Source organism: Ruegeria sp. BH8 (assembly GCF_056538065.1).
Genome location: NZ_JBQFSP010000001.1, coordinates 1,186,263 through 1,411,128 on the forward strand (window position 1 = coordinate 1,186,263; position 224,866 = coordinate 1,411,128).

The 224,866-nt window shown below is 58.2% G+C and carries 224 protein-coding genes, 1 tRNA gene, 2 pseudogenes and 1 riboswitch (2 of these 228 only partly in view); of the genes and pseudogenes, 113 read left to right on the forward strand and 114 right to left on the reverse strand.

From position 1 onward, the window contains the following. Positions 1-784, reverse strand: the 5' portion of a protein-coding gene (hemA, locus tag ACR0AD_RS05865) for a 5-aminolevulinate synthase (protein WP_480485327.1). Its footprint begins 440 nt before the window's first position; the window shows 784 of its 1,224 coding nt (coding positions 1-784); it begins with the start codon at positions 782-784; the stop codon falls past the left edge of the window. Between the two features lie 327 nt (positions 785-1,111). Here hemA and ACR0AD_RS05870 point away from each other — a divergent pair, with 327 nt between their 5' ends. Then, positions 1,112-2,497 (forward strand): M20/M25/M40 family metallo-hydrolase, encoded by a 1,386-nt coding sequence (locus ACR0AD_RS05870; RefSeq protein WP_480485325.1) that lies wholly within the window; start codon positions 1,112-1,114, stop codon positions 2,495-2,497. Between the two features lie 154 nt (positions 2,498-2,651). On the opposite strand, the gene lpdA is transcribed toward ACR0AD_RS05870, so the two are convergent. Next, entirely contained in the window at positions 2,652-4,046 is a 1,395-nt protein-coding gene (gene lpdA, locus ACR0AD_RS05875) for a dihydrolipoyl dehydrogenase (protein WP_267364003.1), read from the reverse strand. Positions 4,047-4,261: 215 nt separating this feature from the next. Here lpdA and ACR0AD_RS05880 point away from each other — a divergent pair, with 215 nt between their 5' ends. Further along, a complete protein-coding gene (locus ACR0AD_RS05880; protein WP_480485323.1) occupies positions 4,262-4,696 on the forward strand; it encodes a hypothetical protein in 435 nt (144 codons plus the stop codon). A gap of 38 nt (positions 4,697-4,734) precedes the next feature. Here ACR0AD_RS05880 and ACR0AD_RS05885 read toward each other — a convergent pair whose 3' ends face one another. From ACR0AD_RS05885 to ACR0AD_RS05900, 4 genes are all read right to left on the reverse strand, one after another. Next, entirely contained in the window at positions 4,735-5,310 is a 576-nt protein-coding gene (locus tag ACR0AD_RS05885) for a DUF924 family protein (RefSeq protein WP_480476775.1), read from the reverse strand. Positions 5,311-5,419: 109 nt separating this feature from the next. Further along, positions 5,420-6,697, reverse strand: a complete 1,278-nt coding sequence (locus ACR0AD_RS05890; RefSeq protein ID WP_480485322.1) for an MFS transporter — start codon at positions 6,695-6,697, stop codon at positions 5,420-5,422. A 108-nt stretch (positions 6,698-6,805) separates the two neighbouring features. Next, on the reverse strand, positions 6,806-7,855 hold the full coding sequence (queA, locus tag ACR0AD_RS05895) for a tRNA preQ1(34) S-adenosylmethionine ribosyltransferase-isomerase QueA (RefSeq protein ID WP_480485320.1): 1,050 nt from the start codon (positions 7,853-7,855) through the stop codon (positions 6,806-6,808). 42 nt (positions 7,856-7,897) lie between these two features. Continuing rightward, the gene (locus tag ACR0AD_RS05900; RefSeq protein WP_480485318.1) at positions 7,898-11,272 is read right to left on the reverse strand and encodes a YhdP family protein; all 3,375 of its coding nucleotides are present in this window, start codon (positions 11,270-11,272) and stop codon (positions 7,898-7,900) included. Between the two features lie 80 nt (positions 11,273-11,352). Here ACR0AD_RS05900 and ACR0AD_RS05905 point away from each other — a divergent pair, with 80 nt between their 5' ends. The 7 genes from ACR0AD_RS05905 to ACR0AD_RS05935 all read left to right on the forward strand — a co-directional run bounded on the left by ACR0AD_RS05905 (position 11,353) and on the right by ACR0AD_RS05935 (position 17,390). Next, the gene (locus tag ACR0AD_RS05905) at positions 11,353-11,814 is read left to right on the forward strand and encodes a peroxiredoxin (protein WP_480485316.1); all 462 of its coding nucleotides are present in this window, start codon (positions 11,353-11,355) and stop codon (positions 11,812-11,814) included. Between the two features lie 89 nt (positions 11,815-11,903). Further along, complete coding sequence (locus ACR0AD_RS05910; protein ID WP_209597550.1) at positions 11,904-12,722, forward strand: ferritin-like domain-containing protein; 819 nt, start codon at positions 11,904-11,906, stop codon at positions 12,720-12,722. A gap of 173 nt (positions 12,723-12,895) precedes the next feature. Then, on the forward strand, positions 12,896-14,227 hold the full coding sequence (locus ACR0AD_RS05915; protein WP_209503613.1) for a DUF5930 domain-containing protein: 1,332 nt from the start codon (positions 12,896-12,898) through the stop codon (positions 14,225-14,227). Continuing rightward, a complete protein-coding gene (locus ACR0AD_RS05920; protein ID WP_209596778.1) occupies positions 14,217-14,717 on the forward strand; it encodes a bactofilin family protein in 501 nt (166 codons plus the stop codon). Before ACR0AD_RS05915 ends, ACR0AD_RS05920 begins: the two co-directional genes overlap by 11 nt. A gap of 118 nt (positions 14,718-14,835) precedes the next feature. Beyond that, positions 14,836-15,657 carry a M90 family metallopeptidase gene (locus ACR0AD_RS05925; protein ID WP_480485314.1) on the forward strand — a complete coding sequence of 274 codons (822 nt, stop codon included), beginning with the start codon at positions 14,836-14,838 and terminating at the stop codon, positions 15,655-15,657. Between the two features lie 102 nt (positions 15,658-15,759). Next, positions 15,760-16,449 carry an aquaporin Z gene (aqpZ, locus tag ACR0AD_RS05930; RefSeq protein WP_209503607.1) on the forward strand — a complete coding sequence of 230 codons (690 nt, stop codon included), beginning with the start codon at positions 15,760-15,762 and terminating at the stop codon, positions 16,447-16,449. A 98-nt stretch (positions 16,450-16,547) separates the two neighbouring features. After that, positions 16,548-17,390, forward strand: coding sequence for an alpha/beta fold hydrolase (locus ACR0AD_RS05935; protein WP_480485312.1), 843 nt, complete (start codon positions 16,548-16,550; stop codon positions 17,388-17,390). Positions 17,391-17,431: 41 nt separating this feature from the next. On the opposite strand, the gene ACR0AD_RS05940 is transcribed toward ACR0AD_RS05935, so the two are convergent. Together ACR0AD_RS05940 and ACR0AD_RS05945 are read right to left on the reverse strand one after the other, a co-directional pair. After that, the gene (locus tag ACR0AD_RS05940; RefSeq protein ID WP_209503603.1) at positions 17,432-17,989 is read right to left on the reverse strand and encodes a peptidylprolyl isomerase; all 558 of its coding nucleotides are present in this window, start codon (positions 17,987-17,989) and stop codon (positions 17,432-17,434) included. Continuing rightward, on the reverse strand, positions 17,982-18,488 hold the full coding sequence (locus ACR0AD_RS05945; protein ID WP_209503601.1) for a peptidylprolyl isomerase: 507 nt from the start codon (positions 18,486-18,488) through the stop codon (positions 17,982-17,984). Before ACR0AD_RS05945 ends, ACR0AD_RS05940 begins: the two co-directional genes overlap by 8 nt. Positions 18,489-18,621: 133 nt before the next feature. Here ACR0AD_RS05945 and ACR0AD_RS05950 point away from each other — a divergent pair, with 133 nt between their 5' ends. The 6 genes from ACR0AD_RS05950 (at position 18,622) to ACR0AD_RS05975 (ending at position 24,536) form a co-directional block, all read left to right on the forward strand. Continuing rightward, positions 18,622-19,812 (forward strand): phosphoglycerate kinase, encoded by a 1,191-nt coding sequence (locus tag ACR0AD_RS05950; protein ID WP_209596781.1) that lies wholly within the window; start codon positions 18,622-18,624, stop codon positions 19,810-19,812. A gap of 72 nt (positions 19,813-19,884) precedes the next feature. Further along, complete coding sequence (locus tag ACR0AD_RS05955; protein WP_209503597.1) at positions 19,885-20,229, forward strand: lysozyme inhibitor LprI family protein; 345 nt, start codon at positions 19,885-19,887, stop codon at positions 20,227-20,229. A 141-nt stretch (positions 20,230-20,370) separates the two neighbouring features. After that, positions 20,371-20,670, forward strand: coding sequence for an FtsB family cell division protein (locus tag ACR0AD_RS05960; protein ID WP_209503595.1), 300 nt, complete (start codon positions 20,371-20,373; stop codon positions 20,668-20,670). A 159-nt stretch (positions 20,671-20,829) separates the two neighbouring features. Continuing rightward, entirely contained in the window at positions 20,830-21,819 is a 990-nt protein-coding gene (gene pdhA / locus ACR0AD_RS05965) for a pyruvate dehydrogenase (acetyl-transferring) E1 component subunit alpha (RefSeq protein WP_480485310.1), read from the forward strand. A 15-nt stretch (positions 21,820-21,834) separates the two neighbouring features. After that, positions 21,835-23,208, forward strand: coding sequence for a pyruvate dehydrogenase complex E1 component subunit beta (locus ACR0AD_RS05970; RefSeq protein ID WP_480485309.1), 1,374 nt, complete (start codon positions 21,835-21,837; stop codon positions 23,206-23,208). Positions 23,209-23,222: 14 nt separating this feature from the next. Then, positions 23,223-24,536 (forward strand): pyruvate dehydrogenase complex dihydrolipoamide acetyltransferase, encoded by a 1,314-nt coding sequence (locus ACR0AD_RS05975; protein ID WP_480485307.1) that lies wholly within the window; start codon positions 23,223-23,225, stop codon positions 24,534-24,536. A gap of 71 nt (positions 24,537-24,607) precedes the next feature. Here the strand turns inward: ACR0AD_RS05975 and cysE are convergent, their stop codons facing one another. Beyond that, a complete protein-coding gene (cysE, locus tag ACR0AD_RS05980; protein ID WP_267364267.1) occupies positions 24,608-25,417 on the reverse strand; it encodes a serine O-acetyltransferase in 810 nt (269 codons plus the stop codon). An 84-nt stretch (positions 25,418-25,501) separates the two neighbouring features. Here cysE and ACR0AD_RS05985 point away from each other — a divergent pair, with 84 nt between their 5' ends. After that, positions 25,502-25,840 (forward strand): TraR/DksA family transcriptional regulator, encoded by a 339-nt coding sequence (locus ACR0AD_RS05985; RefSeq protein WP_480485305.1) that lies wholly within the window; start codon positions 25,502-25,504, stop codon positions 25,838-25,840. Here the strand turns inward: ACR0AD_RS05985 and ACR0AD_RS05990 are convergent. The 20 genes and pseudogenes from ACR0AD_RS05990 to ACR0AD_RS06085 form a co-directional block, all read right to left on the reverse strand. Beyond that, positions 25,821-26,117: a DUF7742 family protein gene (locus tag ACR0AD_RS05990; protein ID WP_209596789.1), complete on the reverse strand. Its 297-nt coding sequence runs from the start codon at positions 26,115-26,117 to the stop codon at positions 25,821-25,823. The two genes, ACR0AD_RS05985 and ACR0AD_RS05990, sit on opposite strands and share 20 nt — an antisense overlap. A gap of 8 nt (positions 26,118-26,125) precedes the next feature. Then, positions 26,126-28,741: pseudogene (locus ACR0AD_RS05995) on the reverse strand (baseplate multidomain protein megatron); the annotation flags it as partial. A gap of 165 nt (positions 28,742-28,906) precedes the next feature. Further along, a pseudogene (locus ACR0AD_RS06000) lies at positions 28,907-30,238 on the reverse strand (baseplate multidomain protein megatron); the annotation flags it as partial. Further along, positions 30,238-30,684, reverse strand: coding sequence for a C40 family peptidase (locus tag ACR0AD_RS06005; protein ID WP_480485302.1), 447 nt, complete (start codon positions 30,682-30,684; stop codon positions 30,238-30,240). The pseudogene ACR0AD_RS06000 and the gene ACR0AD_RS06005, both read right to left, overlap by 1 nt. Continuing rightward, positions 30,681-31,568, reverse strand: a complete 888-nt coding sequence (locus tag ACR0AD_RS06010; RefSeq protein ID WP_480485300.1) for a DUF2163 domain-containing protein — start codon at positions 31,566-31,568, stop codon at positions 30,681-30,683. The genes ACR0AD_RS06005 and ACR0AD_RS06010 overlap by 4 nt, the downstream gene beginning before the upstream one ends. Then, entirely contained in the window at positions 31,568-32,200 is a 633-nt protein-coding gene (locus tag ACR0AD_RS06015) for a DUF2460 domain-containing protein (protein ID WP_267364987.1), read from the reverse strand. The genes ACR0AD_RS06010 and ACR0AD_RS06015 overlap by 1 nt, the downstream gene beginning before the upstream one ends. A gap of 15 nt (positions 32,201-32,215) precedes the next feature. After that, positions 32,216-32,878, reverse strand: a complete 663-nt coding sequence (locus ACR0AD_RS06020; protein WP_480480413.1) for a phage tail tape measure protein — start codon at positions 32,876-32,878, stop codon at positions 32,216-32,218. Continuing rightward, positions 32,865-33,074 (reverse strand): rcc01693 family protein, encoded by a 210-nt coding sequence (locus ACR0AD_RS06025; protein WP_480485298.1) that lies wholly within the window; start codon positions 33,072-33,074, stop codon positions 32,865-32,867. The genes ACR0AD_RS06020 and ACR0AD_RS06025 overlap by 14 nt, the downstream gene beginning before the upstream one ends. Then, positions 33,071-33,391, reverse strand: a complete 321-nt coding sequence (locus tag ACR0AD_RS06030; protein WP_480485297.1) for a gene transfer agent family protein — start codon at positions 33,389-33,391, stop codon at positions 33,071-33,073. Before ACR0AD_RS06030 ends, ACR0AD_RS06025 begins: the two co-directional genes overlap by 4 nt. A gap of 4 nt (positions 33,392-33,395) precedes the next feature. Next, positions 33,396-33,809, reverse strand: a complete 414-nt coding sequence (locus tag ACR0AD_RS06035) for a phage major tail protein, TP901-1 family (RefSeq protein ID WP_267364994.1) — start codon at positions 33,807-33,809, stop codon at positions 33,396-33,398. Positions 33,810-33,829: 20 nt separating this feature from the next. After that, a complete protein-coding gene (locus tag ACR0AD_RS06040) occupies positions 33,830-34,243 on the reverse strand; it encodes a DUF3168 domain-containing protein (RefSeq protein WP_480485295.1) in 414 nt (137 codons plus the stop codon). Beyond that, entirely contained in the window at positions 34,240-34,578 is a 339-nt protein-coding gene (locus ACR0AD_RS06045; protein ID WP_480485293.1) for a phage head closure protein, read from the reverse strand. The genes ACR0AD_RS06040 and ACR0AD_RS06045 overlap by 4 nt, the downstream gene beginning before the upstream one ends. After that, entirely contained in the window at positions 34,575-35,174 is a 600-nt protein-coding gene (locus ACR0AD_RS06050) for a head-tail connector protein (protein WP_480485292.1), read from the reverse strand. Before ACR0AD_RS06050 ends, ACR0AD_RS06045 begins: the two co-directional genes overlap by 4 nt. A 171-nt stretch (positions 35,175-35,345) precedes the next feature. Beyond that, a complete protein-coding gene (locus tag ACR0AD_RS06055; protein WP_480485291.1) occupies positions 35,346-36,524 on the reverse strand; it encodes a phage major capsid protein in 1,179 nt (392 codons plus the stop codon). Positions 36,525-36,559: 35 nt separating this feature from the next. Then, positions 36,560-37,117, reverse strand: coding sequence for an HK97 family phage prohead protease (locus ACR0AD_RS06060; RefSeq protein WP_480485289.1), 558 nt, complete (start codon positions 37,115-37,117; stop codon positions 36,560-36,562). A gap of 14 nt (positions 37,118-37,131) precedes the next feature. Then, the gene (locus tag ACR0AD_RS06065; protein WP_267365006.1) at positions 37,132-37,350 is read right to left on the reverse strand and encodes a GTA head formation protein, RCAP_rcc01685 family; all 219 of its coding nucleotides are present in this window, start codon (positions 37,348-37,350) and stop codon (positions 37,132-37,134) included. Continuing rightward, on the reverse strand, positions 37,343-38,506 hold the full coding sequence (locus tag ACR0AD_RS06070) for a phage portal protein (RefSeq protein ID WP_480485288.1): 1,164 nt from the start codon (positions 38,504-38,506) through the stop codon (positions 37,343-37,345). The genes ACR0AD_RS06065 and ACR0AD_RS06070 overlap by 8 nt, the downstream gene beginning before the upstream one ends. A gap of 115 nt (positions 38,507-38,621) precedes the next feature. After that, entirely contained in the window at positions 38,622-39,314 is a 693-nt protein-coding gene (locus tag ACR0AD_RS06075; protein ID WP_480485286.1) for a hypothetical protein, read from the reverse strand. Between the two features lie 189 nt (positions 39,315-39,503). Further along, positions 39,504-40,874, reverse strand: coding sequence for a DNA-packaging protein (locus tag ACR0AD_RS06080; protein WP_480485284.1), 1,371 nt, complete (start codon positions 40,872-40,874; stop codon positions 39,504-39,506). Beyond that, positions 40,783-41,127 (reverse strand): hypothetical protein, encoded by a 345-nt coding sequence (locus tag ACR0AD_RS06085; RefSeq protein WP_480485282.1) that lies wholly within the window; start codon positions 41,125-41,127, stop codon positions 40,783-40,785. The genes ACR0AD_RS06080 and ACR0AD_RS06085 overlap by 92 nt, the downstream gene beginning before the upstream one ends. Before the next feature lie 691 nt (positions 41,128-41,818). Here ACR0AD_RS06085 and ACR0AD_RS06090 point away from each other — a divergent pair. Next, positions 41,819-43,084 carry a DEAD/DEAH box helicase gene (locus ACR0AD_RS06090; protein ID WP_480486454.1) on the forward strand — a complete coding sequence of 422 codons (1,266 nt, stop codon included), beginning with the start codon at positions 41,819-41,821 and terminating at the stop codon, positions 43,082-43,084. An 89-nt stretch (positions 43,085-43,173) separates the two neighbouring features. Here ACR0AD_RS06090 and mltG read toward each other — a convergent pair whose 3' ends face one another. The 7 genes from mltG to fabD form a co-directional block, all read right to left on the reverse strand. Further along, positions 43,174-44,331, reverse strand: coding sequence for an endolytic transglycosylase MltG (mltG, locus tag ACR0AD_RS06095; RefSeq protein WP_480485280.1), 1,158 nt, complete (start codon positions 44,329-44,331; stop codon positions 43,174-43,176). Further along, positions 44,332-45,597, reverse strand: a complete 1,266-nt coding sequence (gene fabF, locus ACR0AD_RS06100; protein ID WP_480485279.1) for a beta-ketoacyl-ACP synthase II — start codon at positions 45,595-45,597, stop codon at positions 44,332-44,334. It lies immediately after the preceding gene. 179 nt (positions 45,598-45,776) lie between these two features. Then, positions 45,777-46,520 carry a 1-(5-phosphoribosyl)-5-[(5-phosphoribosylamino)methylideneamino]imidazole-4-carboxamide isomerase gene (locus ACR0AD_RS06105; RefSeq protein WP_480480391.1) on the reverse strand — a complete coding sequence of 248 codons (744 nt, stop codon included), beginning with the start codon at positions 46,518-46,520 and terminating at the stop codon, positions 45,777-45,779. A gap of 123 nt (positions 46,521-46,643) precedes the next feature. Further along, positions 46,644-47,183, reverse strand: coding sequence for a GNAT family N-acetyltransferase (locus tag ACR0AD_RS06110; protein WP_267364575.1), 540 nt, complete (start codon positions 47,181-47,183; stop codon positions 46,644-46,646). 138 nt (positions 47,184-47,321) lie between these two features. After that, entirely contained in the window at positions 47,322-47,555 is a 234-nt protein-coding gene (locus ACR0AD_RS06115) for an acyl carrier protein (protein WP_050602116.1), read from the reverse strand. Positions 47,556-47,762: 207 nt separating this feature from the next. Beyond that, a complete protein-coding gene (gene fabG, locus ACR0AD_RS06120) occupies positions 47,763-48,500 on the reverse strand; it encodes a 3-oxoacyl-[acyl-carrier-protein] reductase (protein ID WP_480485277.1) in 738 nt (245 codons plus the stop codon). 42 nt (positions 48,501-48,542) lie between these two features. Continuing rightward, positions 48,543-49,481: an ACP S-malonyltransferase gene (gene fabD, locus ACR0AD_RS06125; protein WP_480485275.1), complete on the reverse strand. Its 939-nt coding sequence runs from the start codon at positions 49,479-49,481 to the stop codon at positions 48,543-48,545. A 174-nt stretch (positions 49,482-49,655) separates the two neighbouring features. On the opposite strand from fabD, the gene ACR0AD_RS06130 reads away from it, so the two are divergent. Then, a complete protein-coding gene (locus ACR0AD_RS06130) occupies positions 49,656-50,879 on the forward strand; it encodes a cytochrome b/b6 domain-containing protein (protein WP_480485274.1) in 1,224 nt (407 codons plus the stop codon). Positions 50,880-50,936: 57 nt separating this feature from the next. Here ACR0AD_RS06130 and ACR0AD_RS06135 read toward each other — a convergent pair whose 3' ends face one another. Together ACR0AD_RS06135 and ACR0AD_RS06140 are read right to left on the reverse strand one after the other, a co-directional pair. After that, positions 50,937-51,509, reverse strand: a complete 573-nt coding sequence (locus ACR0AD_RS06135; RefSeq protein ID WP_209503563.1) for a YceI family protein — start codon at positions 51,507-51,509, stop codon at positions 50,937-50,939. 125 nt (positions 51,510-51,634) lie between these two features. After that, positions 51,635-52,153 carry a hypothetical protein gene (locus tag ACR0AD_RS06140; RefSeq protein WP_209596809.1) on the reverse strand — a complete coding sequence of 173 codons (519 nt, stop codon included), beginning with the start codon at positions 52,151-52,153 and terminating at the stop codon, positions 51,635-51,637. Positions 52,154-52,434: 281 nt separating this feature from the next. On the opposite strand from ACR0AD_RS06140, the gene rpsF reads away from it, so the two are divergent. The 6 genes from rpsF to ACR0AD_RS06170 all read left to right on the forward strand — a co-directional run bounded on the left by rpsF (position 52,435) and on the right by ACR0AD_RS06170 (position 56,227). Next, positions 52,435-52,788: a 30S ribosomal protein S6 gene (gene rpsF, locus ACR0AD_RS06145; protein WP_209503558.1), complete on the forward strand. Its 354-nt coding sequence runs from the start codon at positions 52,435-52,437 to the stop codon at positions 52,786-52,788. Between the two features lie 28 nt (positions 52,789-52,816). Then, positions 52,817-53,044, forward strand: a complete 228-nt coding sequence (rpsR, locus tag ACR0AD_RS06150; protein ID WP_005608650.1) for a 30S ribosomal protein S18 — start codon at positions 52,817-52,819, stop codon at positions 53,042-53,044. Positions 53,045-53,056: 12 nt separating this feature from the next. Further along, on the forward strand, positions 53,057-53,677 hold the full coding sequence (rplI, locus tag ACR0AD_RS06155) for a 50S ribosomal protein L9 (RefSeq protein WP_480485272.1): 621 nt from the start codon (positions 53,057-53,059) through the stop codon (positions 53,675-53,677). Between the two features lie 165 nt (positions 53,678-53,842). Beyond that, positions 53,843-54,328 carry a transglycosylase SLT domain-containing protein gene (locus ACR0AD_RS06160; RefSeq protein WP_480485271.1) on the forward strand — a complete coding sequence of 162 codons (486 nt, stop codon included), beginning with the start codon at positions 53,843-53,845 and terminating at the stop codon, positions 54,326-54,328. A gap of 235 nt (positions 54,329-54,563) precedes the next feature. Further along, positions 54,564-55,265, forward strand: a complete 702-nt coding sequence (locus ACR0AD_RS06165; RefSeq protein ID WP_267364591.1) for a LuxR family transcriptional regulator — start codon at positions 54,564-54,566, stop codon at positions 55,263-55,265. Positions 55,266-55,372: 107 nt separating this feature from the next. Beyond that, positions 55,373-56,227 (forward strand): acyl-homoserine-lactone synthase, encoded by an 855-nt coding sequence (locus tag ACR0AD_RS06170; RefSeq protein WP_480480382.1) that lies wholly within the window; start codon positions 55,373-55,375, stop codon positions 56,225-56,227. A 103-nt stretch (positions 56,228-56,330) separates the two neighbouring features. Here the strand turns inward: ACR0AD_RS06170 and tig are convergent, their stop codons facing one another. The 3 genes from tig to ACR0AD_RS06185 all read right to left on the reverse strand — a co-directional run bounded on the left by tig (position 56,331) and on the right by ACR0AD_RS06185 (position 60,913). Beyond that, on the reverse strand, positions 56,331-57,662 hold the full coding sequence (tig, locus tag ACR0AD_RS06175; RefSeq protein WP_480476781.1) for a trigger factor: 1,332 nt from the start codon (positions 57,660-57,662) through the stop codon (positions 56,331-56,333). Between the two features lie 173 nt (positions 57,663-57,835). After that, positions 57,836-58,960, reverse strand: coding sequence for a porin (locus tag ACR0AD_RS06180; RefSeq protein WP_480480378.1), 1,125 nt, complete (start codon positions 58,958-58,960; stop codon positions 57,836-57,838). 309 nt (positions 58,961-59,269) lie between these two features. Continuing rightward, a complete protein-coding gene (locus ACR0AD_RS06185) occupies positions 59,270-60,913 on the reverse strand; it encodes an NAD(P)H-hydrate dehydratase (protein ID WP_480480376.1) in 1,644 nt (547 codons plus the stop codon). Between the two features lie 169 nt (positions 60,914-61,082). On the opposite strand from ACR0AD_RS06185, the gene ACR0AD_RS06190 reads away from it, so the two are divergent. The 4 genes from ACR0AD_RS06190 to ACR0AD_RS06205 all read left to right on the forward strand — a co-directional run bounded on the left by ACR0AD_RS06190 (position 61,083) and on the right by ACR0AD_RS06205 (position 65,040). Continuing rightward, on the forward strand, positions 61,083-61,421 hold the full coding sequence (locus ACR0AD_RS06190; protein WP_209503542.1) for a P-II family nitrogen regulator: 339 nt from the start codon (positions 61,083-61,085) through the stop codon (positions 61,419-61,421). Between the two features lie 33 nt (positions 61,422-61,454). Then, positions 61,455-62,861: a type I glutamate--ammonia ligase gene (gene glnA, locus ACR0AD_RS06195; protein ID WP_209503540.1), complete on the forward strand. Its 1,407-nt coding sequence runs from the start codon at positions 61,455-61,457 to the stop codon at positions 62,859-62,861. A 287-nt stretch (positions 62,862-63,148) separates the two neighbouring features. After that, positions 63,149-63,937 (forward strand): lytic murein transglycosylase, encoded by a 789-nt coding sequence (locus ACR0AD_RS06200; RefSeq protein WP_480485269.1) that lies wholly within the window; start codon positions 63,149-63,151, stop codon positions 63,935-63,937. Between the two features lie 200 nt (positions 63,938-64,137). Beyond that, complete coding sequence (locus ACR0AD_RS06205; RefSeq protein ID WP_480485267.1) at positions 64,138-65,040, forward strand: hypothetical protein; 903 nt, start codon at positions 64,138-64,140, stop codon at positions 65,038-65,040. A gap of 36 nt (positions 65,041-65,076) precedes the next feature. Here the strand turns inward: ACR0AD_RS06205 and ACR0AD_RS06210 are convergent, their stop codons facing one another. Further along, positions 65,077-65,820: a heme-dependent oxidative N-demethylase family protein gene (locus tag ACR0AD_RS06210; RefSeq protein WP_480485266.1), complete on the reverse strand. Its 744-nt coding sequence runs from the start codon at positions 65,818-65,820 to the stop codon at positions 65,077-65,079. Positions 65,821-65,942: 122 nt separating this feature from the next. Here ACR0AD_RS06210 and dddP point away from each other — a divergent pair, with 122 nt between their 5' ends. Then, a complete protein-coding gene (gene dddP / locus ACR0AD_RS06215; RefSeq protein WP_480485264.1) occupies positions 65,943-67,286 on the forward strand; it encodes a dimethylsulfonioproprionate lyase DddP in 1,344 nt (447 codons plus the stop codon). Positions 67,287-67,296: 10 nt separating this feature from the next. Here the strand turns inward: dddP and ACR0AD_RS06220 are convergent, their stop codons facing one another. Then, complete coding sequence (locus ACR0AD_RS06220; protein ID WP_480485263.1) at positions 67,297-67,491, reverse strand: hypothetical protein; 195 nt, start codon at positions 67,489-67,491, stop codon at positions 67,297-67,299. 275 nt (positions 67,492-67,766) lie between these two features. Here ACR0AD_RS06220 and ACR0AD_RS06225 point away from each other — a divergent pair, with 275 nt between their 5' ends. After that, entirely contained in the window at positions 67,767-68,981 is a 1,215-nt protein-coding gene (locus tag ACR0AD_RS06225) for a bifunctional alpha/beta hydrolase/OsmC family protein (protein ID WP_480485262.1), read from the forward strand. Between the two features lie 32 nt (positions 68,982-69,013). Here ACR0AD_RS06225 and ACR0AD_RS06230 read toward each other — a convergent pair whose 3' ends face one another. Then, positions 69,014-69,346 carry a hypothetical protein gene (locus ACR0AD_RS06230; protein ID WP_480485260.1) on the reverse strand — a complete coding sequence of 111 codons (333 nt, stop codon included), beginning with the start codon at positions 69,344-69,346 and terminating at the stop codon, positions 69,014-69,016. A gap of 11 nt (positions 69,347-69,357) precedes the next feature. Next, on the reverse strand, positions 69,358-69,918 hold the full coding sequence (locus tag ACR0AD_RS06235; protein ID WP_480485258.1) for a hypothetical protein: 561 nt from the start codon (positions 69,916-69,918) through the stop codon (positions 69,358-69,360). 355 nt (positions 69,919-70,273) lie between these two features. Between ACR0AD_RS06235 and purB the strand changes: the two genes are divergently transcribed. From purB to ACR0AD_RS06255, 4 genes are all read left to right on the forward strand, one after another. Further along, on the forward strand, positions 70,274-71,578 hold the full coding sequence (gene purB / locus ACR0AD_RS06240) for an adenylosuccinate lyase (protein WP_480485256.1): 1,305 nt from the start codon (positions 70,274-70,276) through the stop codon (positions 71,576-71,578). A gap of 378 nt (positions 71,579-71,956) precedes the next feature. Beyond that, complete coding sequence (locus tag ACR0AD_RS06245; protein WP_480480357.1) at positions 71,957-72,499, forward strand: tetratricopeptide repeat protein; 543 nt, start codon at positions 71,957-71,959, stop codon at positions 72,497-72,499. A gap of 69 nt (positions 72,500-72,568) precedes the next feature. Then, a complete protein-coding gene (locus ACR0AD_RS06250) occupies positions 72,569-73,669 on the forward strand; it encodes a flagellar motor switch protein FliG (protein WP_480485254.1) in 1,101 nt (366 codons plus the stop codon). A 120-nt stretch (positions 73,670-73,789) separates the two neighbouring features. Then, on the forward strand, positions 73,790-74,713 hold the full coding sequence (locus tag ACR0AD_RS06255) for a lysophospholipid acyltransferase family protein (RefSeq protein ID WP_480485253.1): 924 nt from the start codon (positions 73,790-73,792) through the stop codon (positions 74,711-74,713). Here ACR0AD_RS06255 and ACR0AD_RS06260 read toward each other — a convergent pair whose 3' ends face one another. Continuing rightward, positions 74,714-75,415 carry a DUF1223 domain-containing protein gene (locus ACR0AD_RS06260; protein ID WP_480485251.1) on the reverse strand — a complete coding sequence of 234 codons (702 nt, stop codon included), beginning with the start codon at positions 75,413-75,415 and terminating at the stop codon, positions 74,714-74,716. A gap of 226 nt (positions 75,416-75,641) precedes the next feature. Here ACR0AD_RS06260 and acnA point away from each other — a divergent pair, with 226 nt between their 5' ends. Further along, the gene (acnA, locus tag ACR0AD_RS06265; RefSeq protein WP_480485249.1) at positions 75,642-78,332 is read left to right on the forward strand and encodes an aconitate hydratase AcnA; all 2,691 of its coding nucleotides are present in this window, start codon (positions 75,642-75,644) and stop codon (positions 78,330-78,332) included. A 126-nt stretch (positions 78,333-78,458) separates the two neighbouring features. After that, positions 78,459-78,743, forward strand: coding sequence for a putative quinol monooxygenase (locus ACR0AD_RS06270; protein WP_480480348.1), 285 nt, complete (start codon positions 78,459-78,461; stop codon positions 78,741-78,743). 18 nt (positions 78,744-78,761) lie between these two features. Here the strand turns inward: ACR0AD_RS06270 and ACR0AD_RS06275 are convergent, their stop codons facing one another. From ACR0AD_RS06275 to yajC, 10 genes are all read right to left on the reverse strand, one after another. Beyond that, the gene (locus ACR0AD_RS06275; RefSeq protein ID WP_480485247.1) at positions 78,762-79,298 is read right to left on the reverse strand and encodes a DsbE family thiol:disulfide interchange protein; all 537 of its coding nucleotides are present in this window, start codon (positions 79,296-79,298) and stop codon (positions 78,762-78,764) included. Beyond that, entirely contained in the window at positions 79,291-79,449 is a 159-nt protein-coding gene (ccmD, locus tag ACR0AD_RS06280) for a heme exporter protein CcmD (protein WP_480480344.1), read from the reverse strand. Before ccmD ends, ACR0AD_RS06275 begins: the two co-directional genes overlap by 8 nt. Beyond that, positions 79,446-80,219: a heme ABC transporter permease gene (locus tag ACR0AD_RS06285; protein ID WP_267366837.1), complete on the reverse strand. Its 774-nt coding sequence runs from the start codon at positions 80,217-80,219 to the stop codon at positions 79,446-79,448. Before ACR0AD_RS06285 ends, ccmD begins: the two co-directional genes overlap by 4 nt. Positions 80,220-80,280: 61 nt before the next feature. Then, positions 80,281-80,937 (reverse strand): heme exporter protein CcmB, encoded by a 657-nt coding sequence (gene ccmB / locus ACR0AD_RS06290; protein WP_480480342.1) that lies wholly within the window; start codon positions 80,935-80,937, stop codon positions 80,281-80,283. Next, entirely contained in the window at positions 80,934-81,548 is a 615-nt protein-coding gene (gene ccmA, locus ACR0AD_RS06295) for a heme ABC exporter ATP-binding protein CcmA (protein ID WP_480480340.1), read from the reverse strand. The genes ccmB and ccmA overlap by 4 nt, the downstream gene beginning before the upstream one ends. A gap of 144 nt (positions 81,549-81,692) precedes the next feature. Continuing rightward, positions 81,693-82,046, reverse strand: coding sequence for an Mth938-like domain-containing protein (locus ACR0AD_RS06300; RefSeq protein ID WP_480480338.1), 354 nt, complete (start codon positions 82,044-82,046; stop codon positions 81,693-81,695). Between the two features lie 12 nt (positions 82,047-82,058). Beyond that, complete coding sequence (locus ACR0AD_RS06305) at positions 82,059-82,811, reverse strand: sulfite exporter TauE/SafE family protein (RefSeq protein ID WP_480480336.1); 753 nt, start codon at positions 82,809-82,811, stop codon at positions 82,059-82,061. Continuing rightward, the gene (gene secF / locus ACR0AD_RS06310; protein ID WP_480485245.1) at positions 82,804-83,778 is read right to left on the reverse strand and encodes a protein translocase subunit SecF; all 975 of its coding nucleotides are present in this window, start codon (positions 83,776-83,778) and stop codon (positions 82,804-82,806) included. Before secF ends, ACR0AD_RS06305 begins: the two co-directional genes overlap by 8 nt. 1 nt (position 83,779) lies before the next feature. Then, a complete protein-coding gene (secD, locus tag ACR0AD_RS06315; RefSeq protein WP_480485244.1) occupies positions 83,780-85,441 on the reverse strand; it encodes a protein translocase subunit SecD in 1,662 nt (553 codons plus the stop codon). A 33-nt stretch (positions 85,442-85,474) separates the two neighbouring features. After that, positions 85,475-85,762, reverse strand: a complete 288-nt coding sequence (gene yajC / locus ACR0AD_RS06320; RefSeq protein WP_209503494.1) for a preprotein translocase subunit YajC — start codon at positions 85,760-85,762, stop codon at positions 85,475-85,477. A gap of 201 nt (positions 85,763-85,963) precedes the next feature. Between yajC and ACR0AD_RS06325 the strand changes: the two genes are divergently transcribed. Continuing rightward, positions 85,964-87,628, forward strand: a complete 1,665-nt coding sequence (locus ACR0AD_RS06325) for a mechanosensitive ion channel family protein (protein WP_480485242.1) — start codon at positions 85,964-85,966, stop codon at positions 87,626-87,628. A 72-nt stretch (positions 87,629-87,700) separates the two neighbouring features. Then, positions 87,701-88,993 carry a serine--tRNA ligase gene (gene serS / locus ACR0AD_RS06330; RefSeq protein ID WP_480480328.1) on the forward strand — a complete coding sequence of 431 codons (1,293 nt, stop codon included), beginning with the start codon at positions 87,701-87,703 and terminating at the stop codon, positions 88,991-88,993. Between the two features lie 58 nt (positions 88,994-89,051). Here the strand turns inward: serS and ACR0AD_RS06335 are convergent, their stop codons facing one another. The 5 genes from ACR0AD_RS06335 to ACR0AD_RS06355 all read right to left on the reverse strand — a co-directional run bounded on the left by ACR0AD_RS06335 (position 89,052) and on the right by ACR0AD_RS06355 (position 94,411). Continuing rightward, positions 89,052-89,618 carry a helix-hairpin-helix domain-containing protein gene (locus tag ACR0AD_RS06335; protein ID WP_480480326.1) on the reverse strand — a complete coding sequence of 189 codons (567 nt, stop codon included), beginning with the start codon at positions 89,616-89,618 and terminating at the stop codon, positions 89,052-89,054. A 92-nt stretch (positions 89,619-89,710) separates the two neighbouring features. Next, a complete protein-coding gene (locus ACR0AD_RS06340) occupies positions 89,711-90,694 on the reverse strand; it encodes a fatty acid desaturase (protein WP_480480324.1) in 984 nt (327 codons plus the stop codon). 165 nt (positions 90,695-90,859) lie between these two features. Next, on the reverse strand, positions 90,860-92,323 hold the full coding sequence (gene der / locus ACR0AD_RS06345; protein ID WP_480480322.1) for a ribosome biogenesis GTPase Der: 1,464 nt from the start codon (positions 92,321-92,323) through the stop codon (positions 90,860-90,862). 49 nt (positions 92,324-92,372) lie between these two features. Further along, entirely contained in the window at positions 92,373-93,695 is a 1,323-nt protein-coding gene (locus ACR0AD_RS06350; protein ID WP_480485240.1) for a PQQ-like beta-propeller repeat protein, read from the reverse strand. Positions 93,696-93,739: 44 nt separating this feature from the next. Beyond that, positions 93,740-94,411: a hypothetical protein gene (locus tag ACR0AD_RS06355; protein WP_480485238.1), complete on the reverse strand. Its 672-nt coding sequence runs from the start codon at positions 94,409-94,411 to the stop codon at positions 93,740-93,742. A gap of 225 nt (positions 94,412-94,636) precedes the next feature. Here ACR0AD_RS06355 and ACR0AD_RS06360 point away from each other — a divergent pair, with 225 nt between their 5' ends. Then, the gene (locus ACR0AD_RS06360; protein WP_480480316.1) at positions 94,637-95,863 is read left to right on the forward strand and encodes an efflux RND transporter periplasmic adaptor subunit; all 1,227 of its coding nucleotides are present in this window, start codon (positions 94,637-94,639) and stop codon (positions 95,861-95,863) included. Continuing rightward, a complete protein-coding gene (locus ACR0AD_RS06365) occupies positions 95,860-99,639 on the forward strand; it encodes an efflux RND transporter permease subunit (protein ID WP_480485237.1) in 3,780 nt (1,259 codons plus the stop codon). Before ACR0AD_RS06360 ends, ACR0AD_RS06365 begins: the two co-directional genes overlap by 4 nt. Before the next feature lie 43 nt (positions 99,640-99,682). On the opposite strand, the gene ACR0AD_RS06370 is transcribed toward ACR0AD_RS06365, so the two are convergent. Genes ACR0AD_RS06370 through ACR0AD_RS06380 form a run of 3 tightly spaced genes read right to left on the reverse strand, consistent with a single transcriptional unit; the run spans position 99,683 to position 103,403 of the window. Next, a complete protein-coding gene (locus tag ACR0AD_RS06370) occupies positions 99,683-100,081 on the reverse strand; it encodes a DUF2147 domain-containing protein (RefSeq protein WP_480485235.1) in 399 nt (132 codons plus the stop codon). Between the two features lie 57 nt (positions 100,082-100,138). Further along, a complete protein-coding gene (locus ACR0AD_RS06375) occupies positions 100,139-101,962 on the reverse strand; it encodes an ABCB family ABC transporter ATP-binding protein/permease (RefSeq protein WP_480485233.1) in 1,824 nt (607 codons plus the stop codon). A 58-nt stretch (positions 101,963-102,020) separates the two neighbouring features. Further along, positions 102,021-103,403 (reverse strand): LysM peptidoglycan-binding domain-containing protein, encoded by a 1,383-nt coding sequence (locus tag ACR0AD_RS06380; protein ID WP_480485231.1) that lies wholly within the window; start codon positions 103,401-103,403, stop codon positions 102,021-102,023. Between the two features lie 127 nt (positions 103,404-103,530). Between ACR0AD_RS06380 and ACR0AD_RS06385 the strand changes: the two genes are divergently transcribed. Further along, complete coding sequence (locus tag ACR0AD_RS06385) at positions 103,531-104,082, forward strand: LOG family protein (RefSeq protein WP_267366848.1); 552 nt, start codon at positions 103,531-103,533, stop codon at positions 104,080-104,082. 104 nt (positions 104,083-104,186) lie between these two features. Here the strand turns inward: ACR0AD_RS06385 and ACR0AD_RS06390 are convergent, their stop codons facing one another. Both ACR0AD_RS06390 and ACR0AD_RS06395 read right to left on the reverse strand, forming a co-directional pair. After that, positions 104,187-105,065 carry a metallophosphoesterase gene (locus tag ACR0AD_RS06390; RefSeq protein ID WP_480485229.1) on the reverse strand — a complete coding sequence of 293 codons (879 nt, stop codon included), beginning with the start codon at positions 105,063-105,065 and terminating at the stop codon, positions 104,187-104,189. A gap of 4 nt (positions 105,066-105,069) precedes the next feature. Further along, on the reverse strand, positions 105,070-105,669 hold the full coding sequence (locus ACR0AD_RS06395) for a superoxide dismutase (RefSeq protein WP_170704218.1): 600 nt from the start codon (positions 105,667-105,669) through the stop codon (positions 105,070-105,072). 100 nt (positions 105,670-105,769) lie between these two features. On the opposite strand from ACR0AD_RS06395, the gene ACR0AD_RS06400 reads away from it, so the two are divergent. After that, positions 105,770-106,525 carry an FkbM family methyltransferase gene (locus ACR0AD_RS06400; RefSeq protein ID WP_480485227.1) on the forward strand — a complete coding sequence of 252 codons (756 nt, stop codon included), beginning with the start codon at positions 105,770-105,772 and terminating at the stop codon, positions 106,523-106,525. A 71-nt stretch (positions 106,526-106,596) separates the two neighbouring features. Here the strand turns inward: ACR0AD_RS06400 and ACR0AD_RS06405 are convergent, their stop codons facing one another. The 5 genes from ACR0AD_RS06405 to ACR0AD_RS06425 form a co-directional block, all read right to left on the reverse strand. Then, entirely contained in the window at positions 106,597-107,100 is a 504-nt protein-coding gene (locus ACR0AD_RS06405; protein ID WP_480480301.1) for a hypothetical protein, read from the reverse strand. A gap of 1,132 nt (positions 107,101-108,232) precedes the next feature. Next, a complete protein-coding gene (locus ACR0AD_RS06410; protein ID WP_480480299.1) occupies positions 108,233-108,799 on the reverse strand; it encodes a sarcosine oxidase subunit gamma in 567 nt (188 codons plus the stop codon). Beyond that, positions 108,792-111,806, reverse strand: coding sequence for a sarcosine oxidase subunit alpha family protein (locus ACR0AD_RS06415; protein ID WP_480485225.1), 3,015 nt, complete (start codon positions 111,804-111,806; stop codon positions 108,792-108,794). The genes ACR0AD_RS06410 and ACR0AD_RS06415 overlap by 8 nt, the downstream gene beginning before the upstream one ends. A 67-nt stretch (positions 111,807-111,873) precedes the next feature. Next, positions 111,874-112,203, reverse strand: a complete 330-nt coding sequence (locus ACR0AD_RS06420; RefSeq protein WP_480473438.1) for a sarcosine oxidase subunit delta — start codon at positions 112,201-112,203, stop codon at positions 111,874-111,876. Positions 112,204-112,278: 75 nt separating this feature from the next. Continuing rightward, complete coding sequence (locus ACR0AD_RS06425) at positions 112,279-113,523, reverse strand: sarcosine oxidase subunit beta family protein (protein ID WP_480480295.1); 1,245 nt, start codon at positions 113,521-113,523, stop codon at positions 112,279-112,281. Positions 113,524-113,699: 176 nt separating this feature from the next. On the opposite strand from ACR0AD_RS06425, the gene ccmI reads away from it, so the two are divergent. The 3 genes from ccmI to ACR0AD_RS06440 are packed head-to-tail and all read left to right on the forward strand — an operon-like array spanning position 113,700 to position 115,633. Continuing rightward, the gene (gene ccmI, locus ACR0AD_RS06430) at positions 113,700-114,920 is read left to right on the forward strand and encodes a c-type cytochrome biogenesis protein CcmI (RefSeq protein ID WP_480485224.1); all 1,221 of its coding nucleotides are present in this window, start codon (positions 113,700-113,702) and stop codon (positions 114,918-114,920) included. Further along, positions 114,917-115,381, forward strand: coding sequence for a Holliday junction resolvase RuvX (gene ruvX, locus ACR0AD_RS06435; protein ID WP_267365234.1), 465 nt, complete (start codon positions 114,917-114,919; stop codon positions 115,379-115,381). Before ccmI ends, ruvX begins: the two co-directional genes overlap by 4 nt. Positions 115,382-115,399: 18 nt before the next feature. Beyond that, positions 115,400-115,633 carry a DUF1289 domain-containing protein gene (locus ACR0AD_RS06440; RefSeq protein ID WP_209503450.1) on the forward strand — a complete coding sequence of 78 codons (234 nt, stop codon included), beginning with the start codon at positions 115,400-115,402 and terminating at the stop codon, positions 115,631-115,633. A 623-nt stretch (positions 115,634-116,256) separates the two neighbouring features. Here the strand turns inward: ACR0AD_RS06440 and ACR0AD_RS06445 are convergent. The 4 genes from ACR0AD_RS06445 to dusA are packed head-to-tail and all read right to left on the reverse strand — an operon-like array spanning position 116,257 to position 119,651. Then, complete coding sequence (locus ACR0AD_RS06445; RefSeq protein WP_480485222.1) at positions 116,257-116,985, reverse strand: SpoIIAA family protein; 729 nt, start codon at positions 116,983-116,985, stop codon at positions 116,257-116,259. A 36-nt stretch (positions 116,986-117,021) separates the two neighbouring features. After that, positions 117,022-117,804, reverse strand: a complete 783-nt coding sequence (locus ACR0AD_RS06450) for a hypothetical protein (RefSeq protein WP_480485221.1) — start codon at positions 117,802-117,804, stop codon at positions 117,022-117,024. Then, positions 117,801-118,625 carry a sulfite exporter TauE/SafE family protein gene (locus ACR0AD_RS06455; RefSeq protein WP_480480287.1) on the reverse strand — a complete coding sequence of 275 codons (825 nt, stop codon included), beginning with the start codon at positions 118,623-118,625 and terminating at the stop codon, positions 117,801-117,803. The genes ACR0AD_RS06450 and ACR0AD_RS06455 overlap by 4 nt, the downstream gene beginning before the upstream one ends. Positions 118,626-118,643: 18 nt before the next feature. Then, on the reverse strand, positions 118,644-119,651 hold the full coding sequence (gene dusA, locus ACR0AD_RS06460; RefSeq protein ID WP_480485219.1) for a tRNA dihydrouridine(20/20a) synthase DusA: 1,008 nt from the start codon (positions 119,649-119,651) through the stop codon (positions 118,644-118,646). A 400-nt stretch (positions 119,652-120,051) separates the two neighbouring features. Here dusA and ACR0AD_RS06465 point away from each other — a divergent pair, with 400 nt between their 5' ends. The 5 genes from ACR0AD_RS06465 (at position 120,052) to ACR0AD_RS06485 (ending at position 126,110) form a co-directional block, all read left to right on the forward strand. Then, positions 120,052-121,371: a glutamine synthetase family protein gene (locus ACR0AD_RS06465; RefSeq protein ID WP_480485217.1), complete on the forward strand. Its 1,320-nt coding sequence runs from the start codon at positions 120,052-120,054 to the stop codon at positions 121,369-121,371. A 59-nt stretch (positions 121,372-121,430) separates the two neighbouring features. Next, the gene (locus ACR0AD_RS06470) at positions 121,431-122,111 is read left to right on the forward strand and encodes a type 1 glutamine amidotransferase (RefSeq protein ID WP_480473448.1); all 681 of its coding nucleotides are present in this window, start codon (positions 121,431-121,433) and stop codon (positions 122,109-122,111) included. Next, the gene (locus tag ACR0AD_RS06475; protein WP_209596891.1) at positions 122,111-123,469 is read left to right on the forward strand and encodes a glutamine synthetase family protein; all 1,359 of its coding nucleotides are present in this window, start codon (positions 122,111-122,113) and stop codon (positions 123,467-123,469) included. Before ACR0AD_RS06470 ends, ACR0AD_RS06475 begins: the two co-directional genes overlap by 1 nt. Positions 123,470-123,477: 8 nt before the next feature. After that, a complete protein-coding gene (locus ACR0AD_RS06480; protein WP_480484189.1) occupies positions 123,478-124,782 on the forward strand; it encodes an NAD(P)/FAD-dependent oxidoreductase in 1,305 nt (434 codons plus the stop codon). Positions 124,783-124,895: 113 nt separating this feature from the next. Further along, on the forward strand, positions 124,896-126,110 hold the full coding sequence (locus ACR0AD_RS06485; protein WP_480484190.1) for a DegT/DnrJ/EryC1/StrS family aminotransferase: 1,215 nt from the start codon (positions 124,896-124,898) through the stop codon (positions 126,108-126,110). Positions 126,111-126,158: 48 nt separating this feature from the next. Here ACR0AD_RS06485 and phaR read toward each other — a convergent pair whose 3' ends face one another. The 3 genes from phaR to ACR0AD_RS06500 form a co-directional block, all read right to left on the reverse strand. Continuing rightward, positions 126,159-126,710 (reverse strand): polyhydroxyalkanoate synthesis repressor PhaR, encoded by a 552-nt coding sequence (gene phaR / locus ACR0AD_RS06490; protein WP_480484191.1) that lies wholly within the window; start codon positions 126,708-126,710, stop codon positions 126,159-126,161. Between the two features lie 135 nt (positions 126,711-126,845). Beyond that, a complete protein-coding gene (locus ACR0AD_RS06495) occupies positions 126,846-127,292 on the reverse strand; it encodes a phasin family protein (protein WP_209503426.1) in 447 nt (148 codons plus the stop codon). 130 nt (positions 127,293-127,422) lie between these two features. Beyond that, positions 127,423-129,225 (reverse strand): PHA/PHB synthase family protein, encoded by a 1,803-nt coding sequence (locus ACR0AD_RS06500; RefSeq protein WP_480484192.1) that lies wholly within the window; start codon positions 129,223-129,225, stop codon positions 127,423-127,425. 111 nt (positions 129,226-129,336) lie between these two features. On the opposite strand from ACR0AD_RS06500, the gene phaZ reads away from it, so the two are divergent. Continuing rightward, complete coding sequence (gene phaZ, locus ACR0AD_RS06505; RefSeq protein ID WP_480473454.1) at positions 129,337-130,608, forward strand: polyhydroxyalkanoate depolymerase; 1,272 nt, start codon at positions 129,337-129,339, stop codon at positions 130,606-130,608. A gap of 5 nt (positions 130,609-130,613) precedes the next feature. Then, positions 130,614-131,201 carry a DUF6151 family protein gene (locus tag ACR0AD_RS06510; RefSeq protein WP_480485215.1) on the forward strand — a complete coding sequence of 196 codons (588 nt, stop codon included), beginning with the start codon at positions 130,614-130,616 and terminating at the stop codon, positions 131,199-131,201. On the opposite strand, the gene ACR0AD_RS06515 is transcribed toward ACR0AD_RS06510, so the two are convergent. The 4 genes from ACR0AD_RS06515 to ACR0AD_RS06530 all read right to left on the reverse strand — a co-directional run bounded on the left by ACR0AD_RS06515 (position 131,192) and on the right by ACR0AD_RS06530 (position 134,389). Further along, entirely contained in the window at positions 131,192-131,908 is a 717-nt protein-coding gene (locus tag ACR0AD_RS06515; protein WP_480485213.1) for an alpha/beta fold hydrolase, read from the reverse strand. The genes ACR0AD_RS06510 and ACR0AD_RS06515 overlap by 10 nt on opposite strands. Positions 131,909-131,991: 83 nt before the next feature. Further along, positions 131,992-132,606, reverse strand: a complete 615-nt coding sequence (locus ACR0AD_RS06520; RefSeq protein WP_480486452.1) for a hypothetical protein — start codon at positions 132,604-132,606, stop codon at positions 131,992-131,994. A 41-nt stretch (positions 132,607-132,647) separates the two neighbouring features. Next, complete coding sequence (locus ACR0AD_RS06525; RefSeq protein WP_480484196.1) at positions 132,648-133,640, reverse strand: alpha/beta hydrolase; 993 nt, start codon at positions 133,638-133,640, stop codon at positions 132,648-132,650. Further along, positions 133,640-134,389, reverse strand: a complete 750-nt coding sequence (locus ACR0AD_RS06530; RefSeq protein WP_480484197.1) for an alpha/beta fold hydrolase — start codon at positions 134,387-134,389, stop codon at positions 133,640-133,642. The genes ACR0AD_RS06525 and ACR0AD_RS06530 overlap by 1 nt, the downstream gene beginning before the upstream one ends. Positions 134,390-134,600: 211 nt before the next feature. Between ACR0AD_RS06530 and thrS the strand changes: the two genes are divergently transcribed. From thrS to ACR0AD_RS06555, 5 genes are all read left to right on the forward strand, one after another. Beyond that, on the forward strand, positions 134,601-136,559 hold the full coding sequence (gene thrS / locus ACR0AD_RS06535; RefSeq protein ID WP_480484198.1) for a threonine--tRNA ligase: 1,959 nt from the start codon (positions 134,601-134,603) through the stop codon (positions 136,557-136,559). Positions 136,560-136,780: 221 nt separating this feature from the next. After that, positions 136,781-137,083 (forward strand): BufA1 family periplasmic bufferin-type metallophore, encoded by a 303-nt coding sequence (locus ACR0AD_RS06540; protein WP_209503410.1) that lies wholly within the window; start codon positions 136,781-136,783, stop codon positions 137,081-137,083. A gap of 72 nt (positions 137,084-137,155) precedes the next feature. Further along, positions 137,156-138,013, forward strand: coding sequence for an MNIO family bufferin maturase (bufB, locus tag ACR0AD_RS06545; protein WP_480484199.1), 858 nt, complete (start codon positions 137,156-137,158; stop codon positions 138,011-138,013). Continuing rightward, a complete protein-coding gene (locus ACR0AD_RS06550) occupies positions 138,010-138,771 on the forward strand; it encodes an HvfC/BufC family peptide modification chaperone (RefSeq protein WP_480485211.1) in 762 nt (253 codons plus the stop codon). The genes bufB and ACR0AD_RS06550 overlap by 4 nt, the downstream gene beginning before the upstream one ends. Beyond that, a complete protein-coding gene (locus ACR0AD_RS06555) occupies positions 138,768-139,286 on the forward strand; it encodes a DoxX family protein (RefSeq protein ID WP_267365394.1) in 519 nt (172 codons plus the stop codon). Before ACR0AD_RS06550 ends, ACR0AD_RS06555 begins: the two co-directional genes overlap by 4 nt. A gap of 1 nt (position 139,287) precedes the next feature. Here ACR0AD_RS06555 and ACR0AD_RS06560 read toward each other — a convergent pair whose 3' ends face one another. Both ACR0AD_RS06560 and ACR0AD_RS06565 read right to left on the reverse strand, forming a co-directional pair. Further along, complete coding sequence (locus tag ACR0AD_RS06560) at positions 139,288-139,656, reverse strand: hypothetical protein (RefSeq protein WP_480484201.1); 369 nt, start codon at positions 139,654-139,656, stop codon at positions 139,288-139,290. Positions 139,657-139,697: 41 nt separating this feature from the next. Continuing rightward, positions 139,698-140,015, reverse strand: coding sequence for an ArsC/Spx/MgsR family protein (locus ACR0AD_RS06565; protein ID WP_480484202.1), 318 nt, complete (start codon positions 140,013-140,015; stop codon positions 139,698-139,700). Between the two features lie 214 nt (positions 140,016-140,229). Between ACR0AD_RS06565 and ACR0AD_RS06570 the strand changes: the two genes are divergently transcribed. Further along, entirely contained in the window at positions 140,230-140,436 is a 207-nt protein-coding gene (locus ACR0AD_RS06570; protein WP_008758035.1) for a cold-shock protein, read from the forward strand. Positions 140,437-140,520: 84 nt separating this feature from the next. Here ACR0AD_RS06570 and ACR0AD_RS06575 read toward each other — a convergent pair whose 3' ends face one another. Then, the gene (locus ACR0AD_RS06575) at positions 140,521-140,829 is read right to left on the reverse strand and encodes a hypothetical protein (RefSeq protein WP_480484203.1); all 309 of its coding nucleotides are present in this window, start codon (positions 140,827-140,829) and stop codon (positions 140,521-140,523) included. A 61-nt stretch (positions 140,830-140,890) separates the two neighbouring features. Beyond that, a complete protein-coding gene (thyX, locus tag ACR0AD_RS06580; protein ID WP_480484204.1) occupies positions 140,891-141,799 on the reverse strand; it encodes an FAD-dependent thymidylate synthase in 909 nt (302 codons plus the stop codon). A 176-nt stretch (positions 141,800-141,975) separates the two neighbouring features. Between thyX and ACR0AD_RS06585 the strand changes: the two genes are divergently transcribed. The 3 genes from ACR0AD_RS06585 to ACR0AD_RS06595 are packed head-to-tail and all read left to right on the forward strand — an operon-like array spanning position 141,976 to position 143,812. Further along, positions 141,976-142,404, forward strand: coding sequence for a VOC family protein (locus ACR0AD_RS06585; protein WP_209503395.1), 429 nt, complete (start codon positions 141,976-141,978; stop codon positions 142,402-142,404). Continuing rightward, entirely contained in the window at positions 142,401-143,102 is a 702-nt protein-coding gene (locus tag ACR0AD_RS06590; protein WP_480484205.1) for a DUF1194 domain-containing protein, read from the forward strand. The genes ACR0AD_RS06585 and ACR0AD_RS06590 overlap by 4 nt, the downstream gene beginning before the upstream one ends. Then, complete coding sequence (locus ACR0AD_RS06595; protein WP_480484206.1) at positions 143,099-143,812, forward strand: DUF1194 domain-containing protein; 714 nt, start codon at positions 143,099-143,101, stop codon at positions 143,810-143,812. Before ACR0AD_RS06590 ends, ACR0AD_RS06595 begins: the two co-directional genes overlap by 4 nt. On the opposite strand, the gene ACR0AD_RS06600 is transcribed toward ACR0AD_RS06595, so the two are convergent. From ACR0AD_RS06600 to ACR0AD_RS06610, 3 genes are all read right to left on the reverse strand, one after another. Next, positions 143,813-144,310 carry a MarR family winged helix-turn-helix transcriptional regulator gene (locus ACR0AD_RS06600; RefSeq protein ID WP_480484207.1) on the reverse strand — a complete coding sequence of 166 codons (498 nt, stop codon included), beginning with the start codon at positions 144,308-144,310 and terminating at the stop codon, positions 143,813-143,815. A 78-nt stretch (positions 144,311-144,388) separates the two neighbouring features. Then, a complete protein-coding gene (locus ACR0AD_RS06605) occupies positions 144,389-144,613 on the reverse strand; it encodes a succinate dehydrogenase assembly factor 2 (protein ID WP_480484273.1) in 225 nt (74 codons plus the stop codon). A 29-nt stretch (positions 144,614-144,642) separates the two neighbouring features. Further along, positions 144,643-145,035 carry a helix-turn-helix domain-containing protein gene (locus ACR0AD_RS06610; RefSeq protein ID WP_267366820.1) on the reverse strand — a complete coding sequence of 131 codons (393 nt, stop codon included), beginning with the start codon at positions 145,033-145,035 and terminating at the stop codon, positions 144,643-144,645. 92 nt (positions 145,036-145,127) lie between these two features. Here ACR0AD_RS06610 and ACR0AD_RS06615 point away from each other — a divergent pair, with 92 nt between their 5' ends. Together ACR0AD_RS06615 and ACR0AD_RS06620 are read left to right on the forward strand one after the other, a co-directional pair. Continuing rightward, a complete protein-coding gene (locus tag ACR0AD_RS06615; RefSeq protein WP_480484208.1) occupies positions 145,128-146,330 on the forward strand; it encodes a pyridoxal phosphate-dependent aminotransferase in 1,203 nt (400 codons plus the stop codon). Positions 146,331-146,332: 2 nt separating this feature from the next. After that, entirely contained in the window at positions 146,333-146,734 is a 402-nt protein-coding gene (locus ACR0AD_RS06620; protein ID WP_480473472.1) for a hypothetical protein, read from the forward strand. Here the strand turns inward: ACR0AD_RS06620 and ACR0AD_RS06625 are convergent. Both ACR0AD_RS06625 and ppk2 read right to left on the reverse strand, forming a co-directional pair. After that, complete coding sequence (locus ACR0AD_RS06625) at positions 146,731-148,101, reverse strand: MATE family efflux transporter (RefSeq protein ID WP_480484274.1); 1,371 nt, start codon at positions 148,099-148,101, stop codon at positions 146,731-146,733. The genes ACR0AD_RS06620 and ACR0AD_RS06625 overlap by 4 nt on opposite strands. Before the next feature lie 107 nt (positions 148,102-148,208). Next, positions 148,209-149,132, reverse strand: coding sequence for a polyphosphate kinase 2 (ppk2, locus tag ACR0AD_RS06630; protein WP_480484209.1), 924 nt, complete (start codon positions 149,130-149,132; stop codon positions 148,209-148,211). A gap of 121 nt (positions 149,133-149,253) precedes the next feature. Between ppk2 and ACR0AD_RS06635 the strand changes: the two genes are divergently transcribed. Next, on the forward strand, positions 149,254-150,132 hold the full coding sequence (locus ACR0AD_RS06635) for an alpha/beta fold hydrolase (protein ID WP_480484210.1): 879 nt from the start codon (positions 149,254-149,256) through the stop codon (positions 150,130-150,132). A 70-nt stretch (positions 150,133-150,202) separates the two neighbouring features. Here the strand turns inward: ACR0AD_RS06635 and ACR0AD_RS06640 are convergent, their stop codons facing one another. Continuing rightward, a complete protein-coding gene (locus tag ACR0AD_RS06640; protein WP_480485209.1) occupies positions 150,203-150,811 on the reverse strand; it encodes a carboxymuconolactone decarboxylase family protein in 609 nt (202 codons plus the stop codon). Positions 150,812-150,963: 152 nt separating this feature from the next. Here ACR0AD_RS06640 and parE point away from each other — a divergent pair, with 152 nt between their 5' ends. From parE to ACR0AD_RS06655, 3 genes are all read left to right on the forward strand, one after another. Further along, positions 150,964-152,922 (forward strand): DNA topoisomerase IV subunit B, encoded by a 1,959-nt coding sequence (gene parE, locus ACR0AD_RS06645; protein ID WP_480485207.1) that lies wholly within the window; start codon positions 150,964-150,966, stop codon positions 152,920-152,922. Next, a complete protein-coding gene (locus ACR0AD_RS06650) occupies positions 152,915-153,610 on the forward strand; it encodes a hypothetical protein (RefSeq protein ID WP_480485205.1) in 696 nt (231 codons plus the stop codon). The genes parE and ACR0AD_RS06650 overlap by 8 nt, the downstream gene beginning before the upstream one ends. 331 nt (positions 153,611-153,941) lie before the next feature. After that, entirely contained in the window at positions 153,942-154,913 is a 972-nt protein-coding gene (locus ACR0AD_RS06655) for a UDP-glucuronic acid decarboxylase family protein (protein ID WP_480485203.1), read from the forward strand. A 28-nt stretch (positions 154,914-154,941) separates the two neighbouring features. Here the strand turns inward: ACR0AD_RS06655 and ACR0AD_RS06660 are convergent, their stop codons facing one another. After that, entirely contained in the window at positions 154,942-155,781 is an 840-nt protein-coding gene (locus tag ACR0AD_RS06660) for an EamA family transporter (protein WP_480476789.1), read from the reverse strand. Between the two features lie 1,007 nt (positions 155,782-156,788). Further along, on the reverse strand, positions 156,789-157,463 hold the full coding sequence (locus ACR0AD_RS06665; protein ID WP_480485201.1) for a TIGR04283 family arsenosugar biosynthesis glycosyltransferase: 675 nt from the start codon (positions 157,461-157,463) through the stop codon (positions 156,789-156,791). Positions 157,464-157,536: 73 nt separating this feature from the next. Here ACR0AD_RS06665 and ygfZ point away from each other — a divergent pair, with 73 nt between their 5' ends. Continuing rightward, the gene (gene ygfZ, locus ACR0AD_RS06670; protein ID WP_480485200.1) at positions 157,537-158,280 is read left to right on the forward strand and encodes a CAF17-like 4Fe-4S cluster assembly/insertion protein YgfZ; all 744 of its coding nucleotides are present in this window, start codon (positions 157,537-157,539) and stop codon (positions 158,278-158,280) included. A gap of 106 nt (positions 158,281-158,386) precedes the next feature. Next, entirely contained in the window at positions 158,387-159,328 is a 942-nt protein-coding gene (locus ACR0AD_RS06675; RefSeq protein ID WP_480484218.1) for an ABC transporter transmembrane domain-containing protein, read from the forward strand. 53 nt (positions 159,329-159,381) lie between these two features. Here ACR0AD_RS06675 and efp read toward each other — a convergent pair whose 3' ends face one another. After that, on the reverse strand, positions 159,382-159,945 hold the full coding sequence (efp, locus tag ACR0AD_RS06680) for an elongation factor P (protein ID WP_480485198.1): 564 nt from the start codon (positions 159,943-159,945) through the stop codon (positions 159,382-159,384). Between the two features lie 219 nt (positions 159,946-160,164). Here efp and ACR0AD_RS06685 point away from each other — a divergent pair, with 219 nt between their 5' ends. Both ACR0AD_RS06685 and ACR0AD_RS06690 read left to right on the forward strand, forming a co-directional pair. Next, entirely contained in the window at positions 160,165-160,485 is a 321-nt protein-coding gene (locus ACR0AD_RS06685) for a DUF6280 family protein (protein WP_037310273.1), read from the forward strand. A gap of 156 nt (positions 160,486-160,641) precedes the next feature. Then, positions 160,642-162,099 (forward strand): cobyric acid synthase, encoded by a 1,458-nt coding sequence (locus ACR0AD_RS06690; RefSeq protein ID WP_480484219.1) that lies wholly within the window; start codon positions 160,642-160,644, stop codon positions 162,097-162,099. 3 nt (positions 162,100-162,102) lie between these two features. Here the strand turns inward: ACR0AD_RS06690 and ACR0AD_RS06695 are convergent, their stop codons facing one another. The 3 genes from ACR0AD_RS06695 to ACR0AD_RS06705 form a co-directional block, all read right to left on the reverse strand. After that, positions 162,103-162,891, reverse strand: a complete 789-nt coding sequence (locus tag ACR0AD_RS06695; RefSeq protein WP_209596939.1) for a hypothetical protein — start codon at positions 162,889-162,891, stop codon at positions 162,103-162,105. 73 nt (positions 162,892-162,964) lie between these two features. Beyond that, positions 162,965-164,383: a TolC family outer membrane protein gene (locus ACR0AD_RS06700; RefSeq protein WP_209503355.1), complete on the reverse strand. Its 1,419-nt coding sequence runs from the start codon at positions 164,381-164,383 to the stop codon at positions 162,965-162,967. 94 nt (positions 164,384-164,477) lie between these two features. Continuing rightward, complete coding sequence (locus tag ACR0AD_RS06705; protein ID WP_480484220.1) at positions 164,478-165,131, reverse strand: protein-L-isoaspartate O-methyltransferase family protein; 654 nt, start codon at positions 165,129-165,131, stop codon at positions 164,478-164,480. A gap of 224 nt (positions 165,132-165,355) precedes the next feature. Between ACR0AD_RS06705 and ACR0AD_RS06710 the strand changes: the two genes are divergently transcribed. Further along, positions 165,356-165,429: transfer RNA gene (locus ACR0AD_RS06710), tRNA-Cys, on the forward strand. 178 nt (positions 165,430-165,607) lie between these two features. Here the strand turns inward: ACR0AD_RS06710 and ACR0AD_RS06715 are convergent. Beyond that, positions 165,608-166,603 carry an NAD(P)-dependent oxidoreductase gene (locus ACR0AD_RS06715; protein WP_480484275.1) on the reverse strand — a complete coding sequence of 332 codons (996 nt, stop codon included), beginning with the start codon at positions 166,601-166,603 and terminating at the stop codon, positions 165,608-165,610. Positions 166,604-166,705: 102 nt separating this feature from the next. Next, positions 166,706-166,910: riboswitch (cobalamin riboswitch) on the forward strand. 94 nt (positions 166,911-167,004) lie between these two features. Here ACR0AD_RS06715 and ACR0AD_RS06720 point away from each other — a divergent pair. From ACR0AD_RS06720 to cobJ, 7 genes are read left to right on the forward strand one after another with little or no spacing between them, the layout of a single operon-like run. After that, positions 167,005-167,379, forward strand: coding sequence for a DUF1636 family protein (locus tag ACR0AD_RS06720; RefSeq protein WP_480484221.1), 375 nt, complete (start codon positions 167,005-167,007; stop codon positions 167,377-167,379). Between the two features lie 4 nt (positions 167,380-167,383). After that, positions 167,384-168,439: a cobalamin biosynthesis protein CobW gene (cobW, locus tag ACR0AD_RS06725; RefSeq protein ID WP_209597013.1), complete on the forward strand. Its 1,056-nt coding sequence runs from the start codon at positions 167,384-167,386 to the stop codon at positions 168,437-168,439. Between the two features lie 3 nt (positions 168,440-168,442). Further along, positions 168,443-171,736, forward strand: coding sequence for a cobaltochelatase subunit CobN (cobN, locus tag ACR0AD_RS06730; RefSeq protein ID WP_480485196.1), 3,294 nt, complete (start codon positions 168,443-168,445; stop codon positions 171,734-171,736). After that, complete coding sequence (locus tag ACR0AD_RS06735; protein WP_480485195.1) at positions 171,733-172,854, forward strand: cobalamin biosynthesis protein CobG; 1,122 nt, start codon at positions 171,733-171,735, stop codon at positions 172,852-172,854. Before cobN ends, ACR0AD_RS06735 begins: the two co-directional genes overlap by 4 nt. Continuing rightward, the gene (locus tag ACR0AD_RS06740) at positions 172,854-173,483 is read left to right on the forward strand and encodes a precorrin-8X methylmutase (protein ID WP_480485194.1); all 630 of its coding nucleotides are present in this window, start codon (positions 172,854-172,856) and stop codon (positions 173,481-173,483) included. Before ACR0AD_RS06735 ends, ACR0AD_RS06740 begins: the two co-directional genes overlap by 1 nt. Then, positions 173,480-174,208, forward strand: a complete 729-nt coding sequence (locus ACR0AD_RS06745) for a precorrin-2 C(20)-methyltransferase (protein WP_480485193.1) — start codon at positions 173,480-173,482, stop codon at positions 174,206-174,208. Before ACR0AD_RS06740 ends, ACR0AD_RS06745 begins: the two co-directional genes overlap by 4 nt. Continuing rightward, positions 174,205-174,969 (forward strand): precorrin-3B C(17)-methyltransferase, encoded by a 765-nt coding sequence (cobJ, locus tag ACR0AD_RS06750; RefSeq protein ID WP_480484227.1) that lies wholly within the window; start codon positions 174,205-174,207, stop codon positions 174,967-174,969. The genes ACR0AD_RS06745 and cobJ overlap by 4 nt, the downstream gene beginning before the upstream one ends. On the opposite strand, the gene ACR0AD_RS06755 is transcribed toward cobJ, so the two are convergent. Then, a complete protein-coding gene (locus ACR0AD_RS06755; RefSeq protein ID WP_480485192.1) occupies positions 174,960-175,691 on the reverse strand; it encodes a cobalt-precorrin-6A reductase in 732 nt (243 codons plus the stop codon). The genes cobJ and ACR0AD_RS06755 overlap by 10 nt on opposite strands. Here ACR0AD_RS06755 and cbiE point away from each other — a divergent pair. The 13 genes from cbiE (at position 175,690) to mdoH (ending at position 190,391) form a co-directional block, all read left to right on the forward strand. After that, a complete protein-coding gene (gene cbiE / locus ACR0AD_RS06760; protein WP_480485191.1) occupies positions 175,690-176,889 on the forward strand; it encodes a precorrin-6y C5,15-methyltransferase (decarboxylating) subunit CbiE in 1,200 nt (399 codons plus the stop codon). The genes ACR0AD_RS06755 and cbiE overlap by 2 nt on opposite strands. After that, positions 176,886-177,254, forward strand: a complete 369-nt coding sequence (locus ACR0AD_RS06765; protein ID WP_480484230.1) for a cobalamin biosynthesis protein — start codon at positions 176,886-176,888, stop codon at positions 177,252-177,254. Before cbiE ends, ACR0AD_RS06765 begins: the two co-directional genes overlap by 4 nt. Continuing rightward, the gene (gene cobM, locus ACR0AD_RS06770; RefSeq protein WP_480484231.1) at positions 177,251-178,045 is read left to right on the forward strand and encodes a precorrin-4 C(11)-methyltransferase; all 795 of its coding nucleotides are present in this window, start codon (positions 177,251-177,253) and stop codon (positions 178,043-178,045) included. Before ACR0AD_RS06765 ends, cobM begins: the two co-directional genes overlap by 4 nt. Beyond that, positions 178,032-179,354: a cobyrinic acid a,c-diamide synthase CobB gene (locus ACR0AD_RS06775; protein ID WP_480485190.1), complete on the forward strand. Its 1,323-nt coding sequence runs from the start codon at positions 178,032-178,034 to the stop codon at positions 179,352-179,354. The genes cobM and ACR0AD_RS06775 overlap by 14 nt, the downstream gene beginning before the upstream one ends. Beyond that, complete coding sequence (cobA, locus tag ACR0AD_RS06780; RefSeq protein WP_480485189.1) at positions 179,351-180,079, forward strand: uroporphyrinogen-III C-methyltransferase; 729 nt, start codon at positions 179,351-179,353, stop codon at positions 180,077-180,079. The genes ACR0AD_RS06775 and cobA overlap by 4 nt, the downstream gene beginning before the upstream one ends. After that, entirely contained in the window at positions 180,072-180,815 is a 744-nt protein-coding gene (gene cobF, locus ACR0AD_RS06785; protein ID WP_480484234.1) for a precorrin-6A synthase (deacetylating), read from the forward strand. Before cobA ends, cobF begins: the two co-directional genes overlap by 8 nt. A gap of 87 nt (positions 180,816-180,902) precedes the next feature. After that, entirely contained in the window at positions 180,903-181,361 is a 459-nt protein-coding gene (locus ACR0AD_RS06790) for a DUF302 domain-containing protein (RefSeq protein WP_480485188.1), read from the forward strand. A gap of 79 nt (positions 181,362-181,440) precedes the next feature. Further along, complete coding sequence (locus tag ACR0AD_RS06795) at positions 181,441-183,060, forward strand: thiamine pyrophosphate-binding protein (protein WP_480484236.1); 1,620 nt, start codon at positions 181,441-181,443, stop codon at positions 183,058-183,060. Continuing rightward, positions 183,047-184,231 carry a CaiB/BaiF CoA transferase family protein gene (locus ACR0AD_RS06800; protein ID WP_480484237.1) on the forward strand — a complete coding sequence of 395 codons (1,185 nt, stop codon included), beginning with the start codon at positions 183,047-183,049 and terminating at the stop codon, positions 184,229-184,231. Before ACR0AD_RS06795 ends, ACR0AD_RS06800 begins: the two co-directional genes overlap by 14 nt. A gap of 179 nt (positions 184,232-184,410) precedes the next feature. After that, on the forward strand, positions 184,411-185,781 hold the full coding sequence (locus tag ACR0AD_RS06805) for a tetratricopeptide repeat protein (RefSeq protein WP_480484238.1): 1,371 nt from the start codon (positions 184,411-184,413) through the stop codon (positions 185,779-185,781). Positions 185,782-185,809: 28 nt separating this feature from the next. Next, on the forward strand, positions 185,810-187,027 hold the full coding sequence (locus tag ACR0AD_RS06810; protein WP_480485187.1) for an OpgC family protein: 1,218 nt from the start codon (positions 185,810-185,812) through the stop codon (positions 187,025-187,027). Then, complete coding sequence (locus ACR0AD_RS06815; RefSeq protein WP_480484240.1) at positions 187,024-188,523, forward strand: OpgD/OpgG family glucan biosynthesis protein; 1,500 nt, start codon at positions 187,024-187,026, stop codon at positions 188,521-188,523. Before ACR0AD_RS06810 ends, ACR0AD_RS06815 begins: the two co-directional genes overlap by 4 nt. After that, positions 188,520-190,391 carry a glucans biosynthesis glucosyltransferase MdoH gene (gene mdoH / locus ACR0AD_RS06820; RefSeq protein WP_480486450.1) on the forward strand — a complete coding sequence of 624 codons (1,872 nt, stop codon included), beginning with the start codon at positions 188,520-188,522 and terminating at the stop codon, positions 190,389-190,391. The genes ACR0AD_RS06815 and mdoH overlap by 4 nt, the downstream gene beginning before the upstream one ends. Here mdoH and ACR0AD_RS06825 read toward each other — a convergent pair whose 3' ends face one another. Beyond that, positions 190,392-191,216: a CE1 family esterase gene (locus tag ACR0AD_RS06825; protein ID WP_480485186.1), complete on the reverse strand. Its 825-nt coding sequence runs from the start codon at positions 191,214-191,216 to the stop codon at positions 190,392-190,394. It abuts the gene before it with no gap. After that, positions 191,213-191,686, reverse strand: a complete 474-nt coding sequence (locus ACR0AD_RS06830) for a rhodanese-like domain-containing protein (RefSeq protein ID WP_480485185.1) — start codon at positions 191,684-191,686, stop codon at positions 191,213-191,215. The genes ACR0AD_RS06825 and ACR0AD_RS06830 overlap by 4 nt, the downstream gene beginning before the upstream one ends. A gap of 222 nt (positions 191,687-191,908) precedes the next feature. Between ACR0AD_RS06830 and ACR0AD_RS06835 the strand changes: the two genes are divergently transcribed. From ACR0AD_RS06835 to selD, 7 genes are read left to right on the forward strand one after another with little or no spacing between them, the layout of a single operon-like run. Further along, positions 191,909-194,779, forward strand: coding sequence for a monovalent cation/H+ antiporter subunit A (locus tag ACR0AD_RS06835; protein WP_480485184.1), 2,871 nt, complete (start codon positions 191,909-191,911; stop codon positions 194,777-194,779). Further along, positions 194,779-195,138, forward strand: a complete 360-nt coding sequence (locus ACR0AD_RS06840; RefSeq protein ID WP_209503290.1) for a Na+/H+ antiporter subunit C — start codon at positions 194,779-194,781, stop codon at positions 195,136-195,138. Before ACR0AD_RS06835 ends, ACR0AD_RS06840 begins: the two co-directional genes overlap by 1 nt. Further along, positions 195,135-196,679: a monovalent cation/H+ antiporter subunit D gene (locus tag ACR0AD_RS06845; protein WP_480485183.1), complete on the forward strand. Its 1,545-nt coding sequence runs from the start codon at positions 195,135-195,137 to the stop codon at positions 196,677-196,679. The genes ACR0AD_RS06840 and ACR0AD_RS06845 overlap by 4 nt, the downstream gene beginning before the upstream one ends. After that, positions 196,679-197,176 (forward strand): Na+/H+ antiporter subunit E, encoded by a 498-nt coding sequence (locus tag ACR0AD_RS06850; RefSeq protein ID WP_267365959.1) that lies wholly within the window; start codon positions 196,679-196,681, stop codon positions 197,174-197,176. Before ACR0AD_RS06845 ends, ACR0AD_RS06850 begins: the two co-directional genes overlap by 1 nt. Then, complete coding sequence (locus ACR0AD_RS06855) at positions 197,173-197,442, forward strand: K+/H+ antiporter subunit F (protein ID WP_209503286.1); 270 nt, start codon at positions 197,173-197,175, stop codon at positions 197,440-197,442. The genes ACR0AD_RS06850 and ACR0AD_RS06855 overlap by 4 nt, the downstream gene beginning before the upstream one ends. 7 nt (positions 197,443-197,449) lie before the next feature. Then, the gene (locus ACR0AD_RS06860) at positions 197,450-197,836 is read left to right on the forward strand and encodes a Na+/H+ antiporter subunit G (RefSeq protein WP_209597047.1); all 387 of its coding nucleotides are present in this window, start codon (positions 197,450-197,452) and stop codon (positions 197,834-197,836) included. Between the two features lie 5 nt (positions 197,837-197,841). Beyond that, positions 197,842-200,001 carry a selenide, water dikinase SelD gene (gene selD / locus ACR0AD_RS06865; protein WP_480485182.1) on the forward strand — a complete coding sequence of 720 codons (2,160 nt, stop codon included), beginning with the start codon at positions 197,842-197,844 and terminating at the stop codon, positions 199,999-200,001. Here selD and mnmH read toward each other — a convergent pair. Together mnmH and ACR0AD_RS06875 are read right to left on the reverse strand one after the other, a co-directional pair. Then, on the reverse strand, positions 199,992-201,044 hold the full coding sequence (gene mnmH / locus ACR0AD_RS06870) for a tRNA 2-selenouridine(34) synthase MnmH (RefSeq protein ID WP_480485181.1): 1,053 nt from the start codon (positions 201,042-201,044) through the stop codon (positions 199,992-199,994). The genes selD and mnmH overlap by 10 nt on opposite strands. A 37-nt stretch (positions 201,045-201,081) precedes the next feature. Next, positions 201,082-201,747, reverse strand: a complete 666-nt coding sequence (locus ACR0AD_RS06875; RefSeq protein WP_480485180.1) for an SOS response-associated peptidase — start codon at positions 201,745-201,747, stop codon at positions 201,082-201,084. A 55-nt stretch (positions 201,748-201,802) separates the two neighbouring features. Here ACR0AD_RS06875 and ACR0AD_RS06880 point away from each other — a divergent pair, with 55 nt between their 5' ends. Next, complete coding sequence (locus ACR0AD_RS06880; RefSeq protein ID WP_480485179.1) at positions 201,803-203,455, forward strand: tetratricopeptide repeat-containing sulfotransferase family protein; 1,653 nt, start codon at positions 201,803-201,805, stop codon at positions 203,453-203,455. A 63-nt stretch (positions 203,456-203,518) separates the two neighbouring features. On the opposite strand, the gene ACR0AD_RS06885 is transcribed toward ACR0AD_RS06880, so the two are convergent. After that, positions 203,519-205,096 carry a bifunctional metallophosphatase/5'-nucleotidase gene (locus ACR0AD_RS06885; protein ID WP_480485178.1) on the reverse strand — a complete coding sequence of 526 codons (1,578 nt, stop codon included), beginning with the start codon at positions 205,094-205,096 and terminating at the stop codon, positions 203,519-203,521. 107 nt (positions 205,097-205,203) lie between these two features. Between ACR0AD_RS06885 and ACR0AD_RS06890 the strand changes: the two genes are divergently transcribed. From ACR0AD_RS06890 to arsC, 4 genes are read left to right on the forward strand one after another with little or no spacing between them, the layout of a single operon-like run. Next, positions 205,204-205,542 carry a DUF952 domain-containing protein gene (locus ACR0AD_RS06890; RefSeq protein ID WP_480485177.1) on the forward strand — a complete coding sequence of 113 codons (339 nt, stop codon included), beginning with the start codon at positions 205,204-205,206 and terminating at the stop codon, positions 205,540-205,542. After that, entirely contained in the window at positions 205,539-205,970 is a 432-nt protein-coding gene (locus ACR0AD_RS06895; RefSeq protein ID WP_480485176.1) for a DUF1330 domain-containing protein, read from the forward strand. Before ACR0AD_RS06890 ends, ACR0AD_RS06895 begins: the two co-directional genes overlap by 4 nt. After that, entirely contained in the window at positions 205,967-207,025 is a 1,059-nt protein-coding gene (locus ACR0AD_RS06900; protein ID WP_480485175.1) for a quinone-dependent dihydroorotate dehydrogenase, read from the forward strand. The genes ACR0AD_RS06895 and ACR0AD_RS06900 overlap by 4 nt, the downstream gene beginning before the upstream one ends. Next, positions 207,022-207,363: an arsenate reductase (glutaredoxin) gene (gene arsC / locus ACR0AD_RS06905; RefSeq protein WP_480485174.1), complete on the forward strand. Its 342-nt coding sequence runs from the start codon at positions 207,022-207,024 to the stop codon at positions 207,361-207,363. Before ACR0AD_RS06900 ends, arsC begins: the two co-directional genes overlap by 4 nt. Here the strand turns inward: arsC and ACR0AD_RS06910 are convergent. From ACR0AD_RS06910 to ACR0AD_RS06920, 3 genes are read right to left on the reverse strand one after another with little or no spacing between them, the layout of a single operon-like run. Beyond that, positions 207,360-208,676 carry an MATE family efflux transporter gene (locus ACR0AD_RS06910; protein ID WP_480485173.1) on the reverse strand — a complete coding sequence of 439 codons (1,317 nt, stop codon included), beginning with the start codon at positions 208,674-208,676 and terminating at the stop codon, positions 207,360-207,362. The two genes, arsC and ACR0AD_RS06910, sit on opposite strands and share 4 nt — an antisense overlap. Before the next feature lie 2 nt (positions 208,677-208,678). Further along, entirely contained in the window at positions 208,679-209,197 is a 519-nt protein-coding gene (locus tag ACR0AD_RS06915) for a PaaI family thioesterase (protein WP_480485172.1), read from the reverse strand. A gap of 1 nt (position 209,198) precedes the next feature. Further along, positions 209,199-209,618 carry a PaaI family thioesterase gene (locus tag ACR0AD_RS06920; RefSeq protein ID WP_480485171.1) on the reverse strand — a complete coding sequence of 140 codons (420 nt, stop codon included), beginning with the start codon at positions 209,616-209,618 and terminating at the stop codon, positions 209,199-209,201. 115 nt (positions 209,619-209,733) lie between these two features. Between ACR0AD_RS06920 and ACR0AD_RS06925 the strand changes: the two genes are divergently transcribed. The 8 genes from ACR0AD_RS06925 (at position 209,734) to ACR0AD_RS06960 (ending at position 217,689) form a co-directional block, all read left to right on the forward strand. Continuing rightward, the gene (locus ACR0AD_RS06925) at positions 209,734-210,102 is read left to right on the forward strand and encodes a MerR family transcriptional regulator (protein WP_480485170.1); all 369 of its coding nucleotides are present in this window, start codon (positions 209,734-209,736) and stop codon (positions 210,100-210,102) included. 270 nt (positions 210,103-210,372) lie between these two features. Continuing rightward, on the forward strand, positions 210,373-210,774 hold the full coding sequence (locus ACR0AD_RS06930) for a MerR family transcriptional regulator (RefSeq protein ID WP_209503256.1): 402 nt from the start codon (positions 210,373-210,375) through the stop codon (positions 210,772-210,774). Between the two features lie 42 nt (positions 210,775-210,816). Then, positions 210,817-212,598: an acyl-CoA dehydrogenase C-terminal domain-containing protein gene (locus ACR0AD_RS06935; RefSeq protein WP_480485169.1), complete on the forward strand. Its 1,782-nt coding sequence runs from the start codon at positions 210,817-210,819 to the stop codon at positions 212,596-212,598. Positions 212,599-212,653: 55 nt separating this feature from the next. Continuing rightward, positions 212,654-212,866 carry a hypothetical protein gene (locus ACR0AD_RS06940; RefSeq protein ID WP_209503252.1) on the forward strand — a complete coding sequence of 71 codons (213 nt, stop codon included), beginning with the start codon at positions 212,654-212,656 and terminating at the stop codon, positions 212,864-212,866. A 279-nt stretch (positions 212,867-213,145) separates the two neighbouring features. Continuing rightward, positions 213,146-213,784 carry a glutathione S-transferase family protein gene (locus ACR0AD_RS06945; RefSeq protein WP_480485168.1) on the forward strand — a complete coding sequence of 213 codons (639 nt, stop codon included), beginning with the start codon at positions 213,146-213,148 and terminating at the stop codon, positions 213,782-213,784. Between the two features lie 11 nt (positions 213,785-213,795). Beyond that, positions 213,796-215,007 (forward strand): acetyl-CoA C-acetyltransferase, encoded by a 1,212-nt coding sequence (locus tag ACR0AD_RS06950; RefSeq protein WP_480484257.1) that lies wholly within the window; start codon positions 213,796-213,798, stop codon positions 215,005-215,007. Next, complete coding sequence (locus tag ACR0AD_RS06955) at positions 215,007-215,495, forward strand: cupin domain-containing protein (RefSeq protein ID WP_267364657.1); 489 nt, start codon at positions 215,007-215,009, stop codon at positions 215,493-215,495. Before ACR0AD_RS06950 ends, ACR0AD_RS06955 begins: the two co-directional genes overlap by 1 nt. Then, positions 215,488-217,689 (forward strand): 3-hydroxyacyl-CoA dehydrogenase NAD-binding domain-containing protein, encoded by a 2,202-nt coding sequence (locus ACR0AD_RS06960; RefSeq protein WP_480485167.1) that lies wholly within the window; start codon positions 215,488-215,490, stop codon positions 217,687-217,689. Before ACR0AD_RS06955 ends, ACR0AD_RS06960 begins: the two co-directional genes overlap by 8 nt. Positions 217,690-217,745: 56 nt before the next feature. On the opposite strand, the gene ACR0AD_RS06965 is transcribed toward ACR0AD_RS06960, so the two are convergent. Continuing rightward, positions 217,746-218,519, reverse strand: a complete 774-nt coding sequence (locus ACR0AD_RS06965; RefSeq protein WP_480485166.1) for a Hint domain-containing protein — start codon at positions 218,517-218,519, stop codon at positions 217,746-217,748. A 268-nt stretch (positions 218,520-218,787) separates the two neighbouring features. Further along, entirely contained in the window at positions 218,788-219,723 is a 936-nt protein-coding gene (locus ACR0AD_RS06970; RefSeq protein ID WP_480485165.1) for a DMT family transporter, read from the reverse strand. Between the two features lie 148 nt (positions 219,724-219,871). Between ACR0AD_RS06970 and ACR0AD_RS06975 the strand changes: the two genes are divergently transcribed. Further along, on the forward strand, positions 219,872-220,885 hold the full coding sequence (locus tag ACR0AD_RS06975; RefSeq protein ID WP_209503240.1) for a hypothetical protein: 1,014 nt from the start codon (positions 219,872-219,874) through the stop codon (positions 220,883-220,885). A gap of 6 nt (positions 220,886-220,891) precedes the next feature. On the opposite strand, the gene upp is transcribed toward ACR0AD_RS06975, so the two are convergent. The 4 genes in view from upp to ACR0AD_RS06995 are tightly spaced (each overlapping or abutting the next) and all read right to left on the reverse strand, a layout consistent with a single transcriptional unit that may run on beyond the window. Beyond that, entirely contained in the window at positions 220,892-221,524 is a 633-nt protein-coding gene (gene upp, locus ACR0AD_RS06980; protein ID WP_480485164.1) for a uracil phosphoribosyltransferase, read from the reverse strand. After that, a complete protein-coding gene (locus tag ACR0AD_RS06985) occupies positions 221,521-222,507 on the reverse strand; it encodes an adenosine deaminase (RefSeq protein ID WP_480485163.1) in 987 nt (328 codons plus the stop codon). The genes upp and ACR0AD_RS06985 overlap by 4 nt, the downstream gene beginning before the upstream one ends. Continuing rightward, a complete protein-coding gene (locus tag ACR0AD_RS06990; RefSeq protein ID WP_480485162.1) occupies positions 222,504-223,715 on the reverse strand; it encodes a phosphopentomutase in 1,212 nt (403 codons plus the stop codon). The genes ACR0AD_RS06985 and ACR0AD_RS06990 overlap by 4 nt, the downstream gene beginning before the upstream one ends. After that, positions 223,712-224,866, reverse strand: partial view of a thymidine phosphorylase gene (locus ACR0AD_RS06995; protein ID WP_480484265.1) — the 3' portion only. 153 nt of this gene lie beyond the right edge of the window; 1,155 of the gene's 1,308 nt are visible here — the last part of the coding sequence; the start codon falls outside the window, past its right edge; it ends in the stop codon at positions 223,712-223,714. Before ACR0AD_RS06995 ends, ACR0AD_RS06990 begins: the two co-directional genes overlap by 4 nt.

The window sequence follows — 224,866 nt, forward strand, 5'->3', positions numbered from 1 at the left end:
TGGCGCTGGCAGCGATATAGCCGCCCATCACGCCATAGGCTTTTGCCAGCGTGCCGTTGATGATGTCGATCCGGTGGGCAAGGTTATCGCGCTCGGTCACACCGCCGCCGCGCGGGCCATACATGCCCACCGCATGCACTTCGTCGATATAGGTCAGTGCGCCGAATTCATCTGCCAGATCACAGATTTCTTCGATTGGACCAAAATCGCCATCCATTGAATAAACCGACTCGAATACGACCAGTTTGGGCGCGGCGGGGTCATCCGCCTCAAGCAGTTCGCGCAGATGCGCCACGTCATTGTGCCGGAAGATGCGCTTAGCCCCGCCATTCCGGCGCACGCCTTCGATCATCGAGGCATGGTTCAGCGCGTCAGAATAGATGATCAGGCCCGGGAACAGTTTGGGCAGCGTGCTGAGCGTTGCGTCATTGGCGATATAGGCGCTGGTAAAAAGCAGCGCGGCTTCCTTGCCGTGCAGATCGGCCAGTTCAGCCTCAAGCCTTTTGTGATAAACTGTGGTGCCCGAGATATTGCGTGTACCGCCCGAACCTGCACCGGCTGCATCAACAGCTTCGTGCATTGCATTCAGAACGACCGGGTTTTGCCCCATGCCCAGATAATCGTTGCCGCACCATACGGTGATATTCTGCTGTGACCCGTCCGGACGCGTGCGCACCGCATGGGGGAAATGTCCATTGCGACGTTCGATATCGATAAAGGTCCGGTAACGACCTTCATCATGCAGCCTGGCAATCGCTGAATCGAGCTGAGCAGTATAGTCCAAAGGACCCTCCTTGAACGCCCGTATCCGGTTTCCCACTGGGCGATATTTTCGCCACATCCCACAGCTTACCCTGTTTCGGTGGCTTTGTGTTCCCTTATTCAGCTGGTTACAGCCGAAAAGGTGAACCCAACTTTGATTTGCATCAAATATAAGTTTGCACCCCGTCCGACAAGTAAAGTTACGGCCATCGGACGCGTGGAAACGACGCAGGGCTCGCCGCCCTACCCAAGCTTACACTGCCGGGCCGCAATCCGTGTCAACACCTCTGGACGGCGCCGACAACGCTGCTAGGGTTCGCAGGAACAAAAAAACAGGCAGGAGCCCCCCATGTCGCTAGACGCCGTGCTGAACCGGATTGACGAAGATTTGCAAACCTCGATCGACCGCCTGATGGAACTGCTGCGCATCCCGTCGATTTCGACCGACCCCGCATACAAGGCCGAGGTCAGCCGCGCCGCAGACTGGCTGGTTGCCGATCTGAACAGTATCGGAATTGCGGCTGAGAAACGGGAAACACCGGGCCACCCAATGGTTGTCGGTCACGTGGGTGAGGACGCGACCTCACCGCATTTCCTGTTTTACGGCCACTACGATGTGCAGCCGGTCGATCCGCTGAACCTGTGGAACCGGGATCCGTTCGATCCCGCCATTGAGGACACCGAAACCGGTCCAGTCATCCGCGGACGCGGAGCATCAGACGACAAGGGTCAGCTGATGACTTTTGTCGAAGCCTGCCGCGCCTGGAAGGCCGTGCACGGATCCTTGCCCTGCCGCATCACTTTCTTTTTCGAGGGCGAAGAAGAATCAGGCTCGCCCTCACTGGTTCCTTTCCTCAAGGAAAATGCCGCCGAACTCAAAGCGGATCTGGCGCTGGTCTGCGATACATCCATGGTGTCACGCGGCGTTCCGTCAATTGCGGCGCAGTTGAGGGGCATGCTGAAGGACGAGTTTACCATTGTGGGGCCGCGCATCGACCTGCATTCCGGCCACTATGGCGGCCCGGGCCTGAATCCTCTGCGCGAACTGTCGAAAATCGTGACCTCTTTTTATGACGACGAAACCGGACGGGTCGCGGTCGACGGATTCTACGAAGGTGTGCATGAAGTACCCGAAGACCAGTTGCGCCAATGGCAGAATTGCGGCTTCGACGAAGCGGATTATCTGAATTCGGTCGGCTACACCCAGCCGCATGGCGAAAATGGGTACTCCACCTTGGAGCAACAATGGGCACGACCAACGCTCGAAGTGAACGGGCTGTGGGGCGGTTATAACGGTGCGGGCTCCAAAACAGTTATTCCGTCCGAGGCCCATTGCAAAATCACCTGCCGCCTTGTTGGTGACATGGACCCGGACGCGCTGCGCGCCAAAATCCGCAAACATGTCGAGGATCGGCTGTCCCCGGACGCCAAAGTGGTCTGGGACAACGACATGGAAGGTTCTCCCGCGTCGGTCATGAATATCACCCGCCCCGAATTCGAAGCCGCGCGCGGCGCGCTGTCGGATGAGTGGGACCGCGAGGCAGTGTTCACCGGCATGGGGGGATCAATCCCTGTTGTCGGCTATTTCAACACCGTTCTGGGGCTCGACTCGATGCTGGTTGGCTATGCAAACGAAGATGATGCCATCCATTCGCCGAACGAGAAATATGACGTGAAAAGCTTCCACAAGGGCATCCGGTCATGGGTGCGCATTCTGGATGCTTTGAACACATAGTTTTTTTGCGAGGCTCTGCCTCGCGCTCCGGGATATTTGCAGCCAGATGAATAATGGATCCCTGCTTCATCTGGCCCAAAATATCCCGGGGGAGGCGCGCGGCACGCGCGGCGGGGGCAGAGCCCCCCACCCGGCCGGGGCAAATACGCCGGTCTTACATATGGATCACGCGGCCATAGGCATCCAGCACACTTTCGTGCATCATCTCTGACAGTGTCGGGTGCGGGAAGACAGTGTTCATCAGGTCTTCTTCCGTTGTCTCCAGCTGGCGACCGACCACGTAACCCTGAATCAGTTCGGTAACTTCGGCACCGATCATGTGGGCGCCCAGCAACTCGCCTGTTTTCGCATCAAACACGGTTTTGATCAGCCCGTCCGGTTCACCCAAAGCGATGGCCTTGCCATTGCCGATAAAGGGGAAGCGGCCGACTTTGATGTCGTAACCCAGTTCTTTAGCTTTTGCTTCGGTATATCCAACCGAGGCAACCTGAGGCTGGCAATAGGTGCACCCTGCGATGCTTTCGGGTTTGACCGGATGCGCATGTTGACCAGCGATGAGGTCCGCAACCATAACACCCTCGTGGCTTGCTTTGTGCGCAAGCCAGGGCGCGCCCGCGATGTCACCGATCGCATAAAGGCCCTCAACCCCGGTGCGGCAATACGCGTCCGTGACCACATGTGTCCGGTCGATCTTGACGCCCAGAGCTTCCAGACCGAGGTTTTCGACATTGCCAACGATCCCGACGGCCGAGATCACTGTGTCGAACTCGTGTTTTTCAACCTTGCCTTTAACCTCGATATGCGCGGTCACTTTCCCCTTGCCACGATCCAACTGCTTGACCATGGCCTTTTCCATGATGGTCATGCCCTGTTTGGTGAACGCCTTCTTGGCCAATGCGCTGATCTCGGCATCTTCTACCGGCAACACCCGGTCCATCACCTCGACAACCGTGGTGTCTGCGCCCAGCGTATTGTAGAAACTGGCGAATTCGATGCCGATCGCACCAGACCCGATGACGAGCAGTTTTTTCGGCATCCGCGGCGGTTGCAGCGCGTGCTTGTAGGTCCAGACCAGATCGCCATCAGCTTCAAGGCCCGGCAGTTCCCGCGCCCGTGCCCCGGTTGCGAGAATGATGTTCTTGGCGGTCAGTTCCTCGGTGCCTTTGTCGGTCTTGACGCTGACCCTGCCCTTTGCGGGGATCGTGGCCTGACCCATCACAACGGCAACCTTGTTCTTCTTCAGCAGATGGCCGATGCCACCTGACAGCTGCGCAGCTACGCCACGGGATCGTTTGACCACCGCGTCCAGGTCATATCCGATCTTTTCGGCTTTCAGACCGAAATCCTTGGCGCGCTCCATCAGATGGAACACTTCGGACGACCGCAACAGCGCCTTGGTGGGAATACAACCCCAGTTCAGGCAGATCCCCCCCAAATGCTCGCGCTCGACAACCGCGGTTTTCAAACCCAGCTGGGCTGCGCGGATTGCAGCGACATAGCCGCCGGGGCCAGCCCCGATTACGATCAGATCATAGGATTGTGCAGCCATGTGTTCCTCTCGGCGCAGGAGTTGAAAATTTAGTTTACCATTAAACTATTATTCGGAACGCATCAATATACCCATCCCGCGACAAATAGGACGCAGGGTAAGCGATGCCTGAACTTGCGGATTTCAGCCTATACCCCGGGCCATGCAATGGCTAGAAAAGAAACGACGACACCAGTCGGACCTATTCTTTTCTCAACCCATTCAAGGGGCTGACCATGGCCAAAACTCTGAAAGATCTGCTGCTTGCCCTGCTCAACGCCACATTGATACTTGTTGCGCTGTGCCTGTTTCTGGGCTGGAAACTGGCGTCGAAAGCCGAAAGCATCACTGCTGAAGTCTCGCAAACGGTTCAGGCCGTGGCTCCCATCCGGGATGAGGCAAAGGGCATTCGGGACGAGCTTGCGGCGTTGCGGACTGAATTGGCGGCACTTTCACAACAAGACACGTTGGCAGACAGCCAAGCCGCGCAAAACCTCCGGGCAACGCTGGGGCGCCTGAATACAGCAGAACAGAAGCTGCAAACGGTTCAGGAGCGGATTTCGGAACTTGCTGACACGCCAGAATTGCTGATTGCGCAGGCGATCCAAACCGGTGCCGATATCGCGGCAGAACGCGTTTTGGCATTGCGGGGATGTACACCGGAGTCATAAAGCGCAGCCGCGACCAAAGCGCGGTTGCGGCTTCGCGTTCAGCCCGTAGCTTGTAGTTCGCGCACGGTCGTGCCGTACCCGCCCATATCGACATAGGCAGTTTCATGCGGAGTCGAGCTGCGGGACAGCGCCGCGTTCCGATACGGGAAACGACCGAACTTGCGGATCACCTCGCGATGCGCTCTGGCGTGCAGCAGGTTGCTTGCGTCGCTGCTCATGTTTTGGCAGATCAGACGCACGCAGCGTTCCTGATCACACAGGTTTTCCGAGTGCATCATGGGCAGGTAAAAGAACTGTCTGGCTGGTTCGTCGATCTTCTTGTCCCAGCCTTTGTCGACTGCGCATTTCGCCGCCGCCAATGCCGCACGATCGGTCGAGAAGGCACGCGCCTCACCTCGGAACATGTTACGCGGGAACTGATCTGTCAGGATGATATAGGCCAGCGCCCCGCTGGGATAAGTCAGCCAGAGCGAAAACCGACCCGCTGCCGCTGCTTCCCAAGTTGACTGAAACCGCGCCCGAATGTCTGCGTCCAGCGCCTCATTTTCAATATACCAGCCCTTAGGGCCAACTTCATCTAACCAAAAACTCAATACTTCTTCAGGCGTTACCATTGCCTCAAACTCCGTCAATTGCCCGCGCCCCAGACGTAACGTCATTTAAGTCCCTTTTACAGAACTGTTACAGTAACATATTGCAACACAACCGACATAATTTCGTGTCTCAAGCGGTTTCGCGCGCACCTTCTTCGAACTCTGCTTCTGCCGCCTCTATGGCAACTTCCTGTGCAACCTCGAATGCAACGGGCGATGCAGTGGGATAAAGCGTCGACATGGTGCCGGTTTCATCAACAGGAACTGCTGCACGCTGGGTCATCCGGTAGACCGAATAGGCGGCCAATGCGACAAGCAACACGGCAATGATCAGGAAAAAGCCCGGCGGGCCAAAGACTGCGTCACCCATCAGCCAGCCTGTGATAACGGGTCCGGTAATTGCCCCAAGGCCGTTGATGAAGATCAGACCACCGGATGCCGCGGCCATATCCTCGTATTCCAGAAAATCGTTGGTGTGCGCAATCAGCAATGAATACAAAGGGTTGGTCATTCCGCCGATCACAAAAGCAGACGCCAGGAGGATTTCGAAGGAAAAGCCATAAAGCATACCACTGACGGCGCCAACTGCTCCGGTTGCCGCGACCAACAGGATCAGGAAACGCCTGTCCATCCTGTCGGAAAACCAGCCCAGCGGGTATTGCAGGACAATTGCCCCAACATAGAACGCCGCCACAAATGCCGAGATTTCAACCAAGGACAATCCGGCCTGAGCCCCATAAACCGCCGACATCCCGAACTGCGCCGAAAACACGCCCCCCAGCAGGAACATGCCGACACACCCCAGCGGAGAGCTTTTCATCAACTCCCGCAACGTCATCGGCTTGGTGGTATCGAACGCCGGAGTTGGTGAGATCGACAGCAAAATCGGTGCGAAAGAAACCGAAACAAGGATCGAGGCGATCACGAATGTTTCGTACCCGGCCGGGTCGCCCAACAGGAAAAGGCCCTGCGCGCCGATGATACCCAACATCTGAACGATCATGTAAAGCGACAGGGCCTGCCCGCGGTTTTCATTATTGGCTGCGTTGTTGAGCCAGCTTTCCGCAGTGACGTAAACACCCGAGAAACAGAACCCGATCACCACGCGCCCCAGAACCCAGGCAATCGGGTCTGCCAGCATCGGATACATGATCATCACGGCCGAAATGAAAGACGCCAGTGCCGCAAAGACCCGCACATGGCCAACACGCCGGATCATCTCGGGCGCAAGCCGTGAACCGCCCAGAAAACCAACGAAATAAGCTGACATTACAAAAGACATCTCAAGGGTCGAAAATCCCTCAAGCTGTCCACGAACACCCAGGATCGTGCCCTGAAGGCCGTTTCCGACCATCAGCAACCCCATGCCGAGCAACAATGCCCATGCGCTGGACAGAACCTGAATCATTTGGGCCTCCGATAGGTGCCAACCTTGTTTGAGTTTTGTTCTGCGATCAAAGACCGCTTCCATCGCGCTTGTCTACGACATTCCCTGTCGGTGATGCCGTATGCGCGCCTATCCGGGGATCAAAAGCGACGCATCGCCATAAGAAAAGAACCGGTATTTCTGTGCGATGGCATGGGTGTAAACCTCGCGCATCCGGTCCTGACCCATTAACGCTGAAACCAGCATCAGCAGCGTGGATTTTGGCAGATGAAAGTTTGTCATCAGCGCATCGGTAACGTGAAACCGGAAACCGGGATAGATGAAGATATCGGTGTCACCTTCCCACGGTTCGATCGTGCCCGAACGCGCAGCACTTTCGATCAGGCGCAGGGCAGTGGTGCCCACCGGGATGACACGCCCGCCAGCAGCTTTGGTGGCCTGTATCTCGGCGACAGCCTCGGCGCTGACCTGCCCCCATTCGGCATGCATCTTGTGGGTTGTCACATCCTCGACCTTGACCGGCAGGAAGGTTCCGGCGCCAACATGCAGGGTCACATGTGTGACGGCGACACCCCGTTCCGACAAAGCCTGCATCAGGGCATCGTCAAAATGCAACGAGGCGGTCGGCGCTGCCACCGCACCGGACTTGCGGGCCCAGATGGTCTGATAATCCGTCTTGTCCTGCTCATCGGCCGGACGTTTGGCGGCAATATAGGGCGGCAACGGCATCGCACCGGCCTGATCCAGCGCCTTGTCGAAATCCTGACCGCTGAGATTGAAGCGCAAAAAGGCCTGCCCGTCTTTCACCCGATCCAGCGTCGCGCTCAGATCGGCGGAAAACACGATCTCTTCCCCCGGCTTCACTTTCTTCAGCGGCTTGATGAGCGCAGACCAGGTGCCATCGGCCTGCGGATCCAGCAGAGTGGCCTCGACCCCGGCGGAAACCGGGCCTTGCGCGCTGTCCCTGTGGCGCCGCCCGTTCAGACGCGCCGGGATAACGCGTGTGTCGTTCAACACCAGCCGGTCACCCGGACGCAGGAAATCGGGCAGATCGAACACGTGGCTGTCCACTGTACCACCCCCCTGCGCCACAAGCAGGCGCGCAGAGGATCGCGGGCAGGCAGGCCGCGTGGCAATCAGGTCGTCGGGCAGGTCGAAATCAAAATCGCTGAGCTTCATGACCGCGCCTTACAACCCCACAAAAGATTCGGCCATATCCCCTCAGCGGTCACTGGGAGGAGAGCCAAAAGTCGGTTTCGGCTCGTCAGGTTCCACCGGCGCAGCATTGGGGCCGTCCGAGACCGTTGGCGCAGGCTGACGCAAGAGATCACGCAGAAACAGGGGCGCCAGACCAGACAGAGGGTTCACCGCGACTTTGGGCGAGGATATCGGCCCGGTGAGAGTGTAATTGAACCCAAAGACGCCTTCACCCTTGCGGGTAAACACGCTGCCAACGGCATTTAGAAGGTAAATCGGTGAAATCGCCCCCCGCAGGTTCAGCAGGCTGTTCACGGTGTCGATTGTGCCATCAAACGAAAGCCCCATTGACGGGCCAACAGCGCTGCCACTCAGCACTTTGATGTCGGTGGGCGATATCCTCATGCGGCTGTCAATCGCCGAAAAGAAGATCCCCTGCCCGGCCATCTCGTCCAGCAGACCAACAAGGCTGATCGCGTTCAGGATCGCGGCCATGGCCGGGGCATCGGTGATCCGGGTATTAACGATCTTCAGGATCACGTCGTAACTGCCGGGCGCAGCTACTGGCTCAAGCTTCAGGTCCAGATCACCGCCGCGCGCCTGTGTCAGAACCCCGGCTGATCGCAAAACGGCCCCCGCGTCTTTCGACGTCAGGTCAACGGCGCTTCGATTTCCTCGCGGGGTGACTTGACCGGAAACAGCCGCACCGCCGTTCACCCGCGCTGTGAAGGTGCCATTTACGCCACCGGTTGTCTGGAACGCCCCCCGGAAACCTGTCAGCGCGACAGTTTCGGTGACCTGAAGACGGTCCAGTGCCACGTCCAGCTTCGGCCCGGGGGCCCCGCCGCCACCCGATCCTCCGCCGCTTTCCCCGAAATTCGCACGCCCCATGTTCAGCACACCGCCTAAGACGCGGATATCCGGGACAGCAGCCCCCCGCCCGATCAGTTCCGCCGGAACCGCCAGCCAGCCCCCCAGATCGAACGAGCTGAACTGGACACGGTCATATTCACCGTTTTCGTGAAAAGAAATGGATGCGGTTGTGCGCAGTCCCGCTGCGTTGATCCGCAGGTCGTCCACTTTCAACTGCGCGCCCAACGTCGCGTCGGCAGTCAGCGATCCTTTGGTGTTCGCCGCCTTGCGCCAGCCGAGTTCAGGGATGGCTAGCGCCACGCCCTGAAGGTTCGAAACAACAGACAGTTTCGGAGGTGCCCCAGCGCCCAGGCCCAGTGTAATATCGGCAACCCCTTTGCCCGTCAGCATCCCCGGCGGCAGGCCGGCCCTGATCTCATCCATCAGACGCGGGGACAGTTCGATCTGGCCGGTCAAGGTGCTGCGCTGTTCGGTTTCGCCGTCAATAGGCTGCTGCCAAAGCGCCTCTAGCGGAACATCGCCGAACTGCCCCAGTCCCTGAATCTGAACGCCCGAGTGATTGCCGGAAATATCTAGCATCGGGGCACTTACGGAAAATCCCGGCACCAGACGGTCACTGGACAGATTGGCCAGCGTTCCGTTGAAGTGAAATTCGGTATCCTGAAACTTCAGCTCTTTTATCAACGGCAGAGACAGCGTTCCGGTCAACGCAACCGTGCCTGTGGCAACGTCAACGGGCAACCCGGCCTTGCTCAGCAATTCCAGCGGCGGTCGGTCCAGCAGCGACAACGCAGAGGTCACGCTGCCCTTTGCCTGAATACGCGCGATGCCGGGTGCGGATTTCTTGATATCCGTGTCAGGTATGATGAAGGACGTCCCCGCGGCATCCACACTCCCCCCGTCATCGGCGATCACCACCCCGTGCTGCGCAGTGACCGTAAACCGGCTATCGATCAGACTGGCCTGCCCCTGTGCATTCTCGATCGGCGGCAGGGTCTTGGCAAAGCGGACCTTGGCCTGTTCAAACCCGAAATCAAGATACAGATCCGGTTTGGAACCGGGTTCCAGACGCAGGGCGAAATCCATGTCTGACAGAACCCCCTGATAGAGGTTTTCCGTCACCCATTCCCGCGGCTTCGGTGCCAGACGCTCGGGCCAGTAGCTCAGAACATTGTCCGAGCTCATCTGATCCAGATGGGCATCCAGCGCCACAGCCCAGCCATCGGGACGCCCGTGCAATACCCCGAAGGCGCGCACGGTGTGGCCCGGATCCTCGATGGTCATCTGGCCAAGGCGCAGCTGGAACGGGTTGAACGCCATCTTGAAATCCACGCTGGCACGCGACAGCTGAATCGGCTCTGGGAACAGGTTCGCCGGGTTCACATTGATCCCGGACAAGCGCAGCTGCGTCTCCAGACTGTCCAGCACACCGTCTTCAGCCCCTTGCAGAAATGCCTTTCCATCGGCCTGAACTGTGCCCCAGGCCGACACCACCGACACCTCATTGAAGTCCAGCATCTGGGCTTTCGGGTCATAGGTGAAATACGTGCGGGCAGATTCGAAAGGAACAGGGCGCGTTTCCGGGTTGGGCTGCACCGCCCCGGCCCCCAAATTTAGGGTTGCGAACACGGTTCCTGTGGCCCCGTTCTCATCGACACTGCCCCGCAAAGCCCCTGAAATCGGTGCGCGCAGAACCTGCAACCAGGCAAGGGCCGGGCTTTGGCCTGCTATGTCTTCGGCCGGAAGATCGGTGACCGAGATGCCAAAACTGGCGGCAGGCGTGCCCAGTACGCTGGTATAGTTGGCTTCGATACTGCTGACATAGTCACGCCCGGCCAGAACCGAAAACCCGGTCGCAAGCCGCACTTCGTTGTCACTGCGGTTCGCCTGAATATGCCCACCGTCCAGAACCCACGACCGCCCCTGCCGCAGGTCGCGGTAATCCAGCGTAATCGCATCAAGTTCGACCGAGGTCAGCGCCGACAGGAGCGGGGACTGAAACACCTCGTCCGATCCCTCGATCAGCTGTGCAAGGTCCGGCGCTTCCTGCACCGGCGCGCTGCCCGATCCCACGGTCAGGGTCAGCGCCCCGTCCTGATCGCGGGTCATGGCGATCTGCGCGCCGCTCAGAATGATGCGCTTGGGCCGGACCTGACCGCGCAGCAAGGGACGCATGGCCAGGCTGGCGCGCATATCGGATACCTGCGCAATCTGCTGGCCTGCGGCGTCACTGATGGCAACATCGGTCAGCCGCAGACGGGGGCGCCAGCCTTCGTGGATGATGAAACTGACGTCTCCAAACCGGATTTGCAGCCCGCCCAGCGCCCGTTCCAGCCGGGCTTCGACCCTGTCGCGCAGCCACACAGGTGCGTGCATCCTCTGCCCCACGACCATGAAACCGGTGAACATCGCCAGAAGCACCAGCACGATGGCCCCACGCATGGCCCACAGACCAGCGGTGCGGCGGCGCGACCGACGGCGCACAGGCTTGCCCGGCTTTGCTTCGTCGTCTTCGTGCTGCTTCAATTTGCTATCCACGCCTTCCAACCCGCACGCGTTGCCCTATGATGAAGGGCAGCCTTTAAAAACCTTTAGCGGAGTTTCCAATGCCCGACGTTTCAGACATCGCCCCCGACTTCACTTTGCCGCGCGACGGCGGTGGCGAGGTGACGCTTTCGGCGTTGCGCGGTGGCACCGTGGTTTTGTTCTTCTATCCCCGTGATGATACGCCGGGCTGCACCAAGGAATCCATCGGTTTCTCAGAGCAGCTTCAGGCGTTTACCGAGGCAGGGGCTCACGTTTTCGGCATTTCGCGGGACAGCGTCGCCAAGCATGACAAGTTTGTCGCCAAACACGGGTTGACCACTCCGCTCTTGTCGGACGAAGGCTCGACCGTCTGCGAGGACTATGGCGTATGGGTTGAAAAGAACATGTATGGCCGGAAATCGATGGGGATCGAGCGATCAACCTTTGTCATTGATAGCGAAGGACGCATTGCCAAGGTCTGGCGCAAGGTCAAGGTGCCCGGCCACGTGGAAGAGGTGCTGGAAGCGGTGAAAGCGATCTAAGCCCCCCTCGACCTGCCGCGCCATCCGGTCTATCACCCGCGCTGACATGCCAAAGGCGGAGCGACCCGGTGCCCAAAACACTGACACAGATGGCGACAGAGGTTCTGACAACAGCGGACGGGCGGGCCAAAACCGCCCTGTCCAAAGCCCATGCCGCCGCGTGGTTTGCCTCCCGCAAGGCCGAGGGTGAACCCATCGAGATCGGCACCGCATCACCGCCCCTGTCCCCCGCGCGCCCGGACAAGCCCGCGCTGTTGTCCCCGCGTGAGGTACCCAAACGGAAACCAGGTACCGAGGCCGGGCGCATTGCCCTGCTACACGCGGTTGCCCATATCGAGCTGAACGCTGTCGATCTGCACTGGGACATCATCGCGCGCTTTGGCCATGTACCCATGCCCATCGGGTTCTACGATGACTGGGTGAAATGCGCCGAAGAAGAATCGCGCCATTTCGAGATGGTCTGCGATTGCCTGGAACAGATGGGCAGCCACTATGGCGCCCTGCCCGCCCATGCAGGCATGTGGCGCGCGGCCGAGGACACCGCAGACGACCTGATGGGACGGCTGGCCGTTGTTCCCATGGTGCTTGAGGCGCGTGGGCTGGATGTGACCCCCGGCATGATCGAGATATTCCGCAAGGCCAAGGCCGAGCAGGCCATCGCCGCGCTCGAAGTGATCTATGCCGAAGAGGTCGGCCACGTCGCTTACGGCTCAAAATGGTTCCACTTCCTGTGCGGCCGCGAAAATGCCGACCCCAAGGATGTGTTTCACGCGCTGGTCCGGCGGTACTTCCACGGTGTTCTCAAACCCCCCTTCAACGAAGAAAAACGGGCCGAAGCCGGATTGCCCCCCGATTTCTACTGGCCCCTGACCGAAGACCTGCCCGCGCCCGGAGACCTCTCGAACTGACACTTCTGCGTTATTTTCGGCAAAATCTCGCCGATCTTTGGGGGATTTCAGCGCCGTTTGCACTTGATTGGTCAACAAACTTGCCCGAACGCCGCTGCCGCTTTATGCAATCGGCGCAAGGGACGGCAGGCACTCACGACCGGTTCCGATCTTGGGGATGAAAGGTAGGGCGCGTGCGAACACGTCTGACAATAAAACTGCACTCACTGCTTGAGAGGCATTTCCCGGAACGCCGGGTCTTTCTGAAATCCGACAAGGACACAAGGTTTATCCGGCTCAGTTCGGAAACTCAGGTGGTCGCAGTGGCCGGAGTTGCCGTCATGGTCGGATGGACAGCGGTTGCGACAGCCATACTGTTGATGGACAGCATCGGGGCCGGGAATTTCCGGGAACAGGCAAAGCGCGATCAGGCCATCTATCAGGAACGCCTGAACACCCTGTCGGCAGAACGCGATTCCCGCGCGCATGAAGCACTGGCCGCTCAGGACCGGTTCAATGCCGCGCTGGACCAGATTTCCGCGATGCAGTCGGAGCTGCTGGCCTCGGAAAACCGTCGCCGCGAACTTGAGACAGGTATCGAAGTTATCCAGACGACATTGCGCGCCACGATGAAGCAGCGCGAAGAGGCGCGCTCAGAGCTGGCCCAATTGAAACAGGACACCAGCGGCTCTGATATGTATGCCGCGGTTTCCAGCGCCCCGGTACAGATGGCCTTCATGACCGACGCCTTGGCGAGGACGGCCAAAGAACGCGATCTGATCGCCTCCAACGCGCAGGACGCGCTGGAACAGCGGGACGATCTGGAACTTGAAATCCGTCTGATGCAGGAACGCAGCGACGAAATCTTCCGCCAGCTGGAAGAGGCGATGGTCATCTCGGTCGAACCTCTGGACAAGATGTTCCGTCAGGCCGGAATGCCCACCGATCGCATCATCGAAGAGGTCCGGCGCGGATATAGCGGTATGGGCGGTCCGCTGACCCCTTTATCCCTTAGCACACGCGGCGAAGAAGACGAGCTTTCGCCCGAAGAAGTCCGCGCAAACACGTTGCTGCGCCAGATGGATCAGCTGAACCTGTACCGGATTGCTGCGGAAAAGGCCCCCTTCGCCAATCCCGTACATTCTGCCGTGCGTTTCACCAGTGGCTACGGCAACCGGCGTGACCCCAAGTCCGGTGGTCGTCGGCAGCATAACGGTGTCGATTTTGCGGGACCGCAAGGCACCGATATATTCGCGACCGCTGATGGTGTGGTCACGCATGCCGGCTGGCAATCAGGCTTCGGACGCCTTGTGAAGATCAAGCACGCGTTCGGAATTGAGACACTTTATGCTCATAACACCAAGATCAACGTAAAGGTCGGCCAAAGGGTCTCGCGCGGGGATCATATTGCTGATATGGGTAGCACCGGACGGTCCACCGGCACGCATCTGCACTATGAGGTGCGCGTGAACGGAAATCCCGTAAACCCAATGACTTACATCAAGGCTGCGAAAAATGTTTTCTAAAAGCAAAATCAACGAGCCCGCACCCAAAGCACCTGAGGCGGCCAAACCTGCCGCTCCGGCGACCCCAGCGGCCCCTGCTCCGGCTGACGCGAAACCTGCAATGGCACCCAAACCCAAGCCGCCGGCCTCGGTTCTGTCCTCGGATCTGCACATCACCGGCAACATCAAGACCAGCGGTGACATTCAGGTGGAAGGCACTGTCGAAGGCGACATCCGCGCCCATCTGCTGACCATTGGTGAATCGGCAACGATCAAGGGCGAAGTCACCGCAGATGACGTTGTGATCAACGGTCGCATCGTTGGCCGCGTGCGTGGTCTCAAGGTTCGCCTGACCTCGACCGCCCGTGTCGAAGGTGACATCATCCACAAGACCATCGCCATTGAAAGCGGCGCGCATTTCGAAGGCTCGGTTCAGCGTCAGGACGACCCCCTGAACCCCGGCCGCAGCGCCAAAGCCGGATCGAACCCGGCGGCAGAAGTCAAGCAGTAAGCAGACTGCATTTCTTGTCAGGACGCCGTGGGGAAACCCGTGGCGTCTTTTCTTTTGCGTGCCCGGTTGATCCGGGTTTCCCGTTTTCGTCCCTAACTGATCACGCTACAGTCGATCCATGTTGCTTTTTCTGACGGTTGTCGCGCTGATCGCTGGCGCTGCCGCCTTTCACTTCTGGTCGAAACGACAAACCCGCCTGACCTTGCTGGCCACGTCGCTGTCCCGGCACCAGCGCGATATTGTGAACGCTCAGGTGCCGATAATCCGGAAACTGCCCAAAGACCTGCGCGGGGCGCTGGAAGGAAAGATCAACCTGTTTCTTGATCAGGTCGATTTCGTCGGCTGCGACGGGCTGGACGTCACCGAAGACATGCAGGTGTCGATTGCCGCACAAGCCTGTCTGCTCGTGGTGAATACGGACCAGTGGTATGACAACCTGACGACCATTCTGGTTTACCCCGGTGCCTTCAAGTCAAAACAGCGCCGCCACAGTGGCTATGTCGTCACCGAACAGGAAATCATCCGCAGCGGGGAAAGCTGGAACCGCGGCCCCGTGATCCTGTCCTGGGCCCACAGCCAGCGCGGTGCCCTGAATGATCACGATGGCCGGAACGTCGTCTTTCACGAGTTCGCGCACCAGCTTGATGACCTCTCGGGCGCAACCAATGGTGTTCCCGTGCTCAGCAATGGACAAAGTTTTGGCGAATGGGAAACCGCCTTTCTGAACGGTTACAAGACACATGTTCACGCCGTGGAAAACGGAAAACCCACAGTGATCGATCCCTACGGCGCGGAAGGGCACGAAGAATTCTTTGCCGTTTCGGTCGAAGTGTTCTTTGAACGTCCACATGCACTGAAATCCTCTGACCCGGCAATCTATGAACAGCTGTCAAAGCTTTTTCATCTTGATCCCGCTCAATGGCACAGCGGTCCGTTCTGACCCGATTGAGGAAGCGTCGAAAAAAATTCCCCGTTCGCAACAATTTAACATAAGCTAATTCTTGAATTACGGTTAACCTCATTATTGGGCGGAGGATTTTCTATGTCATCGAAACTACTTGCCGAGTTCTTCGGCACGTTCTGGTTGGTTCTGGGGGGCTGCGGCAGTGCCGTTCTGGCGGCTGGTGTGGCAGATGTCGGCATCGGTTGGCTTGGTGTTTCCTTTGCCTTTGGCCTTACCGTTTTGACGATGGCTTACACGGTCGGCCCAATCTCGGGCGGGCATTTCAACCCGGCCGTCAGTTTGGGCCTGATGATTGGAGGACGGTTTCCGGCCAAAGACCTTCTGCCCTATTGGGTTGCACAGGTCATTGGCGCAATTGCCGCCGCAGTGGTTCTGTACCTGATCGTCAGCGGGGCACCCGATTTCGCTGGTGTCGGTGGGTTCGCGTCAAACGGGTATGGTGAGGCCTCACCACAGGGATATTCGTTGATGTCGGCTTTGATCATCGAAATCGTGATGACCGCTTTCTTCATTCTGATCATTCTGGGCGCGACGTCGGACAAGGCACCCGCCGGGTTCGCTCCGATTGCCATCGGTCTGGCGCTGACCCTGATCCACCTGATCTCAATTCCGGTGACGAATACCTCCGTCAACCCGGCGCGCTCGACCGGCGTTGCCCTGTTTGCCGACGGCCCTGCTTTGGCTCAGCTCTGGCTGTTCTGGGTGGCCCCCCTGATTGGCGGCGCAATCGGCGCTTTGATCTGGAAAGCAATGTCCTCGGATGACTGATCCCCGCGGGAAAGGTAATTATCCCGTTTACTGAAAAACACGGTATCCTTCCGTCAAATCTGGCTAGGTCACGGCCTTTGGTTCAACGGGAGGATACAATGAAGATATTTACCACAGCACTTTTCCTAAGCTGCGCCGCGACGGCAGGCTGGGCCGAAGACAAATGGCTGAGCATCCCGCAAGTCCCCCAGATGCCCGCCGCCACCGAGGCGGGCACGGCAGAGATCAACGGCATCAACATGTATTACGCCACGTATGGCGAGGCGGGCGGCACCCCGGTTCTGATGATCCACGGCGGGCTTGCCCATGGCGATGTCTGGGCCGCGCAGGTTGCCGACCTGTCGCAGGACCACAGGGTGATTGTGGCGGATACGCGCGGGCATGGACGATCCACCAACGATGGCAGCCCCTATTCCTACGCGTTGTTGTCGCAGGATTATCTGGCGCTGCTGGATCATCTGGGGGTCGATCAGGTGCACTTGGTCGGCTGGTCCGACGGGGCAAATATCGGGTATTCAATCTCGACCACCAACCCGGATCGGCTGGCCAGTCACTTTGCCCACGCAGGCAATGTCACGCTGGACGGGATCGATCCTTCGGTGGAAACCAACGAGGTGTTTGGCACTTACGTGGGCATGATGGCCCAAGATTATGCGGCCATGTCCCCCACCCCTGACGGGTTCGAGGCATTCCTTGGTGGGGTTGCCGCCATGTGGGGCACCGAAAAACCCGGCGGGCTTGAGGCGCTGTCATCGATCACCGTCCCGACACTCGTGGTTCAAAGCGTACATGACGAGGCCATTCTGATGGCGCATTCACAAGCAATTGCTGACGCGATTCCGGGCGCCAAGTTGCTTGTTCTGGAAGATGTCAGCCACTTCGCATCTTTTCAGGATCCCGGTGCCTATACCCGTGCCATCCGCGATTTCATCGATCAATAGGCCAAAGAAAAAGCCCGGCGCTTGAGCCGGGCTAAATCATCTTATTCGGTAACGGTGACTTTTTTCATCACATCCGGTGCACCGATGATCGCACCGTTCTGGCCTTCGCCCCGCTTGATCGCGTCAACCACATCCATACCGTCAGTCACCTGACCAACCACGGTATACTGGCCGTCCAGAAACGGGCCGGGGGCGAACATGATGAAGAACTGCGAATTGGCCGAATCCGGATCGCTGGACCGGGCCATGCCGACAACACCCCTGTCAAAACTCACGTCCGAGAACTCGGCAGGCAAATCCGCGCGATCCGACCCGCCGCGCCCGGCATAGCGCATGTCGAAGCCGTCCGCGCCCGAGTTGCCGTATTGCACGTCGCCGGTTTGCGCCATGAAGCCATCGATTACGCGATGAAACACGACGCCGTCATACTGACCGTCAGCGGCCAGAGCGGTGATCTGTTCCACATGCTGGGGTGCCACATCTTCGAACAGGTCGATCGAGATTGTGCCATTGGCCCCTTCCCCTTCGACCTCGATCTGCAAACCGCTGGCCAGCGCCGGGCTTGCCAGCAAGGCAAAAGCCGCAGCCAGTTTATGCATCTGCGGCCACCTTGACGCTGATCATGCGGTCTGGGCTTGCAGGCGGCTCACCGCGTACGATGGCGTCCACATGCTCCATACCGTCGATGACCCGGCCATAGACCGTGTACTGACCGTTCAGGAAGTGATTGTCCTTGAAGTTGATGAAGAACTGCGAATTGGCCGAATCCGGGTTCTGCGAGCGCGCCGCGCCCAGCGTGCCGCGATCATGGGGCAGCTTGGAAAATTCTGCCGGAACATTCGGCAGCGACGAACCCCCGGTGCCCGCCATGCGCAGGTTGAACCCGTCTTCCATATCGCCATGCTGCACGTCGCCGGTTTGCGCCATGAAACCGTCGATCACACGGTGAAAGGCCACATTGTCATATTCACCGCCACGGGCCAGTTCCTTCATCCGCGCACTGTGCAGAGGCGCTACATCCGGCAGCAGCTCGATGACGACATTGCCGCCTTTCAGCTCGATGATGATTGTGTTTTCGGGGTCTTTGATCTCGGCCATGAGGCCCTCCTGTCGTTTATCTTGCGCAAATACCTATGACGCACGCGTGCGAATGCCAAGTGACGCATTGACCTGAGGGCAAAATGCAGGAAAAGAACCGCCTAAATCGGTTGCCAATGACAAGGATCGCACAATGGGCTGGAAAACACTGGACGATATGGACCTGAACGGCAAACGCGTGCTGGTGCGTGTGGACATCAATGTGCCCGTGGTTGACGGTGTTGTGACCGACGCCACCCGCATTCAAAGGATCGTCCCCTCGGTGCGCGATATTCTGGCCGCTGGCGGCAAACCGATCCTTCTGGCTCATTTTGGCCGTCCCGGTGGCGAACGGCGTGAAAGCCTGTCACTGAAACAACTGGTCCCGACTTTGGAAAGCGCTTTTGGCGCAAAGGTTCTGTTTGCTGCCGATTGCGTCGGGGCCGAGGCGGAACTGGCCGCCGCTGCCTTGCAGCCCGGTCAGGTCCTGCTGCTGGAAAACACCCGCTTTCACGCGGCCGAAACCAAAAACGACGCCGATCTGGCCGCTGGCATGGCCAAGCTGGGGGATATTTATTGCAACGATGCGTTTTCAGCCGCGCACCGCGCCCACAGCTCAACCGAGGCCATCGCCCGTCTGCTGCCTGCCTGTGCGGGCCGCCTGATGCAGGCCGAGTTGCAGGCGCTGGAAAGCGCACTGGGTGCACCCAAGCGCCCGGTAACGGCGGTTGTCGGCGGCGCCAAGGTCTCGACCAAGCTGGAACTGCTGGGCAACCTGATCGACAAGGTCGATTATCTGGTGATCGGTGGCGGTATGGCGAACACATTCCTTGTCGCCCAAGGTATCAGCGTTGGCAAATCACTGGCTGAAACCGCGATGAAGGACACCGCCGCCGAAATTCTGGCCAAGGCCGAAAGCTCGGGCTGCCAGATCGTCCTGCCGCGTGACGTTGTAGTGGCCGAGAAATTCGAGGCCAACGCGCCCCACAAGGTTCTGCCAGCCGATCAATGCCCTGCGGATGGCATGATCCTGGACGCGGGCCCTGAAAGCGTCGCCGCGATTACCGCGATTTTCGACAAAAGCCAGACCCTGATCTGGAACGGCCCGCTGGGCGCGTTCGAGCTGGAGCCGTTCGACGCAGCCACCAATGCCGCGGCCCTGAAAGCCGCGGCCCTCAGCCGGTCGGGTCAGCTGATTTCGGTCGCAGGTGGCGGTGACACGGTTGCGGCGCTGAACGCGTCGGGGGCGGCCAAGGATTTCACCTATATCTCGACCGCAGGCGGTGCGTTCCTTGAATGGATGGAAGGCAAAACCCTGCCCGGTGTCGCTGCGCTGGAACAATAAGTGACGCTGACCGCATTTGGCCGCTTGTCAGGGTTCATGGTATTATCCCCTATTTGAATGGGGGATTATACCATGAGGTCATTATACCTGCTCATCCTTCTCGCAATGCCGTGGCCTGCAACAGCACAATCCAGTTGCGGTGGCCAGACACAGCTTGATGCAAATTTCTGTGCCAAGGAACAATGGGAAGCCGTTGACCGCGACCTCAACCGGTTGTGGAAACAGATCAAGCCGGTCGCTGATGCACGTGGCAACGGCGATGCCCTTCTGGCGGAACAACGTGCGTGGCTAAAGGCGCGGGACGCCACCTGCGACAAGGAACTATCCGGCGGCGGCAGCGCTGCGCCCATGTTCTACTGGACCTGTATGAAAGAGCAGACGGTCGCAAGAAATCAGCAGCTTCAGTCCTGGCGCTGAGCTTTAACCGGGACGCACACGAAATACTGATGAAAAAACCGAATCAGGGGATTCACAACCCGAATCGCCTGTGACATAGTGCGATCAGAGGCTCGGAAAGAGCCCGTTATTGAGGCAAGTTTTCATACGGCGGTAAACAGAGTGTCCCGTTCCCATCGGCCCGGTTTGGGTGCAGTTCTCTTCTTCTCGGTGGCTTTCATGCTGGGTGTGTATTTCACCTTTGCCGCTGTTCAAGGGGATTACGGCCTGTTCCGGCGGGTCGAAATTGCGGCGGAACGGGACGCTCTGTCACGCAGTCTGGAAAAACTGAATGTCGAAATCGCCGAGATGGAAAACCTGACACGGCGTCTGTCCGACACCTATCTGGATCTGGACCTGCTGGACCAGCAGGCGCGCTCGGTTCTGGGCATGATCCGGTCGGACGAAATCGTGATCCGCTGATCAAGTACCCTATTCAGAAAAGGCAACTCAGGCCCGGCGTTTCGGCCGGGATGCGCCGTGGCGAACGCTGCGTCACATTTACCCTCGCCAGAAAGCCCCAAATGCTTTATGAGATAGTTTAACGCTAAACTATCTGTCCGAAAGGGGGAGATCGCCACGATGGCTGCGCGAAAAACCACAAAGAAACCAAATGTTTCTGCGGAAGAACTCCAGACATACTACCGCCAGATGCTGCTGATCCGCCGATTCGAGGAAAAGGCCGGTCAGCTTTATGGTATGGGCCTGATCGGCGGGTTCTGCCACCTTTATATCGGACAAGAGGCCGTTGTTGTCGGGCTTGAGGCCGCAGCAGAGGAAGGCGACAAGCGCATCACCTCGTATCGCGACCACGGTCACATGCTGGCCTGTGGCATGGATCCGGGCGGCGTGATGGCCGAACTGACCGGGCGCATCGGTGGCCTGTCCAAGGGCAAGGGCGGCTCGATGCACATGTTCTCGAAAGAAAAGCATTTCTACGGCGGGCATGGTATCGTCGGCGCGCAGGTTCCGCTGGGCGCGGGGCTGGCTTTTGCTGACAAGTACAAGGAAAACGGCCGCGTTACCTTCACCTATTTCGGGGACGGTGCCGCGAACCAGGGTCAGGTGTATGAGACCTTCAACATGGCGGCCATCTGGGGCTTGCCGGTGATTTTCGTGATCGAGAACAACCAATACGCCATGGGCACCGCTCAGTCCCGTTCGACCTCGACCAAAGACATCTTCCATCGCGGCGAAGCGTTCGGCATTCCGGGCGAGATCGTCAACGGCATGGATGTGCTGGCGGTCAAGGAAGCAGGCGAAAAGGCTGTCGCGCACTGCCGCGCGGGCAAAGGCCCCTATATCCTGGAAATCAAGACCTACCGCTATCGTGGCCACTCGATGTCCGACCCGGCCAAGTACCGGACCCGCGAGGAGGTTCAGAAGGTCCGCGAACAAAGCGACCCGATCGAACACGTGCGCGAGTTGCTGCTGACCGGCAAGCACGCGACCGAGGATGACCTGAAAGCGATCGACAAAGAAATCAAGGAGATCGTCAATCAGGCCGCCGAATTCTCGAAAGAAAGCCCCGAGCCTTCGGTCGAAGAGCTCTGGACTGACATATACGCCTGAGAGGACGAATAAGACATGGCAACCGAAATTCTCATGCCCGCCCTTTCCCCCACGATGGAAGAGGGCACGCTGGCCAAATGGCTGGTCAAGGAAGGCGACACCGTATCCTCGGGCGACATCATGGCCGAGATTGAAACCGACAAGGCAACGATGGAGTTCGAAGCCGTCGATGAAGGCATCGTCGGCAAGATCCTGATCGCCGAGGGCACCGAAGGGGTCAAGGTGAACACCCCCATCGCGGTGCTGGTCGAAGAAGGCGAAGACGCCTCGGCCCTGCCCGCAGCAGCCCCCGCAGCCGCAGCGGCGCCCGAGGCCGCCCCCACAGCAGCCCCGGCCCCGGCTCCTGCCGCAGCGGCCCCCGCTGCTCCAGCGGTGGACCTGTCACCCGACTGGCCCGCGGATGCCGAGATGAAGTCCGAAACCGTGCGCGAAGCCTTGCGCGATGCAATGGCCGAGGAAATGCGCAGTGATGAAAACGTCTATCTGATGGGCGAGGAAGTCGCTGAATATCAGGGGGCCTATAAAATCTCGCAGGGCCTGCTGGATGAATTTGGCTCCAAACGCGTGATCGACACCCCGATCACCGAACACGGGTTTGCCGGTATCGCGGTGGGTTCGGCCTTTGGCGGTCTGAAACCGATTGTCGAATTCATGACCTTCAACTTCGCCATGCAGGCGATTGACCAGATCATCAACTCTGCGGCCAAAACGCTTTATATGTCTGGTGGTCAGATGGGTTGCCCCATCGTGTTCCGGGGGCCCAACGGGGCCGCGGCCCGCGTGGCCGCACAGCACAGCCAGGACTATGCCGCGTGGTACATGCAGATCCCCGGCCTGAAGGTCGTCATGCCCTATTCCGCTGCTGATGCCAAAGGCCTGCTGAAATCGGCCATCCGCGATCCCAACCCGGTTGTGTTCCTGGAAAACGAAATCCTCTACGGCCGCTCCTTCGAAGTGCCGCAGGTGGATGACCTGACCATTCCGCTGGGCAAGGCCCGCATCTGGCGCGAAGGGTCAGATGTGACAATCGTCAGCTTTGGCATCGGCATGCAATACGCGCTGGAAGCTGCTGACAAGCTGGCCGAAGACGGCATCAGCGCCGAAGTGATCGACCTGCGCACCATCCGCCCGATGGACACTGGCGCCATCATCAACTCGGTGATGAAGACCAACCGTCTGGTGACAGTGGAAGAAGGCTGGCCGCAGGGGTCTGTCGGCAGCTACATCAGCTCGGTCGTGATGCAGGAGGCGTTTGATTACCTCGACGCGCCGGTCATCAATTGCACTGGCAAGGACGTTCCGATGCCCTATGCCGCCAATCTCGAAAAGCTGGCCCTGATCACCACCGATGAGGTGATCGCCGCCGTCAAACAAGTGACCTACCGGTAAGGAGCGACAGACAGATGCCTACAGAAATTCTGATGCCCGCCCTGTCCCCGACGATGGAGGAAGGCACGCTCGCCAAATGGCTGGTCAAGGAAGGCGACACCGTCTCCTCCGGTGATCTGCTGGCCGAGATCGAAACCGACAAGGCCACGATGGAGTTCGAGGCCGTTGACGAAGGCACCATCGGCAAGATCCTGATCCCCGAGGGCACCGAAGGGGTCAAGGTCAACACCGCCATCGCGGTTCTGCTGGAAGACGGCGAAAGCGCCGATAACATTGGCACCGCCCCGGCTGCTGCTCCGGCGGCTTCCTCCGCAGCCGTCGCGGGCAACGAGGCTGCCGCGCCAGCGGCACCCGAAGCGCCCGCCCCTGCCCCGGCCGCTCCGGCCAAGGCTGATGGTGGTCGGATTTTTGCCTCGCCTCTGGCCCGCCGGATTGCTGCGCAAAAAGGTCTCGACCTGACGCAGATTGCCGGTTCCGGCCCGCATGGTCGCATCGTCAAGGTTGATGTTGAAGGCGCAACTGCCACCGCTCCGGCAGCAGCTCCTGCCACTGCTCCCGCCGCCGCCGCGCCCGCAGCTGCCCCAGCAGCTCCGTCTGGTCCATCGGCGGATATGGTCGCGCGGATGTACGAAGGCCGCCCGTACGAGGAAATCAAGCTCGACGGTATGCGCAAAACCATCGCCGCACGTCTGGGCGAGGCCAAACAGACCATTCCGCATTTCTACCTGCGCCGCGATATCAAGCTTGATGCGCTGCTGAAATTCCGTGGTCAGTTGAACAAGCAACTCGAAGGTCGCGGCGTCAAGCTCAGCGTCAATGACTTCATCATCAAAGCCGTCGCCAATGCGCTGCAACAGGTTCCGGCCTGTAATGCCGTCTGGGCAGGTGACCGGGTGCTGCAACTGAAACCGTCAGATGTGGCTGTTGCGGTCGCAATCGAAGGCGGGTTGTTCACGCCGGTCCTGCAAGACGCTGACATGAAATCCCTGTCAGCCCTTTCGACCGAGATGAAAGACCTTGCAGCCCGCGCCCGCGAGCGCAAGCTGGCTCCACATGAATATCAGGGCGGCACTTTTGCCGTCTCGAACCTGGGTATGTTCGGCATCGACAATTTCGATGCCATCGTGAACCCGCCCCATGCCGGAATTCTGGCCGTCGGCACCGGCGTCAAGAAACCGGTTGTCGGGGATGATGGCGAGCTGACCGTGGCAACGGTGATGTCTGTCACCATGTCGGTTGACCACCGGGTCATCGACGGCGCGCTGGGGGCCGAGCTGCTCAAGGCCATTGTCGACAATCTGGAAAACCCGATGGTCATGCTGGCGTAAGCCATACCGAGCTCGCAAAAAAAAGGCCGCCTCGAATATCGAGGCGGCCTTTTTTGTTAGTTCAAATCAACCTACTGATCTTTGCCCAGCATGTGATCCATCGAGATCGACGGCTGATCGCATCCGGCCTCGCCCACGATCTTGGCCGGGATACCGGCAACGGTCTTGCACGGCGGAACGTCCTGCAACACCACCGAACCGGCGGCGATACGACTGCAATGGCCGACCTTGATGTTGCCCAGAACCTTTGCCCCGGCCCCGATCAGAACACCGTCTCCGATTTTGGGATGGCGGTCTTCCTCTTCCTTGCCGGTTCCGCCCAGCGTCACCGAATGCAGCATCGACACGTTGTCTCCGACCACGGCGGTTTCACCGATGACGATGGAATGGGCGTGGTCGATCATGATCCCCTTGCCGATCCTCGCGGCCGGGTGAATATCGATGCCGAAAATCTCCGACGATCGCATCTGGAAGAAATAGGCCAGATCATAACGCCCCTTGCGCCACAGCCAATGCGCGACGCGATAGGCCTGCATGGCCTGATAGCCCTTGAAATACAGAATGGGCTGCAACAACCGATGGCAGGCCGGATCACGCTCGTAAACCGCCATCAGATCGGCGCGGGCGGCTTCCAGCAAACCGGGATCGTTTGCATAAGCCTCGTCCACGATCTCGCGCAGCACCATCATCGACATTTCGTTCGAACACAGCTTGGCCGCGATCCGATAGGACAGTGCACGCTCAAGGCTACGGTGATGCAGGATACAGGCGTGCACAAGCCCGCCCATAAGCGGCTCTGTCTCGACGGCTGCTTGGGCCTCGGATGTGATACGGTTCCAGACCGGATCGACCGGTGTCACGGGGCTGCGTTTTTCAAACATAGCTTTTGATCCTTTGCTGCGCCTAGAATGCCATTTAGTGGCAAAAAGGCCAAACGCAAACCCGTGATCCGCGATACAACGAAAATGAATGAGTCCGAGCGCACATATTTTGAAACACGAATTCACGAGCGTCTGGCCGAACTGGATCAATTGTCCGCATCAGGCCAGCAGGCTCAGGCCGTTGTTGAACTGGATCAGCAGGCGGTTGGTCGCCTCAGCCGCATGGATGCGTTGCAAAACCAGGCGATGGCAAAGGCGCAACAGGTGAATCGCAATGTCGAAACCCGCCGCCTTCAGGCCGCGCTTATGCGGCTGGACGAGGGGGAATACGGATATTGCGAAGATTGCGGCGACCGTATTCCCGATGGGCGATTGTCTCTGGATCTGGCCGCCAGCAAATGCGTCAGCTGCGCGACCGGGTGATCAGAAACTCGGCAAGATGGTGCAAAACCAGCGAAAAACACTGACAATATTGCAAATCGTCAAACCCCGGCTCATCGGCCAGCACCCTGTTGCGCGCAACCGCCATCAGCGATCCGTTGCCGTAAACCGGATGCAGCCGACCCGTGCGCGCCCGGTGGATGTCGGCCAGTTCCGCCTCATGGATCATCCGGACGCATAAGCGGGTCCGCTCTGGCGGCGGCGCCGCCAACAAGGCGCGCGCCGCGGCACTTACATCACCGTGCAATAGCGGTCGCATCAGACCGCTTACCCGACAACCAGACGCGCCATCGCACCGGGGCCGTAAATGGCCGACACCTGCGCAATCCCGACCTCATATGACCCGGTCAGACCATCTGCCGCCTTCATTGCCGCCGAATAGGACCACCCCGGCAGGGATGCCATCTCTTCACGGACAAGGGTTCCCGCCGCAAAGACACGCACAAGATAGGATTCGCTTTCCTCGCCCAGCGGAACCTCCAGACCTGACCAGTCATCCCCATCCAACCGGGCGCGCCGCACCCAGTTCAGGTGATCGCCGGTTGCGTCGGATCGCACCCGAAGGTGAACCGGGGAATACGGGCGCAAACCATTGCCGTCGAATGAGGCGATCAGGTGCTGGTAAGCCGGATCATCGTAGCCGCGGGTCGCCGGGCCGATGCGATAGTGTTTGGCCAAACCCCGCTCGTTCCGCAACAGGTTGATCTGCTGCACCTGATCGTTCAGCAACACGAATATGGACCCGTCCGGCCAGACATCCGGCATCAGGGCATCCGACCCCAACTGGCCCCTCAACCGCCCGGACAACGCGTAAACGCCGGGGGAAGCAAGCGTGGCATCCGAGAATTGGAACACCTCCCAGTTGCCGGGTGTTCCGTCGCCGATGGCCGCCAGATTGACACCGTTCAGAACCGCGCCACGCGGACGCGATTCCAGCTGACCGGCCAACAGCCGTACCTTCACGGCCGGGCCTTCGTCCCAGACGCCGATGCTGGCGCGCCTCATCGGCGTTTCGGTCACGCCCATAATGGCCTGACCTGGGATCACATCACTCAGGCTGTACCCCTCATCGGTTGAGGAGGAATAAACCGTCGCAGCCCCAGGCCAGGGATCAGCGGTCACCGCAAGATAAGGTGCATGCGGGATCTCTGACCCGGTGATCAGCGGCAGGTCCAGAAACACCGGCAGCACGGGAACGGGCGCGGCATAGGGTCTGGCAACCGCCGGGTCGTCGTGCAGTTGCGATCCCTTATATACACCCTGTTCAACCCGGACCGCTTCGACCAATTGCAGATCGGCAGATTCCAGACGGTCAATCCGGTAAAGGGGGCTGTTTTCGGTCTCTGACAACCGCACCAGATCACCTGCGCCCAGATGCAGCAGCGATGGCGGCAAGGCAAACCGCACCGTATCGCGGGAAACACGGGCCTCGCTCAACCAGCGCTCAGCCGTTTGTCGGCCTTCGGTGCGTGTCATGGATAACGGCATCACATTGACCGAGACCGAATGCGTGCTGTCCTCGGGCAGAACCGCCTCTTCCGCGACCAGATCGTGATCCGCATCCGACTGGACAAAGCGCAGGCGCACGCGACCGGTCATCTCGGCCTCGGCTTCTCGCCGGTGCTCAACCGTGCCATCCAGATCACCGCTGATCGCCAGATGATCAGGGTTCAGGGCAATCGCGCCATAGCCATCGCGCATCTGAAAGCGCAAGATGCCGTTCCGTTCGATCGCGTCGAACCCATAGCGCAGCATCAGCGGCTGCAAAGCCGACCGCGCATTTGTCACATCTTCGATGACATATCCTCGAACCACGCCGTAAAGCCCGGAAACATCGATATCCGTCACCCCTGCCGCGTGGCATATTTCAGTCACGACCGAGGCCAGCGTGCGCGAGCCGGACCGGCCATTCAGCCAATGCCCCCGGTCATAGTTTGCCCCATCATCCCACTGGCTTCGCAGATTGGGAAAGGTCGGAAACGGGCGGGTATCCCACGCCCAGACATAAGCATTCGCCAGATCCAGCATTGGCCCGCCATAGACTTGCGACACCGGGTTGATGTTCGGGTCGCTCCAATATCCAAGTGTCGCCGCAAGGTACTGGACCTGAATGAAATCGTCGCGCAGCCCGTTTGAATATGCGGGCAGCAGCGATTCAGACGATTTCGGGTCCAGAAACTTGTTCGGCTGGTTCGTGCCCTTGTCGATTGCCGCACATCCCAACTCGGTAAACCAGATCGGCTTTGATCCGGGCACCCAGTCGGTCGGATTGGGCTGACGAACGCCACCGATCCGCTCGTGGTGCAGATTTGACCACCAGCCGCGCAGGTCCTTGTAGCGCCAGACCCATGGCTCATCATGCTCCTGATCTTCGATGGGCGTTCTGATCTGTGCCTCGGCCTCTTCCGGCGCGGCATAATACCAGTCATACCCCTCGCCGCCCTCGATATTGTCGCGCAGATACCCAAGGTCGTAGACCGACGGCGCACCTGCCTCGGCGTCCACGTGGTTTTCTCCATCACGCCAGTCGGACAAAGGCATGTAGTTGTCGATGCCAATGAAATCGATGTTGTCATCCGCCCATAACGGGTCGAGGTGAAAATACCTGTCTCCGCTTCCATCCGGCTGGTATCCGAAATACTCGCTCCAATCCGCCGCATAGCCGATCTTGGTCTCTGGCCCCAGAATCTGGCGTACCTCTGCCGCCAGCGCACGCAGTTGCGCAACGGCGGGAAACCCCGAAGCCCCGCGGATCTGAGTCAGGCCACGCATCTCGGACGAGATACAGAAGGATGACACCCCACCAGCCGCCTTGCACAACATGGCATAGTGCAGAATGAACCGGCGCAGGCCCCATTCCTGCGGGCCAGAGTATTTGACGATCTTCGTGGCCGGAACCGGACCATTGCCAAGCAAGCCGCCAAACGTGCCGCCACCGTTTACCCATTGCAAATCGCCAGGCCCGCGATCATCCGGCCGCCCGCCAAGCACCGGGCCCGAGCCTCTGACGCCGCCGTTGCCACCGCCCGTTTCCGCCGGGGCGTCAAAGCCTTCGTTGATCGTAAAATCCGTAGCACTCGCGGTTCCAAAGAACGCAGCCACCTGCGCGTCCGCCGCAGCGGTCTGATCAGCAGACCCTGCGCGCCCCGGTGCCACATCCAGTGTGATCCGTCCCCGCCAGGGCAGATGGGGCTGGCTTGCGGCCTCCGACCAGGGATCAGGCAGCCCGTTTCCCGGCAATTGCTCCATCAGGATGAACGGATAGAACATGACCCGCTTACCCGACTGGTTGAGGTGTCGGATCGCCTCGACCACCGCCGGGTCTGCGGGTGTTCCACCATAGACCGGGCGGCCGTCCTGCCGCGCGACCTGGCCCGCCGTGCTGCGGACCTGATCCGACACGATCCACGGCATGTTGCGGCTGTCCGTGCCACTCTGTTCGACCTTGGGCCGGATCGTGCATGTGCCGCATCTCAGATCGTCACCGAACCACGAAACCACCAACGAGGCCGCATCGCAATTTGGCAGCTCGGTCTCCAGCGCACGGGTCGAGCTCACAAGATCCGATACACCGGACGCGGAATGCGCATTGGCCGCCCAGCTTGTCCCGGATTGCGTATAATTCACCTGCGAACGGGCCAGCGCATACTCGCCCGTACCCGGTATCATCGCCACGCCCCGCACGATCTGCGGCAGGGCGCTTGGGTAATCCGGCATGTCGCGCTGCGCGGGGCGCACCACTTCGAACGAGAACTGCGGCACCCGGTTGCCAAAACTCGCAAGCGGGAAATCCTCGATCACGACATAGGCTGTACCGCGATAGGCCGGCACCGTGCCCGCCCCTTCGATTGCTTCGATCAGGGGATCGGGCAACTGGTCCTGCGTGCCGTGATAGATGCGCATGTTCAACCCGGATCGGTCCTGTTCTTCCCCGTCTGCCCAGATGCGCCCGACATCGGCGATCTCGCCTGCACCAACGGCAATGGCCAGCGAAATCGAATAGCTGTAGCTGACGGTGGTCACTTCGGGGGCCTTGGGTTTGCCTTTGCCCCCGCCTCCGCCGCCCTGCGTTTCCCGGGTCTCGGTCTCAAGAAAGTCCGACGCCCAGATGACCTGACCGCCCACGCGCATACGCCCAAAGACCGTAGTCACCGGCGCGCCCTCGCCGGTTTCCGTCAGCCTGAACCGGTCCATGCGACCTGTTTCGACGACTTCGCTGCCACTGCCCATGACCGACTGGCTGAAGAACCTCTGGTCGATGACCCGCCCGACCGTTGCGCCAATGGCCCGGCCTATGATCGCGGTGGACAGGCCCGCAACGGTGCCACCGATTGACCCGCCCAGCGCCGCCCCGGCTGCGGAAAGAAGAATAGTAGCCATCAGAGCACCTCCAACGGGAATTCGAAACAGGAAACAACCCTGCGACGCCATGGCCCGCTCAGCGCGTTCTCGACGACGCCATGACCGGAATAGGCGTGAATGAACCTCGGCTCAGAGCCTGCGACGCTGACGATGCCAAGATGTTTGGCCACGCTGCCATCGCGCATCCGGAACAGCAGCACATCTGCGACCGCGAAATCGGCGGCCGGTTTTTCGACCAGATGCCGCCGCGCCGCCGCCCACATGCGTTCCTCGCCCTGCGGTTCGGACCAGTCCAGACTGTAGACCGGAACCGCCTCGGGCTCCTGCCCGATCACGGCGCGCCAGACGCCGCGCAGCAGGCCCAGACAATCCGTGCCCGCCCCCTTGGTCGAGGCCTGATGCACATAAGGCGTCCCCAACCAGCTGCGCGCTTCTGCGACAATATCCTGCCTGTGTATCGTCACCTCAGGCTCCCTCCGCTGTTGGCTTTGCTCTGTTTGGGAACGGCCATCACCCAGTCTTCGCCCGGAAGATCTGGAAAGCCCTGAAAGTTCAGCAGGTTGTTGAACTTCAGGCGGCAGGTCTCCATGCGTTTGTCGCACCCCGCCCGCAGCCTGACCATGTCACCCGGCACCAGGCTTTCCCCGAAACCGGACCAGAGCGTGATTTGCCGCCCGTCCGCCACCTGCTGGTCATGCTTGACTGATGACCAGAGCCCCTTCGCCGCTCCCGACACAACGTCGACCCTGCCGCGTTCGAACCAGCCGTCATCGATGGTTGCCCCGCCCGCAACAAGCAGAACGGTTCCGCCATCAAAACCGGTGACGGCGCCCTCAATCCAATAGCCGGGCGTATCCATGTCGAACCGACAGGTCCGGTCCCCCAATACGGCAGTACAAGGCTTCTGATACACGCGCCCCAACGGGCGGTTCAGCAAATCTGTCAGGCCACGCAGTTCCGCGTGGAATGCACCGCCTGCGCGCCGCAATTCCCCGATCGAGCCCCGGAACTGAAGGATACGCTGATCCGGGTCGGCCCAGTTGACCAGCCAAGCGCGCACCTCGGCCCCGTCGAACCGCCCCGCCTCTATATCCTCTTCGCGAATGGCCGCATCCGACAGCGCGCCCATGGCTTCGGTGTTGTCAATGGACAGGCCGGTGGCCTGCTCGATGGCCGCCGCCGTCAATCCGGTGCTGGCCCTGAATGTCAATCCGTCAAAGCCAAGCTCCAGATCGTGATCGGTGAACCCGTATTCCTGACCATCCCGGCGTCTGATCGCCCAACACCGGCACGCGGTGGTCATTCCGCTTTGCAGATGCGCGTGCAGGCCCTGTTCATCCACAGCCATCAGACACGCACCTCAACCACAGGAACGTTCGGCGCCTCTCCGGCCTGAAAACTGGCGACGCTTGTATGGATCTTGTCGGTGTCAAACCGCACCGGCACATCGAATTCGAACCCGGCGGTGATATCCACCTCTTCCGGTGGCGGGTCGGCAAAGGTGATCCGGCCTGTTGCCAGATCAACCTCGAATTCCACGCCCTCCCGGATTTCGTCCTGATCCAGCCCCAGACGCACCGTCCCCAGCACCGGCTTGACGATGGGGCGGGCATAGCTGACCCCGCCCGAGCTATAGGTCTTGATCAGCTGAAACTCGGTCCGCACACCGTCGCCGCGAGCGATAACCTGATCTCCGACATCGACATCCAACGTGGCCTTGCCGGATTTGAAATCCGACCAGTCCTTCCAGCGAAACCCGTACATCTGGCCCTGCCGCGCCTCGAAGAACGAGATCAGCGTCTCGATATCGTCCAGCGAGCGCATCCCCAGCCCCGCGTCATACCTGCGCCGGGAATGGGCCCAGGGCGTGTTGCGCTCTTCGAACCCGTTGGCCAGCGTCACAATATCCGTGCGCCGTTCGGGCCCCCCGACCGAGCCAAAGCTCAGGCTGGCGGGAAATCTCACCTCGTGGAAAGTCATCACCTGCTCCCTGATTTACCTGTTGCGATTGCCGCGCCCCAACGCACGGCTCATCTGTGCTGCAATCTGTCCCTGCGAGCGGCGGAACCCCTGCACATCCGGGGTCGTGATGTTCATCACCACATTCACCGAACGCCCGCCGCCCTGCGTGCGCACGCCCAGCTTGCCGTCCGCGCCGCGCGCCAGTGGCATGATCGCCTCGGGGCCAGCCTCGCCCATCAGCCCGGTGCCGCCGCGCATCGGAAACATCGTCGGGCTGCTGACCACGCCGCCATTGGCAAAGGGCATCACCCGGCCCTGGCTGAAACTGCCACCATCGGCAAAGGGAAGAAGACCCTGCACCAACCCGCCGACCGAGTTTGCGAGCAATCCGCCAAAATGATCCGTCACCGGCTTGATCGCGGCTGCATAAGCCGTTTGGATCAACGAGTTCTTCAGCACATCCAGCGCGCCCGACAGGCTCATCCCGTCCAGAACCACGCCATCGAACGCCTTGCGCAAACCGCTGGACATGCCCCGTTCCAACGTGGCGACATCCTTGCCGGTTTCCTCGAATGCGGCGCTGATCCGCTTCATCTGGCTGTCAAACGCCGCGGCCATCGTCGCAGCATCACCCAGGGCATCGCCCAGCGCTGCGCCCCGTTCCTGCAAGTCGTCAAACCCGTCACGATCCGTCATCACGCTCTCCTTGTTGCTTGTCCGGGAAGGCGGCCAGCAGCGCGTCAAGGCCTGCCCGGTTCATCGCGGACATCCCGGCACCCTTCCCCAGCATCAACCGCAGTTCCGCCGGGGTCAGACGCCAGAACTGATCCGGCGTCAGCCGCAGCCCCAGAAACCCGGCCCGCATCAGGGCGGGCCAGTCAAACCCGCTCATGTCGTTTCCGGCACCATGAAGGCGCGGGCCAGCAGCTCGGCCGCCGCTTTGGCCGCAGCCATCGGGCCGCCCTCGATTTCGGCATGAAACAGGTCGGCGCGGGTGGTATCCCGGCCCCCGCCCCGCAACCCGGCAACGATCAGCGCCAGCACGTCACTGCTGGAATACGCGCCACCCTCGAACCGCTGCACCAGCTCGACCAGGGATCCGGTGCTCAGCTCCTGCTCCAGTTCCGCCAAAGCGCCCAGCGTCAGCTTGAGCACCCGCCGCTCTCCATCGATGGTCAGTGCCACCTCGCCCGTCCACGGATTGGCCATGCGATTACAGCGCCGTAAAGCTCAGCGCACCGGCGCTTGCCATGCTCATCTCATAAGTCGCCTCACCGTTGTGCGAGCCTGCATACTCGATGCCCGTCACCTGAAACGCCCCCTCGACAATGCCGAAATCGGGGATGATCACCTGAAACGCCGGGGTCTCGCCGTCAAAGAACAGCTGCCGCGCACGTTCGTCCGTACCAGCATCCTTGAACACGCCCGAGCCCGAGATTGAGGCCGATTTGACCCCCGCCCCCGACAACAGCTCGCGCCAGCCCCCCTGGCTTTCCAGGCTGGTGACATCCACGCTTTCGGCGTTGAAACTGATCCGCGTGGCCCGCAGGCCCGCTATGGTCTGGAACAGGCCCGTGCCGTTCATATCCACTTTGACCAAAAGGTCTTTTCCGTTCTGGGCAGCCATGTGCTCTCTCCGTTGATTGCTTAGTCGTCTTCCACGCGGGCGCGGAATCTCAGGTCGATCTGGCGGATGCTGCCGCCTGTCCCGGTCCGCCGGGCCGAGGCGCGCTCGAACCACAGCCCGATCAGATGCCCGCGGCTCAGAGCCAGTGGCGCATTGTCCAGCGCGTCACACACCGCCCCGGCCAGCGTCTTTGCCGCGCCAAACCCGGCGGCTTCGGACACCACCGAAACCGTGAAGCGGTGGATCGCACCCGCGCCCGACCGGTCCGAAGCGTCGCGGACCTCTTCCGGGCCCAATGTCACATAGGTCTGCGGAACCGTTCCCGTGGGCACCGCGTCATAGATCGCGCCACCGGACTGGCCGCTGACATCCGCATCCCCGGTCAGGTGCTGAAACACCGCCGCCTGCAGGGCGGCTGATACGCCATAACTCATGCCGCCACCTCTTCATCCGCGAAACAGGTCAGGTACTGGCCGCGCGCGTCGCGCTCAGCCACGGCGCGGATGACGAAACGGCGATTGCCTTCGCGAAACCGCTGATCCGGCGCCGGGCGCATGGTCGATCCCTCGGGCGCGCCCCGCACCACGATGCGATACCCCACGCGCGAGACGGAAACGCCGGCGATCTGCCGTTCCGCGCCACTGCGCGCCGTGACCTCGGCCCACAGCGTTCCCAGCGCGGCCCATGCCTCGGTATATCCCCCGGACCCGTCAGCGCTGCGCATCGGGGCCTCAAGCACCAGCTTGCGGTTCAGACGCGGCGTGTTCATTGCACCACCCCCGCACCAAAGCGCACCATCCGATAGCGCTGGATCAGGCTGGTAACCCCAAACGGCATACACCCCGCGCCCAGCGCGGTCTCGTCCCGGTATTCGTAATAATGCGCCGCCAGCAGCAGAACCGCCTGGCCCAGATCGGCGGGCAAACCGGCCCAATCCGTGGCCATCCCGGCCGTGAAGGAGATCTTCACCGCACCCCCCGTTGCAATCGCAGGCAGGGCCGACCCGACCGGCCGCACCCGCGGGCGCTGGCCATCGCGTTCCAGCCGATACACCGCCGCATCCGCAACGGTTTCAGAACCTGCAGCATCGGTCAGCGTCATGGCCAGCACCGATGTCACCGGAGCAACCGGTAAAACCTCGCCCAACGGATCGCGCCAACCGCTCAGGCTCCATGAAAAGTCGCGCTCGATCAGAACCTTGCCGGTGCGCGCCTCAATCGCGGCCATGGCCGCCCGCAGGAACCCCTTCAGCACCTCGTTCTGAACGTCATCCTCGGCAAAGCCCCTGCCCAGCCGCAGATGCGCCTTGAACTGATCCACCGGCAGCGCCGCATCCGCGATGGCGGTTTCTTCGATCAACATCATCCATTCACTCCGCAATCTCGGACCCCACCGGGGGCCTCAGTCAGGAAAATGACGGGCACGCGCCGCCCCACGTTGCTCGGACGGAGGGGAGCAGCTAGACAACGCGGGGGATCTCACCCCGGCCCGCGCCCGCCGCCCGAGGGGCCGATGGCCCCCCGGATTCGTCACCGCTTAGGCGATGCCGAATTTCACCAGCTTGATGGCTGCAAAGTCGCTCACATCGCCGCCCACACGCTTGGTCGCATAGAACAGGACATGCGGCTTGGCGCTGAACGGATCACGCAGCACGCGCAGATCGGGGCGCTCGGCGATGGTGTAACCGGATTTGAAGTCGCCAAACGCGATCGAGAAGCTGTCCGAGGCCGCATCCGGCATGTCCTCGGCAATCAGTACCGGATAGCCCATCAGGCGCGCGGGCTCACCGGCGGCCAGACCGTCCGACCACAGGAAACGGCCATCACTGTCCTTCAGCTTGCGGATCACACCCGCCGTTTTCGAGTTCATGACGAATGTGCCATTGACCCGGTATTGCGCGCCCAGCGCATAAACCACATCGACAATCGCATCCGCATCGACACCGCCATCGATGCCGGTGGCAACGTACCCCAGGCTGCCCCAGGACCAGGTGTCATCGGATACCGCCCGGTGGATCATCAGACCCTTGGGTTTGTCCACACCGTCACCCGTGATAAAGGCCGCCGCCTCGGCACGGGCAAACTTGTCGGCGATCCGACCGGCCAGCCAGCCCTCGACATCGAACGCGCTGTCATCCAGCAAACGCTGCGAGGCTTTGGGCAGCGCGCTCAACTCGTGCAGCGGGATCGAGATGCGGTCGATCGACGGGGTTCCGGTTTCGGAAGTGGACGAATTCTCATCTGCCCAGCCTGCACCGACATCGGTATGGTCGATCAGCACATCGAACGAATTCGCCTCGACATTCACCACCGACGCAATCGAACGGATTGACGCGGTTGCGTTCAGAACCGACTTGATCGTCTCGGCGGTCTGCGGATCGACCAGATACCCACCATCGCTGTTGACGGCGGTGGACAGCGATTTGCTCTCCATTTCCAGCCCGCGCAGCCCATCATCCTCGCCCGAGCGTACATAGGCGTCGAACGCCTTCTGGTGCGGGGCACCGTCCAGGGTCGAGGCCGCAAGATGCGGGCGCGCCGCGATGGTTGATTTACGATCCAGCATGGTCAGTCGCTCTTCTGTCTGTTGCAATTTTGTTTTAACTTCAGCCTTCAGGCCCTTGAATTCATTCACGAAGCCAGCCATCGCCTGCTTCACCTCCTGAACCAGGGGCGCACCCTCTCCGGTCAAGGCCGGGATCTCGGTCTTGCTCATCAGCATGTCCTGTTTTTGGGTGGGTTTGAGGCGCGCTAGGTCCGCGCCAGCTCCTGCCGGGCGTCGTTGAACACCTCGGCAATACTGCGCCAGGTGTTCTCGGCATCGGGGTCGCTCCCCTTTGCCGCCACCCGCGCACTGGGCAGCATCGGGAAGGTCACCAGCGACACCTCCCACAGCTCCAGTTCCGTCAGGACCCGCTGGCCCTTGTCATTCTTTGCGGCCCGCTTGGTGCGATAACCGATCGACAGGCCATCCATCGCACCCGCCCGGATCAGCTCGGCCGCTTCCCGGCCTTTCTGGGTGCTTTCCAGCAGGCGACCCTTGACCCACAGGCCCTTGTCGTCCTCGCGCACCTCGTCCCAGACACCTATGGGTTGCGCCGGGTCGTGCTGCCACAGCATCTTGACCCGCTGACCCGCCTTGGCGAGCCCCTCAAGCGAGGCGCTATAGGCCCCGCGCTGCACCATGTCACTGCCCTGATCGACTTGCCCGAACAGGCTGGCATAGCCTTCGATCACCGCATCCTCGGTCACTGACAGGATGTCACCGAACCCTGCGAACTTATGCTCCAAATCCATGAACTTCTCCATGTAACCCACTGAACTTATGGCGTTACCACCAGGAATGACTGAAACGCCTGCGCCAGGATCACTGCGGCCACACCATAGACTGTCAGCCACAGCCGTTTCTCCAGCCGCTCCATCATCTCTTCGATCTGATCCAGCCGCCTGCACAGATGCGCGTGCTGGATCTCGGCCACCCGCTCATGCGCGGCCAGACGTAGCCCCGGCGCGCATTCGAACGGCGGATACCCCTCAGCCATCGGCACGCTCCGGCAGACCCAGCAACCTGCGTTTTTCCACATCGCTCAGGAATTCCGCCCGATTGACCCGCGCCCATTGCGCATCCCTCTCGGCAGACAGGGCCGTTACCTGATCCAGATCGGGCTTCAGGATCAGATCCTCGCCGGTAAAGCCCGTCAGCCACTCCGCCACCGCCGCCGCCACCCGCGTCACCAGGGGCAGCACGGTCAGGCGGTAAAACGCCCGGTTGGCCTCCTGATAGTTCGAATAGGTCGCGTCGCCCTGTATCCCCAGCAGCATCGGCGGGACCCCAAAGGCCAGCGCGATCTCGCGGGCGGCGGCTTCCTTGGTCTTCTGAAACTCCATATCCGAGGGGGAAAAACCCATCGGCTTCCAATCCAGCCCCCCCTCCAGAACCATCGGACGGCCGGCATTGCGCGCCCCGCGATAGTTCTGCTCGATCTCGTCGGACAGGCGGCGGAACTGCTCCTCGGCCATCATTCCGTGCCCATCACCGCCTTTCCACACCAGCGCCCCCGAGGGCCGCGCGGCATTGTCCAGCAGCGATTTCGACCACCGCGAGGCGCTGTTGTGCACATCAATCGCCGTCGCCGCCGCCTGCATCGGCGAGAACCCGTAATGATCATCTTGCGGGTGGAACGTCTTGATATGGCAGATGGCCTCGGCCGAGAACCGGTGCGTCTTGCCGCCGACGCTGTAATCATAGGCCTTGGGCCACCCATCCGCCCCCGGCACCACGCTCATCCGGTCCGAGCGCAAAACATGCAGCTCAACTGGCAGCCCATCCTCGGCCTGCACCGCCTCGACATAAGCGTTGCCCGACAGCAGCAACTGCCCGAACAGGGCCTCCAGCATCTCTGCCCGCCCCTGCGCCGCATTCGGGCGTCGCAACAGGGCCAGGATCGGATGCGCATCGAAACGCTGCCCCTGACCCTGCAATATCAAGGGCAGCGCCGCCGCCGATTCAGCAATCAGCTTGACCGACCGAAACCCCACCGGATTGCCCGAAAACCCCGTCCGCGTCAGAGACACCGTGTCCCGCGGGCTCCACGCCACGCGCCCGCCGGTCTGCCACGCCACCACAGGCCCCGTCGCGCTCGCCTTCGCCTCGGGCGCGCTGCCAGCCGATCCACGACGCAAGAAATCGAATACCATCTGTGCTCCTTTCTGCCGCCGCTCTGCCCGGCTTGTTGAAAGGAGTTATGACGGAAAGACGTTTAGGGCTTGGGAACGAGGCGTACGGGGGTTGAGCAACGGGTTGTCTCCAAGCTCATTGCTTTGGCGCATTCGCGTTTTTCTCAATCCGCCAACTATTTATCAGTTCAAGCAACCTACGTTCATATTGTTCTGCGTCTAAGGGGCTTACGTCTAGGGACTTCACTCCATAATTCAGTTGTCCCATCTCAGTGTCGATTGTGGAACGACAACTTTCGCCGCCCGAATATGTGGTGCACGATATTTCCCTATCTTGGCTAAGCACTCGATAGAATGGGAACGTAGTGTGCGCCAAGTAAAAGTATGTGTCTTCGCAATGTTCACCATTTTGTTTACGAGCGGGGCTCAAATCATCAATGCAGATTACAGCCATCAAAGCTGCGCCCGGCGCTTCATTGCCTAAACCAGAAGCGTATCCCCGCGGCACGCGAAACCCAACTTCGTCGACGTATTGAAACCTCCAAGGTTCGTCTTTGACCACATAAAAACCGACAAGCAGCACGATTGCGCCGCTTATCAAGATTATCAGCGGCGCAAAAACAAACCTTTCGACAACGTTGAACAAGACTGACGTCATGAGTAACAAGCCAAAAATTGCGCAAATTTTCGCCGCGAAGAACTTGTAGGCTATGCCAAAATTATTGACGTCATCGTGGAAGTCCCACATCGCGTGGCCGAAGAAATAGAGGGCGAGAACAAAGAAAAATATGCCCGAACTATTTGCCAAAAAATACAGTTTTTTCTTCATGGATGCCTCAGTGAACTCAAGTAGGAGCTATAAGCTCTTGTTTCAATTTGATTTTGAAGATCAAAACTCAAGATAGCCAAACCCGGTTAAATCAAAAGTTGTTAATGTGTCAAAATAAACACCCTAAAAACGAAGGCGGCCTAACAGTCCTCAAGTAATTTCAAAAGTGTGGATATCATGCCCTTGCCCTCACAACGCCCGCACCCTAGGTCGCCGATACACCCCCGCAGGCCCCACAACCAACTCATGCAGCGCCCAGACCAGCGCATCGACGCGGTCGGGCGAGCCCTGCCCCTCGAACCCGCGCGCCGTCATCTGGCACATCTGCTCCTCCAACGCGTCCAGCCCGGCCACATGGGCCACCCGCCCCTGCTCGTACAGCGCTGCCACAGGCTCGGCCCGCGCGACCTTGCCGCGGGAGGCCCGCACTGCACGATAAGGGACCAGAGGGTCTACCTGCCGCACGACCTCTTCCACCAATTGCCCGCCCTGATTGACCTCGGCCACCAGACGTTCAGCCCCAAACTCGTCCATCGCGTCAATCGCTGCCTGCGCCCAGCCCGCCGGGCCAACGCCCTGCACCGTCCGGTCGGCCAGCACATAGGCGCGCCACGCCTCGGGCGGGCCTTGCACTTGCGCGCCAACCACCACGATCCCGCAGGCATCCGCGCCTGCCCCGGACGTCACCGCCGGGTCCAGCGCCACGACGATACGGTCCAGCTCGGGCACTTGTGCGCAGCGCGCCGCCTCAAGCATCGAACCCGTCCACAGCGCGCCGTCCGCATCCGACAGCAACACCCCGTCCAGCTCCTGCCGCCCCAGCCGCGTGCCGGCATAGCGCGCGCGCACTTCCTCCAGAAACGACGCCGCCAGATTGGCCCGGTTCGCCTCGGTCGGCGCATGGGTCTGCACGGTGGAGGGCGACGCCAGCAACTCCTTCAGAACCTTCACATTGCGCGGTGTCGTGGTCACGCAGACCCGGGGCCTCTCGCCCAAACGCAGCGCAAATTGCAGCATGTCCCAGGTCTCGCCCGCTTTCTTCCACTTGGCCAGCTCATCCACCCAGGCCGCATCGAACTGAGGCCCGCGCAGCCCTTCGGGATCATGTGCCGAAAACGCCTGAGCCTCGGCCCCGTTGGGCCAGATCAGCTTGCGTTCCGATGCCTTCCACACGGGTCGCCGATCCGGGGGCGAGCATTGCAATATCCCGCTGTCGCCAAAGATCATCACGTCGCGAACCTGATCGAATGTTTCACCCACCAGCGCCACGCGGCACGCCTCGCCCTTGTCCAGCGGCTTCGGCCCCTCGACCATCGATCTGACCCATTCGGCCCCAGCGCGCGTTTTGCCCGCGCCACGCCCGCCCATGATCACCCAGGACCGCCAGTCGCCCTCGGGCGGCAATTGATGCGGCAGCGCCCAGAATTCAAACAGGAAAGGGAGGGCACACAGCCCCCCCTCCCCGATCTCACTCAGAAATCTCTCCCGCACCGCAGCATCGGCGGAGGCGAGCCAGCCTGAACCCGATCTCAAATCGGGCCCGCTCAAGGTCGAGCGCATAGCCCCCTTGGGCAATTCCGGCTTGTCTGTAATGTTGTTCGACAAAGCTTGTCTCCACTTTCTGGCAACTTCGGATCAGCCCCTCCAGCTGACCGAGTTGCTTGGCTGAACCAGCAAGATCTGCATCCTCCCCGGCACCGATCTGTTTGCGCAGGTCTTCTGCCGCTTGCCGCAGATCGCGAATGGACCTTTCCAGGGACTGCAACAGTTCAGCCGTCTGGGAAATCCGCTCTTCCGGGGTAATCAAAGTCATGTTTGCCTGTGACCTCATGCGTGAGTGTTCTCCGCACGAGAGAAACGAAAAAACGGCCACCGGGTCACCCCGAGGCCGTTCGCCCACTTCTTCTAGCATGACACAACCTATACGGGATAAAGCGCGCAAAGTCAAGAGTTTACGCAACAGGCGCGCAACAGGGATCGTACGGCGCAGGTAAACGGACAGTGAATTTCCGGCTGCGGCAATCCTCGGCCAAAACGCCGTCCCGCCCTTTGGCCTTCCCAAGCCCTGACCGCCTCACCGACCAGAGGGACTAACACAGGGTTACCCCTGAGCCACTTTCAGCGTGTACAAATTGCACACTCCCCATCTGGACGCGTGTACAAACCTGACATTTTCCGAAATCGCGCTCAAAATCGCCCGCATCACCCGATTTCGGCGCCGCAGGGTCCGGCGCGCTGCAAAACCAGTCCTTGACATTCCCTCCCGAAACCCTCATGTGCCCCTCATCACGGCGCCACCGCGTGAGCATCGTCGGGCTTCAGGCCCCACAGCGCCAACACATAACTCCCGGTTCCCCTTCACGCAGGGTTCTTTACGCGATGGCCGGATGGCGCTGGATTCGCTCGCGCATCCCGAGGTCTCGCACAACCCTGCCGGTCACATGAACGTGGCCAGTCATCACCTGCTCGTGGGGTTTAACCTGCGGGCCGTAAAGGATAATTTTTTGTTCGACTTCGATATGCTCGGCCTCGCGCCGACACTGAACGACGCGTTGAAACGCGCCAATTTTACACAACCCACCCCGATTCAGAACCAGGCCATTCCGCTGGCCCTGAACGGGCATGACATCCTCGGGCTGGCTCAAACTGGCACCGGCAAAACACTGGCCTTTGGCCTGCCCCTGATCGACCACCTACTGGCGCAGCCCGGCAAGCCCGATCCCAAAACAGCCAAATCACTGATCCTCGCCCCTACACGCGAGTTGGTGAACCAGATCGCCGACAGTTTGCGCACCCTCACCAAAGGAACAAAGCTGCGGGTCGCCACAGTTGTTGGTGGCCAGTCGATCAACAAACAAGTGATGTTCCTTGCCCGCGGCACCGATATTCTGGTCGCCACACCGGGCCGCCTGATTGACTTGATGGAACGGGGCGCTGTTGACCTTGGTTCGGTGCGCCATCTGGTATTGGACGAAGCAGATCAGATGCTTGACCTGGGCTTCATTCACGCTCTGCGTCGCATTGCGCCTGCACTGGGAACACCCCGCCAGACCATGCTGTTCTCGGCCACAATGCCGAAACAGATGGAGGAGCTCAGCCGCGCCTATCTGAACAATCCACAGCGGGTGCAGGTTTCACCCCCGGGCAAGGCGGCGGACAAGATCACCCAGTCCCTTCATTTTGTTCCAAAAGCCGAAAAACCCTCTAAACTTCGCCAAATCCTGTCTCAGGACGCGGATGCACTGACGCTGGTCTTCACCCGCACAAAACACGGCGCTGAACGGCTGATGAAAGGGCTGGTCGCCGATGGCTTCAACGCAGCATCCATTCACGGGAACAAAAGCCAGGGCCAGCGTGACCGGGCCATTAATGCCTTCCGCGCTGGAGAGGTGAACATACTGGTGGCCACCGACGTTGCCGCGCGTGGCATCGACATCCCCGGTGTCGCCTATGTCATCAACTTCGACCTGCCCGACGTACCCGACAATTACGTCCACCGTATCGGGCGCACCGCCCGTGCCGGGCGCGAGGGGGAAGCGATCGCTTTCTGTGCACCGGAAGAAGTCGACCTGCTGCGTCAAATCCAGAAGCTGATGAAAATTGAAATCCCTGTCACAAGCGGCACCATGCCGGAAGGGGTCGAGGTTCAGCAACCTGCACGTCGACAAAACAACCGCCGTCGCGGGTTCAAGCCCAAACCGGCTAACGGTGATGGGAAACCTTCCAGCAGCAGACGGCGCCGTCCCAACAAAAGACGTTCAGCCGCCTAAGGACTGAACAGGCTGCCAAAGAAAACGCCGACGCCAGTTTTCATACCGGCGTCGGCGTTTTCGTTGGCAAATCCAGCAATCCGCCGGGCTTAATTCCCCGAGCTTTGCTGTTCCTCAATTTCGCGCCATTTGGCAACATTGCGATTATGCTCCTGCAGGGTTTCTGCAAACGCATGACCGCCCGAGCCGTCGGCGACGAAGAACACATAGTTGGTGTCATCCGGCGCGACCGCAGCTTCAAGGCTCGCCAGACCCGGATTTGCGATCGGCGTCGGGGGCAGCCCGTCAATCTGATAGGTGTTCCACGGTGTCGGACGGTTCAGTTCGCTGCGCCGCAACCCGCGGCCCAATGTGCCCTGCCCCTTTGTCACGCCATAGATGACGGTCGGATCTGTTTGCAGGCGCATCCCCTGTTTCAGGCGGTTCACGAACACACTGGCGACCTGGCCACGTTCCTCTGGAACACCGGTTTCCTTTTCGATAATAGACGCAAGGATCAGCATCTCTTCCGGATTGTCCAGCGGCAACCCGCCTTGGCGGCTTTCCCAAACCGCATTGATTCGCAGCTGCTGTTTGTCCTGCATGGCTTGCAAAATCGCATTGCGGTCCTGTCCGGCCACAACATCGTAACTGTCCGGGGCCAACATGCCCTCAGCCGGGATCTCGGTCACCTCACCTGACAGCGCTTCGAATAATTTAAGGGCCTCGACCACCTGCCACGAGGTCACACCTTCGGCCAGCGACACGCGATAGCGCGTGTCAGCCTCGTTGCGCTTCTCGGTATAGGCATCAGGCGTTTCTTCCTCTGCCGCATCAAATGAAGCAATCTCGACAAAATCCAATGTTGCTGGATCCAGTTCTCGCACGCGGGTTTGGGTGCGCGTTACACCGATACGGTATTCGATTTCTGACCCACAAGTGCTGGCGCCGCTGCTGGTGATTTCTTCGATGATCTGCGCCATCGACGCGCCTTCGCGCACCAGAAAGCTGCCCGCTTTCAACCGCTGCGCCTGATCGGTATAGTCGGCGGCCATCCGAAACAGAATTGAACTGCGAATGGCACCCTGATCTTCCAAATCGCGACTGACACGTGTCATGTTCGAACCGCTTTTGACCTGAAGGCAAATCGCAGTTTCAAGCGGGCCTTCGGCCTTGTACTGCGACTGTCCCCACAGGATCAGACCGCCCACCAGAAACAGGCCGACCACCAGGATGGTCAGCGCATTCGAAGCGATGGCCCGCCACATTTAACTGACCTTTCCGAAAATCACGCTGGCATTGGTTCCACCGAACCCGAACGAATTCGACAGCGCCACGTTAATCTCACGCTCGCGTTTGGCGTTGGGGGCAAGATCAATCGGGGTTTCAACTGCCGGGTTGTCCAGGTTGATTGTTGGCGGTGCAACCTGATCGCGGATCGCCAGGATTGAGAATATCGCCTCAATCGCACCCGCAGCACCCAGCAAGTGACCGGTTGCCGACTTGGTCGAGCTCATCGTCGCATTCCCGGCATGCTCGCCCAACAGGCGCTCAACCGCGCCCAGTTCGATCGTGTCCGCCATGGTCGAGGTGCCATGCGCGTTGATGTAATCTAGGTCTTTTGGCTCCAGCCCGGCGCTGCGCAACGCCGCCCTCATGGAACGTTCGGCCCCGTCGCCATCCTCGGACGGGGCGGTGATGTGATAGGCGTCGCCCGACATACCATAGCCCAGAACTTCGGCGTATATCTTGGCACCGCGCGCCTTGGCGTGCTCGTAATCTTCCAGAACCACGATGCCAGCGCCCTCGCCCATAACGAAACCGTCACGGTCCACGTCATAGGGTCGGCTGGCAGCCTTGGGATTATCTGCGTATTTGGTCGACAGCGCCTTACATGCGTTGAACCCGGCGATACCGATCTCGCAGATGCAGCCCTCGCCACCACCTGCCACCATGACATCCGCGTCACCCGCCCGGATGATGCGGCTGGCGTCGCCGATTGCGTGCGCACCAGTTGAACATGCCGTCACGACCGAGTGGTTCGGCCCTTTGAACCCGTGGCGGATTGATACCTGACCCGAGGCCAGGTTGATCAGTGCGCCCGGAATGAAGAACGGAGATACCCGACGCGGACCCTTGTCGCGGATCAGGTTCGCGGTATTGGCAATCGATCCCAGACCACCAATGCCCGAGCCGATCAGAACACCAGTACGCAGGCGCGATTCTTCGTCTTCCGGCAACCAGCCTGCATCATTACAGGCCATTTCGGCGGCTGCGATGGAGTACAGAATAAAGTCTTCGATCTTGCGCTGCTCTTTCAGCGGCATCCAGTCATCGGGATTGAAGGTCCCGTTGGTTCCGTCGCCGCGCGGCACCTCGCAGGCGTAGGTCGTTGTGACCCCGCTTGCCTCTGCATCGAAATGCGTGATTGGGCCTGCGCCGGACTCTCCGTCCAGCAGCCGCGACCAGGTTTCCTCGACCCCGCTGGCCAAAGGAGTGACCAATCCAAGACCGGTTACAACGACTCTGCGCATGAAGTGCCTCTTGCCTGCTTCCTGTTATGAGAACCGCTCATACCCCGGCCCGGGGTGCGGGGGCAAGAGCAACGGTTCTTTCCGCCCCGGCGTTCTGCCGCCGAATGCCCAAGGAAACCGGAAATTCGGCGCTTGTCAAAACCGCCCTTTCGCGCGTTCAGCCGAAAGGGCGGAGTTGCTTACTGAAACTGCGCGACTGGCTCGTGGGCCGATTTGGCAGTTTCAAGTGCTTTGGCCAAGTCCAGTGTCTTGCGGAACAACGCGCGCCCGACAATCGCGCCCGAGATATTGGGGATGTATGCCAGCCGCGAGATATCGTCTGCCGTGCGCACGACACCGCTGGCAATCACCGGGGTACGCGAATGGTTTGCCAATCGCGAGATCAGACCCAGCTTTGCCTCGACATCTTCGATGTCGCTGTCGATATCGGTTACCACGATGGCGGCAAAAGGCGCATCACCGAACGCGTCAATAAAGGCTTCGGGCGTGAACGCACTTTGGCTGCGCCAGCCGTCAGTCATGACAAAGCCTTGCCAGACATCAACCGACAGCACGATCTGATCCGGGTGCAGCTTGGCCAGATCCTTGACCAGGTTCGGTTCACGCGCAGCAAGCGTACCAACCACGATGCGACCCGCGCCCTTGTCGATCCAGCGCTCAATCTGCTCGCGCGAGCGCATGCCACCCGCCAACTGCACCGGAATCTCGGCCTTGCGAATGATATCTTCGACCAGCTGCGCGTTGGTATCCTTGCCCTCGATCGCGTCGAAATCCGTCAGGTGCATCCATTCGGCACCCGCCTCTGCCCAGCTCCGTGCGGTTTCTACCGGATTCACGTGCCAGATCATCGCTTCTTCCAGACGACCCTTGTCCAGCGAGACGCACCGGCCGTTCTGCAGTTCCATCGTGGGGTAAATCCTCATGAGCTTGGTCCTCCGCTCAATCGCTCTGAAAATCCCCGGCAGCATACATCCAGAAAGCCCGCCCGAAATCTCCGGGATCGGCACAGTTTGGCCATTTTGCGGCATACTGATTAAGTGGCGAATCTATGCGCGGGCTGGCGGTCCGTTGCGTCGTAACAAATGCACCGGGGTTTCATTATACACCCCTTCCCGCATCAGAACATAGCCAAGCTTCTTGGCGAGTTTCTGCGAAGACGTGTTGGACGCGTTTATCATCGCGACCAACGGTCCGGGAATCACCCGGTCAAACCAGTCATGCGCAGCCTTGGCGGCCTCGTATCCCAATCCCTGCCCCTGTGCTTCGGGGACCAGAACCCACCCTGCCTCGGGGAAGCCGTCGAAATCGTCGCCCATGCATCGGTTGCTATAGAAGAATCCGGCTTGCCCGATCAGCTTGCGATTCGATTGCTGCATTACGCCCCACTGACCAAAACCGGCCATCTGCCAATGCCCCGCATTACGCAGGAAAGAATCCCACGCTTCGCCACGCGATCGGGGAGAACCGCCGATATGCCGCACGACGCAAGGGTTACGCCAGATTTCTGCGAACCGGTCAAAGTCCTCTGGGCGCATAGCGCACAGCGTCAAACGCGCGGTATTTATCATCGGAGTGGATCTTATCATGCCCTGTCCACTTTGAGTTTTGCCTCAGTGGAAACAGTGCGCAGGCCACAATAGCCACGCAAGCCCGAAATTCGGCCGGGCATAAAAAAACGGCGCCCCCGTTGCCCGGAAGCGCCGATTTTAATCAGAAAGAAACGCTTAGGACGCTTCGCTGATGAACTTGACGGCGTCGCCAAAGGTCTGGATGGTCTCGGCTGCGTCATCGGGGATCTCGATGCCGAACTCTTCTTCGAAGGCCATGACCAGCTCAACAGTGTCCAGGCTGTCTGCGCCCAGATCGTCGATGAAGGACGCGTTTTCCACGACTTTATCTTCTTCAACACCCAGGTGCTCAACAACGATCTTCTTAACGCGATCTGCGACGTCGCTCATGTCTATTCCTCATTCCTTTACAGGGCGGTCCGCCCGATTCTGCCCTTGCCCGCACGGGTTGGCTTTGGTTTGCCCGTTTTGGGCGGTTTCGGTCCCGGCGAACCGGGAAATAGAAGGCCGACCTGAACGACCGGCCCCGCATAGATGCGCCGCCTATAGCATAGTCGACGCAAGAGGCAAACGCTTTCGCACTCGCCCCTGTCGCGCTCACAACATGGCCATACCGCCATTCACATGCAAGGTGCTTCCGGTAACATAGCCCGCTTCGGGGCTGGAAAGATACAGAACCGCAGCTGCAATTTCCTCCGGATCGCCCATGCGCCCGGCTGGAACCTTGAGCAACAGACCCTTTTTCTGTTCCTCGGTCAGTTTCTCTGTCATTGCCGTCGTGATAAATCCAGGTGCCACGGCATTCACAGTAATTCCGCGCGTCGCAACTTCGTGAGCCAAAGCTTTGGAAAACCCGATCATACCGGCCTTCGACGCGGCATAGTTCGCCTGCCCCGGATTACCGATTGCGGCCACCACGGACGAGACATTGACGATCCGGCCCCAGCGCGCCTTCATCATACCCCGGATCACCCCTTTGCACAGTTTCATGGTCGAGGTCATGTTCACATCAATGACGCTTTGCCATTCTTCATCAGACATGCGCATGAACAGATTGTCGCGCGTGATTCCGGCGTTGTTTACAAGAATGTCCACCGATCCCATCGCCTCGGCCGCTTGCTTTGGCAACGCTTCAACGGCTTCCGGATCACTTAAGTTGCAAGGCAGAACATGTGCGCGTTCGCCCAGTTCGTCGGCCAGAGCCTGCAGCGGCTCAACGCGTGTACCGGACAATCCAACCGTTGCACCGGCGCCATGCAACGCACGTGCAATGTCGCCTCCGATACCGCCCGAAGCACCGGTGATCAGCGCATTCTTACCTGTTAAATCAAACATTCGGTTTCCCTCTTGCTGCGTCGGCTACAACGCAAATTCTGCTTACGATTCGGCCTGAATGGCCTTTTGAACATCTTCCGGTGTGCCCACAGCCTTACCCGCGATTTCGCGATCGATCTTGCGGATCATACCGGACAGCGCTTTGCCAGCGCCGATTTCCCATGTTTCGGTCACGCCTTGTGCCGCCATATATTGCACGCTTTCCCGCCAGCGAACCGAACCTGTCACCTGCTCGACCAGCAATTGACGGATCAGATCCGGATCGCTGACAGCCTCGGCGCGCACATTAGCCACCAAAGGTATGACAGGGGCCTTAATTTCGACGGCAGCAAGCGCTTCTGCCATTACATCTGCAGCAGGTTTCATCAGCGCGCAGTGAAATGGAGCACTTACAGGCAACATAACAGCACGTTTTGCGCCTTTTTCCTTGGCGATCTCGGCTGCGCGCTCGACAGCCGCTTTTGAACCCGACACGACGACCTGCGTGGGATCGTTGTCATTTGCGGCCTGACAGACCTCGCCCTGTGCGGCTTCTTCCGCCACAGCGCGCACGGCCTCCAGATCCAGCCCCAGAATGGCGGCCATGGCCCCCTCGCCCACGGGTACGGCGCTTTGCATGGCCTGACCACGGGTGCGCAACAGACGCGCTGTATCTGCAACAGACAAGGCACCCGCCGCGGCCAGGGCCGAGTATTCACCCAGCGAATGCCCCGCCACAAAAGCCGCCTTGCTGACTGATACGCCTTCGGCTTCCAAAGCGCGCATGGCTGCCATCGATGTTGCCATCAACGCGGGTTGGGCATTCTGGGTCAGTGTCAGGTCAGCAATATCGCCGTCCCAGATCAGGCTGCTCAACTTCTCGCCCAACGCGTCGTCCACCTCATCGAAGATGGCCTGAGCTGCCGGGTAGGCCTCAGCCAGAGCTTTGCCCATACCTATGGTCTGGGCGCCTTGCCCCGGGAAAACGAACGCGAGTGTCATTGCAACCTCATGGATGGTGTCAGGTTGCGGCGGGGTGTAAACTGACTGACCGTCTGGCACAAGTATTGCCTGCTTTCTGCATTCTGGCACCTTTTGTGTGCACCCGCGCTCACTTGTGTCTGTTTCATCCGGCTTTACCTTGGGCACACCCTAGAATCCCGGAGCGCCCGACATATGCAATCGACCAATTCCTTTTCAAGCTACGGCAGCATCGCAAAGACGTTTCACTGGCTGACCGCGTTGCTGATCTTCACAGCTTTGCCCCTCGGCTGGGTCGCAGACAATCTGGCGCATGCGGTATTACACTCGGCAACTGCCCCTACCGAGGTGGAAATTGCCCGCGCCGCGCGCGTGTTCTCGTTGCACAAGACCGTCGGGGTCACCGTGTTCTTCGTGGCATTGGCCCGCATTCTCTGGGCGTTCACCCAAACCAAGCCCGGCCTTCTGAATGCTGACAACAAGCCCGAAGCCTTCGCCGCTGAAACCGTCCACTGGCTGCTTTACGGTTCGCTGGTCCTTGTACCGCTGACTGGTTGGATTCACCACGCCGCGACCGAAGGCTTTGCCCCAATCCTTTGGCCCTTCGGCCAAAACCTGCCTTTTGTACCGAAATCCACCGCCGTGGCCGAGGTTACAGGGGTTCTGCACTGGCTATTCATGTGGGTTCTGGTTGTTTCCCTTGTCCTGCATGTCGCAGGTGCGCTGAAACATCACGTCATAGACAAGGACAGCACATTGCGCCGGATGTTGCCGGGCCTGTCTGATGTGCCGGAACCACCACATCAAACCCATTCACTGATTCCAGCCGTCGCCGCACTGGCGGTCTGGGGCGTCGTCGTCACCGGTGGCTGGGCAACTGGAAAGCTTGCCCAAAACGTTGAAAAAACCCCGGATGTCCAACTGGCCGAGGTTCAATCTGAATGGCAGGTTCAGAACGGCACGCTGTCGATTACCATTTCGCAACTGAACAGCCCCGTTACGGGTACGTTTTCCGACTGGACGGCAGCAATTGCCTTTGACGAGCCCACAGGCCCGGGATTGGCGGGATCTGTCGATGTCACGATAGCCATTGGCTCGCTTAGTCTTGGAACCGTAACTGATCAGGCCATGGGGCCGGATTTCTTCGATACCGCCCGGTTCTCAACTGCCCAGTTCAAGGCCGACCTTTATAAAACAGAAAATGGGTACGAGGCGCGCGGTCCGCTTACAATTCGCGACAAGTCGATCGATGTCGTTTTGCCCTTCTCGCTGGATCTTCAGGGCGACACAGCCACCATGGCGGGCACAATCGAGCTTAACCGGCTGGAGTTTGATGTAGGCACATCGCAGCCTACCGAAGACTCGCTGGGCTTTACCGTCGCAGTATCCGTAGAACTCACAGCGGCACGCGGTCAGTAAGGCAAAAAAAACGCCGGTGATTTGATCACCGGCGTTTTTCTGTTCGTGATTCTGTGATTACTCGGCTTTTTGTGCCTCGACCGAAATCTGGATTTGCACTTCGTCGCTGACAAACGGTGCAAACTGACCCAGGTCGAATTCGCTACGGACAAGCGTTGTTGTCGCGTTGAAACCAGCCCAGGGCTTGTTTGCCATCGGGTGGGTGTCAGCCTTGTTGAGCTTTGCGTCCAGAACAACCGATTTGGTCACACCGTTCATCGTCAGATCGCCGGTGATGTTCGCGGTGTTTTCACCAGTCACCTCGATTCCTGTCGAAGTAAAGGTGATCAAATCTCCTTCGGCCGCGCCAAAGAAATCCTCGGTCATGAAGTGATCTTCACGGGGTTTCCAGCCGGTAAACATCTCCAAAACGGGCATCGACACACTCACGCTCGAAGCGGCGGGGTTTTCCTGGTCGAACATGATCTCGCCTTCAAAGCCGGAAAACATGCCAGTCGTGGTTGAAAACCCAAGGTGGTCATAGCTGAAAATGACTTGGCTGTGGCTGGGATCCAACACGTATTTCTCGGCGCTGGCGAATGCCGTTGTCGCTGATACGGCCAATGCAGCAGCAAGAAGGGTGGATTTCATATCAATCTCCGCGGTTTTGTGAATGCAGTCCGTCAGGACTGCTTGAATACAAAATGTGCCGCCCAAGGGCGGCACACAACCTTTTTTGATTCACAACTTCTGTTCTTTTTTGAACAGAATAAAAATCAACCGAAAATTGTTACGCTTTTGCTGAGCTGCCCTTTCAGCGCCCGGCTGACATCCGCCGATTCAAGCGGCAGCTTCATCAAAAGACTTCCGTCCACGTCAAACAGGTGAACCTCATTCTCTTCAAAACGCGCCCCACCCAGCGAGTCATAGCTGCGGCGCAGGACAGTCTGAGGGCGTCCGTCTTCGTTCTTTTGCAATACCCGGACTTCGCGGCGGATCGGGTCGAAATAGGCGTCAGGGCGCGGGTCGAAAACCTCGATTGTCAACAAGGCGACGCCAACGACCAGAAACAGCATGGATGCCGCCATCTTGATCGGCCAAACATCTGCGCCAACGACCGATCCGGGCATCAACCACATTGAAAACGCGGAAACGATCAAAAACGCCCCGACCATCCGCGCCAGTATCAGGCGGGCCTTCCAGTTCGGTGCAAATGTGATCATTACCGGCACCGAATTCTCAAAGCGCGAGCCGGCAACGTTTTCCTGATATGCGTTTGTGTTAGTAGCGGTCATAACGCGTCACCCTTTTAAGGTTACTTTCGAAATTCTGTTGGTCCGGTTGATGCCCGGTATGCAAAACAACTTTGAGCCGAAAAGCGTCAGCAATTGGGCGACCCAAAGGAATTTGGGCGGCGTCTAAGAGGCATGTGTGGCAGGGCTTGCCCTTGCGGCTCAGATGTGTATACGGGGCCATCCTTCGCAGTCGTATGAAACGCGCAGCCTCTCGTGGCAGGGTCGCGAAGGAACGTTTGGCCCCGCCTATGAAATGCGCCTTGATATAAACAGGAGTGCACATGCCACTGTATGAGCATGTAATGATCGCGCGTCAGGATCTGTCCAACGCGCAGGCGGAAAGCCTCGTCGAACATTTCGGCACCGTTCTGGCTGACAACGGCGGCAAGCTGGTTGACAGCGAGTACTGGGGCGTCAAGACGATGGCCTACAAGATCAACAAAAACCGCAAGGGCCACTATGCCTTTCTGAAAACCGATGCCCCCTCGGGCGCGGTACAGGAAATGGAACGCCTGATGCGTCTGCATGAAGATGTCATGCGCGTTCTGACCATCAAGGTCGACGGCCACGAAGATGGTCCGTCGGTTCAGATGCAGAAGCGCGACGAACGTGGCGAACGCCGCGAGCGCCGCTGATCAACGCCTGAGAAAAGGACTATAACCCATGGCCGCAAAACCATTTTTCCGCCGCCGCAAGGTCTGCCCGTTCTCGGGTGAAAATGCGCCGAAAATCGACTACAAAGACACCCGTCTGCTGCAGCGCTACATCTCTGAGCGTGGCAAGATCGTGCCTTCGCGCATCACTGCCGTTTCGGCGAAAAAGCAGCGTGAACTGGCCCGTGCTATCAAGCGCGCTCGCTTCCTCGCCCTGCTGCCCTACGCTGTGAAGTAAGGAGAGACTGACATGCAAGTTATCCTGCTGGAACGCGTTGCGAAACTGGGTCAGATGGGCGACGTCGTTGACGTCAAGCCTGGCTATGCCCGCAACTTCCTGCTGCCCCAAGGCAAAGCCCTGAGCGCATCGGACGCCAACATCGCGTCGTTCGAAGCCCAGAAAGCGCAGCTTGAGGCCCGCAACCTGGAAACCAAGAAAGAAGCTGAAGCACTGGCTGAAAAGCTGGACGGTCAGCAGTTCATCGTGATTCGCTCGGCATCGGATGCCGGCGCTCTGTACGGTTCGGTCACCCCGCGTGACGCCGCTGACGCCGCAACCGACGCAGGTTTCACCGTCGACAAGAAACAGATTGTCCTGATCGCCCCGATCAAGGAACTGGGTCTGCACACTGTCGCCGTTAAACTGCACCCCGAAGTTGAAGTCGAAATCAAGATGAACGTGGCCCGTTCGGCAGAAGAAGCTGAACTGCAGGCTTCGGGCAAATCGATTCAGGAGCTGGCTGCTGAAGAAGAAGCCGCTGCTGAATTCGAGATCGCCGAACTGTTCGACGACATCGGCTCGGCCGCTTCGGATGATGATGACATGGTTGCCGACGCAGCACCGGTTGCGGAAGACGAAGCCAAAGCCTGATCCGGCTGCTTGTGAGTACTTAAAAGGCCGCGCCAAAGCGCGGCCTTTTCTTTTTCCCTTTGTGTTCACAGGTCGTACCGGCAAGTTTCAGCCCATTTTCCCGTGTACGCTTGAAGGCTCATTGTCGTTCCGTATCATTGCCGCCGAAATTCAGAGGACCGAAAAATGCTTGTTTATCTGCGCCAAAGTTTCCTGGCACTGTTTCTATTTGTGTCGTTGGTTGCCTGCGGGTCAGACCAGGTCTCCAAGGCGGGTACGCCACATTTTGACCCGCCGCTCCACCCGAATGAAACGCCCGAGCTGAGAGCTTCGATCAACAGATGGGCGGACCATTACGAGATTCCGCGGGAGCTGGTTCACAAGCTGGCCATTCGCGAAAGCACACACCGACCATGGGCCGTCAACCGGCCCTATTACGGCCTTCTACAGATCCTGCCAGCAACGGCGCGCTCGATGGGATACACCGGCAAAGCCGAAGGGTTGCTGGATGCCGACACCAACCTTGAGTTTGCAGGAAAGTACCTGCGCGGGGCGTGGATGCTTTCAGATGGGGATCAACGCAGGGCTATTTACCTGTACGCCAAAGGTTACTATCCAGAGGCAAAAGCCAAGGGAATGCTGGTCGAAACCGGGTTGAGACCGGCGCCCTGACGTCCATTGGCGTCAGAAATTGGCCGGAGTTGGCACTTGAAACTGAATAGTGACAAAAATGTTCTATTGGTTGTCGCAATATGCGGTATTGCACAGACAATTTAGACCTCTCCTTGTCATGTTTAGAAAAGTATGATGTTCTGACTTGGTGAGGTAAACGGGTTCCACTCTGTGTAATACGCATGCTCGACGACACCATCGGGCAGCAAGATGGGCCACAGCTGGTAGGCGCCACATGGAAATTGTCGATCTGAGCACCCTGCCGGATTCAGAAGTTCGATATACCGAATTTCTAAGGCAAATCTGTGAGAAGCATGACATGGATCATGCTGCCTATGCTGGTATGAATCCGGCGGCAGGAACTGTGGCTGGCTTTGTCACCTATGACGACGCCTGGACTGAGCACTACCAGAAACAGGGTCTGATCATGATTGATCCGACCATCCACATGGCTCGCCGCAGTATTGCGCCGGTGGACTGGAGCCGTCTGGAAAGAAGTCCGGACTTTCAACGCGTGTTCCGGGATGCTCATGATTTTGGCTTGCCTAGTCAGGGTGTTACGATCCCGGTACGCGGCCCTTACGGTGATATTGGCCTGCTGAGCGCTACCCGAAATTGCAGCAAGGAAGAGTGGCGTAAGCTTTACACGAACTTTATCGGCGATTTGCAGGCCATGGCCGTGCACATCCACGACAACGTCGTGTCCTCGGATCAGCTGACCGGCGCACTATATCATCCGACATTGTCCTCTCGCGAAGCGGAAATCCTGCAATGGGTCGCTGCAGGTAAGTCGCAGCAGGATATCGGCGATATTTTGTCGATTTCGCACCGAACCGTAGAAGTACACTTGCGTTCGAGCCGGGAAAAGCTTAGTGCGCTGACCACCCCTCAGGCCGTAGGGCGGGCGATAGCGATCGGGCTCATTACCCCGGGATAAACAAAAAAATCCCCAAATTCCGCCAAAATACGGGAATCCCCCAATAGAAAAATCCTTCGAGAGCGGTAACGTCAATATTACCGAACAACCACTCGAAGGGGGAAGAAATGATCATCGTGGTAGATGGCCTGAACAGACATATGTTCAGCGAAGTTCTTGACGAAATGTTCGAGTTGAGAGCACGTGTTTTTGGCGGACGTCTTGGATGGGACGTAAAGATCGAAGACGGTAAGGAAATTGATGAATTCGATCATCTGGACCCGGCATATGTAATCGGACTCGACGACGGGGGGAATGTCGTCGCAGCCGTGCGTGCCCTTCAGACCACAGGACCTCATATGTTGTCGGATGTGTTTTCGGCAATCCTTTGCGGGGAAGCACCACTTCGCAGCGCAACCATGTGGGAATCGACACGCTTCTGCGTGGACACGCAGCGTCTTACACGCGGCAAGGAAAAGAATTCTGTCTCTTATGCCACCTGCGAGCTGATGATCGGCTCTCTGGAATATGCCAAGAACGCAGGCATTCAGGATATCATCACCGTAATCGATCCGGTTATGGACCGGGTCCTGAAACGGTCGAACTGCGCGCCATATGACTATGTCGGCGAAACGGTTCCCATGGGGAAAGTTTCGGCACTGGCCGCGCTGTTGGATTGTACTGATGAACGCATCTCGGGCCTGCGTGAGTTTGCAGGCATCCATGAGAACGTCTTTATGGATGACGAAGAGGCACTGGCACTGTTTGCAGCCAAGAAGGCAGCAACCCAGAGCCCGGCCAATCAGGATCACAAGCCACTGACTGATCTTGAGAAGTATTTTGTGGAACAGATGAGCGCCGCAAGAAACGAAGCTGAACGCCAAGACGTTCTGAAGCTGATCGAAGCGCTCTCGGATACGTTCACACCAGAGCAGAAGATCGCTCTGCTAGATACCCCCCGTGCTTTTGCTCATGAGGCCTGACCCCCTCACCTCATAGACACAAAAGCCACCCATGCGGAGCCGTCTGATCTCAGGCGGCTCCGTTTTTTTTACCCCTCTCTTAGCAAAGAGGGAAGGAAGAGGACTATTCCTCTTCCAGTGCCTCAATGGCTTTTTGCAGGTCATCCTTGCTGACTTCCTTGTCGCTGACCTGCGCCAGCTCGAACACATAGTCGACAACCTTGTCTTCGAAGATCGGCGCGCGCAGTTGCTGCTGCATCTGAGCGTTCTGCTGCACGAACTCGAAGAACTGGCGTTCCTGGCCCGGGTACTGACGGGCCTGATTCATGATCGCCTGGGTCATCTCGGCGTCGGTGACTTCCACCTCTGCCTTTTGGCCCAGTTCAGCCAGCAACAGACCCAGACGCACGCGGCGTTCGGCCAGCTTGTTGTGCTCATCGGTGGGTTCGATCTCACCGTGGTCATGGCCGGTTACCTCGGGGTTTTCCTCGTGCCACAGCTGATGTGCAATCTGCTTGGCTTCGGCTTCAACCAGCGACGGCGGCAGGTCGAACGACACTTTCTCATCCAGCGCGTCCAGCAGGGCCCGCTTCATGACAGCGCGCGATGCACCTGCGTATTCTGCTTCCAGACGTTCCGAAATCTGAGTTTTCAGGGCGGCCAGATCCTCGGCGCCGAACTTCATCGCCAACTCATCGTTGATCTCCGCTGCAACCGGCTCTTTCACTTCCTTGATCGTGCAGGTGAAGACCGCGTCTTTTCCGGCCAGGTGTTCGGCACCATATTCTTCCGGGAAAGTCACGTTGACGTCTTTTTCTTCCTCGGCCTTCACACCGACCAGCTGGTCTTCAAAACCGGGGATGAAGCTGTTCGAGCCCAGAACCAGCGGGTAATCTTCCGCCGATCCACCTTCGAATTCTTCACCATCAACCTTGCCGACGAAATCGAACACGATCTGGTCGCCTTCCTTGGCTTTCGAACCCTTGCGGCGGGCTTTGAAGTCCTGAGCGGTTTCAGCCAGGTTGTTCAGCGCTTCCTCGACAGCGGCGTCATCCGCCTTGACGATCAGCTTGTCCAGCGCGACCGATTTCAGATCGACCTCAGGGATCGCGGGCAGCGCTTCGTAGGACATCGCGACCTCGATATCGTCGCCTTCTTTCCAGTCCTCGTTGGTCATCTTGACTTCGGGCTGCAGCGCGGGGCGGTCGCCGCTGTCCTCAAAATGCTTGTTCATCGCACCGTCGATGGATTCCTGCATCGCCTCGCCCAGCAGGCGCTGGCCAAACTGCTTTTTCAGCAGCGCCATCGGCACCTTGCCTTTGCGGAAGCCTTTCATTTCGATTTCCGGCTGTGCTTCGGTCAGCTTTTCATTGACCTTGTCGTCCAGTTCGGCTGCGGTCACAACGATGTTGTAGCCGCGTTTCAGACCTTCGTTCAGCGTCTCGGTAACCTGCATTTTGGTAGTCCCCATAGGATTCGGGGCGCGCAAAACGGGCGCGCCGGGCAAATTTGACGCCTTCTATTTGCCCTGCCGCCAACGTGCAAGGGGCAAAGGCTGAATCAACCTGGTTTTGGCAAAAAAGAACGCCCCGAAAACCGGGGCGTTCGTGTTGGCTCGCTGGAAGGCAATTAAAACTTCCAGCGCGCGCCCAGTACCCAGGCTTCGTTGTTTTCGAACGACGTTCCGTCATCGAAATCGTGGTTGCGATACTTCAGATAAACATCGGTATTGATCGCTTCGACCTTCTGCACGACAGCGATACCCCATGCCTTGGTGTCGGACCCGTTGGTCTCGAAATCCGCGCCGTCATAATAGTCGATGCCGACACCTGTCTTACCCCAGGATACCCAGTTCCCCTCGTACGAGACCTTGCCGTACCAGTAATTCGGGTCCGTCTGGCCAGCTCGGTCATCGTCACGCGTGCCGCCGGCAATCGTGAACCCCAGACCGCTGGGCAACAGCACCGAGGCCGAACCGATTGTATCCTTGCGATCTCCTGAATTGTCATCCCGCTCCCGCACCGAATACGCGACAGCTGCCGCAAACTCTACACCGCCTACAAAGGTGTTTTCATAGAACACGCCGACATCGTAGTAGTCATCATCGTCACTGCTGGACAGAATGTTCTGACCATATGCAAAAGCGGCCGAGAATCCGTTAACCGTTGGAGTGTCATACCGGACGCGCCCACGACGTGAGCCATCAAAGTTGCTGGAACTGTCACCAACCGTAATACCGCTCAGCACACCGTTTGTGCCGCGATAGAAAAAGCCAGAGTTCTCATCGTTTGTAAACGAATACAGCGCGGTGCCGACATAGGACAGGTCCACTTCTGCAGCACCATCTGCCGCCATGCTGCCCTGACCTGCCGAGAACTTGCCGTAGCTGCCCTTCAAGGCAAAATCCACAAACCGGATATCGTCGCGGGTCCAGCCGCTAAAGTTTGTACCGTTCTGGTTCCATTCAGTCGAGTTCGGCAAGCCCAACGCCGATTCCAAGCGGAAGGTAAACTCGTTCTGGCCAAATGGCTGCATCAGACGCAGGCCAACCCGGCTGTTCGACAGATCGTTGTCGAGGACTCGGGTCTCGGTATCTTGGCCGTCATCAACCGAAATCAAGGCCGGGTTTAACTGCCCGTAAAGCAGCACATAGCCGCCGCTGTTATTTTCGTATTTCAGCTCTGCGGCTGCCGGAACAGCGACCGTGGCAGTCAGAAAGGCGGCAACCGATATCTTTTTGATATTTGGGGTCATTTCACTCACCATAGTTGGTTCGGGGTTCAGATACTGCCCATTTGTTTACTGAATCCGAGCGTTCCAGTGGTCTGCGCCTTGTCTTACGCAAGAATTGTATTTTAGCAACAGAACATACAAAGAATTTTGCTATTTTATATTATTTTTCATTAACTTACAAGATATAACCCCAGCGCGTACTGGCAGCTTGCAAACGATTAGTGATGCCTGCCTATGCACCTGGCAAATATGCGGTATGCATCTGCGCACATCTTGACAGCGAAAACATGCCATTCTGACAGAGCCTGAGCTGCTTTCTGCCCAAAATAACTAGATATTCAGCTGTTTGAAAACATCGGGCAACTGCTCAGGCAGATCCTCGGCGATCAATCCCGGCCCGAAACGACGCGCGCATTCCACGTGCAGCCACGCTGCTGTCTCAGCCGCCGCCATCGCATCGAATCCCCGCGCCAGTAGCCCGGCGATGTAACCGGCCAACACATCGCCTGACCCGGCGGTTGCAAGCCAAGGGGCTGCGCGATCATAGCACGCGGCATTGATCGAACATCGCCCGTCCGGGGCAGCAACGACTGTATCCGGCCCTTTGAACAACACGATGCATCCCGCGCGCGCCGATGCCTCTCGCGTTGCGTCCACCTTGGAATAGGCGGGGCCTCTGACCGGCGTTTCGCTCAGCTTCTCCGCCAGATCGGGAAACAGCCGTGCAAACTCACCGCCATGCGGGGTCAGAACGCAGCGGTCATGCAGCATTTCAAACAAGTTTCCGGGATCGCCCGCAAATGCCGTCAGCGCATCCGCATCCAGAACCGTCGCACGTTTCGCAATCAGGGAGACCGGCACCAGGTCCCGGGCTCGCTCCAACCCCAGACCAGGGCCAAGACAAAGGGCGTTCATCCGCACGTCCTGCAGTACGTCTGACAGCATTTGAGACCCATCAACGCACTGTAGCATGAGGGCGGTGATCCGGCTCGCAACCTCTGCTAAAGCCAAGGATGGCACCCCCAGCGTCACCAACCCTGCCCCAATCCGCAACGCCCCCCGCGCGGCCAGTCGCGCCGCACCTGTCTTGCCGGGCCCACCCGAAAGGATCAGGGCATGCCCATGGGTGTATTTGTGCTCATTCATACTCTTACCAAGGCAAACCCCAGGCAGATTATCCACAGCCTTCGAAATCTCGTCGCCCCCCGCATCCTGCCTCAACCCGATATCTTTCGTGACAACATGTCCGCAAAAATATGGTCCCTCACTCAGCACGTGGCCAAGCTTTCTCGAATGAAACGAAACCGTAAGTGCTGATCGTGCACAGCGACGTCCATGCTGAGGGAAAAGTACTCCCACGACTTTACCTGAGTCTGCGCAAAGACCTGAAGGAACGTCTATCGCGACCGTGCGTGGAGGAACTATGTGCGTACCTCCATCCTGACGCCGCAACTCCCATGCCGTCTCTGCGTCATCATATGCCCAAAGAACTTCCCATAGCCTCACATCTTCAATCGATCTTGTTAGACCGGTCCCAAACAATGCGTCGATGAGAATATCCGGATAAAAGATTCTGCCCCGTGCGATCTCAGATACATCCTTTGCCGAACCACCCCATCGCTCATAATTCACCCGGGCATCCGGCGGCAACTTTTCGGGATCGCCATACAGGAATACCTCAACCTTCCAGCCCAGTTCCCGCAAAAGCCGCGCCACGACAAACCCGTCACCGCCGTTGTTTCCGGGCCCGCACAATACGACTGCACGCAGCGGATCCTCTTCATCTTTTTCCAAATACTCCGGGGAGCGCGAGGGGCTGGCCCCTCGCCTGTCCAGATCCGGCCATTCCTCGAAGATCGCCTCGACAACACATTGCCCTGCCCGCTCCATCAGTTCCAAACCCGTAACCTCACCGGACCTGATGGCCGCGTGCTCGATGGCTTTCATCTGCGCTGCTGTCAGCAATTCCGTCATATCACACCTTCGCACGATTCAATTTCGATTACTTTTTGTGCAAACCGCCTAAAATTTAGCACAGAGCCTGATTTCAACGGATACCGACCCGACCGATACCGCAATCACGTTGCCGCCCGATCTTAGACGTGATCACTGCGCCTGAGACAACCATTCAAGGTGAGCCGGAATGAAAAAGATCGAAGCGATCATCAAGCCGTTCAAACTGGACGAAGTGAAAGAGGCGTTGCAGGACGTAGGTGTTCAGGGTCTCAGCGTCGTCGAAGTCAAAGGTTTCGGCCGTCAGAAAGGCCATACCGAGCTGTATCGTGGCGCGGAATATGTTGTCGACTTTTTGCCTAAGGTAAAAGTCGAGGTCGTATTGGACGATGACCAGGTTGATGCCGCCATCGAAGCCATCGTGTCGGCTGCCAAGACCGACAAAATCGGCGACGGAAAGATCTTTGTCTCTCCGGTTGAACAAGCCATTCGCATCCGCACCGGCGAGACCGGCTCGGACGCGCTCTAACATACCAATCTTCAAGTCAGAGGAATCAAGAGAATGAGCAAGGACGCAGTTCTTCAGCTGATCAAGGAAGAGGGCGCCGAATATGTCGACGTCCGTTTCACCGACCCCCGCGGCAAGCTGCAGCACGTGACCCTGATGGCCGATCAGGTCGACGAAGACTTCCTGGACGAAGGCTTCATGTTTGATGGTTCGTCCATCGCAGGATGGAAGTCGATCGAAGCTTCGGACATGAAGCTGATGATCGATACCGAAAGTGCATATGTTGATCCGTTCTACGCAGAGAAAACCATTTGCGTGCACTGCTCGGTTGTCGAACCCGATACAGGCGAAGCCTATGAACGTGACCCGCGCGGCACAGCGCAGAAAGCCGAAGCATACCTGAAGGCATCAGGAATCGGTGACGTCGCATATATGGGTCCCGAAGCCGAGTTCTTCCTATTTGACGATGTCCGTTATTCGAACACAATCAACAAGGTATCCTACGAAGTTGATGCAACTGACGCATCATGGAACACCGACACCGAATACGAAATGGGCAATATGGGCCACCGTCCGGGCGTCAAGGGCGGTTACTTCCCTGTGAACCCGATCGACGAAGCGCAGGATCTGCGGTCTGAAATGCTATCGACCATGAAGCGTCTGGGCATGAAGGTCGACAAACACCACCACGAAGTAGCGTCTTGCCAGCACGAGCTGGGCCTGATCTTCGACAGCCTGACCAAGCAGGCGGACGAGCTGCAAAAGTACAAATATGTCATCCACAACGTGGCTCATGCCTACGGCAAGTCGGCGACCTTCATGCCGAAGCCTATCGCAGGTGACAACGGCACCGGCATGCACGTGAACATGTCGATCTGGAAGGACGGCAAGCCGCTGTTCGCAGGCGACAAATACGCAGATCTTTCGGACGAAGCGCTGTACTTCATCGGCGGCATCCTGAAGCACGCCAAGACACTGAACGCCTTCACCAACCCGGCAACCAACAGCTACAAGCGTCTGATCCCCGGTTTCGAAGCACCAGTTCTGCGCGCCTACTCGGCCCGCAACCGTTCGGGTTGTGTTCGTATTCCGTGGACCGAAAGCCCTAAAGCAAAACGTGTCGAGGCTCGTTTCCCCGATCCGGCTGCAAACCCCTACCTGGCGTTTGCCGCTCTGTTGATGGCCGGCCTTGACGGCATCAAAAACAAGATCGATCCGGGCGAAGCCATGGACAAGAACCTGTACGATCTGCCTGCCGAGGAACTGGCCGGTATCCCGACTGTCTGCGGCAGCTTGCGTGAAGCTCTGGAAGCGCTGGCATCGGATCACGACTTCCTGCTGCAAGGTGACGTGTTCACCAAGGACCAGATCGACGGCTACATCGCCCTGAAGATGGAAGAGGTCGAAACCTACGAGCACACACCACACCCGGTTGAATACGGCATGTATTACAGCTGCTAAGCAACCACGGCATGGATTTGCAGGGGCGCTCAAACGGGCGCCCCTGTTTCATTTGCGCCGGTCTGTCGCTGTTCAGCCTTTTCGGGCGCCATGGCGCAGAATTCACACGTTTTACCTTCGCCTTGCTATGTGCCCGATGCTGAGGATCTGAAATCCTTCAAAGGCACTCCGCAGACCAATCAACAGGCATTTGCAGGAGCGGTTGGAGCCACTCCAACGAACTGCTTTGCCCAATTCAAAGCTCAAGGTAGGCTGGCCACAGATTTCAACACCATCGGATAATAATTATGTTTCGTCTTTACGTGTTAATCGCCCTGCTTGTGTCTTCGCCCCTTCTGGCCGCGCCTTGTGGGAATACCAGCGCGGGGTTCGAGGCCTGGAAGGCCGATTTCGCCCAGCAGGCCCGCAAGGCTGGTGTGAAAAAGAAGGGCCTTCAGGCGCTTGCCCAGGCGCAATACGCCACGGGCACAATCGCGGCGGATCGCAATCAGAAAAGCTTCAAATACACGCTGGACAAATTCATGCGTGTCAGAGGCGCTGATGCAATCGTCGCGCAGGGGCGCAAGCGCAAGGCAACCAATCCGGGTTTCTACGCTGCGCTTGAACGGCAATACGGTGTTCCGGCGGGCGTTCTGATCGCCATTCACGGCATGGAAACCGGCTTTGGCAATTTTATGGGAGACAGTCAGGTTGTTTCCGCAATCACGACACTGGCCTATGATTGTCGCCGGTCCGAGTTCTTTGTTCCGCACGCAATCGGGGCACTGAAACTGGTCGATGCAGGAAGCATTACCGTGGCGACAAAAGGGGCAAAACATGGCGAGTTGGGTCACACTCAGTTCCTGCCGGGCAACGCCCTGACCTATGGCGTCGATGCCACTGGCGACCGTCGGGTGGACTTCTATGACATGACCGACGCGCTTGCCTCGACCGCCAATTTTCTTCGCAAGAAAGGGTGGAAGCCAGGGCGTGGCTATCAGCCAGGGGAGCGGAATTTTCAAGTGCTGAAACAGTGGAACGCGGCCTCTGTTTATCAGCAATCCATAGCAATCATGGCCGCCCGAATCGACCAATAGCCCGGTCGCACCAAAAACACACTCCGCACCCGCTTTCGCCACATTTCCGCCACAGTGACAAACAAAAGCCTTTAGTTTCTTGGTTTCCAATGCGTAACCAATGCCGGGGTAAAATCACCTTTTTTGCATTTTCCGCCAAATTCTCCTCACGAATGGTTGTTACAGTGTTTGCTGAACAGTACGCAAAAAAGGACAGTGCAGTGGCTCGGAAGCACAGCTACCATGGCGGCCTGCAATTCAATGGCGACGCAAATGGCGCGATCGAGCGTTTTGGCACAATCGTTGCCACGACGCTGGAAGATTACGGCCATCTGGTCGAACGCAAGGCGTTGCTGAGCAATTCCGAAGCAAGCATTGTTTCAAGTCAGTACCTTGTGCGACTGACCCTGGACACAGGCACCCCCGAGCAGGAAGACCGGTACGAGCGTATGGATCGCGCCGCGGGGCTAAAAACGATAACAAAACCCCGCGCCGCAAATCCGCAAAACAGGTTGGTTCTTTCGATCACGCCGGTTTCCCCCCTGCTGGATGACTCCGAGATTTCGGAACTGATGATGGTCGTCATTCTGTATCGCATGGTCGATATTTGTTCGACCCGGCGCGTTGAATGGCTGTCGCCACACACGGTTCTGACGGTCGAGCAGTTCATGAGCGCCTTTGACACTCTGGCCCCCAGCCGAACACGCGACAGAAAACAAATTTTTCAGTCGCTGACCGGGCAATTCTCGGGGGTGAATGTGCCCGAGAACGATGACACCATAAGTGTTCTTCATGCTTCGACGTCCCGCCCGATCCAACTGACAGATGAACAATTGCTCAGCATCGCGTTTCGCAGTGAAGATACAAACAGGCCAGGACAGGAAACATTGGATGACGAAGATGGGGTCGTAAAGCCAAGCGACGTTTTGCGTCTCAGCAGTTGGTGCATGACGGGTGTACTGGCAGGCGTTTCGACCCCGATTGCCCTGTCAATGGCTGCCGTCAATCTGATCCGGGGTGAGGATTTTCGCCTCAACACACAGGTACTTGTCTTTACTTTCGCGATAGTTGCGCTGAATGCAACGAATGCGTTTGCCGATGTTGCGGCCGCCTTGGGCCGATAAGAGAATTACAGAAGACCCTCCTTGGATGCCCCGCCTTCAGGCGGGGTTTTCCATTTTGGGAACCGAGTTCGCGGCCAGAACATAAGTGTGGATCGAAAAAACGACCGCATCCGTTTTCGGCAAGCGCAGCAGGGTTTGCCGCTCACTTCGCAGGTAGGACGATTGACGTCGATCTGTGACTGAACGCCTGTCATTTGCGCTTCGGGGCTGAAACAGTTCGGGGTCTTCATACCAAAGCGCGTTAAAGCGCCAGAGCGGACGACCGGGCTGTATCCCGTCGAACAGGCGCTGCACCCGCTTGGCGATATTTTCGTCGTAACTTGCGACCGGCACATGAATGTCGATCAGCGGCCGCATAAATTTCTCGGACAAAAGCCAACTGGCCGGGAAACACAGGATTGCGCCGGTCAAAACATGTTCTGTTCCACGCTTTTGCAGGATGCAAAAATCCTCCTGTACCAGCCTGCACAATGTATCAAGCGGCTGGGTCCGGTCGACCGCGACCGTTACACCATCGGGTCTGACGACTTCTTCAGCTGCTTTGGGATAGACCTGCGACAGCACAAGGTCGAGCAGTTCCCGAGCGGCGGGTTCAGCCTGCGGATCAAGCGCCAGAACGTCTTCGCGGCGTTCCGTCAGCAGCTTCTGCCGGCGTTGCATCTGACCGACAAAAGCCTCGTCCCGATGCAACCAGTTTTCCATCGTTGCAGGCTGGATACCCGGTAAAGCACGTAGGTCGCCGACATCATACGGTATTTTATCTTGCAGAATTTTATTCATACCAGCGACTTAGCATGGGTCGAAATATTTGTCGGTCGAAAACGACAGGATCGCCGTCGCATTTCTCCAAGACGATCCACATGGGCACCTTAGGTTTGACTGAACAAGCAACGAGGTCCGTCATGAACAAGCATTACCGAGACACGCGCAAGATTGACCCCAGCCGAGGCGCTACGCTGGGTGATGGCACGCCAAACGAAAATGACCGGATCGAGATCGGACCGACACAGCTGGCTTTTGACGAATGGGCTGCTGCGGGGCTGGAACTGCCCAATCTTGCCCGGATGCGGGAACACCGCTGGAAACGACTGACGCAGGCCATCGTTGATCGCGGATATGGTGGCTTGCTGGTTTTTGACCCGCTGAACATCCGCTACGCAACCGACAGCACGAACATGCAGTTGTGGAATACGCATAACCCGTTTCGCGCGGTGCTGTTATGTGCCAATGGCTATATGGTGATCTGGGACTACAAGAACTCACCTTTCCTCAGCACGTTCAATCCGCTGGTGCGCGAGCAGCGGTCAGGCGCGGACCTGTTTTACTTCGACCGTGGCGACAAGGTGGATATTGCGGCAGATGTTTTCTCGAACGAGGTGCGCGTACTGATCGATGCGCATGGCGGCGGCAACAAACGTTTGGCTGTCGACAAGATCATGCTGCATGGTCTGCGCGCGCTTGAGGCGCAGGGCTTTGAGGTCATGGAAGGTGAAGAGCTGACCGAAAAGACCCGTGCCGTGAAGGGACCGGATGAGATTCTGGCCATGCGCTGTGCCAATCACGCCTGCGAAACCGCTGTGGCGGAGATGGAGCGCTTTGCACGCGCGAATGTCGGCAATGGAAAGACAACCGAGGATGATATTTGGGCTGTTCTGCACGCGGAAAACATCCGGCGCGGTGGCGAATGGATTGAAACCCGCCTGCTGGCATCAGGCCAACGCACGAATCCCTGGTTCCAGGAATGCGGGCCCCGCATCACGCAGCAAAACGAAATCATCGCCTTCGACACCGACCTGATCGGGTCATACGGGATATGCATCGATATCTCGCGCACTTGGTGGATTGGCGACCAAAAACCCCGCCCTGACATGATCTATGCCATGCAGCACGCGCATGAACATATCATGACCAACATGCAGATGCTGAAGCCCGGCGTAATGATCCCGGAACTTACCGCCATGTCGCACAGGCTTGATGACAAGTTTCAGGCGCAGAAATACGGCTGCCTGATGCACGGAGTGGGATTGTGTGATGAATGGCCGCTGGTTGCGTATCCGGACAAAGCCGTCGAAGGCGCATATGACTATCCGCTGGAGCCCGGCATGGTGCTGTGCGTCGAAGCCTGCGTTGGCGAAGTCGGTGGCGATTTCAGCATCAAGCTTGAGGATCAGGTTCTCATTACCGAAACCGGGTATGAGAACCTGTCCAGATATCCCTTTGACCCCCAATTGATGGGAATCGAATAAGGCCGGGCCCTCAATTCGACCAATGGGACCGGCGGACATTTCCATGCCAATCTTCCGTGGCAAGGCTGACCTGAACCTGTGAACCACCTTGGGGCGCGGGCCAGGATTGGCCAATCGCGAACCCGGCAACGCCGGCCAAAACTATAGCCAGGATCATACGTGAACGCAGGTCGGGTATCCGGGGTGCAATATCTGCATGTGACATCTGTGTCTCCTGTTTCAGCTTTCAGGAACCACAAATGGGATGTGGAGAGACATAAGTGAAACGAATGTTTGTTTGAACCATCATCAAATTTTTTGATATTAAAAGAAGGTAAGAGCTCTGCCGCCATGCGGCCCGAAGGCGGCAGGGATCTTGCGCAGTCTGTGAAACACCCATTCGTTCTCACCTTCCCGTTACGCGTGTGACTTAAGGGTTGTGACCCAAGGGGCAAATACACAGTATTGGGCGTGTTCCCCCGTACCATTCAAGGAGCCGACATGCCCACGGAACGCATCACTTTTGCCGGACATGACGGCAGCCAATTGGCGGCGCGACTGGATTTGCCGGACGGACCGGTGCTGGCTACGGCCCTGTTCGCCCACTGCTTTACCTGCTCCAAGGATATCCCGGCCGCCCGGCGCATTTCTGCCCGACTGGCTGCCATGGGCATTGCGGTGCTGCGGTTCGATTTCACCGGACTGGGCCATTCCGAAGGCGAGTTTGCCAATACGACCTTCACTTCGAATGTCGAGGATCTGATTTCAGCCGCGCAATATCTGGCTGGTCGAAAAATGGCACCTGCCCTGCTGATCGGCCACTCGCTTGGGGGCGCGGCGGTGTTGCGGGCGCGGGCTGGTATTCCGACTGTAAAAGCCGTCGTGACATTGGGTGCACCGGCTGACCCCGCCCATGTGTCGCATCACTTTGAGGCGGCGCTGCCTCAGATCGAAGAGGATGGCAGTGCCGAGGTCTCTTTGGGTGGTCGCCCCTTCCGCATAGGTAAAGCTTTTGTGGACGACATTGCCAAATCGGCCCTGTCATCTGCAATCGCCGACCTCAAAGCCGCCCTGTTGATCCTTCATGCCCCACGCGACGAAACGGTCAGCATCGACAATGCGAGCGCGATCTTTCTGGCCGCGAAACACCCCAAAAGCTTTGTAACTCTCGACGACGCCGATCATCTGATCACGCGCGCCTCTGACGCCGAATATGCAGCGGATGTTATTGCCGCTTGGGTTTCACGCTATGTGAAACTGTGCCCACCCGCTCCGCCACCGGGAGCGCCAGAGGGCGTTGTGCGCATAACCGAAGCAGATCCGGGCGGGTTCATGCAGGATATTCAGGCGGGTCCAAACCACCATCTGGTCGCGGATGAGCCCGCATCTTACGGCGGTACGGACAAGGGCATGTCGCCTTATGGCTTTGTCTCGGCCGGTTTGGGGGCCTGCACATCGATGACAATACGCATGTACGCCCGGCGCAAAGGCTGGCCCCTGACAAATGTCAGCGTCGATGTGTGTCATGACAAGGTTCACGCACAGGATGCCGGATTGGTGAATGATGGCAAGGTGGACCAGTTTCGCCGGAAAATCCGCCTGAGCGGCCCGCTGGATCAGGAGCAAAGGCAACGTTTGCTTGAGATTGCGGACAAGTGCCCGGTTCACCGGACGCTCGAAGGCTCGGCCCACATAACGACCGAGCTTCTTTCATAAGAAAGGCCGCCTGACAGGCGGCCTTTTGTTCCTTAGCGTCGCGGGCTCGGTCGATGAATGGGCGGGCGGGCAACCGGCGGGCGCGCGGCAGGTGGGCGCGCGACAGGTGGGCGCGGGCGCGCGGGAGGTTTGGCAACAGGCGGTTTCGGACGCTCGGGGCGCACTGGTCGATCAGGTCGGTTGGGACGATCAACGTCAATATCCACATTAACGTCATGGTAGTAGTCGTTCCACAGCATCGAGTCGTAAAACGGGTCATACCCGTACCCGACCCCAACCGTCACACCGTCACAGGCCGACAGCGTCAAAGTCGCGATCCCAAACCCTAGCGTAAGGGACATCCGTTTGATCAGTCTAACGCTCATCGCTCCCTCCCTCACTGAAGTGCCCGGAACGACGCGAAAACGGCGTTCAGATCATCTGCATAAATCGGGTCTGCCCCGTCCCGCAGAATAGCAACTGCGATGGCAACCCGGCCTTGCGGAAGGTCAATGACGGTGGCGGTAAAGCTTACTCCCTTGCCGTCCCGGTGCCCGGTGCCCCGAAACACGCGGGCTGGCAATCCGCCGATACGGGTATCGCTGGTGCTGGTCGTCGTAGGGTCTTTGACCAGAAACTTGTCGATATCCTGCAAGTACCGGACGCCGCCCTGAATTGTTCCAACCCCCGCAGGTGATACGAAACCCATCCACACCGCGTCGTCTGTCACCGGCCGGAACCCCATGACCCGCGCGACCGCACGGGCGTCGCCCAGTTCGGTATCCTCAATCTCGCGCGGGCCGCCGGTACGAAGGACCCAGAAGTCTGGAACGTCAAACCGAAAGAGCGCTTGGCCTTCATCGGTGTATGTCACGGGTGTGTCAGCCAGTGCTGGTGCAGCTGCGCCGACCCAAAACACACCACAGAGGGCAAGTACAGAACATGATAAAAAACGCATATCTCAATAACCTGGTTATTTCCTTCCGATCAGATTGAACTGTTGCAGCGCTGTTTGTCCAGCATCGCTTGGCAGCAAGGGCAGGACAGGCATCCACCCCAACTGGCGGCATGATCCGGTGAGACCTAGTTGCAGGCGCAAAACCTGCCTTGTTGCGGAACCCTGCCCGTCAATACCGTACCAAATCCTTTGCAGGACAGTTTTCCGAACCCGTCTGCTGCTGAAAAGCCCGAACAAACGGCAAGAATCAGGGCAAACCGTCTCATATACGCTCTCGCATCTTGTTCCCTACCCCGCACGCGGTTAAACCCCGCGCCAACGCCTCATCCAATCTGCAAAAAAGGTGCCGTCGCCTATGATTCCCCGTTATTCCCGCCCCGACATGGTTGCCATCTGGTCGCCCGAGACCAAGTTCCGCATCTGGTACGAGATCGAGGCGCACGCGTGCGATGCCATGGCGGATCTGGGCGTGATCCCGCGTGAAAATGCCGAAGCTGTCTGGAAAGCCAAGGATGTGGAATTCGATGTCGCCCGCATCGACGAGATCGAAGCCGTCACCAAGCATGACGTCATCGCCTTCCTGACCCATCTTGCAGAGCATGTCGGCAGTGAAGAGGCGCGTTTTGTGCATCAGGGCATGACCAGCTCGGACGTGCTGGACACTTGTTTCAACGTACAGCTGACCCGCGCCGCCGACATCCTGATTGCCGACCTTGAAGGGCTTCTGGCTGCGCTCAAGCGCCGCGCGATGGAACATAAGAACACGGTTCGTATTGGACGCAGCCACGGCATCCACGCCGAACCGACAACCATGGGTCTGACCTTTGCCCGCTTCTACGCCGAGATGGACCGCAACCTGTCCCGGATGCGCGATGCACGTGCGGAAATCGCCACCGGAGCGATCAGCGGCGCGGTTGGTACCTTTGCCAATATCGACCCGCAAGTCGAGGAACATGTCTGTGACAAGCTGGGTCTGGTGCCTGAGCCGATCAGCACGCAGGTCATTCCGCGTGACCGCCACGCGGCCTTTTTTGCAACGCTGGGCGTCATCGCAAGCAGCATCGAAAACATTGCCATCGAAATCCGCCACATGCAGCGGACCGAGGTACTGGAGGGGGCTGAGTTCTTCTCGATGGGCCAGAAAGGCTCCTCGGCGATGCCGCACAAGAAAAACCCGGTGCTGACTGAGAACCTGACCGGTCTGGCGCGCATGGTCCGCGCAGCCGTAATACCGGCAATGGAGAATGTCGCGCTCTGGCACGAACGCGACATCTCGCATTCATCTGTCGAGCGCATGATCGGTCCGGATGCCACAATCACGCTGGATTTTGCCTTGGCCCGCCTGACAGGTGTGGTCGACAAAATGCTGATCTTCCCGGAAAACATGCTGGAAAACATGAACAAGTTCCCCGGGCTGGTCATGAGCCAGCGGGTTCTGCTGGCCCTGACCCAGGCAGGTGTCAGCCGTGAGGACGCCTATGCCATGGTACAGCGCAACGCGTTGAAGGTTTGGGAACACCGCACCGACTTCAAGGAGGAACTGTTGGCGGATGCTGATGTAACTGCCGCACTCAGCCCTGCGCAGATCGAAGAGAAATTCGACCTCGGGTATCACACCAAGCATGTCGATACGATCTTTGCGCGCGTGTTTGGCGACTAACGGTTATCTTTTCAGTCTGTTAGCCGGGGGTGTTCTGCCACGTGCATTGTACCCCCTTGTTTTTTGCCAGACCAACGGAAATGCGGTATCCTGCATGTGCTTTTTCCATACGAGGGAAACATCATGATCCGAACACTCCTAAGCGCATTGGCACTGGTTCTTGTGGCCTCGGCCGGGCTTGCCTGCGAACAACATTCCAAACAGACCCAATCCTGCGCACCCGGGACAACGTGGGATACTGAAACAAAAAGCTGCGCGAAATCTGTCAACAGCTGACAATTTTTGTCCAGTTCGTGAATAAAAGCGACCGTTCCCCTGTTAGCTTTTTTGTAGATCACACTATGATTTCAATAAGAGCCCCGAGAACGGAGTAAAGAAATGCGCCTTTTGTTAGCTTCTGCCCTTGCTTTGCAAGCCTTTGCCTTCGCGCCAGCTGTCCATGCCGCAGGTGGTGACAGCAGCAGCCCGCCGAAACCGACGAATACAACCAAGAAATGCCTGTTCGGCCGTGTATATGACGAAACCCGTGGAAAATGCGTCAAACCCGACAAGTCAAGCCTGACAGATGATCAGCTGTATGATGCGGTCCGCGAACTGGCGTATGACGGGCAATACGGGCACGCTCAAGACATTCTGCGCATCATGGATCAGGACGACGATCGTGTCCTGACCTATTGGGGTTTCACCTATCGCAAGATGGGCGAGCTGGAACTGGCAAATGTCTTTTATCAAAACGCGATCAATGCCAACCCAGACAATCTTTTGGCGCGCAGCTACATGGCGCAGGGGTTTGTGTCCGAAGGCCGAACCGATCTGGCGATCGAGCAATGGCGCGAAATAAAGTCCCGTGGCGGAGAAGGCACCTGGGCCGAGGCATCGTTGCGCGAAGCGATCCGAACGGGCCTGACATACAGCTATTAAGGTTCAGGGTTATTTAACCCGACTCTCTCTAATCTGCCTGTGGTTTGAAAACTTTAGCTCCACAGGCAGATGCAGAACACCAACGCATTAATTCAAACGGTTCAAGGGGCTTCGGCCCCATTTTCCGCAGGAGGTGGCGACAGCCCGCGCCTTGTTCCCCGATCTTTGACCAGCCGTCAAAAGGCGGCTGTTGTCGTGCGCCTGTTGTTGAACGACGGCGCCGATCTTCCGCTGGAGGAGCTTCCCGATGACCTGCAAGAGAAACTGACACATCAATTGGGGGAAATGGGCCTTGTAGACCGGGCGACTCTGGGTGCTGTGGCGCAGGAATTCAGCGAAGCCCTGGACAATGTCGGTCTGGCCTTTCCACATGGTCTTGCCGGGGCCTTGGATGCCGTCAGTGGAAAAATCACACCCGCGACAGCCGCGCGTTTGCGCAAAGTTGCCGGAGTTCGTCAGATCGGTGATCCCTGGCAAAGGTTGCGCGACATTCCAGCCCAGGACCTTGCGGCCATGGCACAGGCGGAAAGCACTGAAGTGGCCGCTGTGATGCTTTCAAAAATGGATACGGCACAGGCGGCGCAGATGCTGGGCCACATGCCGGGTCCGGTGGCACGGCGGATCACCTACGCAATCTCGAAAACAGCAAATGTCACGCCCGAAGCGGTTGAGCGGATCGGCTGGTCACTGGCTGCTCAGCTGGATCAGCGGCCTGTTCAGGCCTTCAATGACGGTCCAGGCGCGCGGGTGGGTGCAATTCTGAACCAGTCTGCGTCCGCCACACGTGACGACCTGCTGAACGCGCTGGATGAGGACGACGCCGATTTTGCCGATCTGGTGCGCCGCTCGATCTTTACCTTCGCCCATATCTCCAGCCGGATTTCGCCCCGTGATGTTCCAGCCATATTGAGGGAAGTCGATCAGCCTGTTCTGGTCGCGGCCCTTGCTGGTGCCGCCGCGGATGATGACAAGGCATCTGTCGAGTTTCTGCTGTCGAATATCTCCTCCCGCATGGCAGAAAACCTGCGCGAGGAAATCGCGGAACGCGGGCGGGTCAAGCAATCTGAGGCCGAAGATGCCATGACCCAGATCGTTGGGGCGGTTCGTACCTTGTCTGACGCCGGAACAATTACGCTGATTGAAAAGGAAGACGACGAAAACACGGGTTGAGGCAGGAACAGGCGCACCCGCCAGATCGTTAGGGCAGCCATTTCGCCAGGGTGCTTGAGGTTACGGGTACCGGGTTGTATGTCTGAGGCAACATTTCGCAACACGCGGTGAGACACCTCCATGCCCGTCGAAAAGTCGGAGCTCAGCCGGTTTGAGCTTGGAAAATACTATGTCGCCAATCTGTTCCTGCAGGGAATCATCGGCGCTATGCGCCAGCTTCCTTATGAAAAGCGCATAGCAACCATGGGTGCAATCATGAAAACCCTTGCACCCGTCGTTGGATTTCGCACCCGTGTCCGCCGGAATCTAAAGCTCACCTGCCCTGAATTGTCTGACGCCGAGATCACAAAGATCTATCGTGACGTGTCGGATAATGCCGGTCGGGCAATTATGGAGCATTTTTCACCCGAAGGTTTCATCGAACGTCAGGTGAACGCCAAGATATCCGGGCCGGGTATTGCTGCGTTTGATGCAGCGATTGCCGAAGGGCGCCCGGTGATGATGATCACTGCGCATTTCGGTCACTATCTGGCCGCTCGTGTTGCCCTGCAGAAACACAGCGGCAAGCCGATTGGATGCCTCTACCGGCGGATGGCCAATCCCTATTTCAACGACGCTTATGTCGAGGCTTTTTACAAAACCGGCGCACCGATGTTTGAACAGGGGCGGCGCGGTATGGTCGAAATGGTCCGGTCACTCAAGAACGGTGGAATCATTGCCATCGTGTCCGACCTGCATGCGCTGGGGGGCGAAGAGCTGACATTCTTTGGCAAGCCTGCCGTGACATCCGTGCTGAACGCAGAGCTGGCCATCAAGTACAAGGCCGTACTGATACCGTGCTATGCCGTGCGCCAGCCTAATGGCATCGACTTTGAAATCATCCTGCATGATCCCGTTCCGCACACGGACCCAAAGACGATGACTCAGTTCACCAATGACGATCTGGAACAGATCGTGCGGCAGCATATGGGACAGTGGTTCTGGATCCATCGACGTTGGAAAAGCTGGAACGGGCTTGGCGTTCAACCGGACGACATGCCCTGATCACTTGGCCCAAGACGCGGCAACTATTGGCCCGTGACCGGCCCTTTGCACAAGCACGACGGCTGGCAAGCCTGGTTCAAGCTGCGCCGAGTATGTCTGCGGCGTTTGCCCATCCCACCGGCCCGCAATCTGCCAGGTCTCGACAACATTGGCATAATCCAATTCCCGCCCTGCTAGTTCACCACGGCGGATCGAGGCATGGCGCAGAGGCGAATACTGAACGATACGCACGTCATAGGTCTCACCTTCGGGCAGTTCCACAGGCGTCACACTCACGGTCACTTCGTCAGCGTCTCGGATTGCTGTAACCGCTGCTTCGGGGGCGGCCTTTAGATGCGCATCAATCAGACGGTCGAGCTCCTGAGCCTGAGCGCCGACAATATCGTGCTGACCATTAATGATCATCTGGGGCGTATAGATCATGGATTTTCCGTTTTCGCGGGCATAGGCCCGTTGCCGGAGCGTGTGATCAGGATCGGCATATTCGTCCTTCCAGCCGATGTAATCCCAATAGTCGACATGCAGCGCCAGCCCGATGACATCGTCGCGTTTCGCCAGCTCATGCATGATCCGATCTGCCGGCGGGCAAGACGAACACCCCTGTGAGGTGAACAGCTCAACCACCACAGGATCCCCACCGGCCATGGGCTGGGTGGCGAACAGGCAGGATATTAAGACGGTCAAAGCAGCGGGTCTGAACATCAAAACTCTCGGATAAAGCGGGTGTTCTCTGGGATAGCCGTTTTGCCGCTCAACCGCTAATCAACGTTTCTTGAGGGCGGTGTCTGCAATTCTCCGCCTAAATGTGTGCAATGGTATACAAAATCGCAAATCCAGTGTCATTGAACCTTGAACCAGCGGCTTGGGTGATGCAGATAACATTCAGCGATGCCCGAAATCCAAGTCATTTGAGAAGGGAGGCCACCCGATGCCCATTAAAGTCGGACAGGATACCGCCAAGACACGCCGCAGCCTGAACGTGAATGGCAAATCCATTTCCTACTATTCGATCCCCGCCGCGCAGCAGGCCGGTTTGGGTGATTTTTCCAACCTTCCTGCCGCGCTGAAAGTCGTGCTGGAAAACATGCTCCGATTTGAAGACAGCGGCTTTTCGGTCTCGGTCGATGACATCAAAGCATTTGCCGAATGGGGTGCCAATGGCGGCAAGAACCCGCGCGAGATTGCGTACCGCCCTGCCCGCGTGCTGATGCAGGACTTTACCGGTGTTCCTGCGGTGGTCGATCTGGCCGCCATGCGCGACGGGATCAAAGGCCTGGGCGGTGACGCACAGAAGATCAACCCGCTGAACCCGGTCGATCTGGTTATCGACCACTCGGTCATGATCGACGAGTTCGGTAACCCGCGTGCGTTCCAGATGAACGTCGACCGCGAATACGAGCGCAACATGGAACGCTATCAGTTCCTGAAATGGGGTCAGAACGCGTTCAACAATTTCCGCGTTGTGCCTCCCGGCACCGGTATCTGTCATCAGGTGAACCTGGAATATCTGGCACAGACTGTCTGGACTGACACCGATCAGAACGGCGAAGAAGTTGCCTATCCCGACACACTGGTTGGCACCGACAGCCACACCACCATGGTCAACGGCATGGCCGTTCTGGGGTGGGGCGTTGGCGGGATCGAGGCCGAAGCCGCAATGCTGGGTCAGCCGATCTCGATGCTGATCCCTGAGGTGATCGGTTTTGAGTTAACCGGCTCGATGGTCGAAGGCACCACCGGTACAGACCTTGTTCTGAAAGTTGTCGAAATGCTGCGTGCCAAGGGCGTGGTGGGCAAATTCGTCGAATTCTATGGCGAGGGGCTGGACCGCCTGCCGCTGGCTGACCGTGCAACCATCGCCAATATGGCGCCGGAATACGGAGCGACATGCGGCTTCTTCCCGATCGACGGAGAAACCCTGCGCTACATGCGCAACACCGGCCGCGACGAAGACCGCATCGCGCTGGTCGAAGCCTATGCCAAGGAAAACGGGTTCTGGAGAGGCCCGGATTATGCGCCGATCTACACTGACACTCTGTCACTGGACATGGGCACAATCGTTCCTGCAATTTCAGGCCCGAAACGCCCGCAGGACTACGTCGCGCTGACCGACGCCAAGGCCGCTTTCACCAAGGAAATGGAAGAGACCTTCAAGCGCCCCATGGGCAAGGAAGTCGCCGTCAAGGGCGAAGACTACACCATGGAGTCGGGCAAGGTTGTAATTGCTTCGATCACCTCCTGCACCAACACGTCGAACCCTTACGTGATGATCGGTGCAGGCCTTGTGGCTCGCAAAGCCGCAGCTCTGGGTCTGAACCGCAAACCTTGGGTCAAAACCTCGCTGGCACCCGGTTCGCAGGTTGTATCTGCTTATCTTGAGGCCGCTGGACTGCAAGAAGATCTGGACAAGGTCGGTTTCAACCTTGTTGGGTACGGCTGCACCACCTGCATCGGCAACTCGGGCCCGATCCAGAAAGAAATCTCGGAAGCCATTGCCGAGGGCGATCTGGTCGCCACGTCGGTTCTGTCCGGCAACCGGAACTTCGAAGGCCGTATCTCACCGGATGTCCGCGCCAACTACCTGGCTTCGCCGCCGTTGGTTGTTGTCTATGCACTGGCAGGTACACTCGACATCGATCTGACGTCCGAGCCCATCGGTCAGGACAAGGATGGCAACGACGTCTTCATGAAGGACATCTGGCCAACCCAAAGCGAAATCGCGGAACTGGTCGAAGCAACCGTAACCCGCGAAGCGTTCCAGTCGAAATATGCGGATGTCTTCAAAGGGGATGAGAAATGGCAAAGCGTCGAGGTTCCGCAACAGGAAACCTATGACTGGCCGCCAACGTCGACCTACATCCAGAACCCGCCCTATTTCCAGGGTATGGGGGCGGAACCGGGCACGATCTCGAACATCGAAGGCGCCAAGGTTCTGGCCATTCTGGGCGACATGGTGACCACCGACCACATCTCACCTGCGGGATCATTCGCAACCACGACGCCGGCTGGCAAATATCTGACCGACCGTCAGGTTCAGCCACGTGAATTCAACTCATACGGCTCGCGACGGGGCAATCACGAAGTCATGATGCGCGGTACCTTTGCCAATATCCGCATCAAGAACGAGATGTTGGACGGAGTTGAAGGCGGATATACCAAAGGTCCGGATGGTGAACAGACTTCGATCTACGATGCCTCGATGGCCTATCAGGCCAATGGCACTCCGCTAGTCGTGTTTGGTGGCGAACAATACGGCGCAGGCTCAAGCCGCGACTGGGCGGCCAAGGGCACCGCACTGCTGGGCGTCAAAGCCGTGATTGCAGAAAGCTTTGAGCGAATCCACCGGTCCAATTTGGTCGGCATGGGCGTGATCCCGTTCGAATTCACCGGTGGAGATACCCGCAAAACCCTGGGTCTGAAGGGGGACGAAACCGTCTCGATCCATGGGCTGGATACGGTCGAGCCGCTGCAGGTCGTGCCCTGCACCATCACCTATGCAGACGGGGCTGAGACAACCATCCAGTTGAAATGCCGGATCGATACCGCGCCTGAGATCGAATACATCGAAAACGGCGGTGTGCTGCATTACGTGCTGAGGAATCTGGCGAAGGCCAACTAAGCCTGACCAGTCTGGACAAATGACAAGGGCGCCTGCGGGGCGCTCTTTCCTTTTCTGTATTTCAGTATCCCGTTCACGCATTTTTAAGTGGATTCCTTGACCCTGCTACAAAAACCGGAGACGCGTATGCAGGAAGTCGTCATTGTCAAATCCACGCCCCTGCCGGGGAAATTCGCGGCGCTTGCCAAACTGATCGGGGATCTGGTTGCCGAAACCCGAAAATTCCCCGGATGTCGTGCCGCTTATCTTCTGCTCTCGCCCGCAAACAACGAACAAGTCGTTGTTCACATCTGGGAAAACCCCGACGCGCTTGAAGCCTACCTGAACTGGCGTGCCGACAAAGGCGATTTTCTGCGAATCAACGAGTTTCTTGAGGTCGAGCAGGATTTCCAAACCTACCAGCTCGCCTGAACCAGAGGTTGAAAGGCCCTACTCAGCCGCTTTCTCAAGCGCAGGCCGGATGGTGCTTTCGATGACACGTTGCGTGATCGGGCCTGCAAAGCGCAGAATGATCGTTCCATCACCGTCGATCACGTAGGTCTCGGGAACACCGTACAAACCCCAATCAATTGCCATGCGGCCCTGTTCGTCGCGGCCCATGGCGACGTAAGGATCGCCAAGATCAGCCAGAAAAGCCTCGGCACTGCTCAGCTTGTCTTTGTAGTTGATGCCATAAACAGGGATGCCTTCAGCTGCCAGCGCTTCGAGATTGGGGTGCTCGACGCGGCATGGGGCGCACCAGCTGGCCCAATAGTTGACCAGCTTGACCTCTCCGTCCCACAGCGTTTCGTCGTCGAAAAGGGTCTTTCCCGGAAACTCGGTTAGAACCACGGGCGGCGCCGGTTGGCCTTCGCGGGCCGAGGGCAAAGCGTTGGGATCTTCGCGAAACATGCCGATGCCTGCGAGAACCGCGAATGCGCCAAATATCAGAGGTGGCGCAATCATCAGGGGCGAGATTTTAGCCATTGCGCGACATCCTCTGTTCGACCTTTTCCATTTCCGCACGCACCTTGCGCCCGCGCATCACGCTGAACGCAACCAGTACCACGATAAGGGCAATGGAAACGGCATAAGACGACAAAACAGCGTCTGCATATTTTCCAAGATCGGGGATCATCCGCCCACCCTTTCCCGTGCCTGTAACGCCTTGATACGACGGGCGCGAATTTCCGTTCCGGTGCGGTACAACACCAAGGCGATGAACAGCAGAACAAATCCGATGATGCAGGCCAGCAGGGGGTAGAAAAAGACGTTGCTGACTTTCTCTTCCGTATCCGCCCCGGTAACGGCCCCGGCCCGCATGACCGATGCGCCCTGATGCAGGCCCTGATTCCAGAAATTCACCGCATACCGGCTGAGGATCGCAAAGACCGACCCAACAAGACACAGAACCGAGGTCAGATCAGCTGCGGTATCAGGGTCCTCAATAGCTTCCCACAAGGCGACATAGCCAAGGTAGAACAGAAACAGGATCAGAAACGATGTCAGGCGCGGATCCCAGGCCCACCATGTGCCCCACATGGGCTGTCCCCAGATGGCCCCGGTCAGCAGCGCAATCAGGGTCATTACAATCCCGATCGGTGCAGCAGCCCGTGCCGCAAGCGCGCTGACATGGTGGCGACGCACCAGCCAGACCAATGAGGTGGCCAGCATCATCAGCCAGCAATTGATCGCCATCAGGGCCGCCGGAACATGCAAATAGATGATCTTGACCGTCGACCCCTGCTTGTAGTCGTCCGGTGTAAAGAAAAAGCCCCAGGTCAGACCGACAACGATGCAGAGGATCGAGACGATCCAGAAAAACGGCAGGACCCGTTCGCTGGTTTCAAGAAACTTGCGCGGGTTGGCATATTCCCAGAGGGCGTTGGCTTTGGCTGCGATTGACATGGGCCCTATCTAGTCCGAGTTGGGGTGGTTCTCAATTGACATCCATCAAACTTGTCGCGGTTCACCGCAGATTGATACGTAGCACGGCAGCGCTGGCAAAGGGCAACAATGCGATGGTTGCCGCCGTGATCCCGGCCAGCATCAGCAGTGGCGTCTGCACCTCCATCCCTGTTGCTCCACGCCGGGCAACTTCGGCCCCGAAAATCAGGGTGGGGACGTAAAGCGGCAACACCAGAAGCGACAGCAATAGCCCGCCACGTTTCAGACCAACGGTGAGCGCAGCACCAAATGTCCCGATGACGCTCATGGCCGGGGTACCGATCAGGAGCGAGATCACCAGCCAGAAAAACCCCGGTAGCGGCAGGTTCAGCAAGACACCCAGAAACGGCGCGGCCAGAACCAGCGGCAGACCAGTGGTCAGCCAGTGGGCCAGCGCCTTGACTGTGACAACCGATTCAAGCGGCAGCGGTGCCGTGGCCAGCAGGTCGAGCGAGCCGTCTTCCCAGTCCAGTGCCAGCAGGCGGTCAAGCGACAGAAGGCAGGCCAGCAAGGCCCCCAGCCAGAGCACACCGGGCGCAATCGTGGACAGCAGCGAGGATTGCGGCCCCACGGCAAATGGCACCATCACAGTCACGATCAGGAAAAAGGCCAGACCCAGCCCAAACCCGCCGCCTGCGCGGAAAGCCAGTTTCAGGTCGCGCAGCAACAGGGCGATCACAGGAAACCTCCGTCGAAATCGTCGATGGGTTTGGGTTTGGCCTTGTTAGGACCGACGTCCAGAACCTCGCCATCAAGGCCAAGGTCGATATGGGTCGCGATCAGGGCTGACCCGCCCTGCCCCAGATGTGCCCCCACCGCATCGGCAAACATTTGCACCGCGTTCCTGTCCAGCGAGACGGTCGGTTCGTCCAGCATCCAGATTGGCCGCCCTGTGACCAGCATCCGCGCCAGCCCCAACCGCCGTTTCTGGCCCGCCGACAGATTGCCGGCGTGACGGTCGGCGAGTTCGTTCAACTCAAAAGCGTCCAGCGCCGGCTGGATGTCATATGTACCAAAGACCGCTGCCCAGAATGTCAGGTTTTCAGTCACCGACAATGTCGGTTTGAGCCCGTCCGAATGGGACGCGTAGGCGATCCGGTCCTCGGCCCCTTCGATCTTGCCTTCCAGCGGAGGCTGCAAGCCAGCCAACGTGCGCAGAAGCGTCGTTTTGCCGATCCCGTTTGGGCCCCGCAGGATCAGAGCCTTGCCCGGCGACAGCTGAAAGCTGAGGCCCTCAAGGACGGGAACACCGCCACGTGTGATCGACAGATCTGTTACAGTCAAAGTCATGAGACCCGCTTAGCGGATTGTCCGCAGGGGCAAAAGGCGAGATTTGCCGCAGGATGCCAGCGCACCACAGCTGGCACATGTCGGAGTGAGGGGCCAGCCCCTCACACTCCCCGGGATATTTTTGGCCAGATGAAGAGAATCCCGTCAGACAGGGATCAGGGCAAGTGCGATGCGGCGACCTTCGGCGAGCAGCACATTGTAGGTGCGGCAGGCGGCGGGGGAGTTCATGATTTCAACACCAAGTCCGACATTTTCCAACTCAACCCGTAGCGATTGGGGGATGTGGGCCATGTCTGCGCCCGTGCCGATAAGCAGGACGTCGATCCTGCCCGCCAGGTCCAGAAGGGGGTGTCGGTCGTCATAGCCGCCCCACTCTGCCGGGCCTGCCGGGCCTGTCAGGACAGCGCCGTGGAAGACATCGCCGCCAATTCGAAAAAAACCGGGGCCATAACCGTCTATGGGTTTGGCATCTGTAAAAGTAATCTGATTCAGACGCATGATGTCCCTTCTTCAATCCAGAAGCGGCAGTCCGGAAATGACCGCAATCAGGATGACCGAATAGGCCGCGAGGCGGTAGATCCGTTCCAGTTTCGGGTCGAACAATGCTTTGCCGATAAGCGTAGTGATCAGATAAGGCACACACAGCAGCAGGACAATCCATAGGATCGACAAATCTGCGGCACCGCTGATGAGGATGTTGAAAACGATGACAACGTCGAGCAATGCCAGAAAAATGATGGTGTTGGCACGAATCTTGCGCACATCTGTGGAACTGGCCAGATAGAACACGATGACAACCGGGCCGGTCAGCCCGGTCATGCCGCCGACAACGCCTGCGCTACCGCCGATGGCGAGACGTCCGGGCAGTCCCAGTTTACCCTCCCACCGCCAGCCAGTAACCACGGCCAGCAGGGTCAGACCGGTAATGCCGCAAACAACCCAGCGCAGCGCAACCGAGTCCACCTGCACCATGATCCACAGCCCCAGCGGCACGGTTATCGTTGCGGCAAAGCCCAGAGTGCTGATTTCGACCTTGTCACAATCCCGCCACGCCTGCGGAGCCAAGGCAAAGGTTGATGCAATACCGGTGGCGGCCATCAGAAAGACCACTTCTGCAATAGGCAGGAACTGGGTCGCCACCGGCACAAAGATCATCGCGGTGCCAAAACCTGTGAAGCCGCGGACAAGTCCCGCGGCTCCGATGGTAAGGATCAGCCAAGTGAGGCCCGGCAGGGCCAAGGCCTGTTGTAGAGCCTCAGGCATCAATATTGGCAAACTGGTTGCCCGCCGTATTCGACGGTTTGGACCAGTCGCGCTTGACCCCCAGCCACAGCAGGATGGTTGAGGCCACGAAGACCGACGAATAGGTCCCGACAACGACACCCCAGATCATCGCGAAGACAAATCCGCGGATGACGTCCCCACCCAGCAGATAAAGCGAGATCAGCGCCAGTAAAGTTGTGACCGAGGTCATCACCGTTCGGCTCAGGGTTTCGTTGATCGATACGTTCAGAACCTCTTTCAGGTCCTTCTTTTTGTATTTCCGCAGATTCTCGCGCACCCGGTCGAAGACGACAACCGTGTCGTTCAGCGAATAGCCGACGATGGTCAGCAGCGCCGCGATGATCGCCAGATCGAAGCGGATTTGCAGTTCCGAGAAGATGCCGATGGTCAGGATCACATCGTGCACCAATGCGGCAACTGCCCCCAGTGCAAACTGCCATTCAAAGCGCAGCCAAATGTAGACAAGAACGGCGCCGATGGCCAAGACAACCGCGATAACAGCAGTCTGGATCAGCTCGCCCGACACTTTTGGGCCAACGGATTCGACGCTTTCAAAGGGCAGTTTTAGTCCGGGGTCTGCGGCAGCCAGCGCTTCGCCGACCTGGGTGATCACATCTGCGGTGACCGCTTCGGCGTCTTCCTGAGCCTGAATACGGATCATCGCGACATTTTCATCGGGACCGAAGCTTGGATCAAAAATCTCGGTGATGGTGACGTCACCCAGTTGCAGCGGAGACAAAGCATCGCGGTATACACCCACGTCGATTGCATGATTGCTTTGGGTCCGGATCGTGGTTCCACCGCGGAAATCGATGCCGAAGTTCAGCCCCTGCAGCAGAAATGAGGTGAACGCAATCACCATCATCAGGCCGGAGATTCCAAGCCAGATTTTCCAACGACTGAAGAAGTCGAACGAGGTGTTCTGCGGTACGAGTTTCAGTCTCATGTCAAACCTCGATCGTTTTCGGTCGGCGGCGTTCGAACCACATGACAACCATCAGGCGCGTCACGAAGATCGCGGTGAAGACCGATGTCAGGATACCCAGGCCCAGAGTGATCGCGAACCCGCGCACAGGACCACTGCCCATGGCAAACAGGATAACGGCGGTGATGAAGGTGGTTATGTTGGCGTCCAGAATGGCCGACAACGCCTTTTCATAGCCCAGATCGATGGCGCGGGCGGGACCTCTGGCGGATTTCAGTTCTTCGCGGATGCGCTCAAAGATCAGCACGTTGGCATCCACTGCCATACCGACCGTCAGAACGATCCCCGCAATCCCCGGCAGAGTCAGGGTTGCGCCGATCAGGGACAGCAAGCCGAACAACAGGCCCACGTTGATGATCAGCGCGATATTGGCGAAGACACCGAACAGGCCATAGCTGAGCGCCATGAATACCAGCACCGCGATAAAGGCCACGATTGTGGCAACTTTACCTGCGTCGATACTGTCCTGCCCCAGTTCGGGGCCGATGGTGCGTTCTTCCAGGAATTCTAGCCCTGCAGGCAAAGCACCGGCACGCAGCAGGACGGCCAGATTGGTGCTTTCCTCAACGGTGAAGTTACCGGTGATGATGCCCGACCCGCCCGGGATATGGCTTTGGATCACGGGGGCCGAGATCACTTCGTCATCCAGCACGATGGCAAAGGGTGCGCCGATGTTGTCACGGGTATAATCCCCGAACTTGCGCGCACCGGATGTGTTGAACCGGAAGTTGACCGCAGGGCGGCCGTTCTGATCGAAGGACGGCTGGGCGTCGACCAGTTCCTCTCCTGTCACGACCGGAGCGGATTCGATGTTGTAATAAACTTCGTTTTCGTCAATCGACGGCACGATTTTTTCACCGACGCCTGCGACGGCATCCGGATCGGTTCCGCGCCCGACAACCGGATTAAACGTCAACTGTGCTGTTGTTCCGATGATTTCCTTAAGTTCGCCCGCACTGCCGATACCCGGCACCTGAATCAGGATTCGATCCGTCCCCTGGCGCTGGATTGTGGGCTCTCGCGTACCGACTTCGTCGATCCGGCGGCGGATGATTTCCAGCGCCTGACGCACCGTGCGATCATCCGAGGCCAGTTTTTCTGCCTCGGACAGTTGAACAACAATCGTGTCGCCATCCGCACGGGCTTCGATATCTGTGGCACCTACACCTGTCAGTGTCTGCACCTGCCGGGCCAGACCGCGAACAACCTCCAACGCCTGTGGCATTCCTTCGGGCTGGCTGATGCGCACGCGAATCTCATCCGCGGCCGAGTCCTGACGGCGGATGGTTCCCACCGTGGCACGTTCATCGCGCAGCGCGTCGCGGATTTCCGGCCACATCGCCTCCATCCGGGATTCGTAGACGTCCTGCACCTGAACTTCAGCCAGCAGATGCGCACCGCCGCGCAGGTCGAGGCCAAGATTGACCAGGGATGACGGCAGCCAGTTCGGCCATTGCGCGGCTTCAGCCTGTATCTGCGGCGTGTCATTGCCCAGCTCGATCGCAGCCTTGGCGTCGTTGGATTGCTCGACCCGCGTGTAAAACGCGTTTGGCAGGGCCATGAGCAGACCGGTCACGCAGACCAGCCAGATCAGAACCCGCTTCCAGGTATCAAATTGCAGCATTACCCTGCCTTTTCAAGGAATTGTCGCGCGAAGTTACTTCGCCGGCTCGGTCTTGTTAAGAACCTGGGCGATGGTCGATTTGACCACGCGAATCTTGACGCCCTCGGCGATTTCGACCTCGATCTCGTTATCGCCTTCCTTGACCTTCGATACCTTGCCGATCACGCCGCCTTGCGTGATCACCTGATCACCCCGACGCACGGCATCAACCATGGCCTGATGTTCCTTCATCTTCTTTTGCTGCGGACGGATCAGCAGGAAATACATGATCGCGAAGATCAGGATCAGCGGGAGAAACTGGGCGATTGCGCCACCATCCATGGGACATTCCTTTGTTCTAGTCTTGCGGCACAGTTCCGCAAATTTGGGCGGAACCTATGCTTTGAAATGTCGGTTTGCAAGCAAAGGCGGTCATGTAACCCACTTGAATACAGGCATGTCCCGGCAACTACGGGCAAAGCGTTGCAGATATGTCCTAGGAACATAACCGAAACCGGGTATAGTTTATCTGAAGGGGGACACATGACACGGCCACTCAAGCCTTTCCTTTCGTTGCTTTATTTACTGACTGCCCTGTCGGTGAGCGTGTGGCTGTCTGGTGCGGCCTTGTCGCAGGAAGCACCCGCTGAATCGCCCCTGTCCGAGACTTCGGAATCGGACACGTTCATGGCCCCGGTCATCGTGGACGGGGACGTTCTGTTTCAGGTGCGAGGATCAAGCGCTCTGCCTGCTCCGGAGCGCGCCGAGGACGTACAGAACAAGATCATTGCGGTTGCGGAAGCGTCGGAAGCACCTTTGGTCGAGATCACATATGAAGAGACCGAATTTGGCATCTGGATTCTGGCCGATGGCCAAAGAATCTCGATCGTTACTAAAGCTGACTCTGAACTGGATCAGATGGAACTAAGTGTTCTGAGCGTTTTGCATGGCAATGCGATCAAACAATCCATTGAGGCGTATCGAGCCAACCGAACCGATCAGGCGCGCGTTTCCGGTGCTATCGAAGCGGCTGCCTGGACGTTGGGATTTGCCCTGTTTGTTGTCACAATCCTGTGGCTGCACCGTCGGATCAGGCGTCGCACATTGAAGCTGGTAAAACGCTACTTAAAGGATGTCGAAACGGCGACAGCCAAAAGCGTTCAGGCCGAAGCAATCGCGGCCCTTATCCGCTATGGTCTGAACTTCGTGCTGCTGATCATCTTCTTTCTCGGTTTCTACTATTACCTGTCCTTTGTTCTTTTGGCTTTTGCGGAAACCAGATATTTCGCACAGCTTCTGCTAACCTATCTGACCGAGCCGGTGCTGCTTATCTTCCGGGGCATCCTCAGCTATATCCCCAATCTGATTATGCTGGGCCTGATCACATGGGTCACGCTGTATATCATCAAAGGTCTGCGCGTGTTCTTTGATGCGGTCGAAGCCGGTTCGTTCGAAATGGGTGATTTCGAAAAACACTGGGTCAACCCGACGTTCAACATTGCCCGTGTCGTCGTTATTCTGATCGCGCTGGTTTTTGCGGTTCCCTATATTCCGGGCTCAGACTCGGCCGCGTTCCAGGGGTTAACCCTTCTGGTCGGCGCCATGCTGTCTTTGGGCGCGAATTCAGTCGTGTCCAACATGCTGGCCGGGCTGTTTGTGATTTACCGCAGGTCTACCTCAATCGGCGACCGTATCCAAATCGGAGACCATATCGGCGATGTCGTTCAGATCAAACTGATGGAGACCCATCTTAAGTCGATCAAGAACGAACTGATTTCAATCCCCAATGCACAGTTGATGAATTCAGATGTCGTGAACTTTTCGAAGAAAACTGATGGTAACGGGCTGTTGCTGCACACGACCGTTGGCATCGGCTACGAAGAACCCCCTGAAAAGGTTGAGGCGATGCTGATTGAGGCCGCCAACCGCACCAAAGGTATCAAGGCCAATCCTGAACCTTTTGTGCTGTGGACGGCGTTGGCCGACTACGCGATCAACTATCAGATCAACGGCTATACCACCCGCGGCAGCATCATTCCCAAAATCCGTTCGGACCTGCATCGAAACATTGTTGCGGTATTTAACGAAAACAATGTGCAGATCATGACGCCTTCTTATGTGGCTGACCCGCCTGAGCCTAAAATACCGGCCGGGGCATGGGAGGGCCATCTGGCGCATGAAACCCACGAAGACGCTGATAAGACGTAACCGGTGCTACACCCTGCCCCGCAGATGGTGCATAAGCGGGTTCAGTGATTCACGCATTCAAGGATCTGAGACATGCACGACATCCGCGCCATTCGCGAAAACCCTGCCGCTTTCGACGCCGCCTTAGCGCGCCGTGGGGACGCGCCGGTGTCGTCAGATCTGCTGAGGCTGGACGAAAGCCGGCGTGCCAAGATTCTGGCTGCCGAAACCGCACAGGCCGAACAAAACAAGGCCAGCAAGGAAGTCGGTGCAGCCAAAGGGCGCGGCGACGAGGCTGAATTCGAACGCCTGCGCGCGCTGGTCGCCGAGAAAAAGGCCGAAGTCGCCCGGATGCAGACCGAGGCCAAGGATCTGGATGCCTTGCTAACCGATCAACTGGCCCGCATCGCCAACCTGCCCGCCGATGACGTACCGCAAGGCGCGGACGAAAACGACAATGTCGAAGCCAACCGCTGGGGCACCCCGCGCGATTTCAGCTTTGCACCGAAAGAGCACTACGACATTCCCGCCGTCGCAGCCGCAATGGATTTCGAAACCGCCGCTAAAACCAGCGGCAGCCGGTTTGTGAACCTGTCCAAGGGGGTTGCCCGGCTCCACCGTGCGCTGGCCCAGTTCATGTTGGACACACATATCGACAAGAACGGGCTGACAGAAATGCAGACACCGGTTCTGGTTCGGGATGAGGCGATGTATGGCACTGATAAACTGCCTAAATTCGGTGACGACAGCTATCAGACGACCAATGGCTGGTGGCTGATCCCGACCTCCGAGGTCACGCTGACCTATTCAGTGGCCGGTGACATTCTTGAAGAGTCTGCCCTGCCCATCCGTATGACCGCCCATACCGTCTGTTTCAGGTCCGAGGCAGGAAGCGCGGGCAAGGACACTGCAGGAATGCTGCGCCAGCACCAGTTCGAAAAGGTCGAGATGGTCTCGATCACCCATCCCGACGCGTCAGATGACGAACAAAAGCGCATGTTGCGCTGCGCCGAGGATCTGCTGGAACAGCTGGGTATCCCCTATCGCACTGTTGTTTTGTGCACCGGTGATATGGGCTTTGGCGCGCGCCGCACCTATGACATCGAAGCGTGGCTGCCCGGACAGGACACCTATCGCGAGATCAGCTCGGTCTCGACCACAGGTGCGTTTCAGGCGCGTCGGATGAATGCCCGTTTCCGGCCTGAAAGTGGTGGCAAACCCGAATTTGTTCATACTCTGAACGGTTCCGGTCTGGCTGTCGGGCGTTGTCTGATCGCAGTTCTGGAGAATGGGCAGAATGAAGACGGCACTGTTTCGCTGCCCGAGGTACTTGGCCCCTATCTGGGCGGCAAGCTGACCCTGCAACTTGACGGTACTTTGGCCTGACACACAAAACCGGCACCGTCAGGCACCGGTTAGGACATCAACTGAAGGCGAAGAGGTTTTACTTCTTCGCTTTTTTCTTGTCCTTCTTCTTTCCGCCTATCTTGCCGTCTTTCTTTTTTCCGTCCTTTTTTGACTTTTTGTCCTTTTTGGACTTGGCTTTCACCTTGTCTTTGGCCTTGGAAAAGGCGGCTTCCATCTCTTTGCGCTTCTTCGCGGCTTTTTCGGCCTTAGCCTTGGCTTTGGCCTTTTTCTTTTCAGCAGCCTCGGCTTTTTCGGCGGCTGCTTTTTCTTCTGCCGCCTTGCGTGCGGCTTCCTCGACCCGTTTCTCGGCTGCGGCTGCGGCGATTGTTTTGCGGGGTGCGGCTTTGCGTGCGGTCGGTCTGCGCGTCGCGGGCGTCCGGGCCGCAGTTCGGCGTGTTGCCGGTTTCGCAGCAGGCGGTTTTGCAGCAACGGCATCTTTGGCAGATGCAATCAAAACCAGCGCGCGCGCCTCACCGATCCGAGGGACCTTGACCAAATCAGCAGGAGTGGCCTTGGCTATCGCCTCGGCCGTCTTGAAGCCATTGGCAACAAGGGCCTGGCCAAGTGCCTCTCCTACACCTTTTATGTCGGTCACTGCGGTCATTATAGGTCCTCTCTCTGTCTCGTTACCGACTCGTATATACAAAAGATACACGAGCCCGCAAGCTGTGTGGTGGTCGCCTCTGTTCTGCCAGCTTAGTTATGAGCAAGACCAGCGGTTCGGTTGTCTCTCGGAAAGGGTACGAGGCGCTTGGCATTTTCGTCCCATAGCTTCAGGTTCAATGCTGCCACGGCCTCGGGAAATTTGATCCGGCGGGGGGTATATTCCGGCGGCAGGTTATAGTGGCAGGCACGCAGGCGATATGATGGGATACGCGCGTTGAAATGGTGGATGTCATGCAACGTGATGCAAGCCACAGCCATATCGAACCACCATCCGAAATCCAGCGCGGATGACCCCTCAAGCGCTGCTGTCTGAGGGTTCAAATCGGGGCGGCGATCCCAATAGGTGTCTTCGAAATTGTGCTGAAGATAAACGAGGAAGACGCCCAGCATTCCACCCAAAAAGGAAAACACCAGCCAGACCCAAATGCCCGTCATACCCGCGATCAGATACAACAATCCAAGAAAAACAACGATCGACAGGTTGTGCAACACCACACCTTTGGCGCCAAAACGCGCCGTATTCTTGGGCCAGCGGTATCGGATGAAATAGGTGAACAACGCGCCGGCCGGAACCAGGATGAACGGATTGCGATACAGCCGGTAAAACAAACGTGTTTTCCAATCAGCTGCATTCCACTCTCGCAGGGTCATCGTGTGAATTTCACCTGTCTCGCGGTGCTCAAGATTTCCGATGCCCGCATGGTGCAAATTGTGGTTCTGTTTCATCACCTCGAACGGGGCGAAAGTGAAGGGAGACAGGCCATGCCCTGCCCATTCGTTTTGCATACGTGTCTCGAACAGAGAGTGGTGCCCGCAATCATGTTGCAGCACATAAAGCCGTACTGCGGCAAAGGCGAACACGATCCCGGCGGGTATCATGATGTACCATCGATCAACAAATGTGATCGCAACGGTCAGCGACGCGAAATACACCGCAAATGTGCCAAAATAACTTGCCGCGGCCAATCTGTTGTCCTGCACCGCGTAATGTCTTGTATATTCCCTCAAATCCATCCAGCCGTCTCCTTACGATGGCCGTTCAGTTTTCTGTTCAAATCTAGGTGCGGCTAGTCCGCGTGCAAGCAGTGCGTGCCCAAACAAATGCACACGCATGAATGCTAGCGTGGTGAACAGAAACTGTCACGCCCCCGTGAGGTAAGATGCTGAAAATTGGCGCAGTTACGCGCGGCCTTTGAGATGCTTGGCCAAGGCGCCCGCATTCTTCTTGCGCCTCCCCTTATATGGGTTCTTGTCACCCTGCCCGCGCAGCGTCAGACGGATTGGGGTGCCAGGCATGTCAAAGTCCTGACGCAGCCCGTTGACCAGATAGCGGGTATAGCTTTCGGGCATCTTATCGGGATGAGAACACATCACAACAAAACCCGGCGGCCGCGTTTTCGCCTGGGTCATATAGCGCAGCTTGATGCGGCGGCCCTGCGGGGCCGGCGGCGGGTGTTGTTCCAGCATGGCAGTCAGCCACCGGTTCAACGCCGCGGTTGGCACACGGCGGTTCCAGACATCATGGGCGCGCAGGATGGCGGCGCGCAATCTCTCAAGCCCGCGGCCCGTTTTCGCCGAGACGGTAACCAGAGGGGCACCGCGCAGCTGCGGCAGCAAGCGATCAAAGGCTTCTTTCAGCTCCCGCAGCTTTTCCTGCTTGTTTTCCTCGACGTCCCACTTGTTTACAGCAACAACAACAGCCCGGCCTTCACGTTCGGCCAAGTCGGCAATTCTCAGGTCCTGTTGTTCAAACGGAATGGCCGCGTCCAGCAGTACGACGACAACCTCGGCGAACTTCACCGCGCGCAGACCGTCTGACACCGAAAGCTTTTCAAGCTTTTCCTGTACCTTTGCTTTCTTGCGCATTCCCGCCGTGTCAAAGATCCGCATCGGAGTGCTTTCTCCGTCCGGGTCGGCCCAATCGATCCGCAGGCTGATAGCGTCACGGGTAATCCCGGCCTCGGGCCCCGTCAACAGGCGGTCTTCGCCGATGATCTTGTTGATCAGCGTGGACTTGCCCGCATTCGGACGGCCGACCACGGCCACCTGCAACGGCTTGGCAGCGGTGATCAGGGGCATTTCGCCCTCACCGTCTTCATCCAGCTCAATATCTGTTTCCGGGGCTTCTTCGACCTGTTTTTCCTCGGCTGCATCCGCCAATGGCATCAGCTGAGCATAAAGGTCGGTCATCCCCTCGCCATGTTCACCCGACATGCGCACCGGTTCACCCAAACCCAGATTGTATGCCTCGAGCACCCCGGCATCCGCTGCGCTGCCTTCAGCCTTGTTGGCCGCAAGGATCACGTGCTTGGACCGCTTGCGCAGGATTTCTGCAAACATCTCATCCGTGGGCGTCAGCCCGACCCGCGCGTCGATCATGAACAGGCAGACATCGGCCATGTCCACGGCGCGCTCGGTCAGGCGGCGCATCCGGCCCTGCAAACTGTCATCTGTCGCGTCTTCAAGCCCGGCCGTGTCGATTACGGTAAAGCGCAGATCGCCCAGACGCCCTTCGCCCTCGCGCAAGTCACGCGTCACACCAGGCTGGTCGTCGACCAGGGCCAGACGTTTGCCCACGAGGCGGTTGAACAATGTGGATTTGCCCACATTCGGGCGCCCCACGATGGCGAGGGTCAGCGACATGATACTCTACTTTCAAGACTCAAGTTGCGCCCTTTAACGCATCTTGCCGTCAACGGAAAGCGTGTAGATCACCTTTGGTCGAAACAACATACAGCGTCTGCCCGGCCACAACGGGGGATGCTGTCGCGCCTCCGGGAACTTCAGCCTGATGTACCAGTGTTCCGTCAACTGGATTGAAGAACCGCAGATACCCGTCGTTGGATGCAACGACAATACGACCCCCGGCCAGAATTGGGCCGTAGTGCGCGAAGATCGGTCCCCGGCGGCCACGCTTGTCCTTGACAAAGCCCGGCAGGTCCTGCGCCCATATGACAGACCCGTCCGCCGCGTTCAGACGCACCAGCTGGCTGCGATCACTGATCAGGAAAATGCTGTTGCCCGCAGGCCAGACAGTATCGACCGCACCTTCATCCGCCGTCCACTGGCGCTCACCGGAAGCGGCATCAAATGCGACGGTCCGACCCGAGTGATTGCCGATGTAGATACTGTTGCCAACAACCATCGGACCGCCGGTCACATCGACGATTTGTGCCGCAGCGCGCCCGCGACGCCCCCCCGCCACAGACGCGTTCCATCGACGGATACCGCCGCGGCGGAACGTGGCGGCTACGTCGCCCGAGCCAAAGGCAAATACGGCCAGATCAGACGCTATTGCAGGCGCAGGCGCACCCAGAACATTCCCGACGCTTGGTGTGCCTTCGAATTGCCAGGCTATGCGTCCGTCCTTGGTGTTTACGGCCCAGCCGGTTTCGTCTCCGGCCACAACGTATAACAGCCCGTCGTTCACCAACGGTGCGCCGCTGCCAGTCGCTTCCAAGCGTTTTTGCCAGCGCACAGAACCCGATTTGGCGTCCAGCGCAGTCAGCCGACCGAACCCTGACGACACATAAAGGACGCCGTCGGCATAAGCCAAGCCACCACCTGTTGCATCCGAGTCGCCATCACTTGGCGGGATCAGGTCGGTCTCCCATGCCAACTGCCCCTGCGGTGTGACCGCTGAAACGGTCGCCCCCGAATCCAGTGTAAAAATCAATCCTCCCGCAACCACCGGCTCGGCGGTAATGCGCTGCTTGCGCGAATCACCCTGCCCGATCGAAACAGACCAGATCCGCTGTGGCGTCGCGCGCAAGGCGGCATGCGTGGTCCGGTACGCGGGCGTTCCCGGACTTTGGGACCAGCTGGCGTTGACCTGTTGCCCCGGCAGGCTGATCGGTTGCGAGCCGCGCTTTTCGACCGTTTCAAGATCTGAAACAGGGCGAATATCCTCGCGTTCACCCGGCAGAATGGCTTCGGGCGGTTCACAGGCCGCCAATGCGGTCAGGGCCAGCGCCGCAAAAGGCATTCCCGTGCGGGAAAAAAATCTTTTTACCATGATACTCCGAACTCGCCTGTCGTTAAGTCTTTTGTCCCGCCTGGTCAGCCTTGCTGCGCCACCAATGGTTCAGGTTCCCCACCCAAAGCAATAATCATTTGCGCGGCGCGCTGTTGCAGGTCGATACCCACCTCGGCATCCTGCCGCAGCGCCTGCAACCGGTCCAGCGCAGCATCGACATTGCCGTCGGCCACGTCAATCAGGGCCAACTGTTCTTCCGCCAGCAGCCGCAGAGGAGCTCCGGGGGATGCCAACGCCTCGAACTGTTGCCGTCGATCGGCGGCAGGCAAGGTGTCACCCTGCAAAAGCAGCGATTTGAAGCTTGCTATCGCGCGGTAAATCTCGGGCAGGTCGCCCTGAACGGCCACCGCGTTCAGGCTGATGACCGCGTCCTCCCGGGATCCGGATTCGACCTGTGACGCGGACAGCAACATATCCAGCACTGCTTTCCCGCCCGGTGACATCGCCTCTGCCTGCGCAAGACCAGCAGCCCTTGCAGCCGGGTCATTTTCGGACAACGCAGCAAGAATGGTGTCACCCAATTGCTGAGCTTGCGCCGTGTCCCGCGCCTTGCGGTATTCATTGAAAGCGGCACCGCCTACGATCAACACGACGGCGACGACACCCACCCAGCCCCAGCGGCGCAGCAACAGATAGATCCGGTCGCGGCGCACCTCTTCGGTGACCTCATCAATGAAACTGTCAATATCGCTCATCCAAGCCCCCGGGCTGTCTATCTTGTATAAGTGCGCCATGTCATACCCCGGCACCAACGCCAAGCCAAGGGTCCGATTTTGCACATTTTGACCGCTTTGCTTCCCTCTTGCGAAAAAATGCAAACCGAACTATTCAGTTCAGTATGGAAAAGATGCCGAACAGACCCCATTTCATGGCGTGACAGCCCAAGTATTAATGGCGCAGATTCTTAGGAGAAACACTGTATGCGTTTGATTTCATTCATCAACGCCCTTCTCGTGATTGTTGCACTGTATTTTCTGGTGTTTGAACGTGACACCTTGTTCGCCTTTGCCGGACGCGGTGATGCCGTGGAAGCAACACAAGACGAAGCAGCGGAAACCGATAACTCCGATATCTCTGCAGTGGGTGTTGTCGCCCTGCGCTCGCAAGCGCGTGAAATTGACAGCGCCGTGCTGCTGCGCGGTCAGACCAAGGCAAACCGGCAGGTCGAAGTACTTTCGGAAACCACGTCCACCGTTATCTCTGAACCTAAACGTAAAGGTGCGTTTGTTGAGGCGGGCGATATATTATGCGAGCTTGATCCCGGCACGCGCCCGGCACAACTGGCCGAAGCCATGGCGGGCAAACTGGAAGCCCAGAGCCGCATACCCGAAGCCGAAGCACGCCTGACAGAGGCACATGCGCTTGTTGCCGAGGCCGAGATCAATCTGACAGCCTCGCGCAAACTGGCTGAAACCGGCTATGCGTCGGAAACCCGTCGCATCTCCAGCGAAGCGGTGATGAGCTCAGCGGAAGCCGGTGTGAAAACAGCCGAAGCCGGACTGGAAGCCACGCGTGCAGGCATCGAAGCAGCCGCGGCAGCAGTCGAGGCCGCACAGCGAGAGGTTGGCCGCCTGACCATCAAAGCCCCCTTCAAGGGCTTGCTGGAAAGCGACACTGCAGAACTGGGAAGCCTGATGCAGCCTGGATCACTTTGCGCGACTGTCATTCAACTGGACCCGATCAAGCTGGTCGGCTTCGTACCCGAGACCGAAGTCAATCGGGTGCTTGTTGGGTCCGAAGCATCGGCAACACTTGTGACCGGTCGGCAACTGGGCGGTCGGGTCACGTTCCTGAGCCGGTCCGCGGACGAGACAACACGTACATTCGAGGTGGAAATCACCGTTCCGAACCCCGACTTGACCATTCGCGACGGTCAGACGGCGACAATCAGCATCGCCGCCGAGGGCGCGAAAGCCCACCTGCTGCCGCAATCGGCGCTGACTCTTAGCAACGAAGGGCAATTGGGTGTGCGCACAGTTGGCGCAGGCAACGTTGTTGACTTCATGCCAGTCCGCATCCTGCGCGACACCGCCGAAGGTGTCTGGATCGACGGTCTTCCGGAAACGGTTGATATCATCGTGGTCGGGCAGGAATTCGTGATCCGCGGTGTTACCGTTGCACCAACTTATCGGGAAGCCTCGCAATGACGGGTATCGTCGCATGGGCCGCAGGCAGGGCCCGAATGGTTATGGCGTTCATCGCCATTTCACTGGTCGTAGGCGGCTTAGCCTATGTCTCGCTTCCGAAAGAGGGTGAACCGGATATCGAAATCCCTGCCCTTTTCGTTTCGGTGCAGTTTCCCGGAATTTCAGCAGAAGACTCGGAAAACCTTTTGGTCAAGCCGATGGAGACCGAGCTGGCGGATCTCGACGGGCTCAAGGAAATGACGTCGACTGCGGCCGAAGGCTATGCCGGGGTCGCGCTGGAGTTTGAATTCGGCTGGGACAAGACCTCGATCATGGCGGACGTGCGCGATGCCATGAACACGGCCCAGGCTGATTTCCCTGAAGGTGCGGAACAATACTCGCTGACGGAAATCAACTTTTCCGAATTCCCGATCGTCATCGTCAACCTGACCGGAGCTGTTCCGGAACGCACAATGGCCCGTGTCGCCAAGGATTTGCAGGACGAGCTTGAGGCGCTGGATTCCGTTCTCGAAGCGGGTATCGCGGGCAATCGTGACGAGTTGCTTGAGGTCATCATCGACCCCCTGCGGCTTGAGGCGTACAACGTGACCGCGGCCGAGTTGATCAATGTCGTGCGAAACAACAACCAGTTGATCGCAGCGGGCGAAGTCGAAACCGCACAGGGTACATTCTCGGTCAAGATCCCATCGTCATTCAAAACGGCGCAGGATGTCTATGCCTTGCCGGTCAAGGTCAATGGCGACCGGGTTGTAACGCTGGGTGAGCTTGCACAGATCAACTACACTTTTGAAGATCGCGAAGGTACCGCCCGTTTCAACGGCGAAGCGACCGTCGCGCTGCAGGTTGTCAAACGCAAGGGATATAACCTGATCGACACCGTAACGCAGGTGAAGGAAACCATTGCTGAGGCCAAGACAAAATGGCCGCCCGAGCTTCAGGCGGCGGTCGAGCTTGGGACGTCAAACGACCAGAGCCGCATTGTCGGTTCAATGGTCAGCCAGCTTGAAGGCTCGGTTCTGACTGCAATCGCCCTGGTGATGATCGTGGTTCTGGCATCTTTGGGTACGAGGGCCGCGCTTTTGGTCGGTTTTGCGATCCCGACCTCGTTCCTTCTGTGTTTCGCGTTTCTTGCGGTCATGGGCATCAGTATCTCGAACATCGTTATGTTCGGCCTCATCCTGGCCGTGGGGATGCTGGTCGACGGTGCCATCGTGGTGGTGGAATACGCAGACAAACGCATCAAGGAAGGTGTCGGCCCGATGCATGCCTATGTCGAGGCGGCCCAACGTATGTTCTGGCCCATCGTATCCTCGACCGCGACGACGCTATGTGCCTTTCTGCCCATGCTGTTCTGGCCCGGTATACCGGGCGAATTCATGGGGATGCTGCCGGTCACGCTGATCTTTGTTCTGTCGGCTTCGCTGATTGTGGCGCTGATCTACCTGCCGGTCATGGGAGGCGTTTCGGGGCGTCTGAGCCGTGTTTTCGACCGGTCTTCGAACTGGCTCCGGGCGCGTACCCGGTGGTGGGTTCGGGCAGTGATGGTACCCCCGTCGCTCTACATGATTTTCCTGGGTGCGATGCAAGTTCTGAACCCTGACTATCTGCTGCCCGGAGGAGTGGTCGCTGGTGCCCTGCTGTTCCTGTTCGGGGCCTTTGCCGGGTCTGTAACGCTGAGCGCAGCCAAGTTCGAGCGGGCGGAAGAAAACCACGTTCACACGGCGGACGAACACACACCTTTCGGACATGTGATCGGGTTCCTTGTCGGCAACCCGATCATGCCGATCGTGTCGCTGGCGGCAGTTTTCTCTGCCGTGTATTTCGTGACCTTCGTCTGGTTCCCGCAGGAATCCCGAGGTGTCGAATTCTTCGTTGAAAGCGAACCGGAACAGGCAACTGCTTATGTCCGCGCCCGTGGCAACCTGTCACTGGCCGAAAAAGACGAAATGGTGCTGCAGGCCGAACAGATCATTGGATCTCATCCGGCAGTAATCAACGTCTTTTCCTTTGCAGGCGAAGGCGGTCTGAACCAGAACACCGGCGGCGCGCAGGCACCGGCCGATACGGTGGGGCGCGTCCAGTTCGAAATCATCCCATGGGAAGATCGCCCGAACGTTTCGGAATCCGCTTTGTGGGGATTGTTTGAGCGCCACTTTGTGGCACCCGAATATGATGGCGATTACGTAATCGACGATCTTAACGACAAACTTGCGACAATACCCGGTATCGTTGTTGAAATCCTGGCATTGGAACAGGGCCCGGCCTCGGCCAAGCCCGTTCACCTGCGCATCAAGGGGGATGGTTGGGACGAGCTTACATCGGCCACCGTCACCGCGCGCCAGGTCTTTGACGAAACGCCGGGGCTGATCAAAACCGAAGACACCCTGCCCTTGCCGGGCATCGACTGGCAGATCGACGTCGACGTGGCCAAGGCCGGCCGGTTCGGTGCTGATGTGGCCACCGTCGGTGCCATGGTGCAGTTGGTAACACGCGGCATCCTGCTGGGTGAGATGCGCCCCGACAGCACGGATGAAGAGATCGAGATCCGTGTCCGATTGCCGGAACAGGATCGCGTGCTGTCGACATTGGACACGCTCAAGGTCCGCACGCCGGACGGGTTGGTTCCGCTGTCGAACTTCGTGACCCGGGAACCCGTGGCCAAACTGGCCCAGATCAACCGTGTCGACCAGCAACGTTATTATGACGTCAAGGCGGATGTCGAACCGGGGCTGAGCAAGGTTGTGACCAAAGGGCCGGACGGGAAAGAAGAACGTCTGGCTGTAATGCGTGAAGTGACCGACGGTTATACTCCTACCGGCACCGTGCTGGACGGCGACGGTGGAAAGTCCTACGAACTGGTTCAATTGACCGGTGCAGAGAGTATTGACCAACTGCGTAGCACGATTGACGCAGGAGACGCGCAGTTCGCCCTGATCAACCCGAATGAGCGGATCGCAGTTCTGACCGAATGGTTGGAAACCAGCCCCTTTGCCAACTCGATCAGCTGGCAATGGACCGGTGATCAGGAAGAGCAGGAAGAATCCGGCGCATTTCTGGTGAACGCCTTCATGGGCGCATTGGGGCTGATGTTCGTGATCCTGCTCGCCCAGTTCAACTCGTTCTATAATTCGGTATTGGTGCTGTTGGCGGTTGTTCTTTCGACCACCGGGGTTCTGATCGGCATGATCGTGATGGAGCAACCCTTCTCGATCATCATGACCGGCACCGGCATCGTTGCGCTGGCGGGAATTGTGGTGAACAACAACATTGTTCTGATCGATACCTATCAGGAATACAGCGCCTATATGCCAAGGATCGATGCAATCGTCCGCACTGCGGAATCCCGCATCCGCCCGGTTCTGCTGACTACGTTGACGACTATGGCCGGTCTGACCCCGATGATGTTTGGGCTTTCGCTGGACTTTATCAATGGCGGCTATTCCATCGACAGTCCCACCGCCCTGTGGTGGAAACAGCTGGCCACAGCGGTTGTCTTCGGTCTTGGCATCGCCACTGTTCTTACACTGATCGTGACGCCGTCACTTCTGGCCCTGCGTGTCTGGGTGACAACTTACGCTGTCTGGCTCAGCCGCGGGCTTGCCCGTGTGACTGCGGGGCGGTCCAGTCAGATCGCGCAGGACATGGCTATTGGTCGCTCGGCCCGCAAACTACAGGCGACCGAGATTGTGTGGGACGAACCGTCACAATCCGAAGTCCGGTCACGAGACGAGCCTATAGATCAGGTTCCGGGATCGCCGCTAAAAGCCGCAGAATAAGAATGAAAGGACCGGGTTTCCCGGTCCTTTTCGTTTTCGGTCGTCACAATCTGGACCATGTCTGGTGCGCGCAAATCGCGTGTTCACAGCCTTTGACCATGAGGCTGTTTCCCTGCAACGTCATCTGTGGAACAGCGTCAACGTCGATCAGGGGAACCCAGAACTCACCCCCGCCGTATTTTCCACCGCCTTCGCTGGACACATCCCAGAACAGCTTTTTCCCAATATTCGGCGTTTGAACTTCTTTGCCCGATGAATCAAAAGCCGAAAGTATCGTGCCGCAGAACTTGTCCGCGCAGGCGGATATCTGGATATGCGAGATCAGGTTCTTTCGATCAGGCTCGGTTTTCCAAACGCCCTCGATCGGGTCAGCCGCGACCATAGCCGGAAGAAGAACCGCAACAGCGACAGGTACTATTCGTCTTGCTAATCCATTGATCATGGCGTTCCCCTTCATGCACGGCGCATCCTAGCACATTCCGCGGGCAAGATGAGCCCCTCAGGCGGCCTCACTGTCCGACTGCTGGCGGTTCCACAGTTGAGCATATCGCCCAGACCGTGCCAACAGCTCGTCATGTGTGCCCTGTTCGATGATCTCACCGGCCTCAAGAACAACAATCCGATCAGCCTCGGCAATGGTGCTGAGGCGATGGGCAATCGTGATCACGGTCCGCCCTTCCCCTGCGCGCGCCAGCGCATCCTTGATGTCCTGTTCCGTGTCGGTATCCAGGGCCGAGGTCGCCTCGTCCAGCAACAGGATCGGAGGGTTCTTCAGCAATGTCCGCGCTATGCCAACCCTTTGCTTTTCGCCGCCGGACAGTTTCAGACCGCGCTCACCCACCATGGTGTCGTACCCGTCGGGCAGCGAAGTGATAAAGTCATGAATCTGGGCGGCGCGGGCTGCGGCCTCGACATCCTCAGGGGTGGCATCGTCGCGCCCATACGCAATGTTGTAGCGAATAGTGTCATTAAACAGCACTGTATCCTGTGGCACAACGCCGATCGCTGCATGCAGGCTGGTCTGGGTCACATTCCGCACATCCTGCCCGTCGATCTTCAGCGCGCCTTTGGTCACGTCGTAAAACCGGAACAACAGCCGCCCGATGGTCGACTTGCCAGACCCAGTCGCCCCGACGATTGCGACCGTCTGTCCGGCCGGAACCATCAAGGAAACACCCTTGAGGATTTCCCTTTCGGGGTCATACCCAAAATGCACATCTTCAAGTGTGACCTCACCACCTTTGACAACAAGCTCGGGTGCATCAGGCTGATCGGTGACTTCGGCGGGTTGTTCGAGCAGATCAAACATCTGCCCCATATCAACCAGCGATTGCCGGATCTCACGATAGACCGTCCCCAGAAAGTTCAGCGGTACGGTGATCTGGATCATATAAGCGTTGACCATGACAAAATCGCCCACGGTCAGGTTTCCATTTTGAACGCCAATTGCGGCCAGAACCATAACTCCGATCAGACCGCAGGTAATCAGGAAGGATTGGCCGAAGTTCAAAAACGCCAGCGAATAGGCGGTTTTCAGCGCCGCCCCGGCATAGGCTTTCATCGACACGTCGTAACGTGCAGCTTCGCGGGCTTCCGCGTTGAAATACTTGACCGTTTCGAAGTTCAGCAAACTGTCAATGGCGCGCTGATTGGCTTCGGTGTCCTGATCGTTCATCTCACGCCGCAGCTTTACCCGCCATTCGGTCACCGCGAAGGTGAACCAGATGTAAAGGCCGATTGTGACGGCGACGACCACCAGATACCAGACGTCGAACAACCACATCAGGATGATCGCTACCAACAACAGCTCAAGGATCAGCGGCCCGATCGAAAACAGTAGGAAGCGCAGCAGGAATTCAACGCCTTTGACGCCCCTCTCGATGATACGGCTCAACCCGCCGGTGCGGCGCGAGACGTGATAACGCATGGAAAGGTTATGGATATGTCTGAACGTCTCCAGCGCCAGCGCCCGCAAGGCCCGCTGTCCAACAGGGGCAAAGGCGGCGTCCCGCAATTGCTGGAACCCAACTGTCATCATGCGCGCCACGCCGTAGGCAACCGTCACGCCCACTGCGCCCAGCGCCAGCGGCGGCACGCCTTCGCCTGCCAACGAGTCAACGGCGCCTTTGTAAAGGATCGGGGTATAGACCGCGATCAGTTTGGCAAGAACCAGCATCGCCATTGCGATAACCACGCGGCGCTTTACCCAAACCTCGTCCTGCGGCCAGAGGTAGGGCGCGACCTTGCGGATTGTGCGCCAGCCTGAACTGCGCTCGCCGCTCTGCACCCCGTCACTCGAGGCCATCGGAGATGTTCGTCTCATCACGTACCTTGTCTGCGGTCAGAGAAAGGCTCTGGCCCGCAAAGGGCCAGCGCGTTGATTATTCCGGTATCGTAAAGATTTGCCCCGGATAGATCAGATCCGGGTCGCGGATCAAGTCGCGGTTGGCTTCGAACAGGCGCACATACAGGATGCCATCGCCAAAGCGGTCACGCGAGATCGCCCACAGCGTGTCGCCCCGCTGCACAGTGACCGACCGAATTGCCGGGGCATTGTCCTGCGCGGCTGTTCCGTCACCGCCACCTGATGCTGCTTCCAAAACTTCCACAGGTTCGCGTTTGAACGGGGTTTCGACCCGGCTGAGGACCTTCCCGTCCGTGTTCACCGCGTCAACACGCAACGTGTAAACACCGGGGTCGATACCGTCCAGATCACTCCGCCAGGATCCATCCTGTTCCGGAGCAAGGTCGGCAACCAGACGATTGTCCAGATACACCCTGATGGCCGCCCCGTCCTGTACTCGCCCGGTCAACTGGACGTCACCGGTTTCGGAATACCCGATTGTATCCAGCGCGACCTGTTCCGGCGGGGTATCCCGAACCACGGGCGGTTGCACGAGTTCAACGCCTTCTTCGCCCGACCGCAGTACCGCGATCTGCTGACCCGTTTCAGATGTCTCTGCCGACTGGTCGGCAACCTGCGCTTCGCTGGCTTCTGGCGCGGTCGCCACAGGGTCTGATGTTTCGGTTTCAGCTGGGGTTTCGGTCTCTGGATCGACAACCGCCGAGGCTATCTGTTCTTCAGCTTCGGTTGTTTCGCCCTGATCGGCAGCATCAGTTTGCTGCGCAACCGGCTCTTCCTCGACCGGCTTCGGCAGAGCGGCGATCAGATAGTCGTCAGACCGGGTTGTTTGCCCGCCGCTTTTGCTGTGCAGGATTAGCCCCTGCGCGGCATCGCTGAAGGGGATCGAGACGAACTCGGCGAACTGCCCGCTGCTGTCCACCGTGAATGTGTGCACGGTTTCACCGTTCAACAGAACCTCAATCTGACTGCCCGGTTCGGCGTCACCTGACAAAAGCGCCGTTCCGTCTGCTTCAACAAAAATCTGATCCAAAACCGGGGGGGCCGTGGGTGCCTGTACATTCTCTTCCGATTGGGCCGTTGTGGTATCTGTGTCTGAAACAACATCTGTTGCCGCAGCCGTGTCTTCGGCGGGATCAGCGGTTGGTACCTCATCCGGTGTCACGGCGGCCTGCTCAGCTGGTTCTGTTGTGGTAGTTTCCGCAGGCGCTTCGGCCGCTTGTTCCTGCGGTTGCGTAGCTGCAACAGACACGGGTTCCTGCGGTGCACCCGCCTCAGGCTCTGGCGCTTTGGTGAAAGCGCCGGACAGATACAAACCCCCAACACCCAGCACGGCAACCAGACCCGCAATCACACCCCAGACAAAATTGCCCGAGCTTCCGTTTCCCGATTTGGCGTCCATTGTTTTCCTTTCACCCCGCCGTACAAAAGCTTTGTCTTCAAAAGCCTTCCAGCGGACAGTTGAGCCAATCTATCAATCCCGCTATCAGGGGTCAAAACCTCTGACACAACCCCGGAGCGTCTCTTTCATGTCTCAGAAATCCGTCTGTGTGTATTGCGGGTCACGCAATGGGGCCGAGAAAGCTTATTCTGAAACCGCACGACAGTTTGGCAGCCTGCTTGCACAGGAAGGCTGGCGGCTGGTTTACGGTGCCGGAGATGTCGGGCTGATGGGCGAAGTCGCCCGGGCCGCGCAACAAGCCGGTGGCGAGACCTTTGGTGTCATTCCGGTGCATCTGGTCAAACGAGAGGTCGGCAAGACCGACCTGACCCATTTCGTGATCACCGAAACCATGCACGAGCGGAAAAAGGTCATGATCATGAATGCTGACGCCGTCGTTGTTCTGCCCGGCGGGCCGGGATCACTGGACGAGCTTTTTGAAGCGCTGACCTGGCGGCAGCTGGGCCTGCACGACAAACCCATCGTCATCGTCAATGTGAACGGCTATTGGGATGCGTTGAAAACCCTGTTGCATCAGGTGATCGGGCAAGGCTTTGCAGATCGATCACTGGGTGACTTTGTCATTTGGGCTGAAGATGCAGAAACAGCAATGACGGCCCTGCGCGATAAGCTGCGGTAAACCCGGCAGGTCGCGAAAGTGTCTGACCGAACGCAGCTGTGCATCGTTGCCGCACATATGCGGGCAAGACATTGGGCTGGTCGATTTGGTGAAGCCTCAGGTCTTTAGGCAGACAGTTCGATAACCGTGATCTCGGGGGTTACACCAAATCGAACCGGAAGGATGGAACATCCAATGCCGCCGGACACAACCAGATCACGCCCGCCTTCGCGCACATGCCCATAGGCATATCTGTTGCCGTATTTAGAGGGCACGATCGGCGACCAGCCAAACAGGCGGATCTGACCGCCATGCGTATGACCGGATAGCGTCAAAGCCACCCTGTCGGGCACTTGAGGGAAAATGTCGGGCTCATGCGCCATCATCACAACCGGGGCATCATCGGTGATTTGCGCCAGTGTCCCCGACAGATCATCCAGCCCCTGCGGTTTACCGTTGCGCCAGATCGCAAGCTGATCTTCAAGACCCGCCAACCAGAAACCAAGAGCTTCTAGCTTGATGGCGGTATTCGACAAAACCGTAATTCCGCTCTGCTCCAGCGCATCGGCATATTGGTTGGGGCCAGCACCACGGCGCTGCGCCTGCCGGTCATCCCACCAGTCGTGATTGCCAAGTACAGCAAAGACGCCGTTCTTGGCCTCAAGGTTGGCAAGAACCGGTGCCAGATCTTTCATTTCGACAGGACGCAAAACGCCTTTGTGGCTTGCGAAGAAATCACCCAGCAGCAGGATCATATCCGGCGCAAGCGCATTCGTACGCCGTACCACCTGTTTTATTCGGTCCAGCCCGACCAAAGGTTCGCCCAGATGCAAATCTGCCAGTACGGCAATCCTGAGCGGCGGCGCAGTCCAATCCTCCCGCCGGACGCGCCATTTTCGCACGCGCAGCCGCAGGGCGGGTTCGATGAAAAACCCGTAGACTGATGTGATTAGGCCTGCCAGCGTCACCGCCAGCAGGCCCTTGATAAACCGGCGTCGGTTCAATGACTTACATCCGCGACGCGACGTTTTCCCAGTTCACCAGATTGTCGAGGAAGTTCGACAGATAAGCCGGACGTTTGTTGCGGAAGTCGATGTAGTATGAGTGTTCCCAAACGTCACAACCCAGCAGCGCAGTCTGACCAAAGCACAGCGGATTCACGCCGTTTTCGGTCTTTGTCACGGCCAGCGAACCATCCGCGTTCTTGACCAGCCACGCCCAGCCCGAGCCGAACTGACCGGCACCAGCGGCGCTGAACTGCGATTTGAATTCGTCGACCGAACCAAAGCTTTCGGTCAGAGCTTTCTCAAGCTCACCGGGCATGGCGTTGTCGCCGGGGCCCATCATTTCCCAGAACTGGTTGTGGTTCCACAGCTGGCTGATGTTGTTGAAGATACCGTTCTGCGCGACGGCATTTGCGTCGTAGGTGCCAACGATGATCTCTTCCAGCGACTTGCCGTCCCATTCGGTGCCGGCGATCAGTTTATTGCCATTGTCGACATAGGCTTTGTGGTGCAGATCGTGGTGATATTCCAGTGTTTCCGCGGACATACCCTTGGCTGCCAGCGCGTCATGTGCATAAGGAAGATCAGGAAGTTCAAAAGCCATGTCGGCCCCCTGTATAAATTTGAGTTGCGGTTCCCAAGGTTAAATGCTTTGGCAGCCGCCGCAGGTCAAGGGCCGAGACAAGAAAACCCGGAGGCAGGCGATGCTGACACAGGCGCGCAAGATGTTCTACCGCGCCCGCGGTTACTATGCGGGCAACCTGAACGGTGAGCCGTTTCGTCTGGACCCTTATCACTCAAAGTTCTGGCGCAAAGCCTCCACAGGCCAGTGGGAGCCTGAAACCTTTGCCGTGATGGACCGGTATCTTTCGCCTGAAAGCGATTACCTGGATATCGGCGCATGGATCGGGCCCACAGTTCTTTATGGTGCGCGCAAGGCACGCCATGTCTGGTGCTTTGAGCCAGATCCTTCGGCCTATCGATTTCTGGCGTGGAATCTGGACCTGAACCAGATCAGGAATGTCTCAGCCTTCGGGGTCGCTTTGTCTGACAAGTTCGGCGTGGCCCGCATGGCGTCGGTCTGGGGTGAGCCCGGGGATTCGACCACATCCCTGCTGCACAATGAAGCCCATGGGAATGACGCGCTGACGATTACATGGGAGCAGTTCCAGTCGACCTGTGATCTGTCGAAGGTTTCACTGGTCAAAATGGACATTGAAGGGGCGGAGTTTTTTGTACTTCCCACGCTAATACCCTGGCTCAAACAGCATCGTCCCCCATTGCTGCTGTCAACACATGCGCCACTACTGAATGAGGAAGACCGAGCCGACAGAATGAAGCATCTGGCCGACCTATTGTCGTTTTACGATACATGCCAGCGGGAAGGTGCTGCGTCAGATCACTCGATGACGGATGAGGGTGCCTTGACCCGCTTCCAGACCTATCTTTTCACGTCCTAGTACGATCAGAAACAGCTGTCTGCGGATTGGGAAGAACGCGCGAAACGCTCCCCCCTTCCGCGATCCGAATATCAGTATAGCGTGTGGGTATTGACCGCTTTGCAGCGTCCGACACCGCTTGGCCGGTTAGTTACATTCGCCTGCGGAAAACGCGCAATCATCTCGAACTCATTCGTTTGCGGGTTCATCATTGCGGTGTAGGACACACGCACTTGACCGCCCGAGTTCGCCATGAGGCTGACCCGCCAATTCATCTGGTATTCACCGCGTCGGTTGACCTTGAACTTGGTGTCCTTGGGTTGCTGTTCGTTCCTACCCGCCGATCTGTTGTCTTCGCCGATCACCCAATCATAAGCCCGAGCACGCTTGTTTTCAGCATCAACACTCAGCCAAACCTCGGGCGGGATCCACCCCCGAGCTTCCATACTATGAAGCTCACACATATAGTTCGCAACTTCGGCTTGCGCGGCAGCGGCCAATACAGAAAAACCAATAGCAAGAAATTTTCTTTTCATTTTCAGCACCTTTTTGTCAACTGGATGGTGTGGGTATCTGTTTGCATTTTCCTCGGGCAAAACCATCTCGCGGCAGGTACGCACTGTGTGAGGTTGATCGTGTGGTCGCCTTCAAAGTTCGGCGGTCCAGAAACACTGTGAACTCGTGATTGAGTAGATCGATCGCGTCAATACGCGACTCGTTCGACGCGTAGCTTCTGCCAGTCGCAGAATAGACATAGTCTCGACCGACCCAGGCAACCGACAAGTTTCGAATACTGTCGCGCTTGACCCTGGCTGGTCCTGGCTGTGTATCGATATCTGGCATCTCGATCTCATGGATATAGGCGGAACGACCATATTCATCGACCGAAAACACAAGGAATTCGGGAGTCGGTTTGTTGACAAGGCCATGGCCAAACTTGCACTCATACGTCTCTGTAAAGGTTTGAGAAGCTGAAACAACAGGTGTGGACAACAGTCCAAGCGTCAATGCAAATGCTATCTTTTTCAAAGTATTACTCCGCTCTTTCCTTACCTTTGGAATGGTATCTCAACGCAGATCCCGTTTGCGTTTCCGTCATGTGAAGATTGTACATCCGAATTCGAGCTGGCTATTGCCTTCATTGTTTCGCGATTCAGGAAAATCGAAAACTCTTGGCGCCCTAAATCAAGAACCATCCTGCGAGGGTCACCGCTTCTGGTTCGTCTGCCAGTTCGTGAAAACGTATAGGCGTCGCCCGGCCAACTGATCGAAAGTACCCGAAAGCTGTTTCTGTTGATAGAAGCCGATCTTTTCGGCGTGTCTATACCCCGCATTTCAACTTCGTGGAGCAACGCCTGGCGCCCGTACACGTCAACTGAAAAAACAACGCGGGTCGGAGTTGGCCGATTTGCCAGGCCTTTGGCAAAAACACACTCAAATGTCTCTGAATAAGTCTCGGCTATGGCCACATTAGGTATAGTTGAAATAGCAATTAAGCCGCTTGCGATTAGTCTAAAGAAATTCATAATAAAGTTCTTATTTTTCAGCCTTTTGGTGATCGTTAGCCCAATCACACCGCTCCCGCAACAGGAGAAATCGCGCAACGAAATTCTCGACAGACCCTGTTGTGTGTCCCACACTCAAATCGCTTTGCAGCAGCACAAAATTCGATGGCCGCCTGTCCAGGACGAGGCGGCCATCGAATAAAACGTCAGATGTGTAGACAGGTCAGTAAACGCCAACCTCACTGCCCGGTTGCGCCGCAACCTTCAGCAGTTTGAAAACGTAATCCGCAGCCGAACGGAAGCAGACCACGCGGAAAGTTTCGGCATCGTCCATCCAGAACGCACCTGCCACTTGCGCCAGGCGCGAACGGCGGATTTGGCCGAGTTGGAAGGCCTCGGCCGACAGATCAACCGGAGCGACTTTGCCCAACACTTCTCGTGCGCTGGCGCCTGATATTGTGAAGACCGCGCGGGCATCCGAGACGTTGACGGCCAGTGCGTGAGTTTTTCCCAAAGCTTTGATAATTGCGGCCAGTTTGGCCTCGACCTCGGCATAAGGGACCAGCACCAGCAGCTCGTCCGGTGACATCCAGCATACGCCGGTATCTCCGCTGACCAGCGCCTCGCGCTGACCGGGTACGTTCTGCCCAGTCGCGTCCTTGACGGCCTTGGCGAGGCTTTTGTCGGACAAGTCACCGCGCAGGGTGATCATGCCTTGCAGGCCACATTCCCTGACATTAGCGATGCCATCATAGCTGGCGTGGTTCAATGCGCTGATAGGTTCAGACATTCTGCTTCTCCCCGTCCTTATCGAAGAAGATCGGGTCCACGATCTTGGCTTTGTAGGTTTTGCCGTCGGTGCCCGGGAACTCGACCACGTCGCCCATCCGGTCCGGGCCGTGCTTGATCAGGCCCATAGCGATCCCTTTACCGAGGTTGGCCGAGTAATAGGTCGAGGTGACCCGCCCGATCATATTGCGCTGACCATTGGCATTCACACCCTCGCCCACTGCATATGCGCCATCAGGCAGAACAGAACCATCCACAGTCTCAAGCCCAACCAGTTTCCAGCGCTCGGGGTCCGCCATATGGCTGCGCAAATGGGCGCGTTTACCGAGGTAGTCCTCTTTCTTTTTCGACAGCGCCCAGTGCAGCCCAAGATCCTGCGGGATCACGGTGCCGTCGGTCTCGTCGCCGATCATGATAAAGCCCTTCTCGGCCCGAAGAATGTGCAGACATTCTGTGCCATAAGGCATCACACCGAATTCCTTGCCTGCTTCCATCAGGGCATCCCAGAACGCCTGACCCTGCGAGGCGGGAACGGCGATCTCGTAGGACAACTCGCCCGAGAACGAGATGCGATAGGCGCGGCAGTCGAACGCGCCGATCTTGCCATCGCGCCATTCCATGAAGGGCAGCGCCTCGCGGCTGACATCCATGCCGCCCAGCTTTTCAAGAACCTTACGGGCATTGGGGCCGACTACAGCGACCTGAGCATATTGCTCGGTCACGTTGGCGACATAGACTTTCCAGTCCCACCATTCGGTTTGTAGCCATTCTTCCATGTGACCATGGATACGCTCGGCACCGCCGGTGGTGGTGTGGCACAGCCATGTGTCCTCATCGATGCGTGCGACCACGCCGTCGTCGATCAGAAAGCCGTTTTCCGAGCACATCAGGCCATAGCGGCATTTTCCGACCTTCAGCGTGGACATCATGTTGGTGTACAACATGTCCAGAAACTTGCCAGCGTCGGGGCCTTTGACGATCAGCTTGCCCAGCGTCGAGGCGTCCAGCAGGCCAAGGTTTTCGCGGGTGTTCTTCACCTCACGGTTCACGGCGTCATGCACGGATTCACCAGGACGGACATAGGCGTAGGTCCGGCGCCAGTGGCCGACCGGCTCCCAGTCCGCGCCGTTCTTGTCGTGCCAGTTGTGCATTGGGGTCTGACGGATCGGCTGGAACACTTCACCCCGCGCTTCACCGCCGATCGCGCCCATCGAGATGGGTGTATAAGGCGGGCGGAAGGTCGTGGTGCCGACCTTCGGGATTTCGGACTCCAACGCATCAGCGAGGATCGCCAAGCCATTGATGTTGCTCAACTTACCCTGATCCGTCGCCATACCAAGTGTGGTGTAACGCTTGGTGTGCTCAACGCTCTCATAGCCCTCGCGCGCAGCCAGTTGGACGTCCGAGACTTTGACGTCATTCTGGAAGTCGAGCCAGGATTTCATGCGCAGCTGGATTTCTGCGTTTGCTGGCATCAGCCAGACAGCCTCCATAGGAGCTTCTGCAGTGGTTTCGCCAACCGGAGCCTTGATGTTTTTGGGCTTAAATCCGGCCGCCTTGGCTGCTGCTTTTCCTACAGTGTGGGCGTCAGTCAGAACATCGCCCAGCGCCAACGCGCCATTCGATGCCCCGGCGGCCAGAACAAAACCTTCGCCATTTGCGCCCAGCGGCGGGCGCGAGGGATCGGGGCGGAAAAAGGCATTCGCGTCATCCCAGGTCAGCTTGCCACCGCAATGAGACCACATATGAACGACCGGCGACCAGCCGCCCGACATGGCCACTGCATCTGCTTCAACCTCTTCACGAGCGCCTCCAACACCTTCCTGGTTGCAGATGGCGACTTTTTTGACGCGCTTGCCGCCCTTGACCTTGGCAATGGCCTTGCCCGGATCAACGCGGATACCCAACTGGCGGGCTTCCTCTGCCAAAGGTCCAGCCGTTGCCCGTGCGTCAACAATACGCAAAACATCCACACCCGCTTGCTTCAGCGTAATCGCGGTGCGATAGGCGTCGTCATTGTTGGTGGCGACGATGACACGTTCGCCCGAGGTGACACCCCAGTTCACGGCATAATCGCGCATGGCCGAAGCCAGCATCACACCCGGAACATCGTTACCTGCAAAGGACAACGGGCGTTCAATTGCGCCGGTTGCAGTCACAATTTGCTTGGCGCGGATACGCCAGAGGCGGTGGCGCGGGCCTTGCACGCCCGGCGTGTGGTCTGTCAGGCGTTCATAACCCAGAACGTAACCATGGTCATAAACACCCGCGCCCATGCAGCGAGAGCGCATGGTGACGTTGTCCATTGTTTCGAGTTCGGAAACCAATTGCTCCACGAACTTATCCACAGGCTCATCATTGACTGTGCCGCCGTCAACCGGAGCGCGACCGCCCCAATGTGCGCTCTGCTCAATCAGCAGAACCTTGGCACCCGAAGCTGCCGCCGCCTTTGCCGACTGTAGGCCAGCCACACCGCCACCGATGACCAGAACATCGGTGAAGGCATAGAAGTGCTCATAGGTATCGGCATCGCGGCTGTCCTTGTCGGGCGCTTTGCCCAGACCGGCAGACTGACGGATGAACGGCTCGTAGACGTGCTTCCAGAACGGTTTGGGGTGGATGAACGTCTTGTAGTAGAAGCCAGCCGGCAGGAACCGGGCGAATGCCGTATTCACCGCGCCGATGTCGTGTTCAAGGCTTGGCCAATGGTTTTGCGAAATCGCAGTCAGGCCGTTGAACAGCTCGGTCGTGGTGGCGCGCTGGTTCGGTTCAAACCGGTTGCCCTGCCCCAGCCCGACCAGAGCGTTTGGTTCTTCCGCACCGCTGGCGACAACGCCGCGGGGGCGGTGGTATTTGAACGACCGGCCCATCATCATCTGATCGTTGGCCAGCAGCGCCGAGGCAAGCGTGTCGCCCTCATAGCCCTGCATCGACGTGCCGTTGAAGGTAAACGTGACCTTTTTCGACCGGTCAATCAGCCGGCCTTGTTTTGCGAGACGGGTGCTCATTGTGCGGACCTTTCGCGGGTGGAGGCGTCGGAGCCTCCGGCGGGAGTATTTGTGAAAAGATGAAGCATCAGGAGAACTCTCTCCAGGTCCATCCAGGGCGCTTTGCGGCGATGGCCTCTTTGATGTCCTGCGGTGGCTCGGAGGTCTGAGCCGTGTAAGTGCCGAACACTTCTAGCGTGCTTGTGCAGCGCGCCGCGTGAAACCACTTGCCACAGCCATTGGCATGGCGCCAACGTTCAAAGTGCACGCCTTTGGGGTTTTCGCGCATGAACAGGTAGTCGTGGAACTCGTCATCCGACGAGCCGGGACCAAAACGCTTCAGATGCGCCTCGCCACCGGCGGCCAGTTCTGTTTCTTCGGCATCAACGCCGCAGTAAGGGCAATTCAGGATCAGCATGTTGTCATCCTTTTGGCGGTTGGTTGGCGCAGCGGCCAACCAGAATTCTGTTTCTTGGCAACCTCGGACCCACCTTCAGTGGGCCACCCCGGCGGCCACGCTTTCGTCGATGAAGCGGCCTTCCTTGAAGCGGTCCAGCGAGAAGGCCTCGGTCAAAGGTGAATGACCTGTGGCCATCAGCTGCGCCATGCCCCAGCCCGAGCCCGGGATTGCCTTAAAGCCGCCGGTGCCCCAGCCCCCATTGATAAAGCAGCCCTGCAGCGGAGTTTTCGACAGGATAGGCGAGCGGTCACCGGTCATGTCCACAATCCCACCCCACTGGCGCAGCATCTTCAGGCGCGAGATCATCGGGAAGGTTTCGACCAAGGCGCGGACGGTTTCCTCGATATGATGGAAGCTGCCACGTTGGGTGAAGTTGTTGAACCCGTCGGTACCACCACCGATCACCATCTCACCCTTGTCAGACTGCGACATGTAGCCGTGAACGGTGTTGGCCATCACGACCACGTCCATGCAGGGTTTGATGGGTTCGGATACCAGTGCCTGCAATGCGACGGCCTCCAGCGGGAGACGGAAACCAGCCATCTCGGCCAGTTGACCGGAGTGGCCCGCAACGACGATACCCAGCTTGTCACAATCGATGGCACCCTTGGTGGTGTCTACACCGACGACACGGCCATCCTGCGATCGGACACCCGTGACCTCGCATTGTTGGATGATATCCATACCCATCGCTGAACAGGCGCGCGCATAGCCCCACGCGACGGCATCATGACGGGCGGTACCACCGCGTTCCTGCCAGAGCCCACCCAGAACCGGATAACGGGGGCCGTCCAGATTGATAATAGGTACCAGTTCCTTGACACGTTCAGGCCCGATCCATTCAGTCTTCACACCTTGAAGGGCGTTTGCATGGGCCGTGCGCTGATAGCCGCGAATTTCATGCTGGGTCTGCGCCAGCATGATCACACCACGCGGGCTGAACATGATGTTGTAGTTCAGATCCTGGCTCAGGTCCTCATAAAGGCCGCGTGCTTTCTCGTAGATCGCAGCCGAAGGATCCTGCAGGTAGTTTGAGCGGATGATCGTTGTGTTTCGACCCGTGTTACCACCACCCAGCCAGCCTTTTTCGATCACCGCGACATTCTGAATGCCGTAGTTCTTGCCAAGGTAATACGCGGTCGCAAGACCATGCCCGCCAGCACCGATGATGATGACGTCATAACGTTTCTTTGGCTCGGGCGAACGCCAGGCGCGTTCCCATCCGGTGTGATAGCGCAGGGCCTCCCGCGCGACAGCAAAGGCTGAGTAGTGTTTCATAAGCGAATCCATCCGGTTCGGTGATTGCGCGCAGATATGCCGCGCGGCGACAGTTTAACCGCGCCGCGCAACGCCGCAATATCGCACTATTGCGACATGTCGTTCATTCGCGGCCATTTGTCCCTTTTGTCGGACGCCCCACAGGTCTAAGTCAGGGCAGTATCTTCGGAGGGGCCATGACGTTCTGGGTTCTGATTTTTCTTGTCGCGCTTCTGATTGCGGCATTTCTGAGCTTCACATTGCTGCGCAAACGCCGCGGGGATGAGCCTGCGGCGGCGTACGATCTGCGGGTGTATCGCGAACAGCTGACCGGTGTGGACCGGGATCTGGCGCGCGGCGTGATTGGTGAGGCAGATGCGGAACGGGTCCGCACCGAAATCTCCCGACGAATTCTTGCCGCTGACGAACAGATGAAAAAGGGTGGCTCGGGTGCCGGACCATCACGGACCGTCTCGATTGTGACAATCCCGGTTGTCATGCTGATCATCATCGGGGGCGCGATGGCGATGTATCATCGTATTGGTGCCGTCGGGTTGCCCGACATGCCCCTGACCGCGAGGCTGGAACTGGCCGAGGAGGTGCGCGCCAATCGTCCGTCCCAGAGCGCCGCAGAAGAACTGGCAACCCCACCTCAAGCGGCGCAGCTTGACGAAAATTACGCGTCCCTTCTCAAGCAGTTGCGAGAGACCGTTGCGGCCCGCCCGGATGATTTGCAGGGGCAGATGCTTTTGGCGCAGCATGAGACCAATTCAGGGAACTTCAAGGACGGATATTCCGCGCAACAAAGGGTGATCGAACTGTCGGGCGACGCAGCCACAGCCGAGCATTACGCGGATTTTGCCGAGATGATGATCCTGGCTGCGGGTGGATATGTGTCGCCCGAAGCTGAACAGGCCCTTGCCGAAGCTTTGAAACGCGATCCTCATCACGGTCCGGCCCGGTATTATTGGGGGCAAATGCTGGTTCAGACCGGACGACCAGACCTTGCCTACCGCATTTGGGTTGAAACGCTGAGGGAAGCCCCAACAGGCGCACCATGGGCAGGCGCGATCCGGGATCAGATAGATGAGTTGGCCTTTCGGGCAGGGGTTTTCAACGCACCGGACCTGAGCGCTCCGTCCGGCCCAAGTCGCGAAGACATGGCCGCAGCAGCGGAAATGAGCCCCGAGGAACGGCAGCAGATGATTCAGGGAATGGTGGATCAGTTGTCCGACCGCCTGGCGACAGAAGGCGGCGCGCCCGAGGAATGGGCTCGTTTGATCGCCGCACTGGGTGTTCTGGGTCAGGGCCAACGGGCCATGGATATCCACAATGAGGCGCTGGAGGTGTTTGCCGGAAACACCGAGGCGTTGCAGATCATTGATGCCGCAGCCCTGCAAGCCGGGATTGCGAAATGATCCACGACGTGTTCGAAGACTTCGCCAAGGCGCTGCCCCCGATGCAAGCGCTGATAGGGCTGGATCTGGGCGAAAAGACCATCGGTGTCGCAGTCTCCGACCGGATGCGGGGCGTGGCCAGCCCGTTGGAGACTGTAAGGCGCAAGAAATTCACACTCGATTCCGCCCGGTTGATTGAAATTGCTACGGATCGCGAGATTGGCGGCATTCTGTTGGGTCTTCCCAAAAACATGGACGGCACAGAGGGGCCGCGCTGCCAATCTACGCGGGCATTTGCGCGAAACCTGTCCCGTCTGACGGAATTACCTATCGGATTCTGGGATGAACGGCTGAGTACGGTTGCGGCAGAAAAAGCACTGCTTGAGGCGGATACGTCACGAAAACGTCGCGGACAGGTTATTGATCACGTTGCAGCAGGTTATATCTTGCAGGGAGCGCTGGACAGGCTGCGCTTTTTGTAACAGGTCGGAGACCGATTGATGACGAACATGGTTTGGAAGCGCAATGAGGTCGAAAGCCCTTGTGTCCAGATTTGTGTTGTCCATCCGGCCGAGCGTATCTGCACCGGATGTTACCGCACGATCGACGAGATCTCTCGCTGGTCCAGGATGGACAGTAGCGAACGCGCTGAAATCATGAACGACCTGCCGTCTCGTAAACCGCGGCTCAGCAAGCGGCGCGGCGGGCGTGCCGCTCGTATGAATGGCTCCTGACCGATCAGCGTAGACGTTTTGATGACATTTCTGCCGGCTGTGCAGCGCTTTTCGGGATAGGCGCGTTCGGCGCGGTGCCCCGCAATTCTTTCTGAAACAGAAGCGCAATCTCGGATTGGCTGGTTTTGGACCGCCGATCATCATTGCGCGCGCATTCCGATTGCAGCACGTCAGCCGCACGTTTGGTCTTTCTGGTATTAGTGAGTCATCCGATCAAAGTCTTAAGTGGCATTGCGGACGTCCCGTTTCCAGTAACCGTGCCACTGCGGGTCGAGTTCGAGCTCCGAGGGGGTCTAGCTCTTGAACATTGAGGTTCAACGTGAGTGGTAACCCGCAGCGACAGGGTGTGGCTAAAGGTATTTCCCGTCACAAGTAGGGGGAAAACACGCGGCCTTTGATCGTTTTTGACGCTTCAATCAAGAAAAACTCTCAAAAGCACATAATTTCCTAACGTCACTTTTCGACCCGACTTTGCCGAGACTGGGAAAGCTGGGGCCGAAGCTGCGGGAAACCCGCCGTCAGCAGTCGAATCATGCCTGACATCGCACGACCGGATTTGAGGCTGCATCACGAACCTTGACCGATTGGGTATTGCCTGCTCAGGCGTTTCACAGTCGAGGGTTTTATCCGGCGGCAAGCCAAGCCCTGGCGTTGTCGTATTCTTCAGACGGGAAAAACTGAGTCCGGGTTCCTAACACATGGCTGGCGACCTTCTGCGCCATGCGCTGCCAGCTTTTGTCCCCAACGATGGCAGCTCGGTCCAGTTGTCCGATATGTCGGCTGGCCAACCGGAAATGCGCCGCAAGCGCTGACAGCCCTTGCCAGCCATCAAATTCCCTGAGGTCTATCAGCAGGCGAAAGCCTGGCCGGTCCTGCAAAAGCGAATCCAAATCACGTTCTGCCTGTTTGTACCTTTCAGGGTCCAGCTTTCCCAAAAGGCTGATCTGAACACATGGGCCGCTCAGGTCAGTCACGTGGATCGATCCCAGGGACTCACGCATCCAGCGTCGGGCCGCCTCAAGCTCGGTCAGATCGAACACCTGAACCGGACAGGGCAGAATGGGGGCCGCCAGACGAACGCTTGTCTGCACCCAGCCCTGATCCGCCACAACAGCGATCCGGTCGAACCCGCGCCAATGGCTTAACCCCAGCTTGGTGTCAGACCAGGCCGCGCCCAGATCGTACCCCTGAAATTCCGGTTGTATTATCGCCAGTAACCTAACCGTGTCATGTTCGGTTAGCGCAGCCTCGATCGCGGGTACCAGAGTATTGGCGTAATCGGCGCTGGTCACTTGCCCCGACAACTCGACTTCTATGAGTGCACCGTCAGAATTCGTATGAACCGTCATCATCGGTCAAAACCTCCAAAGCCAAATAATGACAGGACGTTAGGCGGATTCGATCCATTCGGCTACTCCACCGGAGCATTCGGGGCGGAAATAGGCGATCATTCGACCATCCTGCCCCGCCGTCGCCCCTGCGGCCCAGGGAGCAACCCCGTGCAGGCAATGGCGGTGCAGCAGATAGGCCTCTCCCGGCTTTGCAGGCACCTCGATCCTTGGGCAGGTCGCAAACACCTCGCGACGGGCGGATTGGTAGATGTCGGTTATGTCAACTTCGTGCAGGACCTCAGGCGGTATCCCTTCAAGCGCCCGCCTGAACGCGGTCCGTAGAATGTCATGACTGCCGTCCCACACCACCATCGGAGACGCGTCTGCGCTGGCCTCGGTCAGTGGAATGCCCAGAATCCAGGCATGAGGTTCATCAACCCGGCGGCGGCGATCCGGCCCTGTTGGGCGCAAACCGTCCACATGGGCCGCATCCCTGTTTCGACGGTACCGGGTGGCCGCTTCATTCTCGCCCCGGCGCGGGCGCGGATAACCCGGATAAACGACAGAAACCTGCCCCTTGTGCAGCGGTAAATCTCCAAAGTGTTTGTCGATGAACGCCATGGCCTTTCCGGTCAGAGACCCGGACTGCCCGACCCTGCCCTTCGTGTCATTGGGCAGTGCGTCGACACCGATGAACCACGTCCCTTCGCAATCCAACCATTCCGCGTGGGCCGGGTCCGTTGTCGACGCCCGTGCGGCAGGCAAAGCGTGGTTCACCCATTCGGCCAGCACCGGATCATACGGGAATTTCACCCAGCCCCGGGCAGAAAAATCGCTCATAAGCCAACGGCCTTGCGCAGCATGTTCAGAGCGACCAGCGTCAGGAACACGGCGAAGACACGTTTCAACGGTTTTGGGTCCATTGCATGGGCCAGCTTTACCCCCCAGGGCGCGGTGATCATTGTCATTGCGACAACGATCCCGAAGGCCACAAGATTAACCGCGCCAATGGTCAACGGGGGGCGATGCTCGGGCGCGATATCCACAAACAAGAACCCAATGACCGACGGTACGGCGATGATCACCCCAAACCCGGCCGCGGTCGCGACCGCGCGGTGGATAGGGGTGTTATAGAGGCTCATCAGCGGCACACCGAAACTGCCGCCGCCGATGCCCATCAGAACGGAAAGAAACCCGACCAGCGGGGATAGGACGGCCCGTTTGATACCGCCGGGCATTGAGTCGCCCAACCGCCATTCTGCGCGACCCAACCCAAGATAGGCACCGATCACCATGCCCAGAATTCCGAACAGTGCCTGCAAAGCCTCGGTCCGCAGGGCCGATGCGACCAACACTCCGACAATTGCGCCGACGACAATACCCGGCCCCCAATCGCGCTGGATATCCCAGTCCACCGCACCCTTCTTGTTGTGGGCAAGAACTGACCGCATCGACGTTACAATGATCGTGGCCAGCGACGTCGCCAGACAGAGCTGCATCAGTTGCGGGCCGCCATAGCCAAGCGTTTGAAACGCATAGAAGAACGCGGGGACCAGAACGATACCGCCGCCCACTCCCAACAGCCCGGCAAGCACACCGGCCAGCGCGCCGATCACAAGCAAAAGGCCCATCATCTGGGCCAGCAAAATTGTCTCGGGCATCGTCCCCCCTTTTGCCGTCTAAACCTCGACCATCGGCGCTATGTGGTTCAGGGCCTGTAGCATGACTTCTGGCCCGGCCCCTTCATGCACGGCCCCTTCGGACAAGGCGCGCCTCCATGCCCGCGCACCGGGACGCCCCGCAAAGAGACCCAGCATATGCCGCGTGATCTGGTGCAAACGCCCGCCATTGGCAAGGTGCCCCTCAACATAGGGCACCATTTCTTGAACAACCGTCATCGGATCGCGAACGGTTCCAACGCCAAATATGCGCCGGTCAGCATCTGCCAGGATATCACCGGGTTGATGATAGGCCGCCCGACCGATCATGACACCGTCAAGACCCGCGTCCAGATGTGCTGCTGCTTCATCCAAGCTGGCGATACCACCATTGATCGATATATGCAGATCCGCAAACGCGGCTTTCATCCGATGCACAAGGTCATAATCAAGCGGTGGAACATCGCGGTTTTCCTTGGGGCTCAACCCCTGCAACCACGCCTTGCGCGCATGGATCGTTACTCTTTGACAACCTGCCGCACTGATCTGCTCAAGAAACGCAGGCAGAGCTTCTTCGGGCTCTTGATTATCCACACCGATGCGGCATTTGACCGTGACATCCACATTAACCGCGTCGCGCATTGCTGCGACGCATTCTGCAACCCGCGCCGGATCTTTCATCAGAACCGCCCCGAAAGTACCAGACTGCACCCTGTCCGACGGGCACCCACAGTTCAGATTGATCTCATCATATCCTGCATCAGCACCCAAACGCGCCGCTTGCGCCAGCTCCTCCGGATCGGACCCACCCAACTGCAAAGCCACGGGATGTTCCTGCGGTGAATGATCCAACAGATGCAGCGCCCCACCCCGAACAAGCGCCGGTGCGGTTACCATCTCGGTATACAGCAGGGTTTCCGAGCTAAGCAGCCGATGAAAATACCGACAGTGGCGGTCGGTCCAATCCATCATCGGCGCAATGCTCAGCGTGGCATGGTGTTGAATGTTATCTCTTCCACGTGCAGTCAACTCAACTATCCTCAAGAGTACGAAACCCGCAGCTATCATAGAAAAATCGTCGAAATAAGCCAATTTTCGAGGAGTGGTCAAAAGAAGCTGCTTTGCGGATTCAGGCGTCGCATCAAATCCGATCGCCGCGCTTTCAACACTGGGAAAATCTAACCACTCTCTGACTTGCCGCAGACAACACCATTGTGGAATATGTTCAATGGATTAACAGATACTCCCATGGTGTTTTCACTGCTGGAAATGCGAGACGCGAGCTTTGTCGGCAGGACCACTTTTGCACTCAACCAAAAACTATGTCGAGCAGCCACATCTGACCCAAAAATCAAAATTTGATCAAATTTGGTGACAAATCCGATCCATTGAAGTACATCACGGGGAAACAGAATTGACGGAGCCCCAAATGGACCTGAGCGCCCTGCACAGTTTTCGTGTGACTGCCTGTGACCTGAACGGTCAGATGCGGGGCAAGCGCGTGCCCCCTGAATATGCGAGCAAGCTGGAGAAAGGTGCAGTGCGAATGCCGTTCTCGGCGCTCAATGTCGATCTCTGGGGCGCGGACATCCACGGCAGCCCGCTGGTGTTTGAAACCGGCGATGCTGATGGCGTGCTGCGACCAACCGACCGGGGCCCGGTGCCTGTCCCCTGGCTTCCGAAAGAAACGGCGCTGGTTCCGATGAGCTTGTTTGACGATGCAGGCACTCCGTTTGCGGGTGATCCGCGTCACGCTCTGTCTGCCATTCTTGACCGATATGCCAAACGCGGTTGGTCGGTCGTCGCGGCGACCGAACTGGAATTCACACTCATCGATGCCTCGGGCGCGCAACCGCAACCTCCGTTGAACCCGATCACCGGGCGCCGCCTGCTGCACGAATCCGTTCTGTCGGTCGCTGAAATGGATGCGTTCGAGGATTTCTTTACAGACCTCTACGATGGCTGCGCCGCCATGGACATCCCCGCACAAACCGCCATCTCGGAAAGTGGCGTTGGCCAGTTCGAAATCAACCTGAATCATCAGGATGCCATGCGCTGCGCCGACGATACGTGGCTTTTCAAGGCGTTGACACGCGGCCTTGCGCGCAAACACGGGTTTGCCGCAACATTCATGTCAAAACCCTATGCCGATGATGCGGGCAATGGGATGCATGTGCACTTCTCAGTGCTGGACCAACGCGGTCGCAATGTGTTCGACAATGGCGGGCCTGAAGGGACCAGCATTCTGCATTCCGCTGTCGCGGGTTGTGTGGCGGCCATGCCAGGCAGCACGTTGATTTTTGCTCCGCATGGCAATTCATACACCCGGCTTGTACCGGGTGCGCATGCGCCGACCGGGGCCTGCTGGGCCTATGAGAACAGAACAGCCGCAATTCGCATCCCGGGCGGAGCACCAGCTGCGCGGCGCATCGAACACCGCGTCGCGGGTGGTGACATCAACCCTTACCTGATGCTGACCGCGGTATTGGGCGCAGCCCTTGTCGGGATCGAAGACGGCCTGCACCCCCCTGCCCCGATCACAGGCAATGCTTACGATATTGATGACCTGCCCCAACTGATGCCGGACTGGGCAACTGCAATTGACAAGTTTGAAACCGACCCCCTGGTCGCCCGACTTTTCTCGGCTGACCTGATCCAGTACCTGACCATGACCAAGCGACAGGAAGTTGAACGATTTGAACGCATCACTCCTGAAGATCACTGGCTGAGCTATCTCGAGGCGGTTTGACCCCCCTTGCCGCCTCATTCGGACTCAGCTAGAGTGAATTTGATCAAATTTGGTGACACATGAAAATCGGCATATTACAAACCGGCCACACACCAGATGCGTTGCATGGCGAATTCGGCGACTATGATGAGCTGTTTCCTGCACTTCTCGGTGGCAACGGATTCGAGTTCCAGACCTTCGCCGTGGTCGACGGCATATTCCCAAGCGGCGCGGATGACGCAGATGGCTGGGTCATAACCGGTTCGCGCCACGGCGCGTACGAAGACCTGCCGTGGATCGCCCCGCTGGAAGACTTGGTCAGAGAGATACAGCAAAGCGGAAAGCCACTGATCGGCGTATGCTTTGGGCATCAGATCATCGCGCAGGCACTGGGCGGCAAGGTCGAGAAGTTCAAGGGCGGATGGGCCGTCGGACGCACTGAATACGAGTTTGACGGCAACACAGTCTGGCTGAATGCCTGGCATCAGGATCAGGTTGTCGAGCTACCCGAAGGGGCGCGCGTTCTTGGTCAGAACGCATTTTGCGAAAACGCGATGCTGGCTTATGGAGACACGATCTGGACGGTTCAGGCCCACCCTGAATTCACCAATGGTTTTGTCGCGGGCCTGATGCGCACACGGGGAAAAGGCGTCGTCCCCGAAGACCTGATGCGCGAGGCCGCAAATCGCGAAACCGCCCCGGATGACAACGCCACAATCGCGCGCCATATGGCCGAGTTTTTAAAGAAAGAGAGAGCCTGATGGCTGATTGGACTGATAAACTGCCGGAAGCCGCCAAAGCCTATTTCCACGGACAGCGGCTGGACGAGGTTGAATGTATCATCTCGGACCTTCCCGGAATTGCACGTGGCAAGGCCGTGCCTGCCACGAAATTCGCCAAGCAATCCTATTTTCACCTGCCTGACAGCATATTCTTCCAGACCATCACGGGGGACTGGGGTGAAGCCGCAGGTGACGACGGGTTCATCGAAAAGGACATGATCCTGAAGCCCGACTATTCGACGGCTTCAGCCGCACCCTGGACAGGGGACTGGACGCTGCAAGTGATCCACGACGCCTATGACCGGGATGGTGATCCGATCCCTTATAGCCCCCGTAACGTGTTGAAACGCGTGGTCCAGCTGTATCACAACCGAGGCTGGAAACCGGTTGTTGCGCCAGAAATGGAGTTCTTTCTGGTCGCCCCCAACGTCGATCCCGCACAGGAAATCAAGCCGATGATGGGGCGTTCTGGCCGCCCAGCTGCGGCGCGGCAGGCGTATTCGATGACCGCGGTGGACGAGTTCGGCCCGGTCATCGACGATATCTATGACTTTGCCGAACATCAGGGGTTCGAAATCGATGGCATCACCCAGGAAGGCGGTGCGGGCCAGTTGGAGATCAACCTGCGCCACGGCAACCCGGTCAAACTTGCTGATGAGGTTTTCTACTTCAAACGCCTGATCCGCGAAGCGGCATTGCGGCATAATTGTTTTGCAACCTTCATGGCCAAACCGATCGAGGAAGAGCCGGGCTCGGCCATGCATATCCATCATTCAATTATCGACATGGAGACCGGCCAGAACATCTTTTCGGGCCCGCAGGGCGGCGAAACGGACGCGTTCTATCACTTCATTGCCGGGTTGCAGAACCATCTGCCCGCCGGTCTGGCCGTGATGGCACCTTATGTGAACTCGTATCGTCGTTACGTGAAAGACCACGCGGCGCCGATTAATCTGGAATGGGCTCGCGACAACCGCACTACAGGCATTCGCGTTCCTCTGTCCGGACCTGAATCGCGCCGTGTCGAAAACCGCATCGCCGGTATGGATTGCAACCCGTATCTGGGCATCGCCCTGTCGCTGGCGTGCGGCTATCTGGGTCTGGTCGAACAGGAGCGTCCGCGTCGTCAATTCTATGGTGACGCCTATGAAGGCGAAGGGGATATCCCTCAGGTCATGGGCGATGCACTGGATCTGTTTGACGAAGCCACCGCCCTGCACGAAATCCTTGGCCCCGAGTTTGCCCGTGTCTATGGCATCGTGAAACGGGCCGAGTATGAAGAATTTCTGCAGGTCATCTCTCCGTGGGAACGGGAACATCTGCTGATCAACGTCTGAGACTTTTCGTGAACCTGCTCTATTCCAATGACCGCAAGGGCGAATACCCTGCCAGCTGGTATGCCGCGACGGCAAACCCAACGGCACGCTTTCCTGTTTTGGCCGAAGATATTGTGGCGGATGTCTGCGTTGTGGGCGGCGGCTACACAGGCCTGTCCGCAGCATTGCATCTGGCCGAGGCGGGGTTCGATGTCGTTCTGCTTGAAGCCCACCGTGTCGGATTTGGTGCCTCGGGGCGCAATGGTGGTCAACTGGGCAGCGCGCAGCGGATGGATCAGGAAGACCTTGAGCGTCTTGTTGGCGACCCGGATGCCGCAAAGCTGTGGGACCTGGCCGAAGACGCCAAGGATCTGGTCAAATCACTGATCGCCAAGCATCAGATCGCGTGCGACTTGCAACCCGGTGTCGCGGTTCTGGGTCTGTCAGCTTCGGAACGAAAAGAGCTGCATGACCATGCAGGCCATCTGTCCGACCGGTATCACTATGACCAGATCAAGCTGCTGGATGAAGACGAAGGCCACAAACTGTGCCCCTCGCCCGCTTATAAGGGTGGGTATCTGGACATGGGGGCCGCTCATCTGCACCCATTGAACTTTGCGCTGGGGTTGGCACAGGCTGCGGCCAAAGCGGGTGTTCGCATCTTTGAGGGTACCGAAGTCATCGGTATTGACGAAACCCGGCCTGCCCTGATCCGGACCGCCAGGGGGAACGTTAGGGCCGACCATGTTATGCTGGCCTGCAATGGCTATCTTGGCAATCTCAACCGGACCGTCGCGGCCCGTGTCATGCCCATCAACAACTTCATTGCAGCGACCGAACCCCTTGGCAGCGAGGCTGCGCGGGTCCTGACTCAGGATGTCGCGGTCGCGGATACCAAGTTCGTGGTGAACTATTTCCGCCTCAGCGCCGATGGCCGGCTTTTGTTCGGTGGCGGCGAAAGCTATGGCTATCGTTTTCCTGCGGATGTCGCTGCGAAGGTCCGCAAGCCGATGACCGAGATTTTCCCACATCTGCGCGACGCCAAAATCGACTATGCATGGGGTGGGACGCTGGCCATTACCATGCGGCGGATGCCTTATCTGGTGCGTATCGCACCCAACATTCTGTCTGCTTCCGGCTATTCCGGTCATGGTGTAGGCACCGCGACCCATGCCGGGCAACTGATGGCGCTGGCCATTCAGGGACAGGCAGAAGGGTTCGATACAATGGCCCGCGTGCCAACTCTGCCCTTCCCCGGCGGGTCCGCCCTGCGCAACCCGCTGCTGGTGCTGGCAATGACATGGTTCGCCTTGCGGGACCGGCTTGGGATCTGATCCACGTTACTTGTGACAAATTGGTGAATTTCCGCTGGCGCGGCGATTGAGGGCTTGGATTGCCACCTGAATAGCTTTATCTTTACCAAAGATAGAATTCGGGAAATCCAAATATGACGCTTCCACCAAACGTTCATGACGCCGAACCCATCCCAGAAGCAGCAAAAGAAGCCATCGACGCCCTGATGCAGTCGGGCGACTTGTTTCGTTATACCGCCCCGCAAGATGCCCCGGTGTCTTTGCTGGAGGCCGAGTTTGCCGAACTGCTGGGCACAAAATACGCTCTCGCTGTTTCATCCTGCTCTGCTGCGCTGTTCCTGTCGCTCAAGGCACTGGGTCTGCCGCGCGATGCGCGCGTCCTGATCCCCGGCTTCACTTTTGCGGCGGTTCCCTCGTCAGTCATCCACGCGGACTGCATTCCGGTTCTGTGCGAAGTAGGCGAGAATTATCGCATCGACATGGCTGATTTCGAGGCCAAGTTGGATAGTGTTCAAGCGGTGATCATCAGTCACATGCGCGGCCACACTTCTGATATGGACGCGATCATGGCGCTGTGTGACGCGCGTGACATCCCTGTGATCGAAGACGCCGCGCATTCGCTGGGCACGACCTGGCATGGCAAAAATATCGGCACCATCGGCAAGGTCGGCTGTTTCTCGTTTCAATCCTACAAGATGATCAATGCGGGCGAAGGCGGTATTCTGATCTCAAACGATGCTGATCTGGTGGCCCGTGCCGTCATCATGTCGGGCGCGTACGAACATAACTGGAAGAAACACAAAGGACCGCACGGTGACAACTCGCCCGAGTTGGAAGAGGCCTTCGTCCGCTGGCAGAACAAACTGCCGCTTTATAACCTGCGTTTGAACAACCTAAGCGCCGCTGTGATCCGCCCGCAGATTCCGGAACTGGCCCGTCGTGTCCGCGATGGTCTGGCGAACCACGACTATGTTGCCGGACGCTTGAATATCTCACCCCATATCGACGTGCCCGCGCCACTGCCTCCTGAGCAGCGCGCGCCGGATTCGATTCAGTTCAATCTGGTTGGGTTGCAGGAACACGAGATTCGCGCATTTGCCGCCGCAGCCGAGGCGCGCGGCGTCAAAGTTCAGGTCTTTGGCCTGAGCCAGGACAATGCACGCGCCTTCTGGAACTGGCAATTCCTGCCGGAAACGTTCGAACTGCCGCAAACACGTGACATGCTGATGAAAGCGTGTGACGTCCGACTGCCCGTACGCCTGACACGCGCAGAGCTGGACGTGATCGCGGATATTCTGCTGGCTGCCGTCGGCGAAGTGACCGGCCCAATGCCGGTCTACGGCACCTGAGACTAAAACTGGCCCACTTAATTGGTGGGCCTCTTACTCGGGCTCAATTCAATTCAGCTTTGAAAGCTTCTGTTGTAGTTCAGCTAACTGCTTCTTGATATCGTCAAGATCCTCTTTCGGCTTTGACTTTTCGCTTTCCTTCTCTGGCGAGGACCATCTGCCAGACAACCCACCTGTCATAGCCTTCAAAAATGCCTGCTGCTGCGCTTGCAACGCGTCAAAACCCGGCATCTGAGACATCGGGTTCATGGCATTCATGTTTTCCATCATCTTGCTTTGGCTTTCGCGCAGCATATCGAACGAGCTTTGCAGGAATTGCGGCATCATGCCTCCGCCCGGCAGCATGTAACTGCGCACCAGGTCGTTTAGAACATTGACAGGCAGCACATTCTCGCCGCGGCTTTCATGTTCAGCAATGATTTGCAGCAGATACTGCCGTGTCAGGTCGTCGCCGGACTTCAGGTCGATAATCTGTACTTCGCGCCCGTCGCGGATGAACCCCGCGATATCTTCGAGCGTCACGTAATCGCTGGTCTCGGTGTTATACAGCCGACGGCTGGCATAGCGCTTGATCAGCAGCGGTTTTTCTTGGTCCGACACCGGGTTCCCTCCCCAAGGATGATGCGTTGCAGCACAGGTTATGCGAGTGCAGCACAAAAAGAAAGGGCAGGTCAATGGACCTGCCCAACGCGATTGCACCTATAGGGAGGGTCGGGTGCGTTTCGCTGACTTTTCTTACTTCGCAGCAGCAGCTTTTTTAGCGGCTGTGGTCACGTCGTTGGTTGCTTTTTTAACAGCGGCGGATGCTTCTTCCGCAGCTTCTTTACCAGCAGCCATCAGCAGTTCGACGGTTTCGGTCTGAACTTTTTTCGCGATTTCTGCGAAAGCGGCCATGTTCTCGGCTGCAACTTCAGCAGACGCGCTTGCGAAATCGGTTGCTGCTTTTGCGTAGTCGGCAGGCTCTGCCTTGGCTTTCGACATCTCGGTCAGTTTAGCCAGCGTGTCTTTGGTCCATTTGCTCGATATCTCTGCCGATTTCTCAGCTGCTTCCAGAGCAACGCCCGACAGCTTCTCGTTCAGCGAGGCGGTCGATTTGAATGCGCCTTCCATTGCGGTTGTGTCCACAGGGAATGCACCCATCATGTCTTTCATGATCGCGGTAAAGTCTTGGGTCTTAGCCATTGTCTTAATCCTTTTAGCCAGTCCGGGCCCACCCCGGGTTTCATCAGCTTGAGGACAATATGATTGCTGCAACGCAGCATTGCAAGTTTTTTTTGCTGCGCTGCAGAAATAATTAAGTTTCAGAATGAAATCAGGCGTTTGGTTTTGCCACTACATACGTTCCGGGTGCAGCAGCTAGGCTCGGGTGCTTCGAATCGCCCGGTTCACGGGCCGGTACCTGCTTGCCTGATCGTTTCTTCAGCCAGGCATCCCACATGGGCCACCATGACCCTTCATGAAAATCGGCTTCCTTTAACCAGGTGGCGGCGTCTGATTTCAAATCCGGGTTGGTGTAATGCCCGTACTTTTTCTTGCTGGGCGGGTTCACAATACCCGCAATATGACCCGACTCGGAAACCACGAAAGTTTTTGATCGCGAGCCCATTTTTTGCACACCGCGATAGCAATCTTTCCACGCCGCGATGTGATCGGTTTCGCATGTAATGGCCATAAGGGGCACATCAACGTCACCAAGCTTTAGCTTATGCCCCAGCAACTCAAAGCCATCGGTGGCAAATTCGTTGCGCTGGCATAGTCCACGCAAGTACTCCACCGCCATTTTCGCCGGCAGGTTGGCTCCGTCACCGTTCCAGTACAGCAAATCAAAGGCCGGGGGCACTTCACCCATCATATAGCTGCGAATGGCCGGGCCATAAATCAGGTCACGTGATCTCAGGAAGGACATTGTGCGCGCCATGATCCACGACCGCAGAACACCTTCCTTTTTCACTTCTTCTTCGATTCCGTCGATAAAATCGTTTTGAAGGAAGGGCGTGAACTCTCCCTGATCGGAAAAATCCGTCAATGCGGTGAACAGGGTCGCCGATTTGACCGACTTGTCTCCTCGCTGTTTCAGCAGAGACAGCGTCAGGCTCAGGGTGGTGCCCGCGATGCAATACCCCACAGCGTTGACCTGTTTGACCTTGCAAATCTTCTTGGCCGTCTCGATTGCAGTCAGGAAACCGTCCTGAATGTAGTCTTCCATGCCTGTTTCGGCATAGCTTTCGTCCGGATTGACCCAGCTTACAACAAACAGGGTATACCCCTGTTCGGTGATCCATTTGATCATGCTGTTCTGGGCTTTCAGGTCCAGAATATAGAACTTGTTGATCCAGGGCGGAAACAGAACAATCGGGGTCTCGTAGACCGTTTCGGTCGCTGGCTTGTACTGAATCAGTTCCATCATCCGGTTGCGATAAACCACCTCCCCCGGCGTCGTCGCCAGATTACCGCCGACCTCAAAAGCGCTTTCATCTGCCAGTTTGACGACCAATTCTCCATTATTGGCCTCAAGATCTGACACAAGGTTTTCCAACCCCTTGATCAGTGACTGGCCCTCGGTTTCGACCGCTTTTTGCAATGCATCCGGATTGGTCGCCAGGAAATTTGTCGGCGCCATCATATCGACGATTTGTTGCGAGAAATATTGCAGCCGCCTTTTGTCTTTGGCATCCAGATCATCCACGGACGCAACAGCCTGCGCGATTGCTTGCGCATTGGTCTGGTATTGCTGGCGGATCAGACGGAAATAGGGATTGGTCTCCCAAAGGGGGTTCGAAAATCGCTTGTCTTCTGGCTTGGGTGCTTCGCTTTCCGCGTCAGACGCAGTCAGTGCTTTCTGCGCCTCGGCAAAGTTCAACACTGACTTGCCCCAAAATTCTATCTGCTGTTCCAGCAACTTGGCGGGATTTTGCCAAGCCTCTGCCCAATAGGCACTTGCTGCTCGTGCGAAAAGCTCTTGATTCGGGCCGTCCAGCGCGGGCGTGTGGGGCCGTTTTACAGCCATGACCTCAATCAGGCGCTTCGATAACTTCTCGACCTTATCCATATTTTCTTTAAGGCGTTCAATGTGTTCTTCGGATACGTCTGGCATGTGGTCTTCACTAGTTGTCATTTTAACAATTCCCCCCTAACCTCGCTGCTATGCAGAATAACGTCGTGGGTGCTGGGGGGCAAAGCGACGAATGGTCCGAACTATCAGGCTGACACTCAGGAGGCCCCGTTTATGCGCTATATGATGACCTACGACCTGATGGAAACTGCGCGAAACACCAACCAATGGCTTGGTGCAACCGCCAGCGCGATGGCGTCCTATCCGATGTTTTCGATGGTGCCGAACCCCGCATTCAACTGGATGGCCGCCTGGGGCGAGGTTACCGAGCGTACGTTCCAACGGATGGTTGCAAAGCCCGATTGGGGTATTCGCACGTTCACCTGCGAAGATGGCAAGGATCATCTGGTTGAAATCACGACTGTTCTGGAACGCCCTTTTGGTGATCTGGTACATTTCCGCGTCAATGGCCGGAAAGAACAACCCCGCAAAGTGCTGTTGGTTGCACCGATGTCCGGGCATTATGCTACGTTGCTGCGCTCGACGGTGAAAAGCCTTCTGGTCAATTGTGAAGTCTACATCACAGATTGGCATAATGCGCGCGATATCCCTGTATCCGCAGGCAAATTCGATGTCGAAGACTACACGCTCTATCTTGTAGATTTTATGAAAGAGCTTGGGCCAGACACCCATGTTGTTGCCGTTTGCCAACCTGCGCCTCTGACATTGGCTGCAACGGCGTACCTGGCCGAGATTGAACCCAAAGCCCAGCCAAGCACCCTGACGCTGATTGGTGGCCCCGTCGATCCGGACGCCACGCCGACCGATGTGACAGACTTCGGCCGTCGCGTCACTATGGGCCAGTTGGAAGAAACAATGATTCAGCGCGTTGGCTTCAAGTACAAGGGCGTAGGGCGCATGGTCTATCCGGGACTGCTGCAATTGGCCTCGTTCATGTCCATGAATGCAGATCGTCACTCCAAAGCGTTTTCCGACCAGATCCAGCGCGTCATGCGGGACGAAGCCTCGGATCAGGATGCCCATAACCGCTTCTACGACGAATACCTGGCCGTGATGGACATGACTGCCGAGTTCTATCTTTCGACGGTCGAGCGGGTCTTCAAGAATCGAGAGATTGCGAGAAACGAGTTCGTGGTCGCGGGTCACAAAGTGGACATCAGTAAGATTACCGATGTTGCGGTGAAGACTGTCGAAGGTGCAAATGATGACATCTCTGCACCCGGCCAGTGTATTGCTGCGCTGGATTTGTGTACCGGCCTGCCCGACAGCAAAAAGGCAAGCCACGTTGAACCCGGCGCCGGTCACTATGGTATCTTCGCAGGCCGCAGCTGGCGCGACAACATTCGTCCCCTTGTGATTGATTTCATGAACGAAAATGCGCGAAAACCAAACCGTCGCGCGGCCAATTCCAACAAGGTTGCTTAAGCGACATGAGCGGGCCAGCGCAAAATGGCCTTACCTTTTCCTGCCAATGCGGCGCGTTGCAGGGGCGTATTTCACCCCGCGGTGTTCGGCAAGGCACACATGTTGAGTGTTTCTGCCATGATTGCCGGGCCGCTCAACTATATTTCAAGCAGCCGGACCCGGCACCCGGACCTGTCGGGATTTTTCAGATCGCACCGGATGAAATCGAAATCAGCGCAGGAAGACAGTATCTTGCGGCGATGCAACTCAGCCCCAAGGGTATGCTGCGATGGTACGCCAGCTGCTGTAACGCACCTTTGGCGGCAACGCCCAAATCCGCGAAATTCCCGTTTGCTGGCGTTATCGTCGGCCGGGTTGCGGGTGGAGCTTCGGCGCTGGGACCCGTCACGACACGTGGGTTTGTTCCCCAACCGGACGGAAAGCAGAAGCACGAAAAATCTGGCCCCGCCATTCTTGGGCTGTTGCGCAGGGCCGCCGGATCGCGCCTGTCCGGGCGATGGAAGAACACACCGTTTTTCGACCGAGAAACCGGTAAACCCGTGGTGACGCCAACTGTCATTTCAAAGACCGAACGCGCGACGCTCTACCAGTAATCAAACCGTTGCTGGGCGTCCAACCAGGTTTGCAGCGCCTCATTGACGATGTCGGGCGTTTCGAGGGTCGGCAAGTGACCGGCCTTTTCAATAACCAGCAGTTCCGCTCCGGGAATGAGCTCTGCCATGAAAGAATGTCGTTTGACCGGTGTCAGAGTGTCATGCGCACCGCACAGAACCAACGTGGGCACCTTGATGCGGCGCAATGCGGCCTGTTGATCCGGGCGTCGTTGCAGGGCACGCATCTGACGCACGAAGGTTTCAACACCCAAATCCTGTGCCATAGCCAGCAAGCCGTTCAGGATGGGAATACGCTGCGGGCCCGGTGCCAGCGTGTCGGACCCCACAAGTTTCCGCATGACCTCCTCCAACCGGCCACCCTGCGCGCCAATGATCAGGTCTTCGCGACCGGCAGCCATTTGAGGCGTGTCCGCCTGTGCATCAGTGGCCATCAGGCACAGGCGTGACACACGTTCCGGGGCCCGGCGGATCAGCTCTAACGCGACCACACCACCCATGCTTAATCCAGCCAGTGCAAACCGATGTGGAAGCTGGTCCAGCAGACCCGAGGCGATCTCTTCGATACGCTCACCTGCTGAGATTGGCGCAACGGTTACGGGTCGCGTCCGCGAAAACACCTCAATCTGAGGGCGATACAGTCGGGCATCGCACATCAGTCCAGGTAGCAGTACCAGCGGCTCGATCACGCAGGGGCTCCATATGCTCAGTATTCCGAGCCCTTGGGTTTGTAGTCAGGTTGAGAATTTATCACATTCAAACAAGCGGAACGTCACGGATAGGCGATTGCCCGAAAAGCCGGAAAGTCAGCATAGCGGGACCGTCGTGAAGCCGCACTTTCCTCGGGCTCAGCGCCCGGTTTCAGAAGGCATCCGCGTGGCGCAATGTAGCTGTCAATCCGCCGCTGCGGTTTAGGGCGCCACACCAGATTGAAAGCGCAGAGTTTCGGAAAAAACCAGATTTCGGAATAATCCAGGTGATCATGCATCCACCATGCCAAATCCCGCCAATCCCGGCCCTGCGCAAACTGATCCGCAAACCAGGGAATTACAACAGACGCCCCGGCAATCCGCGCATCCCCGTCCCCACGATCCCAGATGTGGCATTCCAACGGGTGATCATTCCGGGCGCAGTTCAGTTTGTTTTCATTGCCAAACCTGTTTAGCGACGGTGAGCGATAGCCCGAGCGCACAGCGATCCTGCCAAAGGTCTCTTCCAGCGGGTCCAGCAGAGTTTCGCAGAACGCACGTCCTGCCTCGATAGCCAGATCCGGGTTGTCTGGAATGTTCTGTTTCTGGTGAAAGTTCCCGATCTCGGAATAGAGGAAATCGCGCATGAAGAAATACCGGGACAGACGAACGCGCCCCAACGTCTCAAGGCTCCACATACTGCCCGGCTTACGCATCGTCCCTCGACCCGAGGCCGCCATCATTCCACCCCCAGCCCTTTTAGCCAGTCCAGAATACCGGCCACAGCCGCGTCGGTCTGCCCTGGCGACATCAGGCGACCGGCAATAACATGGGATGACGGATCATCCTCAGGGCCCATTGTCACCAATTTGACGGATGTTGGCGCACCCCACGCTTTGGCGACCTCGTGTGTGCGGTCAGGGCGCACCACCTGATCGTTGTCCGAGAACCAGAACAGCACGGGCACCAGGGCATTCGAGAAATCCAGCGCATAGACTTTTTCGACCAGAACGGACATCGGCACGACCGACTCCCACGGATAGACGGTAGACCAATATTTGTTCTTTTCCGGGTCTGGCCCCGATACATCGCGTTCGTCCCCCATCAGGACCGGCAACCAATCCCTTGCCCATGGCAAAGTGGGGATCCATGCCACAGACGTGTTGACCCCGAAATTGGGAGAGACAAAGACCATGCCGACAACATCTTTGCTGAGGCTGGCATCCAAAGCGGCGGCGGCTGCAAGCGTCGCACCGGTCGACGTTGAGATCACGATCACCTTGTCCCCAACAGCACGTGCGGCTGCCAATCCCTCGGCAGTGTCCAGCATCCAGCCCGAGGCAGTGCCTTCTGCCATGGCTGATCCGGTTCGCCCGTGACCTTGCAGGCGTGTGTAAACCAGATTGGCCCCCAACGCGTCTGCTACAAGGTCTGGTACTGGCCGGATTTCCTCGGAACTTGCTGAAAAGCCATGGATGTAAAGAACGGAATATGGGGTGCGCCGCTCGTTATGGCCATCTTGCCAGATTACTCGTTTTTCGACACCCGGAACGATATCGTCAAACGCGGCTTCGGTGCTTTCGAAATAAACCTGTACGCCCTCACCAAACTTGCGCGGATCAAAGCTTGGGTGCAGGTTCACCTCTTCGCGCGGGCCAAACCAGTAGACAAGGCCGCCGGTGGCAATCAACGCAAGGAACAAGCGCCCCAGAAGCCATCCCAAACGCCGCATTACGCGTCTCCCAACACATCCAGAACCGCCGCCTCGATCAAGCCAAGACATGCATCATCCGAGAATCTGTGATCGGCATCCTTGACTAAAAGAAGCTGCATGTCCGGCCCTGTTGCATGGTCCAGCAACCGAACGGCCGTTTCAGTCGAAACGGCTGTATCCGCTGTTCCCTGCAGGAAACGAACCTTGAACGGCAGGTTCAACGTGTCGCGCAGAACAAGACGCTGCCGCCCATCTTCGATCATCCGTTTGGTGACGATATAAGGCTCCATGTAATCGGACGGCAACTCGACATGCCCGACCGTTTCCAGGGCGGCTTTCTGGTTATCGGTGAATGAAGCCCAATAGCCATCTTCCGTGAAATCCGGCGCGGCGGCGATCGTGACCATACCTGCTATCCGGTCCGGCATGGCCTTGGCCAGCAAAAGCGCCTGCCACCCCCCCATGGACGAGCCGACAACAATCAGCGGCCCCTTGGTCAAGGCATCGACCGCAGCAACAGTGTCCTCATGCCAATCCCCAATGCAGCCATCCGTGAAAGCACCAGAGCTTTCGCCGTGACCGGAATAATCAAACCGCAAAAAGGCCCGCCTCCGCGCCTGCGCCCAAGCTTCCAGATGGACTGCCTTGGTGCCTTCCATATCCGACATGAGCCCACCCAGAAAAACGATGGTCGGCCCTGCCCCTTCGGTCTTGTGATAAGCCAGTCGCCGCCCCTGCGGCGTCTCCAGAAAATTCGTCGCTGCCATGAAACCTTCTTTCCTTTTACTGCATCATGCACGCCCCACCCCCGAGTGCAATTCCGCCCACTTCATCTTTTTTCAAATACTCCGGGGAGCGCGAGGGGCTGGCCCCTCGCCCCTACACTTGACACAGGCATATCCACCTGCCACATCAGCCAGACGCAAATAACCCGCAACCGGGCGTTCAGTGGGCGCCAAACCGACGAGGAGAGCCGACATGGCCCTGGATTCAAAATCCGTCTCTCTCACTTTCCCAGATGGCAACGCACGTTCCTATGACGCAGGGGTTACGCCTGCGCAGGTGGCTGCCGATATTTCAAGTTCGCTGGCCAAAAAGGCCATCTCAGCCACCGTTGACGGCAAACACTGGGACCTGCAATGGCCCATCGAAGCCGATGCACAGATTGCCATCCACACCATGAAGGATGACGTCCAGGCCAACGAGCTGATCCGCCACGATCTGGCCCACATCATGGCCCGCGCCGTGCAGGAAATCTGGCCTGCGACCAAGGTCACCATCGGCCCCGTTATCGAAAACGGCTGGTATTATGACTTCGACCGGGAAGAACCGTTCACGCCCGAAGATCTTGGCCTCATCGAGAAAAAGATGAAAGAGATCATCAACAAGCGCGATCCTGTCACCACCGAGGTTTGGGACCGCGAGCGGGCCATCGAGTTCTACAAGGCCAATAACGAGCCCTACAAGGTTGAGCTGATCGAAGCCATTCCCGGGGATGAGCCGTTGCGCATGTACTGGCACGGCCACTGGCAGGATTTGTGCCGCGGTCCGCATCTGCAACATACCGGTCAGGTTCCCGGTGATGCGTTCAAGCTGATGTCTATCGCCGGTGCCTATTGGCGCGGCGACAGCAACCGCGCGATGCTGCAACGCATCTACGGCGTGGCCTTCACCGGCAAGGAAAAGCTGAAAGACCACCTGCATATGCTGGAAGAGGCCGCAAAGCGCGACCACCGCAAACTGGGCCGCGAGATGGACCTGTTTCACATGCAGGAAGAAGCCCCCGGTCAGATCTTCTGGCACCCCAATGGCTGGTCCATCTACACCCAGTTGCAGGATTACATGCGCCGTCAGCAGCGCAAGGGTGGGTATGTCGAGGTAAACACGCCGCAAGTCGTTGACCGCAAACTGTGGGAACGTTCAGGCCACTGGGACAAGTATCAGGAGAACATGTTCATCGTCGAAGTGGACGAGGAACATGCCCGTGAAAAGGCCGTTAACGCGCTCAAACCGATGAACTGCCCCTGCCATGTCGAGATTTTCAAGCAAGGCCTGAAATCCTATCGCGACCTGCCGCTGCGCATGGCCGAGTTCGGGTCGTGCAACCGGTACGAACCCTCTGGCGCGTTGCATGGCATCATGCGGGTGCGTGGGTTCACGCAGGACGACGCCCACATCTTTTCAACCGAAGAACAGATCGAGGCGGAGACCGCCGAATTCATCCGTTTCCTCAGTGTGATCTACAAGGATCTGGGATTCGAGGATTTTTCGGTGAAGTTCTCAGACCGTCCCGAAACCCGCGCCGGATCGGACGATGTCTGGGACAAGGCCGAAGCGGCGCTTTTGTCCGCCACCCGTGCCGCCGGGATCGAACCGGAACTGAACCCGGGCGAAGGTGCATTCTATGGTCCGAAACTGGAATTCGTGCTGACGGACGCCATCGGGCGTGACTGGCAATGCGGCACCTTCCAGGTCGATTTCGTTCTGCCCGAACGGCTGGATGCCACCTATATCGGCGCCGACGGGGCCAAGCACCGCCCGGTCATGCTGCACCGCGCAACACTTGGTTCGTTCGAACGCTTCATCGGTATCTTGATCGAGGAACACGCAGGCAAATTGCCGTTCTGGCTGGCCCCGCGTCAGGTCGTCGTCGCGTCCATCACGTCCGACGCGGACGACTATGTCACCGAAGTGGTCGAAACCCTGCGTGCTGCGGGTGTGCGGGCCGAGGCCGACATCCGCAATGAAAAGATCAACTATAAGGTCCGTGAGCATTCGGTCGGCAAAGTACCTGTAATTCTGGCCGTCGGTCACCGCGAAGTTGACGAACGCACCGTAAGCGTGCGGCGACTGGGTGAAAAACAGACCCAGGTACAACCGCTTGATGTTGTAACAAAAGAGCTGGCACACGCCGCCACCCCGCCAGATCTGCTGTAACAAACAGCACCATTTCCAAAAAAATCCGACCCCTACTAAGGGGTCGGATTGTAACATTTCACCCTTTCTTCATCAAAAACAGTGTATTACGCTGCAAGGGGGCAGGCCGCCCCATGACGCGCTTGTGAGACACGGGCTCGTGAATTCAACTCTGCCCACCAAGCCACTACCTTTGTCATTGTCACAAGCAGACATACCCAGTCATCAAGAGGATTACCGAGATGTCGAACACAGCTAAGTCCCTGGTTATCGCAACCGCAGTCGCAGCCGCCGTATCGGGTGTCGCAACCACAGCAAGCGCACAGGCAAAAGAAAAGTGCTATGGCGTATCGCTGGCCGGTCAGAACGACTGTGCCGCAGGCCCCGGCACCACCTGCGCGGGCACCTCGACCGTTGATTATCAGGGCAACGCATGGACCTTGGTTGACGCAGGCACCTGCGCCGACATCGAATTGCCTGCGGAAGCAAACGGCACACCGCGCAAAGGTTCGCTGGAAGCACTGGACCGCGACCTGCCGGCATAAGACTGGCCTGACGATTTCAAGGGGCGGGCACCATCGCCCGCCCTTTCCCTTTCGTGATCAAGGAACTGGCCCATGTTGGATGACACCTGCCGGTCAAACCGCCTGCCCGCAGCGCCGGGCGTTGGTTACAAGCCGCAACACTTCGCTCAGATACTTGAACACGCACAGCCCGTCGCATGGTTGGAAATCCATGCCGAGAATTATATGGGCGACGGCGGGCGACCCTTGGCGCAACTGCGCCACCTTTCCGAAAAGTTCCCAATCTCGGTCCATGGCGTTGGCCTGTCCATTGGTGGTGAAGGCGCGCTGGACTCCGATCATTTGGCCCGGTTGAAACACCTGGTCGGCTGGCTGAACCCTGCAAGCTTTTCCGAACATTTGGCCTGGTCTACCCATGACAGCCATTTCTACAACGATCTGCTGCCCCTGCCCTATACCGACGAAACTCTTACGCGGGTTTGTGAACATATCGATCAGGTGCAGGACACCGTCGGGCGTCAGATGCTGCTGGAAAACCCGTCCAGCTATCTGGCCTTCGAGGAAAGCACCTGGTCCGAACCTGATTTCCTGAGGGAGATTGCCAAGCGCACCGGTTGCGGCTTGTTGCTGGACGTAAACAATGTCTTTGTCTCGGCGACCAATCTGGATTTCTCACCACAAGGCTATATTGACGCCTATCCGATTGAAAAGGTGTCGGAAATCCACCTTGGCGGCCATGATGAGGATGAAGACGATCACGGTCATCCGCTGCTAATCGACAGTCACGGACGTGAAGTGGTCGATCCGGTGTGGGCCCTGCTGGATTATGTGCTGGAGCGTTCGGGGCCAAAACCCGTTCTGATCGAATGGGACACTGATGTGCCTGATTGGCCCGTTCTGCGGGATGAGGCCATTCGCGCGCAAACCGCATTGGACCGGATACCGGTATGAGCGTTTCTCAATCTGAATTCCGCGCGGCCATGATGGATGCGTCAGCGCCCGTTCCCGGTGGATTGCTGGACGGCGGTGCGCGACCGGCCGGTCGCAGATTCAGCGTTTACCGCAACAACGTTGCGGTGTCGCTGACCGAAGCGATGCATCAGGCGTTTCCTGTGATTGCCAAATTGCTAGGGGCGCAGAACATGGATGGGTTGGCCGGGATTTTCCTGCGTCAGCACCCGCCCTCCTCTCCACTGATGATGTTTTATGGCGAGGCGTTTCCTGATTTTCTGGCAGGAATGCCCCAACTTGCCCATCTTGGATACCTGCCGGACGTGGCCCGGTTGGAGATTGCCTTGCGCAAGTCCTACCACGCCGCCGACAGCGAACCTGCACCGGCAGATGTTCTAGCCGTCGAACCCGAACAGGTCATGCAGGCCCGGTTGCAGTTTGCACCGGCCATGCAGGTGATCCGCTCAGACTGGCCAATTTTCGCGATTTGGCGATTTAACAGCGAAGAGAACGCACCGAAACCGAATGCCGGCGCAGAGGACGTGTTGATCACACGCGCCGAGTTCGATCCCACACCCAATCCACTTCCGGCGGGTGGTGCAGACTGGATCGCCTGTATGCAGGACGGTGACACAATCGGTGACGCATATGAAAAAACGACTGCCAAACTGCCTGAATTTGATCTTGGAACCACTCTGGCACTGCTGTTGCAGGGCGGTGCAATAACCTCTGTGACTATCGAAAGGCCCGAGACATGACTGCTTTGATCTCAACCTACAATAACACCATGGGAAAACTGGACCTTGCCTCTGGCTGGTTGACCCCTACGCTGGCACGGCTGGTCTTTGTTGCGGTTCTTCTGGTTTATTACTGGAACTCAGCCATGCTGAAGATCGACGGATCGATCTTTTCGCCTTCGGCAGGTGCATTTGGTCAGATATTCCCCAAAGCGGCGGAGGCTGTTCTGTATGACGTGTCCCAAATGACGTTCTTCCAACGCATCGTCATCTTCATGGGAACGGTTGCCGAATTTGTGCTCCCGGCACTTCTACTGGTTGGGCTGTTCTCGCGTCTGGCGGCTTTGGGCATGATCGGTTTCATCTGGGTGCAGACTCTTGTCGACGTCACCGGCCATGGCGTGAAACTGGGCAGCCTGTTCGACGCGGCGCCGTCCCTGATGGATCAGCGCACGATGTGGACCTTCCTGATGCTGGTGATCGTCATCAACGGCGCAGGGCCGATCTCGCTCGACCGGATCCTTCGCCTTAAGTAACTCAGAAATGTGCCTTGGGCTGGTCCGGTTTTCCCGCGGCCAGCCCAAGTATCCCGGCGATCCCGGCAAATGTGATCGGGAACATGGTGAAAACACCAAAACCAAAGGCGTAGTACATCGCAGCCGCTGACCCCAGCAACAAGACCCCGCCAATCAACGCGCGCGCTGGTGCCATGGCCCCGCCCGCGATTGCCAGCAAGGGCGCGATAATCGAAATGGCTTGCACCAGATCAGGATTGTCGACCTGGCTTAGAACTCCGTCAATCTCGCCGACATGGTCAACCACGACCACCTTTGCATAGCCGAAGAACCCGACGATCATTCCGATCAACCCGGCGATTACACCCAATAACATTGCGGCATTACGCATTGAAAACCCTCATTGTAGCTTTCACGCAGATAAGCACCCGTTCAGGAAATGCCAAGCTGAGCACGGGTTTCAGCTGTCCAACCCAACAACAGCCTGCCATCGACTTCGATCAATGGGCGTTTCATCAGGGTCGGGTGCTCTTTCAAAAGCTCCAAAGGGGGCTTGGCACGCTGGGTTTCGTCCAATCCGCGCCATGTCGTCGATCTGGTATTAAGCAAGTCATTGCCGAACTCGGCAAAGGCCCGTGACAGCACCGAACCCGGCACACCGTCGCTGCGTACATCAGAAAATTTGACGTCTGGCAGCGATTTCAATGCCTTGCGACAGGTGTCACAGTTTTTCAATCCATAAAGCTGCATGTCTTTGACGCTCCTGCCCATGCTTTGATTTTAAGCAATCTTGCCCGCTTCTTGCGGTTATTCTTGATTTTTTACTTCACCGTGCAATGTTGAAAAAGGCGAAACACACGAATTGGACTGTTCAGCCAGTGCCAAAACAACTTTTTCGTGGTGACGCTGACCACAGCCCCCACCAATTTGTGGGACAATGCGTAAGTAGAAGGAGACACGGGACATGCCAACCGGCACCGTGAAATGGTTCAATACCACTAAAGGCTATGGATTTATTGCCCCTGACGAAGGGGGCAAAGATGTGTTTGTACATATCTCGGCCGTAGAACGGTCCGGCCTCACCGGACTCGCAGACAACCAAAAAGTTTCGTACGAGTTGCAGGACGGACGCGACGGCCGCCAAATGGCAGCTGATTTGAAACCACTGTAACGACATCCCGCTAAACACGCGGTTGATCATTAAGGATGACGGCCAATTTCCGGCCGTTATCCATCCCCCACCGGTTTCGTTCCATTACCCTCGCGCGGGCTTGGCGTCGGCGTGGGTATTCCAGTTTTCGCCCATGGCAACGATGCAGGATGTGCCTGTCGCGTAGGTGACAACCATGGTCCAGTCCCCGTGCTGACTTGCCCAGACTTCCATAATCTGTTCCGGCCCGCGAACACCCGATGCCACGCGCCGCGCACCGAACTGCCTTTCCAGTTTCTGGTGCAACCGGAGCGTCGGTTCGCACAAAACCTCAGCTATGGGGGACTTGGCCTGCGCAGGCAAGGCGAGACCAAAAAACAGACATAACAGAGCAAAATGCAAAATGCGGGCCATGGAACAAGTGTAACAATTCCATGACGACACGTATAGACAAAAGCTATGCAGCTCGTCAGCTCTATTTGCGAATGATCGCCTCGAACTCACGCCATTCGCGCGCTGTCATCCCCGAGTTTTCTTGCGTGACCGCCTCTCCTGCCAGCATGCGTTGCAGGCTTTCGACCATCTGGGCAGACAGGTTCACCGCACCCAGCCGGTAATCCTCGAACGCCTTATACGCAAACGGCACCCAATCAGCGACGATCTTGCACATCGCCTCGGCATAAACGCGGATTTCATACTGAGCATGCGGATCGGCCCGCAGGCGCAGGAAGTGGAACAGATTATGCAGATCCACCTTCCAATACCATTGCGTATAAACGTTTGCGGGTAGGTTCATGCGGGCCAGTTCACGTGCTAGCCCCTGCTGCCCGTCCTGGCTGATCATGGACTCGTAATTGTCATAGCACCGCGTGCTGTCGGCCTTGAGGGTTTCCAATACGCGCGCGGCCTCTTCACCTTCCAACGTTGCCCCACGGCCCTGATTGTTCACTTCGGACTGTGCCGCCACATGTTCTGGGGCTGGGATATAGAACTCGCGATCCAGAATTGAATACCGTGCCGAGTATTCATTCACATTGGCGGTCCGGTGCCGGATCCACTGCCGCGCCACGAACACAGGCAATTTCACATGCAATTTGACTTCGCACATTTCGAATGGCGTGGAATGCCAGTGCCGCATCAGATACCGGATCAACCCCTCGTCATTCTGAACGGATTTGGTGCCTGTGCCATATGAAACGCGCGCAGCCTGACAGATGGCGGCATCGTCCCCCATATAGTCGATCACGCGGACAAAGCCATGATCCAGAACCTGATGCGCCGTGTACAGGTGGTCTTCCATTCCCGCCGAGACAACTCGACGCGTGGGATGCGATTGCGCGCGTTGCGCGTCGATCTCGGCCTGTTGGTCAGGGGACAGCGGCATCGAATCTTCCTTTCTGGCAATGAGTCGCCTGCTACTATATATCGCCGATCCCGGCACAGGAACCGCGATATATGCCGCAGCGGACGCAAAAAACAAATTGCTGCTGAGGGCTCTATCGACACATCGAGGCGGAGCGCTAAGCTCTTGGCAATGTGAGTCGAAAAAGGATGGCCGAAATGGCGCTGAAATATCTTCACACCATGGTCCGCGTGAAGGATCTGGAAAAATCCATGGCGTTTTACGAGCTTCTGGGTCTGAAAGAAACACGCCGGTATGACAGTGAAGCCGGGCGATTTTCTCTGATCTTCATGGCCCCTCCGGGACAAGAAGACGCGCCGATCGAGTTGACGTACAATTGGGACGGCGATGATGAGTTGCCCGCCGACAGCCGTCACTTCGGCCATTTGGCCTACGGTGTCGATAATATCTACGAGGTTTGCCAACATCTTCAGAACAACGGCGTTACGATCAATCGCCCGCCAAGAGATGGTCGCATGGCTTTCGTTCGATCGCCCGACAATATCTCGGTTGAGCTTCTGCAGAATGGCGAAGCACTTGAACCAGCCGAACCCTGGGCCAGCATGGAGAGCAGTGGTCACTGGTGATCCGTTGGCTGATAGCGTTTGGGCTGGTCGTTCAGGCCAGCCCTGTCAAGGCCGAGCAATGTCGCTTGGCGCTGGCCTTGGCGATGGATATTTCCGTTTCAGTCGATGAGGCCGAAGATGTGTTGCAACGGCAGGGGTTAGCCGCCGCCTTGATTGCACCCGAAGTGCAAGAGGCCTTCTTTTCTTCACCGATGCCCGTTGCCCTGGCGGTATATGAGTGGAGTGGCCGCTCAACCCAAAATGTCGTCCTGAACTGGACAATGATCGATGACGTTGGTGATCTGCTGTTCGCATCCAGCCAGGTCAGCCAATCCGTCCGATCTGACGGCGGATCGGCAACAGCTATGGGCTATGCGTTGGCATACGGTGCAAGTCTTATGGAGCAAGCGCCGCAATGCTTGTTTCAAACCATTGACCTGTCCGGCGACGGCACGAACAACGATGGCTATGGGCCGCAGATCGCCTATCGGCACTTTCCCTTCCAAAACACTGTCGTGAATGGGCTTGTGATCAACGCGGCGGATTTCGAGGGAGAGCTGTTCTTGATCCCTTTCTTCGAAAATAACGTCCTGCACGGGCCCGGCGCCTTTTTGGAAATTGCCACCGGGTTTGAAGATTTCGAGCGCGCCATGCGAAAGAAACTGAAACGGGAACTGAGCGGTCTGCAAATCGGTGCATTACGGAATGAAGGCCCATGATACGTCAGGTGATCGTCTTTCTGGCTTGCCTGATATCAGGACCTGCCTTTGGCGAATGCCGGCAGGCCCTTGCGCTGGGGCTGGATGTGTCGGGTTCGGTGGACAGCCGGGAATACAGGCTGCAACTGGACGGGCTGGCGTCGGCCCTGAGCCGCCCCGAGGTCAGCCAGCTGATGTTGTCGGACGGCGCAACCTCCTTACGTCTGGCGATCTTCGAATGGAGCGAGCGGGGACATGAACGGATGCTGTTGGAGTGGACAGAAGTACGGTCCCCCGCCGACCTGATCGCAATCAGTGATCGTTTGGTCCGGACCTCGCGCAGCACAGCGCCGCAGGGAACGGCGCTAGGGTCGGCCATGTTATTTGGCTCTTCCCTGCTTGATCAGCAAAGGGGGTGCTGGCGCCGTACGCTGGATCTGTCCGGTGATGGCAAACATAACCTCGGACCGCATCCACGTGATGTGAAAGCCAGTTTGCGACATGACGGGATCACAATTAACGGGCTGGTGATCGGCGCCGACGATCCGAAAGAAGGTGATCGGAGATATGTTCAGGTCGGTGAACTTTCAGCTTACTATTCAGCCTGGGTCATTTTGGGGCCAAACGCGTTCGTAGAAGTGGCGCTGGGCTTTGAGGCGTATGAAGAGGCCATGACCCGCAAACTTCTTCGTGAGCTGGACAGTCTTGTCCTGTCTGACGCCCGCCACTGATCAATAGATATACCTTATCTGATCCGTCCAGTACCGTTCAACGCGACGCAGCGAACTGGTGATATCTTCGATGCCTTCAAGCCCAAGCACCCCCCTGCCTTGCAGGCCTTCGGCGTGACGTGCAAACAGCTTGGACACGATATTGCGGATTTCCCTGCCTTGCGGCGTCAGGCGCACGCGAACTGAACGGCGATCAATCTCGCATCTTTGGTGGTGCATATAGCCCATCTCAACCAGTTTCTTGAGGTTATAGCTGACATTGCTGCCCTGATAGTACCCACGGCTTTTCAGTTCGCCTGCCGTGACTTCGTGATCACCGATATTGAACAGCAACAACGCCTGAACCGCATTGATTTCCAATACGCCGACGCGCTCAAACTCGTCCTTGATGACATCCAGCAACAACCGGTGCAGTCGCTCCACCAGGGCCAGCGCCTCAAGATAGCTGGTTATGAAACCCTTAGTCTCTGGTGTGGAGACCTGCATTTCCATACTCATCCGACCCTCCGATTCAGTCGCGCTGTTTGACACACGATGAACCGAAAATCCGAAAAATCGGTTAAGCGGAACTTTGCCTTATTTCTGAAAGGTTTGCGCTATGTCTGCAATCAGGCTGGCAAATCGCGCCGGAGGCTGCACCTGCCCCGTGACCCATTGATAAAGGTCCTGATCGTTTTCATGCAACAGCGCGTCATAGACATCCAGCCCGGCGGCATCCATGTCGGCCAGATTGCCCCCCGCATAGGCGGACAGGATAATGTCCATCTCTTTGATGCCGCGTCGCATCGACCGCATTTGCATGCGCTTGATACGCACATCCCGGGGTTCGCTCAATTCTTCTGCTCCAGCATCTGACGCATTTTCTTTTCCAGACGCGCTGCGCGTTCAGAACAGGCGCGCATTTCCGCACGGATGGCGCGCAGTTCGGCCACGGCCGAGGACAGTTCCATCCCGCCTTCGCCCTCATCCACGGGCGCATCCATGCCGTCGCCCTCGCCGGTCAACAACCACATGATTGAGACATTGACCATGCCCGCCATCATTGACAGCCTGTTGGCCCGGGGTTCGGACAGATCGTTTTCCCAATCTGAAATTGTCGCCTTTTTGACCCCAAGACGCCGCGCCAGTTGCGCCTGCGTCATTCCCGCGGCTTCGCGTGCGCCTGCCAGACGGTCTCCGAATGTCGCAGAATCCGGACCGTACCAGTCGTTTTCATCATTCATTCGGGTCTCCATCTCACATTGTCTATACTGCTTGATCGTCACTCGGACGCACCCTATGACAGTCGGGCTGAACATACAAACCGAGGCCGAGCATGAGTTTTCTGTCTGCGACACTGTCACGCGTCAAACCTTCACCCACCATCGCCATGACAGCCAAGGCAGCCGAGCTGAAGGCCGCCGGACGTGATGTCATCGGCCTAAGCGCTGGTGAGCCGGATTTTGACACGCCCCAGAACATCAAAGACGCCGCTGTTGCGGCCATCGCAGCAGGCAAAACCAAATACACCGCGCCGGACGGTATCCCCGAGTTGAAACAAGCGGCATGTGCCAAGATGAAACGTGACCACGGGCTGGACTATTCGCCGGCCCAGATCTCGGTCGGGACCGGTGGCAAGCAAACGCTGTACAATGCTCTGATGGCGACGATGAATGAAGGCGACGAGGTGATCATCCCTGCACCGTACTGGGTCAGCTACCCCGATATGGTGCTTTTGGCCGGTGGCACCCCTGTTGTGGTCGAGACGACGCTGGAAAACAGTTTCAAGCTGACCCCAGAACAACTGGAAGCCGCCATCACGCCCAAGACAAAGTGGTTCATCTTTAACTCGCCTTCGAACCCAACGGGCGCAGGGTACAGTCGGGATGAACTGAAGGCGCTGACCGATGTTCTGATGCGTCATCCGCATGTCTGGATCATGTCGGACGACATGTACGAACATCTGGCCTATGACGGGTTTGAGTTCTGCACCCCGGCCGAGGTTGAACCCGGTCTATTTGACCGAACCCTCACCTGCAACGGGGTTTCAAAAGCCTATGCCATGACCGGTTGGCGCATCGGTTATGCTGCCGGTCCGGTCGAAATCATCGCGGCCATGCGCAAGATCCAGTCGCAATCCACCTCGAACCCCTGCTCGGTCAGTCAGTGGGCTGCCGTCGAGGCCCTGAACGGAACTCAGGATTTTCTGGCCCCGAATAACGAGACATTCAGGCGCCGGCGCGATCTGGTGGTTCGGATGCTGAACGAGATTGATGGCGTCACCTGCCCCACACCCGAAGGGGCCTTTTATGTCTATCCGTCTATCGCCGGATTGATCGGGAAGACGACGCCCGCTGGGACCGTTCTGGTAGACGACGAAGCCTTTGCAACCGCACTTCTGGAAGAAGCCGACGTGGCCGTTGTATTTGGCGCCGCCTTTGGCCTGTCGCCGAATTTCCGCGTCAGCTATGCTACGTCCGACGCGGCACTGACCGAAGCTTGCAGCCGCATCCAGCGTTTTTGTGCTTCTCTGAGGTGACCATGTCCGCCGAACTGCCTGAGTATTACTTTCGCATACGTGAAAACGGTGCTGCGGTGTTTCGGATCGATACGGAAAACCGTCAGCGCCGGATCGAGATGGACCAGATTGCCGTCATCAATATCCGCAATGGCGAGGTCAAGCCGCACGGGCAGCGGACGTTGTCAGACCGGGATCAGGCCGAGATTGCCCAATGGATGGAAGAGCGCCGGGCCCTGCTGGCCCAGCGCGACATTGACGATATCCATCGCGCGGTCGACTATCTGAATCTGACCACGCAATGGGCACAGTCCAAGGCAAGCGACACGCAGCTGGAGGATGTGACAGACAGGTTATTGATGGCCATGCACGACCTGCGTACGGTACTGGTGCGAAAAAAGGCAGATCGGCTGGACAAAGACTAGGCGGGCTCGGCCGATGCCTGTATCTGCTGTACCGAATACATCCAGAATCGGGTCATGAGAAGCACGGCTGCGAAGGCGAGACCAAGCACCAGGCCCAGCCAGACGCCGATGCCGTCCATATGACGGACAAAGCCGAAATAATACGACGCGGGAATCCCTACGACCCAATAGCTGAGCGCCGCCATGACCATTGGGATCTTGGCATCCTGCAACCCGCGCAGCAGGCCCAGCGCAATCACCTGCGCGCCGTCGACCAGCTGAAACAAAGCCGCCATGGCAAGCAATCCGGTACCGATAGTCAGGATTTGGCCCCGCTGCGGGTCATCTGTTTCCATGAACAGGGAAATCAAAGGCTCGGCGCAGGTCAGAAACAGAATGATGGTTGCCACCGACATGACCAGCGACATACCAGTTACGGAAATTGCGCCCTTTTCCAGATGCGCCCTGTCCCGACGACCCAGCGCATTGCCAGCCCGGATGGTCGCCGCATTTGATAGCCCCAGGTGAACCATGAAAGTGGCTGAAGCCAGATTCAGGGCGATCCCATGCGCAGCCAGCGGGACCTGACCCAGCCAGCCCATCATCACCGCAGAAGTCGCGAACAGTGAAACTTCGGCCAATGTGGTCAAGCCGATGGGTACACCCAACTTCCATACGCTGGCAAACATTTCCCAATCCGGTCGCCAGAACCGCTGGAATAGGCTATGCTCTGGCAACGTCCGGATCACATAGATAACAACCGCGATCAGCGAAACAACTTGTGTCGTGATCGAAGCGATTGCCGCCCCTGTCACGCCCAGTTCGGGGGCACCCCAGTTGCCGAAGATCAGCGCATAATTGGTCAGCCCGTTCACAGCCGCCGCCGCAATTGTGATCCACAAAACAATCTGCGTTCGCTCCAATGCCGCCAGATAGCTTTTCAACACCATCACAATGAGGGCCGGAAACAATCCCCAACCGGCAACTCGCAGATATTCGGCTGCGGTTTCAGCAATTTGCGGTTCCTGCTTCATGGCGATCAGGATCGGATAGGACCACCACAGCAAGGGCATGACAACCACGGCATACAGCAACGACAACCATAGCCCCATCCGGGTCGAGCGGCGAATGCTGGTTTCGTCCCCTTCCGCCGCCGCTGTGGCCACCATGGGCATGACTGCCCAGCCAAATCCCGCACCAAACAAAAACAACACGAAATAATAACTGTTGGCCAAGGTAACAGCCGCCAACGCCTCGACCCCGTACCAACCCAGCATGATGGTGTCGGTCAAGCCGATTGCGTATTGCGCCAGATGACCACCAACCAGTGGCAGGCCGAGAACGGCAATAGCCCGAAAATGGGCCGGGTATGTCATCACCTTTGTCATCGCTCCAGCCATATGCGCGGCTTTGGCGCGGGACAAGAGCGGATCTGCAATATTTCAGATTGAGACTTTGGTGCCCGACCTTTCCCTGTGGCCGGGCATTTTGATGCTCAGCGGGCGTCGGGATGCAACGCGGTGCCCAGAATATGCTCGGACCGGTGAATAACGTGATGCGCCTGCCCTACGATCAGCGGATCAGGCTCGCACACGATATCGTGATCCTTGCCAGGGTAATCCAGCGAGGACAGGAAGTGACGCATGCAGTTCAGGCGTGCGCGTTTCTTGTCATTTGACTTGATAATCGTCCAGGGTGCGTCAGCCGTATCCGTGTAAAAGAACATGGCTTCTTTCGCCTCGGTATAATCATCCCACTTGCTGAGGCTCGCCTTGTCGATGGGCGACAGTTTCCATTGCTTTAAGGGGTCGGTTTCACGGCTTTTGAAACGGCGTTGCTGCTCTTGCTGTGTAACCGAGAACCAGTATTTGTATAGCTGAATGCCCGAGCGCACCAACATCCGTTCCAACTCGGGCGTTTGCCGCATGAACTCAAGATATTCGTTGGGCGTGCAGAACCCCATGACCCGCTCCACACCCGCGCGGTTGTACCAGGACCGGTCATAGAACACCATCTCGCCCACGGTCGGCATCTCTTGAATGTAGCGCTGGTAGTACCACTGGCCTTTCTCTTCCCAGGTGGGTTTGTTCAATGCAACGACACGGGCCTGACGCGGGTTCAGGTGCTCCATGAACCGCTTGATCGTACCCCCTTTGCCGGCGGCATCGCGCCCTTCGAACAACAAGACAAACCGCTGCCCCGTTTCCTGCGCCCACAGCTGAACCTTCAAAAGCTCGGCCTGCAGATTGGCTTTTTGCGTCTCATACACCGACCGGGCCATTTTGCGGCCATAGGGGTATTTCCCACTTTCAAACGCCTGCCGGATTTTCTCGGGGCTGGGCGCTGAAGGGTCGGTGTCTTTGGTGAGCGTGGTCTTGATCTGGGTGGGTTCTGCGTTGGTCGTGGCAATGGCGTCCATACATCCTGTCCTTTTCTACTGTCCTGAAGGGTGGCTAGCAGAAAGCTCGGAAATGCGCTTTGATTGGTGTCAAATAGATGCCTCAAAAACCCATGATTTCCAGCGCGGATCCCTTGTTCCAATGCAGACGTCTTTTTTCAAGCTGAACGGCCATTCTTTCCACGTCAGGACATGGGGCGACAAAGCCGCGCCACCATTATTGATGCTGCATGGTTTCCCCGAATACAGCGGTGCCTGGGCCGATCTTGCGCCTCATCTGGCAGAACGCTTTTATTGTATTGCTCCGGACCAGCGCGGTTATGGCCAAAGCTGGTGTCCCGAAGGGGTGCAGAACTATACCCTGTCGCAACTGGTCACAGACATGGCCGCACTGATTGAAACCTGCGGCGCGCCAGTTGCGCTGCTGGGTCACGACTGGGGCGCATCGGTGGCTTATGGCGTTGCCATGTTCCGCCCGGAACTCGTTGATCGGTTAATCATTGCAAACGGCGTACATCCGGTGCCGTTTCAACGCGCCATGGCCTCAGGTGGCGCACAATCCACAGCCTCGCAATATATCAATCTGCTGCGAGCACCCGATGCCGCACAAAAACTGTCCGAAAACAACTTTGCGATGCTGGAACAGTTCTTTCGCCATGGTATGGGGCTGGACTGGTTGACCGAAGCTCGCATGGCCGACTACCGCACTGAATGGGCCCGACCCGGTCGGCTGCAGGCGATGCTGAACTGGTACAGAGCCTCTCCGTTGGTTGTCGCCAAACCCGGTGTCCCCGCGACAGACCTGCCTGACCTGCCGCTCGACCGGTTGCATGTCAGGTGTCCGCACTTGTTGATTTGGGGGCCGGATGACAAAGCCCTTTTACCAGAAGCCACTGAGGGGCTGGAGGCGTTTGCCACCCACCTCACCCGTGTCACGATCCCTGGGACCGATCATTGGTTGCATCATCAAAACCCGCGGGCCGTGGCACAGGCCATTCTGGAATGGACTGGCCTGACGTAATCAGGCCCCGCCCGCGCGCAACGGCAAGCCAGGCAGCCTTTGTCGCAGCGCCAACGACATCTTTAGCACCTTACCGGTGCCCCCAATCGTCAGGGTTGTCAGAGTTGTTCGGCGACAACCCCAACTCATCACCATCGGTTGAGCACCCAAGCCCCAGAACCGTCCGGTTTGCATATGAAAAGTAGGAGCAAACCTGATTGATCTCTAGGATTTCGCCATCATCCCACCCCGCGTCGCGCAGGGCGCTGACATCCGCCTCGACCAGATCGCCCGGCGCTTCGGTCAACTTGCGGGCATAATCCATCGCAGCCATTTGCGCCTTATCCAGCGGTGCAGCCGAGGGATCGCGCGCCTCAATCGCTGCCCTGATCGCGTTGCCACGCACCGTATCACCCAGCAAGCGCTGAAGACCTGCAAAGTGATGCTCGACGCAATACCCGCACCGGTTCAGTGAGCTGACCCAAACCCCCAGCACTTCCAGAAACCATTTCGGTATCTTGTTGCCAGAATGATGCAGCACTGCCTTGTACATGGCCATATGGCCTTCCATCGAGTGCGGGCGAAGGCTGTGTGCCATCATGATGTTGTCTACGTTATTGTTCGGCCCGGTCACGCGTTCATAGAGTTTCTTCAACTTTCCGGTCGCGTCTTCGAACGGAACGGTTCTGATCCAGCTCATTTATTCACCTCCGCTATACCGGGATCAAAGGACTGGTTATCTGCACGGATTGCAAGCGGCTTGACAGAAAACGCACAACACCTCGCGTCCCTCTTCCCCCGGACCACATCACCTGCCATAATGGCGGAAACCCAAAAACAAGAGCAGCACCCATGCCCGAAGATCTGTTGACGCCCAGCGCCACTTCTACCTATGACGCCTCCTCGATCGAGGTGCTCGAAGGGCTGGAACCGGTTCGCAAACGCCCCGGCATGTATATTGGCGGCACGGATGAGCGTGCGCTGCACCATATGTTGGCCGAGATCCTCGACAACTCGATGGACGAGGCGGTGGCAGGCCATGCCAACCGGATCGAGGTCGAGCTGCATTCCGACTACGCCCTGACCGTCCGTGACAACGGGCGCGGTATCCCGATCGACCCGCATCCGAAATTTCCGGGCAAGTCCGCGTTGGAGGTGATCCTGTGTACCCTGCACGCGGGTGGCAAGTTCTCGGGCAAGGCCTATCAGACCTCGGGCGGCTTGCACGGGGTTGGTGCGTCGGTGGTGAACGCGCTGTCTGATTCGATGGTCGTGCAGGTGGCGCGGGACAAGCAGCTATATGAACAACGTTTCTCGCGCGGTATCCCACTTGGCCCGGTCGAAAAGGTTGGCGCGGCCCCGAACCGGCGCGGCACAACGGTGACCTTCCACGCCGACCCGGACATCTTTGGCCATCACAAGTTCAAACCCGCGCGGCTGTTCAAGTCCATCCGCTCCAAGGCCTATCTGTTCTCGGGCGTCGAAATCCGCTGGAAAACCGCCATCGATGACGGCGAGACCCCGCTTGAGGCCTCGTTCCACTTTCCCGGCGGCCTGTCGGATTACCTGAAAGAGACGATGAACGGCTCGTCTACCTATGCCGAGCAACCCTTTGCGGGCACCGTCGATTTCAACGAGAAATTCGGCACCCCCGGCAAGGTCGAATGGGCGATCAACTGGACACCGTCGCGTGACGGGTTCATCCAATCCTATTGTAACACCGTTCCCACCCCCGAAGGCGGCACCCATGTGGCCGGTTTCTGGGCTGCGATCCTCAAGGGGATCAAGGCCTATGGCGAGTTGATCAACAACAAAAAGGCCGCGCAAATCACCCGCGACGACCTGCTGACAGGTGGCTGCGCGCTGGTGTCGTGCTTTATCCGCGAGCCGGAATTCGTGGGCCAGACCAAAGACCGTCTGGCCACGGTCGAGGCGCAGCGGCTGGTCGAAAACGCGGTTCGCGACCATTTCGACAACTGGCTGGCGGCTGATACGAAATCCGCCGGCGCGATCCTCGACTTCCTCATCCTGAGGGCCGAAGAACGCCTGCGCCGTCGGGCCGAGAAGGAAACACAACGCAAGTCCGCCACTAAGAAACTTCGTCTTCCCGGCAAGCTGGTGGACTGTTCCAGTTCAACACGCGACGGCACCGAATTATTCATCGTCGAAGGCGATTCTGCGGGCGGCTCGGCCAAGATGGGTCGTGACCGCAAAACGCAGGCCCTGCTGCCCCTGCGCGGCAAGATCCTGAACGTGCTGGGTGCGGCCAGTTCCAAGCTGGGCACCAATGCCGAGATCAACGACCTGACCCAAGCGCTGGGTGTCGGGCTTGGCACCAAGTTCAACGTTGACGACCTACGCTATGACAAGGTCATCATCATGACCGACGCGGATGTGGACGGGGCGCATATCGCGTCCTTGCTGATGACATTCTTCTTTACCCAGATGCGCCCGATGATTGACGCGGGCCACCTGTACCTGGCCTGCCCGCCTTTGTACCGCCTGACGCAGGGTGCCAAACGCGTCTACTGTCTGGACGAGGCCGAGCGCGACGAATGGCTGAAGAAAGGTCTGGGCGGCAAGGGTAAGATCGACGTGTCCCGCTTTAAGGGTCTGGGCGAGATGGACGCCAAGGACCTGAAAGAGACCACGATGGACCCCAAATCCCGGAAATTGATCCGGGTCACCATTGACGAGGACGAACCCGGCGAAACCGGTGACCTTGTCGAGCGTCTGATGGGCAAGAAGCCCGAACTGCGGTTCCAGTACATTCAGGAGAACGCGCGGTTTGTGGAGGAGTTGGATGTTTGATGGAAAAGTCAAGGACGGCAAAGTTCGTTGGAAGAACCTTAGATGGGATAATTTCGTTTGGCTGTTAGATGGCCCCATGACAAAGAGTTTCTTCTTAATACCAGTTTTTGGTTATCTTATTATTTTTAACGACCATTTCATAGAAAGCGCTGACTTTTCCACACTTGTCGGCAACGAAAAAACTACCTTCGTAATTGCACCCGGTTCGCGGGTACGTTTTGTTTACTTTGGAATGATTTTTGTTGGCATTGCATATGCTATCTATTTGCTGCGAAGACCAAGAGTCATGTCGCGCTCAACCAACCAAGCTGGTTACCTCGAGTTTGCAAAAAGAAACTTCACTTTCAGGAACTATGAGGACATCTATGACGAGATTTGCAAAGAAGGCGCCTTTTCAATTTATGGGGAAGATCATTTGGACCAATGGGAAGACTTCAAAATACTCGTAGGAGGTAAGGGATTCGAAAGTTCAAAGAAGGTCTATGGCGATAGGGTGCACTTCACCGAGACACTATCTCGTTTTGAAGGGATGATCAGGGCATTGGTTATTGACTACTATATTAGGGGAGTTCGAAACCGTAGAATCTCTCTACTTTTATGTAATTTTTTAGCCATGGTAGGATACCTTTTGATCGTTATACCAAGTGGCGATCTTTTTGCACGTGTGATACAAATTACTTTCTTTTGAAAGTCGAGGTTGGGACTGAAGCCAAGTCCATCTATCGGCCACGTAACAAGGATAGGATGGGTGGCTCTTACCCATTAAGTTTCCTGGGTTGAGGTTGGGGGCGAACACGTAAACTAGGTTATCACAAACCTCGCCCCCCCCTGGGGGGCGGGTCGGGCGCGTGCTTGATGCCTCGCATCAAGCATTGACTGGGCGGAAGACACCACAACACCATACGCGCCCTCAAAAAACCAAAATCTACTGCAATTCAAATCCCTTCGGTTTACTAATCAAACCAAGACCCGGCTTCCCCGTGGCAAGCTGGCTTGGATATAACGATTAAGGATTTGCAATGGCCCGCCTTTATGACAGTCGAAAACGTGTTCTCGTAACCGGTGGGGCCGGGTTTCTGGGCTCGCATCTGTGCGACCGGCTTCTGGATCAGGGGCATGAGGTTTTGTGCGTCGACAACCTGTTCACCGGCACCAAGCGCAATATCGACCATCTGCACAGCAACCCGCGGTTCGAGTTCATGCGCCACGATGTGACCTTCCCGCTGTTTGTGGAAGTGGACGAGATCTATAACCTCGCCTGTCCCGCCTCACCCGTGCATTATCAACACGACCCGGTGCAGACGACCAAGACCAGCGTGCATGGCGCGATCAACATGCTGGGTCTGGCGAAACGCCTGAAATGCAAGATCTTTCAGGCCTCAACGTCTGAGGTCTACGGTGACCCGACGATCCATCCGCAGACCGAAGACTATTGGGGCAACGTGAACCCGGTTGGGCCGCGCTCGTGCTATGACGAGGGCAAGCGGTGTGCCGAGACGTTGTTCTTTGATTACCACCGGCAGATGGGGTTGGAGATCAAGGTCGCCCGCATCTTCAACACCTACGGCCCCCGAATGCACCCCGCCGATGGGCGCGTTGTGTCGAACTTCATCATGCAGGCCCTGACGGGCGAGCCGATCACGATCTTTGGCGACGGCACGCAGACCCGGTCATTCTGCTACGTGGATGATCTGATCGAAGGGTTCATCCGCCTGATGGACACAGGCAAGGACGTCACCGGCCCCGTTAATCTGGGCAATCCCAACGAATTCTCGATGAACGAGCTGGCCAGCGAGGTGCAGGCGCTTGTTGGCGCGGAAACCCCTATCAGTTTCAAAGAGTTGCCCGAGGACGATCCGAAACAACGTCAGCCCGATATCACGCTGGCGCGGACCCTGCTGAACTGGGAACCCACAGTACAGCTGAAGGAAGGGTTGGACGCAACGATCCGGTATTTCCGGACGCTTCAGTCAGAAGGCGCAGCCGGATAACGCGTCTCGCCATGGCTCGGGGACCGGATCAGACCGCCGTGCCGATCAGCGCGACGCCAATCGCCATGAGGACCGCGGCGCCCAGGCGTCGCATCCAGTTGCCTTCCTTCAGGAAAATGAACCCGATAAGCGCCGCAAAGATGACCGAGGTTTCCCGCAGGGCCGAAACCGCCCCAAGCGGCGCAAAGTTCTTGGCGTAAAGCACCAGTCCGTAAGCTGTCATCGAAACCAGCCCACCCAAAAGGCCCGTCATCCATATTCTGACTGGCAGGTCTTTCAGGGTGGTGCGTTTCCTGACCCCGATAAACCCTGCAATGAACAGGTGCAGAAAGGCCCCCCACACCCAATAGCTGAGCGTATTGCCTGACAGCCGCACCCCAATCCCGTCAACCACCGAATAGATCGAAATGCAGAACCCGGTTCCCAGCGCAAATCCCAGCGCGCTGCGCCCGACGCCCGAACGCAGCGCCGCCCAGCTGCTCAGCTGAATGCCAACCGCGATCAAGGCGATCCCACCCCAGGCCTGCCAGGGCAGAACTTCGCCCACCAGCGCCATCGCCCAAAGCGAGACCAGTGCCGGAACAATCCCGCGTGCTATGGGGTAAACCACACTCAGATCGCCATGCTGGTAGGCCTTGCCCAGCATGAAGTAATAGCCGAAATGCACGACGGTCGAGAGCAGGATATAGACAAAGCTCTGCGTGTTCGGCAACGGCAGGACCATCACCATTACCGCCGCCGGCAAGACCTGACCCAACGCGACCAGACCCAGCATGGTGGTGCGGTCCGCTGCCGTTTTCACGATGGCATTCCATACGGCATGCAGCAGCGCCGCCGACAGAATAATCAGAATGACGAACAGGGTCATACCCGAACCTTTCCCGCAGAAATCGTGCGTAAAAAGGGTCTTTGGCCCCATTTCACTTGGGCGTGGTGTCTGCCAAAACCGGGATTTTTGTCAAGCCGGATTCCAGTGGTCAAATTACCGCCACTGTTGGGGACGTGTCCGCAAGCCGTTTCCGGTCTCGTCCCGCACCCTTGTGCCCGGTAAGAAGTTACAACAGCACGTGATCCCGGTTGCAGGACGCGCATCACGTTCTAAGATCGGGCACATGAGTTTTGTGACAGACAACCAATTGCCCCTGCTAATCCTGTTTTTTCTGTCAGGATCGATCGGCACCGCCTTTTTGTTCCGCAAGCCAGCAGGGCACAGGGCATGGAAACTGGCCGATCTGGTCTGGGTCGTGCTGGGTGGCATCGGCGCATTGGTGGCTGTTCTGGCGGGGCTTTACACGTCGGACAGTTCGCGACTGGATCGCCAGATTGATGTGGCCTACGCCGCAACATTGGCATTCGACCGGGATGCCGCACGGTTTCGTCTGCGTTTCTGCGACCCTGCTTACGATCCTGATACGGCAGTGCTTTGCGACAAGGTTGAATTCCTGTCGGCATCAACTGCCAGCAACTCGGAATTGCCCCTGTTCATCGCCGTAACCAACGAAGTGGCCCCCCTGCAGGGCCTGCACTTCCTGTTCGGAAGTCAGGGCAAAGATGAAATGGACGAGCTGCGGGATATGACGGCAAAAGCTGATGCTTTCGATATCGACCAGTTCCTCGTTTTCACGTCTCTGGACGACAAAACTCAGGTGGCCATCGACAACATGCGCCGTAAGGTACCCGCGATTGCCGGAGATTATCAGATCCTGGCACAAAGCTATGACGATCTGATCCAGCAGGTCGGCAAGTTGAAGGACGAATGGGAGTACCTGCAGGCCAATGCCCATATTCTGGTTCTGCAAATCGTGGCGCTTTGTCTTGTTAGCTTTGCGGCCCCGTTTCGACTGGGAAAATCTTTGGTCGAATTGCGCACGAAGCTCAACGTCGATACCCCCGCGCCAACACCTGTGGATCAACCCCCAGAAAGTAGCGCAGAAGTGTCCACAAGTTCCGCATGCCCCGTCGAGTCCAACCTGCCTGTTCATAGCGCTCCGCGCTCGTAGAGGCGCGCGACTCGAGTAATGCGATTCGTGGCAATGCGCGCACCAGCGCTACATCTTCCATCAAGGGTTGGTCCGGATACCCACCAGCCGCCAGATAGACATCACGCGGAACCAGCAACCCCTGATCTCCGTACGGCAAACCGAACAGCCTGCTGCGCAAATTGGCCCATCCGGCCACCCAAGTCGGCGCAAACCCACGCGCGCGAAAAGCCAACCGAAACGCAGCTGGTGCGTTGGAGGGTAGATGGGCGCTTACGCTCTCGGCCCACCCCGGCTGCAACAAGGTGTCTGCATGAAGGATTAACAACCATTCACCATCAGCCTGCGCGCACCCCCGGCGCAATTGACCACCGCGCGACGGCTCACCTTTCAGAACAAGCGCGCCAACATCTTCTGCAATTCTCAACGTCTGGTCTGTTGAGCCTGCATCGCTGACGATCAGGTCCCTGATCAGCCCGGAATGCACCCCTTCCATCAGGGCCTCAAGGCACGCAGGCAAGGAACCGGCGGCATTCAAGGTTGGAATCACTACAGTGACGGGTGCGGGCACGTCCGATAACCTCTGGTCTTGGCTGCGGGACTTCCTATATCACGAGGCCAAAGGCAATGACGAGGACCAAGCCATGCTCACCCGCCGCATCCTGCGCCTGACCGGCTCGGACACCGAAGACTTTTTGCAGGACCTCGTCACCAATGACGTTCGGGGGTTGAGCAATGGGCTTGTTTATACGGCGTTGCTTACTCCACAGGGCAAGTATCTGGCAGATTTCTTTCTGAAACGCGATGACGGTGGAGTGCTGCTGGACGTGGCCGAGCCTTTTGCAAATGACCTGATCAAGCGCTTGAGCATGTACAAACTCCGGGCGGATGTAGTGATCGAAGGCACGGATCTACATCTGCAACGCGGCACAGGTCCAGCACCGGACACCGCCCTGCCCGACCCCCGTCACCCGGATATGGGATGGCGTGACTATTCGACAGCCCCAGAAGGCGATGACGGAACCGACTGGGACGCGCTGCGCGTTCGACACTGCATCCCCGAGACTGGGGTCGAACTGACGCCAGACAGCTATATCCTCGAATCCAGTTTTGAAGCGCTGAATGGTGTGGATTTCAAAAAGGGTTGCTATGTCGGTCAGGAAGTGACTGCGCGCATGAAACACAAGACAGAATTGCGCAAAGGCTTGCGGCTGGTCTTTGTCGAAGGCTCAGTTCCGGTGGGGACTGAGATTGCCGCAAACGGCAAACCCGTCGGCACCCTGTTCACGCAATCAGGCGGACACGGGATCGCGTATCTGCGCTTTGACCGTGCGAATGCAGACATGATGGCCGGAGACATCGTGGTTCGCTTGACGGATCAAGCGTAACTTGTTGCCAAATCGGCACGGCCTTATCCGCCGTTTATCTCGTAAAGTTTGAACCCGTTACCCAGCCCTGCCAATGTGTCGGCACAGGGGCAACACGGATACCCGCATGTTTCAGCTTTACTCCGCGATTTGGCGCGCCAGCGCCGGACGGCAGATTGTCCTCATTCTGTTATCCATTGCCATTGCTGCGCTTGCCGCGGTTCCGCTTGAATTTCAACGCGATATTGTCAACCACCTTACGTCCAACGATCTTCATGTCGAAAAGCTGGTTCTGCTGGGCATCGGCATGATGATTGTCATCCTGCTAAGCCTCGCCCTGAAATGGGTTCTGGGTTTTCGCGCGGGTACATTGGGCGAAGACATGATCCGGCTGATCCGGCAACGCTTGCTGTGGCGTGCTACCGACCTGAAGGAAACGGGTGAAAATCTGCGCAAAGGTACCATGACGACCGCCATCTCAGCCGAGGCTGAGGAGCTGGGCAAGTTCGCAGGGGGCGCGTTCTCGGACCCGGTGGTTCAGGTTGGAACGCTGGTCAGCGTGATCGGGTACATATCCTCAACGCAGCCAGGCCTTGGCCTTATCGCGTTTTCCATGATTGTGCCGCAGATCATTATCGTTCTGGTGTCGCAACGCAAAGTGAACACGTTTGTCGCCGAACGCGTCCGCCTTTTGCGCAGCGCCACTGATAGGCTGACCACCGAGGATATCGATGCCGTCGAGCGGGATATCAATGCCCTGTTCGACGACATCTATGACACAAGGCGGCGCATGTTTCTTTGGAAGCTTTCGGCCAAGTTTCTCCTGAGCGTAATCAACGGCGCCGGAACCGTGGGTATTCTGATGTTGGGCGGTTATCTGGTGCTGCAAGGTAAGACCGACGTCGGCACGGTGGTGGCCGCGACCAGCGGGCTTGGCCGGATACAGGGCCCGACCGCGTTCCTGATCGCCTTTTACAGACAAGTCAGTGCCAACCGCATCAAATACGAGCTGATGCTAGAACTATTCGGCCCGGACCCCGCGCATTACCGGTACCGCAACAGTGCATAAAAAAGACCGCGCAGCGGCTGCTTGCGCGGTCTGACACTAAAAGCGACGAAACGTCACGCGCGTTCGGAGTATTCCATCGTTTCGGTGTTCACGATGATCATTTCATCCTGACCGATGAACGGCGGCACCATGACTTTCACGCCATTGTCCAGAATTGCAGGCTTGAACGAGTTCGCGGCGGTCTGACCTTTTACGACCGGCTCAGTTTCGACAATCTTGCAGGTCACTTTCTGCGGCAGCGTCGCGTTCAGCGCTTCACTTTCGTAGAATTCGACAACAATCGTCATGCCATCCTGAAGGAACGGACGACGCTCGCCCAGCAAATCCGCTGGCAATTCAATCTGTTCGTATGTTTCGGCATCCATGAAGACCAGCATGCCATCGGTTTCATACAAGAACTGCTGATCCTTCTGTTCAAGGCGCACACGCTCAACCTTGTCAGCCGAGCGGAACCGTTCGTTCAGTTTCGAACCATTGCGCAGGTTGCGCAGCTCGACCTGCGCGAAAGCGCCGCCTTTTCCGGGCTTCACATGGTCAACCTTGACCGCGGCCCAAAGGCCGTCGTTATGCTCAAGCACATTGCCGGGGCGAATTTCGTTCCCATTTACCTTGGGCATTACATAATTCCTTCACAAACGGTTGATGCGTCAGTTGCGCCTCCTATATCTGGCGGGAACATACCTGACAAGACAACCAAACCTAGTGCTGCACGTGCAGCGAGATATGCAAGTGACGCAACGCAACTATGCATATTAGCTGTATCCGAATCGCACTTTATCGGTCATAAGGACCGTCACGCCGAAAATTGCAAGAGCAAGAAAAACAAGGAAGACGAGATGAGAGATTTCGTTGACGGCACTGCCTTTAACAACGAACAAGGCAATCGTGCTCGCAAACTTTTCGCGGCCGTTGTGTTGGCCGCACTCGATGACGCCATTGCCGATGACAAGAAGTATGGCAATGGCCCGGAACAAATCGCCCGTTGGGCGCGCTCGCGCGATGGACGCGAAGTGCTGTCTTGCGCGGGAATCGACCCGAACGAGCGGGTTGTCAGCGGACTGATGGAGTTCGTTGGCCGTGGCGTGCGGACCTCGGTCGCGCTGTCGCGTGAAGAAAGCGAGCGTCGCAATGCCGCTCAGCAGGCTGAAGCTGCCTGATCCAAGGCTGTTTCAACTCAGAAAAAACGCGCTCTGCCATCAGAGCGCGTTTTTCTATGCGTATCCCACCACTATCCCGGGCGTCAGGGTGAGTTCGGGGCTTCCCCTGCCCGCCCAAATCAGGTCATCTGCGCCTTGACAGGTAGGAGACAATCCATGGTTCGCGCCATCATGATTCAAGGTACCGGCAGCAATGTCGGAAAATCCGTTCTGGTGGCAGGGCTTGCGCGAGCTTTCACACGGCGAGGTCTTCGGGTTGCGCCCTTCAAGCCGCAGAACATGTCGAACAATGCTGCTGTTACGGAAAACGGTGGGGAAATCGGTCGCGCGCAGGCCCTTCAGGCACGGGCGGCAAGGCGGGCGACACATACCGATATGAACCCTGTATTGCTGAAACCCGAAACAGATACCGGCGCGCAGATCATTGTTCAGGGGCAGCGCGCGGGCACCATGAAAGCCGGTGATTACCGCAAGGATAAATCCAGACTGCTAAGCGCCGCATTGGAAAGCTTTGACCGATTGTGCAGCGACGCGGATCTGGTTCTGATCGAAGGGGCGGGCAGCCCGGCCGAAACAAACCTGCGCAAGGGTGACATCGCCAATATGGGTTTTGCCTGCGCTGCGAATATTCCGGTGATACTTGTCGGCGACATTCACCGCGGCGGTGTGATTGCACAAATTGTTGGCACTCAGGCGGTTCTGGATGACGGCGATCTTGCTCGAATTCAGGGCTTTGCCGTCAATCGGTTCAAGGGGGATGTATCCCTTTTTGACGAAGGGCGCGATGATATCGCCTCTCGAACGGGATGGCCCTGTCTGGGGGTTGTGCCATGGTTTCAAGACGCCTGGAAGCTTCCGGCCGAAGATATGATGGACATCCGTTCTCACACAGGCGGCACATGCAAGGTTGTTGTGCCACAACTTGAACGGATGGCGAATTTCGACGACCTTGATCCCTTGTCTGCCGAACCCGGAGTGAGCGTCGAGATCATTCCGGCCGGACACCCTTTGCCGGGCGATGCCGATCTGGTTTTGCTACCGGGCAGCAAGTCAACCATCGGAGATCTGGCCTATTTCCGTGCACAAGGCTGGGACATCGACCTGTTTGGTCATGTCCGGCGCGGCGGGCATGTGCTGGGTCTTTGCGGTGGCTTTCAGATGCTGGGCAAGACCATTTCCGACCCCGATGGCGTAGACGGTCGACCGGGTAAGGTCGACGGGTTGGGGTTGCTGGATGTGGACACAGTCATGGGAGGACAAAAGCAAGTTGTCCTGCGTACGGCCCATGCGTTGCCGGACCGAGAGCCAGTCACCGGATACGAAATCCACATGGGCCATACAGACGGGCCGGATTGCACCAATGCATGGCTTGAGGTCGAAGGCCGCCCTGAAGGCGCGGCCAGCGCAAACGGGCGGATCAAGGGAAGTTATCTGCACGGTATCTTTTCGTCCGACGCATTCCGGGCGCGGTATTTGTCAACGATAGGCGTGACCTCGGACCTGTCCTATGAGGACGGCGTCGAGCAAGCGCTGGACGATCTGGCCGATCATCTGGAGCGCCACATGGACCTTGACCTGCTGCTCAGCCTCGCGCAGCCCCCGCACCGTGGCTGAGAGTTACTCCAGATCCTGAGCCGCAAGAGCGCGGGCGATCTCTCGCCTGACCATCTTGCGCACATTTCGTGTAATCCGCTCACCCATCGTTCCTTGCAGCTCGGCGCGGACAACCTCTGCGATCAGGGTGCGCAGAGCGTCTTCATCCATGTCGATCGTCCTGACATTTTCGTCGGAACCAGGTTCTTCGGCATCAGCATCAGACACAACAGCCTGAGACGACCGGATGAATTCCGCCTGACAAGATGCGTCTTCGGCCTGCTGAACCGCCTCTGGTTCGTCACCACCGGCAGCATCAATCGACATCGCAGCGGCAAATTCTTCTTCGACATCCCATGGCAGCGCGTGTGACGGTGTGCCCGAATACGCATCCTGGCTGTCACCGTCCGGTTCCCACTGATCTTCTGTTTGCGCAATTGCCGCTTCCAGCGCTTCGATCTTTGCACTCAGGCTGTTTGTTGCATCATCCGACGGGGCGTGTTTCGTCTCGGCTGTTTCTGGCTTGTCCTGGTCAGCGTTCGCAGGTTGACCCGTCTGAACGATGTCACAGGTGCGCAACAACATGGGCTTGGCGGCATCTGAAACTTCGGGTTCCGACACAGCTTTAGCGGGAATCACCCCCAATTGATCTGGTGTGCTGATCCGCAAAGCATCAGTAAGCACCAGCCGCCCCGGCTTTCGTGCTTTAGTCGTTTGATCCGAGACGGTTTTATCACGACTGTCTTCACTGACCAGACGTTTGACCGAAGACAGAACGTCTTCGATCCCTGCTTTCACGACATTATCAGACATTGTTCTCTACCGCTCTATCCTTGGATCGAGTGTAGCCAAACAATCCGCGCCTCACAACAGATAGTATTGGCGATCAGTCCCGGCGCAATGCTTTGAGAACGCGATCCAGATCCTTGCTTTGCTTACTGACCTGTGCCGGCGCATTCTTGACCAGATTGTAATACAAAGTCGGATCATAGATTTGCACCGCCAGCCCAAGACGCTCGGCTGTCAGAAGGCCCTGCGCCTGCAACAACTGATAGGCAGCCCGCGACCGTTCGGTGCGCGAAGCGACTTCTGCCAGCTGTGCATCCAGCAAATCCTGTTGTGCATTCAATACATCCAGAGTTGTTCGCGCGCCCAGAGTTGCCTCTTCCCGGATGCCATCAAACGCCACCTGCGAGGCGTTAACGCGCTCGGTTGACGCCCTCAGACTGGCGCTGGCCGCCTGAAACGCCGCATACCGGTCGGTAACACCCTGCGTGATGTTCTTTTGAACGTTCAGCAGATTCGCACGCGAGGCATCCCGGCTGGCCATTGCGCGGCGGACATTTGCCGCCAACCGGCCACCCGCGTAGATAGGTTGTGTGAAGTTCAGCGACACGGTCGCGTCGTTCACATAGTCATTGTTGTCATAGCGCTCGGACACGCCAGCATCGGCATTCAGGCTGACATTCGGCCCAAGGTTTGCCCGCTGTTGCTGCACGACCAGATCAAACGCCCTGACCTGATGCTGAGCCGATAGAATGGCCGGGTGGTTGCGTTGCGCCAGATTCACAGCTTCTGCTTCGGAACGCGGCAGATTGGGCAGGCTCGGCTGACCAGCCGTTCGCCCCGGTGCCTTTCCGACTGCATTCACGTATTCGGCTTGCGCAATGCTCAATTCACCGCGTGCCACTGCCAGATCCGCCTGAGAGCTTGCCAGCTGTGCTTCGGACAATGCGACATCCGTCCGGGTTACTTCGCCCACTTCGAAGCGGTCATTCGACGCCCTAAGTTCCTCTGCTGACACATCCACGTTGTTCTGGCGGATCGCCACGGTCTCTTCCTGCAACAGGACGCCCAGATAGGCATTTGCTGCGCGGATAAGAACCTGTTGTTCGATATCGATCAGGGTTTGCCGGGTCGATAGTACCGTTTCCTGCGCCGACTGCTTGCCCAGCACCGACGCGCCGCCATCATATAAAAGCTGGCTCAGCGTCAGGCCCGAAAAGAACCGCGACGGCTCGTTTGTCGTCACGACGTTATTGACCCGCGAACGGGTGTAATCCTGGCTGACCTGCACGGTCCAGTTGATGATTGGCCGCAACGCAGAAAGCGCAATGGCCACATCTTCATCCGCCGCGCGCAGCAACGCCCGGTTCTGCTCAAGCAAACCACTGGTGTTATACGCACCGATGAACGCATCCGTTATGTTGTCTGCCCACGCTGCACGCCCTGGCATCACGCTCATGGCAAGTCCTGCGGTCACAGCAAACGCCCTGACCAGCTTACCTGTCGCCGAACCACGCATACCAAAATCCTCTCAAACGAAATTACACTGCCCTACAGGCAGTTTGCGGCCTTCTTTTCAACTAATCAAGGCGATAGAAAAATCTATCGGCGGACTATAGCGAAAATGCACACTCTGCCGAAAAACCTTCCAGAACCGGCGCATTGGCATTGAACACATCACGCCAACTGACGCGACCACCGGTTTTTCGACCGATCCGCACGGTACCCAGGTTGCCCTTGACAAACAGACACACGATCCGACCGTGGTCCTTGAGCTGATCCAACAGGGCATCGGGCACCTGCTCGACACCGCCCTGCACCATGATCGCATCATAGGGGCCGTGTTCCGCCACACCCTGTTCCAGCGCGCCAACGTGGATGATGGCGTTGTGCACGTCAGCTTCGGCCAAGAGGTTTTGCGCCTCGGCTGCAAGGGTTTCGTCGCATTCAACACCCACAACCAACTCAGCCATCCGCGCGGTGACAGCCGTGGAATACCCCATTGCCGGAGCGATATCGAGGACCATCTCATCCTTGGATATGTTCAGCGCGTCCAGCATTTTAGCCAGGGTCCGCGGCTCCAACATGCTGCGCCCGTCCCCCAGATCAATCAGGCCGTCCACATAGGCCGCCTCGCGTTGAGAATCGGGCACGAAGCTTTCCCGCGGAACACTCAGCATCGCCTCAATGATCGGGAACTTGGTGACGTCAGAGGGGCGGATCTGTGTATCAACCATTGTGCGGCGCCGGGCTGCGAAGTCAGTCATTGGATATCTCGTCTCATTCCCAAAGATGTCCGGCTTGTGCCATATCCTGAACCTTCCAGCAACGCCCCTGTTGCCGCAACCTGAATCTTGATCAACTCCTTGGGCGTGGACTTCGGCAAATTTCGATCTTGCCGGCAATTTCGCGCGCAATCCACTGGACGCCCCAGAGGAAAGCTGTTAAAAACCCAGTCACACCACAGCAAGTATTTGATTTTACTTGAAAAGGCGAGTTGGCGGAGTGGTGACGCAGCGGATTGCAAATCCGTGTACACCGGTTCGATTCCGGTACTCGCCTCCAACTACATCCAAATCGCTGACTTGGCCCCGCAGTATGCGCGTGTGACGCTTGGTATTTTCAGACGTTCATGGCCCGCGATTCTGTCGAACTGCGGGCCAGATATGGCGTGTTTTTTCGGAACACCTGCCTACCCCTGCTCGTTCACGGGGCGCGATGTAGTCTGGTGTTTGCCCTACCCTCAGGCGCGCCCTTGTGGCACAACCTCGTATCCCGGCTCTTCCGGTTCATCATCCGTCATTTCGGCTGGAAAGCCCGGGGCGGTGATATCCAGGCCGGTTGCCTCTTCCAGCCGTTTGATAATATTTGGTGAAAGCTCGCGTTCGCCATATCGTGCGATACCATCGTTAAAGATGTTGATCATCACCGGGTTTATTTCCAGCGGCACCCCGGCGCGGTCGGCGACCTCCTGAAACAAACCGATATCCTTCTTCACCAGATCCATGGTGAAGGAAATATCGCGCGACCCGTTCAGGATGACCTGACTTTCGGTTTCGTGCACGAAGGATGTGCCGGACGAGATTTTGATCGCCTCATAGGTCGTGTTCAGATCCATCCCCGCAGCCTTTGCTGTAACCAGTGCTTCGGCGCAGGTAATCAGGTTGGCAGTGGCAAGATAGTTGGTCATCACTTTCAGCACCGAGGCCGAGCCCAGCTCGCCGGTGTGCAAAACCCGGCGGCCCATTGTCGTCAGGAACGGCAGAATTCGTTCAAACGTTTCCCGGTCACAGCCCGCAAAGATCGAGATATTGCCCGTCGCGGCACGGTGGCACCCGCCAGAAACCGGGCAATCCACAGCTGCACCGCCGCGTGAAATGACTTCGGCACCGAGGCGTTTGACTTCGGCTTCGTCTGTGGTCGACATCTCCATCCAGATCTTGCCGGGGCCCACTTCGGGCAACATCTCCTTCATGACTGCGTCCGATGCTGCCGGAGACGGCAGACAGGTGATCACCGCATCGCAATCGCGCATCAGCTGGGCGGGCCCTTCTGCCGCCTTTGCGCCTTTGGCGACAAATTCGGCCACCAGATCTGCGTTCAGGTCATGCACAGTCAGGTCAATGCCATTGCGCAAAAGGGATCCCGAAAGCTTGCCGCCAACGTTACCCAGACCGATAAATCCCACTTTCATATGACGCATCTCCAAGTTCGTCGTTTTCCCGTCATGCGACCACATACCGAACACGCACTTCATGCCGCCGAACGACGCCTACAGGTCGCTTTTTTCACCTTGGCTTATTTGTTGCGCGCGAACCGCTTGACAAGCGGGTCGGCGGTGCCGCATGTCCCGGACGTTGGTGTCGGCAACAGCCGATGAAAAGGGAATGCGTCAACGGTTCATCCGCCAAACGCAGCCGCCCCCGCGACCGTGACCGGAGAGGATGCCCAATGCCACTGGCCTGTGCCGGGAAGGCGGGACATCCGACAGAGCAACCGCTCTGGCATCCGCAAGCCGGGAGACCTGCCAACACCCGAAGTTGAAACCGGGCGGGGTGTTCCGGTGTCGGGTCCATGTGCAGACGTGGTGCCCGCATGAAACCCCGTCCCCCGCGAAGAGGATTTGGGGGGATGAGAGACATGACCGAGACCGCACCGGTAGAATTACTGGTCTGCACGACTTGCCGCCGGGGTCTGCCCTTCGAGGATGATGCTGAGCGTCCCGGCACATTGTTGCACAAGGCCTTGGAACAGGCTGCCCTGCCAGATGGCATCATTCTGAAACCTGTCGAATGCCTTTCGAACTGCGATCAGGGCTGTTCCATCGTTCTTCGGGGCGGGCCGGATCGCTGGACCTTTGTTTACGAGAACCTGAACGAAGTCGATCACGTCGATGTCATCATCGATGGTGTGACCAAGTATCTGGCCACAGACGATGGTCTGGTGAAGTGGCGCGACCGTCCTGAACATTTCCGCAAAAACTGCGCCTCGCGCATTCCCCCGATTGGAGGTTGAGATCATGTCGAACCTAGAAAAACTTCCCGTCACCGTGATCACCGGCTTTCTGGGCTCGGGCAAAACCACGCTGGTGCGCCATCTGATGCAGAACCCGCAGGGAAAGCGTCTTGCGATTGTTGTTAACGAGTTTGGCGATGTGGGTGTTGATGGCGACATTCTGAAATCCTGCGCGATACCGGATTGCCCTGCGGAAAACATCATGGAACTGGCAAACGGCTGCATTTGCTGCACCGTGGCCGATGACTTCATCCCGACCATCGAGGCGCTGATGGCGCTGGAACCGCGCCCGGATCACATCCTGATCGAAACATCCGGCCTTGCACTACCCAAACCGCTGCTGAAAGCATTTGATTGGCCTGATATCCGTTCGAAAATCACCGTTGATGGCGTGATTGCGCTGGCCGATGCCGAGGCTGTGGCCGCCGGTCGCTTTGCTCCGAACGTTGAAGCGGTGGATGCCCAACGGCTGGCTGATGACTCGATCGATCACGAAACACCCTTGTCCGAGGTGTTCGAGGATCAGATCTCATGTGCGGATATCATCCTGCTGACCAAGCCCGATCTGGCAGGTCCCGAAGGTGTCGCGAAAGCTAAACAGATCATCGCCGCCGAGGCGCCGCGCCCGCTTCCCGTTGTTGAGGTCGCCGAGGGTGTCGTCGACGTACGTGTCGTGCTTGGCCTTGAGGCTGCCGCCGAAGATGATATGGATGCCCGCCCGTCTCATCACGATGGCCATCACGATCATGAGCATGACGATTTCGAAAGCATCATCGTCGAGTTACCGGAACAGACCGACCCGGCGGAACTGGTAGCCAGGATTGAACGTCTTGCATCTGAGCTGAATATCCTGCGCGTCAAAGGCTATGCCGCCGTCACAGGCAAACCGATGCGCCTGCTGGTTCAGGCTGTCGGCGCGCGGGTTCGTCACCAATACGACCGCCCGTGGGAGCCCGGTGAAGAGCGCCGCTCGCGCCTGGTCGTGATTGCCGAGCATGACGACATCAAAGAGGCCGAGATCCGTGATATCCTCGTGGGTGTGACCGAGGTTGCCGAGTAAGTCATGCACGTCGTCTTTCGCGAAAGCCACGGGCTCGAGGAAACCGAGACCCCAACCGATCTGGGCCAAAGCCCGGCTGATCTGGTTGTGCTGTCCTTTTCCGACAGTGACCTGGGCGCTTTCGCGGCGGGCTGGCATCGCGGCGGCGGACCTGAGGGGCGGATGCCACCCCTGCGGCTGGCCAATCTTGCGGCGCTGAAGCACCCTCTGTCCGTCGATACCTATGTCGAACAGACACTTGAGGGCGCAAAGGGCATCCTGATCCGTCTGATAGGTGGCGTGCCCTATTGGTCTTACGGGTTGCAACAGGTTCTGGCACTGGCGCAGGCCAAAGGCATCGCACTGGCCGTATTACCGGCGGATGGGCGTGAAGACACTCGGTTGGATGAGTATTCGACCCTGCCCCTCTCGACCCTGAGGCGGCTGGCACATTTGTGTGACACCGGCGGAGAAGTCGCCGCGCAGGCCGCATTGGCCCAGATGGCCTTGGCAGCAGGGCTTTATGCCGGGCCAGTGATGGGCGCGAAAACCCTGCCCGAATACGGTGCGTGGTGTCCAGATCAGGGCGTCATCCCGTTGGGTTCCGCATTCCAGAACGATGCGAAACGCATCCTTGTCACCTTTTATCGCGCGTATCTGACATCCGCAGACACCGCCCCGGTCGCGGCCCTGATCCGCAGCCTGCGCGCCCGCGGGCTTCTGGCGGTGGGTCTGTTTGCCCCGTCGCTCAAGGCCCCGGCCGCTGCCGACTGGCTCAGGGAGCAGGTCGTTGCCTTGAGACCGTCGGCGATCATCAACGCCACTTCATTCTCGGGCAAGGGCGCGTCCGGCACGTCGCCTCTGGACGCAGCGGATGTACCGGTGTTTCAGGTCGCTCTCGCCACCTCGCGACGCAAGGCCTGGGCCGAGGCCGAACGCGGCCTGTCACCCGCCGACCTCGCCATGCATGTGGTATTGCCCGAAGTGGACGGGCGAATATCGGCAGGCGTTGCCTCATTCAAAGAGCCGGGCAAGCGCGACCCGCATTTGGAATACTCGCGTTTTGCGCATCGGGCCGAGCCGGACCGGATCGAGGCGATCATCGACCGGGTATCGGGCTGGCTTGTCCTGAATGACAAACCCAAGGCAGACCAGATCCCCGCGTTGGTACTGTCCACATATCCCGGCAAAGACTGGCAAATGGCCCATGCGGTTGGTCTCGACGCGCTGGCCTCAGCTGAGGCGATGCTGTCTGATCTTTGCGGTGAAGGCTACGACATCGCGGCTGGCGATCCGGTTGCCGACGCACTCTTGGACGCCCGGATATCGTGGCCGCTTGAGGATTATCTGAGCGCACTCGCTGAATTGCCCCAAACCCTGCGCACCGATCTGCACACCGTATGGGGCAATCCTGAGCAAGACCCAACTTTCACTCAGGGTGCGTTTCACTTCACGGCTTTGCGACGCGGCAAGGCGCTGGTCGCACTGCAACCAGAGCGCGGAACACCCGAACTGCGTGATGACGACTATCACGACCTTTCGCGTACCCCGCGCCATAGCTATGTCGCCTTCTATTTGTGGCTGCGCAAAGGTCTTGGCGCGGATGCGCTGATCCATATCGGTGCGCATGGCACACTGGAATGGCTGCCCGGCAAATCGGTCGCCCTATCAGCAGACTGCTGGCCCGAGGCGCTGATCCGTGACCTGCCGGTGGTCTACCCGTTTATAGTCAACGACCCGGGCGAGGCCGCGCAAGCCAAACGCCGGATCGGCGCCGTGACCCTGGGCCACATCCCGCCCCCCATGAAAGAAAGCGGAACGCCTGACCGGATGGTGCGGCTGGAAGCCCTGCTGGACGAGTTCTCAAACGCGGACGGCCTTGACCCCAGACGCCGTGACCGGTTGCAGGAAGATATCCGGGATGAGGCGCAAGCCATTGGGCTGGAGCACGATCTGGGCCTGAACCAGGCCACCAGCACCGCGGAAGCAATCACGCGCATCGACCGCTTTGTCTGCGATATCAAAGAAAGCCAGTTTGGCGACGGGCTGCACGTCTATGGGCGTGTTCCGGATGTGATCGGCAGTTTCGACCCAGCCCCATCCGCCCATGCCGAACGCAAGGCACTGATCAATGCGTTGGCTGGCAAGCGGATCGAGGCTGGCCCGTCCGGCTCGCCCTATCGGGGCCGCTCTGACGTGCTGCCGACCGGGCGAAACCTGTTCACCACCGACCCGCGGTCTGTGCCCACCCGCGCAGCCTACACGCAAGGCGTGAAACTGGCCGAGGAACTGGTACGGCGGCACTTGCAGGAGGAAGGCGATTACCCGAAAGGGCTGATTGTCGATCTGTGGGGATCGGCCACCATGCGCACTGCGGGCGAAGAATTCGCCATGGCCCTGCACCTGCTGGGTGTAAAGCCGGTTTGGGATAAGGGATCCGAGCGGGTTTCGGGTATTGAAGTGCTGCCCATCACCGACCTGAGCCGCCCGCGCCTGGACGTCACCTTGCGGGTTTCGGGCTTGTTTCGCGATGTGTTCCCCACGTTGTCAGCCCTCTATGGTCAGGCGGTTCGGGCATTGTCAGAGCGTGACGAAGCGACCGACTGGAACCCCTATGCCGGTCACGCCCCGGCTGCGCGGGTGTTTGGCCCGGCACCCGGCAGTTACGGCCTGAACATGACCCATCTGTCCGAGACCTATACGGACGAGGCGCGCGCCCAAGCCGGGGAGGCATGGCTTGAGGCCAGTTCGTACGCGCTGGAAGGTGAACACATCGCGCAGGACAAAGCGGGGATCACGGATCGTGTCGCCAAGGCCGACAGTTTTGTTCACCTCCAGGATCTGACAGAAACTGACCTGCTGCTGGCCAACGATTATGCCACGCATGAGGCCGGTTTTGCCGCCGCCAAAAACATCACTGGTGGCACCGCTCAGCTTTACCATCTGGACAACACCAACCCCGATAATCCGCGCGCCCGGACTCTGCCGGAAGAAATCAGCCGCGTCGTTCATGCCCGCGCTGCCAACCCCGGCTGGATTGCCGGGATGCAGCGCCATGGGTTTCGCGGCGCCGCCGAGATCGCGGCGACGCTGGATCACATGGCCTCATTCGCACATCTGTCGGGCACTGTCGCTCCGCATCTGTTTGATCTCTACCACGAAGCCACATTGGGCAATGAGGCCGTTGATGCCTTTCTGCAAGAGGTCAACCCGAAGGCCCATCAGGCCATGCAAGACAGGTTCCGTGCATTGCTGGAAGCGGGGCTTTGGAACACACGCCGGAATTCGATCCGGGCCGATTTGGAGGGTTTGGGATGAGTGCACCTATCGTTCAAGGCTGGTGTCCCGGCGCGCATCGTCCGATGATGTCAGGCGACGGGCTGGTCGTGCGGGTCCGTCCGCGTCTGGCGCGACTGAACGCCAGGCAGGCTCTTGGTTTGTGCGAACTGGCTGAACGGTTCGGCAATGGCACCATCGACCTGACCAATCGTGCCAACCTGCAACTGCGCGGCGTGGATGAGCGCGACCACCAGCCGTTGCTTGTGGAACTTGCAGCGCTGAACTTGTTTGATGCGGAACCCGGCATCGAAGTACGCCGCAATATTCTGGTTACACCGCTCTATCAGGCGGGCGATTTGACCGCGCGGCTGACACAGGAGTTGATTGATCGACTGGCCGAATTGCCTGCTCTGCCCGCTAAGTTTGGTTTTGCCATAGATACATGCCCGAAGCGCCTGTTAGCCTCAGATTCCGCAGATATTCGTCTGGAACTGGGTGCCGACGGTCTGATCCTGCGCGCCGACGGCTGCAAAACCGGGCGATGTGTGACCGAGGATGACGCCATTGACCACGTGATCGCACTGGCCCAATGGTTTGCCCAGACTTATACGGCCGAGACACGTCGCATGGCGCGGGTCACTCACGCGTTGCCACAGGAATGGCAGGGATTTGCCCCCGGTCCAATCGGTGAAAAACTGCAACCCGGCCCCTGTGAACTGGGCGCTCTCTATGGCGCGGCGTTCGGCTCGCTGCCTGCGCGCAAGCTTTGTGAACTGATTGAAGCCAGCGGCGCTTCAGCCCTGCGTGTCACCCCGTGGCGACTGATCCTGCTGGAAAGCGGGGCGGCGATACCCGCCCCGAATTTTGTCACGGACGGAGCCGATCCGATGATGACAACCGACGCCTGCCCCGGCGCGCCGTTCTGCCCGCAAGCGCAAGTGGAAACCCGCGACATCGCCCGTGCATTGGCCCAGCGTATTCCCGGTCGCCTGCATGTCTCGGGCTGCGCCAAAGGATGCGCCCATATGGGCCCGGCCGACATCACAGTGGTCGGAAACAACGGGCGATTTGATCTTGTCAAAAAGGGCCGCGCAGGGGATGAGCCCTGCCAACGCGGGCTCGCCCCCGAAACACTCATGACCATGGACTTCACCTGATGCCCTACACTTACGAAACTGATGGCGCGGCGATCTACAAGGAAAGCTTTGCCACCATCCGGTCCGAGGCTGATCTGACCCGCTTTGATGCCGATGAAGAGCAGGTCGCCGTTCGGATGATCCACGCCGCCGGCATGGTCGGGCTGGAGGAGTTTGTACATTTCTCACCCGGATTTGTGCAGACCGCACGCACGGCGCTGGAAAACGGCGCGGCGATCCTGTGTGACGCGCGCATGGTCAGCGAGGGTGTGACCCGCTTCCGTCTGCCTGCAGACAATCAGGTGATCTGCACCCTACATGACGAACGTGTGCGCCCTCTGGCCGCCGAGATGAGCAACACCCGTTCGGCCGCTGCGCTGGAACTCTGGCGACCGCATCTGGAAGGTGCTCTGGTCGCCATCGGAAACGCGCCCACCGCGCTGTTTCACTTGCTGAACATGCTGGAAGACCCCGATTGCCCGCGCCCTGCTGCGATCATCGGCTGCCCGGTCGGATTTGTCGGAGCGATGGAGTCCAAAGACGCGTTGTGGCAGGCGCAACCCGTTCCGTCCTGCATTGTCAATGGCCGTCTGGGTGGCAGCGCCATCACCGTTGCAGCAATCAACGCCATCGCAAGCCGGGCGGAATGAAAATGGGTACCATATACGGTGTGGGCCTTGGCCCCGGTGACCCAGATCTGATGAGTGTCCGGGCCGATCGCCTTCTGCGCAACGCCAAGCACGTGGCATTCTTTCGCAAACCGGGTCGAAGCGGTCAGGCCCGCAAAATCGTCAACGGGATGATCCCCGAAGGCGCGATTGAATTCCCGATGGAATACCCAGTGACCACCGAGATTCCGGTCACCGATCCGCGTTATAATGAATTGCTGGCCGCGTTTTATGAAGAGTGCACAGCACACCTGAAGACGCTGTCGGCACAGGGTGAGGATGTGGTGGTCCTTTGCGAGGGTGATCCGTTTTTCTACGGCTCGTTCATGCATCTTTACAATCGGTTGCGTGACGAAGCTCCGGTTGAGGTTGTGCCAGCCATCACGGGTATGTCCGGTGCGTGGACGGCCACGGGCGATCCGATCACCTGGGGGGACGATGTGCTGACCGTGCTGGTCGGCACCCTGCCCGAGAAAGTTCTGGCTGAACGCATGGCGCAGACAGATGCTTTGGTCGTGATGAAAATCGGGCGGAACATCGACAAGGTGAAACGCGCGCTGAAAACCTCTGGTCTGTATGACCGCGCATGGATTGTCGAATACGCGCAAATGCCGAATCAGACGGTGACAAAATTGTCTGAGGCCTGCGAGAAGATTACCCCGTATTTCTCGATCATCGTTGTTCATGGTCAGGGGCGCCGACCATGAGCGGATGGGTCAAGATCGCAGGCCTTGGTCCGGGGGACGAGGCGCTGGTCACCCCCGAGGTTACAGCGGCTTTGGCCGACGCCACCGATGTGGTGGGCTACATCCCTTATGTAGCCCGCGTGGCCGACCGACCCGGCCTGACCCTGCACGCCAGTGATAACCGGGTTGAAATCGACCGCTCGCAACACGCGCTGCAAATGGCCGTCGAAGGCAGGCGGGTGGTTGTTGTGTCCTCGGGCGATCCCGGTGTGTTTGCAATGGCTGCCGCTGTGTTCGAAGCGTTGGAGAATGGCCCAACAGAATGGCGTGACATTCAGATAGATGTGCTGCCGGGGATCACCGCGATGCTGGCCGCATCTGCCCGCGCGGGCGCTCCGATGGGGCATGATTTCTGCGCCATCAACCTTAGCGACAACCTAAAGCCTTGGACGCTGATCGAAAAACGCTTGCGCTTGGCTGCGCAAGCCGATTTTTCGATGGCCTTCTATAATCCCCGCTCGAAGTCTCGCCCGGAAGGCTTTGTAAAGACACTGGAAATCCTACGCGAAGAATGCGAGCCCGAGCGGGTGATCCTGTTTGCGCGCGCCGTGTCACGAGCGGATGAGGTGATCCGGGTTTCTACTCTGGCCGAGGCCACGCCCGAGATGGCGGATATGCAAACCGTGGTTATTGTCGGTTCGTCGCGCACCCGGGTCATCGAACGCAAAGGCACGCCGATCGTCTATACGCCACGCTTCACCCCGGTCGAGGATCAGGGATGAGACACCCAGTCCAGCACCTGTGCGACAGTCGAAAGCTCGGTCCGCTTTGGCAGAACAGGGCGCTCGATCATAAGCACTGGCAGGCCCAGCGCCCGCGCTGCGTCCAGCTTGGCACGCGCGCCCAAGCCGCCCGCGTTCTTGGACACCACAAGTTGCGTCCTGTGTTGCTGCATCAATGCGCGGTCATCGGCTTCTGCAAAAGGACCCCGGGACACGACAACCTGCGCCAAAGGAAAAGGCACGCTGTCAGGCTCGTCCACCAGACGCAGCAGGTAGTGATGCTGGGGCTGGGCTGCAAAGTCTTCAAGATGCATACGCCCGACAGCCAGGAACACACGCTGCGGATCACCTGCAAGCGCATCGACGGCGGCAGTGATATCGGGCACGCGGTGCCAGACATCGCCGGGTTGCGGCTTCCACGCCGCGCGGGTCAAGGCGGCCAGTGGAACCTGCGTTGTGTGACACGCCTCAATCGCGTTCCGGCTCATCTGCGCCGCAAATGGATGGGTCGCATCCACGACATGGGTGATCGCGTTTTCACGGATGTATTGGGCCAGACCTTCCGGGCCGCCAAACCCGCCAACTCGCACCGGCAACGGCTGCGGACGCGGGGTTTCCACCCGTCCCGCATAAGAATACACAGCCGCAATCCCTTGTTCCGCAACAGCTTTGGCCAAAGCGTTGGCCTCGGTCGTGCCGCCAAGAATCAGGAGGTTGGGCATGTCTGAAACTCCGTGGCTGACCGTTCTGGGATTGGGCGAAGATGGGTTTGATGGCCTGTCGCCTGCAAGCCGTCAAGTGCTGGACCGGGCCGAAGTGATCATGGGGCCGCCTCGTCACCTGTCGCTGCTGCCGGAAAACGAGGCTGAGCGCGTCGAATGGCCGGTGCCGTTCTCGGACGGATTGCCGATCCTGAAAGGCCTGCGCGGACGGCAGACGGTGGTTCTGGCGTCAGGTGATCCGTTCTGGTTTGGCGCGGGGTCCGTCATCGCGCGTAACTTCGATGCCAACGAGTGGACCGCCCTGCCCGGCCAGTCCACATTTTCGCTGGCCGCTGCGCGGCTGGGCTGGCCTTTGGAAAGCACGCTGACCTTTGGCCTGCACGCTGCGCCTTTGACCCGATTGCGACCGCATCTGGCCCCGGGACTTCATGCCATTGCGCTATTGCGTGACGGCAAGGCAGTTGCTGAACTGGCGACATATCTTAGCGAAACCGGATTTGCCGACAGCGCGTTGCATGTGATGCAGGCCCTCGGCGGCCCGCGTGAAAGCGTCCAGACAGTGAGCCTGACCGAAGCTTTGCTGGGAACCTTTGATCATCCCGTCTGCGTCGGGTTGGAAGTGACCGGCACTGGGCGGGGACTGTCCAAGGCCTCGGGCAAGCCAGATGATCTTTTTGAAACCGACGGCCAGATCACCAAACGCCCGATCCGGGCGCTGACCCTGTCCGCATTGGCGCCACAGAGAGGTGAGCATCTGTGGGACATTGGCGGTGGCACCGGCTCGATCAGCATCGAATGGCTGATGTGCGACCCGACCATGACCGCCACCAGTATCGAACCCCGTGCCGACAGGGCCGAACGCATTCGTCGCAATGCCGACGCGCTGGGGCAGGATCGGTTACAAGTTGTCCACGGTACCGCACCCGAAGCGCTGGCCGGATTGCCCCTGCCGGACGTGGTTTTCATCGGCGGTGGGCTCAGCACTAGCCTGCTGGCGTGGCTTCGCGATGCCTTGCCCGCTGGCACCCGGTTGGTCGCCAATGCGGTAACGCTGGAAAGCGAAGCCCTGTTGGCGCGATGGCACGAAGACCTGGGCGGAGACCTTTTGCGGATCGAACTGGCACATTCTGCACCGCTCGGACCGCGGCGCGGCTGGAAGGCTGCCTATCCAGTCGTACAGTGGAGCGTGACGCTATGATCGTGGCAGGTTTGGGCTTTTCATCAGACGCGACGACAGACAGTTTGCGCGCCGCCTATGACGCGGCAGCGGCCAGCCATGATGTCCAAGCTCTGGCGACGGTTGCCGACAAAAGCGGCCACTCTGCGCTGGTGGCCTTTGCGGAAAGCCTTGCTCTTCCGCTGCATTTCGTGGCGGCTGCCGATTTGGCCGGACAACGCACCCTGACATGCTCTAACCGCAGCCGCGCCACTTATGGCACCGGCAGCGTTGCCGAAGCATCGGCCCTTGCCGCCGCCGGGTCCGGCGCGCGGCTGCTTTCACCCAGACACATTTCGGACGACCGGCTGGCCACCTGCGCCATCGCCATCGGAGGACAAACATGACCGTTCATTTCATCGGCGCCGGACCGGGCGCTGCAGACCTGTTGACATTGCGCGGGCGCGACATCATCGCCTCGTGCCCTGTGTGCCTATATGCCGGATCACTTGTGCCCGAGGAAATTCTGAGCCACTGCCCCAAAGACGCAAAAATCATCAACACTGCGCCCATGGATCTGGACCAGATCATGGCCGAGATCGAAGTCGCGCATAAAGCGGGTCAGGATGTGGCGCGGCTGCATTCGGGCGATTTGTCAGTCTGGTCGGCGATGGGCGAACAGATCCGCCGCCTTAAAGAAATGGGCATTCCGGTCAGTGTGACCCCTGGCGTACCATCCTTTGCCGCCGCCGCAGCGGCCCTGGGCGCCGAACTGACCCTGCCGGGACTGGCGCAATCGGTGGTTCTGACCCGGACGCCGGGGCGCGCGTCATCCATGCCCGAAGGTGAAACGCTGGTGAATTTTGCCCGTACCGGCGCGACTTTGGCTATTCATCTGTCAATCGGCAATCTGGACAAGGTTATCGCAGACCTGATCCCGGCTTATGGCGCCGATTGTCCGGTGGCCGTTGTGTATCGCGCAAGCTGGCCGGATGAAAAGATCATCCGCGCAACGCTGGAAACCCTGAAAGGGTCGCTGGACGAAAGCATCTCGCGCACCGCTTTGATCATGGTCGGCCCCGCGCTGGCCGGTGAGGGATTTGACGAAAGCTGTCTTTATTCCAGAGATTACGACCGCCGCTATCGCCCGCAAAGTGCCGACAGCCCTTGGTCAAGCTGGAGCCATGGTGATGACTAACCCTCCGGGTATTCTGATTTCAGCACCATCTTCGGGTACCGGCAAGACGACGGTCATGCTGGGCCTTTTGCGCGCGCTGGCCGAAGATGGCCTGACCGTGCAACCCTTTAAAAGCGGGCCGGATTATATCGATCCCGCCTTTCACCGGGCGGCTGCCGGGCGGGCTTCGTTCAATCTGGACAGCTGGGCAATGACGGATCCCCTGTTCAGCGCTATTTCCGCTCAGGCTGAAGGCGCTGACATTGTGGTGGCCGAGGGCTCGATGGGTTTGTTCGACGGTGTCGCAAAGCCCGGCGAAGTTGGACACGGTTCAAGCGCCGAGACCGCCCTGCGCATGGGCTGGCCCGTTGTGCTTGTGTTGGATGTGGGCGGGCAGGCACAATCAGCGGCGGCAACGGCGCTGGGGTTCAGGATGTACAATCCTGACCTGCCCTTTGCCGGAGTGATCCTGAACCGATGCGCCAGCCCCCGCCATGAACGCCTGACCCGTCTGGGGATGGAGCGCGCGGGCCTGCCTGTTCTGGGCGTCCTGCCCCGGCGTGGTGATTTGACCCTGCCCGAGCGGCATCTGGGACTTATTCAGGCGGTCGAACATCCCGATCTGGAAAGCGCCATTGTAGGTTATGCCGCGTTCTTGCGAGAACATGTGGACCTTGACGCAATCAAGCGGGCGGCTTCCTCAGGCCCCGGCGGGCCATCGTCAGCCGCGCTGCCGCGCCCCCCCGCCCAGCGGATCGCGCTGGCCCGCGATGCCGCCTTTTCCTTTACCTACCCCCACCTTTTGCAGGGGTGGCACGATGCGGGTGCCGAGATCTTGCCTTTTTCCCCCTTGGCGAACGAACTTCCGGCGGCGGATGCCGATCTGGTCTGGCTGCCCGGCGGGTACCCCGAATTGCACGCCGGAACATTGGCAGCGGCCACCACCTTCCTGAGTGGTTTGCGAAAACATGCGGAAACAAAGCCGGTGCACGGAGAATGCGGCGGCTACATGGCACTTGGTCAGGCGCTGATCGACAAGGACGGCGTGCAACATGAAATGGCCGGCTTGCTGGGGCTCGTCACATCCTACCAGAAGCGCAAGTTCAATCTTGGCTACAGAAAAGCCGAGTTGTTGGCCCCCATGCCCGGCTTTGCCAAAGGCGCAGCCTTGCGCGGGCACGAGTTCCACTATTCCTCGATCGTGGATCAACCGGACGCCCCATTGGCACGCGTGTTTGACGCCGAAGGGGAAGAAGGTCCGCAAACCGGATCACTGCGTGGCAATGTCACTGGCACGTTCTTTCACCTGATTGCGGAGGCGTCGGCATGAGCGGCTTTGTTTCTTTCATCGGCTCTGGCCCCGGTGATCCGGAACTGCTGACACTCAAGGCGGTGGACCGGATGCAAAAGGCCGATGCGATCCTGTTCGACGATCTCAGCAGCGGCCCGATCCTGAGCCATGCGCGCGACGATGCGGATCTGGTTGGCGTCGGAAAGCGGGCCGGTCGTCCGTCCCCCAAGCAGGGCCATGTCAGCCGGTTGTTGGTGGATTACGCGCAGTCCGGTCAGCATGTGGTGCGCCTGAAATCAGGCGACGGCGGTATGTTCGGACGGCTTGAGGAAGAGCTTGTCGCCCTGCGCACAGCCGGAATCGCCTATGAGATTATTCCCGGCGTCCCCTCAGCAGTGGCAGCGGCAGCGGCCGCAGGCATTCCATTGACGCGCAGGCTCACGGCCCGGCGGGTCCAGTTCGTGACCGGCCATGACGTCAGTGGTGAGTTGCCCGACGACCTGAACCTCAAGGCGCTGGCTGATCCGCAGGCCACGACCGTCGTTTTCATGGGCAAGCGCACCTTTCCCCTGCTGGTCGAAGCCCTGCACACGCAAGGATTGCCGTTGGATACTCCGGCGCTTATGGCCGAATCCGTCTCGACCCCCGACCAAAAGCTGCAGCGCGCCACGATTGGCGCGCTGGCAGAGCAGCTGAAAACCGAGATTGGCAAAGCACCGGCGCTGATCCTTTATGGTCCGCTGGCGGAGTTCGACGATGATTGATCTGAGCTTGATCGGCATCGGCACCGGCAATCCGGATCATGTAACGTTTCAAGGCGCGCAGGCGATCCGGGCGGCGGATTTGATCCTGATTCCACGCAAGGGGGAAAACAAGGCTGATCTGGCCGGGCTGCGTGAAGCGATCATCGAGCGTGTCGCCGAAACGCCGCCGCAGATTGCCTATTTCGATATTCCCCAGCGCCAGGCCGACGATGGCTACCTGCGCGGTGTCGATGAATGGCACGACACCATCGCCCTGCGCTGGCAAGCGGCCATTGCCGCGCATCCAGAGGCGCAGCATGTCGCGCTGCTGATTTGGGGGGATCCGTCCCTCTATGACAGCTCACTGCGCATCGCTGCCCGGTTGAACCCGCAACCCAATACCAAGGTTATCCCCGGCATCACCGCCTTGCAGGCGCTGACCGCCGCCCATGCGATCCCGATCAATGATCTGGGCGCGCCCTACGTTGTCACAACCGGTCGTCGTATCCGGGATGAAGGCTGGCCTGATGCGGCCTCGAACGTCGCTGTGATGCTGGACGGCGAATGCTCGTTCCAAACCCTTGATTTGGCAGATTATGACATCTGGTGGGGCGCCTATGTGGGTATGAAAGAAGAGGTTCTGATCAGTGGCCCGCTGGATGAGGTTGCGCAGAATATCCTTGAGACCCGGGCGAAAGCCCGCGCCGAACATGGCTGGATCATGGATATCTACCTGTTGAAGATGCGGCGGAAGTAACGCACGGGCACATGAACACGGGTTTGTGATGTCGCGGGTCGGTCAGGTCTGGCACACAGGGTGCACCTCAATACAGGAGACGTGACAATGAAAGCCCTCATTCCCTTGCTTTGCCTGATCGCTTTACCCGTTTGGGCGCAGGACGTTCCGGCCGGATGGGCTGTGTTTCCTGCGGACAAGACCTACTCGGAACTGGTCGATGCAACCAAGGTTGCGATCAAGGACAACGGATTGATAGTGGTGACGCAGGCTGGACCCACCAAGGCAGCTGCGGCGCGCGGGATCACCATTCCGGGCAATCTGGTGATTGGCGCGTTCAACAACGATTACGCCGTAAGGGTGCTGGAAACCTCTACCAATGCGATGATCGAAGCACCGATCCGTTTCTATGTCGCCGAGAACGAGGACGGAACCGCAACCCTGTCTTACAAGACCCCCAGTTTCGTGTTTGACCCTTACATGGCGGAAGGCGGGCAAGCCTTGCAGGACATTGCCGCGGAACTGGATAAAACCTTTCAATCCGTCGCTGAAGACGCAGTCAAATAGTCACACTGACGTGATCCGCCTTGCGTCTGGTGGCGTCCTCCGCAATCTGCTTCGAAACGGTTATCTCGGAGCATGACTGATGCAGGACCCCACGCCGCGCGCCGCCGATCTTCTGGCCCAACGCCTGTACGAAGCGGGGTGCCGCCACGCCTTTGGAATGCCGGGGGGTGAGGTCCTGACACTGGTGGATGCGCTTGAAAAGGCGGGCATCACCTTTCATCTGACAAAACATGAAAACTCGGCCGGATTCATGGCCGAGGCCGTGCATCACCGCGACGGCGCGCCTGCGATTCTGGTCGCCACTTTGGGTCCGGGCGCGATGAACGGCATCAATGTGGTGGCCAATGCGTTGCAGGACCGTGTTCCGATGATCGTTCTGACCGGTTGCGTCGATGCGGACGAGGCGCTGACCTATACTCATCAGGTCATGGATCACAGCCAGGTTTACCGTTCCATCACCAAGGGCACGTTCACACTGACGGCCAAGGGCGCGGATATCATCGCAGACAAGGCGGTGTCACTGGCCACACAGCCGCGACCGGGCCCGGTCCATATCGATGTTCCGATCTCGGTCGCCGATACGCCAGTGACTGGTGTGAAACGCCGCCGTCTGGCCAAGGTCGCGCCTGTCAGTCCCAATGGTGAATGCCTTGAAAAAGCCCGGCGCTGGGTGGCTGAGGCCGAGCGCCCCATCGCCATTATCGGTCTCGATGTCCTCTATGACGACTCGCGCAGTGTGGTGCAGGCGTTTTTGGAACATTTCGGAATTCCATTTGTGACCACCTACAAGGCCAAGGGTGTTGTTCCCGAAGATCACCCTTTGTGTCTGGGCGGCGCTGGCCTGTCGCCATTGGCAGACAAGCACCTTGTCCCATTGGTCGAACACGCCGATCTGGTGCTGTGTCTGGGGTATGACCCGATCGAAATGCGCCCCGGCTGGCGCGAAATCTGGGACCCCGAAGAAAAGCGCGTCATCGATATATCCGCGGTGATCAATGACCACTACATGCATCAGGCGGGTCTTAATCTGGTGGCCGACACGGGCGAGACGCTGGAGGCCATCGCCAAGGGAAACCCTGCCCGCGCAACGTGGCCGGGTGGTGAGCCCGCGCAGGTCAAATCTGCTCTGGCACAGGCCTTTCCCACTGATGAGGACTGGGGGCCCGCAGCGGTCATCGCCGAAACGCGCGCTACCCTGCGCCCCGAAACGCTGGCAACCGCCGACAGCGGCGCGCATCGCATTCTGCTGAGCCAGATGTGGGACTGCAGCGAGGAACGTGGGCTGATCCAATCCTCGGCGCTCTGCACCATGGGCTGTGCTGTCCCAATGGCCATTGGCCTGAAACTGGCCGAGCCTGACCGCCCGGTGATCAGCTTTTCGGGTGATGCCGGGTTTCTGATGGTCGCCGGGGAATTGTCGACGGCGGCTGAAATGGGCGGCAATCCGATCTTTCTTGTCTTCGTTGATGCCAGCCTTGCCCTTATCGAGTTGAAACAGCGGCAGCGGCAAATGGGCAAGAATGGCGTGGATTTCGGTCACCATGACTTCGCGGCCATGGGCCGTGCATTTGGTGGGAACGGCCACACTGTCCGCAACCGGGCAGAGTTGCGTGCAGCACTTGAAGCTGCTGTAAAGGCCGAGACATTTACCGTCATCGCCGCTGAAATCGACCGTGGAGGATACGATGGCCGCATCTGAGGGCCCGCTGAAGGGCGTCAAGGTTCTGGACCTCAGCCGTATTCTGGCCGGGCCGACCTGCACGCAGTTGCTGGGTGATCTGGGCGCAAGCGTCATCAAGATCGAAAACCCTGCCACCGGGGGCGACGACACACGGCAATGGGGTCCGCCCTATGTCACCGATGCCGACGGCAACCGCTCGGACCTGAGCGCCTATTTCATGTCAGCGAACCGAAACAAGAAATCCGTGGCGCTGGATATCGCGACTGAGAAAGGTCAGGCGGAAATCCGACGGCTGGCCTCACACGCGGATATTCTGATCGAGAATTTCAAACCCGGCGGTCTGGCGAAATACGGGCTGGACTATGCCGCCCTGTCGCAGGAATTCCCCAGCCTCGTTTACTGCTCGATTTCGGGTTACGGCCAAACAGGGCCGAACGCCAGCAAACCCGGCTATGACCTGATGGCGCAAGGTTATGGTGGGATCATGTCCCTGACCGGCGACCCGGAAGGCGCGCCGATGAAAGTGGGGGTCGGCATCGCTGATGTGATGTGCGGAATGTATGCAAGCGTTGGCATTTTGGCCGCGCTGCGCCACCGCGACCTGACCGGTGAAGGCCAGCAGGTCGATCTGGCACTTGTTGATTCTCAGATCGCATGGCTGATCAACGAGGGCGTCAATTACCTGACTTCAGGCGACGTTCCGCAACGCCGTGGAAACGGGCATCCCAACATCGTGCCTTATGACGTTTACGAGACATCCGATGGGCATGTCATTCTGGCGGTTGGAAATGATGGCCAGTTCAGAAAGCTCTGCGGTTTCCTGGGACAACCTGAACTTGCCGACGACCCCAGATTCGCGACCAACCCGGCGCGACTGGAACACCGTGATGCGCTGAACGCCATTCTTCGGCCCGCTGTTCAAGGTCTGGATACGCGATCCGTGATTTCCGGCCTTGAAGACGTGAAAGTGCCCGTAGGTCCGGTACAGACGCTGGATCAGGTTTTTGATACGGAACAGGTGGCAGCACGAAAAATGCAGATTTCGATGCAGGCCCAGCCCGGTGTGGTGAACCTGATCGGGAATCCCCTGAACCTGTCACGTACGCCTGTAACATATCGCAGCGCGCCACCCACCTGCGGGGCGGACACTGACTGGGTATTAAACGCTGAAAACCCGTTCGACGATTGAAACACTTGCACAACTAGGCGGCAAGTTGCTGAAACATGCCTTTGAATCGGCGGATTTTTTCGACTTTTTCACACACGACATTTCACCAATTCGAGAGCGGGGTCGATACTGATACGCCGCTCTCGCACACTCTGTTACATCAAACAGTGTCAAATACCGCAATCAGATTGGACCCAAGTATGAAACAAGACGTTTTTGGACAGATGAACACCTTGGCGCAGCCGGAAGCTGTCGAAGCCTGGAATGGTGTTCTGCTTGGGTTCATGGCACATGCCGCGGTTACGCCCCAACATCTGGGCAAAGTGTTGGAGCTTGAGCCCGATTTTGCTTTGGGCCATGCCGTTAAAGGCCTGTTCATGGCCCTTCTCGGTCGACGAGAGATGATGGCGGTTGCGGTCGAGGCTTTGGCAGCAGCCAATGCTGCGATGAAACGGCAGCCCGTCTCGACGCGCGAGCGGCTGTTTGTCGATGCATTGGGGCTGTATCTGGCGGGCCAACTGACACAGGCGGTGCAAAAGTTCGAAGCGGTCCTGCGCGACCATCCGCAGGATACGTTGGCGATGAAACTCAGCCATGCGACCCGTTTCGTTCTGGGGGATCCGAATGGAATGCGCCGCTCGATCGAACGGGTGATGCCTGCTTACGAACCCGATCACCCCGGTCGGGGCTATCTGCTGGGCTGCCATTCCTTCGCGCTGGAAGAAACCGGAGCCTATGAAAAGGCCGAAATCGCGGGACGTCAGGCGCTTTGGATGGTGTCCGACGATGCCTGGGGTCTGCACGCGGTGGCCCATGTCCATGAAATGACCGGCAACGCGCAGTTGGGCCTTGACTGGCTGGCCGGGCGCGAGGCTGCCTGGGCCCATTGCAACAACTTCCGCTATCACGTCTGGTGGCACAAGGCCCTGATGCATCTGGATCTGGGTCAGGTCGATCAGGTGATGGACCTGTATGACAACCACGTCCGCAAGGACAAAACCGACGATTACCGCGACATCTCGAACGGCACTTCGCTGCTGATGCGGCTTGAATTAGAAGGCGTAAATGTTGGAAATCGCTGGGAAGAACTGGCTGACCTGAGTGCCGCGCGCACCGAAGACGGCTGCCTGATCTTCGCCGATCTGCATTACCTTTTGGCACTGACAGGCGACAATCGCGTCGACGCCACAGCCAAAATGCTGAACCGCATGAGCAAGGATGCAGCGCGTGCCAATGACGACACCACCCGCCGTATGGCTGATCCCGGTGTCGCGGCCGCCATGGGCCTTGAAGCCTTTGGTGACGGCCATTATGGCACGGCATTTGATCACCTGTTGGCAGCGCGCGGTTCAATGCAACTGGCTGGTGGCAGTCACGCGCAACGTGATGTATTTGAACGCATTACCATCGATTCCGGGCTTCGGGCCGGTCGTCTTGATGCGGTTGAACGCATTCTGGATGACCGTCGCGCCAAGCGCGCCGGGGGTGAAGACAATTATGCCATCGCGCGCCGCGCCCTGATTGATGCGGCACGCGACGGCGGAGACATGCAAAGCGTCCCCGCCGAATAACAAGACGACCAAGAAGGACAGAGACCGTATGGCGACCATATCGCCCGCTGCTGATTTTGCACCCGTCGCAGCCCCGGCTGCGGCCCCCGCCCGCACGCGTGACCCGCGACTGGATTTCTATCGCGGCATCGCGATGTTCATCATCCTGATCGCCCACATTCCCAATGATCCTTGGGCGAATTGGATCCCGGCGCGCTTTGGGTATTCGGACGCAACCGAGATTTTCGTGTTCTGTTCGGGCATGGCCTCGGCCATCGCCTTTGGCGGGGCGTTCCTGTACAAGGGCTGGTGGATGGGCACGGCCCGAGTGGCCTATCGCATCTGGCAGGTTTATTGGGCCCATATTGCCCTGTTCTTCTTTGTCGCCATGACAATGGCAGCGCTGGACCTAACCGGCGCGTTCGGGAAAACCTATGTCTCGTCCCTGAACCTTCAGCATTTCTTCAATGATCCCGCCCCGCAGATGGTGGGGATCTTTACCCTGACTTATGTACCGAACTACTTTGACATCCTTCCGATGTATCTGGTGGTACTGGCGCTGATGCCGCTCTACATCGCGCTGTACCGTGTCAGTTTCTGGCTGATGGCGGCTGCATCTGTGACCATCTGGTGCATCACTCAGACCGGCGCGCTGGCCCCTCCGGCCGAGCCGTGGTCGGATCGGCAATGGTTTTTCAACCCGTTTGGCTGGCAATTGCTGTTCTTCACCGGATTTGCCTTGATGCGCGGATGGATTCCCGCTCCACCAGTATCGAAATCTCTGGTCTGGGCGGCTGCCTTGTTCCTGATCCTGTCAGCTCCGTTTGGGTCTTGGAAGGTCTTCCTCTGGGTTAACAGCGCTGCGCCTGAGTTGGGCGCTGCGATCCGAAAGATCTGGCCACTGACCGACGAATTGCGCGACAAGACCGAGTTTGGCGCGCTGCGATATGTCCATTTTCTGTCACTGGCCTATCTGGGCTGGGTCGCGGCTGGCGAACATGGTCACCGCCTGATTGCGACGGGCCACAGCATGGGTGCGCGCGTCTGGCAATTCCTGCTGACGGTCATCACCAAAGTCGGTCAGCAATCCCTTGCGGTGTTTGTATTTTCCATGGCAGCAGCACGACTTATCGGCGTTGCCCTCGATCAAGCTGGGCGGGATGTTGCCACCGTCTTTGTCGCCAACATAATTGGCTTTGCCATGATCATCGGCGTGGCCTATCTGGCAGCTTGGTTCAAGTCTCAACCCTGGAAATTGAAGAGATGAATTTCACCCGTCGCGCATTCCTAGTCTCGACGACTGCCTTGGCCTTTGCCCCATCGGCCTATGCGACCGGGGGCGCAGTCCCCTTTGACCGCGACCACGTGATCGAACTGGCCCGCGAACTGGCCAGCCGCCCCTATGCGGAACGCGAAATGGTTCCACAAGAATGGCAGGATCTGACTTACGAACAATATCGCTCGATCCGTTTTCGACTGGACCGGGCGTTGTGGTACGAAACCGAAACGCCATTCAACGTCGATTTCTTCACACCGGGCCTGTATTTTCCCCGGACCGTCAAGGTGGAAACGGTCGAAAATGGCATGACAACACCAGTCGATTTCGATCTGGGGATGTTCGACAAATCCGAAGATGTGCCGCAATTGCCCATCGACGAGACTCTGGGCTTTTCAGGCCTGCGGCTGCGGACCGAGATGCACCGACCCGGCAAGACGGATGAGTTCTGCGTCTGGCAGGGTGCCAGCTATTTCCGCGCTATTGGTCTGGACGAGGTCTACGGTCTGTCGGCACGCGGTCTCGCCCTGAAAACAGGCGACCCGGATGGCGAGGAATTTCCTGAGTTCATCCGTTTCTGGCTGGAGCGCCCCAAGCCCGGCCAACGGAATATGGTCGTACATGCGCTGATGGACAGTCCCAGCGTGACTGGGGCCTATCGCTTCAATGTCACGGCGGGGGCGGATTGCATTATCGACGTCAAGGCCACGCTGTTTCCCCGCGAAGACCTACCTCATGTAGGTATCGCGCCGGGCACCTCGATGTTTCTGTTCGACCAGACCAACCACAGCCGGTTCGACGATTTCCGTCCGGCCGTCCATGACAGCGACGGGCTGTTGATCCGCAATGGCGCGGGCGAGGTGTTGTGGCGTCCGCTGGCAAACCCGGCCCGCCTGCAAATATCGTCTTTCGTTGACGAGAACCCGCGCGGCTTCGGGCTGATGCAGCGCAAGCGCGAGTTTTCGGACTATGCCGACCTTGAGGCGAATTATCACAAGCGCCCGGGCCTGTGGGTCGAGCCTCGGGATGACTGGGGCAAAGGCACCGTTACACTGGTCGAGATACCGGCCGATCAGGAAATCTATGACAACATCGTCGCCTATTGGCGTCCGGCAGAGCCCTATGCGGCAGGCAGTCGGGTTGACCTGTCCTATCGTCTGATCTGGGGTGAGGAGCCTCAGCGCACTCCGATGCCACGGGTGACCAACACCGCCATGGGCGAAAACACCTTCGGTGAGGGGCGTTTGGCCGTCATCGATTTCGAAGGCAGCGATTTGTTCGATGATATCGAGGCGATCAGTGTCTTCGTGGATTCCCCTCATGCTGTAACCTCGGACGGTGTTCTGCAACGCAACCCGGATACGGGTGGGTTGCGTCTTGCGTTTTCATTCCAGCCAGATGGGCGCGATCATGTCGAGTTGCGCGCGCAACTGCTGAAAGACAAACAGCCTGCCTCTGAGGTGTGGCTTTACCGATGGACCATATGAACCGCGGTCTGCATATCATGCCGCCCGAGGCACCTCTGGCGATGCCCACGCAGAATTTCAGCGTTGGGTTCCACGATGCTGATGCCCCGTCGGGCACAGACACGGGCGCGACTGGATTTTGGCGCGCGCTTGCGTTTTCACCGGCGATGGTAGCGACATTGGGCCTGCTTTGGATCATGAGCGACTGGTTCAGCGCCCAGGGGATCAATCTGATCGAGGGCATCCTGTTGGCGCTTATCTCGTTCAACTTCTTCTGGATTTCGTTCACGGTCTGCACCGTTCTGCTGGGTATGGTTTCGCTGTCGAGACAGGATCGTCCGCAGCGCAAACGCACAGCACAGCCCCTGCGCGTTGCCCTTTTGACACCGGTATACAACGAAGTGCCATGGAACGTGCTGGGCAACGCCCGCACCATGCTTGAAGATTTGCAGGCACGCGGTGGGCAGCATCACTATGCCATGTTCATCCTGTCCGACACACGCGACCCTGAAATCGCGGCACAGGAACAAGCCAGCGTCGAAGCCCTGCGCACCACGCTCGCCCCGGGGCTGGAGTTGTATTACCGCCGCCGCGAGCAGAACACCGACCGCAAGGTGGGTAACATCGCCGACTGGGTCAGTCGCTGGGGCACAGACTGGGACGCGATGCTGGTTCTGGATGCGGACAGCCTTATGACCGGTCGCGCCATACATCGGCTGACCGATGCGCTGGCGCGTGATCCCGGTGCCGGGCTGATCCAGAGCTATCCGCAACTGATCGGCGCGCAATCGGTTTTTGCCCGTATGCAACAATTCGCCAATGGGGTCTATGGCATCGCCTTTGCCGAAGGGTTGGCGCGCTGGTGCGGACAAGAGGGCAATTATTGGGGCCACAACGCCATAATCCGCACCAAGGCTTTCGCCACCAGTGCCGGACTGCCCAAGCTGCGTGCGTTCAACGGTCAGGACAAGCTGATCATGAGCCACGATTTCGTCGAGGCTGGATTGCTGCGCCGTGCCGGATGGGCGGTGCGGTTCCTGCCGCGCATTCGGGGATCTTACGAGGAAACGCCCCCCACACTGATCGATCATGCGATGCGGGATCGGCGTTGGTGCCAGGGCAACCTGCAACACCTGAAACTGCTGGGCTCGACTGGATTCCGGGCCGTCTCGCGTTTTCATATGTTCCACGGTGCCGTAGGATACCTGATGTCACCGTTGTGGTTTGCGCTGCTGTTGATGTGGGCACTGATTGGTCAGGGCAAAGACGCCTCTGTCCTGCATTACTTCAGCCCCGATAATCCGCTGTTCCCGCAATGGCCGGAAATGTCGGAAACCCGGCACGTTCTGATCATTCTTGTGATGTATGCAATGCTGCTGGCACCCAAGGTGCTGGGAGTTCTGGCTTTGCCGCTAAGCGGTGTGCGCTACTCCGAATTCGGAGGCGGCCTCAAGTTCCTGACCTCGTTTCTGGCCGAGGTCATTCTGTCGATCCTGTATGCACCGATCCTGATGGTGCAACAGATGATCGCCGTTTTCCGGACAGCGCTTGGCATTCAGCGGGGCTGGTCGCCGCAAGCACGCGACGGTGGCAGTTACGGATTGCGCACGCTGATCCTGTGTCACGCATTGGAAACCGTCAGTGGCATAGCCTTGAGTGTTGGTATCCTGTCCGGGCTGGTCTCGATCTGGCTGGCTCCGATTGCCATCAGTCTCGCCCTTGCCATTCCGCTATCGGCACTCAGCGGTGTTTCGGCCGGTGCCGCACGCCGGATGGTCGGAATGCGCGAGGATTTCCGCGAACCTGCCATCACCCGGTCGGCCCGGCGTTACCGGGCCGAGCTGAAGCAATTGGTTGAAGGCAAGATCAAGATGACCCCGGCAGAGTGATCAGCTGCCGGGAAGCCCTTCGTACCAATCCACGACCATATCAGCCCAACCGGCTGGAACTGTATGACCGCCCGGGAACAAGGCAAACTCCAGCGCGCTGCCTTTGGCACAGGTGGTCCAGCGGCGGCGCATGAAATTCCCCGTTGTGCTAAAGCCGGCCGGTTTGTGATCGACGCAGCCATTTGCCTCGCGCCAGATTTCGAACCCGGCATAGATATCGCCCTGCTGAAACCGGCCACCGCCCAGTACGCGCCCCTCAAGCGGTACCACGTTGTCCGTCCAGCCATGGGTATGAAACATCCGGATCGGACCCTTGCAGGTTTCCGGGTGTGGCCGCCAGAATCCTCCGGACACCGGAACATATGCCGAAAATGTCTCGGGCGCCTTGCAGGCGAGATAGTTGACCATAAAGCCACCAGCCGAAAACCCGCCCAGCATGACCCGGTCCGCATTGATTCCGAACCGGTTTTCCGCGTCCTGAACCACTTCGGACAGAAAGGCGGTTTCATCCCGTTTGCCAAATCCTGGAATAAAGTTCCAGCTTTTTCTGCCGCCCCGGTTGGGCCTTTCCGAACCTTCCGGTGCCATCACAGCATACCCCCGCGCCAGCAGAGGTTCGACCATCCCGCGATTTCGCATCGTGCCAGATCCACTGCCGCCATACCCGTGCAGAAACACCAACAACGGCGGGTTTTCCGCACCGGGCAATTCGATGTGATACGCGCCCAAGGATGTTTCGCAAATTTCCCCCTGATCAGCACAATCCGCCAAGGCCAACTGCGCGGTGAAGGCAAATACTGCTGCCAGGCTGATTTCCCTGATCATCCTGCATCCTCACTGTATTTACGGACCGGTAAACCGGTCCTTACCCATCCCGGCCCGGCCGCCGAGCCCAACATACCCTCGGGTACGTCGATGATATTTGTGAATCCGGCTTCAATCAAACGATTGCTGAGGCGCGCGGACCGCACCCCTCGGGCGCAGATCAGCGCCACGGGCGCAGCCTGATCACCGCCGGTCATTTGTGTCAGAACGTCGACGAAATCCTCGCGGCGCATGTCCAGCGGTACCGCGCCCTCGCCTATTCCCGAGGCGCGCCACTCGCGCGGTGTGCGGATATCAACCAGCAGAACGCGCCCGTCCGCGGCCTGCTCATGGGCGTCGGCCACACTGATCCGGCCACCGCTGTGATCTTCAGGGATCAGTCTGTATTGCCTGATCGCAAACCCGGCAGCAATCGCGGCACCGCCACCAATCAATAGCCACCGTCGGGATCGGTTCGTTTTTTCGGCCACGCCTCAGCCTCCTGTTCGCTGATGCTGGTTCTAGCACAACCACACAGCAAGTTGCGCGGTGAAACACAGCTCGCAGATCAAGATCGCGTCATTAATGCGCAGCGCCGCCAATGCCTTGGTGATCCGTTGGAGCCCGGCAAAAAAGTTGCCATCTCTGGACAGTCGGCAAAATATCCTTACAAAATTGACCTCACCCTGACCGCCCAGACCGGAGTATCGCACTTGTCCCTATTCCTTATTGCGGCCCTTCCCTTCCTTGGTGCTGTATTTCCCGCACTGCTGATCCGCGCGGGCCGAAATGCCGCCGCATCCGCAGCCGGGTTGACCACATTTCTGGCCCTGATGGGGCTGCTGATCCACATCCCTTCGGTCATGCGCGGAGACGTCGTGACTGCCCGGTTTGACTGGATACCGAGGTTGGGCCTGAACGCGAATTTCATGCTGGACGGGCTGGGATTTCTTTTCGCCTTGCTGATCCTTGGCATTGGATTGCTCATCATCCTCTACGCACGGTTCTACCTGTCGCGCGAAGATCCGATGGGGCAGTTCTATACCTATCTGCTGCTGTTTCAGGGGGCGATGGTTGGTATTGTCCTGTCCGACAATATCCTACTTTTGATTGTTTTCTGGGAACTTACATCGCTCAGCTCATTCCTGCTGATCGGCTATTGGAAACACCTGCCCGATGGCCGTCAGGGCGCGCGCATGGCTTTGGCCGTCACCGGCTCGGGCGGGTTGGCGATGATCGCCGGGATGCTGATCCTCGGCAATATCGTTGGATCCTATGACCTGAGTGTCATTTTGCAGAACAAGGAGCTGATCCAGGCGTCCCCCTACTACCTGCCAGCGTTGATCCTGATCCTGCTGGGCGCCTTCACCAAGTCGGCACAGTTCCCGTTTCACTTCTGGCTGCCCCACGCAATGGCCGCGCCGACGCCGGTGTCTGCCTATCTGCACTCGGCCACCATGGTGAAAGCCGGTCTGTTCCTGATGGCGCGGATGTGGCCTGTTCTGGCAGGAACAGATGCGTGGTTCTACATCGTGGCCACGACTGGTCTGATCACCATGCTGCTGGGTGCGGTCATCGCGCTGTTCAAGGATGATCTAAAGGCGTTGCTGGCCTTTTCGACTGTATCCCATCTGGGCCTGATCACCATGCTATTGGGCTTTGGCACTAAAATTGCCGCCGTGGCCGCCATTTTCCACATAATCAACCATGCGACCTTCAAGGCCGCCCTGTTCATGACCGCCGGGATCGTGGATCACGAAACCGGCACGCGGAACCTGAAACGGCTGGGGGGTCTGCGTCACCTGATGCCGATCACCTTCACCATCGGCACCATCGCGGCCCTGTCCATGGCGGGTCTGCCGCCGCTGAACGGCTTTTTGTCGAAAGAGATGATGCTGGAAGAGACCGTTCACACCACTTGGTTGCATTCACATTATCTGGTTCCGGGGCTGGCACTTTTGGCAGCGCTGTTCTCGGCCGCTTATTCTTTCCGCTTCGTCAGCCATGTTTTCCTTGGACCCAAGCGAGAAGACTATCCCAGCCATCCGCATGACCCGCCTGTCGGGCTGTGGCTGGCGCCCGCACTGCTGGTTGTACTGGTCGTCCTGATCGGTCTGAATTCCGCCGCGATCGTTGGCCCCCTGATCGCCGTGGTTTCCAGCGCGGTGATAGGCGGCGAGAAGCTGCCGTATTACTCGCTCAAACTGTGGCATGGCTTCACGCCCGCACTTTACATGTCGGTTGTTGCGACATTGGGCGGCCTTTTCCTGCTGGCGCTGCACAAACGCGGCGAGCAGGTCTGGAATGCCCTGCCCCGGCCCGAGGCCAAGGTAATCTTTGAGGCTATCATCGACGCGCTGACCAGATTAAGCCGCTGGATCACCGATGAAATGCATAACGGTGTTCTCAGCCGCTATGCGATCATCTTCGTCGCTTTCACCGTGGGCCTTGGTTATTACGCCTATTCGACAGGAACCATCGGCTTGGAAACCCGCGTTCCGCTGCCAGCGCAGATCATTCCGATGATCGGCTGGATTTGTCTGGTGGGCGCAACGCTTGGTATCATGTGGTTCCACCGGAACCGCCTGTTGTCGCTGGTGTTGATCGGCGTCGTGGGCCTGATCGTTTCCATCGCGTTCAACTATCTTTCCGCTCCGGACCTTGCCCTGACGCAAATCTCGGTCGAGGTGGTAACGATGATCTTGTTGCTGCTGTCGCTGAACTTCCTGCCGACCGAGACGCCATGGGACAGCAGCGCAGCGCGGCGATGGCGGGATGCCGCGATTTCCGTCGTTGCCGGTCTTGGCACCGGCGCGCTGGTCTACGCGATGATGATGCGCGATTTTGCATTTCCAACGATTTCAGAGTTCCATCTGGCCAATTCCTATAAGGGCGGTGGCGGCACCAATGTGGTCAACGTGATCCTGGTCGACTTCCGGGGTTTTGATACGTTTGGAGAGATCATCGTGCTGGGCATTGCCGCGCTGATTATCTTTGCGCTGACGGAATCCGTGCTAAGCACCAATGTCCGCAGTTACCTGCTGAATCGCAAACCGCACTGGCCGCAGTCTGGTGATTCACACCCGCTGATGATGGTTGTGGCGACCCGCGTGATGATGCCGATTGCGCTGATGGTCGGAGCCTATATTTTCTTCCGTGGGCACAACCAGCCCGGCGGCGGATTTATCGCTGGGCTGATCGTCGCCATCGCCTATCTGATGCAATACATGGCCAGCGGCTATACTTGGGCGATTGAGCGGCAGCGGTTTTATTACCACGGCACCATTGGCTGGGGCGTGCTGATCGCCGCTGCCACGGGGCTGGGGGCCTGGTTCAATGAACGCCCCTTCCTGACCAGTGATTTTGGCTATCTCCACTGGCCCCCGCTTGAGGAATTCGAATGGGCCACCGCCATGCTGTTTGACACGGGCGTGTTCCTTGCGGTTCTGGGTGCGGTCATGCTGGCACTCGACAGCCTGTCCCGCTTTGCGTGGCAGCCCGGAATGGCACAGGAATTCCCGATGGATATCAATCCCCTGCGGGACTCTCCACCGGAACAAGAACAAGAGAAGGAGCAGGCCTGATGGAAGCGCTCGTAGCCTCTGCCGTCGGTATATTGACCGCTGCCGGAATATTCCTGATCCTGCGCCGCCGGACGTTTCCGGTCATTCTGGGCCTGTCGCTGATCACTTACGCGGTCAACGTGTTCCTGTTCGCGACCGGGCGTCTTGCGCTGAACGCCCCCCCGGTTCTGAACAAATACAAGGACGTCGCTTACACCGATCCTCTGCCACAGGCGCTGGTGCTGACCGCAATTGTGATTTCCTTTGGAATGACCGCGGTGATCGTGATGATCTCGCTCAGCGCGTACCTGTCCTCCAAGGATGACCATATCGACATGACAGCGCAGGACAGCGTGGACGCAGCAGGAGAAGACGCATGAACCACTGGATCGTTGCGCCGATCGTCCTGCCCGCGATCCTGGCTCCGTTTAGCATCATGGTCCTGCGATACCATCTGGATCTGCAGCGCATCTTTTCGGTCGCCGGTGTTGTGGCCTTGCTTGGGATTGCGCTGACAATCACAGCGCAGGCTTCGGGCGGAGATATTCAGGTTTACGAGCTTGGAAACTGGCCCGCCCCGTTTGGCATTGTCATGGTGCTGGATCGAATGTCAGCTATGATGGTTTTGCTGACAGCTCTGCTTGCCTTGCCGATTGTGCTTTATGCCATTGCAACAGGCTGGGATGATCGGGGCAAACACTTCCACGCCCTGTTCCATTTTCAGCTTATGGGTGTCTGCGGCGCATTCCTGACCGGAGATGCCTTTAACCTTTTCGTGTTTTTCGAAGTTCTGCTGATCGCCTCTTATGGCCTGATGACCCATGGTGGCGGTGCGGTGCGATTGAAGGCGGGTGTGCAATATGTGGCTTACAACCTGTTGGGATCGACTTTGTTCCTGTTTGCGTTGGGCACGATCTATGGCGTGACCGGGACACTGAACATGGCGGATATCGCCATAAGGGTTGCCGAAATCCCGACCGAGGATACGGCATTGTTGCGGGTTGGCGCAGTCCTTTTGTTGCTGGTCTTTTGCATCAAGGCCGCCGTTCTGCCCCTGCATTTCTGGCTACCTGCCAGCTATGCCAATGCGCCAATGCCCGTCGCGGCCCTGTTTGCAATCATGACAAAGGTCGGGGCTTACTCGATTCTGCGGATGTTCACATTGGCCTTTGGCCCCGATGTCGCAGCGACAGAAGGTCTGGTGGGTGAGTGGTTGCAACCTGCTGCACTTGTCACTTTGGCTGTCGGGGCTATCGGCATTCTGGGGTCAAAACATATCGCCCGCATGGTGGCGTTCTGCGCGATTGCATCCATGGGCACCCTGTTGATCGCGATCTCGCAATTTACGCCTGATGCGACAGCCGCGGCGCTGTACTATGTGTTCCATTCGACGCTGGCGACAGCCCTGCTGTTCCTGGTTGCCGATCTGGTGATGGCGCGGCGCGGCGGGGCCATCGCACCAACGCCACCCATGCCGCAAAGCGGGCTGGTGTCTGCACTGTTCTTCGTGGGGGCGATTGCGATGGCGGGAATGCCGCCCTTATCCGGCTTTATAGGCAAGCTGCTTGTGCTGGACGCCTCGCGCGATGCTTCGGATGCCACGGCGGTCTGGGCCGTGATTCTGATCAGCTCATTCGTCACAATAATTGGCTTGGCCCGAGCCGGAACTTTGATTTTCTGGAAAAGCTACGACACTCAGGCTGTTCCGATAGCTGAACCAGCGGAAAATGAAGCTGCCCCCGCACCGGTCGCACCTGAACCAAAACCCGGTCTGGCCTTTACTGCCGTGTTTGGCGCCGTAGCCGGCCTGATCCTGCTGACATTGTTCGCGGGCCCAGCGCTGGAATATACAAGCCAAACCGCAGACCAGCTGTTTACGCCTGCAAACTACATCTCTGCTGTATTGGGAGGGGCCGAGTGATGAAACTACTGCACCGGATATTTCCGCACCCACACCTGACCATTCTATTAACGATCGTCTGGATCCTGCTGGCGAACAAGCCGTCACTGAATTCTCTGGTCTTTGGCCTGATCCTCGGGATCATCATTCCCTTTGTCACACAACCTTACTGGCCCGACCGGCCCAAGCTGCGCAACTGGCCCATGGTCGCCGAATACATGATCGTCGTGCTATGGGATATTGTCGTTGCAAATATTACGGTGGCCCGGATCGTTCTGTTCAAACGCAATGAAGACCGGCGGCCCAACTGGGTTAGCATTCCGCTGGAGCTTCGGACACCCGAAGCCATAACCGTGCTGGCCGGGACCATCACGATGACGCCCGGCACCGTCAGTTGCGACCTGTCAGCACAGGGGCACAATCTGCTGGTTCATTGCCTGGACGCGCCGAACCCAGATCAGGTGCGCGACGAAATCAAGCAGCGCTATGAACGTCGCCTGAAGGAGATTTTCGAATGATCGAATACGCAATCTACTTTGCATTTGCCTGTTTCGGCGCGGCGATCATGATGTGTCTGTGGCGGATCATCACCGCGGATGGCGTTGGGACCCGGGTTCTGGCTCTGGATACAATGGTCATCAATACGATTGCCCTGATGATCCTTTATGGCCTGTCGAAAGGGACCGAGATTTTCTTTGAAGCGGCCATGATCATCGCGATGCTGGGTTTCGTCTCGACCGTGGCATATGCGCGCTTCATGCTGCGCGGCAACATCATCGAATGAGGGTGATATGACATTCATTGCAGAGCTGCTGATCGCCGTTTTCCTTATAATCTCGGGTGTTTTCGGGTTTGTCGGGTCCTTCGGCATGATCAAGCTGAATGACCCTATGTCCCGCCTTCACGCACCGACCAAGGCGACAACTTTAGGCGTGGGTGGGGTGTTGCTGGCTTCGATCACCCATTCCGTTCTGCTGGAAGGCAAACTGTCGCTGCACGAGCTTCTGATCACGCTGTTTTTATTCCTGACGGCTCCGATCACGGCCCTGTTCATTGCAAAATGGCATATTCACCGTCATGAACTGCCCAGCGACCTGCCCGATGCTGGCGAGGATGAGCTTTGGGCCACCCACGCTGTCGAGCAGGTCGAGGATGTTCCGGACCACAGCGCGAATTAACACAAATGCACACATCTCCGCTGCCCCTGACCCGTGATCTGGTTTTAATTGGCGGCGGCCACACCCATGCTCTGCTGCTGCGCAAATGGGGAATGAGCCCTTTGCCCGGCGCGCGGGTAACCGTGATCAACCCCGGCCCCACCGCTCCCTATTCCGGGATGTTGCCCGGATATGTCGCCGGACATTACGACCGGTGGGAGCTGGATATCGATCTTGTCAGACTGGCCCGTTTCGCAGGTGCGCGGGTGATCTTGGGCACGGTCAATGGCATCGATACCGAAACACACGAAGTGCATGTCCTCGGGCATCCTCCGGTAGGCTTCGACGTGGCTTCGGTCAATGTAGGGATCACGTCGGACATGCCCGCCTTGCCAGGCTTTGCGGAACATGCAGTGCCAGCCAAGCCGCTGGGACCTTTTGCTGCGAAATGGGCCGAGTATCTAAAGGGTCAAGGCCCGGCCTCGGTCGCTGTGATCGGTGGCGGCGTCGCGGGCGTCGAACTGGTCATGGCGATGGCACATGCGTTGAAGGCCAGGGGGCGGGCGGCACAGATTACCCTGATCGATAGGGCCTCGGCCCTGACTGCAACCAAACCCAAGGCGGCGGCAACAATCCGGATTGCAATGCATGACCTTGGTGTGGAGGTGATTGAAAACGCGGTGATCACCCGGATCGGGCAGGATCACGTGGAACTACAGGACGGGCGCACAATTCCGGCTGGTTTCGTGACCGGTGCCGCCGGAGCCCGCGCCTATGACTGGATCGCAAACACAGGGCTTGACCTTCAGGACGGACACATCCGAGTGAACGGCTACCTGCAATCCAGTGATCCGGCTGTGTTTGCCGCCGGGGATTGCGCCCATCTTACGGACAACCCCAGACCGAAGGCTGGTGTCTATGCGGTGCGCGAAGCGCCGGTTTTGTACGATAATCTTCGCGCAGCGCTCGGCGCGGGACAGATGCGAAAATACACACCGCAAAAAGATTATCTCAAACTGATCTCACTGGGTGGCAAGTCAGCACTGGCCGAGCGTTTGGGAACATCGTTCAGCGGCCCGTTGATGTGGACATGGAAGAACCATATCGACCAGACCTTTATGAACAAGTTTCGCGACCTGCCGCAAATGACACCGCCCGCCCTGCCACGCGTCCGGGCAACCGGGCTTGATGAGGTTTTGGGTGAAAAGCCCATGTGCGGCGGATGTGGAGCAAAGGTCGGGCGCGACGCATTGCAACTCGCCCTGAAATCCCTCCCCGCCCCTGCTCGTACCGACATCACCGCCCTACCCGGCGACGATGCCGCGCTTTTGCAAACAGGCGGGGCGCAGCAAGTCATGACGTCTGACCACCTGCGGGCTTTCACCAACGATCCCGCACTTATGACGCGGATCGCTGCCGTTCACGCCCTGGGGGATATCTGGGCCATGGGGGCCGCACCTCAGGCGGCCACGGCAACAATCATCCTGCCGCGCATGTCTGCCGCCCTGCAAAGCCGCACAATGTCCGAAATCATGTCAGTCGCGAGTGACGTCATGCGGGCTGCGGGCGCGGAAATCGTGGGCGGGCACAGCTCAATGGGCGATGAGATGACTGTCGGTTTCACGCTGACTGGCCTGTGCAAGGCTACCCCGATTACATTGGCGGGTGGTCAGCCGGGGGATCGCCTGATCCTGACAAAACCCTTGGGAAGCGGTGTTCTGATGGCGGCGGAAATGGCTGGTCTTGCCGAAGGGGCCTGGGTCGCGGCAGCCTACAAACATATGACACAGCCCCAGGGCGATGCAGCCCGCATTTTGGCCAACGCCCATGCGATGACCGACGTGACCGGGTTTGGTCTGGCCGGGCATCTGCAAGGCATCTGCGACGCATCGCATTGCGGCGCTACGCTTGAACTGGACGCGGTAAAGGTGATGGACGGCGCGCTTGCGCTGACGGATCAGGGGGTCCGGTCAACGATTTTTGCCGACAACAACGCGATTGCGCCCGATCTTCCGTCCGGGGGCAAGGCGGCGCTGCTTTTTGACCCGCAAACAGCCGGGGGTTTGCTGGCCGCCGTGAATGCGAAGGACGCCGAAACCCTTTTGCAAGATCTTCTGGACGCGGGATATACGGCAATGATCATTGGCCAGCTGACCGACACACCGGGTTTGCGCCTTCAAAGCTGATCCAGAAGGCTTTCAATTTGCGCGGCCGCGTTGCTCAGCCCCGTGTTGTCCAAAGTTTCCACATCAAAACTGGCCAATACCTGCACCGGGCGGGATTGCCGGGATTTGGCGTATGCGGGATCATAATGCTGTTCCATCAAGGCCCGTGTCAGCGCCTGTTTTTGACCCGCATCAATCAATCGCAGCCATCCGTCAACGACCTCATGCCCGCGATGGAACCGCAGCGGCGATAACCGGTCACGCAAACGGTCACTGTCAGACAGGATGTCGTCATAAGCCCGCACCAGATAGGCCGAACGTGCTTCAATCGAAGCCGTGATGTTCACACGCGGAGCATTACACAACGCGTTCCAAAGGCTGGGTGGCAGGATCAAGCTGCCAATTTTGGATGATTCCGCTTCGACCACGACTGGACGCGCCGGATCCATTGAACACAGCGCAGCGGACAGGGCAGATTCAAACCCCTTCTGACTGGGCTGCCCCCCTGGCCTTTCGCCCAGCAAGGACCCGCGATGGTTGGCCAGCGCTTCAAGGTCCAGAATCTGTACGCCTCGTGCGTGCAACAGAGCCAAAAGATCGGTCTTTGCGGTGCCCGTGTAGCCATCCAGCGCGATCAGCCGATGTGGCAAGGGATCATCGTACAAATAAGCGTTCACCAATCGACGGTAGGTACGATAGCCGCCGTCTACCACTTCGGCGCGCCAGCCAATTTGCTGCAACATCCATGTGAATGATCCGGAACGCTGTCCACCGCGCCAGCAATAGACCAAGGGGCGCCACGCTCCGTCATGATGGCTGAGGTGGTGTTCGATGTGATTGGCTGCATTGCGGAATACCATAACAGCACCCAGCTTGCGCGCCAGAAAGGGGCTGTCCTGTACATAAATGGTTCCGACCCGGGCGCGTTCCTCGTTGTTCAGCACAGGCAGGTTTATTGCACCCGGCAGATGATCTTCGGCAAACTCGGCAGGGCTGCGAACGTCGATCACGGTATCATAGCCGTGCGCGTAAAGTTGGGTCAGGTCAGGAAATTTCAGAGCCATGCCGAAGGTCTAGCTTGCTGCGTTTCCGATGAAAAGGTCACGCGTCACAAGGTTCGATCAGCTCTGGCCCGCTGGCCCGGTTCGAGTTCACCGCAGGCCCGACCCGGTGGAAGGTCAACACATCCTCGTTCCCCGGCTGCATCAGCCGCGCGGCCCCTTTTCCGGCTTCACCCAACCACAATGGCCAGTCATTGGGTTCTACGATCAAGGGCATTCGCTGATGGATGACCTCAAGCCATTTGTTGGCAGCCGTCGTCACGATAGCACAGGTGCCCTGCCGTTCGCTTTCAGGGCCCCAGTCCTGCCAGACCCCGGCAAAGGCAATGGGAGCTTTGTCCTGACGGTGGATATACCAAGGCAGGCGCGTTCCCTGTTTGGTTTTTGTCCATTCATAGAACCCAGTCGCTATGATCAGGCAGCGGCGCGTCCGGCAGGCATCGCGAAAGGCGGGCTTGTCCGCCAGGGTCTCGGCCCGGGCGTTGATCAGTAACGGCCCCGCCGTTTCGGTCTTGTACCAATGTGGCAGAAATCCCCAGCGCAGCGCATCCAGATGGCGGCCTGTTTCGCCGCTACGCACGACATGTACCTGATTTGTCGGACAAACATTGAAATTCGGCACCACAGGTAGCGCATTTGCCGGGCGCGCTGAAAACAGCTGCGCCATTGCGTCGTTGGGAAGAGTTATTGCAAACCGTCCGCACATGGGTAATGAACCACCGATACATTCTTGATACAGGCACAGGATCTCACGGGGTCACATGGAATACCAGACAACGCAATCCCTCAAGAGCAAAGCACTGGCGCTTCTGGAAGCAGGCAAGCTGCCGCAAGCTTTGAAAAAGGCCCAGCTGGGTGTCAAGAAATTCCCAAAAGACTCGGATTATCATGCCATCGCCGGCTTTGTTTTGACCGAGATGAAGCAATACAAGAAATCTATTCCGCATTTTGTTGAAGCCTCGCGGATGAAACCGGACGACCTGCAGTTTGTCGAAAACCTGGCGAATGCATTGATGCAGACCGGGCAAATTTCCAAAGCCCTGGACTATACCGAACAAAAGCTGGAGCAATTCCCCAACAACCAGGAATTGAACCGCGTGCTGGATGAAATTCACCTCAAAGGCACCAATTGGCGCATGATGATCGAACATGCGAGCAAGAAGCTGGAGAGCGATCCAGACAATGTGGACCTTCTTGCAAAACGTGCCAGAGCTTACGCCAATATCGGCTTTGACGATGAAAACTCGCGGGATGTCGCCCGCGCCTACGAGTTGGCCCCCGAGAACACAAAGATTGCCCTTATTAAGTCTGTAAACCTTCACCAAACGGGTGAAAAGAACGAGTCCAAGGCAATACTGAGGCGCGTTCTTCAAAACGAACCCGAGCATATGTCGGCTTTGCTGCAATTATCGGCAATTGCAACCACAGAAGAAGCTCCGGAGCTGCTGGAAGCCGTTAATAAAGCCATCTCCGAAAAGGGAGATGATAAGCTGGAACTCCAGTTCGCCAAGGCTCATTTGATTTCAAAGTTAGACGGGTTGAATGCCGCCATGCCGCATTATGCACGGGCCAATGAAATTCAGCACCAAGGCAACCCCTATGTCCCGGCGGATGAAGAGGAAAAACTGTTCCGGATCACCAGCTTGTTCCCTGTCGATTCCGATGCACCAGAGTCCGGCTTTGCCGAGGGGCCAGCACCGATCTTTGTACTGGGTCAACCTCGCTCGGGCACGACATTGATGGAAATGATGCTGAGTTCAGCCCCCGGAATTTCCGGTTGCGGCGAACTGACTTTGGGGGCCGATCTGTCGCGTGAGTATGAGAAAAAAGGCCAGAAGTATGACGCTGCCAAAGCGTCCGAGCTTGCGCGGGAATTCCTCGAATTGATGCCGCCCATTCCGGGCGACTCTGTCGCCTTTGTCGACAAGATGCCGCACAATTATCAACGTATTGGATTCCTGCTGTCTGCCTTCCCAAAGGCAAAGATTATCAACATGCTGCGCGATCCGCGTGATGTTGGATTGTCCAAATGGATCAGATGTTTTCCTGCGGGCGGAATGCGCTATGCCTCGAATATGCAAGCCATCGCCCATTCGGCAAATATGTATCGTCGTTATATGGCGCATTGGGATACCGTGTTCGGAAATCGTATTCTGACGGTACCTTACGAAGAACTGGTGGCCGACCCGAAAACCTACAGCCAGCAGGTCGCTGCGTTCTGCGATTTGGAGTGGACCGAAACGATGATGCACCCCGAGAAAAACACCAAACAGGTACGTACGGCAAGCATCGATCAGGTGCGCAACAAGATCTCGACCAAGTCTATCGGCGGCTGGCGCGGGGTTGCTGAGCACATCAAACCGATGCTGGACGGGTTCGATCCGAAACTCTGGCCGGAATATGATTTCAGCTGATCCGTTCCCAAACAAAAAAGCCGCATCACAGGGATGCGGCTTTTGTCTTTGTCGTAAACCAAGTTACTTCTGTTTGATACGCCCGTCTACATAGGGCTGATAGGGCGCATTTTCCGCTAGGTATTCCGCGGTGACATCCGCAAGGTCCGGGCCGAAGTCATAGGCGTTCTTGTCATCGCCTTCGAACATCTTGTACCCGTCACCACCGTTGCGGACGTAGTTGTTGGTGACGACCAGGTAGGTCTTGTTCGGGTCGATCGGAATAAAACCGTCACCCTCGACAATCATCACCTCGCTGACGCGCCCCTCGTTCGGTGCCACGCTTGGGTCCCAGGTAAAGCTAAGACCGGCGACCTGCGGGAATCGGCCTTTCACTTCTTCCACCTGACTTACACCATTTTCGAGTGCGTCAATGACACCCTGTCCGCTGATTTCAAAGGTCGACAGTGTATTCTGGAAAGGCAACACCGTCAGAACCTCGCCCATGGTCACATCACCGGGATCGATAGAAGCCCGCAACCCACCCGAGTTGGCAATGGCAATCTGAACGCCCTGATCCGCCACACGCGCCAGCATCGCATCGGCAACCAGGTTACCCATCTGGCATTCCTGCACGCGGCAAATTGAGCGATCCCCTTCAATGGCTTCTGCAGCGCTTGCAACAACCTTGTTGCGGATTTCATCCAAAGGCACCGCCAGTTCCGCAATCCGGTCCAGCGCGGCCTGATCCTCGGTCACTGCGTTGTCCATGATCAAAGGCTCGCCAGCTGCCTCGACCACTTTGCCATCGTCATCAAAAGTGACGTTCAATTCGCCCAGAAACTTGCCATAGGCATAGGCCTGAACGATCTGTACGCCGTTTACCACTGTTGGGTACGGACCTGCCGCCTTATCCGACACATTCGAAAGATACGTGTTCGAATGCCCGCCGACGATCACGTCAACACCAGTCGTCTCTTGCGCGACACGTTGATCGACGCCATAGCCGGAATGGCTGAGAACGATGATCTTGTTGACACCCTCACCTGTCAGTTTATCGACTTCGGCCTGCACAGCTGGCACCGGGTCCGAGAACGTGACATTGGGGCCGGGCGAGGCAAGCTCATCCGTGTCGATTGGGGTCAGGCCGATCAAGCCAATCTTCTCGCCGCCTACTTCGATAACGGTCGATTTCTTGATCCTGTCTGTCAAAAGCTCTTCGTCGTGAATATCGGCGTTGGACATCAGGACCGGGAAGTCGACCGAGTCGATGAACCCCCGCAACACTTCGGGGCCGTCATCAAACTCGTGGTTGCCGACGGTCATGGCATTATAGCCCAGCTTGTTCATGAACTCGGCTGCGACCTTGCCCTTGTAATAGGTATAGAAAAGGGACCCCTGGAACTGGTCACCTCCATCCACCAGAATCGAATTTTCTGCCCGTGCGCGCGCGTCGGCAACTGCCGTTACAAGGCGCGCCGATCCGCCAAAGCATTTGCCTTCTGCATTGTCTTCCGCACCGCAACCGCTGTCGTATTTGTTGATCGGCTCAAAGCGCGAATGGAAATCGTTGGTGTGCAGAATTGTCAGCTTGTAATCGGCTGCTGCGGCACCCGCCGTCAGGCCCACCACCGCGACCGAAGTTAAAAATCGGGTCAACATCTTGGAACTCCCTGTTATTATTGCCGGGGATCGTGCGCTTATGTCGACCGAGAGTCAAAGGAGAAATCCAGCTTGATTCCAAGCGCTGTGCGGGGCATCAGGTCATCATGCTGATCTACAAGATTTTCCGAGCCGTCGAATGGGCTGAACTGCAAAGTCTGGGCGCCACAGACGGAGCACCCATTGACGTGTCAGACGGGTTTGTTCACTTTTCTACCGCTGAACAAGCTGCTGAAACCGCTGCCAAGCATTTTGCGGGCGTTGAAGGGCTTACGCTGTTGGCCTGTGATGCCGATGCCATGGGCGATGACCTGAAATGGGAAGTGTCGCGAGGAGACGCCCTGTTTCCACATCTGTATCGTCAGATCAGGTTAAGCGACGTTGTCTGGGCGCGACCCCTGCCTTTTGTCGGCACGGCACATCAGTTTCCCGAGGACATGGTATGATATCTTATGTCGATCCGGATCGCGGCCAGTTCGAGGCGTTCAAGGCCCTGGACCGCGACCAGCCGATCGAAATGCTCAATCTGGTGAAGTTCCGCGCCGAGGCGCAGTATCCCAAATCACATGAATTGGCGGGCGCAGGGTTGACCGGGGCGCAGGCCAATCAGAAATACGGGACTGAAACCGCTCCAATCATTGGCCGTATCGGGGCAAGCATCCTATGGCGGGGTGTCTTTGAAACGACACTGATCGGACCGGCTGATGAGGTATGGGATGCCGTCTTTATCGCACGCTATCCGACTGCATATGCGTTTCTTGAAATGGTGACTGATCCGGCCTACCGGGCGGCGGTGGTCCATCGGCAGGCTGCGGTAGAAACCTCGCGCCTGATCCGGTGCGGATCAAGCAAAAGCGGGAAAGCGTTCGGATGAAACTGACCGAGAAACTAGGGCTTGCAGCCCTGCACTGCATGGATCCCGAAACCGCCCACGGGATGTCGATCAGGGCTTTGAAGGCGGGGCTTGCGCCTGCGCCGGGGCCTGTGACAACGCCGCGCCTGAAAACAATCCTTGCCGGGTTGGACCTGCCTAACCCGGTAGGATTGGCCGCGGGCTTCGACAAGAACGGAGAAGTTCTGACACCGCTGTCGCGCGCAGGGTTCGGTTTCATCGAAGTCGGGGCCGTCACACCGCGCCCGCAACCGGGAAACCCCAAACCCCGCCTATTTCGCCTGACCGAGGACAAAGCGGCGATCAACCGTTTTGGCTTTAACAACGAAGGCATGGAGGTGATGGCAAAACGGCTTGCTGATCGCCCCCAAAATGCGGTGATCGGCCTGAATCTGGGTGCCAACAAGGACAGCAAAGATCGCGCGGGTGATTTCGTAAAGGTGCTGGCGCATTGTGCCGCGCATCTGGATTTTGCCACAGTCAACGTGTCATCCCCGAATACGGAAAAGCTGCGGGATTTGCAGGGCAAGGCGGCGCTAAGCGCGCTTTTGAACGGTGTGATTGAAACCCGTGATGCGCTGCCTCGCCCACTGCCCATCTTCCTGAAAATCGCGCCGGACCTGACCGATGCCGAGTTGCAGGACATTGCCGATGTTGCGCGCGAGACCCGTGTGGATGCCGTGATCGCCACCAACACCACCCTGTCGCGTGACGGGCTGCGCAATTCGCACAAAGGTGAAACCGGCGGACTGTCCGGCGCACCGCTGTTCGAGAAATCAACACGTGTTCTGGCACGGCTCAGCCAGTTGACCGGGGGTGACATTCCCCTGATCGGCGTGGGTGGCATCAGCAATGCAGAACAGGCCTATGCCAAGATCTGCGCCGGGGCATCTGCTGTGCAGTTCTATACGGCGATGGTGTATGGCGGCATTTCTCTGGCGGCTGACATTGCGAACGGGCTGGATGAACTGCTGGCCCGCGACGGCTTTGAGAATGTAGCCCAAGCCGTCGGCAGCAAACGAGAGGACTGGCTATGATCGAATATTGGCACAACCCGCGCTGTTCAAAGTCCCGCGCCGGTCTTGCGTTGCTGGAAGAGAATGGCGCACGGGTCACGGTGCGCAAATATCTTGAGGATGCACCATCAATCGATGAGCTGCGAGCGGCACAATCCGCATTGGGGCTTTCGCCCGTTGAGATGATGCGTACCGGAGAATCCCGGTTCAAGGAACTGGGGCTGACAAAGGCCTCGCCAGACGACGCCCTGATCCGGGCCATGGCCGAAAACCCGATCCTGATTGAGCGTCCGCTTGCCATTGCTGGGGATAAGGCCGCCATCGGGCGTCCACCGGAAAACCTTCTTGTGCTGCTCTAGGCCACCTGCGCCTCGAGCTTGGGATAGCGCCATCCTAAAGTCACGCCGCGCGCGATATTAAGCACCATCAACGCGGCCCACAGGCCGTGATTTCCGAAGCTTGGCACCAGAATAATCAGCGCAACCAGATAGAACACAACCGATTGGAACATCGCGCTGCGCATTGCCCGGGTCCAAGTGGCGCCTATGTAGATTCCGTCAAACATCCAGCTTGCCACGCCAATAACGGGTGCCAACGCGGCCCATACGAGAAACTCGCGCCCCGCCTCACGCACCTGCGGTGAGGTCGACATGACGTCGATCAACGCCGGTCCGGCGACGAAGAAAACCGCACCCAGTAACAGGGCACCCCCGACACCCCATTGCGAGGTCATGACAGACGCGCGGCGCACCTGATACCTGTCTCTGGCACCCACCGCGCTTCCGACCAGAGCCTCGGCGGAAAAGGCGAACCCGTCCAGCGCGAAAGCTGTGACTTCTAGAAACTGAAGCAAGACCTGATTGGCCGCCAGATTGACATCACCCAGATCCGAACCGACGAAAAGAAAAGTCGTGAAGGATCCGGTCAGCAAAACCGACCGGATCATGATATCGCCGTTGACCTGCAACATCCGTTGCAGCCGAGCGGCATCAAATATGCGGGCCCAGTCGCGCCAGATTCCGTCTTCGAACCCATCCCGACACAGCCAAATGCCCAGCGCCAGACCTGTCCATTCCGCAATCAAAGTGGCAATGGCAACCCCTTCGACACCCCAGCCGAGACCAAGCACGAACCATAGATCCAGAACGATGTTCAATCCGTTCATCCAGACCTGAAGAACAAAAACCCCGCGCGTGCGTTCAACCGCAATCAACCATCCGGTAACCGCATAAAGCGCGATAGTGGCAGGCGCGCCCCAAATTCGAATCTCAAGATAGGCGTGGGCCAGCGTTTCGACCTCGGGGCTTGCCGGAGATAAAGCGAACGCACCCGCAAACACGGCCACTTGTGTAAGGATAAAGAACAGCCCAGCCGCGCCGCCAAGCATCAGGCCGCGCATCAGCAATGCCCGGGTTTCAACAGCGTCGCCTGCCCCGCGTGCCTGCGCCGCCATCCCGGTGGTTCCCATCCGCAAGAAACCGAAGATCCAGTAGATCGTTGACAGGATCACTGCACCGATCCCGACCGCACCAATAGGCGCAGCCTGCCCCAACTGGCCGACAACGCCGGTATCAACTGCCCCCAGAATCGGAACGGTGGCGTTCGACAGGACAATCGGCACAGCGATCTTCAGTACCCGTCGATGCGTGATGGGCGCCGAGGCGTCCTGCATGGTCAGCTCTTGCCCCGAGGCGGTTGCGGCATCAGGAAATGCCCGGAGGCCTGCGCAAACAGTTTCGCATGATTGTCCTGCCAGGCTTCAACCCGTACCGAGGCGTAACGCCGCCCCGACCGGCTGATAAATGCCCGCGCATAGGCGTCTCGCGGCAAGCCCGAACGCAGATAGTCGACGGTAAAGTCGATCGTCTTGGGAAACCGGATGCTTTCGTCTGACACGATGGCCTCTGCATCGATCTTTCCGCTTTCAATACTTGGGAACATGTGTTCCCAGCTCAGCGTGATAACGGCCGTCACCTCCAAAAAAGCAGCGGTCACGCCGCCATGAATTGCAGGCAGAAATGGATTGCCGATCAGCTTGTCATCGAAATTCAAAACGCCGGTCAGCTCATCCCCGCGCCTGTCAAAACTGATGTTCAGGAAACGTATATACGGTACGCCGTCGACAAGCGCACGCAGGGCTGCATCGCGGCGCTGCTTGACCACTTGCATCGGCTCGGGACGAGGTCTTGGCATATTACTTCCCTTCAACCGTAAAGGACCCTGAGGCTGTCGCCACCGGCAGGTCCGTGTCGTTGTCCATTGCGGTGGCCCGCACGAAGGCAACGTTTCGCGTGATATGGTGACAGATGGCATGTACAGTAATCGTCTGACCTGGCGTCGCCGCGCGCATATAGTCTATCCGCAGATCGATTGTTGCGGTTCCTCCGGGGGCCGATGGGTGGCTCATCACCGCAGCGCCACAACAGGTGTCCAGAATCGTGGATATCGCTCCCCCATGAATCACCCCTGTACGCGGATCCCCGATCAGGTCTTTGTTGTAGGGCAGAGTTATCTCTGCCTCACCCTCGCCGATCTGCGTGAGCGTAAGGTTCAATGCCCGCGCATGGGGGATCGCCTCGATAAACTGGCGGGCTAAAACTGTCTTATCGACCATAAGTATGCGTCCTGTTCTCTGCACCGCCTTTATGAGCCGGTGTTCCGGTAAAGAGCAAGCCTACCTGTTGCGCTTGGGATCGGGACCGCCTAGGTTGCTGACGAGGAGACCGGGAATGTCCAACAACCGTTTGTCATTCAAAGAAATGTGCGCCGAGTTTGACGTGACGCCGCGCACCCTGCGCTACTACGAATATATCGAGCTTTTGCAACCGGACCGCGAAGGGCGTTCGCGCTTTTACGGGCCCCGGGAATGCGCGCGGATGAAACTGATCATGCGCGGCCGAAAGTTTGGTTTTCCTCTAGAAGAGATTCGCCAATGGCTACTGATCTATGAAGATCAGGGAAACGAGGCCCAGATGGCCACCTTTGTCGAAATGGCGGACCGCCAGATGAGTGAGCTTCAGCAGCAGCGCCAGCAGCTGGATGAGGCAATGGACGAACTCAAAAGCCTGCGCGACCAAACGGCCAAGTCGCTGGAATAACCTTTTCCGATATTTCATAATCAAGCATTGCAGGTGGCAGAACCTGTCGAAACCGGTGCGCATCCCCTTCAAGGCACCCGTTTATTCATGCCGGAAATCAGTTGACGTAACGGTAACAAAATTACGCCGAAAGCCCCTTACGTGCACGGATGTTACGTCAACTTCAAAGTGACGCAGCGTCTGGATTACGTAAACGTCACTCACATGTTGTAAAGCACCCACCAACTGCGCAACTCATGTTTCATGACGCCAGTGACGAGAGTATGACGAATGACCGAAGATGTGATGACCATCCGCGAGATGTGCGAGACCTATGATGTCACACCACGCACCTTGCGGTTCTATGAGGCAAAGGAACTACTGTTCCCGATCCGCGAAGGCCAAAAACGTCTGTTCACCAAACGTGACCGGGCGCGGCTGAAGCTGATCCTGCGCGGCAAAAGATTCGGGTTCAGCCTCGAGGAAATTCGACAGCTGCTGGATCTCTACCATGTGGGCGATCAACAGGTCACCCAGATGAATCGCACTTATGAAATCGCGTGCGAGCGTCTGGCTGACATGGAATCGCGCCGCGAAGAGCTGACGCAGGCCATCGACGATCTGAAAGAGCAGTTGCGCTGGGGCGAGAAAGTCATCGCCTCGATGAAACAGGAAAAGAAGGCGGCCGAGTAACCTCGCCCTGCCTTCCGGACATATGAATTAAGGGAGCTTCACATGCCCGTTTACAACGCGCCAACCAAAGACATGCAGTTCATTCTGCACGATGTTCTGAAAGTCTCGCAGTCGGACATCCCCGGCTATGACGAACTGGAGCCCGAATTCACCGGCGCAGTTCTGGAAGAAGCAGGCAAGGTTGCCACCAACGTCCTGCATCCTTTGAACGTTGTTGGTGACACCGAAGGGTGCCGGTTGGAAAACGGTATTGTGTACACCCCTACCGGGTTCAAAGACGCCTTCGAGCAGATGAAGGAAGGTGGCTGGACTGGCCTCGACATGCCGGAAGAGTATGGTGGCCAGAACATGCCCTACGTGATCGGCACAGCCGTAGGTGAGATGTTCTCGGGCTCCAACCAGGCTTTCACCATGTACCAGGGCCTGACCCATGGCGCAGCCTCGGCCATTCTGGCGCACGGAACAGACGAGCAGAAGAACAAATACCTACCCAACATGGTCAGCTGTGAATGGACCGGCACCATGAACCTGACCGAACCGCATTGTGGGACCGATCTGGGCCTGATGCGCACCAAGGCAGAACCGCAGGGTGATGGCAGCTATAAGATATCAGGCCAGAAGATCTTTATCTCGGCTGGCGACCACGACATGGCAAACAACATCGTCCACCTGGTGCTGGCCAAGATCCCAGGTGGCCCCGAGGGCATCAAAGGCGTGTCGCTGTTCATTGTGCCCAAGTTCATTGTGAACGAAGACGGAAGCCTGGGCGAGCGCAACGGCGTATCGGTCGGCAAGATCGAAGAGAAAATGGGCATCCACGGCAACTCGACCTGCGTCATGAACTATGACGAAGCCACCGGCTGGCTGCTGGGCGAAGAGCACAAGGGCATGCGCGCCATGTTCACCATGATGAACGAAGCGCGTCTGGGTGTGGGCATGCAGGGCCTGTCGCAAGCCGAAGCGGCCTATCAGAATGCTCTGGAATACGCCAAGGACCGTTTGCAGGGTCGCGATGTGACCGGTGTCAAGAACCCGGATGGTCCGGCCGATCCTCTGATCGTGCATCCTGATATCCGTCGCAACCTGATGGATCAGAAAAGCTTTACCGAAGGCGCGCGCGCGTTCATCCTTTGGGGCGCGACCATGATCGACAAGGCGCACCGCGCGGGAGACAAGGATGCGGACGGGCTGATCTCGCTGCTGACCCCGGTCATCAAAGGGTTTCTGACCGACGAAGGCTACGACATGACCGTTCAGGCGCAGCAGGTTTATGGCGGCCACGGCTACATCGAAGAATGGGGCATGTCGCAATATACCCGCGACGCCCGCATCGCGATGATCTACGAAGGTGCAAATGGCGTTCAGGCGCTTGACCTTGTGGGTCGCAAGCTGGCGCAGGATGGCGGCAAGCACGTCATGGCGTTCTTCGAGATGGTCAAAACCTTCTGCAAGGAAAACGCGGGCCAGAACGAAGCATACGACAAGGCGTTCATCGAACCGCTGAAAGCCGCATCCAAGGATTTGCAGGCCGCTGGCATGTATTTCATGCAGGAAGGCATGAAGAACCCGAATAACGCATTGTCCGGTTCCTATGACTTTATGCACATGTTCGGCCATGTTTGCCTGGGCCTGATGTGGGCGCAAATGGCGAAAGCGGCTCAGGAAGCGCTGGATGGTGGAGCCTCGGACAAAGAATTCTACGAGACCAAGATTACCACCGGCCGTTTCTACATGGCCCGCCGCCTTCCCGCGACATCGATGCATCTGGCGCGAATCCAGACCGGCGCGGACACGGTAATGGCACTGGACGCGGCGAACTTCTGATCTCAGTCTGGGTCCGGGCAACACCGCCCGGACCCAGCTTACCGGAGGAGACCAAATGCCAAAACGTTTTCGCCTGACCCGCCGCTTTCCGGTTGCGATGACTGAAGATGGGTATCGCAAACTCAAGGCGTTCGCGCGTGATGCCGGTCTGGACGAAGGTGAGGCGCTGTCTTTCTTGTTCGAGAATTTCAACAGCGTGATTGATGAGGAGAACCTGACCCACCGCCTGCGCATCTTCAATTCCGAACTTGAGGCACGGAAGAGGTGAACTGCTGCGGAGAAAACTCAACGGCGACTTTAATTTGAATGCCGGACGCCTCCGGCGGGAGTATTTGTGAAAAGATGAAGCGGCGATGCGTCCCTGCCACCGGGCACACTCGCCATCAGGACAGGAACGACTTCACCTTTTGCGGTCATCGGCTCTCCAGCCTGTACCGCACGACCACTGAATACGAAGATGGTTGATGAAACGTTACCTACTGCCCTTCATCTTTTCAAAAATACTCAAATCCGGCCTAGCCACATGCGCCTTGGGAGGGGCGAGCACATGACCATCAAACTTCATTGCTTCGGAGAAAGTGGAAACAGCTACAAGGCTGCTTTGGCTCTGGAAATGTCCGGTTTGGAGTGGGAACCGGTCTTTGTCGATTTCTTCAAAGGTGTAACCCGCACGCCGGAATATCGTGCTGACGTAAACGAGTTGGGTGAAGCACCAGTTCTGGTCGATGGAGATTTTCACACCAGCCAATCCGGTGCGATTCAGGCCTATGTCACGGAGAAATCCGGCAAGTTCGGTGGCAAGGACCGGGAAGAAGACTACGATATTCTGCGTTGGGTTTTGTGGGACAATCACAAACTCAGCTCAATGGCAGGTTTGACGCGGTTCCTGATCAATTTCCTACCCGAGCAGCACCGCAACCCTGATGTCATTGCATTCAATAAAGGACGTTTGAAGGCGGCTTATGAAATCCTGAACAACCACCTGGATGGTCGCGACTGGATCGTTGGTGATGGTGTGACCAACGCCGACCTTAGCTGCTGTGGTTATCTGTATTACCCTGAACCATTTGGCTTTGACCTTGCCGACTGGCCCCATATCGACGCCTGGCTGACCCGCTTGTCCGAACAGCCCGGCTGGAAACACCCCTATGACCTGATGCCCGGCAACCCGTCGGATCGAGCTTGAGGAGAAGACCCATGACCGAAGCCTATATCTATGACGCCCTGCGCACGCCGCGCGGCAAGGGCCGCAAGGATGGCAGCCTGCACGAGGTAACCTCGGTGCGCCTGTCCGCCCTGACCCTGAACGCGGTGAAAGAGCGCAACAACCTGGAAGGTCACGCCGTCGAAGACGTGATCTGGGGAAACGTCACGCAAGTGATGGAGCAAGGCGGCTGTCTGGCGCGCTCGGCCGTTCTGGCATCCGACCTCGACCAGTCGATCCCGGGCTTGGCGATCAACCGTTTCTGCGCCTCGGGCATGGAAGCCGTGAACCTGGCCGCAAACCAGGTGAAAGGCGGCGCGGGCGATGCCTATATTGCAGGCGGTGTCGAGATGATGGGGCGCGTGGCCATGGGCAGCGACGGTGCAGCAATCGCTGTTGACCCCTCGCTGGCGATGGAGACCTATTTCGTGCCTCAGGGCATCTCGGCCGACATCATCGCGACCGAGTATGGCTTTACCCGTGATGACGCGGATGCGCTGGCGGTTGAATCGCAAAGACGTGCGGCGGCAGCATGGGCCGACAACCGGTTTGAAAAATCCGTGATCACCGTCAAGGATCAAAACGGTCTGACCATTCTGGACCGCGATGAATACATGCGTCCGGGCACCGATATGCAAAGCCTCGGCGCTTTGAACCCGTCATTCGCTATGATGGGCGAACAGATGCCTGGCTTCGACAAGGTTGCGATGCTGAAATACCCCCATCTTGAGCGCGTGAACCACATCCACCACGCCGGCAACAGCTCGGGCATCGTGGACGGAGCCGCTGCTGTTCTGATCGGCAACAAGGAATTTGGCGAGAAATACGGCCTCAAGCCGCGTGCCCGCATCAAAGCAACCGCCAAGATTGGCACTGATCCGACCATCATGCTGACTGGCCCGGTTCCGGTGACCGAGAAGATTTTGGCCGACAATGGCATGAAGATCAGCGATCTGGACTTGTTTGAAGTGAACGAAGCTTTCGCCTCGGTCGTGCTGCGGTTCCAGCAGGCATTTGATGTCGATCCCGCACTGGTCAACGTCAACGGTGGCTCGATCGCGATGGGTCACCCGCTGGGTGCCACGGGTGCAATGATTATCGGCACGCTGCTGGATGAACTTGAGCGTCAGGACAAGGAAACCGGTCTGGCCACGCTTTGCATTGCATCCGGCATGGGTGCGGCAACCATTATCGAGCGAGTCTGATGCCTAAGCTGGATCTTTCTCAGATCCCGTTTCAGGGCGGCTCGGCCTATCCCGGCAAGCTGGCCGAAGCGACCACAGGTCGCTTTGCGCAGCGCGTGGGCGATGCGGGCGGGCTGACCCAATACGGGGTCAACATCGTGCGGCTGGATCCGCAGGGCCTGTCATCGCTGCGCCATTACCACATGAAGCAGGACGAGTTTGCCATCATCCTCAGCGGCTCGTGCACGCTGGTCGATGATGATGGCGAGCACGAGATGCAGCCCGGCGATTGCGCCGCCTGGCCCGCAGGTGAGGCCAACGGCCATCACCTTGTGAACAACACCGATGCGCCCATGACCTTTCTGGTGGTGGGCACACGGACCCCGACCGAGACCGGCTATTACAGCGACATGGACATGATGGTGAAGGTTGATGAGAACGGATTCTCCTTCACCCGCAAGGATGGCAGCCCGCTGACGGCTGACCAGATTGGAGATGACAATGACTGATTTCACTCTGAGCAAAGACGCAGACGGCGTCGCCACGATCACCTGGGACGTGCCCGGGAAGACCATGAACGTGATGTCCTTTGACGGGCTGGCAGAATTGAGCGATTGCATCGATCAGGCGCTGGCCGACGATGAGGTGAAAGGCATCATTGTTACTTCGGGCAAAGAAGGGTCATTTGCAGGCGGCATGGACCTGAACCTGCTGGCGGTGATGAAAGAACAGGCGGGCGACAATCCAGCCAAGGGTCTGTTCGAGGGCACGATGAAAATGCACGCCCTGCTGCGCAAGATCGAACTGGCGGGTATGGACCCCAAGACCAAGAAAGGCGGCAAGCCGATTGCTACCGTTCTGCCCGGGACCGCTGCGGGCATCGGTATGGAACTGCCCCTGTCTACCCATCGTATCTTTGCAGCCGAAAACCCAAAGGCAAAGTACGGCCTGCCCGAGATCATGGTCGGCATCTTCCCTGGCGCGGGCGGCACCACCCGTATGGTCCGCAAAGTTGGCGCCATTGCGGCGGCTCCGCTGTTGCTGGAAGGCAAAATGCTGGACGTCAAGAAAGCCAAGGGCGCAGGCTATATCGACGAAATCGCAGCCGATCCAATGGCAGCAGCCAGGGAATGGGTGCTGAGCGCCAAGGACGCCGATCTGGTCAAGCCTTGGGACGCGAAGGGTTATAAAATGCCCGGTGGCGCCCCCTATCATCCCGCAGGCTTCATGAACTTCGTTGGCGCGTCGGCGATGGTGAATGGCAAAACCCAAGGGGCCTTCCCGGCGGCCAAGGCTCTGCTGAGCGCGGTTTACGAAGGCGCTCTGGTCGATTTCGACACCGCGCTGAAAATCGAAGCGCGCTGGTTCACGTCCGTGCTGATGAACCCGTCGTCTGGTGCGATGATCCGATCGCTGTTCCTGAACAAGGAAGCACTGGAAAAAGGTGCCGTGCGTCCTGCAGGCGTTCCGGATCAGTCCGTCAAGAAGATCGGCGTTCTGGGCGCAGGCATGATGGGGGCTGGTATCGCTCTGGTATCGGCGCAGGCCGGTATGGAAGTGGTTCTGATCGACCGCGATCAGGAGGCTGCCGACAAAGGCAAAGCCTATACCGAGACCTATCTGGACAAAGGCATGAAGCGCGGCAAGGTCACGGCTGAGAAAAAAGAGGCCATGCTGGGTCGCATCACAGCAACGCCGGATCTGGACAACCTGAAAGGGTGTGACCTGATCATCGAAGCGGTCTTTGAAGACATGGGCGTCAAGGCTGAGATGACCAAAAAGGTTGAGGCGATCATCCCCGAAGAGTGCATCTTTGCATCGAACACATCGACCCTGCCGATCAGCGATCTGGCCAAAGCCTCGGTTCGGGCTGACCAGTTCATCGGCATCCACTTCTTCTCACCGGTCGAAAAGATGTTCCTGGTCGAGATCATCAAGGGCAAGGAAACCGGGGATCGTGCAGTGGCCAAGGCGCTGGACTATGTGCGTCAGATCCGCAAGACCCCGATCGTGGTCAACGATGCGCGTTTCTTCTACGCAAACCGCTGCATCATTCCATATATCAACGAAGGCGCGCGCATGGTCACTGAAGGCGTCAGCCCCGTTTTGATCGACAACGCCGCGCGGCAGTTGGGCTTCCCGGTCGGTCCGATCCAGCTGACCGACGAAACCTCGATTGATCTGGGTGCAAAGATCGCCCGCGCGACAAAGGCGGCGATGGGCGATGCCTATCCGGAAAGCCCCTCAGACGATTTGATCTTCTGGATGGAGGAACAGGGCCGTCTGGGCCGTAAGGCGAATGCCGGTTTCTTCGACTATGACGAGAAGGGCAAGCGCGTCGAATACTGGAAGGGCCTGCAAGACAAGTATCCGCTTGCCGATGACCAGCCTGACCTGATCGAAGTGCAGGAACGTCTGATGTTTGCTCAGGTTCTGGAGGCCGTCCGCGCGCTGGAAGAGGGTGTTCTGGAAGACATCCGCGAGGGCGATGTCGGCGCAATTCTGGGCTGGGGCTTTGCACCATGGTCGGGTGGTCCGTTCAGCTGGCTGGACATCATCGGCACGCCCTACGCGGCCGAACGTTGCGATCAATTGGCCGAGAATTACGGTGAACGCTTTGCCTGCCCGACGCTGCTGCGCGAGATGGCAGAAAAAGGTCAGAGCTTCTACGGTCGCTTCAACCCTGAAGCAAAAGCCGCTTAATCCAATGACGCGGGCGCATGTCACCATGCGCCCGCATCGTTCTTGTCAGTGTTTGGTTAGATCTGCCATTCGGGCCGCAGGAACAGAACCGGCGCGCTTGGGCGTCCCGGTCGACCCGGTCGCCTGACCCCAAATGGCGGGCGGATCGGAAATATCGGTTCCTGGGGAATGGGTGCAGGCAGCGCACCCAATGGGTTGGCAAGAGCCGACATATCGTCCTTGCTTATCAGTGAGTGGATCAGGTCGGAGGCCACCTCTTCGGCCGCGACATCGTACCGTGTTCCGGTGGTTGCACCGCGCATGTTGAAGCGACCGGACGGGCAATAGGCCTGCAATCCGCCCTCGACAAAAATCACCTGATCATCATCAAAGAACAAGGAAAACACTTCGAAAGACGACCCCGGTGCCTGTGACGTCAGGTGACCGGCGCCGTTCAGCAAACGCGCTGGCACCACCGAAGGTCCATCGGCCTTGGCGTTGATCCGGGACAGGTTCAGCGCCATGCCCTGTTCGGGCATCAACCAGACAGGTCGCCCGTTATATGCGGCGCGGGCAGGTACGAGGACCGGCAGGAACTCGACCCGGCATTCATCGGCTGGAATGACCACAACGCTTATCGAGATGCGCCGTACCTCTTTGAACCCGTGATCGAGGGTTCGAACCAGATCACCCACCGTGATCCGTTCGACCGGCTTCCACCCGGCAGTCGTGGCGATCTTGGTGCCGTGCAAAAACCCGCCACGGCGCGCATTTACCGCCTGTTTTTTGTTGGTTCGATCAACTTCTGGCAGCTGATCCAGATAAACAGAAATACTTGTTACTTCGGACACGTGCCTTACCCCCTTTTGGCACAAAACATTTATGCCAATGAGCTAACACCAAAAATCCAACCCGTCACATTTCAGACATATTTGCGCCCAATTTTGACCAATTCCGTGTAATTGCCGATGGTTTTCGTGGACACTCCAGGACTCTCATCCGACATTTTTGCCATTTCTGAAACGAATGCCTTTTGTCGATCCACCGAATCCACGGCGTTTCACCGGATACGGAAGTAACGAAACGATCTGGCTTAGACGTGCATACGACCCAATCGCGTCAGGCAACTTTTTGCTGTTCAGATGATCGGCTGGCGCGCCACCCCAGCAACAGACCCGCTGCCGCAATCATAAGGATGCCCGAAATCTGAAAGACGCCAAGGGTTTGCCCAAAGGCCACAAATGCGAAGAGCGGGCCGAAGATCATGACAGAATACTCGAACACCGCCACATAAGATGGCTCGCCTACCTGATACGCCTTGATCAGCATGAAAACCGCGATTGTTGAACCGATAGCCTGAGTAACCAGCCACGGTATGGCAGGCCCCATGTTCCAAACCCATCCACGCGAGACAAAGCCATCAGCACCCTCTGCCGTGACGAGCGGTGAGATTGTCAGAAACGCAACCCCCATCGCACCTGCCACACCCAGAGTAATGACCATGATGGCCAGCATGGCCACAGTGCTTTCCTGGGAACAATGCGTACGCGTGAGAATCGAGCTGAGGGCATAGAAAAACCCTGCCGCCACAGGCACCAGCGTGCGCAGGTCAAAATCGCTGGGGTTTGGCTGAAGTACCAAAAGGATACCCGTAAATCCAATCAGTACGGCCAGTATGCGCCACGGCCCTATTGGTTGCCTGAGCACCAGAGCGGAGATCAACAGCACAAAAATCGGTGAGGTGAATAACCCTGCCAGCGCCTGTGCAATTGGCATCATGGCAAGAGATGCAAAATAGAATAGCATCGCCGTGGTAATCAGCACGCTGCGCAAGATGACAGGCCCCCACCGCACGGGCCTCAACCCGCCCAGCCCCAGAAACGACAGGCCAACAATCAGCGGCAGCATCAACAATGCACGGGTCAGATGAAACTGCCACAGCCCGACGGTTTCGGCCAAAAGGATCACAACATTGTCGATGACGCCGATAATTGCCATGGCACTTACCATCAGGGCCGAAGCCAGCACAGCAGAAGATGAGGAATGCGCCTGCATGAAGTCGTGTCCTGATTGTGATGGTGGACCGACAGTCTCGATCCTTTCGGGTATCCAGCACAATTCACAACGACTGCGCAACAGGTTTGCGCCCTGCGATTTCACCATGCTAAGCTGCAGCAAAACAAATTCGAGCAGACCCACCCAGATGACGGCCCTGAAACAGTACCAGCGGATCGAAGCCACCGGTCTGTGGCGCCCTTCGCCCGATGAACAGCGGCGCGAGGTTGTGGTGTCTATCGGTGAAGCCACCCTGACCATTTCCGATTTCAATGACAGGGCGCTGACCCACTGGTCGCTGGCAGCACTTGAACGCCAGAACCCTGGTTCCTTTCCGGCCATATTCAACCCGGACGGTGATCCGGATGAAACGCTTGAGCTGGCCGAATCCGAAACCACGATGCTTGAAGCGATCGACCGATTGCAGCGCGCTATTGATCGGTCCCGCCCCCACCCGGGGCGTTTGCGCTGGCTGAGTGTCGGAGGCGTCGTGGCCGCCGTGCTGGCCCTGTTGCTGTTCTGGCTGCCGGGTGCACTGCAAAACCACGTTGTCTCGGTCGTGCCCCAGGTCAAGCGGCAAGAGATCGGCGATATGATCCTGCATCGGATCGAGCGTGTTTCGGGCCAGGCCTGTACGTCGCGGGATGCACGGGATTCATTGGAACAGCTGGCCCGGCGCACTGGCGTACGGCAGATCATCATTCTGCCAGCAGGCGTTCAAGACAGCCTCAGCTTGCCTGGCGGCACTGTCCTGCTCAGCCGTGCTTTGGTCGAGGATTACGAAGACCCTGCTGTCGCAGCGGGTTATGTGATTGCAGAACGGGCGCGGGCCGCGCATAAGGATCCGCTTGATGACCTGCTGGACAGAACCGGCGCGACCTCTGCCTTCAGGCTGCTGACAACCGGCGGACTGACGCCCGAGATTATCGACACATATACCGAGCAGGTCCTGTCACAGCCCCGTCCGGCCATTTCTGACGACGACGTGCTGGCGATGTTCTCGCAAAGCGCGCTTCCCTCAACCCCCTACGCCTATGCCCGTGATGTGACCGGCGAAACGGTTCTTGGCCTGATCGAAGCGGATCCGATGGCGGGAAGGGCGCTGGAACAGGTGCTGCCGGACCGCGACTGGGTCCGGCTACAGAATATTTGCGGCGAATAAACCGGATCACTTGGTTCCGAACATCCGGTCACCGGCATCCCCCAGACCGGGCATGATGTAACCTTTCGCGTTCAACTCGCGGTCCAGCGCTGCCGTGACGATACGCACGTCAGGGTGTGCTTCCTTCATCCGCGCGACACCTTCGGGTGCCGCCAACAGGCACAGAAAGCGAATATCCGTCGCCCCGGCCTCTTTCAGCAGGTCAATGGCCGCGGCCGAGCTGTTGCCGGTCGCCAGCATCGGATCCACCGCAATGACCAAACGGTCCTTCAGGCTCTCTGGCGCTTTGAAATAATACTGCACGGGTTTCAGCGTTTCTTCGTCGCGATACAGCCCCACGAAACCGACGCGTGCTGAAGGTACAAGTTCCAGCACCCCGTCCAGCATCCCGTTTCCGGCGCGCAGGATTGACACCAGCGCCATTTTCTTACCTGCCAGTATGGGGGCGTCCATTTCTTCCATCGGCGTTTCGATATTGCGCGTTGTAAGGGGAATGTCGCGCGTGACCTCGTAGGCCAGCAGCAATGTGATTTCACGCAACAACTGCCGGAATCCGGCGGTCGAGGTGCCCTTGTCCCGCATGAGCGTCAGCTTGTGTTGCACCAGCGGGTGATCGACGACAGTAAGGTGTTCGCTCATGTGTTCTCCAGTCTTTTCTTGACCCGCGCGCGGGTGTCATCATCACAGAAGGCCGCGTTCAGGGCCATCTCATTCAATGCCGCAAAATCCCCGGCCTCCCAGCCGAACGCCGCGTTCAACATCTCATATTCCCGCCGCATGGTCGTGTGAAAAAACGGAGGATCGTCGGTGGAGATCGTAACCCTTACACCCGCATCGCGCAGTTTCGCGATGGGATGGGCGGCAAAATCCGGGAAAAGGCCAAGAACCACATTCGAACCCGGACACACCTCAAGCGTGATTTCCCGGTCAACCAGTTCACGAACAAGATCAAGGTCTTCGATGGCGCGGACGCCGTGCCCGATACGCTCAACCCCCAGATCGCGCACAGCGTCGCGCACACTGTCAGGACCGCCAAACTCACCCGCATGCGTGGTCAGGCGCAGCCCGGCTTCGCGGGCACATTCGAAAGACCATTTGAAGTCACCCTGCGTGCCAATGGATTCGTTGCCGCCCATGCCAAAACCGGTGATCCAGTTTCCGGCGGTCTCGGCCGCACAATGGGCACTCCGCCTGGCTTGTTCGGGGCCAAAATGGCGGACACAGGTAACGACACCGCGCAAGGTGATATCGAATTTACGCTCGGCTTCGTCTGCCGCATCCTGAATGGCATTCAGATAATCCCGCCACGCATGCAGGTCGCCACCGCCGCAAAAATCAGGGCTGAGGAAGGTCTCGGAATAAACCACGCCATTTTCAGCGCTTTCCTCAAGAATGGCCAATGTCAGCCGCCGGAAGTCTTCGGGCGTTTTCAGAACTTCGCAAGCGGCTTCGTACACGCTCAGGAAATGCGCGAAATCACGAAAATCATAAGATCCGTCTGCCTTGAAGATACCGCTCAGGTCAACGCGTTTTTCGTGGGCAAGCTGGCGGATGAAGGCCGGAGGTGCCGCGCCTTCGTGGTGAAGATGCAGTTCAATTTTGGGCAGGTCTGCAACGCTCATAAAAAGTTCCTTCCCGGCCCTTGCGCCGGAATGTTCAGATGGTGGGCAATGCTGGCCGCAATATCGGTAAAATCTACTTGCCCGATTTGTCCGGTACCCTGCCCCGCAATCAGAACCGGAACCTGTTCACGGGTGTGATCTGTTCCGGTCCAGCTTGGGTCATTGCCATGATCAGCTGTTAACAGCAACAGATCGCCTGGTCGAAGTTTCTTCAGGATACCCCCGATCTCGCGGTCAAACCATTCCAACGCTCGGGCATAGCCGCTGATGTCGCGGCGATGCCCATAAAGGCTGTCAAATTCGACAAAGTTGGCGAAGGTCAGACTGCCCTCTTCCGCCTCGTCTATAAGATCAGACAGGTGCTGCATCAGCTGGGCATCCGACCCTTTGCGCAGCGTGTCGATCCCCTGCATCGAGAAGATGTCGCCGATCTTGCCCACTGCATGAACCCGTCGCCCTGCATCCTGCACCCAGTTGGTCAGCACCGGTGCCGGGGGCAGAATGGCGAAATCCTTGCGATTGGTCGTCCGTTCGAACCCCGTCTCAGGCGTTCCGACAAAGGGGCGCGCGATGACACGCCCCACTTTCATCTTGTGCAAGCGCGGAGCAAGCGCGCGGCACATGTCCAACAACCGCTCAAGCCCAAAGCTTTCCTCATGGGCCGCGATCTGAAACACACTGTCAGCGGATGTGTAGCAGATCGGCCAACCGGTGCGCATATGTTCGGCACCCAGTTCGGCTATGATCGCTGTCCCCGACGCGTGGCAGTCACCAAGAATACCTTCGGTCCCGGCAGCTTCGGCTGCCGCGCGGCTCAGTTCCGCTGGAAAAGCCGGAACCGTGTTTGGAAAGTAATGCCAATCCCAAGGCACCGGCAGGCCCGCCAGTTCCCAGTGGCCTGAGGGCGTGTCCTTACCCGGCGAATGCTCACGCGCGCAACCCCATAGTCCAGCAGGTTCGGCATCGAGGCCCGGAGTGGCGTCTCCAGACGCCAGCCGCACAGCCGCGCCCAAACCCAGCGCGTCCAGGTTGGGCAGGTGCAACGGGCCGGTGCGCCCATCTACTGCGCGGCCTTCCGCGCAGGCTTGGGCGATATGGGCCAGCGTGTTTGCCCCGGCATCCGGAACATCACCGTTGAAAAACCGGTCTGCATCAGGTGCCCTGCCTATTCCGACGGAATCCATGACGACAAGAAACGCTCGGCTCATACGCTGATCCTTTCGTGGATCAGATCGGGCAGCTTTGGAACTGTATCGCTGATTGTCATCGCACTCAGCACAGTTTCCGCTGCCCGCCGTGCAGCGCCTTCCCGTGCAGCGTGGACCACGGCAATGGGTGAACCTTTTGACACACGATCCCCCAGCCTGAGGATGTTGGATATTCCTACTGCCGGATCGATCTCATCACTTTCGACCTGGCGGCCGCCACCCAGCGCGACCACGGCAAGGCCCAGCGCCTCTCCGTCGATGGCGGAGACGTAACCGTCTTCGGGGGCAGGAACCTCCTGAATAACGCTCGCCTCAGGCAGGAAACGGGTCCAGGTATCGACGAATTTCACAGGACCACCAACCGCTGCCATCATGCGGCCAAACCGTTCGGCGGCGCGACCGTCACGGATGATCTTGGCGATCTGCTCACGCCCCTCCTCGACCGAGATGCACATGCCTGCATCGGCCAGCAGGACGCCGCCCAACTCGGCAGAAATGTCCACCAGTGGCGAAGCGCCAGGACCGGTCAGAACCTTCATCACTTCCGCGACCTCCAGTGCATTGCCCAGCGCCGGGGCCAAAGGCTGGTTCATGTCCGTGATCACCGCCGAAGTCCGGCACCCAGCCGCGTTCGCAGTCTCGGTCAATGCTGTGGCCAGCTTGCGGGCATCCTCAATTGTTTTCATAAAGGCACCGCTGCCAACCTTGACGTCAAGAACCAACGCATCCGGGCTGGCCGCCAGCTTTTTGGACAGGATCGACGCTGTGATCAGATCCAGACTTTCGACCGTCGCCGTCACGTCCCGAACTGCATAAAGCCGCTTGTCCGCCGGTGCAATCTGGCCCGTCGCGCCGACGATAGCCGCACCCGTTTCGCGCAATATCTGCGCAAGTCGGTCCTGACTGATCTGAGTGCTGACACCCGGAATCGCCTCGAGCTTGTCCAATGTTCCACCCGTGTGCCCCAAACCCCGACCCGAGATCATCGGCACATAAGCACCACATTCCGCCAGCGCCGGAGCCAGCACAAGGCTGACGCAGTCCCCGACCCCACCGGTCGAGTGCTTGTCGATCACCGGCCCGTCCACATCCCAACCGAGAACATCGCCGCTATCGCGCATCGCAATCGTCAAGTCCGCACGCCCCTGAGG

Excerpts from the sequence above, each read along its gene's own strand:
- ACR0AD_RS05870 (WP_480485325.1), top strand. The coding sequence starts at position 1,112 with ATGTCGCTAGACGCCGTGCTGAACCGGATTGACGAAGATTTGCAAACC.
- lpdA (WP_267364003.1), bottom strand. The coding sequence starts at position 4,046 with ATGGCTGCACAATCCTATGATCTGATCGTAATCGGGGCTGGCCCCGGC.
- ACR0AD_RS05880 (WP_480485323.1), top strand. The coding sequence starts at position 4,262 with ATGGCCAAAACTCTGAAAGATCTGCTGCTTGCCCTGCTCAACGCCACA.
- ACR0AD_RS05885 (WP_480476775.1), bottom strand. The coding sequence starts at position 5,310 with ATGGTAACGCCTGAAGAAGTATTGAGTTTTTGGTTAGATGAAGTTGGC.
- ACR0AD_RS05890 (WP_480485322.1), bottom strand. The coding sequence starts at position 6,697 with ATGATTCAGGTTCTGTCCAGCGCATGGGCATTGTTGCTCGGCATGGGG.
- queA (WP_480485320.1), bottom strand. The coding sequence starts at position 7,855 with ATGAAGCTCAGCGATTTTGATTTCGACCTGCCCGACGACCTGATTGCC.
- ACR0AD_RS05905 (WP_480485316.1), top strand. The coding sequence starts at position 11,353 with ATGCCCGACGTTTCAGACATCGCCCCCGACTTCACTTTGCCGCGCGAC.
- ACR0AD_RS05910 (WP_209597550.1), top strand. The coding sequence starts at position 11,904 with ATGGCGACAGAGGTTCTGACAACAGCGGACGGGCGGGCCAAAACCGCC.
- ACR0AD_RS05920 (WP_209596778.1), top strand. The coding sequence starts at position 14,217 with ATGTTTTCTAAAAGCAAAATCAACGAGCCCGCACCCAAAGCACCTGAG.
- ACR0AD_RS05925 (WP_480485314.1), top strand. The coding sequence starts at position 14,836 with ATGTTGCTTTTTCTGACGGTTGTCGCGCTGATCGCTGGCGCTGCCGCC.
- aqpZ (WP_209503607.1), top strand. The coding sequence starts at position 15,760 with ATGTCATCGAAACTACTTGCCGAGTTCTTCGGCACGTTCTGGTTGGTT.
- ACR0AD_RS05935 (WP_480485312.1), top strand. The coding sequence starts at position 16,548 with ATGAAGATATTTACCACAGCACTTTTCCTAAGCTGCGCCGCGACGGCA.
- ACR0AD_RS05940 (WP_209503603.1), bottom strand. The coding sequence starts at position 17,989 with ATGCATAAACTGGCTGCGGCTTTTGCCTTGCTGGCAAGCCCGGCGCTG.
- ACR0AD_RS05945 (WP_209503601.1), bottom strand. The coding sequence starts at position 18,488 with ATGGCCGAGATCAAAGACCCCGAAAACACAATCATCATCGAGCTGAAA.
- ACR0AD_RS05950 (WP_209596781.1), top strand. The coding sequence starts at position 18,622 with ATGGGCTGGAAAACACTGGACGATATGGACCTGAACGGCAAACGCGTG.
- ACR0AD_RS05955 (WP_209503597.1), top strand. The coding sequence starts at position 19,885 with ATGAGGTCATTATACCTGCTCATCCTTCTCGCAATGCCGTGGCCTGCA.
- pdhA (WP_480485310.1), top strand. The coding sequence starts at position 20,830 with ATGGCTGCGCGAAAAACCACAAAGAAACCAAATGTTTCTGCGGAAGAA.
- ACR0AD_RS05970 (WP_480485309.1), top strand. The coding sequence starts at position 21,835 with ATGGCAACCGAAATTCTCATGCCCGCCCTTTCCCCCACGATGGAAGAG.
- ACR0AD_RS05975 (WP_480485307.1), top strand. The coding sequence starts at position 23,223 with ATGCCTACAGAAATTCTGATGCCCGCCCTGTCCCCGACGATGGAGGAA.
- cysE (WP_267364267.1), bottom strand. The coding sequence starts at position 25,417 with ATGTTTGAAAAACGCAGCCCCGTGACACCGGTCGATCCGGTCTGGAAC.
- ACR0AD_RS05985 (WP_480485305.1), top strand. The coding sequence starts at position 25,502 with ATGAATGAGTCCGAGCGCACATATTTTGAAACACGAATTCACGAGCGT.
- ACR0AD_RS05990 (WP_209596789.1), bottom strand. The coding sequence starts at position 26,117 with ATGCGACCGCTATTGCACGGTGATGTAAGTGCCGCGGCGCGCGCCTTG.
- ACR0AD_RS06010 (WP_480485300.1), bottom strand. The coding sequence starts at position 31,568 with ATGGCTGTGGATGAACAGGGCCTGCACGCGCATCTGCAAAGCGGAATG.
- ACR0AD_RS06015 (WP_267364987.1), bottom strand. The coding sequence starts at position 32,200 with ATGACTTTCCACGAGGTGAGATTTCCCGCCAGCCTGAGCTTTGGCTCG.
- ACR0AD_RS06020 (WP_480480413.1), bottom strand. The coding sequence starts at position 32,878 with ATGACGGATCGTGACGGGTTTGACGACTTGCAGGAACGGGGCGCAGCG.
- ACR0AD_RS06025 (WP_480485298.1), bottom strand. The coding sequence starts at position 33,074 with ATGAGCGGGTTTGACTGGCCCGCCCTGATGCGGGCCGGGTTTCTGGGG.
- ACR0AD_RS06030 (WP_480485297.1), bottom strand. The coding sequence starts at position 33,391 with ATGGCCAATCCGTGGACGGGCGAGGTGGCACTGACCATCGATGGAGAG.
- ACR0AD_RS06035 (WP_267364994.1), bottom strand. The coding sequence starts at position 33,809 with ATGGCTGCCCAGAACGGAAAAGACCTTTTGGTCAAAGTGGATATGAAC.
- ACR0AD_RS06040 (WP_480485295.1), bottom strand. The coding sequence starts at position 34,243 with ATGAGTTATGGCGTATCAGCCGCCCTGCAGGCGGCGGTGTTTCAGCAC.
- ACR0AD_RS06045 (WP_480485293.1), bottom strand. The coding sequence starts at position 34,578 with ATGAACACGCCGCGTCTGAACCGCAAGCTGGTGCTTGAGGCCCCGATG.
- ACR0AD_RS06050 (WP_480485292.1), bottom strand. The coding sequence starts at position 35,174 with ATGATGTTGATCGAAGAAACCGCCATCGCGGATGCGGCGCTGCCGGTG.
- ACR0AD_RS06055 (WP_480485291.1), bottom strand. The coding sequence starts at position 36,524 with ATGAGCAAGACCGAGATCCCGGCCTTGACCGGAGAGGGTGCGCCCCTG.
- ACR0AD_RS06060 (WP_480485289.1), bottom strand. The coding sequence starts at position 37,117 with ATGGAGAAGTTCATGGATTTGGAGCATAAGTTCGCAGGGTTCGGTGAC.
- ACR0AD_RS06065 (WP_267365006.1), bottom strand. The coding sequence starts at position 37,350 with ATGGCTGAGGGGTATCCGCCGTTCGAATGCGCGCCGGGGCTACGTCTG.
- ACR0AD_RS06070 (WP_480485288.1), bottom strand. The coding sequence starts at position 38,506 with ATGGTATTCGATTTCTTGCGTCGTGGATCGGCTGGCAGCGCGCCCGAG.
- ACR0AD_RS06075 (WP_480485286.1), bottom strand. The coding sequence starts at position 39,314 with ATGAAGAAAAAACTGTATTTTTTGGCAAATAGTTCGGGCATATTTTTC.
- ACR0AD_RS06080 (WP_480485284.1), bottom strand. The coding sequence starts at position 40,874 with ATGCGCTCGACCTTGAGCGGGCCCGATTTGAGATCGGGTTCAGGCTGG.
- ACR0AD_RS06085 (WP_480485282.1), bottom strand. The coding sequence starts at position 41,127 with ATGACTTTGATTACCCCGGAAGAGCGGATTTCCCAGACGGCTGAACTG.
- mltG (WP_480485280.1), bottom strand. The coding sequence starts at position 44,331 with ATGTGGCGGGCCATCGCTTCGAATGCGCTGACCATCCTGGTGGTCGGC.
- fabF (WP_480485279.1), bottom strand. The coding sequence starts at position 45,597 with ATGCGCAGAGTCGTTGTAACCGGTCTTGGATTGGTCACTCCTTTGGCC.
- ACR0AD_RS06105 (WP_480480391.1), bottom strand. The coding sequence starts at position 46,520 with ATGAGGATTTACCCCACGATGGAACTGCAGAACGGCCGGTGCGTCTCG.
- ACR0AD_RS06110 (WP_267364575.1), bottom strand. The coding sequence starts at position 47,183 with ATGATAAGATCCACTCCGATGATAAATACCGCGCGTTTGACGCTGTGC.
- ACR0AD_RS06115 (WP_050602116.1), bottom strand. The coding sequence starts at position 47,555 with ATGAGCGACGTCGCAGATCGCGTTAAGAAGATCGTTGTTGAGCACCTG.
- fabG (WP_480485277.1), bottom strand. The coding sequence starts at position 48,500 with ATGTTTGATTTAACAGGTAAGAATGCGCTGATCACCGGTGCTTCGGGC.
- fabD (WP_480485275.1), bottom strand. The coding sequence starts at position 49,481 with ATGACACTCGCGTTCGTTTTCCCGGGGCAAGGCGCCCAGACCATAGGT.
- ACR0AD_RS06130 (WP_480485274.1), top strand. The coding sequence starts at position 49,656 with ATGCAATCGACCAATTCCTTTTCAAGCTACGGCAGCATCGCAAAGACG.
- ACR0AD_RS06135 (WP_209503563.1), bottom strand. The coding sequence starts at position 51,509 with ATGAAATCCACCCTTCTTGCTGCTGCATTGGCCGTATCAGCGACAACG.
- ACR0AD_RS06140 (WP_209596809.1), bottom strand. The coding sequence starts at position 52,153 with ATGACCGCTACTAACACAAACGCATATCAGGAAAACGTTGCCGGCTCG.
- rpsF (WP_209503558.1), top strand. The coding sequence starts at position 52,435 with ATGCCACTGTATGAGCATGTAATGATCGCGCGTCAGGATCTGTCCAAC.
- rpsR (WP_005608650.1), top strand. The coding sequence starts at position 52,817 with ATGGCCGCAAAACCATTTTTCCGCCGCCGCAAGGTCTGCCCGTTCTCG.
- rplI (WP_480485272.1), top strand. The coding sequence starts at position 53,057 with ATGCAAGTTATCCTGCTGGAACGCGTTGCGAAACTGGGTCAGATGGGC.
- ACR0AD_RS06160 (WP_480485271.1), top strand. The coding sequence starts at position 53,843 with ATGCTTGTTTATCTGCGCCAAAGTTTCCTGGCACTGTTTCTATTTGTG.
- ACR0AD_RS06165 (WP_267364591.1), top strand. The coding sequence starts at position 54,564 with ATGGAAATTGTCGATCTGAGCACCCTGCCGGATTCAGAAGTTCGATAT.
- ACR0AD_RS06170 (WP_480480382.1), top strand. The coding sequence starts at position 55,373 with ATGATCATCGTGGTAGATGGCCTGAACAGACATATGTTCAGCGAAGTT.
- tig (WP_480476781.1), bottom strand. The coding sequence starts at position 57,662 with ATGCAGGTTACCGAGACGCTGAACGAAGGTCTGAAACGCGGCTACAAC.
- ACR0AD_RS06180 (WP_480480378.1), bottom strand. The coding sequence starts at position 58,960 with ATGACCCCAAATATCAAAAAGATATCGGTTGCCGCCTTTCTGACTGCC.
- ACR0AD_RS06185 (WP_480480376.1), bottom strand. The coding sequence starts at position 60,913 with ATGACGGAATTGCTGACAGCAGCGCAGATGAAAGCCATCGAGCACGCG.
- ACR0AD_RS06190 (WP_209503542.1), top strand. The coding sequence starts at position 61,083 with ATGAAAAAGATCGAAGCGATCATCAAGCCGTTCAAACTGGACGAAGTG.
- glnA (WP_209503540.1), top strand. The coding sequence starts at position 61,455 with ATGAGCAAGGACGCAGTTCTTCAGCTGATCAAGGAAGAGGGCGCCGAA.
- ACR0AD_RS06200 (WP_480485269.1), top strand. The coding sequence starts at position 63,149 with ATGTTTCGTCTTTACGTGTTAATCGCCCTGCTTGTGTCTTCGCCCCTT.
- ACR0AD_RS06210 (WP_480485266.1), bottom strand. The coding sequence starts at position 65,820 with ATGAATAAAATTCTGCAAGATAAAATACCGTATGATGTCGGCGACCTA.
- dddP (WP_480485264.1), top strand. The coding sequence starts at position 65,943 with ATGAACAAGCATTACCGAGACACGCGCAAGATTGACCCCAGCCGAGGC.
- ACR0AD_RS06220 (WP_480485263.1), bottom strand. The coding sequence starts at position 67,491 with ATGTCACATGCAGATATTGCACCCCGGATACCCGACCTGCGTTCACGT.
- ACR0AD_RS06225 (WP_480485262.1), top strand. The coding sequence starts at position 67,767 with ATGCCCACGGAACGCATCACTTTTGCCGGACATGACGGCAGCCAATTG.
- ACR0AD_RS06230 (WP_480485260.1), bottom strand. The coding sequence starts at position 69,346 with ATGAGCGTTAGACTGATCAAACGGATGTCCCTTACGCTAGGGTTTGGG.
- ACR0AD_RS06235 (WP_480485258.1), bottom strand. The coding sequence starts at position 69,918 with ATGCGTTTTTTATCATGTTCTGTACTTGCCCTCTGTGGTGTGTTTTGG.
- purB (WP_480485256.1), top strand. The coding sequence starts at position 70,274 with ATGATTCCCCGTTATTCCCGCCCCGACATGGTTGCCATCTGGTCGCCC.
- ACR0AD_RS06245 (WP_480480357.1), top strand. The coding sequence starts at position 71,957 with ATGCGCCTTTTGTTAGCTTCTGCCCTTGCTTTGCAAGCCTTTGCCTTC.
- ACR0AD_RS06250 (WP_480485254.1), top strand. The coding sequence starts at position 72,569 with ATGCAGAACACCAACGCATTAATTCAAACGGTTCAAGGGGCTTCGGCC.
- ACR0AD_RS06255 (WP_480485253.1), top strand. The coding sequence starts at position 73,790 with ATGCCCGTCGAAAAGTCGGAGCTCAGCCGGTTTGAGCTTGGAAAATAC.
- ACR0AD_RS06260 (WP_480485251.1), bottom strand. The coding sequence starts at position 75,415 with ATGTTCAGACCCGCTGCTTTGACCGTCTTAATATCCTGCCTGTTCGCC.
- acnA (WP_480485249.1), top strand. The coding sequence starts at position 75,642 with ATGCCCATTAAAGTCGGACAGGATACCGCCAAGACACGCCGCAGCCTG.
- ACR0AD_RS06270 (WP_480480348.1), top strand. The coding sequence starts at position 78,459 with ATGCAGGAAGTCGTCATTGTCAAATCCACGCCCCTGCCGGGGAAATTC.
- ACR0AD_RS06275 (WP_480485247.1), bottom strand. The coding sequence starts at position 79,298 with ATGGCTAAAATCTCGCCCCTGATGATTGCGCCACCTCTGATATTTGGC.
- ccmD (WP_480480344.1), bottom strand. The coding sequence starts at position 79,449 with ATGATCCCCGATCTTGGAAAATATGCAGACGCTGTTTTGTCGTCTTAT.
- ACR0AD_RS06285 (WP_267366837.1), bottom strand. The coding sequence starts at position 80,219 with ATGTCAATCGCAGCCAAAGCCAACGCCCTCTGGGAATATGCCAACCCG.
- ccmA (WP_480480340.1), bottom strand. The coding sequence starts at position 81,548 with ATGACTTTGACTGTAACAGATCTGTCGATCACACGTGGCGGTGTTCCC.
- ACR0AD_RS06300 (WP_480480338.1), bottom strand. The coding sequence starts at position 82,046 with ATGCGTCTGAATCAGATTACTTTTACAGATGCCAAACCCATAGACGGT.
- ACR0AD_RS06305 (WP_480480336.1), bottom strand. The coding sequence starts at position 82,811 with ATGCCTGAGGCTCTACAACAGGCCTTGGCCCTGCCGGGCCTCACTTGG.
- secF (WP_480485245.1), bottom strand. The coding sequence starts at position 83,778 with ATGAGACTGAAACTCGTACCGCAGAACACCTCGTTCGACTTCTTCAGT.
- secD (WP_480485244.1), bottom strand. The coding sequence starts at position 85,441 with ATGCTGCAATTTGATACCTGGAAGCGGGTTCTGATCTGGCTGGTCTGC.
- yajC (WP_209503494.1), bottom strand. The coding sequence starts at position 85,762 with ATGGATGGTGGCGCAATCGCCCAGTTTCTCCCGCTGATCCTGATCTTC.
- ACR0AD_RS06325 (WP_480485242.1), top strand. The coding sequence starts at position 85,964 with ATGACACGGCCACTCAAGCCTTTCCTTTCGTTGCTTTATTTACTGACT.
- serS (WP_480480328.1), top strand. The coding sequence starts at position 87,701 with ATGCACGACATCCGCGCCATTCGCGAAAACCCTGCCGCTTTCGACGCC.
- ACR0AD_RS06335 (WP_480480326.1), bottom strand. The coding sequence starts at position 89,618 with ATGACCGCAGTGACCGACATAAAAGGTGTAGGAGAGGCACTTGGCCAG.
- ACR0AD_RS06340 (WP_480480324.1), bottom strand. The coding sequence starts at position 90,694 with ATGGATTTGAGGGAATATACAAGACATTACGCGGTGCAGGACAACAGA.
- der (WP_480480322.1), bottom strand. The coding sequence starts at position 92,323 with ATGTCGCTGACCCTCGCCATCGTGGGGCGCCCGAATGTGGGCAAATCC.
- ACR0AD_RS06350 (WP_480485240.1), bottom strand. The coding sequence starts at position 93,695 with ATGGTAAAAAGATTTTTTTCCCGCACGGGAATGCCTTTTGCGGCGCTG.
- ACR0AD_RS06355 (WP_480485238.1), bottom strand. The coding sequence starts at position 94,411 with ATGAGCGATATTGACAGTTTCATTGATGAGGTCACCGAAGAGGTGCGC.
- ACR0AD_RS06360 (WP_480480316.1), top strand. The coding sequence starts at position 94,637 with ATGCGTTTGATTTCATTCATCAACGCCCTTCTCGTGATTGTTGCACTG.
- ACR0AD_RS06365 (WP_480485237.1), top strand. The coding sequence starts at position 95,860 with ATGACGGGTATCGTCGCATGGGCCGCAGGCAGGGCCCGAATGGTTATG.
- ACR0AD_RS06370 (WP_480485235.1), bottom strand. The coding sequence starts at position 100,081 with ATGATCAATGGATTAGCAAGACGAATAGTACCTGTCGCTGTTGCGGTT.
- ACR0AD_RS06375 (WP_480485233.1), bottom strand. The coding sequence starts at position 101,962 with ATGAGACGAACATCTCCGATGGCCTCGAGTGACGGGGTGCAGAGCGGC.
- ACR0AD_RS06380 (WP_480485231.1), bottom strand. The coding sequence starts at position 103,403 with ATGGACGCCAAATCGGGAAACGGAAGCTCGGGCAATTTTGTCTGGGGT.
- ACR0AD_RS06385 (WP_267366848.1), top strand. The coding sequence starts at position 103,531 with ATGTCTCAGAAATCCGTCTGTGTGTATTGCGGGTCACGCAATGGGGCC.
- ACR0AD_RS06395 (WP_170704218.1), bottom strand. The coding sequence starts at position 105,669 with ATGGCTTTTGAACTTCCTGATCTTCCTTATGCACATGACGCGCTGGCA.
- ACR0AD_RS06400 (WP_480485227.1), top strand. The coding sequence starts at position 105,770 with ATGCTGACACAGGCGCGCAAGATGTTCTACCGCGCCCGCGGTTACTAT.
- ACR0AD_RS06410 (WP_480480299.1), bottom strand. The coding sequence starts at position 108,799 with ATGTCTGAACCTATCAGCGCATTGAACCACGCCAGCTATGATGGCATC.
- ACR0AD_RS06415 (WP_480485225.1), bottom strand. The coding sequence starts at position 111,806 with ATGAGCACCCGTCTCGCAAAACAAGGCCGGCTGATTGACCGGTCGAAA.
- ACR0AD_RS06420 (WP_480473438.1), bottom strand. The coding sequence starts at position 112,203 with ATGCTGATCCTGAATTGCCCTTACTGCGGCGTTGATGCCGAAGAAACA.
- ACR0AD_RS06425 (WP_480480295.1), bottom strand. The coding sequence starts at position 113,523 with ATGAAACACTACTCAGCCTTTGCTGTCGCGCGGGAGGCCCTGCGCTAT.
- ccmI (WP_480485224.1), top strand. The coding sequence starts at position 113,700 with ATGACGTTCTGGGTTCTGATTTTTCTTGTCGCGCTTCTGATTGCGGCA.
- ruvX (WP_267365234.1), top strand. The coding sequence starts at position 114,917 with ATGATCCACGACGTGTTCGAAGACTTCGCCAAGGCGCTGCCCCCGATG.
- ACR0AD_RS06440 (WP_209503450.1), top strand. The coding sequence starts at position 115,400 with ATGACGAACATGGTTTGGAAGCGCAATGAGGTCGAAAGCCCTTGTGTC.
- ACR0AD_RS06445 (WP_480485222.1), bottom strand. The coding sequence starts at position 116,985 with ATGATGACGGTTCATACGAATTCTGACGGTGCACTCATAGAAGTCGAG.
- ACR0AD_RS06450 (WP_480485221.1), bottom strand. The coding sequence starts at position 117,804 with ATGAGCGATTTTTCTGCCCGGGGCTGGGTGAAATTCCCGTATGATCCG.
- ACR0AD_RS06455 (WP_480480287.1), bottom strand. The coding sequence starts at position 118,625 with ATGCCCGAGACAATTTTGCTGGCCCAGATGATGGGCCTTTTGCTTGTG.
- ACR0AD_RS06465 (WP_480485217.1), top strand. The coding sequence starts at position 120,052 with ATGGACCTGAGCGCCCTGCACAGTTTTCGTGTGACTGCCTGTGACCTG.
- ACR0AD_RS06470 (WP_480473448.1), top strand. The coding sequence starts at position 121,431 with ATGAAAATCGGCATATTACAAACCGGCCACACACCAGATGCGTTGCAT.
- ACR0AD_RS06475 (WP_209596891.1), top strand. The coding sequence starts at position 122,111 with ATGGCTGATTGGACTGATAAACTGCCGGAAGCCGCCAAAGCCTATTTC.
- ACR0AD_RS06485 (WP_480484190.1), top strand. The coding sequence starts at position 124,896 with ATGACGCTTCCACCAAACGTTCATGACGCCGAACCCATCCCAGAAGCA.
- ACR0AD_RS06495 (WP_209503426.1), bottom strand. The coding sequence starts at position 127,292 with ATGGCTAAGACCCAAGACTTTACCGCGATCATGAAAGACATGATGGGT.
- ACR0AD_RS06500 (WP_480484192.1), bottom strand. The coding sequence starts at position 129,225 with ATGACAACTAGTGAAGACCACATGCCAGACGTATCCGAAGAACACATT.
- phaZ (WP_480473454.1), top strand. The coding sequence starts at position 129,337 with ATGCGCTATATGATGACCTACGACCTGATGGAAACTGCGCGAAACACC.
- ACR0AD_RS06510 (WP_480485215.1), top strand. The coding sequence starts at position 130,614 with ATGAGCGGGCCAGCGCAAAATGGCCTTACCTTTTCCTGCCAATGCGGC.
- ACR0AD_RS06520 (WP_480486452.1), bottom strand. The coding sequence starts at position 132,606 with ATGTGGAGCCTTGAGACGTTGGGGCGCGTTCGTCTGTCCCGGTATTTC.
- ACR0AD_RS06525 (WP_480484196.1), bottom strand. The coding sequence starts at position 133,640 with ATGCGGCGTTTGGGATGGCTTCTGGGGCGCTTGTTCCTTGCGTTGATT.
- ACR0AD_RS06530 (WP_480484197.1), bottom strand. The coding sequence starts at position 134,389 with ATGGCAGCGACGAATTTTCTGGAGACGCCGCAGGGGCGGCGACTGGCT.
- thrS (WP_480484198.1), top strand. The coding sequence starts at position 134,601 with ATGGCCCTGGATTCAAAATCCGTCTCTCTCACTTTCCCAGATGGCAAC.
- ACR0AD_RS06540 (WP_209503410.1), top strand. The coding sequence starts at position 136,781 with ATGTCGAACACAGCTAAGTCCCTGGTTATCGCAACCGCAGTCGCAGCC.
- bufB (WP_480484199.1), top strand. The coding sequence starts at position 137,156 with ATGTTGGATGACACCTGCCGGTCAAACCGCCTGCCCGCAGCGCCGGGC.
- ACR0AD_RS06550 (WP_480485211.1), top strand. The coding sequence starts at position 138,010 with ATGAGCGTTTCTCAATCTGAATTCCGCGCGGCCATGATGGATGCGTCA.
- ACR0AD_RS06555 (WP_267365394.1), top strand. The coding sequence starts at position 138,768 with ATGACTGCTTTGATCTCAACCTACAATAACACCATGGGAAAACTGGAC.
- ACR0AD_RS06560 (WP_480484201.1), bottom strand. The coding sequence starts at position 139,656 with ATGCGTAATGCCGCAATGTTATTGGGTGTAATCGCCGGGTTGATCGGA.
- ACR0AD_RS06565 (WP_480484202.1), bottom strand. The coding sequence starts at position 140,015 with ATGCAGCTTTATGGATTGAAAAACTGTGACACCTGTCGCAAGGCATTG.
- ACR0AD_RS06570 (WP_008758035.1), top strand. The coding sequence starts at position 140,230 with ATGCCAACCGGCACCGTGAAATGGTTCAATACCACTAAAGGCTATGGA.
- ACR0AD_RS06575 (WP_480484203.1), bottom strand. The coding sequence starts at position 140,829 with ATGGCCCGCATTTTGCATTTTGCTCTGTTATGTCTGTTTTTTGGTCTC.
- thyX (WP_480484204.1), bottom strand. The coding sequence starts at position 141,799 with ATGCCGCTGTCCCCTGACCAACAGGCCGAGATCGACGCGCAACGCGCG.
- ACR0AD_RS06585 (WP_209503395.1), top strand. The coding sequence starts at position 141,976 with ATGGCGCTGAAATATCTTCACACCATGGTCCGCGTGAAGGATCTGGAA.
- ACR0AD_RS06595 (WP_480484206.1), top strand. The coding sequence starts at position 143,099 with ATGATACGTCAGGTGATCGTCTTTCTGGCTTGCCTGATATCAGGACCT.
- ACR0AD_RS06600 (WP_480484207.1), bottom strand. The coding sequence starts at position 144,310 with ATGAGTATGGAAATGCAGGTCTCCACACCAGAGACTAAGGGTTTCATA.
- ACR0AD_RS06605 (WP_480484273.1), bottom strand. The coding sequence starts at position 144,613 with ATGCAAATGCGGTCGATGCGACGCGGCATCAAAGAGATGGACATTATC.
- ACR0AD_RS06610 (WP_267366820.1), bottom strand. The coding sequence starts at position 145,035 with ATGAATGATGAAAACGACTGGTACGGTCCGGATTCTGCGACATTCGGA.
- ACR0AD_RS06615 (WP_480484208.1), top strand. The coding sequence starts at position 145,128 with ATGAGTTTTCTGTCTGCGACACTGTCACGCGTCAAACCTTCACCCACC.
- ACR0AD_RS06620 (WP_480473472.1), top strand. The coding sequence starts at position 146,333 with ATGTCCGCCGAACTGCCTGAGTATTACTTTCGCATACGTGAAAACGGT.
- ACR0AD_RS06625 (WP_480484274.1), bottom strand. The coding sequence starts at position 148,101 with ATGACAAAGGTGATGACATACCCGGCCCATTTTCGGGCTATTGCCGTT.
- ppk2 (WP_480484209.1), bottom strand. The coding sequence starts at position 149,132 with ATGGACGCCATTGCCACGACCAACGCAGAACCCACCCAGATCAAGACC.
- ACR0AD_RS06635 (WP_480484210.1), top strand. The coding sequence starts at position 149,254 with ATGCAGACGTCTTTTTTCAAGCTGAACGGCCATTCTTTCCACGTCAGG.
- ACR0AD_RS06640 (WP_480485209.1), bottom strand. The coding sequence starts at position 150,811 with ATGAGCTGGATCAGAACCGTTCCGTTCGAAGACGCGACCGGAAAGTTG.
- parE (WP_480485207.1), top strand. The coding sequence starts at position 150,964 with ATGCCCGAAGATCTGTTGACGCCCAGCGCCACTTCTACCTATGACGCC.
- ACR0AD_RS06650 (WP_480485205.1), top strand. The coding sequence starts at position 152,915 with ATGTTTGATGGAAAAGTCAAGGACGGCAAAGTTCGTTGGAAGAACCTT.
- ACR0AD_RS06655 (WP_480485203.1), top strand. The coding sequence starts at position 153,942 with ATGGCCCGCCTTTATGACAGTCGAAAACGTGTTCTCGTAACCGGTGGG.
- ACR0AD_RS06660 (WP_480476789.1), bottom strand. The coding sequence starts at position 155,781 with ATGACCCTGTTCGTCATTCTGATTATTCTGTCGGCGGCGCTGCTGCAT.
- ygfZ (WP_480485200.1), top strand. The coding sequence starts at position 157,537 with ATGCTCACCCGCCGCATCCTGCGCCTGACCGGCTCGGACACCGAAGAC.
- ACR0AD_RS06675 (WP_480484218.1), top strand. The coding sequence starts at position 158,387 with ATGTTTCAGCTTTACTCCGCGATTTGGCGCGCCAGCGCCGGACGGCAG.
- efp (WP_480485198.1), bottom strand. The coding sequence starts at position 159,945 with ATGCCCAAGGTAAATGGGAACGAAATTCGCCCCGGCAATGTGCTTGAG.
- ACR0AD_RS06685 (WP_037310273.1), top strand. The coding sequence starts at position 160,165 with ATGAGAGATTTCGTTGACGGCACTGCCTTTAACAACGAACAAGGCAAT.
- ACR0AD_RS06690 (WP_480484219.1), top strand. The coding sequence starts at position 160,642 with ATGGTTCGCGCCATCATGATTCAAGGTACCGGCAGCAATGTCGGAAAA.
- ACR0AD_RS06695 (WP_209596939.1), bottom strand. The coding sequence starts at position 162,891 with ATGTCTGATAATGTCGTGAAAGCAGGGATCGAAGACGTTCTGTCTTCG.
- ACR0AD_RS06700 (WP_209503355.1), bottom strand. The coding sequence starts at position 164,383 with ATGCGTGGTTCGGCGACAGGTAAGCTGGTCAGGGCGTTTGCTGTGACC.
- ACR0AD_RS06705 (WP_480484220.1), bottom strand. The coding sequence starts at position 165,131 with ATGACTGACTTCGCAGCCCGGCGCCGCACAATGGTTGATACACAGATC.
- ACR0AD_RS06715 (WP_480484275.1), bottom strand. The coding sequence starts at position 166,603 with ATGTGGTCGCATGACGGGAAAACGACGAACTTGGAGATGCGTCATATG.
- ACR0AD_RS06720 (WP_480484221.1), top strand. The coding sequence starts at position 167,005 with ATGACCGAGACCGCACCGGTAGAATTACTGGTCTGCACGACTTGCCGC.
- cobW (WP_209597013.1), top strand. The coding sequence starts at position 167,384 with ATGTCGAACCTAGAAAAACTTCCCGTCACCGTGATCACCGGCTTTCTG.
- cobN (WP_480485196.1), top strand. The coding sequence starts at position 168,443 with ATGCACGTCGTCTTTCGCGAAAGCCACGGGCTCGAGGAAACCGAGACC.
- ACR0AD_RS06735 (WP_480485195.1), top strand. The coding sequence starts at position 171,733 with ATGAGTGCACCTATCGTTCAAGGCTGGTGTCCCGGCGCGCATCGTCCG.
- ACR0AD_RS06740 (WP_480485194.1), top strand. The coding sequence starts at position 172,854 with ATGCCCTACACTTACGAAACTGATGGCGCGGCGATCTACAAGGAAAGC.
- ACR0AD_RS06745 (WP_480485193.1), top strand. The coding sequence starts at position 173,480 with ATGAAAATGGGTACCATATACGGTGTGGGCCTTGGCCCCGGTGACCCA.
- cobJ (WP_480484227.1), top strand. The coding sequence starts at position 174,205 with ATGAGCGGATGGGTCAAGATCGCAGGCCTTGGTCCGGGGGACGAGGCG.
- cbiE (WP_480485191.1), top strand. The coding sequence starts at position 175,690 with ATGTCTGAAACTCCGTGGCTGACCGTTCTGGGATTGGGCGAAGATGGG.
- ACR0AD_RS06755 (WP_480485192.1), bottom strand. The coding sequence starts at position 175,691 with ATGCCCAACCTCCTGATTCTTGGCGGCACGACCGAGGCCAACGCTTTG.
- ACR0AD_RS06765 (WP_480484230.1), top strand. The coding sequence starts at position 176,886 with ATGATCGTGGCAGGTTTGGGCTTTTCATCAGACGCGACGACAGACAGT.
- cobM (WP_480484231.1), top strand. The coding sequence starts at position 177,251 with ATGACCGTTCATTTCATCGGCGCCGGACCGGGCGCTGCAGACCTGTTG.
- ACR0AD_RS06775 (WP_480485190.1), top strand. The coding sequence starts at position 178,032 with ATGGTGATGACTAACCCTCCGGGTATTCTGATTTCAGCACCATCTTCG.
- cobA (WP_480485189.1), top strand. The coding sequence starts at position 179,351 with ATGAGCGGCTTTGTTTCTTTCATCGGCTCTGGCCCCGGTGATCCGGAA.
- cobF (WP_480484234.1), top strand. The coding sequence starts at position 180,072 with ATGATTGATCTGAGCTTGATCGGCATCGGCACCGGCAATCCGGATCAT.
- ACR0AD_RS06790 (WP_480485188.1), top strand. The coding sequence starts at position 180,903 with ATGAAAGCCCTCATTCCCTTGCTTTGCCTGATCGCTTTACCCGTTTGG.
- ACR0AD_RS06795 (WP_480484236.1), top strand. The coding sequence starts at position 181,441 with ATGCAGGACCCCACGCCGCGCGCCGCCGATCTTCTGGCCCAACGCCTG.
- ACR0AD_RS06800 (WP_480484237.1), top strand. The coding sequence starts at position 183,047 with ATGGCCGCATCTGAGGGCCCGCTGAAGGGCGTCAAGGTTCTGGACCTC.
- ACR0AD_RS06805 (WP_480484238.1), top strand. The coding sequence starts at position 184,411 with ATGAAACAAGACGTTTTTGGACAGATGAACACCTTGGCGCAGCCGGAA.
- ACR0AD_RS06810 (WP_480485187.1), top strand. The coding sequence starts at position 185,810 with ATGGCGACCATATCGCCCGCTGCTGATTTTGCACCCGTCGCAGCCCCG.
- ACR0AD_RS06815 (WP_480484240.1), top strand. The coding sequence starts at position 187,024 with ATGAATTTCACCCGTCGCGCATTCCTAGTCTCGACGACTGCCTTGGCC.
- mdoH (WP_480486450.1), top strand. The coding sequence starts at position 188,520 with ATGAACCGCGGTCTGCATATCATGCCGCCCGAGGCACCTCTGGCGATG.
- ACR0AD_RS06825 (WP_480485186.1), bottom strand. The coding sequence starts at position 191,216 with ATGATCAGGGAAATCAGCCTGGCAGCAGTATTTGCCTTCACCGCGCAG.
- ACR0AD_RS06840 (WP_209503290.1), top strand. The coding sequence starts at position 194,779 with ATGGAAGCGCTCGTAGCCTCTGCCGTCGGTATATTGACCGCTGCCGGA.
- ACR0AD_RS06845 (WP_480485183.1), top strand. The coding sequence starts at position 195,135 with ATGAACCACTGGATCGTTGCGCCGATCGTCCTGCCCGCGATCCTGGCT.
- ACR0AD_RS06850 (WP_267365959.1), top strand. The coding sequence starts at position 196,679 with ATGAAACTACTGCACCGGATATTTCCGCACCCACACCTGACCATTCTA.
- ACR0AD_RS06855 (WP_209503286.1), top strand. The coding sequence starts at position 197,173 with ATGATCGAATACGCAATCTACTTTGCATTTGCCTGTTTCGGCGCGGCG.
- ACR0AD_RS06860 (WP_209597047.1), top strand. The coding sequence starts at position 197,450 with ATGACATTCATTGCAGAGCTGCTGATCGCCGTTTTCCTTATAATCTCG.
- selD (WP_480485182.1), top strand. The coding sequence starts at position 197,842 with ATGCACACATCTCCGCTGCCCCTGACCCGTGATCTGGTTTTAATTGGC.
- mnmH (WP_480485181.1), bottom strand. The coding sequence starts at position 201,044 with ATGGCTCTGAAATTTCCTGACCTGACCCAACTTTACGCGCACGGCTAT.
- ACR0AD_RS06875 (WP_480485180.1), bottom strand. The coding sequence starts at position 201,747 with ATGTGCGGACGGTTTGCAATAACTCTTCCCAACGACGCAATGGCGCAG.
- ACR0AD_RS06880 (WP_480485179.1), top strand. The coding sequence starts at position 201,803 with ATGGAATACCAGACAACGCAATCCCTCAAGAGCAAAGCACTGGCGCTT.
- ACR0AD_RS06885 (WP_480485178.1), bottom strand. The coding sequence starts at position 205,096 with ATGTTGACCCGATTTTTAACTTCGGTCGCGGTGGTGGGCCTGACGGCG.
- ACR0AD_RS06890 (WP_480485177.1), top strand. The coding sequence starts at position 205,204 with ATGCTGATCTACAAGATTTTCCGAGCCGTCGAATGGGCTGAACTGCAA.
- ACR0AD_RS06895 (WP_480485176.1), top strand. The coding sequence starts at position 205,539 with ATGATATCTTATGTCGATCCGGATCGCGGCCAGTTCGAGGCGTTCAAG.
- ACR0AD_RS06900 (WP_480485175.1), top strand. The coding sequence starts at position 205,967 with ATGAAACTGACCGAGAAACTAGGGCTTGCAGCCCTGCACTGCATGGAT.
- arsC (WP_480485174.1), top strand. The coding sequence starts at position 207,022 with ATGATCGAATATTGGCACAACCCGCGCTGTTCAAAGTCCCGCGCCGGT.
- ACR0AD_RS06910 (WP_480485173.1), bottom strand. The coding sequence starts at position 208,676 with ATGCAGGACGCCTCGGCGCCCATCACGCATCGACGGGTACTGAAGATC.
- ACR0AD_RS06915 (WP_480485172.1), bottom strand. The coding sequence starts at position 209,197 with ATGCCAAGACCTCGTCCCGAGCCGATGCAAGTGGTCAAGCAGCGCCGC.
- ACR0AD_RS06920 (WP_480485171.1), bottom strand. The coding sequence starts at position 209,618 with ATGGTCGATAAGACAGTTTTAGCCCGCCAGTTTATCGAGGCGATCCCC.
- ACR0AD_RS06925 (WP_480485170.1), top strand. The coding sequence starts at position 209,734 with ATGTCCAACAACCGTTTGTCATTCAAAGAAATGTGCGCCGAGTTTGAC.
- ACR0AD_RS06930 (WP_209503256.1), top strand. The coding sequence starts at position 210,373 with ATGACCGAAGATGTGATGACCATCCGCGAGATGTGCGAGACCTATGAT.
- ACR0AD_RS06935 (WP_480485169.1), top strand. The coding sequence starts at position 210,817 with ATGCCCGTTTACAACGCGCCAACCAAAGACATGCAGTTCATTCTGCAC.
- ACR0AD_RS06940 (WP_209503252.1), top strand. The coding sequence starts at position 212,654 with ATGCCAAAACGTTTTCGCCTGACCCGCCGCTTTCCGGTTGCGATGACT.
- ACR0AD_RS06945 (WP_480485168.1), top strand. The coding sequence starts at position 213,146 with ATGACCATCAAACTTCATTGCTTCGGAGAAAGTGGAAACAGCTACAAG.
- ACR0AD_RS06950 (WP_480484257.1), top strand. The coding sequence starts at position 213,796 with ATGACCGAAGCCTATATCTATGACGCCCTGCGCACGCCGCGCGGCAAG.
- ACR0AD_RS06955 (WP_267364657.1), top strand. The coding sequence starts at position 215,007 with ATGCCTAAGCTGGATCTTTCTCAGATCCCGTTTCAGGGCGGCTCGGCC.
- ACR0AD_RS06960 (WP_480485167.1), top strand. The coding sequence starts at position 215,488 with ATGACTGATTTCACTCTGAGCAAAGACGCAGACGGCGTCGCCACGATC.
- ACR0AD_RS06970 (WP_480485165.1), bottom strand. The coding sequence starts at position 219,723 with ATGCAGGCGCATTCCTCATCTTCTGCTGTGCTGGCTTCGGCCCTGATG.
- ACR0AD_RS06975 (WP_209503240.1), top strand. The coding sequence starts at position 219,872 with ATGACGGCCCTGAAACAGTACCAGCGGATCGAAGCCACCGGTCTGTGG.
- upp (WP_480485164.1), bottom strand. The coding sequence starts at position 221,524 with ATGAGCGAACACCTTACTGTCGTCGATCACCCGCTGGTGCAACACAAG.
- ACR0AD_RS06985 (WP_480485163.1), bottom strand. The coding sequence starts at position 222,507 with ATGAGCGTTGCAGACCTGCCCAAAATTGAACTGCATCTTCACCACGAA.
- ACR0AD_RS06990 (WP_480485162.1), bottom strand. The coding sequence starts at position 223,715 with ATGAGCCGAGCGTTTCTTGTCGTCATGGATTCCGTCGGAATAGGCAGG.